The organism is Flavobacterium sp. P21 (assembly GCF_050632225.1).
Classification (GTDB): domain Bacteria; phylum Bacteroidota; class Bacteroidia; order Flavobacteriales; family Flavobacteriaceae; genus Flavobacterium.
Genome location: NZ_CP192585.1, coordinates 5,013,634 through 5,244,319, shown reverse-complemented (window position 1 = coordinate 5,244,319; position 230,686 = coordinate 5,013,634). Strand labels below are relative to the sequence as shown.

The following is a 230,686-nucleotide window of genomic DNA, read 5'->3' as shown; positions in this document are numbered from 1 at the left end:
TTTTGGGTGCTTTTTCTGAATAATTCTAATAAGGTTATTTCAAAGTCCCAATTAAGCAAAGGTGGTATTACAGGAACCATTGTTGATGTTAGGCTGGTTTTTAAACTGGCACTTGAAAATGGAGCTACTAGCTTGATTTTGTGTCATAATCATCCGTCAGGAAATTTGTCCCCAAGCGAAGCTGACAAACAGATTACCAAACGCATAAAACAAGTAGGCGAAAGTTTAGATGTTAAAGTTTTGGACCATTTGATCATAACTGAATCAAAATATTATAGTTTTGTAGATGAAGGAATTTTTTAGATTATGAATACCACTATTACCGACGTCTTTTTTGATTTAGACCATACACTTTGGGATTTTGACAAAAACTCAGAAATGGCTTTTGATCGTATTTTCAAGACAAAATATCCAGAAATCAAAACTGAGGATTTTATTGAAAAATATATTCCTATCAATCAGTCTTGTTGGAAGTTATATCAAAACAATGAAATAACTCATGTTGAATTGCGTTACAACAGATTGAAGCTTTCTTTTGATGCATTGAATTATGAAATTTCAGATGAAAGTATCAATGAAATTGCAAATGATTATATTGAATATTTGACAGATAACAATTATCTTTTTGATGGAGCGATCGAGGTATTGGAATATCTTAAACCCAAATACAGGTTGCATATCATCACAAATGGCTTTGCAAAAGTTCAAGATAAGAAAATAAATAATGCATCACTTTCGGGTTATTTTGATACGATTACAAATTCTGAATTAGCTGGTGTAAAAAAACCAAATAGTATTATCTTTGATTACGCTGTTAATTTGGCTCAAGCTTCAAAAGAAAACAGCATCATGATTGGCGACTGTTTAGATGCAGATGTCAATGGTGCATTAAATGCAGGTTTGGATGCCATTTTCTTTAATGAGAAAAAATTGATGTTGCTCAAAATATTAAACAAATAAACCATTTATTAGAACTTAAAAAATATTTATAATGATGAAAATTAAATTTTTGTTGACTGTACTTTTTGTTTCGGTTGTTGGGTTTGCACAATCTGCACAATCTTCGCAAGCTGTTAATGATTACAAAGCAGTTATCGTGCCTTTAAAATATGATTTCTTAAAATCAGACAATCAATACAGAATGGCAACAATAAGCAAAGGAAATTTGACTAAAGCAGGTTTTCAGGCTTTTTATGCAAACGAAGAACTTCCAGCTGAACTTAATGATCGTTGCCAACTTTTATACATGGATGTAAAAAAAGATAACGGTTTTTTGGTTACTAAACTTTTTGTGGAGCTAAAAGATTGTTATGGTACAGTTGTTTACACTTCTGAAGTTGGAAAAAGCAAAGAAAAAGATTATGAGGTAGCTTATAGAGAAAGTTTGAATATGGCTTTTGTTTCAATCAACAACCTTCATTATAAATATAGCGGAAAAACAGTTACTCCTAGTGGAAAAGCAGGCATGATTACGGCGGCTCCAGTTGCTGTTGCGGCAACAGCTAGACCTGCTCAAACACAAGTACAAACAACAGTTGCGACTCCAGTTCCAGATGTTACAGATCCAAACTTGCTTTACGCACAACCAACAGATAACGGATTTCAATTAATTGATAAAACGCCAAAAGTGGTAATGAAATTATTGAAAACGTCACGTCCAGATTCATTCATTGCTATTAAAGATGGAGTGCAAGGAACTTTGAATGCGAAAGACAATCAATGGTTTTTTGAATACTACCAAAACGACAAATTAGTTTCTGAAAAAATTTCAGTTAAATTCTAAAATAAAATTTGGCTTAATAACCATATTTATCTTTCCAGCGGTTCTTTAAAAATTCGCGGGTGCTGTTCTCTCTAGAATTGTTCCCTGGATTGTAAAGAACCGTTTTTTTATGGCATCTGGCAAAAATTCCTGATCCGCAAAATTATTGGCATAATCGTGAGAATATTTGTAATCATCGCCATAGCCCAGTTCTTTCATTAGTTTGGTTGGGGCATTTCTTAAATGAAGCGGAACAGGCAAATCTCCTGTTTGTTTTACCAGTTGCCGCGCATTTCCAATTGCCATATATGAAGCATTGCTTTTAGGAGATGTTGCCAAATAAATTGCACATTGGCTCAAAATAATACGGCTTTCGGGATAACCTATGGTTGTTACGGCTTGAAAAGTGTTATTAGCCATTATAAGTGCTGTTGGATTAGCGTTACCAATATCTTCGCTTGCCAAAATCAGCATTCTTCGAGCAATAAATTTTACATCTTCACCGCCTTCAATCATTCTTGCAAGCCAATAAACAGCTCCATTAGGATCACTTCCACGAATCGATTTTATAAATGCCGAAATAATATCATAATGCTGTTCACCTGTTTTGTCATATAGAACAGTATTTTGTTGCACAAGTTCAAAAACGCGATCATTTGTGATTGTAATTTCATCACCTGCAGAAGCATTTACTACCAATTCAAAAATATTGAGCAGTTTTCTGCCGTCTCCGCCAGAAAGTCGTAGTAAAGCTTCAGTTTCCTTTAAAATGATTTTTTTGGACGCTAGATAAGTATCTACTTTCATCGCACGATGCAATAAAGCTTCCAGGTCTTCTTTTGTAAACGCGTTTAAGATGTAAACCTGACAACGCGACAATAATGCCGGAATAACTTCGAAACTTGGATTTTCTGTCGTCGCACCAACTAAAGTGATCCAGCCTTTTTCAACTGTCGCTAAAAGCGAATCTTGCTGTGATTTGCTAAAACGATGGATCTCGTCAATAAATAAAATCGGATTTTTGGCAGTAAATAAGCCACCGCTTTGTTTTGCTTTGTCAATTACATCACGAATGTCTTTTACACCAGAATTTATGGCGCTAAGGATATAAAACGGACGTTTTGACTCCTGTGCAATAATTTGTGCCAAAGTGGTTTTTCCCGTGCCTGGAGGTCCCCAAAAAATTAATGACGGAATAATTCCCTTTGAAATTTGTTGTGTTAAAGATCCATTAGGGCCAACTAAATGACTCTGACTTACATAATCTTCTAATTTTTGTGGGCGAATACGCTCTGCTAACGGTGCTTCCATTTTACAAAATTACTGTTTTTTAATTATAGATTTTGTCTCTTAAAAGTTAAAACAAGTGATACAGAGAAGGATTGTTACAATCTGAGACATGTTTTAGAATATGACAAATTATCAGTAAATTAGATTTGGACAGTTTTTTGATGCCATCAACAGAACAGATTTTTCAAATATATGAATGATAAAGATTTCAAGTTTTCGACCGCTGTAATCGGGCTTCCACTTTTTTTGTCCTTTTCTTGTGGATCATTTATTGGCTTCAAATTCGATTTGATTTTGATTTTTACCAAAACGGAATTTATCCGAGGGATTTTTCGGGTTTGCAAGGTGTTTTGTTTAGTCCTTTCATTCACGAAAATTTGGAGCATTTGTATAATAATTCGATTCCGCTTTTGGTTTTGTTGGCGGCCTTGCAATATTTTTATCCAAAACAGGCTATTCCGGTTATTGGTTATGGAATTTTGTTTTCGGGTTTGATTACTTGGATTATTGGCCGTGAAAACTATCATATTGGCGCAAGCGGTTTAATTTATGTTTTGGTCAGCTTTATTTTTTTCAAGGGAATTCAAACTGGGTATTATCGTTTGGTCGCACTTTCACTTTCAGTAATTTTACTATACGGAGGAATGATTTGGTACGTTTTCCCAGATGTCGATGCGACAATTTCTTGGGAAGGACATTTGGCAGGTTTGATAACTGGGTTTGTACTTTCATTACTTTACAAAACACCAGAATATGCCAAACCTATTGTTTACGATTGGCAAAGACCTGATTTTAATCCGGAAGAAGATCCTTTTATGAAACATTTTGATGAAAACGGAAATTTTGTTAATACTGAAAAACCTGAAGAAGAAATAGATTTAAGCAATTCTTATTTTAGTTCAAATTTTCCTGTTTATTATGTTGTAACCAAATCAGAATCAGAGGATAAATCGTAAATATGAATTCCTAATTAATTTAAAAAGAGTATTTTTGTTAGGAGTATTTTAATTTGGTTTGGTATGAGAATGATCAGTTATACAATTTTGATTTTTTTGATTTTAATCAGCTTTGAGACGACCGCACAGTGCGATGTAAAGAATAGGGTACTCGCAGATGGTACAATGATGTATTATTTTGACCCTGCAGTTTTTTACACCACAAACTCAAAATCACTAAAAATAAATATTGTTACTGACAAAGAGCATTACTTTATTGCGTCTGCGATCAACACCTTTTCCGTCAAAAAAAGAAGGAAAAAAATCAAAGATGATTTAATCATGCATTTAGCAGATAATAAAATCTACAAATTGACGCATTATGATACACAGTATATTCGTAATGATTCGGTTATGCAAGTGCTTTATTTAATTGATAAAAATGATGTAAATTCATTTTCTCAATTTGAAGCTGTGAGTGCTGAAATCAATATGCAGGGAACTGAATTTGTACGCGGCTATAATTTTAAACTTCACAAAAAAGCTATTAAGGAACAGCTTGAGTGTTTCTTGAAAAAGAAGATTGATTTAATTTTCGTCTTTAACTTCAGCTGGCTTACTGTTTTTTATCTTCTTTTGAAGATTTCTAATAAGGTTATTAAAAGTAATCGTAACCGAAGCCGCATTTGTAGTTTGATTACCGCTGTTTCTCGGAAGATATTCATTGCAGTATGTTAGTTCAAGCTGAATGTCATCTGTAAATAAATAACCAGCCCCAATATTAAATCTATTTCGATCAAAAAAACTTTCACCAGTAACTTTTGCTCCAGATTTTAAGTAAATTTCGTCTGATGCCACTGCATAAACAACACGCGATCTTAGTACTTTACTGTTTAGTGGTTGCATGTATTTTACTTGTTGTCGGTACCGGAAAACGTTTTCATACTCATCATCTTTATTTCGTAAATGACGAAATTCGGTACGCATCCTAGTACTTAAAGTATAACCTGTCTTATGAAAGTAGTAAATTCCTTGAAGAGCAAAACGCCATTCGGGCGATTCGAATTGACCAATTTCAGGAACATCTCTGTTGTTGAAATAAGCTACGAAAGTTGAGAATTTCCATCTTGGAGAAAAGTAGTAATGTCCCCAAGCTCTAGCTGATCTTTGAATGGTGTTTTCAAATAGGTTTGATGAAGATTCTGCTCCACTGTATGTCTGCAGCTAAATCTAGTTCAGTTGACCATTTTTTGTTTATGGTTTGATTGAATTGAATTTCATTCCAAAATTGATTGTAAGTAGTGTTTTGCCCGTAGCTGTTTGTAGTTAGTAAAAGAACAAACAGCCATAGGAGAAAAGTGAATTTTTGTATTGAATTAGATTTTGAAAGCATTAATTAAGTCGGTTTAATTATTCATTCTAATCCTAACTTTAATGTGGTTTAGCTTCTTTGGCGAACCGTTTCGTATAAAAATGCACCACAGGCTACAGAAACATTTAATGATCCAATAGAGCCAAACATTGGCAGTTTTGCTTTTTCGTCTACAATTTTTAATACTGACGGATTTATTCCTCGATCTTCAGAACCCATAATAATTGCAATAGGTTCGTTTAATGTAATATCGTAAATGTTTTGATCTGTTTTTTCGGTTGCGGCAACCGTTTTGACTCCTGATCCTTGTAAATAAAATATAGCATCTTTGATATGTTCCACTTTGCAGATTGGAACATTAAAAACAGCTCCAGCCGAAGTTTTGACCGTATCTCCATTTACAGGAGCTGATCCTGCTTTTTGAATGATAATGCCATTTACGCCCGTACATTCAGCAGTTCTGATGATAGCTCCAAAGTTTCTTGCATCAGAAATTTGGTCCAAAATTAAAAATAAAGGTTTTGCGCCAGACTCAATTGTTGATTCAACTAATTGTTCTAATTCCATAAAACCAATTGGTGAAATTGTTGCCACGGCACCTTGATGGTTATTTGGCGTCAAGCGATTTAGTTTTTCAACAGGAACGTAAGAGAAATTAATGTTGGCACGTTTCATTACCTTCATTAAGTCTTTCATTAATTCTCCAGAAATATCTTTTTGTATAAATACTTTGTCAACTTCTTTTCCGGCCTGAATTGCTTCTATAATGGCTCTAATTCCAAATATTTGATGTTCTTTTTCCATGATGCAAATATAGGTATATTGTTTATATAAAAAAAGCCACTCTGAATGAACAGAGTGGCTTTAGTATTGTGTTTTGGTCTAAAATTAGAATTTATCCCAGAAAATTTTTGTAGTTAACAAATCTCCACCGATAGCTGTAGAAGCGACTTTCCAGTTTGTGTTATTTGTTTGTTGCTCAAGAACTGGGTAAGTCATTCTTACTGGAACTTTTCCTCCAGCATTGTTAATTGCTGTAGGAGGAGCTAGTAACACAGGGAAATCTAATCTTCTCCAGAAATTCCATCCAGTTAAAGCTTGATTGTACATTGCTACCCAAGCTTGCTCTCCAATTGATTTTTTCCAGTTAACTGGATCGTATGGTTTTGTAGCAAGGTAAGCTGTAGCTTCTGCCGCTGTACCACCCCATTCTAAGATTGAAGCAGTAACTGCTCGCATTGTAAGCTGCTGGTGCTGCAGACTGTATTCCAACGTGCATTTGCCTCAGCAACATAAAAAGCAACCTCTGTAGCAGTGATGATGTTTCCAGGAGTATCAGGTGTATATGCATAATCTCCAGCGTGAGAATATTCTGCAAATTCACCACCTTCACCAATTGGAAGACCAATATATTGACCTCCTACAGTTGTGAAGTAACCAGGTCTTCTTGGGTCATTAGATGCATTCATGTAATCAACTAAAGTTTTTCCACCTACGAAATCTTCTCTACCACTAGCTTCTAAGTTTTCATACAAAGGATTGTAGTTTGGTGAAGCTGGTAAGTATGGAAAATGTGCATTACTAGCAGGAGATGTCATTACTCCACCAGCAATAGCCGCAAGCGCAGTAGTCTGTGCTAAAGTTGGGTTTGAATCAGCGATTCCAATTGCAAGTTTTAATTTTAAAGAGTTTGCAAATGTTTTCCAAGAAGCTGGATCTCCTCCGTAAATTTTGTCACCATCAGCAAATGTTGGGAAGCTATTTGCTGTTCCACTGCTTAAAGCAGTGATGTCAGCGTTGATTCTTGTAATTAAATCAGCATAAATAGTTGCTCCATCATCATAAGCAGGTAATGGGTATTGAGCAAGGTTTGCGGCTTGAGTGTAAGGGATATTACCAAACGTATCTACTAAAAGCTGAAAAGTATAAACTTGCAAGATATCAATAATAGCTAATTGAGTCTTTTTGTTTGCTGGCCAAGTCGCTAGTTCATCTGCAGTTGGTTCGTAAGCACTAATGATCGTTTTAGCTTTACCAAGATTGTTCAATACGTTTACGTAGTTGTCTGAGTAAATTTGGTTAGAAACGTTACGGTTTGTAAAGTCATAGTTACTTTCGTTTACATAAGTTGTTTCTTGCCAGTATTGCATTGTCAATCTAAAGTTGTTCTCATTTACGCTTGGAGTATTAGTGTAATCGCTTAATTCTTTTTGCGCGTAAGTGATTAGCGATCCTGGTACAGTGCTATAAGCACTATTTGGATCGGTATTTGCATCTTCATTAACACAAGCTGTCATCGACAGACCTACTGCTAATATTGCTATGATTTTTTTCATTTTCATTTTTTTAAAAATTAACTTTGACATTAAAAGAAATATTTCTTGTTGTCGGCATAGGTCCTGATTGGTAACCTTGAGTGTTTCCTGAAGACAATCCAGCTTCTGGATCAGAATAAGGTAAGCTTTTGTCAATGATCCAAAGGTTGTTTCCTATTACGCTAAATGAAGCTCCTTTAATTGCACTTCCTAAAATGCTTGAAGGAAGATTATAAGTCAATACAACCTCTCTTAATTTTACAAATCCAGCGTCATAAACAAATGCGGCAGCAGGTGGGTCTGTACCTAAAACTTGGCTAGATTGAGATCTGTCTAATCTTGTAGTATTTGTAACATATTGTGGTTGTCCGTTTGTTGGAGTGTAAGCAGGGTTTGCCATCACACCTTGTAAAATTTCACCACCACCGTTAGCTAATGTATTTCTTACTGGGTTTCCTAAGTCGTTGTTTCCAACAGAGTTAGCATAGATACCAGTTCCATATCCATAGTATTGGTCAAGTGAGAAAACACTTCCACCTTTTTTCATGTCAATTAAGAAACTGAAAGAAAGGTTTTTGTAGTTGAATTTGTTGTTGATACCCCCAATCCAATCAGCTTGGTAAGTTCCCAATTTGTTGTCAGTAGTTGTAGAAACTTCGTATGCACCGTTAGCACCGATAATTCTGTTACCAGCATCATCTAATACGTAAGTTGTTCCCCAAATTTGACCATAATCTTGGTTTAATGGAGCATTGATACTGATACCTCCTTGTAAAGAGTTGATGTTGATGTTCTCAATACCTGGCGCCAATTCTGTAACTTTAGTATTAGGGTTAGACCAGTTAACGCTAACATCCCAAGAGAAGTTGTCAGTTTTAACAGGAGTTCCTGTAAGAGTAACCTCAAAACCTTTCGTAGTTAATGTACCAGCATTAACAGTGTTGAAGTTTGATCCAGTAGAAGTTGATACTGGTAATGGTAAGATTTGATCGAAAGCTTTGTTTTGGAACCAAGCAACATCAAATCCAAGTCTGTTTTGTGCAAACTGCATGTTCAAACCTATCTCCACGTTGTCTAATCGTTGTGGTTTTAAGTTTGGATTTTTAGCAGTAGTATTGAAAGAATATACTGGAGTTCCGAATGGAGTTCTAGCAGTATAGTTGTCTAATAATTGGTTTGGATCTGTATCAGAACCTACTTGAGCATAAGCGACTCTGAATTTACCAAAGTTGATGAACTCAACATCTTTTAACCAGTTTGAGAAAACAACAGATCCAGATATTGCAGAATACCAGTATGCATTGTTGTCAGCTGGAAGAGCAGAAGACTCATCTCTTCTAACAGAACCCTCTAAGTAGTAAGTTCCTTTGTATCCTAACGTAGCTTGTGCAAATAAACCTAATACTTCTTTTCTAGTATCTACGATTCTAGGAAGAGCAGGTGCAGAAACTGAGTTAGAGATTGTGTATAATCCAGGGATGTATAAACCTCCTGAAGTCATTTGTTGGTTAATGAATCTGCTTTGTACGTTGTAGTTTGTACCAAGTAAAAAGTTAAGATTCAAATCCTCAGTTAAGTCTTTTTTGTAAGTAGCTAAGAAATCATAGTTTTGCTCACTGAAGTTATACAAATCTAATGCATATCCAGATGGTTGAGCAGGAAGGTTTTGAAGGTTTGAGTTAGAACCTAGAGTTGCTGGAGTTGAACCTGGAGCAATTCTGTCTTCTGTTTTTAAGTTGAAACCGTCAGTACCAATTCTACCTGTAAAGCTTAAGTTTTTATTTACGTCGTAAGTAATACTAGCGTTAGCGGCAACTCTTTGTCTGCTATCGTTGTTGTAGTTCTCGTATCTTTGGAAGTAAGGGTTGTCCCAGTATGCTGGAGTAATGTCTGCGAGCACTTTTGATATTCCAAGTATAGTTTTGACGGCTTTGGAAATAAAGATCTCTTTGCTCGTTAAGGTCAACGTTTGTTGCCCACCATTGTCTGAAACCAGCTAATTGGTTTCCTCCGTATCCAGTTGAGTTTCTGTTTCTTGTGTTTTGTGAAACATAAGTCGCGTTGAAAGTAGAGCTTAATTTGTCATTGAATTTGTAACTACCAGCAAAGTTAAAGTTGTTTTTGCTTAATAATGAGTTTGGCAAAATGTCTCTGCTGTCTGTGTTTGCGTAAGTTAATCTGTAAGTAGCTTTTTCAGTACCTCCATTTAACGAGATGTTGTTGATTGTAGATGTTCCTGTATCAAAAAATTCGATTGGACCATTTGCGGCAACTTTCCATGGAGTTTGTTTTCCATAATTAGGAGAGCCTGGAGTAAAAGCATCATATTGCCATACTAAAGAACCATCATATTTTGGTCCGTAAGAAGCATCGTCTCCAGATCTAGATCTTGGCTGTCCATTGTAAGTTGAGAATCTTTGTCCAAAATAACCTTCTCCGTACTCTTGTTGGTATTTAGGGAAAGTTGTTTTGTCTACTGTAGACATTGTGTAAGAAGAAGAGAATTCAACTGATAAATCAGTTCTTGATTTTCCTTTTTTAGTAGTAATGATAATCGCACCATTTTGAGCTCTAGATCCATAAAGAGCTGTCGTCGCAAAGCACCTTTTAATACGTTGATCTCAGCAATGTTGTTAGGGTTGATATCAGATGCTCGCGTTACCGTAATCGTATCCACCTCTACCACTTTTTTGGTCATTACTGTTTACGTTATTGTTCAAAATTGGCACTCCATCAACTACGAATAAAGCCTGGTTGTCACCCAAAAGAGATTTGTAACCTCTAAGAACCACGTTAGTAGATCCTCCAAAGTTAGTACCTTGAGTTACACTAAGACCAGCAACTTTTCCTGATAAGTTATTTGTGAAGTTTCCTGTAGGAACAGTTCCAACTTGCTCAGCAGATACTGTTTGTGCAGAATAACCAAGAGATTTTTCTCTCTTTTAATACCTAATGCAGTTGTAACAACAACTCCTTCAAGTTCTTGTGCAATTGCTTGCTAATTTTACGTTTAAAGAAGTTGAGCTTGCGGCTACTTCTTGGGTTTTCATCCCGATGTAGCTAAATACCAAAATTTGGCTTGATGATGCTTTGATGGTAAATTTACCGTCAAAATCAGTTTGCGTTCCTGATTTTGTTCCTTTTACTAATACACTCACACCTGGTAGAGGCATTCCTGCATTGTCAGAAACAGTACCCGAAACGGCTCTTTCTTGCGCAAAAGTAAGTTGCGCCACTAGTACTAAGAAAAGTACTAAGAATCCATTGAACTTTAGTTTCATTTTTAAATATTTTGAATTAGTATCGCAAAACTCTTAATAATTTGTTAACTATCCTAATATTACTTTAAACTTTTTTCCGTTCCCACTAAAATTTAACATTATAACATATGTTTACGATAGTGTTATATAATTGTATTTCTTGAATGTCTTGGCCTCCGTTTGTAAGATTAATCTTCAACAATCCGTTCGGCGTCTGCAGGACAGAACCAATACCAACGCCAAATAACTTTTTTGTTTTGTTTGGGTCGATGGTAGATGTTAAGTCTTGATAGATGCCGTAATCTGTGATAGTGTGGATATAAATGTTTTTTGAAAATTTATATCGATACTCCGTTAAAATTAAAAAATTGAAGTTGCATTGTAGACTGTTTTCTAAAAAACCTCGGATAGAATTCATGCCTCCAAAACGGTATAATTCATTCGAAATGTAATTTTTGCTAGAGAGATAAAAATTTTGTGAATTTATGTTAATGAAATTTTTGTCGTTTATTTCAAAATTATATGATGCATTAAGATTTGTATAAAATTGTGTGCTTGTTCCGGCTGTTTCAGGATCGTTATTTGTGTTTCTCTTTCCGTAGCCAACAATCCAATTGATTAATGCCTTTCTTGGGACAAGATTGTTTTTGTGGTCAATTTTCTTGTAATCAAAACTAGATGTGAAATAAGAGTTTTTGAAGTCACTAATAAATGAATTGTTTGCATTTTGAATATCGCTCGACTCAGTTGATTGATATCCGGCATAAATTCGGGAATTGTAATTTATGTAGTAACCAAGATCAATCGCGGTCTTTGTGTTTTGAAATGTACTGTCTTGTTTAAAAATGTTTAATTGAGCTTTTATTCCTAAAGATGACTGAAATATATATGGGATCTCAACTTTTGTATTAAAGGTTTTTTGTTGATTGCCGTCGCTTTTCCAGTATAGCGAAAATTGTTCTCCAGCATGAAGCGTGTTTAAAAGTGAAATGTCTACATATCCATTTATATTCATTTTTTCATCTTTGTCATTTGCAAAGCCTATGTATCCATCAAAAGTATTTGCCTTCCTTTTTTCTATATAAGTGTAAATCTTGGTTGAGTCAGTTGTGAATAGTATTTCTGGATATTTTGTTTGAGAAACAAATTCATAACTGTTGATGTCCTCGTAAAGTTGTTGTGTGGTTTCTTGGTTAAATGTTTTGCTAAGATATTTTTTGTTGAGTTGCTTTAAGTGTCCCTTAGGGAAAAAGTTTTTTCCTTTTGGATCTGCATAATTAAGAATGATTGAATTTATTATGCGTTTTTTTCAGATTTAAAATTTAAATCTGCATAAATTATTGAATTCTTTTTTTGATGTTTTCCAATTTGATCTTGCTTAAAGCGAAACCTTGCTTTTCAGCATCAATTATTTTTTGAGTCAAATAATTTTCGACTTCTTTATAAGGAAGGATTATGGTATCGCTTTTTGTCTCTTCAGAATAAAAAACGGATTATTTATACCTATATATATATGTATAGATTTTGTTTGTCGTTTTAATTGAATTTCAGAGCTGTAAGTGCTGTCGTTTATTTGGATGGTGTTTTGAATGTTGTTTTCTAAATATCCAATTTTTGATAATTTTTCAGAAGTCAATTTTATTTCGTCATATATTGCTTTTACATTGCTATGGTCGGTTTTATAGGTCAATGAATCAATTATTTGATTTTCAGATTTGTTTGTCCCGTTAATTGTTAAATGAAAATTTTGGGCATAAGAGGAGAGGCTGATGAAGCAAAGAAGAAATATTTGTGAAAGATGTTTCAAAAGTTGTTTTTTCATTTGTTAAAAGTATTGCAAATATCTATTCTTTGTTTGTAAAATCATAAGCTTAAATAATGTTGTTGAAAATTAATGATTTAACGTTTGTATAGTGAAAAATATTTTATACATTTGCAACCCCGTAAAAAGCGGGAATTTAATAAACATAATAATTTTTAGTATTAATTATGCCAACAATTCAACAATTAGTAAGAACAGGAAGAACTCAGATCACTAAGAAGAGTAAATCGGTTGCTTTAGATTCTTGTCCTCAAAGAAGAGGGGTTTGTACGCGTGTTTACACTACTACACCAAAAAAACCAAACTCTGCAATGCGTAAAGTTGCGCGTGTACGTTTGACAAATGGTAATGAGGTGAATGCTTACATCCCTGGAGAAGGACACAATCTACAAGAGCACTCGATAGTATTAGTGCGAGGTGGAAGGGTAAAAGATTTACCAGGTGTTAGATATCATATCGTTCGTGGAGCGCTTGATACGTCAGGTGTTGCAGGAAGAACGCAAAGAAGATCTAAGTACGGTGCTAAACGCCCAAAAGAAGCAAAAAAGTAATTTAAAAACTTTTAAGAAAAAGACATGAGAAAAAGAGCGGCAAAGAAAAGACCACTTTTACCGGATCCAAGGTTTAACGACCAATTAGTAACACGTTTTGTGAACAACTTAATGTGGGATGGTAAGAAATCTACAGCTTTTAAAGTATTTTATGATGCTATTGACATCATCGAGACTAAAAAGCAAAATGATGAGAAAACTTCATTAGAGATCTGGAAAGATGCTTTAACAAACGTTATGCCTCACGTAGAAGTACGTAGCCGTAGAGTTGGTGGAGCGACATTCCAAATTCCAATGCAAATTCGTCCAGACAGAAAAATTTCTATGGCAATGAAGTGGTTAATACTTTATTCAAGAAGAAGAAATGAAAAATCTATGGCACAACGTTTAGCTTCAGAGTGTTTAGTCGCTGCTAAAGAAGAAGGTGTCATGCGGTTAAGAAAAGAATGGATACTCACAAAATGGCAGAAGCTAACAAAGCATTCTCTCACTTTAGATTTTAATTCGTAAGAAATGGCTAGAGATTTAAAATATACAAGAAATATCGGAATCGTCGCTCACATTGATGCTGGTAAAACAACAACAACTGAGCGTATTCTTTTTTATACTGGAAAGTCACACAAAATTGGTGAGGTGCACGATGGTGCCGCAACAATGGACTGGATGGCTCAAGAGCAAGAAAGAGGTATTACAATTACTTCTGTCGCTACAACTTGTACTTGGAACTTCCCAACTGTACAAGGTAAAGTTATTCCAGAATCGTTACCGTACCACTTTAATATTATTGATACTCCTGGACACGTTGACTTTACTGTAGAGGTAAACCGTTCTTTGCGTGTACTTGATGGTTTAGTTTTCTTATTTAGTGCTGTTGATGGTGTTGAGCCTCAATCAGAAACTAACTGGAGACTTGCTGATCAATATAGAGTTCCTCGTATGGGATTCGTAAATAAAATGGACCGTCAAGGTGCTAACTTTTTAGCTGTATGCGGACAGGTTAAAGATATGTTGAAATCGAATGCGGTTGCAATTACTTTGCCTATTGGTGATGAAGCAGACTTCAAAGGTATTGTTGACTTAGTGAAAAATCAAGCTATTGTATGGCATGATGAAACTCAAGGAGCTACTTTTGACGTTGTAGATATCCCAGCTGATATGGTTGATGATGTTAAGCATTACCGTTCTATTCTTATCGAAGAGATTGCGACTTATGACGAGAATCTTTTAGATAAGTACATGGAAGATGAAAATTCTATTACTGAAGAAGAGATCAACAACGCTTTAAGAGCGGCTACTATTGATATGGCAATCATTCCTATGCTTGCTGGTTCTTCTTTCAAAAACAAAGGTGTTCAATTTATGTTGGATGCAGTTTGTAAATATTTGCCATCTCCATTAGATAAAGAAGGTATTGAAGGAATTCACCCTGATGATGCTGAATTATTAGAAGAAGATCAAACTAAAATTATCCGTAGACCAGATGTAAAAGAGCCGTTCGTCGCTTTGGCATTTAAAATTGCTACTGACCCATTCGTAGGTCGTTTAGCTTTCTTCCGTGCTTACTCTGGACGTTTAGATGCTGGTTCTTATGTTTTAAATACTCGTTCTGGTAACAAAGAGAGAATCTCTCGTATTTACCAAATGCACGCTAACAAACAAAATCCAATCGAATTTATTGAGGCTGGAGATATTGGAGTCGCTGTAGGGTTTAAAGATATCAAAACTGGAGATACTTTATCTGATGAGAAGCATCCAATTATCTTGGAATCTATGAAATTCCCAGAGCCAGTAATCGGTATCGCTATTGAGCCTAAAACTAAAGCTGACGTAGATAAAATGGGTATGGCTTTAGCTAAATTAGCTGAAGAGGATCCAACATTTACTGTAAGAACTGACGAGGCTTCAGGTCAAACTATTATTTCTGGTATGGGTGAGCTTCACTTAGATATCTTAGTTGATCGTATGAAACGTGAGTTTAAAGTAGAGGTTAATCAAGGTGAGCCACAAGTTGAGTACAAAGAGGCGTTTACTAAATCTGCTCAACATAGAGAAACTTACAAAAAACAATCTGGAGGTCGTGGTAAATTCGGTGATATCGTATTTAGAATCGAGCCTGCTGATGAAGTTGATGGTAAAGTTCCTGTAGGATTACAGTTTGTTAACGAGGTAAAAGGTGGTAACGTTCCTAAAGAATATATCCCTGCTGTTGAAAAAGGTTTCCGTGAGGCTATGAAAACAGGTCCATTAGCTGGATATGCTGTTGATAGTTTGAAAGTAACTTTATTAGACGGATCTTTCCACCCTGTGGATTCTGATGCTCTTTCTTTTGAATTAGTCGCTAGAATGGGTTATAAAGAATCTGGACGTGCTTGCTGGAGCTGTTATTCTTGAGCCAATCATGAAAATCGAAGTTATTACTCCTGAAGAAAACATGGGTGATATCGTAGGTGACTTGAACCGTCGTAGAGGTCAGGTTAATGATATGGGTGACAGAAATGGTGCTAAAACTATCAAAGCTGATGTGCCTTTATCAGAAATGTTTGGTTATGTAACTACATTAAGAACATTATCTTCTGGTAGAGCTACTTCAACAATGGAGTTCTCTCACTATGCAGAAACACCTTCTAATATTTCAGAAGAGGTAATCAAAAAAGCAAAAGGTAACGCTTAATTTTAAGAAAATGAGTCAAAAAATCAGAATAAAACTAAAATCTTACGATCACATGTTGGTAGATAAATCTGCTGAAAAGATCGTAAAAACAGTAAAAACTACTGGAGCAGTTGTAACAGGTCCAATTCCGTTGCCAACTCACAAAAAACTTTTCACTGTATTGCGTTCTCCGCACGTTAACAAAAAAGCGAGAGAGCAATTTGAAGTAATGTCATACAAGAGATTGATTGATATTTATTCATCTTCATCTAAAACTATTGATGCTTTAATGAAACTTGAATTGCCAAGTGGTGTTGAAGTAGAGATAAAAGTATAATTTTTTTATATTTTTTTATATAAAAAGCGAGTCAGAAATGTCTCGCTTTTTTTTGTTTGCAGAAATTTTATTTGTTGCATGTTTTTGCGTGATTTTTAGTTTTAATTTTTTTTGTGAATTTTCTTAAAAGCCTTTGTTTTAAAGTGATGCGAGACTTTTTTGTTGTGATTTTATTAATTAATTGTTAAGCGTTGTTTGTTTGAAAAGAGAAAAAATAAGATCAAAATTTGGAATAAAGAGAGTTGTTTTTGATGTAGGTTTTGAGCTTGGATTTTGATTATGAGCGATTTAATTTCTGTAACTGTTTGGTATATTCAATTTTAATAACTACTTTTGCACTCCCTGTTTGGAAATTTCTGTTATTTTCAAATTGAAGGGAATTTTAGTAATTAATAATTAATATTTATGTCTGGGTTAATTGGTAAGAAAATCGGCATGACTAGTATCTTCGACGAAAACGGGAAAAACATTCCTTGTACAGTAATCGAAGCTGGACCATGCGTTGTTACCCAAGTCAGAACCAACGAGGTTGACGGGTATGAAGCGTTGCAACTTGGTTTCGATGACAAAAACGAGAAACATTCTACTAAAGTCGCTTTAGGGCACTTTAAAAAAGCTGGAACTGTTGCTAAGAAAAAGTCGTTGAATTCCAAGATTTTGCAACTGAACAAAAATTAGGAGATCTTATTGATGTTACAATTTTTGTAGAAGGAGAATTTGTAGACGTACAAGGTGTGTCTAAAGGTAAAGGTTTCCAGGGTGTTGTTAAACGTCACGGTTTTGGTGGTGTTGGACAAGCTACTCATGGTCAGCACAACCGTTTAAGAGCGCCAGGTTCTGTAGGAGCTTCTTCTTATCCATCTAGAGTATTCAAAGGAATGCGTATGGCTGGAAGAATGGGAGGAGAAAATGTAAAAGTTCAAAACCTTAGAGTTTTAAAAGTAGTTGCTGAAAAGAACCTACTTGTTGTTAAAGGATGTATTCCAGGACACAAAAACTCTTACGTAATCATTCAGAAGTAATGGAAGTAAAAGTATTAGATTTCAACGGAAAAGATACTGGTAGAAAAGTTCAACTTTCTGATTCAGTATTCGCAATTGAACCAAACAATCACGCTGTATATCTTGATGTTAAGCAATATCTTGCTAATCAAAGACAAGGTACTCACAAAGCTAAAGAAAGAGCTGAAGTAACTGGAAGTACACGCAAGATTAAAAAGCAAAAAGGAACTGGTACTGCTCGTGCAGGAAGTGTTAAGAATCCTTTGTTTAAAGGTGGAGGAACAGTTTTCGGACCAAGACCAAGAAGTTATTCATTCAAATTGAATAAAAACTTGAAGAGATTGGCTAGAAAATCAGCTTTCTCAATTAAAGCAAAAGAGTCAAATATTGTAGTTCTTGAAGACTTTAATTTTGAAGTGCCAAACACTAAAAATTTCATTAACGTTTTGAAAGCTTTAGGGTTAGAGAATAAAAAATCTTTATTTGTATTGGGCGAGTCAAATAAAAATGTATATTTGTCGTCACGTAATTTAAAGGCTTCAAATGTCGTAACTAGCTCAGAATTAAGCACTTACGCAATATTAAACGCTAATAATTTAGTGCTTTTGGAAGGTTCTTTAGAGTTAATTGAAGAAAATTTAAGTAAATAATAGGAATATGAGCATCATTATCAGACCTATAGTAACAGAAAAAGTAACCAAAGAAAGTGAAGTTCTAAACCGCTTCGGATTCGTTGTTGACAAAAAAGCAAACAAAGTTGAGATTAAGAAAGCTATTGAAGTCGCTTATGGAGTAACTATCGTTTCAGTTAACACAATGAATGTGAGACCAGATAGATCTACTAAATACACTAAAAGTGGTTTAATCAGTGGAAAGACAAATGCATACAAAAAAGCAATTGTTCAAGTACAAGAAGGAGAAACAATTGATTTTTACAACAATATCTAAGATAGAAAAATGTCAGTAAGAAAATTAAAACCTATTACCCCAGGTCAGCGATTTAGAGTTGTGAATGGTTATGACGCCATTACAACTGATAAGCCGGAACGCTCTTTGATAGCGCCGATAAAAAACTCTGGAGGTAGAAATAGTCAAGGAAAGATGACCATGCGTTATACGGGTGGTGGTCACAAGCAGAGATATCGTATTATTGATTTCAAAAGAACTAAAGATGGAATTCCAGCTACAGTGAAATCAATCGAATACGATCCAAATCGTACTGCATTTATCGCTTTATTAGCTTATGCTGATGGAGAGAAAACTTATATTATCGCTCAAAACGGATTGAAAGTTGGACAGAAATTAGTTTCTGGGCCAGAGTCTCAACCAGAAATCGGTAATACATTACCTTTAAGCAGAATTCCTCTTGGAACTGTTATATCTTGTATTGAGTTACGTCCAGGACAAGGAGCAGTAATTGCTCGTTCAGCTGGAACTTTTGCTCAGTTAATGGCAAGAGATGGGAAATATGCAACAATTAAAATGCCATCTGGTGAGACAAGATTGATCTTGTTAACTTGTTCGGCTACAATTGGAGCTGTTTCTAATTCTGACCACCAATTAGTTGTATCTGGAAAAGCGGGTAGAACAAGATGGTTAGGAAGAAGACCTAGAACTAGACCAGTAGCGATGAACCCAGTTGATCACCCTATGGGAGGTGGTGAAGGACGTTCTTCTGGAGGGCATCCACGTTCAAGAAAAGGATTGCCAGCTAAAGGTTACAGAACTCGTTCTAAGAAAAACCCGAGTAACAAGTATATCGTAGAACGTAGAAAGAAATAATAAGATATGGCACGTTCATTAAAAAAAGGACCTTTCGTTCATTATAAATTAGACAAGAAAGTTCAAGAAAACGTAGAAAGTGGTAAAAATAGTGTAGTTAAGACTTGGTCTAGAGCTTCTATGATTACACCAGATTTCGTTGGACAAACTATCGCAGTTCATAACGGTCGTCAATTTGTACCAGTTTACGTAACAGAAAACATGGTAGGTCACAAATTAGGAGAGTTTTCACCAACTAGATCTTTTAGAGGTCATGCTGGAGCAAAAAATAAAGGTAAAAAATAAAAGAAGCAATGGGAGTTCGTAAAAGAGAAACAGCAGATGCGAGAAAAGAGGCTAATAAGTCTATCGCTTTCGCAAAATTGAATAACTGCCCTACTTCACCTAGAAAAATGCGCTTAGTAGCGGACTTGGTAAGAGGTCAGAAGGTAGAAAGAGCACTTAACATTTTAAGATTCAGTTCTAAAGAAGCTTCAAGAAAATTAGAAAAACTATTATTATCTGCAATCAACAACTGGGAGCAAAAAAATAGTGAAGGTAATTTAGAAGAAGCTGGATTATTTGTTAAAGAGATCAGAGTAGATGGTGGAATGATGTTAAAAAGACTTCGTCCAGCTCCACAAGGTCGTGCACACAGAATAAGAAAACGTTCTAATCACGTAACAATCGTGCTTGGGGCTATCAATAACACACAAAGCAATTCTTAAGCGACATGGGACAAAAGACAAATCCAATTGGAAATAGACTTGGTATCATCAGAGGATGGGACTCAAACTGGTATGGTGGAAATGATTACGGCGATAAATTAGCTGAAGATCACAAAATCAGAAAGTATATCCATGCTCGTTTATCAAAAGCTAGTGTATCTAAAGTAATCATCGAGAGAACTTTGAAACTTGTAACCGTTACTATCACTACTGCTAGACCTGGTATCATTATCGGAAAAGGTGGACAAGAGGTAGACAAGTTGAAAGAAGAACTTAAGAAAGTTACTGACAAAGAGGTTCAAATTAACATCTTTGAAATTAAAAGACCTGAGCTAGATGCTTATCTTGTGGCTACAAGCATCGCTCGTCAAATCGAAAGCCGTATTTCTTACAGACGTGCAATCAAAATGGCTATTGTCGCTTCTATGCGTATGAACGCTGAAGGTATCAAAGTTTTGATTTCTGGTCGTTTGAATGGTGCAGAGATGGCGCGTTCAGAAGGTTTCAAAGAAGGTAGAATTCCTCTATCAACTTTCAGAGCTGACATTGATTATGCTTTGGCTGAAGCTCACACTACTTACGGTAGAATGGGTATCAAAGTATGGATCATGAAAGGTGAAGTTTACGGTAAGAGAGAGCTTTCTCCACTTGCTGGAATGGACAAAAAACAATCTGGTACAGGTGGTGGTAAAGGTGGAGATGCTCCTAGAGGCAAATCTAACTTTAACAAAGGCGGTAAACCAGATGCTCGTAAAAGAAAGTAAATTTTTAAACTAAAGAAAAATGTTACAGCCTAAAAGAACAAAATACCGTAAGGTACAAAAAGGTAGAATGAAAGGTAACTCTCAAAGAGGGCATGAACTTTCAAATGGAATGTTTGGAATTAAATCTGTGCATGAAGATGGAATGTTCTTAACTTCTCGTCAAATCGAAGCCGCGCGTATCGCCGCAACTCGTTACATGAAAAGAGAGGGACAATTGTGGATCAAAATTTTCCCGGACAAACCTATCACTAAGAAGCCTCTTGAAGTACGTATGGGTAAAGGTAAAGGAGCAGTTGAATATTGGGCCGCTGTTGTTAAACCAGGAAGAATTATGTTTGAAGTTGGAGGGGTTCCATTGTCAGTTGCAAAAGAGGCTTTACGTCTTGCGGCTCAAAAACTTCCAGTAAAAACTAAGTTCGTCGTTGCTAGAGATTTCGAAGCATAATTTATATTTATTATGAAACAATCAGAAATAAAAGATCTTTCTGCGGCGGAGTTGCAAGAAAAGCTTAGTCAAACTAAGAAAGTATATGCTGACCTGAAAATGGCTCACGCTATTTCTCCAATTGCAAACCCACTTCAAATTAGAAGTGTAAGAAGAACAGTTGCTAGATTAGCTACTGAGTTAACTAAAAGAGAGTTACAATAATTGTATTCTGCTGAAAGATGGAAGAAAAAAGAAATTTAAGAAAAGAAAGAATAGGTGTTGTTACTTCAAATAAGATGGATAAATCTATCGTTATTTCTGAAGTAAGAAAAGTAAAACACCCATTATACGGTAAGTTCGTGTTGAAAACAAAAAAATACGTTGCACACGACGAAAAAAACGACTGTAACATTGGAGATACTGTAAGAATTAGCGAAACGCGTCCTTTAAGTAAAACAAAATGTTGGAGATTAGTTGAAATCTTAGAAAGAGCTAAATAATTATGGTACAACAAGAATCAAGACTAAAAGTAGCAGATAACACGGGAGCTAAAGAAGTTTTAACTATTCGTGTTTTAGGAGGTACTAAAAGAAGATATGCCTCTGTTGGTGACAAAATTGTAGTTTCTATCAAAGATGCAACTCCAAACGGAAACGTGAAAAAAGGAGCTGTTTCAACTGCAGTTGTTGTACGTACTAAAAAAGAAGTGAGAAGAGCTGATGGTTCTTATATCCGTTTCGATGACAATGCATGTGTTCTTTTGAATGCCGCAGGTGAAATGAGAGGGACTCGTGTTTTTGGTCCGGTAGCAAGAGAACTTCGTGAAAAACAATTCATGAAAATTGTATCATTAGCACCAGAAGTGCTTTAATTCGTTTTAAGATGATAAAGCTAAAAATAAAATCAGGAGATATCGTAAGAGTTATTGCTGGAGACCATAAAGGTGCTGAAGGTAAAGTTTTACGTGTTTACCGTGAAAAAAACAAAGCGATCGTTGAAGGTGTAAACATGGTTTCTAAACATACTAAACCAAGTGCTAAAAACCCTCAAGGTGGTATCGTTAAGAAAGAAGCTTCTATTCAAATTTCTAACATTGCTTTAATTGATCCTAAAACTAAGGAAACAACTAGAGTAGGTATTAGAGTAGAAGGAGATAAGAAAGTAAGATTTTCAAAAAAATCTAATCAAGTACTATAGTAATGGCATATACACCTAGACTAAAAGAAGAATATAAGAGTAGAGTAATTGTCGCTCTTAAAGAAGAGTTCGGATATACAAACGTGATGCAAGTTCCTAAACTTGAAAAAATCGTTTTGAGCCGTGGAGTTGGTGCGACTGTATCTGATAAAAAACTTATTGACTATGCAGTTGATGAGTTAACAAAGATCACTGGACAAAAAGCAGTTTCTACAATCTCTAAAAAAGACGTTGCGTCTTTCAAATTGAGAAAAGGAATGCCTATTGGAGCAAAAGTTACTTTACGTGGAGAAAGAATGTATGAGTTTTTAGATAGACTTATCACTTCAGCTTTGCCACGTGTTAGAGATTTTGGTGGTATTAAAGCTACTGGATTCGACGGAAGAGGTAACTACAATCTTGGAGTTTTAGAGCAAATCATTTTCCCAGAAATTGATATTGACAAAGTAAACAAAATTTCAGGAATGGATATTACTTTTGTTACTACTGCAAAAACAGACAAGGAAGCAAAGTCATTATTGGCTGAATTAGGATTACCTTTTAAAAAGAATTAAGACATGGCTAAAGAATCAATGAAAGCCCGCGAGGTGAAAAGAGAGAAAACGGTAGCTAAGTATGCTGAGAAGAGAAAAGCTTTATTAGAAGCTGGAGACTACGAAGGTTTACAAAGATTGCCTAAAAATGCTTCACCAGTTCGTTTACACAATCGTTGTAAATTAACAGGTAGACCTAGAGGTTACATCCGTCAATTCGGTATTTCACGTGTAACTTTCCGTGAAATGGCTAACAATGGATTAATTCCTGGTGTGAAAAAAGCATCTTGGTAATCTGGCAATAAGTTATTACTTTTGCAAACCAAAAAATAATTTTTAATTGATTAAAGGTTCGGGAGATGAGTATCTCCCGAAAACCATAATCGCAATCAAATACATATGTATACAGATCCTATTGCAGATTATTTGACTAGAGTTCGTAACGCTGTGGCCGCAAACCACAAAGTTGTTGAAATTCCAGCATCTAATCTTAAAAAAGAGATAACTAAGATCTTATTTGATCAAGGTTACATCTTAAGTTACAAATTTGAGCAGAACACAGTTCAAGGTTCTATCAAAATTGCTTTAAAGTATGATAAAGATACTAAAGAGCCTGTAATCAAAGATATCCAAAGAATTAGTAAACCTGGTTTACGTAAGTACGCAGGTGCTCGCAAAATTACCAAGAATCCTTAACGGATTAGGAATTGCTATTGTTTCTACATCAAAAGGTTTGATGACTGGAAAACAAGCGAAGCAATTAAATGTAGGTGGTGAAGTAATTTGTTACGTATACTAATTTAAAACACTAGATAAGATGTCAAGAATAGGTAAAAGCCCAATTGTAATCCCTGCTGGTGTAACTGTAGAAGTTAAAGACGGTATCATTACAGTAAAAGGAAAAAAGGTCAACTAGTACAAGAGTTTTCGGACGTAAATGTAACTGTTGAAGGCGATCAAGTTTTAGTAGAAAGATCGTCTGATCATAAAGACCATAGAGCAAAACACGGATTATTTAGATCTTTGATCAGTAATATGGTTGTTGGTGTATCTGAAGGTTTCACAAAAGAACTAGAATTAGTTGGAGTTGGTTATAGAGCTTCAAACCAAGGTCAAAAATTAGATTTAGCTCTTGGATATTCTCACAATATTGTTTTGGAAATTGCTCCAGAAGTATCTTTAGAAACAATATCTGAAAAAGGTAAGAACCCTATCGTAAAATTAACATCATTTGATAAACAACTTTTAGGTCAAGTTGTCGCGAAAATCAGAGGTTTCCGTAAGCCAGAGCCATATAAAGGTAAAGGTGTTAAATTTGTGGGTGAAGTATTAAGAAGAAAAGCAGGTAAATCAGCTTAAAATATAAGATTATGTCATTAACAAAATCTGAAAGAAGACAGAGAATTAAATTCAGAATTAGAAAATCGGTTAGTGGTACTGTCTGCAAGACCTAGACTTTCTGTTTTTAGAAGTAACAAAGAAATTTACGCTCAAATCATTGATGATGTAAATGGAGTTACTATATTAGTCAGCATCTTCAAGAGAAAAAGAAATAGGAAAAGGTACTAACGTTGAAATCAGCTGCAGACTGTTGGAAAACTAGTTGCAGAGAAAGCGTTAAAAGCTGGGATAGATACTATCACTTTTGATAGAGGTGGATATTTATATCACGGTCGTATTAAATCATTAGCAGAAGGCGCAAGAGCCGCTGGACTTAAATTCTAATATATTATGTCTAAATACAAAAATGTAGAATTGGTAAAACCTAGTGGTCTTGAACTTAAAGATCGTCTAGTTAGTGTTAATCGTGTTACTAAAGTTACAAAAGGAGGTAGAGCTTTCGGTTTTTCTGCTATTGTAGTTGTAGGTGATGAAAATGGAGTAGTTGGTCACGGATTAGGAAAATCTAAAGATGTTTCTGAAGCAATTGCGAAAGCAGTAGAAGATGCTAAGAAAAACTTGGTGAGAATTCCTTTGAATGGTCAATCTGTTCCTCACGAACAAAAAGGTAAATTTGGTGGTGCACGTGTATTCTTAATTCCTGCTTCTCATGGTACAGGAGTTATTGCTGGTGGAGCTGTTCGTTCAGTTCTTGAATCAGTAGGTATTCACGACGTATTATCTAAATCTCAAGGATCATCAAATCCTCATAACGTAGTGAAAGCAACTTTTGATGCTTTATTACAAATGAGAAGCGCTCACACTGTTGCAAAACAAAGAGGTGTTTCTTTAGAAAAAGTTTTTAAAGGTTAATTCAAGGAAATTATGGCTAAATTATTAGTAAAACAAGTAAGAAGCAAAATCAACTGCCCTCTTTCTCAAAAGAGAGGTTTGGAGGCTTTAGGTCTACGTAAAATTGGACAAGTTGTAGAGCATGATTCAAATCCTGCTATCCTTGGTATGATAAACAAAGTTAAACACTTAGTTTCTGTAGAAGAAGCTAAATAACAAATACTGTTATGAATTTAAGTAACTTACAACCTGCTGAAGGATCAACGCACAATCAAAATAAAAGATTAGGTAGAGGAGAAGGTTCTGGAAAAGGTGGCACTGCCGCAAGAGGTCACAAAGGAGCAAAATCTCGTTCTGGTTACTCTAAAAAGATTGGTTTTGAAGGAGGGCAAATGCCACTTCAAAGACGTGTACCTAAGTTTGGTTTCACAAACATCAATCGTAAAGAATACGAAGGTGTTAATTTAGATACGCTTCAATTATTAGTAGATAAAGGTGTGATTACTGATTCTGTTTCTATGACAGATTTCGTAGCTAACCGTCTAGCTTCTAAGAATGAAATCGTTAAGATTTTAGGAAGAGGAGAATTGAAAGCAAAATTAAAAGTAACTGCTCACAAATTTACTGCTACTGCAAAAGCCGCTATCGAAGGCTGCTGGTGGAGAGGCTGTAACAATATAATTTTTCTATTGTATGAAGAAATTTATTGAATCAATTAGCAATGTTTGGAAAATCGAAGAACTAAAGAATAGAATTCTAATTACTTTAGGATTACTTTTAGTATATCGTTTTGGAGCACACGTTACGCTTCCTGGAATTGACGCAACTCAATTGATGGGGTTAGCAGGACAAACTAAAAATGGTTTAGGATCTATCCTAGACATGTTCACCGGAGGTGCTTTCTCTAAAGCTTCAGTTTTTGCTTTAGGAATTATGCCTTATATTTCTGCGTCTATTGTTGTACAGTTAATGGGAATTGCGATTCCTTATTTGCAAAAACTTCAAAATGATGGAGAAAGTGGTAGAAAAAAGATTAATCAAATTACACGTTGGTTAACTATTGCTATTACATTGGTTCAAGGTCCAACTTATATCTACAATTTATACAGAACATTGCCTGGTAGTGCTTTTCTACTAGGCTTTAACTCACCTGAGTTTTTATTCTCTTCTGTAATCATTTTAGTTACTGGTACAATTTTTGCTATGTGGCTTGGTGAAAAAATTACTGATAAAGGTATTGGAAATGGAATTTCATTATTGATTATGGTTGGTATTTTAGCTCGTTTACCGCAAGCTTTTATGCAAGAATTTAAGTCTGTAGTTACAAACAACACTGGAGGCTTAATGTTAATGGCCATTGAGATTATTGTATGGTTATTAGTAATTATTTCTTGTGTATTGCTTACAATGGCAGTACGTAGAATTCCAGTTCAATACGCACGTCGTACAACAACTGGTGACTACGAGCAGGATTTGGCAGGTGGTAATAGACAATGGATTCCTCTTAAGCTTAACGCTTCTGGAGTTATGCCAATCATTTTTGCTCAGGCAATTATGTTTATACCTGCGGCTGTAGCTGGATTATCAAAATCAGATACATCACAATCTATTGTTGGAGCATTTAGTAATATGTTCGGTTTTTGGTATAATTTTGTATTTGCAACTTTAATTATTGTATTTACATTTTTCTATACTGCAATTACTGTTCCTACTAACAAAATGGCTGATGATTTGAAAAGAAGTGGTGGTTTTATTCCTGGTGTTCGTCCAGGAGCAGAAACTTCAGACTTCCTTGATAAAGTGATGTCTTTAATAACTTTCCCAGGATCTTTATTCCTTGCTTTGATTGCTGTGTTCCCAGCTATTGTTGTAAGTATTATGGATGTACAACAATCTTGGGCAATGTTTTTGGAGGTACCTCATTAATAATTATGGTTGGAGTTGCAATAGATACTATTCAACAAATCAATTCATACTTGTTAAACAAGCATTATGATGGTTTAATGAAGACTGGTAAAAATAGAAAAGCGGTAGCTTAATATTATTTATGGCAAAACAATCAGCAATAGAACAAGACGGATCAATCATCGAAGCGTTATCAAATGCGATGTTCCGTGTAGAGTTAGAAAATGGACACGTTGTAATTGCTCATATTTCTGGTAAAATGCGAATGCATTACATCAAATTATTACCTGGTGATAAAGTGAAATTGGAAATGAGCCCTTACGATTTGTCAAAAGCAAGAATTACTTATCGATATTAAAAGATAATTACTATGAAAGTTAGAGCATCAGTAAAAAAGAGAAGTGCCGAGTGCATTATCGTGCGTAGAAAAGGGAGACTATACGTTATAAACAAAAAGAATCCTAGATTTAAACAAAGACAAGGATAATTATGGCAAGAATAGCAGGGGTAGATATCCCAAAAAACAAAAGAGGTGTTATTGCACTTACCTACATCTTCGGATTAGGAAAAAGTAGAGCTATTGAGATTTTAGAAAAAGCTCAAGTAAGCCAAGATAAAAAAGTTCAAGATTGGAATGATGATGAGATCGGAGCAATTCGTGATGCTGTTTCATTTTACAAAATTGAAGGAGAATTACGTTCTGAAATTTCTTTAAACATTAAGCGTTTAATGGATATTGGATGTTACAGAGGTATTCGTCATAGATCTGGTCTTCCTTTAAGAGGGCAAAGAACTAAAAACAACTCAAGAACAAGAAAAGGTAAAAGAAAAACTGTTGCTAACAAGAAAAAAGCAACTAAATAATAAGTAATATGGCTAAAGCAACTGCAAAAAAACGTAAAGTTATCGTTGAATCAACGGGTGAGGCTCATATTTCTGCCACTTTTAATAACATTATTATTTCTTTGACTAATAAGAAAGGTGAAGTTATCTCTTGGTCTTCAGCTGGTAAAATGGGTTTCAGAGGTTCTAAAAAGAACACTCCTTATGCGACTCAAATGGCGAGCAGAAGATTGCGCTAAAGTAGCACTTGAGGCAGGACTTAAAAAAGTGAAAGTTTATGTAAAAGGACCAGGTAACGGACGTGAGTCTGCTATCCGTTCTATTCATAATGGTGGAATTGAAGTTACTGAAATTATTGATGTTACTCCAATGCCACACAACGGATGTCGTCCTCCAAAAAGACGTAGAGTTTAATTTTTTATTTTTATAGTATAAACAAGGTAGAACATAGATTATCGAAGGATTAGACCTGAATTCATAATTTCTACCTTAAAATTTTTTTAAAATGGCAAGATATACTGGTCCTAAAACCAAAATCGCTCGTAAATTTGGCGAGGCAATCTTCGGAGATGATAGATCTTTCGAAAAAGAAATTACCCACCTGGACAACACGGGATGGCTAAAAAAAGAGGAAAAAAATCTGAGTACGCTGTTCAGTTAATGGAAAAGCAAAAAGCTAAATATTCTTACGGAATTTTAGAAAAACAATTCAGAAATTTATTCGAAAAAGCATCAGCAACTAAAGGTGTTACTGGTGAAGTATTATTACAATTATGCGAAGCAAGATTAGATAATGTTGTTTTTAGAATGGGAATTGCTCCATCTAGAAGAGGTGCGCGTCAAATCGTTTCTCACAGACACATTACTGTAAATGGAGAGGTTGTTAATATTCCTTCTTACCACCTTAAGCCTGGTGATAAAGTTGCAGTTCGTGAAAAATCTAAATCTTTAGAAGCTATCGAACGTTCTTTATCAAATTCAAGTCATGTTTATGAATGGATTACTTGGAATAATGATCTTAAAGAAGGAACTTTTGTTTCTGTACCTGCGAGACTTCAAATTCCAGAAAACATTAAAGAACAATTAATCGTAGAGTTGTACAACAAATAATAATTGACTTAGTCGAAATTTATGGCAATATTTAATTTTCAAAAGCCCGATAAAGTTATCATGATCGATTCAACCGATTTTGAAGGTAAATTCGAATTTAGACCTTTAGAACCTGGTTATGGATTGACAGTTGGTAATGCACTTAGAAGAGTTTTGCTTTCAGCGTTAGAAGGTTATGCAATTACATCTGTTCGTATCGAAGGTGTAGATCATGAGTTTTCTACTATTTCAGGTGTTGTTGAGGATGTTACCGAAATTATCCTTAATCTAAAACAGGTACGTTTCAAACGTCAGATTGAAGATATCGATAATGAATCAGTTACTATTTCTGTTTCTGGTAAAGATCAATTAACAGCAGGTGATTTTCAAAAATTTATTTCAGGTTTTCAAGTTTTGAATCCAGACCTTGTTATCTGTAATTTAGATTCTAAAATCAAATTGAATTTCGATTTAACAATTGAAAAAGGTAGAGGATACGTGCCTGCTGAAGAGAACAAAAAACAGAATGCCGCAATTGGAACGATTTTTACAGATTCTATTTTTACTCCGGTAAAAAATGTAAAATATGCAATCGAAAATTTCCGTGTAGAGCAAAAAACAGATTACGAAAAATTAGTTTTTGAAATTAAAACTGATGGTTCAATCAATCCAAAAGATGCTCTTACTGAAGTCGCTAAAGTTTTAATTCACCATTTCATGTTGTTTTCTGACGAAAGAATTACACTTGAGGCTGACGAAATTGCACAAACAGAATCGTATGATGAAGAGTCATTGCATATGAGACAATTGCTTAAAACTAAGCTTGTTGATATGGATTTATCTGTAAGAGCATTAAATTGCTTGAAAGCGGCTGAAGTTGATACACTTGGTGATTTAGTATCGTTCAATAAAAATGACCTAATGAAATTCCGTAATTTCGGTAAAAAATCTTTAACTGAACTTGATGAACTTGTTGCAGTGAAGAATTTAACTTTCGGAATGGATCTAGCTAAATACAAATTAGATAAAGAATAATTTACTTCATATTTTGCTCTCCATGGTGGATCGTAGCAAGATGAAGATAAAAAAACACGTCATGAGACACGGAAAAAAATTCAACCACTTAAGCAGACAGACTGGACATAGAAAAGCTATGTTAGCTAATATGGCTTGTTCTCTTATCGAGCACAAACGTATTAACACTACTGTTGCTAAAGCTAAAGCGCTTAAACAATTTGTTGAGCCTTTAATCACAAAATCAAAAGAAGATACGACTCACAATCGTCGTATTGTTTTTGCTTACTTACGTAGCAAATATGCTGTAACTGACTTGTTCAGAGACGTAGCCGCTAAAGTTGGAGACCGTCCAGGTGGATACACTCGTATCATTAAAGTTGGAAATCGTTTGGGAGATAACGCTGATATGGCGATGATCGAACTTGTTGACTTCAATGAACTTTACAACGGAGGTAAAAAAGAAGTTAAAAAAGCGAAAAGCCGTCGTGGTGGTAAAGCTAAAAAAGCTGAAACTGTCTGCTCCAGAAGCTCCTGTTGCTGAAACAGAAACGACTACTGAAGCTTCTGAATAATTATGAAAGTAATCATTCTATAAAAATCAAGGATAAACTAATTTTTAGTTTATCCTTTTTTTTGATTTTTTTCAAACTGCAAAAATGTAACTTATTTAAAATGATAGGTTTTATTTTTACGAATGAAAGTTTTAAAAAATCTTGGAAGGGCTATTTTAAAGAAGTAAATTTGCAAAATATCTAATTATACTTAAAACCTTTATTTCGGTTTTACAACTTGATTAAAAAAACAATACAAATTAAATAATGAAATACACAACACGACAAAGCGCCATTTTATTACTTAGTGACGGAACAATCTTTCACGGGAAATCTATCGGAATTAGCGGTAAAACTTTCGGTGAGGTTTGTTTTAATACTGGAATGACAGGGTATCAGGAAATCTTTACTGATCCTTCTTACTTCGGACAAATAATGGTTGCTACAAATACACATATCGGAAACTATGGCGTTAATGATTCTGAAGTTGAATCTGATAGTATTAAAATTGCCGGTTTAGTTTGTAAAAACTTTAGTTTTAATTATTCTAGAGAAAATGCATCTGGAAGTTTAGAGGATTATTTTGCTAAACAAAATTTAATCTGTATTTCTGATGTTGATACACGTGCACTTGTAAGTTACATTCGTGATAATGGTGCAATGAATGCAGTTATCTGTACAGATGGAACTCCAATCGAGGATTTGAAGAAAGAATTGGCAAACGTTCCAAATATGGAAGGTTTGGAGTTGGCTTCTAAGGTATCGACTAAAGAGCCATACTTTGTTGGTGACGAAAATGCTACTTATAAAATCTCTGCTTTAGATCTAGGTATCAAAAAGAATATTTTGAGAAATCTTGCAAAAAGAAATTGCTATATTAAAGTTTATCCTTTTGATTCAACTTATAAAGACATGTCTGAGTTTAATCCAGATGGATATTTCTTGTCAAACGGGCCTGGAGATCCAGATCCTTTATTCGGAGCAATTCAGGTTGCAAAAGAAATTTTAGCGGATAATAAACCTTTATTTGGAATCTGTTTAGGACATCAAGTAATTGGTTTGGCAAATGGTGTTGAAACTTACAAAATGTTTAACGGACACAGAGGAATTAACCATCCTGTTAAAAATATTATCACAGGAAAAGGCGAGATAACTTCTCAAAATCATGGTTTTGCAGTTAAGAGAGAACAGTTAGAGAATCACCCTGAGTTAGAGATTACTCATGTTCACTTAAATGATGGTACAGTTGCGGGGATGAGAATGAAAAATAAAAATTGTTTTTCAGTACAATATCATCCGGAAGCTAGTCCAGGGCCACACGATTCGTCATATTTGTTTGACCAATTTGTAGAGAACATAAAAAGTAGCAAAGTCTAAAACGATGTAGTTAATAAATAAAGGTGTTTAATGGCTAGAATGCGTTTTTAGTATTAAATATTTTTATAATTTCGAAAAAAAATATAATTTATTAATAAAAAACAAAAATAATGAGTATTATAATTAAAGTTCACGCAAGACAAATTCTTGATTCTAGAGGTAATCCTACTATTGAAGTTGACGTAGTAACTGAAAATGGAGTTTTAGGTAGAGCCGCTGTTCCATCTGGAGCATCAACTGGAGAGCACGAAGCTGTTGAATTACGTGATGGAGGTAAAGCTTATCTAGGTAAAGGTGTTTTGAATGCAGTGAATAATGTAAATACTATTATTGCTGAAGAATTAGTTGGGACTTCTGTTTTCGAACAAAATACAATTGACCAATTAATGATTGATTTAGATGGTACTCCAAACAAGTCTAAATTAGGAGCTAATGCTATTTTAGGTGTTTCTTTGGTCGCCGCAAAAGTCGCCGCTAACGAACTTGGTTTGCCATTATACAGATATGTAGGTGGAGTTTCTGCTAATACATTGCCTGTTCCAATGATGAACATCATCAATGGAGGTTCTCACTCTGATGCGCCTATCGCATTCCAAGAGTTTATGATTTTCCCAGTAAAAGCAACTTCTTTTACACATGCAATGCAAATGGGAACAGAAATTTTCCATAACTTGAAAAAAGTATTACACGATAGAGGTTTAAGTACTGCTGTAGGTGATGAAGGAGGTTTTGCTCCAAATTTGGCTGGTGGAACTGAAGATGCTTTAGATACTATCAAATTAGCAGTTGAAAAAGCTGGATATTCTTTTGGTGACGAAATTATGATCGCTCTTGATTGTCTTGCTTCTGAATTTTATGTAAACGGTAAATACGATTACACTAAATTTGAAGGTGAAACTGGAAAAATCAGAACTTCTGAAGAACAAGCTCAGTATTTGGCTGAACTTGTCGCTAAATATCCAATTATCTCTATCGAAGACGGTATGTACGAAGATGACTGGGACGGATGGAAAGCTTTAACTGAAAAAATCGGAGATAAAGTACAATTAGTAGGGGATGATTTATTCGTAACTAACGTTGCTCGTTTGTCAACTGGTATCGAAAAAGGAATTGCTAACTCAATCTTAGTAAAAGTAAACCAAATTGGAACTTTAACAGAAACTATTGCCGCAGTAAACATGGCTAAAAATGCTGGGTATACTTCAGTGATGTCTCACCGTTCTGGAGAAACAGAAGATAATACAATTGCTGATTTAGCAGTTGCTTTAAATTGTGGGCAAATCAAAACTGGTTCGGCTTCTCGTTCTGATCGTATGGCTAAATACAATCAATTATTGAGAATCGAAGAAGAATTAGGAAGTACTGCTTATTTCCCAGGTTTAAACGCTTTCAAAATTAAATAATCATACTAGTTATATATTGATTTTAAACCATCCGCCACGGCGGATGGTTTTTTTTGGAGTTTTAACAAATTCATAGCAGGATTCTTTTTTTAGTTAGTCTTAAATTCCTTAGATTTGATAAATTATTATTTTATAGAATTATTTCCGATTATATTATGTCAAAAATAGCTACATTAGAGGTAGATGGTAAGAAAATTGAACTTCCGGTTATCACAGGGAGCGAAAATGAATCAGCTATCGATATTAACAAATTACGAGATTTAACAGGTATTATTACAATTGATCCGGGTTACAAAAACTCTGGATCTTGTACAAGTGAAATTACTTTCTTGGACGGTGAATTAGGAATTCTACGTTACAGAGGATATTCAATCGAAGATTTAGCTGAAAAAGCTAGCTTTTTAGAAGTGTCTTATCTTTTGATTTTTGGAGAATTGCCAACAGCGGCTGAATTGGAGCAATTTGAAAATGGTATTAAAAAACATTCTTTGGTAAACGAAGAAATGAAAAATATCATTGACGGTTTTCCAAAAACAGCACACCCAATGGGAGTATTATCTGCATTGACAAGCGCTTTGACTGCCTTCAACCCAAAAGCAGTTAATGTTGATAATGAAAAAGAAATGTATGAGGCAATTTGCAAAACAATGGCTAAATTTTTAGTTATTGCAACTTGGACTTATAGAAAATCAATGGGCTATCCATTGAATTATTATGATAATACAAAAGGATATGTTGAGAACTTTATGCAATTGATGTTCCAATTGCCTACAGGCCCATATAGTGCAAATCCTGTTGTTGTTGCTTGCGTTAGATAAATTATTTATTCTTCACGCAGATCACGAGCAAAACTGTTCTACATCTACGGTAAGAATGGTTGGTTCATCTCACGCTGGTTTATTTGCCTCTATTTCTTCTGGAGTTTCAGCGCTTTGGGGACCTCTTCACGGAGGAGCAAATCAGGCTGTGCTTGAAATGTTGGAAGAAATCAATAAAGATGGTGGAGATACTGATAAATTCTTAGCAAAAGCAAAAGATAAAAATGATCCATTCCGTTTAATGGGATTCGGACACAGGGTTTACAAAAACTTCGATCCAAGAGCAAAAATCATCAAAAAAGCGACTACTGAAGTTTTAGAGACTTTAGGTGTTGAAGATCCGATTTTAGATATCGCAAGAAAACTAGAAAAAGCGGCTCTTGAAGATGAATACTTCAAATCAAGAAATTTATACCCGAACGTTGATTTCTACTCTGGAATTATTTACAGAGCTTTAGGAATTCCAACAGATATGTTTACAGTAATGTTTGCTATCGGAAGATTGCCAGGTTGGATCGCACAATGGAAAGAAATGCGTGAAAACAAAGAGCCAATTGGAAGACCAAGACAAATTTATACTGGACATCCTTTAAGAGAGTTCAAGTCTAATAAATAAAAAACGAAAGCTTCACTTAACTGTGAAGCTTTTTTTATATTTGCTCAAAATATAATAGAGTTATGTTGCAATTAAATGTAAAGAACGAAACATCGCGGCTTCGCGCCGTAGTTTTGGGTTCTGCTGTTCATAATGGGCCGACTCCAACACTAGAGGAAGCTTATGATCCTAAGTCATTGGAACATATTAAAGCAGGAACTTATCCTGTTGAAAAAGATATGGTTGCTGAAATGGATGCTTTTAATGCTGTTTTTCAGAAATACGATGTAACTGTTTATCGTCCGAAAATGATCGAAAATTACAATCAAATATTTGCTAGAGATATTGGGTTTGTAATTGATGATGTTTTTGTGAAATCTAATATTCTTCCAGATAGAGAACGTGAGTTAGATGCAATTCAATATGTAATAGATCAAATTGACCCGTTAAAAGTGGTGCGTCCGCCAGAAGAAGTTCATATTGAGGGAGGGGATGTAATGCTTTGGAACGATCATATCTTTATTGGAACTTATAAAGGAAGTGATTATAAAGACTACATTACAGCAAGAACCAATATGCATGGTGTAAATTATATCAAAGAATTGTTTCCGAATAAAATTGTTAAGGAATTTGATTTAGTGAAATCTAAGTTGGAAGCTCGTGATAATGCATTGCATTTAGATTGCTGTTTTCAGCCTGTTGGAAAAGATAAAGGCATTATTTATAAAAGAGGTTTCCGTGAAGAAGCAGATTATCTTTATTTGGTGAAGCTTTTTGGAAAGGAAAATTTATTTCATATTGAAAGAAATGAAATGTATAACATGTTTTCAAATGTGTTTTCAATTGATGAAAATGTAGTAGTTTCTGAAAAGAATTTTACAAGATTGAATAACTGGCTTCGCGAAAAAGGCTTTACTGTCGAAGAAATTCCGTATGCTGAAATTGCGAAACAAGAAGGATTGTTGAGATGTTCAACACTTCCGTTAATTAGAGACTAAAAATAGTTTTTTAGTTTTACGTTTCAAGTTTTATAAAACGTGAGACGTGAAACCTGAAACAAAAAATATAAAATCATGAAACAAACAACTAATGCTATCGTGATGATTCGTCCAGTTGCATTCAGAATGAATGAACAGACGGCTGTAAATAATTATTATCAAAAAGTATTAGACGGACTTTTGCCAAGCACCGTTAATGCTAAAGCACAACAAGAATTTGATGCTTTTGTTGAAAAGCTTCGTGCTGTAGGAGTTGATGTTACAGTTATAGAAGATACATTGGAAACAGATACGCCAGATAGTATTTTTCCAAATAACTGGGTTTCATTTCATGAAAATGGTGATGTGGCTCTTTATCCAATGTTTGCTGAGAACAGACGTCTAGAACGTCGTGAAGATATCTTAGATATACTAGAAGAGAAAGGTTTTGAGATTTCTAATATAATGGATTATACATCTGCAGAAGATGATGGCTATTTTTGGAAGGAACAGGAAGCCTGCTTTTAGATCGTGCCAATGCAAAAGCATATTGTGCATTATCGCCTCGTGCTGATGAAGAATTGTTTATCGAATTTTGTGAAGATTTTGATTATGCTCCAGTAATTTTTGAGGCCTTTCAAACAGTTGATGGAGAGCGAAAACTAATTTATCATACGAATGTGATGATGTGTTTGGGAGAAACTTTCGCTGTTATTTGTGCAGATTGTATTGATGACAAAAAAGAACGTAAAATGGTCTTGGATAATTTGAAAGATGATAACAAAGAAATTATTTTGATTACAGAAGATCAGGTGAATAATTTTGCAGGAAATATGCTGGAAGTTAGAGGAACAAACGATAAAAAATATATTGTTATGAGTGCTTCTGCGCATCAAAGCCTAACTCCAAAGCAAATTACACAATTAGAAAAACATGCCGAAATTTTGAGCTCAAGTTTAGATACGATCGAAGCTTGCGGAGGCGGAAGCGCAAGATGCATGATGGCCGAAGTTTTTTTGCCAAGAAATTAAAATTAGGTTTCTAAATAAAATAAAAATGGGATAAAGCTTAAAGTTTTATCCCATTTTTTTATCTCTCTGTAAAGATTATCTACATTAAATTTCCTTTTACAATATTGATGATGGAGCTCACTATGTATTGAATTCCGATAGAAATTACAATAAAACCAACGATTCTGGAAATGGCTACAATTCCCGATGCACCAAGTATTCTTGCCAAATAGTGAGCGCTTTTTAGAATTGCAAAAATGACAATTGAAATAGCTAAAATAGCAAGACATGAAAAAATAATTTCCTCCATTTGATGGTGTTCCTGATAGAAAGCAATTAACAATGACATTGATCCAGGACCAGCAAGCATTGGTATTGCTAGTGGTGTCAATGCAATGTCATTTCTTTGTTGCGCCTCATTTTCAATCTTTTTGTTGATTCCTCGTTTTTTATTGAATTTTCCAGAAAGTAAAGAAAAACCTGAATTTACAATGACAATTCCGCCGGCAATTCGAAGCGCATCAATGCTGATTCCGAAAAAAGTTAAAACATATTGTCCTATAAAATAAGAGACCAATAAAATTATGCCCACATTAATAGCTGTCCAAAGTGAAATTCTGGATCGTTCTTTTTGTGAATCGTGTTGCGTCAATCCAACAAAAATTGGTACTGTGCCAATTGGGTTTAATACTGAAAAAAGTGCGGCAAATAAATAAATGAATAAATCCATAAAGTTTTGATTGGTCAAGTAAAAGTAGACAAATTTTCACATTGACAGGCAAATTTGCATTAGCTTCTTTGTTTTTTTTAGAGTTAATATTCTGAATTATTAAGACAAGCTAAGCTCAACCTTTTTGATTACTTTTGTGAAATATTTTAAAAAGATGAAAAACAAAAAAACTTTGCTTCTTGGTGCTACAACAAAACCAGATCGTTATGCATTTAGGGCTATAAATATGCTTACTCAAAAAGGGCACACCGTTTTGGCAATTGGTCAAAATGCAGGAGAAGTTGGTGGCGTAAAAATTCACACAAAAGCAATTCCTGTAAAAAATATTGATACTGTTACTTTGTATTTAAATCCGGCGCGTCAGCGTGATTATTATAATTATATCATTGAGGCACAGCCAAAAAGAGTGATTTTTAATCCCGGAACTGAAAATCCTGAATTATATCAATTATTAGAATTAAATAATATTGAAGTTGAAGTTGCTTGCACGTTAGTTTTATTGGCAACAAACCAATATTAATTGAAAAAACACGTTTTTAAAACTTTCCGATCATATTGGAAAGTTTTGTTTTTTATGGGCAGATAGAAACAAGATTAATTTCATTTGTTTTGGGATTGAATTTAATTGTTTCAAAGTCTTTGATACCGTTAAAAATGTTACTTTTGTCGTCATGGAATTTTCATCAAAATTAATAGAGAAAGCGGTTAACGAAATGTCGCAGTTGCCTGGTATTGGCAAGCGTACAGCTTTGCGACTAGTACTTCATTTGCTAAAACAACCAAAAGAGCAAACTGGTTTTTTGTCGCAAGCACTTTTGAATATGCGTGAGGATATTAAGTTTTGTGAGAACTGTCATAATATTTCAGATACTAAAGTCTGTGAAATTTGTGCTAACAATTCAAGAAATCATCAAACTATTTGCGTTGTCGAAGATATTCGCGATGTTATGGCTATTGAAAATACCGGGCAGTATAAAGGAATTTATCATGTACTCGGAGGGAAAATTTCGCCAATTGAAGGTGTGGGTCCAAGTCAGTTGAATATTTCAAGTTTGGTCGAAAAAGTCAAATCTGGAAAAGTCGTAGAAATTATTTTTGCGCTAAGCTCAACTATGGAAGGCGATACGACAAATTTTTATATCTATAAACAAATTGCTGAATCCCAAATTGTAATTTCTACAATTGCGAGAGGAATATCGGTCGGTGATGAATTGGAATATGCAGATGAAGTCACGCTTGGAAGAAGTATCTTGCACCGTGTTCCATTTGAAAAAACATTTAAAAATAATTAAACAAAACCCCAAATAAAATATAGATTTTCTGAAGAATAAATGAAAAGCTATATTTGCGATAAAATTTTAACAATGACAAAAAAAAGCTTTTATATTCTGCTGTTGGTCAGTACACTTTTTACTTCATGTATCCCTATAAAAGATTTAGTATATCTGCAGGATAAAAATACTTCAGAGGAATCAAATACAGTTGCCGCAGTAGGAACTAAGCCTTATAGGCTACAGGTCAATGACGTTTTAAGTATTAATATAAAAGCAATAGATCCTAAATTGGTTTCTATTTTTAGCAAGTCAGAAAATGCCACCAGTACAACTGGAAGGTCTGAAGCCGCATTATATTTTGATGGTTTTACAGTTGATGATCATGGGAATATTAGAATCCCAATTTTAGGCGAAATAAATGTAATTGGATATACTTTAGAAGAAGTTAGAGTAATAATTGAAAAAAATTACTTGAAGAATATTTTAAAACAGAAGCAAATCTTTTCGTAACAGTAAAATTAGCAGGTTTCAGATATACAATTAATGGTGAAGTTGGAAGCACAGGGACAAAAACATTGTTTCAAGAGCACGTGAATATTATGGAAGCTGTTGCAAATGCAGGAGATATAAATACTGTAGGAAATAGAAAAGCCGTGACGATCATTCGTCAGACACCTACAGGTGTGCAAATGAATGAAATTGATCTTACTGATGTTAATGTAATGAAATCACCCTATTACTATTTACAGCCTAATGATTATATCTATGTAAAACCATTGAGGCAAAAAACATGGGGAACCGGGCAGACAGGAATTCAGTCGATAGGAACCATCATTACTTTATTATCATTGGCAACTACTGTTTATTTAATTCTTAAATAATTTATCAAAACTATAATTTAGACTTAGAAAATGTTAGATATAAAAGATTTTTCGATTTTTGAAAATCAGTCAAGTTTTGATTTTAAAGGTTTGTTGCTTAAAATCCTCAGTTATTGGAAATGGTTTTTAGTAAGCTTGATTATTGCATTTACAATTGCGTATCAAGTAAATATCCGTAAAGAAAAAATTTATGGAATGCAGACTTTGATTTCAATTAAAGAAGAAAGCAATCCTTTTTTTACTTCAAATACAAGTTTGGTTTTTAACTGGGGTGGAATTTCAGATCAAGTTAACGGAATTAAAACCGTATTACAGTCAAGATCTCATAATGAGTTGGTTGTTAGTAAATTGCAATATTATATTGATTACTTGACTATGGGGAAGTACAATTTGATTGACTCCTATGGTGTAGTGCCTTTTTATGTTAATATTGATAAGTCTAGAGGGCAATTAGCAAATACACTAATTAAAATTAAATTCCTCAGTGAAAATGTATATGAAGTTCGTATACCATTTGAAAGTAATTCTGTTTCATTGATAAACTATGCTGAAAATTCGTATTCTAATACAGCTGTTCAACCGATAGAATTTGTAAAGAAATATAAGGTGGGTGAGCAAGTTTCTCTCCCTTTTTAAACTGGAAGCTTCAAATTACTGATAATCCAGGCTTGTATAAAGGAAATGAATATTATGTTAAGTTTAATGACTTTGACGGAACTGTGTCTCGCTATAAAGGGGTCAATGTGAGTTCTGACGATAAAGGAGGTTCGATATTAACATTGAGCATGCAGGGGACTAACAAGGCAAGACTTGTGGAATATCTGAATTCAACAGTTAAGATGCTGATCAAAATTCAACTTGATGGAAAGAATCAATTTGCAACTAATACAATAAAGTTCATTGACAGTACACTTATTGCAATGGAAGCGCAATTGAAACAAACTGGAAACGAGTTGAAGTCATTTAGAAAAGACAAGAATATCTATGAAATAGAAGGGGGACTGATAAGTTTTCTAATAAGATAATGGATTTTGATGCTCAGAAAGATATGGTAACTAGAAAAATTACCTATTATAATTCTTTAAAGGCTTATCTTAATAATAGTGTTGATTATTCAAGATTGCCAGCTCCATCTGTGGCGGGAATTGATGATCCTAATATTGTGGCAAATATTTCGAAACTAATTGCCCTTTCTGCTCAAAGGTCAGAAATGGCTTATGCTGTAAAAAGTGATAAGATTTTTAAAGATTTTGATAATCAAATGGAGGCATTAAAAAGCGTTTTGCTAGAGAATATTACTTCTGCAAAGGCTTCGTTATTATATGATTTGTCATTGGTAAATGCTAAAATCAATGAGGCTGAAAATACAGCAAAGAGTTTGCCGGAGGATCAACAGGAATTATTGAAAATCAAAAGAAAATATGATTTAAATGATAATATTTATACGTCGTTTTTGCAGAAACGAAATGAAGCAGAAATTGTAAGGGCATCTAATTTGTCCGATATTCACTTTATTGACCCAGCAAAAGGGATTAATGGAGTTTTGGTGGGGCCAAAAACCTCAGTAAATTATATATTGGCGTTGTTTTTAGGGATTCTGATTCCGCTTTCATTTATTTTGGTGATCTTTTTTATTAATAATTCCATCCAAAATACCGAAGAGGTTACTAAACTTACTCAAATACCAATAATTGGAGTAGTTGGAGTAAATAAGGGAGGTGTTAATCTGGCAGTTTTTGATAAACCAAAATCAGCTCTTTCCGAATCATTTAGGGCAATACGATCTTCGTTGCAGTTTTTGTATAAAAAACAGCAGGTTAGTGGGGCAAAAACTTTGATGATTACGTCTTCAATAAGTGGAGAAGGAAAAACATTTTGCTCTATAAATATCGCTACAGTTTTTGCGTTAAGCGAAAAGAAAACTGTTATTATAGGCTTGGATTTAAGAAAACCAAGACTGGCAGACGAGTTTGGTTTAGTCAATCAAACTGGAGTTGTGAATTATTTGATTAAACAAAATAGCCTTGCTGAAATTACGAATTCAACTCAAATTCCAAATCTCGATGTTATACTTTCTGGTCCCATTCCGCCAAATCCATCAGAGTTGATATTAAGTGATGCTATGCGCGAAATGATTGAGGAATTAAAAGCAAAATATGATTATGTCATTTTAGATACACCGCCAGTTGGTCTAGTGTCAGATGCTCTGGAATTATCTCAATATTCAGATGTTACTTTATACATTGTAAGGCAAAATTACACTAAAAAAGACATGATTAAGTTGCTAAACACAAGGGTTAAAAGAGGTGAGTTGAGTAACGCGAGCATTGTTTTAAACGGCTATGAAAATAAGGCAAAATATGGGTCTGGGTACGGGTATGGTTATGGTTATGGAGATTATTCAAACGGATATCTTGAAGATGAAAAAAGCCAAAATCAGTTAAAGGCTTCTTTGATAAATTGATGAAGAAATAAATCTGATTTAAATGGAAACATCAAGTCAAAATACAATTTTAATTACTGGAGGTGCAGGATTCATTGGCTCAAATCTATGCGAGTATTTTTTGGCGCTTGGAAATAAAGTAATTTGTCTCGATAATTTTTCAACTGGTCATCGTCATAATTTGGATGGTTTTATAGAAAATTCAAATTTTAAATTAATAGAAGGCGATATCCGAAATTTAGCTGATTGTATTTTGGCTGTGCAAGGAGTTGATTATGTTTTGCATCAGGCGACTCTAGGATCTGTTCCGAGATCAATTAATGATCCCATTACAACAAATGATGTAAATGTTTCTGGATTTTTAAATATGCTTGTTGCATCCCGAGATGAAAAAGTAAAGCGCTTTGTTTATGCGGCAAGTTCTTCAACTTATGGAGATTCTGAAGGATTGCCTAAAGTTGAAGAAGTTATAGGCAAACCCTTGTCTCCATATGCCATTACAAAATATGTTAATGAATTGTATGCTGAGATTTTTAGTAAAACATATGGTTTGGAAACCATAGGTTTGAGGTATTTCAATGTTTTTGGAAGGCGGCAAGATCCAAAAGGAGCGTATGCTTGCGGTAATTCCAAAGTTCGTAATGCAGTTGATGAAATATGAAAGCCCAATTATAAATGGTGACGGAAATTATTCAAGAGATTTTACATACATTGAAAATGTAATTCAAATGAATGAATTAGCAATCAAAAGCAAAAATGTGGTCGCTGTCAATACCATTTACAATACGGCGTATGGTGAGCGCAATACGTTAAATGATTTAATGGGATATTTAAAAAAATATCTTTCAGAATTTGATCCAAAAATTGCTGACGTTCAAATTGTTTATGGCGAAAATAGAGCTGGAGATATTCCGCATTCATTGGCCAGTATCGAGAAAGCAAAGAATATTTTGGATTATAATCCAAAATATTCTTTGCAAGAAGGTTTAAAAGAAGCAGTAAGTTGGTACTGGAATAATTTAAGAGAAAAATAGACTAAGATAATAGTAGAATAAATGAAAATTACAAAAATTTGTTGCATTGGTGCTGGTTATGTTGGAGGACCAACTATGGCAGTTATTGCTCAAAAATGTCCACATATTGAAGTGACAGTCGTTGACTTGAACGAACAAAGAATTAAAGATTGGAATGATCCTAATACAGAAAATATTCCAATTTATGAACCAGGTTTGTCTGAAATCGTAGCAGAAGCTAGAGGGCGAAATCTATTCTTCTCAACCGACGTTGAAAAAGCAATTGATGAAGCTCAAGTAATTTTTATATCGGTAAACACTCCAACCAAGACTTTTGGAAAAGGAAAAGGTATGGTCGCTGACTTAAAATATATTGAGTTATGTGCTAGGCAGATAGCCAAAGTTGCAAAAGAGAATAAAATAGTTGTAGAAAAATCAACTTTGCCTGTTAGAACAGCAGAAGCAATAAAAAGTATTCTAGACAATACTGGAAATGGAGTTCAGTTTCAGATTTTATCAAATCCTGAATTTTTGGCAGAAGGAACCGCGGTGACTGATTTGCTAAATCCAGACCGAATTTTAATTGGAGGAGATACAACACCTGAAGGGGAAGATGCGATTAGTGCTTTGGTTGATGTTTATGCAAATTGGGTTGAAAAAGATAAAATTTTGACAACAAATGTATGGTCATCGGAATTATCTAAGCTTACAGCAAATGCATTTTTGGCACAAAGAATTTCTTCAATAAATGCAATGTCTGAATTGTGTGAAAAGACAGGAGCCAATGTAAATGAAGTTGCAAAAGCAATTGGAATGGACAGCCGAATTGGGCCAAAATTTTTAAAAGCTTCTGTAGGCTTTGGAGGATCGTGTTTTCAAAAAGATATTTTGAATTTAGTATATATCGCAAAATCTTATGGGCTAAATGAAGTGGCTGATTATTGGGAACAAGTAATCATAATGAATGATCATCAAAAAAGAAGATTCTCTAACAAGATAGTTCAGACTTTATATAATACAGTTGCAGATAAGAAGATAACATTTTTAGGTTGGGCCTTTAAAAAGGATACCAATGATACTAGAGAATCAGCGACTATTTATGTTGCAGATGATTTAATTAATGAGCAGGCAAATATTTCAGTATATGACCCTAAGGTTTCGCAAAGCAAAATGTTAAGTGATTTAGATTATTTGCAAACAAGATCAAGTGAAGATAATAGTAAAGCTTTAACTGTATTTGGGGATCCTTATGAGGCTTGTAAGGGCGCGCATGCGATTTCAATCCTAACGGAATGGGATGAATTTGCGACATATGATTGGCAAAAAATATATGACTCCATGCATAAACCGGCATTTTTGTTCGATGGAAGGAATATATTGGAAGCAAAAGAATTGGAAGCAATCGGATTTGTTTATAAAGGAATAGGTTCTTAAAGTTGAGATTTGTATTGAAATGGAATTTAATATTAAATTAATTAGGTAGGAAGATGTCGAAAATTTTATTTCAATAAAAGAGTTATGAATTGGTATGTACTTTATACAAAGCCCAAATGGGAGAAAAAAGTTGCTGAAAGACTTACTCAAATAGGTATAGAATGCTATTGTCCATTAATTACTCAAGTTAAGCAATGGTCAGATAGGAAAAAGAAGGTTGAAGTGCCTCTTTTTAATTCTTATGTATTTGTTCAACTTTCAGAAATTGACCGAAATTCTGTTTTCAATATTCCGGGTGTTGTGAGATATTTGTTTTGGCTTGGAAAACCTGCAATTGTTAGGGAGGAAGAGATTAACATAATTAGAGCTAGTTTGAAAGATACAAATGTCAGCGATATTTCAGTGTCTTCAATTCAAGTAGGTGATAGAATAAAATTAGAATCAGGAGCTTTTAGTAATCAAGATGCAATTGTACAGGAAGTTTCAAAAACACATTATATTTTGGTTTTAGAGTCTATGGGCTGTGTTCTCAAGATAAAATACAAGTAGTTTTAACTAAAAAAATAAAAGCAGAAGATAAAAATGCTCGGATTTGAGATTTTATTTTCTGTTTTTTTTATAGTGTATTTTTTTACATGCTGATAAATAGCGAGTTGCGGTTTTTAAAATTTTTCTTATTTTTTGTTTTACTAGTATTACGGGAAACCGTATTGAATAAATTGAGTTATTATGTTATATTTGCCGAGAATACACTTTTTTTAGTAAACCGAGCAAATAAATGGGACTTGGAATGGCGAAGCCATGTGTTGTTATGATTAATGCTAATATTTTTTAAATGAACGAAAACATAAAAATAGCTATTATAGGGTTAGGTTATGTTGGTCTTCCTTTAGCACGATTGTTTGCTACAAAATATCCAGTTATTGGATTTGATATTAATGAATCGAGAGTTGCTAGTTTAAAATCTGGAATAGATTCAACTTTAGAGATTGATCAAGATACCTTGAAAAAAGTATTGGTCGATAAGCCCACAAAAGAGGTAGGTCTTTATTGTACAAATATCTCAGAGGATATTGCAGATTGTACTTATTTTATTATTACAGTTCCAACACCTGTCGATAAAAATAATCGTCCTGATTTAACTCCATTATATAAATCGAGTGAAACCGTTGGCAAGGTTTTGAAAAAAGGAGACATCGTAATTTATGAATCTACAGTATATCCTGGTGTAACAGAAGAACAATGTGTACCTGTTTTAGAAAAAATTTCAGGACTTAGATTTAATGTTGATTTTTATGCAGGATATTCGCCAGAGCGCATCAATCCGGGAGACAAGGAACATACTGTTGAGAAAATTTTAAAAGTCACTTCTGGATCTACTCCAGAAATTGGTTTAAAAGTAGATGCTTTATACAAAACTGTAATTACTGCAGGAACGCATTTAGCGCCAACAATAAAAGTCGCTGAGGTTCGCCAAAGTTATAGAAAATTCTCAGAGAGATATTAATATTGCTTTTGTAAATGAGCTAGCTAAAATATTCAATTTAATGAATATAGATACGCAAGAAGTATTATGCAGCAGCCTACGAAGTGGAATTTTTTACCGTTTAAACCAGGTTTAGTAGGTGGACATTGTATAGGTGTTGATCCGTATTATTTGGCACAAAGAGCACAAGAATTTGGATATCATCCTGAAATAATTTTAGCAGGACGACGTTTAAATGATAGTATGGGTGAATATGTAGCTTCGCAAATAGTGAAGTTGATGATTAAAAAGGGTATTTCTGTTAATGGGGCACAATTATTAATGCTTGGAATTACTTTCAAAGAAAATTGTCCAGATGTTAGAAATACCAAAATTGTTGATGTTGTAAAAGCTTTAACAGAATATGGGATTTTAGTAACAATATTTGATCCCCTAGCAAATGCAGATGATGTAATAAAAGAGTATAATTTAGTAACATTAAACTCTATTCCAAACAATAAATTTGATGCAATAGTTCTAGGAGTCTCACATGTTGAGTTTTTAGAATTAGAATTTTCGAATTTGCAGAAGGAAAAAAGTTTAATTTATGATATAAAAGGAGTTTTAGGTACTGTAGCTGATAACAGATTATAGTTTCCTAGGATTCTTTTTTTTAGTTAGAAATATGAGCACAAAACAAACAATTACACATGTAATTTTAACTGGTGGAGTAGGTAGCAGATTATGGTCGCTTTCTCGTAAAAGTCAGCCAAAGCAATATTTAGAAATATTTGAAGGGAAGTCTTTATTTGAAATGACTGTAGATAGAAATAGTCATTTAGCAAATAAAGTTATGGTAGTGGGAAATGTTGATAATCATCATTTAAGTGGAAAAGTGATGGATAAATCCAAAACTTTATATACAAATATTGTTGAAGCAACTCCTAGAAATACTGCGAGCAGCAATTGCATTTGCCGCTTTTGCATCTGATCCGGAAGATGTATTAATTGTAACTCCTTCAGATCATATTATTGATTTAATGGATAATTACAATGATGCAATTAAAGAAGCTGTTTCAAAAGCAAATGATGGTTTTATTGTAACATTTGGGGTTATTCCAACAAAACCTGAAACAGGATATGGTTATATCGAGTCAAAAGGAGACAAAGTGATTTCATTTCGCGAAAAACCAAACGAAACGACAGCAAAAGAGTTTATTGCTAGAGGAAATTTTTTATGGAACAGTGGAATGTTTTGCTTTAAGGCAGGAGTCCTTTTGGATGAATTAAAACAATTTCAACCTGATGTGTATGAGAAATCTAAAGCTGTGTGGGAATCAAGCAAAGACGGATTTTTAGATTTAGATTTATCACTAGAGATACCATCAATCAGTATTGATTATGCTGTAATGGAACGTAGTAAAAAAATTAAAGTGGTACCGGCATCATTCTCTTGGTCAGATCTAGGATCATTTGAATCGGTTTATGATTATTTAGTTTCGAAAGGCCATCCCATAGATCAAAATGGAAATATGGTAATTGGATGTGATTTGCATACTACTTTTTTAGGATTAAAAAATACAATATTTGTTCACACGGATTCTGCTAATTTGATTTTGCAGAAAGAAAACTCGCAAGATGTAAAAGATATTTACAGCGAACTTGAAAAGCAAAATTCAGAATTATTAAACTAATAAATTTAAAATGAAAAAAATTCTTATCACAGGTGGCGCTGGCTTTATTGGTTCACATGTTGTTAGACGTTTTGTTAATAAGTATCCAGAATATCAAATTTTTAATTTGGATGCATTAACTTATGCTGGAAATCTTGAAAACATTAAAGATATCGAAAATCAGCCCAATTATACTTTTGTGAAAGGAGATATAGTAGATGAAACTTTTATAAATGAGCTTTTTGAAGCAAACAATTTTGATGGAGTTTTGCATCTAGCCGCAGAATCTCATGTAGATCGTTCTATTGAAGATCCGCTTGCATTTGTGAAAACAAATGTTATCGGGACAATGAATTTATTAAATGCCGCAAAAAAACAATGGAAAGATAATTTCGAAGGAAAGAGATTTTATCATATTAGTACAGATGAAGTTTATGGTTCGCTTGGCGCAGAAGGATTGTTTGCCGAAACAACACCGTATGATCCAAATTCCCCATATTCTGCGTCGAAAGCAAGTTCAGATCACTTCGTGAGAGCATATGGTGAAACTTATGGACTACCTTATGTTTTGACAAATTGTTCAAATAATTATGGGTCATACCATTTTCCTGAAAAATTAATTCCACTTTTTATAAATAATATCATAAACAATAAGTCTCTACCAGTATATGGAGATGGGAATTATACACGTGATTGGCTTTTTGTTGAAGATCACGCTATTGCGATTGATTTAGTTTTTCATGAAGGTAAAAATCATGAAACCTATAATATTGGAGGTTTTAATGAATGGAAGAACATTGATTTGGTGAAATTATTATGCCAAATTATGGATGGGAAATTAGGAAGAGAAAAAGGAACATCTGAAAAGTTGATTACATATGTAAAAGATAGACCAGGACATGATTTGCGTTACGCAATTGATGCTTCAAAAATTAATAAAGAATTAGGATGGAAACCATCTGTAACTTTTGAAGAAGGTTTGGAAAAGACCATTAATTGGTATTTAAATAATGAGGAATGGTTAAAAAATGTAACTTCTGGTTCTTATAAAGATTATTACAAAAAACAATATTCATAATCTATAATATTTGTTTTTTAAGATATAAAAAGTTAAAACTATAGTTGAAATGAAAAAGATAACTTACGTTCTTACACTAATTTTTGTTTTATTAATGTCTTACAATGGGCATGCTCAGGATCTGCTTAAATCTAAAGACTTAAGTACTGTAAAGGTTGATTATTTGTCAGATGATGATTTGGCAAAAATCAGTGCTCAGCTAAAAAGTAATAATGCAACTCTTGATGAAGTTGAACAAATGGCATTGTCCAAAGGTATGACTCAAACGGAGTTTAATAAATTAAGAGTTAAACTTACGGAATATGAAAAGAAAATTGCAAAAGACTCTGATAAAAATAAAAACACAGAAAAAGATAATAAGTTAAAGAAAACAGATAAGGATTCAGAGTTTGGTAGAAAACAAGAAAAAATCAAAAATGACAAAGTTAAAGACTCATTAAATGCTTTGATTTTTGGTTCTGAACTTTTTGATAATCCTACTTTGAATTTTGAGCCAGATTTAAAGTTGGCAACTCCAGTAAATTATGTTTTAGGGCCTGGAGATGAGTTACAAGTAAGCGTGTATGGAGTTCAGGAGTTTAACGCAAGTATTCCAGTAAGTGTTGAAGGTAGAATCACTATTGATTATGTAGGACAAATTGCTGTTTCAGGAATGACAATTGAAGTCGCCACTCAAAAAATAAAAGCCGCAATTGCTAGAGTTTACAGTACAGTAAGATCTGGACAATCTCAAGTGAGCGTTAGTTTGAGTGGAATAAGAACGATTAAAATTACAATTGTTGGAGGAAAACAACCTGGTAATTATTCAATTTCGTCATTGTCAACAGTTTATAATGCATTACACTTAGCCGGTGGTCCAGGAAAAAACGGAAGTTATCGAAATATAGAGTTGTTAAGAAATAATAAGGTTTATCGAAATATTGATATTTACAAATTTTTAGTTAAAGGAGATCAATCTGATAATGTTACATTAAAAGATAATGATGTAATTAGAATCCCTTCTTATACCGATAGAGTTGTAGTTGAGGGTGAAGTTAAACGTCCTGGAATCTTCGAAATGAAAAAGGGAGAAAAATTCTCTGATTTATTGACTTTTGCTTCTGGATTTAATGAGTTTGCATATACAGCTTCGGTAAATGTTTTACAAAAAACAGGAAAAGAATTTAAAGTTCACGATATTAATGAAAGTGAATATAATACTTATATACCACAATCAGGAGATGTTTTTAAAGTGACTAAAATTTTAAATCGTTTTGAAAATCGTATCAAAATTGAAGGAGCTGTCTTTAGACCAGACTATTATTCGTTTAATGAAGGAATGCGAATTTCCGATCTTATTACAAGAGCAGAAGGACTTAAAGAAGATGCCTATACAAAACGCGCAAGAATTATTAGATTAAAAACAGATTTAACTACTGAAATTGTAAATGTTGATTTAGGTGGGGCATTGTCAGGGGATTTAAATGCTGATATTGAATTAAAACGAGAAGACATTGTAACAGTGTACTCTATATTAGATTTTAGAGAAGAGTATAAAGTAACAATTGATGGTGAAGTAAAAAATCCTGGAGAGTACGAATATTTTGAAAATTTAACTTTAAATGATCTCGTAGTTCAAGTTGGAGGCCTAACTGGCTCAGCATCAAAAAGAGTAGAAATTGCTAGAATGGTAAAGTCAGATGAAATTGATGATGCCGACCCAAAGCGTGTAGAATTAGTAGAGCTTGAAATTACTGCAGACAATAATGAGCAGGTTAAAAATTTCATCTTAAAGCCTTTTGATGTAATCAATATTCGTAAAATGGCAGTATATGAAAAACCTCAAATGGTGATTGTTAGTGGAGCAGTCGGATATCCGGGAAAATATGTTTTGGCGAACAAAAAAGAAACGGTTTATAATGTTGTTATGCGAGCTGGAGGGTTGACATCTATTGCAAATTTAGATGGAATGAAAATTAAAAGACCTATAAAGCAGGAACAAATTGAAAAAATTGAAAGCATTGATTTGAATTTATCTAAAAATGATACTTTAAAAGAAAAATTAGCAAAAAAATTAAAAGAAGAGCTGAAATATGCCACTATTCCAGTTAATTGGGAAAAAATTGTAAAAGATAAAAATCACTATTCTAATGTAACTTTATTTCCAGGTGATGAAATTGAAGTTGCTGTTTATAATGAGGGGGTTAAAGTTACAGGAAATGTACTGTTAACTTCTGAAATTCCATACAGAAGTGGTAAAGGATTTAAATATTATATTAATGCAGTTGGAGGAGTGGACCAAAAAGGCTGGAAGAAAAAAGCATATATTATTTATCCAAATGGGAAGGCGGCTGTAACTCAATCATTCCTTTTTTTAGATCATATCCAACTGTTGAGCCAGACTCACAGATTGTAGTGCCTGAAAAACCAGAAACTAAGAAAATGAGCACTGGGGAATGGGTTAGTATTGGAAGTGTGCTTACTAGTTTAGCCTTGTTGATTGTAACGGCTTTTAAATAATTTCTTAATGGAAAAAAAACTATTGAAAACGATGGGATTTCGTTAAAAGATTTAATAGATCAGACAAGAGAATGGTATGTTTATTTACTCTCTCAATGGAAAATTATTTTATGTGTTGGAATTATAGGGGCAGTATTGGGGTTAACATACTCGATTTTTAAAAAACCTGTTTATACAGCAACATTGTCATTTGCTTTAGAAGATGATAAGTCAGGAGGAGGTGGTTTAGGCGGAGCTTTGGGCTTAGCTAGTTCTTTCGGTTTAGATTTAGGAGGAAGTGGAGGTGGAATCTTTACAGGTACTAATTTAACGGAGTTGTTTAAGTCAAGATCAATGGTTGAGAAAACACTATTGTCTCCAATTAACTTAAATGGTAAAGAGATTTCCATTGCAGAGTTATATATTAAAAATAATGAATGGCGTGAATCTTGGAAAGATAAACCATCCATATATAAAATACAGTTCTTACCTAATGCTAATCGAAAAAACTTTACAAGAGTTCAGGATAGTATTTTAGGAAAAATATATGGAAAGCTATCTAAATCAGACTTGTCTGTTTCTCAAAAAGATAAAAAAGCCTCAATCATAACTATGGATGTTAGTTCTACTAATGAATTATTTGCAAAAATTTTTTGTGAAGCTTTAGCAAAACAAGTTGGAAAATTTTATGTAGAAACAAAAAGTAAAAAAGCCAGAATGAATATGGCGATTTTAGAACATCAGGTAGATTCAATACGTGGAGAACTAAATGGTGCAATTACAGGCGTAGCAGTCGCAAATGATAATACATTCAATTTGAATCCAGCTTTAAATGTCCGAAGAGCACCTTCAGCAAGAAGACAAGTGGATGTACAAGCAAACACGGCAATTTTAACTGAATTGGTTAAACAGGCCGAATTGGCAAAAGTAACATTACGTAAAGAAACCCCATTGATTCAAGTTATTGATAGGCCTATTTTTCCATTACCTAAAGAACGTTTAGGAAAATTGAAAGGAATTGTTTTTGGAGGCGGATTAGCAGTTTTTCTTGTTTCGTTGTTTTTAATTATCAAAAGATTATTAGGAAATCTCCAATAGTAGTTTTTAGTTATGATGAAAAAATATACTTTAAAAGTTCAAGAAGTTAGAAAAGAGACTGGAGATACAGTAACCTTATGTTTTAAACAACCGGGCCTAAAAAAATTAAATACTTAGCAGGCCAATATCTTACACTTCAGTTTCGAATCAATGGCAGAAGATATGTTAGACCTTATTCATTCTCTTCCGCACCAGGAATAGATTCAACGCTTGATGTTACTGTAAGAAGAGTGCCGGGAGGTATTGTTTCTAACTATATTAATGATTTTATTAAGGCTGATGATGTTATTGAAGTTCAAGAACCTATAGGGGACTTTGTATTTGAATCTGATGAATCTACTAAAACAGTTGTGTTTTGGGGTGTTGGAAGTGGTATTACACCTCTTTTTTCCATGATAAAACACTTATTGTTTGCTGAATCATTAATTAAGATACATCTAGTTTATGGTAACAAATCAAAGAAATCTATAATTTTTCATCATGAATTAGAAAAAATAAAATTAGCCTATCCAGAGCGTTTTAAGGTCTATTATTTTTACTCTAAAGAGGTTTTTTTTGATGATGAGTCTCATAATTTTACAGGAAGAATTAACTCAATTTTTGTTCAGGAATTGATGCAAAAGATTGAGCATCCTGTAAAGCATTATGTTTGTGGTCCGATCGGACTCAAGAATACAATTAAGGAATCTTTATTAGAATGTGAAGGGCATTTAAAAAATTTATTTTCAGAGGATTTTGAAATAGTAAAAAATCCCGAAGATTTTAAAGATATTTTTGATCAGGAAATTAGATTAGATTTTCAAGGTATTGAAAATAAAATTACAATTAATAAAGGAAATTCTATTCTTGAAGAAGCTTTGGAACTTGGGATTGAATTGCCTTATTCTTGCCAAACGGGAAACTGCAGTACATGTAAGGGTAGATTACTTTCTGGCAAAATGAGAATGATTGGCCTAGAAAAGCCTCGAACTGATTTAACTGAAAATGAATATTTGCTTTGTTGCAGTTATCCTTTGACAGATAATGTTTATGTTGAAATATAATATATAAAAAAAATGAAAGTAGTAATTTTTGCAGGTGGTTTTGGAACCCGCCTTATGGAAGAAACCGAGGCGAGACCTAAACCTATGGTTGAAATAGGGGGAAAACCTATTTTATGGCACATCTTAAAAATGTATGAGCGACATGGTTATAACGAATTCGTTATTTGCTTGGGATATAAAGCTACTTATATAAAAGAATATTTTTATAATTATTATCTACATAACTCTGATGTTACCATTGAATTAGCAAATAATAATATTAATGTTCATTATTCAGAGACGGAATCTTTCAAAGTAACTTTGATAGATACTGGTTTGTACACTAATACGGCAGGAAGGCTAAAGCGTATTCAAAAATATGTAAAAGATGAGACTTTTATGTTAACATATGGAGATGGTGTAGCTGATGTAAATTTATCGGAATTACTTAAATTTCATAAATCACATGGAAGATTGGCAACACTAACTAGTATTCAGATGCCTGGTAGATTTGGAAATTTAGATATCAGTGAATCTGGCGAAGTTGGACATTTTGAAGAGAAACCTATGGGAGATGGTATGTGGATTAATGGAGGTTTTTTTGTGCTTGAGCCGGGGATATTTAACTATCTGGATTATGACGTAGAGGATGTACAATGGGAGAAAGGACCTTTAGCCGCTATTGCTAAAGATAATCAATTAGTCGCTTTCAAGCATAATGGTTTTTGGAAATGTATGGATGCCCTACGTGATCGACAAGAATTGGAAGCAATGTGGAGTTCTGGTAATGCAAAATGGAAGACATGGTAGAATCATTATTTCAGAAATTGGAGAAAACCTATAAAGGAAAAAAATTTTTTTAACAGGACATACTGGTTTTAAAGGTTCTTGGATGTTAAAAACATTGTCTTTGTTAGGGGCTGACATTAAAGGTTATGCTTTGCTACCAAAAACAAAGGATGATTTGTTTTATCTGATTAATGGTGCTGAAATTTGCGATTCGGTTATTGCTGATTTAAGGGATAAAGAAAAAATAGAAAAAGAAATAGTAGATTTTCAACCCGATTTTATATTTCATTTGGCGAGCACAGCCATTAGTTCGTTTATCTTATGAAATTCCAACTGAAACTTTTGAAGTTAATGTTATTGGCACTGCCAACGTTTTAGAAGCAGTTCGTTCATTAAATAAAAAATGTGACGTAGTATTGATTACGACAGATAAAGTATATCATAATAATGAGTGGATTTATCCTTATCGTGAAAATGATAGATTAGGGGGTATGATCCTTACAGCGCCAGTAAAGCCTGTACAGAGTTGGTTATTGATTCATATCGTAATTCTTTTTTAATATTGAGGATTATAATACACATAAAAAGGGTATCGCAGTTGGTCGTGCTGGTAATGTAATTGGAGGAGGTGATTGGTCTAAAGATCGATTAATACCGGATATTGCGAAAGCTTTTGGTGTTGAAAAGCCTGTCATAATAAGAAACCCAAGCTCAGTTAGACCTTGGCAACATGTATTGGAGCCCATAGTAGGTTATTTACTATTGGGAGCAAATTTAGGTGCGAAACCTGATAAATTTAGTCAAGCCTATAATTTTGGTCCCTATTTATCTGATGCGCTTCCAGTTGAGGAAATGCTTCAATTAGCTATAGAAAGTTGGGGTAAAGGTGAATATATTGTTGAAAAAACCGAAAATCAACCACATGAAGCTGGACTTTTGAAACTAGACATCAGTAAAGCAATTTCGGAATTGAAATGGAAACCTAAATTAAATGCAGAAGAAGCTGTTAGTATGACAATGGATTGGTATTATTTGTTTTTCTTGAATCCAAATGAAATGGATCAAAATACAACAAAGCAGATAATCGATTTTTTATCTTAAAATTATGACTAATAATATTATTGTAAAAGAAGATCTCCAAACTATTTATGAATCTAGCATAGATTGGTCTAAATTTTACAACACAACTACCCTCATTACTGGTGCTAGCGGTTTTTTACCTGCTTATATTGTAGAATCACTTTTGTATTTAAATTATATTAATAAAAATAACAATGTAAAAGTAATTGCATTAGTTAGAAATATAGAAAATGCAAAAAAAGATTCGAAGATTATCTTGATGATAAAAATTTAGTTTTTTTACACCAGGATGTTTCGGATAAAATTGTAATAGAAGGAAAAGTTGATTATATAATACATGCGGCTAGTCAAGCAAGTCCAAAATTTTATGGAGTTGATCCGGTTGGAACTTTGAAGGCAAATGTATTAGGGACAATTAATTTGTTAGATTTCGCAAAAACTAAGGAACTAAAGTCTTTTTTATACTTTAGTTCTAGTGAGGTTTATGGAGAATTACAAACTCATCAAATTCCTATTGAAGAAAATACTTTTGGTTATGTTAATCCAACTAATGTAAGAGCATGTTATGCAGAAAGCAAAAGAATGGGCGAAAACATATGTGTAAGTTATTTTCATCAATATAAAATACCAAGTAAAATTGTTCGGCCTTTTCATACATATGGACCTAAAATGAAATTAGATGATGGAAGGGTCTATGCAGATTTTGTTTCAAATGTTCTGAAAAATGAAAATATATCAATGAAGAGTAATGGTTTAGCAAGTAGAGCTTTTTGTTATTTAACAGACGCAACTTTCGGTTTTTTTAAAATATTACTTGAAGGAAATAATGGAGAAGCTTATAATGTTGGTAATTCAGAGCAAGAATATAGCATTTTGAATTTGGCAGAAATTTTGGTTAATCTTAATCCTGAAAAAAAATTAAAAGTCATAAAGGAAATAACACAGGAAAACAAAAATTATTTGGTAAGTCCATTACTAAGAAATTCACCAGACATTTCGAAGATGAGTCAATTTGGGTGGAAACCTAAAGTTAGTGTTGAAATAGGATTTAAAAGAACTATTGAAAGTTATAAATAGTAATATTATGAAAGTTTCTGATTTTATTGCCCAATTTTTAGAAAGAAAAGGTATTTGTAGTGTTTTTGAATTATCGGGAGGAATGATAACTCATATACTAGATTCTTTAAATCAAAAAACAGATATTAATATTGTTACAATGCACCATGAGCAAGCAGTGCTTTTGCTGCAGAAGGATATGCTAGAATTAAAGGTTTGCCAGGTATTGCCATGGCAACATCTGGACCTGGCGCTACAAATTTATTAACAGGAATTGGGAGCTGTTTTTTTGATTCAACTCCGGCAATATTTATAACTGGACAGGTAAATAGACATGAATTAAAAGGGAATCTTGAGATTAGGCAATTAGGTTTTCAAGAAACTGATATTGTTTCAATGGCTAAACCTATTACTAAGGCATGCTTTCATGTTAGTAATCCAAATGATATTCCATATGTTTTCGAAAATGCTTTTAAAATTGCATCAGAAGGAAGACCGGGGCCTGTTCTAATTGATATCCCAATGGATGTTCAACGGGCTCAAATTGAAGATGATTTACTTAATATAGATTCTCTAGAATTATCAAAAATAGATTCTAATATTCTGTTAGAATTAATTGAAAATATTAAAAAAGCAGAAAGGCCACTTATATTATCTGGAAGAGGAATAAGGGCAAGTAAGAGTCAGGAATTATTCGATGACTTTATTTCAAAAACAAAAGTACCAGTTATTACTACTCTTTTAGGATTAGACACTATAAAATACGATAATTCGCGACGTGTAGGCTTTATTGGTAGTTACGGAAATAGATGGGCAAATATTGCATTTGGAGAATGCGATTTATTAATTGTTCTTGGAAGTAGATTAGACATCAGACAAACTGGCGCCGATGCAAAATTTATTGAGAATAGAAAAATTTATCATATAGACTGCGAAAAAGGAGAGGTGAACAATCGTGTCAAAGGCTGTAAGGCTATTATTGCCGATTTGAAATCATTTTTTTATGAATTTAAAAACTGGCAGTTGATAAATCTTTTGGATCTAAAGATGAATGGTTAAAGAATATTACTAATTTGAAAGAAACTTGGCCAGATACAAAAGAATTAGATCCAAAAGGGATCAATCCAAATGTTTTTATGCATATCCTTTCTAACAAATCAAAAAGAGCAAAAGCTTATTTGGCAGATGTAGGAAGTCATCAAATGTGGGCCGCACAATCTTTAGAGCTTTATAATGATCAACAATTTTTGACCTCAGGAGGAATGGGAGCAATGGGTTTTTCTTTACCAGGAGGTATTGGTGCAAGTATTGCACTTAAAAATGAACCAGTTGTTGTTTTAATAGGAGATGGATGTATGCAAATTAATATTCAAGAATTACAGACAATTGTTCGAAATAAACTACCTATAAAAATTATTGTTTTAAACAATAAGACATTAGGAATGATTAGACAATTTCAGGATAGTTACTTTGAATCACGCTATCAATCCACCTATTGGGGATATGATGCGCCAGATTTTGCAAAAGTTGCATTAGCTTACGGGATAGAAGCAAAAACAATTGAAGATTCTGACTCTATCGAAAATGCAATAGATTGGTTTTGGACTAAAGAAAATGAAGTTAAACCACAATTATTGCAAGTGATGATAGATCCTCATACAAACACTTATCCAAAAATTGCTTTTGGCAGACCGATTACTGAAATGGAACCATTTGCTAAGCCAATAGCTATGGAAGCTACATAAATTAATTAAAATTACTGTTAAATATAAACGTATATGTTACAAAATTTAAAAGAAGATTCGCTATTAAATAATTTAAGAGAAATTGCAAAAAAGAAAACTACTCAAGTTATTGTTGCAGGTGAAAATTATATTCCGGTTACTGGAAAAGTATTGGATGAAGAAGATATTTTATTGGGAGTTGATCTTGCTTTAGATGGATGGTTAACTGCAGGCCGTTTTGCGAATAAATTTGAGGCTGATTTTGCTCAATATTTTGGAGCACACAGATCTTTATTGGTTAATTCAGGTTCTTCTGCAAATTTAGTTGCATTCTATGCTCTAACTTCTCCAAAATTAGGAGAAAGAGCTATTAAACCAGGGGATGAAGTTATTACAGTAGCGACAGGTTTTCCAACAACGATAAATCCAATTATTCAATTTGGAGCTATTCCGGTTTTCATTGATATTGATGTCGCGACACATAATGTAAAATCAGATATGATTGAAGCGGCAGTTAGTTCTAAAACTAAAGCAATTATGATAGCTCATTCACTAGGAAATCCTTTTGATTTAGATGAGGTCATGCGCGTGGCCAAAAAATATAATCTTTGGGTTGTTGAAGATGATTGCGATTCATTAGGGGCTACATACAACGGAAAGAAAACGGGAACTTTTGGTGATATTGCTACTTTTTCATTTTATCCAGCGCATCATATCACGATGGGTGAAGGTGGTGCTGTTTTAATAAATAATCCTGTTTTGTCAAAATTAGCAGAAAGTTTTCGTGACTGGGGACGTGATTGTTATTGTGAACCGGGCAAAGATGATACATGTGGATGCCGATTTGGTCAGCAATTAGGTACATTGCCTTATGGTTATGATCATAAATATACTTATTCTCATATCGGTTTTAATTTGAAAGTAACTGATATGCAAGTCGCATTTGGTGTTTCTCAAATTAAGAAGATAGAACAATTTGTACAACGTCGTAAAGAAAATTATGTTGCTCTATATCAAAGAATGAAAGAATTTGAAGAATTTTTTATTCTTCCTGAGCCAACTAAAAATTCTGAGCCATCTTGGTTTGGTTTTTTATTGACATTGAGAGAAGGTGATGCTAATGATCGTCACATGCTAGTACAACACCTAGAAAAAAATAAGATCGGAACGCGTTTACTATTTGGAGGAAATCTATTGAGACAACCTGCTTATGCAAATATAGAACATAGAGTAGTGGGTACTTTGGAGAACACTGACATTGTCATGAATCAATCTTTTTGGTTAGGTGTTTGGCCTGGATTGAATGAATCACATTATGACTATATAGCTAATGTTATTCGTGAATATTTAAACTCTTAATGTGGTCAAACTAATTAAGACAAGCGCCAAAAAAATAGGAATTGATGGCGCAATTGCGTTCACAATTTTTTCTCGGATAATACAAGCTGGCGGCGGAGTCATCTCATTAATGATGGTAGCAAAGTGCTTGACAAAAGTAGAGCAAGGTTATTATTATACTTTTGGTAGTATTTTAGCAATTCAAATTTTTTTGAGTTGGGTTTGTCAGGAATTATTACTCAATTTGTAGCTCATGAAAATTCAAGCTTAATTTGGCAAGATAAAACTAGTTTTATTGGTTCTATAGAATCAAGTTCTCGATTAAGCTCATTATTGCGTTTTACATTGAAGTGGTTCGCAGTAATTGCGATATTATTGTTTTTTGGATTGTTAATAGCGGGGTACGTTTTTTTAACAAATTTGGAAAAGAAAACATTAATGTAGATTGGCAAATTCCATGGCTGATATTATCTATTACAACTTCTTTATCTTTAATGGTTTCTCCTTTATTGGCTTACTTTGAAGGACTTGGAAGGGTTAAGGAAGTTGCAAAAATTAGATTTATACAACAGTTGATACAATTGACATTACTGATAAGTCTGTTTTCTTTTGGATTTAAATTGTATTCGTCGCCTATAGCGACCATTTTGGCTTTTTTAATAGTTCCAATATGGGTATTATTTGGTTCTAAAATTAAAATGTTAAAATTTATATGGAAAAAAATGATAAATGGAATATCAATTACAGGTTAGAAATTTTTCCTTTCCAATGGAAAATAGCTTTGAGTTGGATAAGTGGTTATTTCATATTTCAGCTTTTTAATCCTGTTCTTTTTGCTACAGAAGGAGCTGTTGTGGCGGGACAAATGGGAATGACATTAACTGTTTTGAACTCCATTTTTTCATTAGCTTTTAGTTGGATTTCGACAAAAGTTCCTGTTTTTTCAAGTTTAATTGCACAGAAGAATTATAAAGACTTAGATGCGTTATTCGATAAAACACTTTTACAGTCAACAGCATTAAATATTTTATTTTTGATAGTTCTATTTGTGATTATCTTTTTTTACGTCATTTCCATGTTGAAGTAAAGGGCAAAAATTTTGGAGATAGATTTTTGGATTATTTACCGATGTTTTTTATGATGATTCCTATAATCTTAAATCATATAGTAGCATCTTGGGCTACTTATTTGAGATGTCATAAAAAAGAACCAATGTTGATACAAAGTGTAGTTATGGGTATTCTATGTTGCATTTCGATATTAACTTTAGGGAATTATTTTGGAGTAATTGGTATTACATCTGGATATTTAGTTTTGACAATTATAGGATTTATATGGACTTATTTTATTTTTAGAAATAAGAAAAAAGAATGGCATAATGAAGAATAAATTATTATCGATTTGTATTCCGACATATAATAGAGCAGAAACTTTAGATTTAACACTTAATAAACTTTTTTCTAATCCTGAGTTTGATGAAGATCTTATAGAAGTAATAATTTCTGATAATTGTTCTACAGACAATACGTTTGAAGTAGTTAATAAGTATCCTTTAGCACATTATTATTGTAATAAAGAAAATGTACGAGATTGTAATTTTTCAATAGTATTAGGATATGCAACTGGGAGCTACATCCGACTTTTTAATGATACCCTTTCTTTCAAGAAAGGCGGGTTAAGAACAATGTTAGAGAAAATAAAAAAACACAAACAAGATGATTGTAATTTGTTTTTTTATGAAAATATATTTTTGAATCAAAATATAAGTAAAGAAATTTCTAGTAAAGAGGATTTCTTAAAAACAGTTAGTTTTTATACTACTTGGATAGCCAATTTTGGAGTTTGGAGAGATGAATTTGCAAAGTTAAAAGACAAAGACAGGTATGCACAACTTATGTTTGTGCAAGTAGATTGGAGTTATAGAATTGTTGAAAATAATAAGAATTCAATAATCTATTTTGAGGATTTGTTTGATGTAGTAACACCAAATAAAAAAGGCGGATACAATAAGTTTGATATTTTCGTAAATAAATATCTATTTTTAATAAAACAAGAAAAAATTTCTTTGTTAACGTATGAAAAAGAAAAGTATAGATTGTTTCGATATTTTATATTTCCATGGTTAAAGAAACTTTTTATCGAAGAAAAAGAGAAATACAGTTTTGATACAAGTAATGTGACCAAAATAATACTAAAAAAATATTGGTATGAACCTTATTTGTATCCTATGTCACTAAGTTTTTGTCTTAAAAAGATTAAAGAACGAAGCAATAGATAAAAAAATATCGGGTCGTTTCCTTTTTTACTTATTAGTATCTCTAAAATTATTTAATTGGTTGAATATTCAATTGTATTCTTTATACAAAATAATGTAGGGAAATTGTTATTTTCAATTTCTTATGTGTTTGCATCAAGGCAAATTTATAAGCATCGGCGAAAACAGTATTATCGATGCAAATTCGGTTATGACAAAAGATATACCTAAAATTCAGTTGTTGGAGGAAATCCAGCGAGAATAATAAGAACTTTATGAATAAAAATGTAGCATTTACAATTTGTGCAAAAAATTATTTAGCACAAGCTTATACTTTAAAACAATCATTTAAAACATTTAATCCAGATTGTGATTTTTTCATTTTTTTGTCTGATGATTCTAAAGATGTAAAAGAGGAAGAAAATAATTTAATTTTACTAGATGATAGTTGGATTCCAAAATGGAAACAAATGGCTTTCAAATATAATGTGATTGAGTTTTCGACATCAATAAAGCCTTTTTGTTTTAAAAAGCTCTTTGCTCAAGAATATGAAAAAGTTATTTATTTAGATCCAGATATTTATGTAACTCACTCTTTGGATGAAATATATCATTCCTTAAATGAAAAGTCAATCATTTTGACCCCTCATTATTGTAATATACAAACAGAATATACTGGGTCTATTACAGAGGAAGAAATTCTCTTTGTCGGTATATATAATTTAGGATTTACAGCTATAAGCAACAATAGCATCGGTAATAAAATAGTTAGCTGGTGGATGAACCGTCTAGCTAATAAATGTTATGCTGATAAAATTGATGCTTTACATGTGGATCAAAAATGGATGGATTTTATACCTGCTTTTTTTCCAGATGATACATTAGTTTCTCATCATATGGGAATGAATCCTGCTATCTGGAATCTTCATGAAAGAGAACTGATTATTGATTCAAAAAATAATTATCAAATTAAAAATCTTGAATCGAACATAACATTTCCTTTACTGTTTTTTCACTTTTCGGGATTCGACCCATTTAAGCCTACATTGATCAATAGAAGACATCCTAAATATAATACAGGTGTTTATCCTTCATATATTCCTCTTTTTGAAAGCTATGTTAATGATGTATATAAAAATGGATATAATAAATATTCAAAAATGGCTTATTCATTTAATTCATTTGAAAATGGAGAAAATGTAATTGCTTTACAAAGAAGAATATTTAGAAAACTTGAAAATGATTTTTCAGATATCGAAAACCCATTTGCAGATGGCAGATTTTTGGCTGAATTAAAAAAGAATAAACTTTTAACAGGAATAAAATCGAATGCATTTTCAACATATACTGAAACACAAAAGTCAAGAAAATCAACTCTTGAAAAACTTATCGTAAATGGACTTAAATTCGTAAAAATCTGTGTTGGGATACGTTATTATTCGTCTTTTTTAATGTTTTTAACTGAACAGATTAGATTAGAAAATCAAGTGTTTTTGATGAAAAACAATGGAAAAAATCAATAAAAACATTGTCATAGTCGCTTTAGCGCGTGATTGCGGAGATAAGTTGCAGACGCTCATTCCATTTATTGAAGAATTACGAAATCAATTTGTTTGGTCGCAAATTGTTGTCGTTGAAAATGATAGTAAAGACAACACGAAAGAAGTGTTGCAAAAATGGAAAGAAACTTCATTAAATATAGAATGTTATATCTCAAGATTTTGGCACAGTAACAATTCCTACTGAATCAAAAAATATGATAAAACCATTAGTTAGTTTTCATAGGATAGAAAAAATGGCTAAATATAGAAATATTTATATGGAGTATATTAAAACCCTTAGTCATGATATTGACAATGTAATTATTATTGATGTTGATGTTAGGTCATTTTCTGTAAATGGTGTAGTCAATTCAGTTTTGAAATGTCAAGATAAATGTGGAAGTATTTTTGCCAATGGGGTGACTGTAAAATCAATAATGGGGAAAATTTATTCGAAAATTTTTTATGATTCTTTTGCAGTTTATGAATATCCTTTAAAGGAAAAATTTGGATTTACAGATGATTCTCTGTTTTTTACAAAGAAAAATGTAAGCAATCAGCTTAGAAAGAATAAAATGTATCCTGTAATTTCTGCTTTTGGCGGTTTAGCGGTCTATAATTATAAGGCAATACAAAATTTGCAGTATAACGTTATGCTAAATGATTTCAATAATAATGAAGCAATTTGCGAACACATCCCATTTAACATAGGAATAATTAATTTGGGTTATAAAAACTTTATTTCAAGCGAAATGCAATTAATTTATGGAAGTCATTCTTTTGGAAGCATTTTGAAATGTTATTTAGATAAAAGAGTGTTTGATTTTTTATTTAAAGTTTCAAGATTATTTAAATTTTGATTCATAATCAAAGAGAATGTTAGTTTTTGTTTTAAAAATGGGGTTTTCTATATCAGATAATGAGAATGCAAAAATCAGAGAAAAATACTTTCGTTTCTTAATCTAAGAAAATACTTTAAATTTTTAGTAACTTAATTATGAAAAAAAAGGTTTAGTTTTTCTTGGATTCAATAATTTAAAGTCCCATAAACGTGGTGTTGAAAATGTAGTTCATTTTCAATCTTTAGCAAGTCCATTTGATCAAAATTATTACTTTCATTGGGATTCGAAAAATCATGTATATAAATACGATAAACTTATATGTATTGGTATTAAAAAAAATAAATTTTGGTTTTTGGTATTAAATATTATTCTTTTAAAATTAAAAATCAGAAAAAAATATTTATACATTCTCATAACCCATTAATGAGTATTGTGTCTTTGTTTCAAAGTGATCTATTTACTGTTCATGACGGTATGTATTATCTTAGTAATGCTATGAACCATAAATTTTCAAGAATTTTTTGGTTTCTTGAAAAGATACTTTATATGCGTTGCACATACGTCCATTTTATATCTAATTATGCTAAGAAAATGAGTTTACTTAATGGGCGTAGTAAAAACTGGGAGATTATTTCAAATACATCGCACTTTGAAATGCTTAAAAACGAGATTTCTTTTCATAATAGTCATTCTAAAAAATTCAATAATGAAGTTATAAAGGTTTTTACAGTTAGAAGTATTGAAGAGAGAGCATTAATAAACTTAATTATTGATGTTGCAGAGAAATTGAAAGGAGAAAAGATCGAATTTTTTATTGCTGGAAAAGGGCCATTGTTGGATTTTTATCGAATGAAAATTGAAAGTTTAGGATTGGATAATATTTCTCTCTTAGGTTATGTTTCAGACAAAGATTTATTATACTACTATAATACTTGTAATTTAGTCCTGGTCACAGCGGCTTATGGAGAAGGTTTTGGTTTGCCAATAATTGAAGGTTATCTATTCAATAAACCTGTAATTTCTTCAAATGTTTGCGCAATACCTGATGTAATTGTTTCTAAAAATTTCCTTTTTGAAAATAATGTTGATAGTATTATATCAAAACTTGATTTTGTAAAAACTGGAATAAATACTGATTATAAAAATTATTATGATACCTATTTTTCTAATGAGGTAATTATAACAAAAATGAATGAGTTGTATAATAAACTATTTTAATGGAAGTTTACTTTACTACACTTTTGTTGATTTTTTTCTGTGCGGCATTAGAATTGAGATGTACACTAACTAGTTTACAACGAAATATATTCTTGCTAACGCTATATATATTTATTGTTGTTCAAATTGGATTGCGATGGGAAACAGGAACAGATTGGAATACTTATTTGGATCACTTTAACGATGTTGATGATATATCACTAGTTTTTCTTAATGCATTAATTGGTTTTGAAATCGGATATGGTTTTTTAACCTTTGCAATTCATAAAATTTTTGAGAATTACTCTGTATTTCTTTTTCTTCATGCTTTATTTTTTTATGGAGTTATTTTTAAAGCTTGTAGGCAATTTAGTCCTTATACCTTTGTATCCCTACTCTTTTTTATGCAACGAGTTTAGGTGTAGTTGGGAGTAATCGTCAGTTATTAGCATTGGCCATTTGTTTATTAGCACTTCCATTTGTTGAGAAGAAGAAACCAATTTATTTTTTTCACTTATTATTCTTGCTTCCTTGTTTCATACAACAGCAATTCTATTTAGTGTATATTATTTTTTAAATAGGAATTTTAAGTGGCAAACAGCAATTGGTATATTGTTAATTGCTATGGTGATAGGAAAAACTTCTTTACCCTTAAAAATTTTTTCATTAGGGGGTTATATAAGTCAGTCTGCTAGCGCAAAAGTTGACGTGTATAGCGAAGGTGGTACTGAAGCAAGCCTCAGTTTAATTGGTCTCTTAAAGCGAATTTTATTACTTATTTTGTTTACTTATAATTATTCATTTTTAACTAAAAAGCTCTCATATTATAAGATTATTTATAATGGATATGCTTTTGGATTATTTTTATATTTTTTATTTTCTTCCTCTCTTTTAATTATTGTAAATCGAGGGAGCCTTTACTTTAATGTAATGGAATCGTTTCTAGTATCTTCTCAATTATTAGTCTTAAAACTTAGAATAGATAAAATATATATATTATTCATTATTCTTATCATCTCTACCTTATTACTTATTCAATCAATATCACCATATCTTGATTTATTTGATCCTTACAAAAGTTTATTTTACAATTTCGATTTACAAAAAGAAATGTATTAATTAATGGAAACAAAAATGATTTTAATTGACGCTTTATATATAAATAATGGAGGAGGTAAAATTCTATTAGATTATTTAATTTTAAAATTAAATGAATCTAGCATCAACGTTCATTTTCTTTTAGATGAAAGAGTAAGAGGAAAACACTCCGAAATAAATTCAAGCAAGGTAGAATATTTGGAAGGAAACTTTCTGAAAAGACATTCTTTCTATTTAAAAAACAGAAATAAATTTTCTAAGGTATTATGTTTTGGTAATTTACCTCCAAATGTGAAGATTAATGCATTAGTTTTTACATATTTCCATAATCCTATGTATTTAGATATTCCTAAAGAATTTTCTGTTTTAGAACACTTAAAGTTCAATCTAAAAGTCTTAGTGCTAAAATGTATTTCTAAAAATACCAATTATTGGATTGTTCAATCTGATTTTATTAAAAATAAGTTACAGTCAAAGTTTAATTTTAAGTCAAATCAGGTTAAAATTTTACCTTTTTATCCTGAATTTGAAAAATTGGATCTAAAAATTTTGCGAGAAAGTAATACATATATATATGTAAGTAATGCAAATCCACATAAAAACCATGAGAGACTTATTTCTGTATTTTGTGATTTTTATGATCAATACAAACTTGGTAAATTGATTTTGACAGTTAATGATTCATATCCACTTGTTTTGAAGTTAATTGAAGAAAAAGTAAAACATAATTATCCGATTGAAAACATTGGTTTTGTAGATAGATTAACTTTGTATAAAAAATATTTGTCTAGTGAGTTTCTAATTTTTCCCTCATTAACTGAAAGTTTTGGATTAGGCCTAATTGAGTCAATCGAGTGCGGATGTAAAGTAATTTGCTCTAATTTGCAATATAGCTATGAAGTTTGTGAGCCAACTTTGACTTTTGATCCCATTGACAATAAAAGTATTTTTAACGCTCTAGAAAGAAGTTTAAACAAAGATAAACTACATCCTAGTATACCCCAAATTAAAAATAATATTCATGAAATTATTGATTTATTAAAATAAAAAATAATGCGACAAATAAAAAATAAAATATTACTAATTACTGGAGGAACTGGTTCTTTTGGTCATGCAGTTTTAAATAAATTTCTGAAAACAGATCATTTTAGCGAGATTCGTATTTTTTCACGTGATGAGAAAAAACAAGATGATATGCGTAATCAATTAAAAAATGATAAGCTTAAATTTTATATTGGAGATGTGAGAGATTACAACAGTGTAGAACGAGCAATGAGAGGGGTAGATTATGTATTTCATGCAGTTGCGTTAAAACAAGTTCCGTCCTGTGAGTTTTTTCCTTTGGAAGCAACTAAAACAAACGTCTTCGGAACACAAAATGTAATTGATGCGGCTGGTATTAATAAGGTAAAAAAAGTCATTTGTTTGAGTACAGATAAAGCGGCTTATCCAATTAATGCTATGGGAATTTCTAAAGCCTTAATGGAAAAAGTTGCTGTTGCGGCATCAAGGAATTTAACAGATACTACAGTTTGCTTGACAAGATATGGAAATGTGATGGCTTCTAGAGGTTCAGTAATTCCTTTGTTTTTGAAACAAATAAAAGAAAATAATCCCATTACAATTACTGATCCCAAGATGACACGTTTTCTAATGTCTTTAGATGAAGCAGTAGAATTAGTATTATTTGCATTTGAAAATGGAAATCCAGGAGACTTGTTTGTAAATAAAGCTCCGGCAGGAACAATTGGCGACTTAGCAATGGCTTTGAAAGAATTATGCCAAGCGAATACAGAAATTAAAATTATTGGGACACGACATGGAGAAAAACTGTATGAAACGTTATGTACCAGAGAAGAAATGATTAAGGCAGATGATATGGGAGATTTTTATCGTATTCCAGCTGATAATCGGGACTTAAACTATGCAAAATATTTTTCTGAAGGAGAAGAAGAAATTGCTACTGCAGAAGATTATCATTCTCACAATACAGAACAACTTAACGTGGAGGGGATGAAAAAGTTACTATCTAACTTACCTTTAATTAGAAAAGAAATTTTTGGAGAAGATGTTTTTGTTTCTGCAAGCTGAAATTTCTAATCTCTATAAACATATCAAATAAAACAGATGAAAAAAATTAAGTTGGCAACAATAATGGGTACCCGCCCAGAAATTATAAGATTAGCAGAATGTATCAAATTATGTGATCAATTTTTTGATCATATTGTTATACATACTGGGCAAAATTATGACTATGAATTAAATGAAATATTTTTTGAAGATTTAAATCTTCGAAAGCCTGATTTTTTCTTAAATGTTGCAGGAAATAATTTAGGAGAAACCATTGGTAACGTAATTTCAAAATCCTACAATATACTCGAAGAAGAAAAACCGGATGCTTTGTTGGTTTTAGGAGACACTAATAGCGTTTTAAGTACAATTGCCGCAAAACGCTTAAAAATCCCTATTTTCCATATGGAAGCAGGTAATAGATGTTTTGACCAAAATGTTCCCGAGGAAATTAACCGAAAAATTTCTGATCATATTTCAGACATTAATCTTACTTATACAGAGCATAGCAGAAGATATTTATTAAGCGAAGGTTTTAGAAAAGATCACGTATTTGTTACTGGATCACCTTTGTTTGAAGTTTTAAAGAAGAATGAATTCAAAATCGAAAATTCAAATATTGTAGATAAATTAAAACTGGAGAAAGGAAATTATATTGTTGTTAGTGCACATAGGGAAGAAAACATTGATTTAAAAGATCATTTTGAAATCTTAGTAGATTCTTTAAATGCTGTAGCTGAAAAATATAAAATGCCAATTATTTTTTCAACGCATCCAAGAACACGAAAAAAATAGAAAATTCAGGTGTTATTTTTAATCCTTTAATAAGAAGTATTGCTCCATTAGGCTTTTTCGATTATGTTAAACTGCAAAAAGAAGCTTATGTTGTTTTGTCTGATAGTGGGACAATTAGTGAAGAAGCGGCCATGATGGGATTTCCGGCTGTAAGTATTAGAACAAGTACCGAAAGACCAGAAGCTGTTGATGCCGGAACTATTGTTTTAGGCGGAATCAATAAAGAAAGTATGATTAACTCCATTGAAATTACTAAAGGACTTTCTATTGATGACAATTCACAATTGCCATTGGAATATCAAATTAAAAATACTTCAGAGAGAATAGTAAGAATAATTCAAAGTTATACTCCAATAGTTAATAAAGTTATTTGGGACAAATAGTATTAAAATTATTTAAATGAAAAAAGTATTAGTAATCGGAATAAAAGGAATGGCAGGACATGTCCTGTTTAAACTATTGCCAACTTTAGGAGAATATGATGTTTACGGGATTGCTAGAAACATTGAAGCAACTGACCGAGTTTTTAATCTTGATGTATCCAATACAGAAGAACTAAAAGAAATTATTAAAAAAGATTTCGATATAATAATTAACTGTATTGGAATCTTAAATAAAGATGCAGAAGATAATGCTGATAAAGCAATTTGGTTCAATAGTTATTTCCCTCATTTATTAGAATCAATAACAAAAAATACCAAAACTAAGGTAATAAGTATTAGTACAGACTGCGTTTTTTCAGGAAAAAAGGTAATTACACTGAAACAGATTTTAAAGATGGAGAAGGCTATTATGCAATGTCAAAATCTTTGGGCGAAATTGTTAATGATAAAGATTTAACAATAAGAACATCGATTATTGGGCCAGAACTTAATAAAGATGGAATAGGATTGTTTCATTGGTTTATGCAACAAAAAGAGCAAGTTTCTGGATATTCGCAAGCATTCTGGTCAGGAATCACAACTATAGAATTAGCCAAAGTTATTAATCAAGCCATTTTACAAGATTTAAAAGGCTTAATAATTATATCAAACAAAAATAAAATAGATAAATTAAGCTTATTGAATATTTTTAATAAAGTATTTAGAAATGATTCACTATTTATTTTAGAAAATCCTAATTATAAAGTAGATAAAAGTATGTGTAGTTCTAGAAAAGATTTTGTTTACAATGTACCATCGTACGAAGAAATGATTGTAGAGATGAAAGAATGGATAACAAAATGGAAATATAATTATTAAAAAATTAAATACTTTTATTTAGTTTAAAATTAATGAGAGCAAAAGAAAAAATTTGGATTGTTTCAGAATATTATTACCCTATCATTACATCTACGGGATACTATATAACTGAAATCGCAGAGTATTTAGCAAAAAAAAGGATAATGTTAATGTAATTTGCACAGATGCAAAATATAATGAAAAAGATGATTTCAGCTTTGTTAAAAAAGAAGTTAGACACAATGTAGTAATCAACAGAGTTAAATCTGGGAATATAGATAAGAATAATTTCATTTATAGAATAATAAGGTTGTTCTATTCAAGTATATTGTTGTGGTTTAAGCTGTTTTTTTCTGTAAAAAAAACGATCAAATTTTAATTGTTACCAACCCTGCATTTCTTATTTTGTTAATGCCCTTGATGAAGTTAATAAAAGGAATCAATTATACGATATTAGTTCATGACATATTTCCTGAAAATTTAGTTGCTATAGGAAAAATGAAAGAAAAATCTTTGCTGTATAATGTGCTAGAAACAGTTTATAATTATTCATACTCAAGAGCAACTAGATGTATTGCAATTGGTAGAGACATGAAAGAAGTTCTAGAAAGCAAAACTAGCAGTAAAGTAGAAATTATCGTAATTTCAAATTGGTCAGATATTGATGATGTATTTCCTGTGCAAAAAGAAGAAACTAAAATAGTTAACAAATTTGAGTTGAAAAACAAATTTATTTTTCAATTTGCAGGAAATCTTGGTTATGCTCAAGGACTTGATAATATAGTAGAAGCGATAAAATTGGTTGAAAATGAGAATATCCATTTTTTGTTTATAGGCTCGGGAGCTTATGAAATGAAGATAAAAGAATTTGTTGCATCGAATACATTAAAAAATGTTACTCATTTAGGTTTTCAAAATAGAAGCGAGCAGAACGACTTTTTAAATGCTTGTGATGTCTCAATTGTAACCTTAAGCGATGGTATGTATGGCTTAGGCGTTCCTAGCAAGTCATATAATATTATGGCATCGGATAAGCCGCTCTTAGTCATAGCTCATGAAAAATCTGAAATTAGCTTATGTGTAAAAGAAAATAATATTGGATGGGTTGTAGATCCAGAAGATTTTAATTCATTAGCAGTTACTTTTGAAAATATTTATAGAGAAAAAGTTCAAAATAATTTTATTAATATTAAAAGCTCGCGAGACATCGCTGTGAATTTATACTCTAAAAATATTATTTTAGAGAAATTTGCAAATTTGTTTTACTAATTTCAGATTTAAAAATGGTTTTGTTAACAGGTTGTAGTGGATTTTTAGGAAAAACTATTATGGAGACCTTAAGGAAAGATTTCGAAATAATAGGTTTGTCAAGAAACTCAGGTCAATATCAAATTTGCTTAGAGAATAAGGTTCCCGTTTTTTCTCACTTTTTTGATCTAGTGATTCATAATGCAGGAAAGGCTCATTCAATTCCAAAAACAGAGTTTCAAAAAAAACAATTTTATGATGTTAATTTTGAAGGAACATTGAATCTTTTAAAAGGTTTAGAAAAATCTAATTTGCCAAAGTATTTTGTTTTTATAAGTTCTGTTTCTGTATATGGACAAGAGGCTGGAAACAATATTAATGAAGAACACCCCTTGATGGCTAAAGACCCATATGGATTAAGCAAAATAGATGCGGAAAACTTAATTTTAAAATGGTGTGAAAAAAATAATGTTGTAGCTACTATTCTGCGTTTACCTTTATTAGTAGGAAAGAATCCGCCAGGAAATTTAGGAGCTATGGTTCGAGCAATAAATAAAGGATATTATTTTAATATTGCAAACGGAAAAGCTAGAAAAAGTATGGTTTTGTCTAAGGATGTAGCTTCCATAATTCCAACGGTTTTTTCAATCGGAGGAATATATAATCTAACGGACGGTTTTCATCCTAGTTTTGATGAATTAAGTACCGCGATTTCAAAAAATACACAAACTTATTTTAATATTCCTCTCTTCATTGCAAAAATTTTTGGAAGAATTGGTGATATACTAGGAGATAAAGCTCCAATTAATTCCTTAAAAGTTTCAAAAATTACGTCAGATCTAACTTTTGATGATTCTAAAGCAAGGAGATTGCTAAAGTGGAAACCTGAATTAGTTTTAGATTATTTGAAAAAAGAGCAAATTTAGATTAAATTTTTGTAATAAAAATTAGCATTGGAAATGGAATATATAATTTTAGGAATTCTTTTAATGATAATTATGTTGCTTTACTTTAAGGTAGCAGATCGTTTCAATATCATTGACAAACCAAATCAAAGAAGCTCTCATAAAGAAATAACGCTACGTGGAGGTGGAGTTATTTTTTGGTTTTCAGCCTTGCTTTATTTTGCACAAAATATCCATAGTAATTATTTTTTCTTTACTGGTGTAACTTTAGTTAGTTTGGTTAGCTTTTGGGATGATATTCAGAGTTTATCAAATAAAATTCGGATATCAATCCACTTTTTCGCTATTAGTTTGATATTTTATGATTTAGGAATTTTTAATTTAATTCCGATTTGGCAAATTATCCTTGTTTATATCCTAGCTATAGGAGTAATAAATGCTTATAATTTCATGGACGGAATAAATGGTATCACAGGGCTTTATACTTTAGTAGTAATGGGCTCTTTGCTGTACGTAAATACAAAAATCCAACTTTTTACTGATGGAGCATTTATAAAATATGCAATAATCGCAAGTTTAGTCTTTTTATTTTTTAACTATAGAAAAAAAGCAAAATGTTTTGCTGGAGATGTTGGAAGTATTGGTATCGCTTTTTGGATAATATATTTAGTTTTAAAACTTATTTTAATTACAGAATCAATGATTTGGCTATTGTTTTTGGCTGTTTATGGAGTAGATGCCATATGCACTATCATACATCGTTTATATTTGAAACAAAACATATTTGAAGCACATCGGTTGCATTTGTATCAGGTATTAAGTAATGAATATAAGATACAGCACAGATTAGTTTCACTGCTATACGCCCTAATGCAAGTTGGGATTTCTATTGTAGTTATATTTCTTTATCAAAAAGTTCAAGATATAATTATTTTCTCTATTATAATTTTGCCTTTGGTGTGTATCTATTCTTCAAAATTTTATTTGTTAAACAAAGTTAATTTACGTTTAAAACATGAAGCCTAAAATAATTCAGGGTGGGAAATTTTCTGATCAACGAGGCAGTATTTCATACGTAAATGATTTCAGTTTTAAAGATATTGAAAGGTTTTACATAATAAGTAATTCTGTCGAAAATCCAATCCGCGCTTGGCAAGGGCATAAATTGGATGCTAAAAATTTTTATTGTCTCTCAGGATCTTTTAATATTCATTTTATTAAGATTGATAATTGGGAAAATCCATCTAAAGATTTGATTATTGAGACTATTTTTGTGTCAGAATCTGACAGCAAAATTGTTCACATTCCATCTGGTTACGCAAATGCAGTAGAATCATTAGAAGAAAATTCAAAATTAATTTCATTTTCTACATTGCCATTGACAAATATAAAAGAGGATGATGTTCGTTATCCTTCAGATTATTGGATTATCAGAAATGAGTAGTAAAAGAATTTATTTATCATTATCCGAAAAAAGCGGTTTTGAACAAGAATATATTCAAAGGGCTTTAAACTCAAATTGGATCACTTCTGGAGGACCAAATGTAAACGAGTTTGAGGATGAACTGCAAAATTATTTCGCTCAAGATAATTTTGTAGTGGCATTGAACTCTGGAACATCAGCAATACATTTGGCTTTGATTTTATTGGGCGTTGAAGAAGGCGATGAGGTGATATGTCAAAGTATGACATTTTCAGCATCAGCAAATCCTATTTTGTACCAAAAGGCAATTCCTGTTTTTGTAGACAGTGAATCAGAGACATGGAATATTTGTCCAGAACAATTAGAAATTGCTATTAAGGACCGACTTAAGAACGGAAAAAGGCCTAAAGCAATTATTGCTGTTCATTTATATGGCATGCCGTATAAAGTTGATGAAATCCATGCTATTGCTGATAGATATGAAATTCCAGTAATTGAAGACAGTGCTGAGGCACTTGGAAGTTCTTATAAAGGAAAAAATGTGGGAGTTTTGGCTCTCTTGGAGTTCTGTCATTTAATGGAAATAAAATTATTACTACTTCAAGCGGGGAGCGCTAATCGCCAATTCAAAAGAAATAAAAGATAAAGCTATATTTTATGCCACTCAGTCAAAAGACAAGGCAACGCATTATCAGCACAGTCAAATAGGTTATAATTATAGAATGAGTAATATTTGTGCAGGGATTGGTCTTGGGCAAATGAAAATATTAAAAAATAATATCCACTCAAGGAGAAACAATCATTTGTTTTATAAGGACCTTTTTGCGAAAATTCAAAATGTAGAACTTTTTGACAATTTAAATGAAGATTATTTTTCGAATTATTGGCTAAATACAATATTATTAGAATCAGAAGAGCAAAGAGAAAATTTGCGAATTGCTTTTGATAATGCTAATATAGAAAGTCGGCCATTATGGAAGCCGATGCATTTGCAACCACTTTTTGAAAAATATCCTTATTACGGAAGTAATATTGCTGAAGAATTATTTAAAAACGGCTTATGCCTACCATCAGGATCAAATTTAAAAAACGAAGATAAAATTAGAATTAAGGAAGTTGTACAACTTTTTTTAAGTAAAGTAAATATGAAAATCGAAGAAACATTTATAAAAGATTTAGTAATTGTAGAGCCAGCCGTTTTTGGTGATGAAAGAGGCTATTTTTTTGAATCGTACAGTAAAATTAAATTTGAAGATTTAGGAATTAATATTGAATTTGTACAGGATAACCAATCTTTTTCTAAAAAAGGGACCTTAAGAGGATTGCATTATCAAAATCCTCCTTTTGCTCAAACAAAATTAGTTCGTGTTTTAGAAGGTGAAATTATTGATGTAGCGGTAGATTTAAGGAAAGATTCGCCTACTTATGGTAAATCTTTTAGTATTTTATTATCAGCGGAGAATAAAAAACAGTTATTAGTGCCCCAAGGATTTGCACATGGTTTTTCAGTTATTAGCGAAACAGCCTCAGTGATGTATAAATGTGATCAGTTTTATAATAAAGCTTCTGAAGGTGGTATAAAGTATGACGACCCATCTTTAAATATTGATTGGGGAGTGGACTTAAAAGATGCTATTGTTTCTGAAAAAGATCAAATTTTGCCTTTTATTGAAAACTGTAATAGTCTATTTTAATGAAAAAGATTCTTGTAACAGGAGCAAATGGACAATTAGGATCAGAGTTAAATGTTTTGTCTGAGAATTATAAGCAATATGAATGGTTTTTTGCTGATCGAACTAAAATAACTTTAGATGATCTAGGTTTGCTAAAAACTCAATTAAGCGATATTCGTCCAGATGTGATTTTTAATTGTGGGGCTTATACGGCGGTTGATAAAGCAGAAAGCGAGAAAGAATTAGCTTTTGTAATAAACCATTTAGCAGTTGAAATAATTGGACAATACGCTTCAGAAAATAAAGTCAAATTAATTCATATTTCAACAGATTATGTTTTTGATGGATCATCATCAATTGCTTTAAATGAAGAAGCCCAAACAAATCCAATAAATGTTTATGGTGAAAGCAAAAGAGCGGGAGAAATTGCTTGCTTAAAGGCAAATCCAGATTCGATTATTATTAGGACATCATGGGTATATAGCAAATTTGGAAACAATTTTGTTAAAACCATGCGGCGATTAATGCAAGAAAGAGATTCGATTAATGTTGTAAATGATCAAATAGGTTCGCCTACTTATGCCGCAGATTTAGCTCAAGCAATGATTGATATTTTAGAAAATCCAAAATGGATTCCTGGGATTTACAATTATTCGAACGAAGGTGAAATAAGTTGGTGTGATTTTGCGTTGAGCATTAAAGAATTAGGTAAGTATGATTGCGTAGTTGAAGGAATTCCATCGTCTTCATACCCAACTCCAGCTAGACGCCCAGAATTTTCATTATTAGATAAAAAGAAAATTAAGGAGACCTTTAATTTAAATGTTCCACACTATAAAGAGAGTTTGAAAAAAATGATTGGATAATTTGTTTCAATACGTTTTAGGAGATATTCGAAATTTAAAAAATAAATTAAAAATATGAAAGGAATTATACTAGCAGGAGGTTCTGGTACAAGATTACATCCCTTAACATTGGCAGTTAGTAAACAATTAATGCCAGTATATGATAAACCTATGATTTATTATCCATTATCAACCTTGATGATGGCTGGTATTAGTGAGATCTTGATTATTTCAACACCGCATGATTTGCCTCATTTTAAAAAACTTCTTGGAGATGGAAGTACGATTGGATGTAAATTCAGTTATGCAGAGCAACCAAATCCTAACGGATTAGCGCAAGCTTTTGTAATCGGAGAAGAATTCATTGGTAAAGATAAAGTGGCTTTAGTACTAGGAGATAACATTTTCTTTGGAACAAATATGCAACAGTTATTAAAGGACAATGCTGATCCGAATGGTGGTGTTGTTTTTGCTTATCACGTTTCTGATCCTGAAAGATACGGTGTGGTTGAATTTGATGAAAATAAAAAAGCAGTTTCTATTGAAGAAAAGCCTTTAGAGCCTAAATCAAATTATGCTGTTCCAGGATTATACTTCTATGACAATTCTGTTGTTGAAATAGCAAAAAATATTAAACCAAGTGCACGTGGTGAATATGAAATTACAGATGTTAATAAAGTTTATCTTGAAAAAGGAAATTTAAAAGTTGGTATTTTAAGTAGAGGTACAGCTTGGCTGGATACAGGGACATTTAATAGTTTAATGCAAGCGGGACAATTTGTTCAAGTATTAGAAGAAAGACAAGGTTTAAAAGTAGGTTGCATTGAAGAAATTGCTTGGAGACAAGGTTTTATAAATGATGAACAATTAGAAGAATTGGCTTTGCCACTAGTTAAATCAGGTTATGGAACTTACTTAATAGAATTTTTAAAACAAAAGAAAAAAGGAGTTAAGTTTTAATTTACTTATAGAAATAAATTTTTTAAACCGTTTAATTTGTATTTTTGTAAGACCTACAAAATTTGCAGAATCAAAATCATTGAAATTGAGTACAGATAAAGAGTCTAAAATAGCCGATGTGCTACATAATTCGCTGTCGCCTAGAAATCTAAGAGCACATATTAATAATCTTAGTTATTTGCCTAGGTGGATTATTGTGGCAATAGATGTAATGGTCTTGATCTTTTCATTTACTTTCACATATATGCTGTTTGAAGGAACAGCTTTAGGATACATCATAACTTCTCATGATTTTTATTTTGTTGGTAGTCTAATACTTGTAAATATATTTTTCTTCTGGCTTTTTAGAACTTATTCCGGAATTATTAGGCATTCATCTTATATAGACGCTATAAAACTTTTGTTTTCACAAATGTCCGTTTTAGTGTTCTTTTTGTTTTTCAATTTAGTTTTTGAATTATATACAGGACATAAGGCATTTTTGAATACTGCTCTTTTTATTAATCTGGTTTTGTCGTTTTGTGGTTTGTTTTTATATCGTGTGATTGTAAAACAAACATTTGAATTATATTTTTCAGAAAAAGCAAATACAAAATTGATCAGAACGGTGATTTACGGTACAGATGCTAACGCAATTTCAGTAGCTAATGCGTTGAAATTTGAAACGCCCTCTCGATTTAAAATTGTAGGTTTTGTTGATAAAAACAATCAAAATGCTTCTAAAAGAATGTTGGATTTGCCAATCTTGATTCTTAGAAAAAAATTGCCAGCTTTAATGCGTTCTGTAGCGGCTGAAGGTGTTATTATCGCAGATAAAAGTTTGTCCAAAGACGAGCAATTGATTATTGTAGATCAATGTTTGGAATTCAATTATAGAGTTTATACTGTTCCATTGATTTCAGATTGGGAAAATCAAAAAGAGATTTCTCAAAAAGTAAAAAATATTCAGATTGAAGACTTGTTAGAAAGAAAACCTATCGTTTTGGATAGTAAATCTATTTCTAAGCAATTAAAAGATAAGACGATCTTGATTACCGGTGCGACTGGTTCTATTGGTAGTGAAATCGTAAGACAAGTTCTTGGGTTTAATCCGAAGGTTGTTATTATTTTAGATCATGCTGAAACACCTTTGCATAATTTATGTTTAGAAACCTACGCAATGAACTCTGAAACGAAGATAGTTGCTGTAATTGCCGATGTAAAAAGCAAAAAAGCATTAGAAAAGGTTTTCAAAAATTATAATCCGCATGTGGTTTTTCATGCGGTACGCTTACAAACATGTTCCTTTAATGGAAGAAAATCCTTCACAGGCTATTTTGACTAACATAAAAGGAACTAAGAATTTAGCCGACTTGTCTTGTAAATATCATGTCAAGAAATTTGTAATGGTATCAACAGATAAAGCGGTAAATCCTAGTAATGTTATGGGAGCCAGTAAGCGTATTGCTGAAAAGTATGTACAGTCACTGTTCCTTAAAAATCAAAGCGAGAATAATCAGCAGATTACCAAATTTATTACTACTCGTTTTGGGAATGTTTTGGGGTCCAATGGTTCCGTAGTGCCTTTGTTTACCAAACAAATTGCAGAAGGTGGTCCGGTAACCATAACCCATCAAGATATTATCCGTTATTTCATGACGATTCCTGAAGCTTGCCAATTGGTTCTTGAAGCCGGAGCGATGGGTAATGGAGGCGAAATTTATATTTTCGATATGGGCAAGCCAGTCCGAATTATAGATTTGGCTAAAAAGATGATCAAATTGGCTGGTTTTATCCCAGACAAGGAAATTAAGATCAAGATTGTTGGTTTGCGACCGGGAGAGAAACTTTATGAGGAATTATTAAATGATACTTCTAAAACGTTGCCGACTTATCATAATAAAATCATGATTGCGCAGGAAATTCAAGATGAATACGAAAGCCTTCATACCGACATTGATGAATTAATTGGTATTGCTGATTTTTATGATAATGATGATATAGTAGCTAAAATGAAAAAAATTGTTCCAGAGTTTAAAAGTATGAATTCTGCTTTTGAAGTTTTGGATAAATAATTTACATTTGACGAGAATTTAATTAAAAGGTGTTTTTTTAAAAACGCCTTTTTCTATTTTTAAATAATTCTTAAAAGGGTAAAAATCCTGTTAATTAACTCGGTTTTGAACTTTAGGACATTAAAAGATTAAGCCTAAACAAAATGAATAATTCCCCAAATTTTAATGAGTGGCTGTTTGAAATAACACCGAAAAATAAGTTCTTTACTTTAAACCTTAAAGAGGTTTGGCAGTATAGGGATTTACTGTTTCTTTTTGTTAAACGTGATATAATTACGGTTTATAAACAAACAGTCTTAGGGCCACTTTGGTATTTAATACAACCTTTGTTTACTTCAATAACATTTACAATAATCTTCAATAATGTTGCTGGAATTAATACGGGAACAGTTCCTCCATTTTTATTTAATTTGGCAGGAATTACGGTGTGGAATTATTTTACAGCATGTTTAAATGGAACATCGAATACATTTGCTGGTAATGCTGGGATTTTTGGGAAAGTATATTTTCCTAGACTTATTACTCCATTGTCAGTGGTTATTTCTAATTTAATAAAATTTGGAATTCAGTTTTTAATTTTTATTGTATTTTATATTTATTATTATTGCAAAGGTGCAGTTATTGGAGTTAACATAGCTGTGGTGTTTTTTCCTGTTTTGGTTGTATTAATGGGGATTTTGGGATTAGGGTTAGGAATGCTTATTTCTTCTGTAGTCACAAAATATAGAGATTTTAGTAATTTGGTGGGTTTTGGTGTTCAATTACTAATGTACCTTTCTGCGGTGATGTATCCAATGGCATTGATTAAACAAAAATTACCAAAATTTGGCTGGCTTGTAGCTTATAATCCATTAGCCTATATCATCGAAACCTCTCGTTATATGCTTTTAAATGTTGGTAAGATATCGCCCTTGGGAATACTTTTTACTTTTGTTTTCACTTGTTTCGTTTTTTTTATGGGAGTTTTAGCTTTCAATAAAACAGAAAAAACTTTTATCGATACAGTCTAAACATTTAGTCTTCGAAAATACTTCTTTAATTAAACTTCAAAATTGGAAAAAGATATAATTTTAAAAGCTGAAAATATTTCTAAACAATATCGTTTAGGACAAGTAGGCACAGGAACAATTAGACATGATTTAAACCGTTGGTGGCATGAAATTCGTGGCAAAGAAAATCCGTATTTAAAAATTGGAGATATAAATGATCGCTCTACAAAAGGTACATCTGAATATGTATGGGCATTACAAGACATAAATTTCGAAGTTGAACGTGGAGAGGTACTCGGAATTATTGGTAAAAATGGGGCAGGAAAATCGACATTATTAAAGATACTTTCAAAAGTAACCGCTCCAACTACAGGAAGCATTAAATCACGTGGAAGAATAGCATCATTGTTAGAAGTTGGAACAGGTTTTCATGGAGAAATGACTGGCCGTGAAAATATTTTTTGAACGGTGCAATCTTAGGCATGACCAAAAAAGAAATTTCATCAAAGTTGGATGAAATTATTGATTTCTCAGGATGTGAAAGATATATAGATACGCCAGTTAAAAGATATAGTTCAGGTATGACAGTAAGATTAGCTTTTGCTGTTGCGGCTTTTTAGAACCTGAAATTTTGGTCGTGGATGAGGTATTAGCGGTTGGAGATGTTGAATTTCAAAAGAAAGCAATTGGAAAAATGCAGGACATTTCTAAGGGTGAGGGAAGGACTGTTTTATTTGTGAGTCATAATATGTCAGCTGTTAAGCAACTCTGCAACCGAGGAATTGTTATGGAGTATGGGAGGGTAAAATTTGATGGCAATATTGATGATGCATTATCAAAATATTTGCAGATAAATTCAATAGAGGAAAATCTTAGTAAAATAATTTATGAGGAAGATAATACCAAAGAAGCACAAATTTTAGAAGTTGAACTCAGAAATGAAAATAATGAGAAAGTGATAGAATATTTCTCCAATCAGGATATTTTTATTAATGTTACTCTTAGAAATAATTTTGTGCAAGAAAATTCTCGATTAAATTTTTCCATTTTAGATAAATACGAAAATGTAATTTTTATAAATCGTAGATTATTAGACTTTGTTGGTATAGTTACTTGGGTAATTAAAATACCTGGTAATTTTTTGATTGCAAATTCATATAGTATTGGTTTTGCACTAGATATACCAAAAATTAAACTATTAGACCTTCCTCAGAAAAAATTAAATTTAAATATTATAAATCTTGTTCAAGAAGAATTCAAAGATGGGGATACAGAAAATGGGATTTTCAAAATACCAATAAAATGGGAAAATTAAGTAAAAATATTCTGCTTCTTTCTACTGGTGATGTAAATGGTGCATATGAATCAATTTATAAGCTTGCGTATTTTTTAAAAGATCAAGGGCATACAGTATGTTTAGTAGTAAAAAACAAAACAAGAAAAGACGATTTTATTGTCAAATATACAGCAGAGCAAAATAAAACAATAAAAAAAACATTCGTTATACGATTAGGGTTTAAAATTAAAAACAAGATATATAGGAGGGAAAAAAGCTGAAACAATCGTATTTGACGAAAACTATTGTTTTATGAGTAAAGATGAAACTTCTGAGAATATTTCTGTTAAAAATCTAATCGCTCAGATAAATTTTACACCTGATTTTATAATTACAGGCATGACTGATGGGTTTATAAATAGCACAGATTTATTAAACTTATATAAAATTACGAAAGCAGAGATATTTAACGTAACTGTAGATATGAATCATTTTACTGGAGGTTGTCATTATGCTTGGAATTGTAAAGGATATATAGATGGGTGCGACGAAAAGTGCCCCGCAATTATTGAAGGAAAAAAGATTTAGCTCAAATAAATTTTCAAACAAAGTTGCGAAATGCACAGGAAGGAAAATTTCAAATAATTACAGGATCGGGTTGGACATTAAAACAGGCACAAGAATCTAAAATTTATAAAGAACAAAGGGTTTTTCATAATATAAATAGTTTTATCGATACGAGTGTATTTAATGTTAGAAATAGAGACGTAGCAAAAAAATTTTTGATTTTGATGATTCCAAGTTTTATATATTAGCGGGAAGTCAAAATTCAAATGACCCTAGAAAAGGCTTCGCCTATTTTATAAAAGCGTTAAAAATTTTAGAATCTAAATTATCCTTTGAACAAAAAAATAAAATAGTAATTCTTGTTGTTTCTCGAGAAGTAACAGAAGAGTTTAAATCCTTAAATTATGCGAAGCATAAAATCGATTATATTACCGATTATCGATTGTTGGTCCTCCTTTATCAAGCTGTAGATTTATTTGTAAACTCCTCTATAGAAGATTCCGGACCAATGATGGTGTCAGAAGCAATGGCTTGTGGTACACCAGTAGTTGGATTTGATATGGGAGTGGTAAATAATATGGTAATCAATGATTTTAATGGCTATAAAGCTGTATTGAAAGACAGTGATGACCTTGCGTTTGGTATTGAAAAACTATTTTTATTGTCTAAAGAAGAATACAAAAAATATTCTTTAAATTCCTTTAAGCAGATTGAGAGTTATTCTTCCTTTAATTCTGCCAGTAGTATTTTTAATCAGATTTTTTAAGTGAAAAATATAGTTATAACTCAGTCTAATTATATTCCATGGAAAGGATATTTTGATTCAATTGCAATAGCTGATGAATTTGTTTTTTACGATGATATGCAGTATACTCGGCGAGATTGGAGAAATAGAAATTTAATTAAAACTGTTCATGGTCTACGTTGGCTCACTATACCTGTTGAAGTAAAAGGTAAATATCTTCAAAAAATTAACGAGACTAAAATTTCTTCTAAAAAATGGAATTTAGATCATTGGCGTATTTTAAAACAGGCCTATAGCAAATCAGATTGTTTTAGTGAGACGAAAGATTTTGTAGAAGACCTATATATGACAATTAATTCGGAATTCCTTACCGATATCAATCTTCATTTTATTATAGGGATATCTAATTATATTGGGATAAATAAAAAAATTAAACTTTCAAGTGATTTTGATTTAAAAGAAGATCGTAATGAGCGCTTAATAGATATTTGTTTACAATTAGAAGGTACTGACTATTTTTCCGGACCAGCCGCAAAGTCATATATCGATGAAAAAAGTTTATAGACAAAGGAATAAATATTCAATATTTTGATTACTCGGGATACAAAGAATATGATCAGCTATTTCCTCCTTTCGAACATGGAGTTAGTATTTTAGATTTAATTTTTAATATGGGTGATAAAGCTAAGGAATTTTTAAAATCGAACAAGTGAAAACATTGGCTATAATTGGTTCTGGAGAGTTAGGACAGCAGATGGCATATTATATTTCGACAGAAAAAATATTCAAAGATTGTTTTTTTTGATGATTTTTCGATCGAAAATGAGATTAATGGTATGAAGATTTTAGGTAAAACTAATGAAATAGAAGAAAATTATAAAGAAAAAAATTTGATGAATTGCTAATAGGTATTGGCTATAAACATCTTGAGGCAAGAAAAACAATGTTTGAAAAATTTTCGAAGTTTATTCCTTTTGGTACTTTTATACATTCAACTTGTTGGATTGATCCCACAGCAATAATTGAAATGGGATGTTTTATTTATCCAGGATGTATTATTGACAAAAAAGTTATAATAAGGGCTAATACAACAATTAATATCTCAACTACAATTTCTCATGACAGTGTTATTGAAAGCCACTGTTTTTTATCACCAAGAATCGCTATTGCAGGTTTTGTTAAAATTCACGAACTATGCTTTATTGGTATAAACACTACAATCATAGATAATTTAACAATTGCCAAAAATACATTTGTAGGCGCTGGAAGCGTAGTGATAAAATCAATAGAAAAAAGGGATTGTATGTTGGAAATCCGGCAAAATTTATAAGATAGTTATGATTCCTTTCAACAAGCCATTTTTAATAGGACATGAATTAAAATACATAGAGCAAGCTGTCCATTCTGGTAAAATCTCGGGAAATGGGAAGTTTACTAAATTATGCCAACAATATTTTGAGGAAAAATATGGTTTCAAAAAAGCACTGTTGACTACATCCTGTACCGATGCATTAGAAATGACGGCAATCTTGGCTAATATCAAAGAAGGAGATGAAGTAATTGTTCCAAGTTACACTTTCGTTTCAACTGCATTGGCTTTTGTGAGACAGGGAGCAAAAATTGTATTTGCAGATTCTTATTCTGATAATCCTAATATTGACGCAGATAATATTGAAAACTTAATTACTTCAAAAACAAAAGCGATTGTTCCGGTACATTACGCTGGTGTAGCTTGTGATATGGACAAAATAATGAATTTGGCTAGTAAGTATAATCTTGTAGTTATCGAAGATGCCGCCCAGGCTATCGATAGTTTTTATACTGGCATAGATGGAGTAAAAAGGCCTCTAGGGTCTATTGGGCATATGGTCGCGTTTTCCTTTCACGAAACCAAAAATATAATTTCTGGTGAAGGAGGAATGATTGCAATTAATGATTGCAGATTTAGTGAAAGAGCAGAAATAATTTGGGAAAAAGGAACTAATCGAGCTCAATTTTTTAGAGGTGAGATTGATAAATATGGCTGGGTTGATACTGGTTCGAGTTTTTTACCATCTGAAGTTATAGTCGCTTTTCTCTGGGGGCAACTTGAGAATTTAGATGTAATTCAAAATAAAAGGAAAAAACTTTGGGAATACTATTATAAAAAAATCAAACCTTTGGCAAAGAAATTAGAAATAGAAATACCTTATGTGCCTAATTACGCTACTAATAATGGACATATGTTTTATTTAAAATTTAATAGTTTGGCACAACGAACAAAATACATTGAAAAATTAAAAAAACAAAATGTTCAAGCTGTTTTTCATTACATTTCGTTGCATTCAAGTGTGTTTTATGCGTCAAAGCATGATAACAGAACGCTGGAAAATTCTGATAAATTTACAGATTTGCTATTAAGATTACCAATGTATTTTGAATTAACGGAAGATGATATAGATACTATAGTTGATTGTTTTAAATAATTAGGATATGATAAAGAAATTAAAAAACAGGATATTTTTGGCTTATCTTAACTTTTTAGAAAATAAGGAGAAATCTGAGGTTAATGATTTAAAAAAGAGTTTTAAAAAAATAGGAAAGAACTTTAATTTGATGAAAGATTATTCTATTAAAAATCCACAATATATTGAAATAGGTGATAATTTTTCAGCAGGATATAGATTTAGAATTGAAGCTTGGGATAAATATAGAGATAATTATTTTGAACCAAGTATTAAAATTGGAAACAATGTAATATTCAATACTGATATCCATATCGGATGTATAAATTCTATAAAAATTGGAGATAATTGTTTATTTGGAAGCAGGATTTATATTACAGACCATCATCATGGAGATACAACAGCCCAAATGATTAAAATTGTACCTGCAAAGAGGCAATTAATTTCTAAAGGTCCAGTTGTAATAAAAAATAATGTCTGGATTGGAGAAGGAGTTGCTATAATGCCAAATGTGACAATTGGTGAAAATAGTATTGTAGCAACTAATGCAGTAGTAACTAAAGATGTTCCTGATAATTGCATTGTTGCTGGAGTTCCAGCGCGAATTATAAGAAATATTTCTTAGATAATAATCCAAATATGTCTCAAAATAAAATAAAACCCATTGCCATTTATTTGCCTCAATTCCATCCAACAGATGAAAATAATGAATGGTGGGGAAAAGGTTTTACAGAATGGACGAATGTTACTAAAGCAAAACCTTTATTTAAAGAACATTACCAGCCTCATTTGCCTGCAGATTTAGGCTTTTATGATTTACGCTTAGATGAATCCAGACTTGCCCAAGAAGAGCTGGCTAAACAACACGGTATTTATGGTTTTTGTTACTACCATTATTGGTTTAACGGAAAGCGATTATTACACGAGCCTCTTGATAGAAAAATAAAAAATCAAAAAGAAGATTTTCCTTTTATGCTTTGTTGGGCAAATGAAACATGGAGCAGAAGATGGCTTGGTGAAGAAAAAGAAATTCTGATTGAGCAAACTTACGGCGAGGATGATGATTTAAAACACATTTCCTGGTTGATTGAAATTTTTAAAGATCCAAGATATATAAAAGTAAACGGCCGACCAGTTTTTATTTTTTATCGTCCTTCATATCTTCCTGATGCAAAAAAAACAATTGCTCTATTTAGAAGTGAATGTTTAAAAAATGGCTTAAAGAATCCTTATTTGATTGCTTCAAACTCTCATTCAAGAATAAATTATCATGATTTAGGTTTTGATGATATATTGAATTTTCAGCCAAAATTAGGTCTTTTGCCTAATGCTTTTGTTGACAATAAATCGTTTAAAAAATGGTTTGCCAACTTTAAAATAGATATTCTTAGCGCAACTTTGAAAATTTATGATTATAAATATGCCAAACAAAAAATGAAAGTTACTTTTGGTTATAATTATATTCCCTGCTCATTTGTAGGTTGGGACAATACAGCTAGGCGTGGTAAAAAGGAATTATAATAAAAAATCAAAATGTTGATTCCTTTATTAAGGAGGTAGAGGAAAACATAATGGATATTCAAAAACAAGAAAGAGAAAAGGAAAGCCAATTTGTTTTTATTAATGCGTGGAACGAATGGGCAGAAGGAAATCACCTTGAGCCAGATATTAAAGATGGATTAACATATTTAAAAGCATTGAAAAATTTATTTAGTAAATATGCAAAAAATTAAGCCCATAGCAATACATCTTCCACAATTCCATCCAATACCAGAAAATGATTTATGGTGGGGAAAAGGTTTTACCGAATGGACAAATGTAACCAAAGCGCAACCAAGATTTGCAGGTCATTATCAGCCTCATTTGCCAGCAGATTTAGGGTTTTACGATTTACGGTTAGAAGAGGCACGATTAGCTCAAGAAACGCTGGCTAAACAATATGGGATTTATGGATTTTGCTACTATCACTATTGGTTTAACGGAAAACGTGTTATGTACGAGCCTATTGATAGAAAAATTCAAAATCCAAAAGAAGATTTTCGTTTCATGTTTTGTTGGGCTAATGAAAATTGGACTAGAGCATGGGATGGCAGTATGGATGACGTTTTATTAGAACAAAATTATTCGGCAGAAGATGATCGAGAACATATAAAGTTTTTATTGTCTTTTTTTAAAGATGAAAGATATATTCGTGTAAACAATAAGCCTTTTTTTATTTTTTATAAACCAGATCTGTTTCCAGATATGGCAAACACAATTGCCATTTTTAGAGAAGAGGCAAAAAAAGAAAATATAGAATTGTATCTAGGATGTTTTGAACGCTGGATAGGATGGAATAAAGAGAAAATATCAGAATTCGATTTTGATGCCATAATTGAATTTCAGCCTCTTTCCAGATCGATGAAGAATTTTAGAATTCAATTAGAAAATAGAAAAAAACTATTGTAAAGCGTATCGAAAATAAACTGCTTAAAAAATTAAATATTAAAGCTAAAAAAAACAAAGATTTTAGAGTAGATTATAAAGAGTTTATTGAATTTGATCTTAAAAATAGTGATTACGGCGTATATCCTTGTGTTACTCCAATGTGGGATAATTCTTCAAGAAGAGTTGGGCAAAATGCAACAATGATTAGAAACAGTACTCCTGAATTATTTAGATATTGGTATAAAAATAAAACAAAAGCTAAAAATTTCGAAAAGTTAGATGACTCGTTTGTGTTTATAAATGCATGGAATGAATGGGCAGAAGGAAATCATCTAGAGCCATGTCAAAAATGGGGTAGATCTTATCTTGAAGCTTTGTTATGATAGCAGTGGTTGTAATAGTAACTTATAATCCTTTAAAATGGATTGAAAAGTGTTTAGACAGTTTACTGCTAAGTACAATTCCTGTTGAGATTTTGATAATTGATAACAATTCTACAGATAATTTTCAAGGAATTTTAAAAAGAAATATCCTCAGGTGGAACTTATACAATCTGAAATTAACTTAGGTTTTGGAGTAGCTAATAATATTGGTATTGAAAAAGCATATAATAATAATGCTGATTTTGTTTTTTTATTAAATCAGGATGCATGGGTACAATCAGATACAATTGAAAAATTAATTTCTGCGCAGAAAAATGAGCCAGAATACGGAATTGTAAGTCCAATGCATCTCAATGGAAATGGAAATAATTTAGATTTAAATTTTTCTAATTATATAATTCCATCTAGATGCAAAGAATTGTATTCGGATATTTATTTGAATAATCTAAAAGCTACTATCTACAAAGCTGATTTTGTAAATGCCGCTGGTTGGCTCTTATCGCGCAAATGTATTGCGACAGTAGGAGGATTTAATCCTTCTTTCTTTCATTACGGCGAAGATGATAATTACTTGCGCCGACTACATTACCATAAACTTAAAATAGGTGTTTTAGCAAATACTGCCTTGTATCATGATAGAGAAGAACGAAATGAAAATGTCTATTTTCAGGATTTAAAATTAGTTTATAAACGAAAAATTATACTCGAAGCTTCTAATCCTTTCAATGAGTTTTCATTTCGAAAAGAAAAATACAAACTCTATAAATTTGCACTTAAAGCGATTCTTTCTATAAGGTTTAATTTATTTGTAAAAATTGTAAAACAGATAAAAATATTGAATGGACTGCAAGAAAAGGATATTTTAAAACGGAGAGATGAAAGTAAAATTGCGAAACCCTCATTTTTAAATTTAATTTAGTTTTTCTTTTGATAAAAGTGGATTTAATAGTTAGAATCCTTTAAATGTGTATTAATCCAATAACTGAAAAGCATAATAAATAAGAGTCATGAATAGATTTGATGTACTTATAAACATATTGACTCGTACTTCAAATAGACCAATAGGTTTTTATAATTGCAGGAAATCAATTACAAGTCAAACATATAAAAATATCAGGCAATTCATAAGTTTTGAAAATGATGTTGACCTTGGGTATTTGAATGACGAAGAAATTTGCAAAGTAAAAGTTGAGAAATATGATGGTGAAGTATTGATTAATCCTGAGGGACATTTGCATGCTCCCTATAATTTATATTGCAATGAATTGCTTGCCCAAATTGAAGATGGCTGGATTTTATTTTTAGATGACGATGATCATTTGTTGCATAATAATGTTATTAAGGAAATTGTTTCTGAAATACACAAAGCCAATGAAGACACACTTTTTATTTGGCAAATGAGATATCCTAATGGAAAAGTATTACCATTGAAAAGGCATTTTAATGAAAGACAGGTAGAATTTAGAAACATTGGAAGTCCTTGTTTTCTTTTCCATTCAAAATATAAGGAATTTGCAAAATGGGACCATTGGAAGGCTTCTGATTATAGAGTTGTCAAAAATTTGTATGAAATAATTCCTAATAAAAGATGGATAGAAAAAGTTTATATTCAGATTAATAATTATGGTGATTTTGGAAATAAGAATGATATTTTAGAAGATGTTGTTACTAATAAATTAATATTTAATAAAAATTGGTTTTGGTTTTTAATCCCTAAATATCATACTCAAATAAAAGGACAATACATATTTCAGATTAATACTTATCAAAATTTAGCAAAAAGATATATGCGAAAATTTAAAAAGAAAATACTATTTAAATAATTTCGCTTCATTTTCAAAATATGCTCGCTATTATAATCCCATACTATAAATTAACATTCTTTGAAGCTACTTTGCAATCTTTAGTTGATCAAACTGATAAGCGATTCAGAGTATTTGTAGGAAATGACGCTAGTCCAGAAAATCCCTCAAAATTAATTTGTGAGTATCAGGATAAATTAGACTTGGTTTACCACAACTTTGAGACAAATATTGGAAGCAAATCTCTAGTACAGCAATGGGATCGTTGTATCGCCTTATCAAATGAAGAACAATGGTTGATGATTTTGGGAGACGATGACATTTTGTCTCCAACATGTGTTGAAGATTTTTACAATTATAAAGATGAAATAGAAAAAAATAAGTGCTCTGTAGTTAGATATGCGACAATAGAAATTGACGAGAATAATGAGGTCATTTCAAGAGAATATACACATCCCACTCTTGAAAAGGCTACCGATTTTTTTTATAGAAAAATAAGAAATAAAACAAGAAGCTCTCTTTCTGAATATATTTTTTATAAAGAAAAGTATAAGAAATATGGTTTTTTTGATTATGATTTAGCTTGGTACTCAGATGATAGAGCCTGGCTAGAGTTTTCGGAATCTAATTTTATTTACTCAATAAATTCTTCAATTGTAAAATTTAGATTGAGTCCTGAAAATATTTCGAGGAAAGAATATAAAGAATATAATAAACAACAAGCTAAAATTCTGTTCTTTAATTTTTTAATTTTCAATTTCCTATCTAATTTTAATAAAGAGCAGAGAAGATATCTATTGCTTCACTATGAACAAATGATTTACAGAACAAAGAAAATTACACTTTTATTTTGGCCAGCTTTATTTTGGTTATACTTGAGTAATTTATATTTTTTGCAATCCATTAAGTTTACTAGGAGATTTTTAATATATGTAAAGAATAAATGTTAAACAAACCTGAAATTTCCATAATTATTCCTGTCTATAATCGTCAAGATTTATTGCCATATACCTTGGACAGTATTCAAAAACAAACGTTTGAAGACTGGGAATGTATTTTGATAGATGATCATAGTTCAGACGCTTCTTTCTCTGTTATGGAAAGTTATGAAAAAAAGACAGTCGCTTTAAAGCTTACAAAAGGCCGGTTGAATTAATTAAGGGAGCCAATGCTTGTCGCAATTATGGCTTTTCTAAAACAGTAGGGGCTTTAATAAAATGGTTTGACAGTGATGATATTATGCTTCCTGAACATTTGGAAATATCATATAAAACCCTCCTGACTCGTGGTCTGGATTTTGTAATCACTGATGTTCAGAATTTTGATCATGAAACGGGTATTCTTTTAGGAAGGCCTTTTGAATTTAATAAAACAGATGCAGTTATTTCGGATAAAAATGTTGCTTTACAGCGTATAGGTTGGATTACAGATGATTTTTTAGGTAAACGTCAGATAGTAGAGGATATAAAATTCAATGAAAATATTGTTGATGGGGATGAATATAATTTTTTTATAAAAATGTTGCAACGCTCTCCAAAAGGGGAGTTTGTAGATCATGTTTTGACACACAGAAGGATGCATTCTAATTCGATTTCACTCATAAATAGAGAAAATGAAATAAATTATTTATCAATCGTAGCTACTATAAAATATCAAACGGCGAAGGACTTAATTGTCTTTGAAAATAGAGAATTAATTCGGTGGTTTCTTTCAGGTTATATGCAATATGCGTTTAAATTGGCACTAAATAAACAGAAAATCCCTTTTTGTAAAGATGCCTATTTTTTAATTTGTCAATACTATTCTTTTTCAAAAGGAGTAGCTTTTTTTATGGCTTTAAAATTTGGGAAATATTTTAGAAAAGGATATAATATTATGAAATATGCAAGAAAATAGTAGCATGAAAGAAAGTATAATGATTTCAATCGTTATCCCTTGTTATAATGATTGGCAATATATTGAACAAGCTATAGATTCTGCATTAAACCAAACCTATAAAAACATAGAAGTTATAGTGGTTGATGATGGTTCAAATAGTAAGACTAAAGAAATTTTAAAACAACATGAGCCAAAAATAGCAAAGCTAATTACGCAAGAAAACCAAGGTCAAAGTACAGCGAGAAATGTTGGTATTGAAGCTTCGAAAGGAGATTATATTTTAGTGCTAGATAGTGATGATTTTTTTGAACCAACTTTTTGCGAAAAGGCTTTACTAGTATTAAAAAATCATTTAGATCATAAATTAGTAAGTTGCTTTGCTAATTTAATTTTTGAAGATAAAAAAACGAGACTTTTTAAACCTCCTGGTGGAAGTATTGTTGATTTTTTATTTTCAAATGCCGCGCTTGGTACCTCAATGTTTAGGAAAGAAGATTGGGAAAATTGTGGGAGATATGATGAAACAATGAAGCAAGGTTTTGAAGATTGGGAGTTTTTTATTCGTCTTTTGAAAAATGGTGGTACCGCACATATAATACCGGAACCATTATATAATTATAGAAAAAGAAATGATGCAACAACTTCTAAAGCAAACTTAATTAAATACGAACTTTTAAATTATATATTTATCAAGCACAAAGATTTATACACGAGTAATTATGACCTTCTTGTAAGTAATTTGCTTTCCCGGGTTAAAAAAGAAGAAGAAGGGAAGCATAAAATCTTAAAAAATATAGAATTTAGAATAGGAAATCTTGTTCTAAAACCAGTCCGTTTTATAAAATCATTATTATAATGAACCCTAAAGTATCCATTATTATGGCGACTTACAATAGAAGCCATTTCATACTTGAAACTTTAGTTTCAATCGAAAATCAATCGTATAAGAACTTTGAATGTTTAATAATTGACGATGGTGGTATTGATAATACTTTTGAAATAATTGGTCCCTTAATAGAAAAGGATCAGCGTTTTAAATATTTTAAGCGACCAGATCAATATGTAAAAGGATTACCAGGTTCACGAAATTATGGTTTAGACTTGGCAAAAGGAGAATACATTATTTTTTTTGATGATGATGATATTGTGCATCCTCAAAACTTAGAATTATGTATTAAAGAATTATCGGATACGGATATTTATTTTTGCCGCTATATTCGCAGTGTTTTTTTTGAAAATTTTCATTATAATTTTGATTATTCTAAAGAATACGGTTCTTTCTATATTGATGTAAAGGACATAGAAAGAATGTTGAAGAACGAGCTTCCTTTTAATTCTTGTGCTGTCATGTGGAAAGCACTTTGTTTTGAAAACAATCGCTTTACAGAACATTTGATGTACGCAGAAGAATGGGAATTATATTCTAGAATTTTAACCTCGGGTTATCGAGGAATTTCTATTGAAAAGTGCTTATTCTTTGGACGAAAGCATCCGAATTCTAATACTGGAGAATTTTACAGGAATAATCAAATACGAGTAGAGTCAAAGCAAAATGCAATTTTATTAGTGGTCGAGAATTTACAAGCTAAAAAACTATTAAATTACTCGCTAATGAGATATTTTATGCATTTATCTATGGCGTATAAAAAATTTAAATTGTTTTCAAAAATACTCGAAACAAGTAAGTTAAATTTTATTACAAGGGCAAAATGGATTGTTTTTTATAACCTTTTACCAATTAAAATCTTGTTGTATAAATTTCGCAAGAAATTAAGAACTAACACGAACTATGAGAATTGATATTATAGCGGGAGCCAGACCAAATTTTATAAAAATTGCATCTATTATTTCGGCAATTAAAGATTTAAAAAATAATGAAATAGATTTTAGACTCATTCATACCGGTCAGCATTATGACAAAAATATGAGTGGAACTTTCTTCGAACAATTAAATATTCCCTTGCCGGATTATAATTTAGAAGCTGGAGGAGGATCTCAAGCTGAGCAAACCGCCTCAATAATGGTGCGTTATGAAAAACTATTGATTGAAGAGTCGAAGCCAAACATTTGTCTTGTAGTTGGCGATGTAAATTCAACAATGGCATGTTCTATTGTAGCGACCAAGATGGGAATAAAAGTAGCACATGTTGAAGCTGGTATTCGTTCAAATGATTGGTCGATGCCTGAAGAAATTAATCGAATAGTTACAGATAGTATTACCAGTTATTTCTTTACAACTTCAAAAACCGCCAATAATAATTTAATCTCACAAGGAGTTCCTTCTGAAAAAATTTTTTTGTAGGCAATACAATGATTGATACCCTTGAGAAATATAAAACAAAATTGATTAAACCAGATTTTTGGGATTCTATAAATTTGAAAGAAAATAGATATCTCTTGTTAACGATTCATAGACCTTCAAATGTCGATGACGATAAAAAAATAAAAGGATATTTAGAACAAATTTTAGAGAATTCAAATAATTTACCAGTAGTTTTCCCAGTACATCCCAGAACTCAAAAAGTAATTGATAAATTAGGAATGGTTAGTGAAAATCTTTATTTAGTAGAACCAATGGGATATTTGCAATTTAACTATTTAGTAAAAAATGCAAAAGTCGTAATAACTGATTCTGGAGGAATAACAGAGGAAACAACAGTAATGGGAGTTCCTTGTGTCACTTTGCGAGATAATACAGAGCGACCAGAAACAGTTACTGTAGGCACAAATGAGTTGATTGGTACTGATCCCAATGCAATTAAGCCGGTTCTTGAAAAGTTATTTTCAGGAAATTGGAAAAAAGGGAATATACCAGAATTATGGGACGGAAAGACAGCCCAAAGAATAATCGATATTCTTAGTCAAGAAAATTAATCTTTAACTTCGAAATTTGAATGAATATTAAAATAAAAAGGATATTAGTAATTTCAGAGTCAATTGATATTAATGATAGTAGCGGAACAAAAGGACGTGTCGCTTTGATTAATAATTTGGTAAAGGCAGGATTTGATTTAAAAGTACTTCATTACACTCCGAAAGATGTTTTTTTAGAAGGCATCGATTGTTTTAGAATAAAAGAAAGGAAATTCGCAGGGCTGTATTTATTAAGTAGGTTGGAAAGAGTTTTTACTCGAGTTACAAAAATCAGTCTGAATCCTTATTTTGAAAGTTGGTTTGGATTTTCTTTTACCTTTTTTAATGATACCCAAAGTATAAAAAAAGCATTAAAGAGAGAAATTGTAGATAATTACGATTTGGTTTTGACTTTAAGTAAAGGAGCCAGTTTTAAACCACATTATGCCATTCTAGATGTTCCCGAATTACATGATAAATGGATGGCTTATGTTCATGATCCATTTCCTTACCATTTTTATCCAAGACCTTACAATTGGATTCAACCAGGATTTTTTCAGAAGGAAAAATTTTTTCAGAAGGTTTCTGAAAAAGCAAGATTTAGTGTTTTTCCTAGTTTTTTACTAAATGAATGGATGGGCAGTTATTTTCCTAATTTTCTTAAAACGGGGATTGTAATTCCTCATCAGAATGCAGAACAAGATATTCAAAAACAAGATTTACCAAATTATTTTGATCCGTCAAAATTTAATCTTCTTCATGCAGGAAATTTAATGAAGCAACGCTCTCCAGAAGGTTTGATAGAGGGTTTTAAAATGTTTTTGAAACAAAATCCTGAGGCTAAAAAAGACGTAAGGCTTTTGTTATTAGGAAACGCTTTTTATTTTAGTGAAATGTTGGGAAATTATAGTGCAAAAAATCCTGAAATTTATATTTATAATGGAAACAAGCCTTTTGCAGAGGTTTACAATTTACAGCAAAATGTATCTGTTAATATAATACTCGAATCAAAAAGCGAGATAAGTCCATTTCTTCCTGGGAAATTTCCACATTGTGTCGAGGCTAATAAGCCAATTCTTTCTTTGGCACCCTATTATTGTGAAGTGAAAAGATTATTAGGAGAGGAATATCCTTATTGGTCAGAAGCAGATGATGTTAAAAAAATAGCACATTTAATAGGGCAAATGTATCAGCAATGGAAAATCAATCCAGATGATTTGTTGTTAAATAGAAAAGATTTGGAAGATTATCTGTCTGTAAAATATTTAAAAGAAGTTATGGATAATTTAAAAAGAAATGAGTAAGTACAATGCAAAAATCTAGTTTCTCGATTTTAATAACTACTAAAAACCGTAAGAAAGATTTGATATTTACTTTAGGTAAAATCCAGTACTTATTAGACCAAGAAAATGTAGATTGTATTATTTGCGATGATGGTTCAACAGACGGGACATCATCATATTTACAAGATAATTTTCCTAAAATTCGATTGATTAAAAATTCTGAAAGTAAAGGATTGATATATAGTAGAAATCAATTGATGAGTTTGGTAACTACCGAGTTTGCTATTTCTATTGATGATGACTTGCATTTTATAACACAAAATCCTTTAGAAGTTATTCAAGAAAAATTCAGTGAAAATTCTAAAATAGCCTTATTAAGTTTTAGGATTTTTTGGGATTTAAAAGAACCAACAGCAACAGACTGCAATGAAATTAGTTGTAGGGTTAAAAGTTTTGCTGGTGGTGCAAATGTTTGGAGAATGAAAGCATGGAAAGAAATTCCAGACTATCCATCTTGGTTTTTGTTTTATGGAGAAGAAGATTTTGCATCCTTTCAATTATTCAAAAAAATGGGAAGTACATTATTTACCCGAAGTTTTAGTAAATCATAGGGTTGATCTTAAATCTAGAAAAAAAATGCCGATTATCAAATTCGCTTGCGTCGTTCTTTAAGATCAGGCTGGTATTTGTATTTTTTATTTTATCCAATTAGTCAAATACCCAGAAGATTTCTTTATACTTTATGGATTCAAATTAAAAATAAAGTTTTAAAAGGAGATATTAAAGCTACTTTTGCAATAATACAGGCTCTAGGAGATGTCGTTATTAATTTTCCTAAATTGTTAAAACAGTCAAATCGTTTAACAAAAATAGAGTTTCAAAAATTTAATAAATTACATGAAACTAAATTATATTGGCGTCCGGAAAATATAAATAAAAAATTAAAACCTTAAGAGAAGAGCTAAGCGAATTTAAATTGATTGAAGTATTTTATCGAAGTGTCAAAATTTAATACTTCATTTAAGTATTTGAAAGGATCAATGTATTTTGATTATTTCATTTTTAGACCTTGGTTAGAGTCCAAATACAAGCATTTTTTGTTGTGGAAGAACTAAAAGTTTTGATATTTACATAAAATTTTAAAGACAGCTGAAAAGATTTATTCGTATTAAAAAACAAAGTCAAATTATATGAAAATTGGCGCCTCAAATAATCAGCCTTATATAATTGCTGAAATCGGTCAAGCCCATGAAGGCAGTTTAGGAATCTTATATTCCTACATTGATGCACTTGCAAAAACGGGAGTTGATGCCATTAAATTCCAGATGCATATAGCTGAAGCAGAAAGTAGTGTGCATGAACCATTCAGAGTGAAATTTTCTTTAGAAGATAAAACAAGATTTGATTATTGGAAAAGGATGGGGTTCAGTTTGGAGCAATGGAAGGGAATCAAAGAACATTGTGATGAAGTTGGTTTGGATTTTATATGCTCGCCTTTTAGTAATTTGGCGGTAGAATGGCTGGAAGAAATTGGAGTGAAATACTATAAAATTGGTTCTGGAGAAGTAAATAATTTTTTGATTTTAGAGAAAATTGCTCAAACAGGAAAACCTGTTATTTTGTCTTCAGGCATGAGCTCTTATGTTGAATTAGACGAAACAATTAGTTTTTTAAAGCGACGAAATGTTGATTTTTCAATTTTACAATGCACCACGGCGTATCCAACAGAACCAGAGCAATATGGTTTGAATGTTATTCAAGAATTATATAAACGCTATAATGTTCCTGTTGGTTTTTCAGATCATTCAGCTAAAAAAGAAGCTTGTATAGCGGCAACGACATTGGGAGCTTCTATATTAGAATTTCACGTCGTTTTTGATCGAGAACTTTTTGGTCCTGATTCAAAAGCGTCATTAACCATTGCTGAAACAAAAGAACTTGTGCAATCGGTTCGAAATATTGCAACAGCAATTGCAAACCCAATAGATAAAAATGATATTGAAGAATTAAAACCTTTAAAGCAAATTTTTGAAAAATCATTGGCAATTAATAAAGATTTGCCTAAAAATCATATTCTGAAATTTGAAGATTTAGAAGCTAAAAAGCCAAAAGGATTTGGTATTTTAGCCAGCCGATACAAAGAAGTATTAGGCAAAACTCTTAAAACAGATATGAAACAATGGGACTTTTTAAATGAAGAAGATCTAGTATGAACGAAAAAAGGAAAATTGCTGTAGTAATTACAGCCCGCCCATCATATAGTCGTGTAAAAACAGTTTTAACAGCGATAGACAATCATCCAGATTTGGAACTTCAATTGATTGTTGCGAGCATCGGCATTGTTAGATCGATATGGTTCTGCAGTTAACTATATTGAAAAAGATGGTTTTAAAATTGCGGCGCGAGTGTTTAATGTTTTGGAGGGTGAAAATTTGGTCGCACTGCAAAAACGACAGGAATTGGAATTTTAGAATTATCTAGTGTTTTTGATAATCTGAAACCCGATATTGCAGTCACTGTGGCAGATCGTTTCGAGACAATGGCTACAGCAATTGCGAGCATCATATATGAATATTCCTTTGGCGCACATACAAGGAGGAGAAGTTACCGGTAATATTGATGAGAAAGTACGTCATTCAATCACAAAATTGGCCGATTATCATTTTGTTGCGTCTGAAAGTGCTAAAGAACGTGTTATAAAATTGGGAGAAAACCCTGAAATGGTTTTTAATACAGGATGTCCCTCAATAGATTTAGCAGAGGAAATTCTTAATAGTAAAGCGCTTCCATTTGATCCATATGAAAAATATGGCGGTGTTGGAGCAAAACCTGATTTGTCAAAAGGGTATCTTGTAGTAATGCGGCATCCAGTGACTAATGAATACAAAGATTCCCGTAAACATATTGAAGTAACGCTAGAAGCAATATACAAATTGAATATGCCAACTTTATGGTTCTGGCCAAATGTTGATGCTGGAGCTGATGGAACTTCGACGGGTATACGTGCGTTTAGAGAGCAACATCAATTGAAAAATGTTCACTTTTTTAAAAATATGGAAGGAAAGGATTTTTTGCGCTTGCTTTATCATAGCAATTGTTTGATTGGAAATTCGAGTGTTGGCATTAGAGAATGCGCTTTTTTGGGAGTTCCTGTAGTTAATATTGGATCAAGACAAAACAAAAGAGATCGAGGTAATAATATTATTGATGTTGATTATAATCAGGATAAAATTGAAGAGGCGATTCTTGAATCGATTGGAAAAGGCAAAATAAATTCGTCCTTTATTTATGGAAATGGAAATGCAGGAGAAAAAATTGCAAGTCTCTTACGAGAATTGCCTTTAAGATTTCATAAAACAATAACTTATTAATTTACAAACATGTATAAAGAAACATTTTCATTGTTTTCAAAGAAAGAAGGTTGCCAACATATTGCGAAAGAATTTGCTTTAATGGGTATAGAAAAATTGGCAAAAAAAATCCGTTAATTCCGTTTTTGAATTTGGTATTGGCATTGGTACCATTCCATATTTATTAAATGGTTTAAATAAAAAAATGGACTATTATGGAACAGAAGATAATGAGTTTTGTATTAATGCGTTTCGAGAAAATTTAAAAGGCATTAGTGAGAGTTTCAATTTTAATCACATAAAAAGTTACTTGGATTATAATAGCACTATTAAGTTTGACCTTATAATTATTGATGGCTCATTTGAGAATGAGTCTTTTTTAAAAAAATTGTAAAACCAAATACAATTATTCTTATTGAAGGCGACAGAGAAAATCAGCGAAAATTTATAACTAGAGTTTTTCCTAAAGCACTGATAAGTCGAAAAATTTCATTAAAAAGAAATTCAAAAAACTCACCATTCTATAATGAGGTTAATAATAGTTTTGAGGGAGGATACACACTTTTTAGATTAAAGCCATCAATTGAAAACAGAATTAATTGGTTTATAGAGAAAGCATTTACATCTTTGAAATATAGAATTCGAAAAATTAAATGAAAATTTTAGCTATAATTCCAGCCAGAGGTGGATCAAAAGGTGTTCCCGGTAAAAACATCAAAAACTTAGGAGGGAAGCCATTATTGACTTACACGGCTGAGGTTGCAATTAAGTCAAGTTATTTGTCAGAAATCATTTTGTCCAGTGATGATGAAAACATTATAGAAATAGGTAGAAAATTAGGAATAAACATTCCATTCATTCGTCCAGAACATTTAGCTCATGATAATACGCCAACTATTGATGTAATAATCCATGCATTAGAGTGGTATCAATCTCAAAATATATTTTTTGATGCTGTTTGTCTTCTTCAAGTTACAAGTCCATTTAGAACTGTTGCTTTTATTAATCTGGCAATTGAAAAATTTATAAATTCTAATTGCGATTCTTTGGTTTCGGTTTTGCAGGTTCCTCACGAATATAATCCGCATTGGACATTTGAAGTAAACTCTGATGGGAATTTAAAAATAGCCACTGGAGAAGATGAAATAATAACTAGAAGACAAGAACTTCCAAAAGCATATCATAGAGATGGAAGTATTTATATAACAAAAACAAATGTTCTTTTGGAACAAAAATCATTGTTAGGAAAAACAACTGCTTTCATTGAATCGGATGCCAATTCATATGTAAATATTGATACATTGAAGGATTGGGAAAAAGCAGAACAATTAATTAAAATTCGCAAGTAGTTTGATAAGTTGACTTGTGAAAAAGCAATTATATACAATAAAAATTGAAAGAAAAAATTAAAGTATTTGTTGTTCTCCCTGATGGAGTGGGACTTAAGAATTTTGCTTATTCAAAGTTCTATAACATTGGTTCGGAAAATAATTTTGAGATCGTATACTGGAATAATACCATTTTTGATTTAACTGAATTAAATCTTAAAGAAATAAAAATTAAATATTCAAAGCCTCATCCACTTACAGAAATATATAAGAATGCTCGTAAACATATAGACTTAAATCTTTCCATTAAAAAAACAAAAGATAAGGTCTATGATTCATATAGATTCCCATTTTCGTATTCCAATTGGAAAAAAGCAATAAAAAGTATAATTACCCAAACTATTTTTATTACTCATTCATCTAATGTTGGGTTGAGCAGAGTTCGAGAAAAAATAAAACAAAATGAAAGGAAAACCTTGTATTATAATCAATGTTTAGAAACGTTGCAAAAGGAAAAACCTGCAATTGTTTTATGTACAAATCAGCGACATACAACAGCAATTGCGCCTTTATTAGCGACTCAAGATTTGGGCATTCCTACATCAACCTTTATTTTTTCATGGGATAATTTACCTAAAGCAACTATGGTTGTTGAAACAGATTATTATTTTGTATGGAGTGAGTATATGAAAAAGGAGTTACTCTTTTATTATCCATACATACAAGAATCACAAATTTTTGTAACAGGAACCCCTCAATTCGAATCTCATTTCGATAATAATCGAATAATCTCTAAGAATGAATTTTTTAATGAACATAAGTTAGATATAAATAAAAAATACATCTGTTATTCGGGGGATGATATTACGACTTGTCCCGATGATCCACAATATTTGGCTGATGTAGCAGAAGCTGTCCGACTGTTAAATAATCAAGGATGTTCACTGGGTATTATTTTCAGACGTTGTCCAGTTGATTTTTCTAATAGATTCGATGTAACTCTTGAAAATTATAAGGATGTAATAGTTACTATTGAGCCACTTTGGAAAAAAATAGGAAATGAATGGGATGCTATTTTGCCTACTCAATCTGATATAAATTTACAAATGAATACGATACATCATACGGAAATGGTTATAAATTTAGGTTCTTCCATGGTTTTTGATTATGCGGCTCACAAAAAACCTTGTGCTTTTATCAACTATGATGTGACTAATAAAAAAACAAGGATTGGTCTGTTTTAAAAATTTACAATTATATTCATTTTCGTTCAATGTTTAATAGTGACTCCGTAATTTGGTTAAATTCTGCTGATGAAATTGCAGAAAAAATAAGCGCAGGATTAAATAATCCTGAGGATATAGTTTTATATGCTCAAAATTGGTTTGATATAATTAATCAACAACCAGCAAATGCGACTTGTGAGCGTATTTGGAGTTCAATGAAAGAGATTTTAAATACATAAATATGATAAGAGAGATTATTTTATCAGATTATAAACGATGCGATATTCATTCTATTGGATTTTTTGTTTTAATTAAAACTTTTGTTTTGATGCCCAATCCAGGTCTTAAATTTTTAACTATATTCAGATTAACCCAACATTATAGGAGAAAAAATCGCTTCTTATTTTATTTTTTCTTTCTTTGGTTACGTCGCTTAAAATTCAAATATGGATTCGATATTTCTTATAGAACTCAAATAGGAAGAGGTTTTTATATAGGGCATTTTGGAAATATAGTTATACATGGAGACGCTGTTATTGGGGATAATTGTAATATTTCTCAAGGAATAACCATAGGGGTGAGTAATGCTGGGTTAAAAAAGGATTGCCAAAAATTGGGAATAATGTTTTTATGGGACCTGGAGCTTGTGTTTTTGGGAATATAACAATTGGTAATCATGTTACTATTGGAGGCAACGCAGTGGTTACAGATGATGTCCCAGATTTTCATACTGTTTTGAGCCCTGAAAGTACAGTAATAAATAAAGATTTATCTTCATTTTATATTCACAATATAGATAACTAAAATTTTTTTAAAAAAACTGGCTATCAGTAGTTTTCAATATTTGTGATAAGGAATTAAAACTACCATTTATGAATAATAATTCTTTTCTTTGTCCATTAAAAATAGAATGAAATTTTTTAAAACAAATTATGCTTTTTAATTCCTTGGCTTTTGCCTTTTTTTTGCCAATAATTTTTTTTTATATTGGTTTGTTTTCAATAAGACTACGAGAACGCAAAATGCTTTACTAATTGTCGCTAGTTATTATTTCTATTCTTGTTGGGATTGGAGATTTTTATTTTTGTTGATTTTTTCTACATTTTTAGATTATTGCACTGGAATTCAAATTGAAAAAGGAAAATCTGAAAACAATCGTAAATTTTGGTTTTGGTTGAGTATAATAGTTAATCTAGGTTTTTTAGGGATTTTTAAATACTATAATTTTTTTGCCACTTCTTTTGCAGATTTACTAAATAATGTAGGATTCAAAGCGAGTCCTATTTTATTAAAAGTGATATTGCCGGTCGGAATTTCATTTTATACTTTTCATGGACTTTCATATGTTATTGATATATATTATAAAAGAATAAAAGCTGAATATAATTTTGTCGATTATTCACTTTTTGTAAGCTATTTTCCGCTTTTAGTTGCTGGTCCAATTGAAAGAGCGACGCATTTATTGCCACAGGTAAAAGTAAAACGAGAATTTGATTATAAAAAGGCGGTCGATGGACTCAGACAAATTCTTTGGGGGCTATTTAAAAAAGTTGTAATTGCTGATAATTGCGCAACTGTTGTAAATATGGTTTTTGATAACCCCGAACAATATTCAGGAAGTATTTTGGTATTAGGAAGCGTTTTTTTCGCTTTTCAAATTTATTGTGATTTTAGTGGATATTCCGATATTGCTTTGGGAGTTTCTAGACTATTTGGAATCGAACTTTTGAAAAACTTTAATTACCCTTATTTTTCGCGAGATATTGCTGAGTTTTGGCGACGTTGGCATATATCTTTATCCTCATGGTTTCGTGATTATCTTTATATTCCTTTAGGCGGTAGTAAAGGCAGTATTTGGACAAAAGTCAGAAATGTTTTTATCATTTTCTTAGTTAGCGGATTCTGGCATGGTGCAAATTGGACGTTTATTGTTTGGGGCTTTATTAATGCTTTGTTTATTTTGCCATCAATTTTGATCAATACCAATAGGAATAATCTAAATAGTGTTGCCGATGGTAAAATTTTACCAAGCTTGAAAGAATTTGGACAAATGATACTAACATTTGCTTTAACATGTTTTGGGTGGATATTTTTTAGGGCCAAAGACTTAAACAGCGCTTTTTGTTATATTAAGCAAATTTTTTCAAAAAGTCTGTTTACGATTCCGAAATTCGATTCTAATGAAATGTCAGTAAAAGTGTTGTTAATTTTATTATTGTTGTTTATAGTAACAGAATGGGTAGGAAGATCAAAAAACCATGCGTTAGAAATTAAAGGGGCACTACCCGCGTATCTCAAAATGGCTTTGTATTTTTTTATTTTCATGTCAATAATGATATGGGGAGTAACGGCTAAGACAGAATTTATTTATTTTGCTTTCTAGATTTTATTATGATAAAGAAAATTGTATTTAAGACTTTATGTGTCTGTCTTTGTTTTTTGGAATATTGACTCTTGCTCTCTTATTGACATCGAAATATGTAAATGATAGAAATTTTAAAAATTCTCAGACAGAGAGTAATACTTTAATAATAAAATCATATCATAAATATGATTTAATGTTCATGGGGATTTCACACGCCCGCACTTTTTCTAGATGGGGAAATCATGAAGTTGTTGAAAAAATACTAAATAAAAAAATAATCAATATTGGTCAAGGCTCAGGTATTTGTGGTATAAATGAACAATTATTTTATCTTCAATATTTTTATTCAAAAGGCAATAAAGTTAACACTATTGCTTTGGTTTTAACACCTCCAATGTTAACGTCAGAAGAGTCGCCAATTGCGTCAAATACTTTTAATTTAGAAGTTTTTGATTTGAATTTTCTTTATCAGTATTTAATGTTTGATTCTGAAAACAAGAGTCAAAGAATCATCGAATATTCTCAAAGCAAACTCAGGTCAAAATGGATAGATTTGATGCCAGATCATAAAATTGGAAAAATTGATTCTTTGACAAAGATTGATAGAGCAAAAGTTGATGGGAATCTTTTATCATGGCAAAAAAATATTAACGTTGAAAGATTTAAGAAGTCTTGTTATCAAGTTGAGAAGATTATCAAACTCGCAGAAAGAAATAATTCAAAAGTTGTCTTGACGATTCCTCCTGCCTTATTTGGGAAATGGCCAGGACATAACCAAGCCAGTGATTTTGCAAAAAGAATGATGAAAAAGCACAAGATAAATTTTTACGATTTTTCTGAAGCGGTTTTAATACCAGGTTATTATTCTGACCATCATCATCTGAATACCAAAGGAATCAAATATTTTACAAACATTTATTTGAAACCCATACTATAATACTATTTAAAAATAGGATATTTGATCCTAAATAATTTAAAAGATATTTAAAAATACCCTTCTACAATATACTATGTTTTTTAACTCATTAGCATTCGTAATTTTTTTGCCAATCGTTTTTTTCTTGTATTGGTTTATTTTCAATAAAACTAAAAGCTCGCAAAATGCTTTACTAATAATTGCCAGTTACTACTTTTATTCTTGTTGGGATTGGAGATTTTTGTTTTTGCTGGTTTTTTCAACATTTTTAGATTATTATACTGGAATTCAAATTGAAAAAGGAAAATCTGAAAACAATCGTAAATTTTGGTTTTGGTTAAGTATAATTGTTAATCTCGGATTTTTAGGAATTTTTAAGTATTATAATTTTTTCGCCACTTCTTTCGCGGATCTTTTTAATAGCGTTGGATTTAAGGCAAGTCCTATTTTACTAAAAGTAATACTTCCAGTTGGAATTTCATTTTATACTTTTCATGGACTTTCTTATGTTATCGATATCTATTACAAAAGAATCAAAGCCGAATATAATTTTGTCGATTATTCGCTTTTCGTGAGTTATTTTCCATTATTAGTTGCCGGTCCTATTGAAAGAGCAACACATTTATTGCCTCAAGTAAAAGTAAAACGAGAATTTAATTTCCAAACTGCAAAAGAGGGGATTTGTCAAATTATTTGGGGGTTAGTCAAAAAAATAGTTATTGCCGACACTTGTGCAACGTATGCAAATGCTATTTTTGATAATTACACTTCAATGAATTCATTTTCATTGATTTTAGGGGCCATTTATTTTGCATTTCAAATCTATGGAGATTTTTCTGGATACACTGATATAGCATTAGGAGTTTCAAAGTTGTTTGGTTTAGATTTATTGCAAAACTTTAATTATCCTTACTTTTCACGAGACATAGCTGAATTTTGGCGTCGCTGGCATATTTCGCTTTCATCTTGGTTTCGTGATTATTTATACATTCCTTTGGGTGGAAGTAAAGGAGGACTATGGATGAAAATCAGAAATACATTTATCATTTTCCTAGTCAGCGGTTTTTGGCATGGAGCAAATTGGACCTATGTAATTTGGGGACTAATAAATGCAGTTTACTTTTTGCCTCTTCTTTTGTCTAATAGTAATCGCAACAATCTGGATGAGATTCATGTTAAATTTAATTATGATTCTTTTAAAGTTGTGCTTAGCATTTTATATACGTTTGGATTGACTTGTATTGCTTGGGTATTTTTTAGAGCAAAAACAATTACTGATGCTGTTTCGTATTTAAAAAGGATTTTTACGAATCACGAATTTAAAACTCAGTTTTTAGTAAATGACAGAAATAATTACGAAATACTTATAATGATTTTTTTATTTGTTTTAGTAGAGTGGAACAATCGTAATAATATTGAACCTCTTTCAGGAAAAAGAAGTTTGTTGAAAGTAAGTTTGGCAATTGCGGCAATTATGGCTTTAGGTACTTATTCTGATTATAAAGAATTTATATATTTTCAGTTTTAATGAAGAAGTTTATTATATACGTCACAAAAATTGTGACAATTGCATTTTTGATTGCCATAATGTTAGACGGATTTTATACTTATGTTTTTTTCCAATCTAAAACTAGAGGTAAAATAGAAAATGTATTTAATTCAAATGCTACAAATTATGATGTTGTGATTTTAGGTTCGTCTAGAGCAAACAATCATTTTGTGTCACAAATGTTTGAAGATAAGGGATTAAAAACTTTTAATTATGGAATGAGTGGCGGACATTTATATGAGGCATCTCTTATGCTGAAATTAATGATTGAAAGAAAATATGAGATTAAAAACATAATTTTGGAGGCTGATCTAAATCTTTCCAATGATAAAGAATCGGAAGGAGTATCAGCCAAATTTTTGCCTTACATTCACAACTCCGAAATTATAAAAAAGCAATTTGAATCGCATGAAAATTTTAATGAATTATACTATATCCCATTTTATAGATATATAAAGTATGATTCAAAAATCGGATTCAGAGAAATATATAAAATCGCTACAAAGGAAACTACTAACACTTTAGATAATTTAGGATATTACCCTTTGCAAAAACATAAAAATGGCAATATGAAGAATAATATTGTCAATTTAAATCCGCTTCCGCATAATAAATATTATGAAGAGATAAAGAATATTTGCAAAGCGAATAATATTAATTTTATTGCGGTAATGACTCCTATGTGTGAAAATGTAGTCGGAATGAATTATTTTGAAAAAGTAAAAAAGGCATATCCGGAAATTTACAACTATGAAAATGTAGTTATGGAAAATAAATATTTTTCATCATGCGGACATATGACAGACGAAGGAGCAAAGCTTTTTACGGCAAGAATTTTAAGCGATTTTTTTTAATGGTTTCAAGTAAATTTGACTTATGAAGAATTTCTTATTTTTTATATCCAAAATTATTCTGATTTGCATAATAGTGGCAGTTTCATTAGATTTTTTATATACAACTGTTTATTTGCAATCGAATGCTAGACAAAAAGTAAGTTATGCATACACTTCGGTTCCCAAAAAAATTGATGTTGTAATATTAGGTTCGTCAAGAGCCGATAATCATTTTGTGTCAGAAATGTTTATAGCTAAAGGTCTTAAAGCATTTAATTTTGGAATGCAAGGATCAAGATTATTTGAATCAGATTTGGTGCTCAAATTATTACTTGAAAAAAAGATTGTAATAAAAAATGTTATTGTTGAAGTAGATTTAAATATAAGGTCAGACCTCAATAAATATTCCACATCAAATATCTTATGGTTTATGCCTTATTTATATGATTCTGAAAGTATTCAAAATCATTTCAAAGATTTGCCAGGATATAAATGCGAATATTATATACCTTTTTATAGATATGTGAAATATGAATCTAAAATTGGATTTAGAGAAATGTTTTTTACTGCTCTCAACAAAAAAAGTAATGTAGTAGATCAAGGTGGTTTTTATCCTTTAATGGGAAGCGGAGAGAAATTAAAAAGCAATCTTTCGAGTTGGTACCCAAGCCGAAACATTTATTATGAAGAAATAAAAGAATTGTGTAAACAAAACCACATAAATCTTGTTGCGATAATGACGCCGATGTGTGAAAATTCAAAAGGCATTAATTACTTTGAAAAGGTAAAAAAATGTATCCAGAAATTCATAATTGTGAAAGTGCTGTAAAAGAGGATAAATATTTTTATTCTTGCGGGCACATGAACGAGTTGGGCGCAAAGAAATTTACAGCAATAATCTTAAAAGATTTATTTAAGAAATAAATACATGACTATAGCTTTTTTAACACCAGAATATCCACATGCTAAAACTGGCAATTCAGGAGGAATTGGAACAAGTATCAAAAATTTAGCAATAGGGCTTTTGGCACAAGGTGTTTCAGTGCGAATTCTTGTTTATGCACAAAAAAAGATGCTTGCTTTGATGATAATGGTGTTTTGATTCAACAGATTAAGAATGTTAAAGTTAAAGGATTATCGTGGTGGTTTACTAGAAAAAAACTAGAAAGGATTATAAATGAGTTATATTCGAATAGAGAAATTGATTTAGTTGAAGCGCCGGATTGGACAGGGATAACGTCGTTCATCAAGCCAAATAAATGCCCAATAATAATACGATTGCATGGTTCTGATGTTTATTTTTGTCATTTAGATGATCGCCCTATAAAATGGAAAAATAAATTTCATGAAGAAAGAGCTTTAAAAAATGCTGATGCATTATTGGCTGTAAGTAAGTTTGTAGCAGATAAAACTAATTCAGTTTTTGGTTTAAATAAGAAATTCGTAATTATTCCGAATCCTATTAATTCGAAATTGTTTCAAAATGACAATGAAAATAATTATACAGATCAAACCATACTATATTTTGGAAGTTTAATAAGGAAAAAAGGACTTTTAGAATTGCCCTTAATTTTTAATAAGGTTTTAGAGAAAAATCTAAATGCTAAATTAATTTTAATTGGTAAAGATGTTCCAGATATTATTTCGGGAAATGATTCAACTTGGGGAATGATGCAAAAGCTTTTTTCAGAAAAAGCATTAAAAAATGTGCAATACCTAGGAAGCGTACCTTATGAAGAAATAAAACAAAAAATTCAGCAGTCAAAAGTATGTGTTTTCCCTTCTTTTGCTGAGGCTTTTCCTGTTTCTTGGCTTGAAGCAATGGCATTAGAGAAACCTATTGTTGCTTCAAATATTGGTTGGGCGAATGAAATGATCGATGATGGCAAAAGTGGTTTTTTAGTAAATCCTAAAGATCATGTTTTATATGCAAAACGAATAATTGATTTTTTAGAAGATGAAAATTTATGTGTGAAAGTAGGAAAACAGGCTCGAAAAAAGGTTGAAGAATCTTTTGATATGGGAGTTTTGGCCAAAAAAAATATTGAGTTTTATAAAAAGATAAAAGTATAATTTAGATAAAAATGCAGTTAAAGGAATTCAAAACAATTACAGGAGAAAGTATACTTTATATTGGTCAGCCAGATTTTGCTAAACTTGAAATTTTAGCAAGTGGAGGAGGGGATATTTGGCATAGTTCGTTTGAGCAAGGATATAAAAATGCCTTTCCAGAGCTTGTTTATCAAACAGCTGTTTTTTTTATGTTTATTAATGATTTTGATAATCTCGATGAATGTGTAAGTTGGAGAATCAATCCAAATCAATTTGCTGTTCGTAAATCGGTTTGGAATCAACTAAATGGTTTTGATGTCGAATATCAAAATGTTCAATTACAGGCACTAGATTTTGGATACAATGCGTTGCGTAATTCTGCGGCAATTCCATTATATGTAAAAGGGCTTTTTGAACAAAATTTGAATGAAGAAGTTAAAATTTCAGTGAAAGACAGATATGTTTTCTTTAGAAAAAACTTCAAAATAGATCACTCTATTTTTATGTTATATAGAGAAGGGTTTTGGAAATGGAATGAGTGGAACGCCTTTTTTTATGCAAAAAAAATTTCAAGAAATCGCCGAAAAAACCTGTAATAGCGCCTCGTGAATTATTACCAATAGAAGGAAAACCGACGGTGAGTTATATTATCCCCACAATGATGCGTCAGGATTTTACTTTGCGTTTGTTGCAAGATTTAGCAGTTCAAACTTATCCACTGTCTCAGGTTGTTATTGTCGATGCAACTCCAGAAAATGCAAGAGATGAGGAATTGTATCTAACACAAGATTTTCCTTTTGAATTAATAGTCAAATGGCAAGAAACCAAAGGAAGCTGTCGAGCTCGTAATGAAGCAATTGAATTATGCAAGGGAGAGTATATTGTTTTTGGAGATGATGATGTTCGTGTACTTCCAGATTTTATAGAAAATCATATAAAAATATTGCAGACTTATCAAGTAGGTGCTTGCAACGGTTTAGATATCAGAGCAGATAATCAACAACAAGATTTGAGAAATTTGCAAGAAAAATTGAATAAAATTGAAAAAGAAAGATGGAAAGTGGGAGCTAGTCTTACTTTTAGCAATGCAAATTCTTGTGTTAAAAATGAATATGTTAGGAAATTGGTAGGGAATGATATTAATTTTGATGGAGGCTATGGAGAAGACGGCGATTTTGGATTATCACTTTTTAAATTAGGGCAAATTGTTTTGCACAATCCTTTTTCTGCAAATCTGCATTTAAAGCCACCAGTTGGAGGGTATCGATTTTGGGGAAAGCAAGCTCGTGTTATAGGGAAAAAAGAAAAACACAACCGTGGGAATTAGATACTCCAGTAAAAAATATTAGGCCAGTGCCTAGTCCAACTGTAATGTATGGGTTTGTGAAGCATTTTACAGAACAGCAAGTTCTTGAGTATAAATACAAACATTTCTTTCTCTATCTTTTTAAAGGATCAAAAAAAGGTTTTATATATCGTTTTTTACGAATTCCGTATAAAAATCTTCAGTTTAAAAAATCACTTTTTTATGCTAAAAAATTAAACGATTTAGGAATTAGACACAAATAACATATGAAATTTTCCCTAATCATTTGTACTTATATGCGCCCTGAGCCATTGCTAAAACTATTACAATCGGTTCAATTACAAAGCGCTTATCCTGACGAGATTTTAATTGTAGACGGGTCTTTGAACAATAAAACGGAAACAGTTTTACAAAAAGGTCAATTCGAAAATTTAAAATATTTTTTAGTTGATAATGAAAATAGAGGACTTACACGGCAGAGGAATTTTGGAATTAAAAAAGTTAATGACGAAAGTGAAATTATTTGCTTTTTAGATGATGATACTGTTTTAGAAACAGACTATTTTCAGAAAATAATAGAAACGTATAACATATTTCCTGATGCTCTTGGAGTTGGAGGTTATATTTTTAATGAAGTAAAGTGGGAAAAAACGCCTGATAGCTACATTCCAAAAACTTTTGAATTCTACTTTGATGGGTGGAAGCGTTTAGATGGAAGTCGTTTCGTTCTTCGAAAAAAACTTAACCTAGATAGCGATTGTTTACCAGGTTTTTCACCGAATTTTTCTCATGGACGTAGTGTTGGTTTTTTACCACCAAGCAACAAAATTTACAAAGTGGAACAATTGATGGGAGGGGTATCATCTTTTCGAAAAACCGTTTTTGACAAACTTTATTTTTCTACTTATTTTGAAGGATACGGCCTTTATGAAGACGCAGATTTTACAATAAGAGTTTCAAAAATTGGAAATTTATATTTGAATACAGCGACAAAATTATCCCATTTTCATGCCTCTTCAGGGCGTCCCAATCAATACAAGTATGGGAAAATGGTTGTTAGAAATGGCTGGTACGTTTGGAGAATTAAAAACCCTAATCCAAAATTCGAGGATCGATTTAAATGGAATACAATTACTATTTTGTTGACATTAATCAGATTTACCAATACATTTACTGGCAATAACAAAAAAGAAGCTTTTACTGAAACAATGGGAAGAACAATAGGCTGGTGGAGTTTATTATTTAGTAAACCAAAAATAGAAAAATGAAAACAAAACACGCAATTTTAGAAACTAACATAAAGCAAAAGGAATTTTATAATCATAAAAAGAAAAATTTTGCTACTAGTGTCTGGTCAAAAATTAGAAATGGACTTTTAAACCGAATTAAAAAAAATATTGGTGTTCAAGATCAAGCTTATGTTTTGCATAAAGAATGGTTTGGGGATTTATCTTCTAAAAAAGTATTAGACTTAGGTTGTTTTTCAGGAAATTATTGGTCAATGTATTTAGCAGAAAATGCAAAGGAATACCTTGGAATCGATTTAAGTGACGTTGCAATTTCGAAATTGAGTGAAAGAATCAGATATTTTCCAAATGCAGAAGCACAAGCAATTGATTTTCTCTCGGATGAATTTACAGCAAAAGATTTTGATTTGATTTACGCTTATGGTGTATTGCATCATTTTGAAAATACATCAATCTTGATCGATAAATTAAATGAAAAATTAGCGAAAGATGGTGAAATTATTAGTTATGATCCTCTTGAAACGAGTTTTCCTGTCAAAGTTTTAAGGACTTTGTATAGGCCTTTTCAGTCTGACGCGGCATGGGAATGGCCATTTACAAAAAAAACATTCTATTTGTTTCAAAAATCTTTTAATATTGTTGAAAGAAGAGGTTTGCTTGGTAAATCAAAGTGGGTTGCACTTGCAAATATACTGCCAATTTCAAGCGAAAAGAAAAATGAAATTGGACGGCAGTGGCATAAAGATGACTGGGATGGCTCAAAAATATCAGATGTTGTTTTATTTCGTTGTATGCATGTAACAATGCTAATGAAAAAGAAATAATAAAACAACCTATTAGAAAAAAATAGCTGGAGCAATACAAAATAAATAAAATGTCATACAATGAAGACAATTTTAATTGCACATAATTATGATGAAAATTCTTTTGCCGCAATGAGTTGCAATTTAGCGAACCATTTGGCAGATAAAGGGAATAGAGTTGTTTTCATTTCACACAAACCTTACTTTAACGAAATTCAAACAATAAAAAAACAAAAAGGAGAAATAATTATATGCTCATGGCCTACTGAAAATAGACCTACTTCATTGAAGGATGTTTTTTGGTATTGCAGACTTTATTTTAAGTATAAACCAGATGTTGTACTTGGTCATTTTGTGGGGGCTAACATTGCCATTTCATTATCTAAATTACTATCGTTTAATAACACAAAGACATTTAACTATTATCATACCTTGACGGGTCAAATTAGTGCAGATTGGAGAGGGTCACGTCTGAAAAGTACATTGCTACGCTACAGGAAAAGTATATTTTATAGGTTTTTCTGCGATGCGATTATTTGTCCATCGGATTTAGCAAAAGAAGATTTAAGGATTAATTTTAACTTAAAAAAGGTATAGTTTTTCTAAATCCTATGAAAGATAGGTTTCAAAATAGAAATGTTCAAATTGAAAATAAGATTGTAATCTCATATTTAGGAAGACTTGATCCTTCAAAGGGAGTATTAGAATTAATAGACGCTTTTAAAAAATACAGATTAAAAAATAAATTTTCAAATATAGTTTTGAATATTGCTGGTACGGGGAGTTTGAGTAAGGAAATAAAAAGAATCATTATTAATGAAAGCTCTATAGTATTTTTTGGTGGACTTTCTTATGATAAAGTTGATGATTACTTATCAAAAAGCCATTTTACTATAATACCTTCAAAGATTGATAATTTGCCTACAGTTGGATTAGAAGCCCTAATGAATTGCACGCCATTATTGATTTCTAATGCTACGGGATTAGCAAATTATTTAAAAGATGGTAGTGATTGTTTTAAATTTGATCCAAATTTAGAATCGATGATTGCACTATTTAATCGAGTTGAAAATAATTTTTCAAAACAAGGAAATATTAGTGAAAATGCCAGAAAAACTTTCTTAGATAAATTTGGGATGGTCAATTATTGTAATAGTATTTCTAATGTCTTGTTGCAATGAAATTAGCCATTATTACGCATGTAATTCATATCAAGGAAAAAAACAAGTATTATGGTTATGCACCATATATTCGTGAAATGAATATATGGTTAAAGTATATAGACAATATAATTATAGTAGCCCCATTAGAGGAAAATATACTCGGCAAAATTCATACTTCTTATGAATTTTCAGATGTTGATTTTAGAAGCATACCAAATTTTAATTTTACAAATTTAAGTAATACTTTTTGTTCCATATTTAAGTCGCCAGTAATTTTTTGGAATATCTTTTGGGCAATGAAAGAAGCAGATCATATTCATTTACGTTGTCCAGGAAACGTAGGTCTGATAGGATGTTTTATTCAGTTACTATTTCCTAGTAAACAAAAAACTGCAAAATATGCCGGAAATTGGGATCCAGAAAGCAAACAACCTGTATCCTATTGTTTGCAAAAATGGATTCTTAGTAATACTTTTTTAACTCGAAATATGCAAGTTTTGGTTTATGGAGATTGGAAACATCAGTCTAAAAACATAAAGCCATTTTTTACGGCAACTTATTCTGAAATAGAAAAAGAAGTTTTTTCAGAGAATAAATCAAATGAAATAATAGAATTTATTTTCGTTGGAAGTTTAGTTGTCGGTAAAAATCCTCTTTACGCAATCAAATTAGTTCAAAAGCTAATTGAAAGCGGAAAAAAAGCACACTTGAATTTGTATGGGAATGGTATGGAAAAAGATAATCTAGATTTATACATCAAAGAAAATAAATTAGGAGACTTTATTGTTTTACAAGGAAATCAAGATAGAGAAACAATTAAAAAAGCCTATCAGAAAAGTCATTTTGTGATATTGCCATCAAAAAGTGAAGGTTGGCCAAAAGCAATCGCTGAAGGTATGTTTTGGGGATGCGTACCTATTGCGACAGAGGTTTCCTGTATTCCATTTATGCTTGACTATGGAAATAGGGGTATTTTGTTGGAGAAGAATTTAGAAAAAGATTTTGCTCACATTCTTGAAGTACTTGATAATCATGATGTTTTTGTGATGAAAAGTAAATTAGCACAAAATTGGTCGCACCTCTATACAACAGATTTTTTTGAGAAAGAGATTAAAAATTTACTGTAAACAATGAGAATTGTACAAATTATAGATTCCCTAGAAGCTGGTGGAGCTGAACGTATGGCAGTAAATTATGCTAATGCTTTGGCAAGAAAAATTGAGTTTTCAGGGTTAGTAACTACAAGGAGAGAAGGAGCTTTGAAGCGTGACTAGATTCAGGCGTCGAATATCTTTTTTTACAAAAAAAAGACAGATTGATTTTGGTGCAATTTTTCGATTAAGAAAATATATTACTAAAAATAAAATAGAGATTTTACACGCACACAGTTCTTCATTTTTTATAGCAGTTCTGGTAAAATTAATTTTGCCTAAAATAAGAATCGTTTGGCACGACCATTATGGAAATAGAATTAATCAATCGTATAAAGAAAATCGAATTTTGATATTTTTATCAGTATTCTTTTCTTCGATTTTAGTAGTTAATCTACAACTAAAAGAATGGAGTCAAAAATATATGAGATGTCCGCAAATAATTTTTATTCCTAATTTTGCGACCATAAATAATATTTCTAATCCTGTTACAATATTAAATGGTATTGAAGGCAAAAGGATTGTCTTTTTAGCGAATCTTAAGAGACCTAAAAATCATATTTTGATTTTGAAAACGTTTCTAGATTTAAATTTGAATGATTTAGGTTGGAGTCTTCATTTGATAGGTAAAGATTATTGTGATGACTATTCAAATGTTTTAAAAGATTTTATAACATCAAATTCTCTAGAGCATCATATATTTTTATATGGCGAGAAAAATGATATAGGAAACATTTTGTCACAAGCTGATATTGGAGTATTGGCGTCAACTGATGAGGGGTTTCCTGTAACATTATTAGAGTATGCTCTTCAGTCATTGCCAGTGGTTTCAACAAATGTAGGTTATTGCTCTTCAATTATAAAAAATGAAGAAACAGGATTGTTATTTGATCCGTTTTTAACAAAAGAAGTGGCTGAGAAATTAAGCAAAATGATTGGGAATACTATATATAGAAAGCAAATGAGTGAAAGTCTGAAAAGATTTGTAGAGGAAAATTATTCGGAGGATATTGTGATAGATAAAATAGTTTCTATTTATCAATTTAATTATTAAATGAAAAACTTTAAACTTTCATACCCATATTTAATATTGATTCATGTATTAATTGCATTTGCAGTTTTTACTTTACCAGTGTTATCTAAAGTGTACGCTTTTGCAATTCCAGCATTTGGGTTTTATTTAATAGCAAAAACTAGAAATCGAAATAATGAGGTTCTTTTAGTTTGCGCATATCTGATAGGAGTAGAAGTTTTTTTGCGAATGACAGGAGGAAATTTTAATAATGAGTATGTAAAATTTAATCTCATTTTTTTTATGCTTTTAGGAATGGTCTATAGCAGTTTTTCATCCGTATCATTTATCTATTGGTTTTTTCTGATTTTGCTTGTTCCTTGTATTCTTGTAACATCAACTGTTGATGATGTTAATATTGATGTCAAGAAATTATTGTTTTTTAATCTTTCTGGTCCAGTTTGTTTAGGTATTTGTTCGATATATACTTTTGGAAGACGCATACAGTTCTCTATTCTTCAGAAGATTCTTTCTATAATAGGGTTGCCAATTTTAAGTATGACAGTTTATCTATTTCTGTATAATCCTAGTGTGAAAGATGTAGTAACAGGGACAGACTCCAATTTTGAAACTTCCGGCGGGTTTGGGCCTAATCAGGTTTCAACAATTTTAGGTTTAGGAATTTTTATTTTTTTACCCAACTCGTATTGTTTTCAAAATCGATTAAAGAAATTGTTTTAAACGCTAGTCTTTTATTATTTGTAAGTTATAGAGGAGTCGTAACTTTTTCCAGAGGAGGGGTTATAACAGGAATTGTAATGATTATTTGCCTTTTGTTTTTGGTGTATCAATTTTCGAATGCAAAAGGGAAAAAGAAATTTGTGCTGGTGGCTATTTTAAGCATATTAATGGGAATTGGAATTTGGACCTATAGTTCTATTCAAACCAGTGGACTTATAGAGAAACGTTATGCAAACAAAGATGCTTTAGGAAGAGATAAAAAAGTAGATTAAGCGGTCGTGAGGAAATCATGGATTCCGAAATAAAACTTTTTTAGATAATCCGATATTAGGTATAGGGGCTGGAATGGGGAAAGAAATACGAAAAGAAACTGGAACTGAAATCGCCTCTCACAATGAAATAACAAGAATGCTAGCAGAACACGGTTTGTTTGGTGTTTTTGGACTTTTAATATTATTTGCAACGCCACTAATTCTTTTTATAAATAACAGGCAACATCTTTATTGTTTGCCTTTTTACCTCTTTTGGTTATTAACCATAAATCATGCGGCAATGCGTATTGCGGCGCCTGCATTTATTTATGCCTTGTCATTACTTTCTGTGCGTATTACTTTCCCTGAAAAAGCTGAAAAATCAGAGGGTTAAATTATAATTTTTATAATACATTTGCGTTGAAGAAAAAGTCCCCAACTTTAAAACTTACAACTTATTATGGCACAAAAAAAATGCATTTCGAGATTTCGGAACGGAAAATATTATTGCGCTTTTTTGATGCTCGCTTTTATTTTAACAGGCTTGTATGTATTGCATTTTTTGTTTGATAATCGCTATTATATTTTAGATTGGAATTATTTTTATAGACCAATTATCCTCATTGCTTATATTTTTATTTTCGGAGTAATCTTTGAAATGTATAATCTCCAAGTTTCAAGTAATCAATTTCAAATAATTCGAAGTGTTGTTCTAACTGTTTCCGCTTCTGTTGTTGTGTATTTATTTACACCTATTTTATCACCAGAACTCCCAAAGAAACGTTTGGTAATTCTGGTTTTTTATTTTGCAGTGCTTGGCGCATTATTACTATGGCGATTTTTTTATGCTATTTTTTTAGCCTCGCATCGTTTCTCCCAAAATGTTGTTTTAGTATGCGACAAAGATCAAGTCGAAGGATTGGTGTCAGATCTTGAAAATGTTGATCCGCATTATAATATAATTGGTTTTGTGAATTCTGACTCTGAATCTAATGAAGATAGCAATTTTAATTACGTCAAAGAAATTAAAAAACTAGACTTAGAGGATTTTGTACAGAAAAACAATGTTTCTGAAATAGTTATCGTCGCTCAAAAAACTGACGGAATCACCGCAGATCTTTATCAACAATTACTTCATTTATTAGAATCTGGAAATATTATAAAAGAGTATACACAAGTTTATGAGAACAAAACGCGGCGTATTCCGGTACATTATATCGAGCGTGATTTTTATCGCTTTTTCCCGTTCAGTCGAAGTAATAGCAACAAATTATATTTGGTTTTAATCCGATTGATGGAGTTTGTTCTTTCTTTTGTTGGTCTCTTATTATGCGTTGTTTTTATTCCTTTTATTTTTATTGGTAATCTTATTGCAAATAAAGGCGACTTATTTTACACACAAGAGCGTGTGGGTAAAAACGGCGTTATCTTTAAAATATATAAGTTTAGAAGCATGATTGAAAATACGGATGTGAACGGTCCTTTTGCGCAATCAAATGATCGAAGAGTTACGCCATTTGGACGATTTATGCGCAAATCCAGATTAGATGAACTTCCACAGTTTTTCAATGTTTTGATAGGTGATATGGGCGTAATTGGACCCCGCCCTGAACGTCCTTATTTTGTTACAGAAATTGCTAAAATAATGCCTTTTTATGAAACAAGACACGTAATCAAACCTGGATTAACCGGTTGGGCTCAGGTAAATTATTCTTATGGAGAATCTATTAATGAGAGTTTGGTAAAACTTCAATATGATTTGTACTATATCAAGCACCGAAGCGTTTTTCTTGATTTAAGTATTACATTCAAAACCATAACAACAGTTTTGTTTTATCGCGGACAATAAATCTTAGATAATAATCGGGATACGTTTTTTGTTTCTGATCGCTACTCTTACTAAGACAAATCCGCTGGTAATAATCATTGGTAAGACAATAAAAAAGTGCGCTTTGTTGATTAGGAATAAAGTATAGGCCAATAAAAAAAGCAGATGTAAAACAGCAAATCGATACGTCCATCTTTTGTTTTTTAGAATTGAAAAAACAAGTAAAATCAACAATAGCGGATTAAACAAAAGCACATTGTAATTCATCGCTAATTCGTGGTGAAAAGAATAAAACCCTACTGCCACAAAAAATACTCCCATTAACGACAAAATCAAAAGATAGATTTTATCGACTACTTTGTTTTTTGCCAAAACTATAAAGCCAAGTATAAAAAGATACGTATAAACATTATTCCACCATGATGAAGGCGTTTCTTTCTCAAAACTCAAAAGGGTTTGACTTTCTTTTGTTAAAGGGTGATTTTGAAAAGTAGTTTTTGCTAAACTGTTTTTCAATTCAAAAGGCAAAAATATTTTGGTACCTAATTGATCTACTTTGGTGCCGAAAATAATGCTGGTTCCTAGTTTGTCATAAAAATGTCCGTCAAAATACGGGAATAATATCGAACGATATGTTTTGTCAGTATCTCCTTTTTTAGTGATTATATTTCCGTTTAAACTTTTATTGATAATATCGACCACCATAGAAGTACAGTTTTTATCAATAAATTTATAAGTATAATAACGATCTTCAGAAAGCAAAGTAGCATTCAAATTATCAAACAGCTTTTGTTTTAAGTCTTGTGAGATTAGTAATTCTTGTTCAAAAACGCTTCGTTTCTCATAATTGTATTCATTCATAAAATCAATAAATGGATGCACAATCACAAAATATTGAAGATCTCCTTTTGCAAATTTGGCAACAAAATTCGGTGTTCTGAAATCAAATGCGCCGTAATTATAAACGTAGTCAATATTGTTTACAGGATCAGCAACACGAATGGCAGTATGGCCAAAATAAGAGTAAGTTTCGTTTCCAAGTCCGCAGGTAAGAACGCTTATTTTAGCATCTTTTGATAAAGGCAAATTTTGGCTGTAGCCAATGAAACTCATTAAGAATAGTAAACAAAAAAGTGTTTTTTTGAAAAGGACATTTTTCATAATTTAAAATTTTTAAGAAGTTTTATTGAGTTGTAAAAATTATCTAAAGATACCTAAATCTACTTTTAGGGAAAAAATATTCGAATACAGTGCAGTACTTTGGTTTCCTAAATCGGTCAAAGCATAATCAACTTGGATCCCTTTGTATCTAAAACCAAGACCAATATTGGGTTGGAAATTGACTTTTTCAGTATTATCCAATTGCATTACATTTTGGAAGTTTCCGGCTCCAGCTCTTAAAAATACAAGATCTGTATAGCCAAATTCAAAACCAATTGCAGGATCAATACTCACGGCTTTTGAAGAAATAATATCGTTTGTTTGCTCAAATCGCATGTTCAAATTTACAGCTGTCATAAGGCTGTAATCATTGTGAAAATCAAATCTTCGAGAAACTCCTAATTGTGCTTTTGGCAAAGTAATTTCGGTACTTTCAGGTAATTCGTTGTTTTCGCCCGGAATTGCATTGGCAATTTTGGCATACTCTTCTTCGTCAATATTCCAGATATTATAAGTAGTCGTAATGTCGCGAAGCATCAATCCAAATTTCCAATCATTATGTTCAAATTGCAAGCCGAAATCAAAACCAAAACCCCAGGAATTGGCAAATTTTCCAATAATTCTTCGAATCACTTTTGCATTTACGCCATATTGAAAACCTTCGACAGGCAATTTTCTTGCGTAAGAAAATGTAAAACCATAATCTGCAGTCGAGAACAAACTTATTCTGTTATAATCGATATTTCCTTGGTTGTCGATTAATTGAGTCGTGTCCATAATATCATCAACACCAAAACGAATCATCGAAATTCCCCAAGCGCTTCGATCATCAATCGGGCTAGCATAGCCAATGTAATCGTACTGCGCGATATTGGCGAAATAATTCGCATGCATTAATGAAATTTGATGATCTTCAAGATGTGTTAATCCTGCAGGATTCCAGTAAACGGCGTTCACGTCATCTGTAGAAGCTACAACCGCGCTCGACATTCCTAATGCGGTCGCATCAACACCAATATTCATAAACTCATTCGAATATTTCCGAACGGTTTGTGCATACTGTGAAGCGAAACTCCAAAACAATAAAAACGCAAAAAGTTTTTTCAACGGCTATTTATTTGCAGACTGAGGCCTATTTTAATTTTTTCCAAAAATAGAATATTTTACTCATCTAATTTTCGTCCTTCGGATAAATATCGACAAAGTTGCGATTTGAAACTTCTTTTTAACGGACTCGTTTTCTATCTACTATAAGAATTCAGGCAGATTGTTTAAATAATTTATCATAAATGTAAAAATGGCATGTTATTTTATACGAAATTTGTTCTCACCATTATCAAATTTTATAAAGATGAATATCAAAAAACACATTCCTAATTTAATTACCTTAATAAATCTTTTTTGTGGCTGTGTAGCCATTGTTTTTATTTCCGAAGCCAATTATGAAATGGCTTTTTATATGGTTTGTTTAGGAATCTTCTTTGATTTTTTTGATGGTTTTTTCGCTAGATTATTCAAAGTTTCTAGTCCGCTTGGTTTGCAGTTGGATTCTTTGGCAGATATGGTTACCAGTGGTGTTGCGCCGGGCTATGTAATGTATACTTTGTTTTCAAACAGCGCTCACGAATTAGGAACAAATCCTGCGATTCCGTTTCTTGGATTTATTGTGACTTTGGGTTCTTGTTATAGATTAGCAAATTTCAACATTGATACACGCCAAACCGATTCATTTATTGGTTTGCCAACTCCTGCAAATTCATTGTTTATTTTGAGCTTGCCTTTGGTTCTGAAATTTTCAGATTCTTTGATGTTGCTTGAAATCTTAACGAATCAATATGTTTTATTGGTGATTACGTTATGTAGTGCTTATATTTTAAATGCTGAAATTCCTTTGTTTGCTTTAAAAATTAAAAAATTCACTTTTAAGGATAATGTACTCCAAATCGTGTTTTTGGCAATTTCTCTTGTTTTGCTTTTATTGCTTCAGTTTGGGGCGATTCCAGTTATCATCATTTTTTATGTATTGTTGTCAATCGTAAATAATATGTTTTTGAAAAAGTAGTTGTATCCGAATGGCAAGAAAAACAACTTACCGTAAAACATATGCAAGAAAACCGGCCGGAAGATCTTTTCTAAGCAAGCTGATTCGGTTTATTGTATACTCCTTCTTAATAGTTCTTTTCATTGGGACAATATATCATTATCGTGCCGGATTAGCGTATTACCTCGGATTTAAATCGGATAAAATTTTAGATGAAAATGAAGTTGATAAGCATCTTTCTGATGTTCGAAATATTCGCGTTCTCGAAAATCACAAAGGGAAAGTAGTCGGATTTGATGTATCCGAATTTCAAGGAAAAGTGGATTGGGAAGAAGTTGAAATTTTGGATGAAAAATATCCAGTGCAATTTGTTTTCATTCGAGCAACTGCCGGAAATGATTATGTAGACAGACAATTTAAAAGAAATTGGGAAGGAGCAAAAGAAAATAAAATCATGAGAGGCGCATATCATTATTACCGCCCAAATGAAAATTCTATTGAACAGGCTAATCTTTTTATTAAAACTGTAAAATTGCAAAAAGGCGATCTTCCTCCTGTTTTGGATATTGAAAAATTGCCGAAAAATCAGCCTTTGGACAGTTTGAAAAAAGGCTTGAAACGTTGGTTGACAAAAGTTGAAAAACATTATCAAGTTCGCCCAATAATTTATTCGGGAGAACGATATTATTCGGATTTTCTAAAAGAAGAATTTAGCGAATATTTATTCTGGATTGCCAATTACAATTTCTACAGAGAAAAAATTGAAGACGATTGGCTTTTTTGGCAGTTTACAGAAAAAGCTTCTCTGCCGGGAATCAAACATCGAGTTGATGTGAATATTTATAACGGAGACTTAGAACAATTGCAGTTTATTACCGTGGAGTAAGTTTGCAGTCACAGTCACAGTTTACAGTTTTTTTGTAAGGGATATTTGGTCGCAGTTTTCACTATTCACTGAGACTGAAAACTGCGACTGAATACTTTTTTAAAACTCAAGTTTCTTTTTACGAAGTTCGAAGTTTTGCCCAAGATAAACACGGCGAACCATTTCATCTTCTACCAATTCTTCTGGAACTCCGGCTTTCAGGATTCCACCTTCAAACATTAGGTATGTTTTGTCGGTAATTGCTAATGTTTCCTGAACGTTGTGATCGGTAATCAAAATTCCGATGTTTTTATTTTTTAATTGCGCTACAATTCGCTGAATATCTTCAACCGCAACTGGGTCAACTCCAGCGAAAGGCTCATCCAATAAAATAAATTTTGGGTCAGTTGCCAATGCGCGTGCAATCTCCGTACGACGACGTTCTCCTCCAGAAAGTAAATCGCCTCGGTTGGTGCGAATATGTTCTAAGCTGAATTCTTCAATTAAACTTTCCATTTTGGCAATTTGCGCTTCTTTCGAAAGTTTTGTCAATTGTAAAACGCTCAGAATATTATCCTCAATGCTTAATTTTCTAAAAACGGAAGCTTCTTGTGCTAAATAACCAATTCCTTGCTGTGCACGTTTGTACATCGGATAATCGGTAATATTCAAATCATCAAGATAAATATTCCCTTGATTTGGTTTTACCAATCCAACAATCATATAGAAAGAAGTGGTTTTTCCAGCACCATTCGGACCCAATAGCCCTACAATTTCCCCTTGATTTACCTCAACAGAAATTCCTTTTACAACACTTCGTCCTTTGTAGGTTTTGATTAAATTATCGGCTCTTAGCTTCATTTTTTAATTAGATAATTAGATAATTTGAAAATGAGATAATTGAAAAACTAACTCAATTTTTAATTTAAAATTTGTTTTAAGTGGCAAATTAAAAGCAAAATAATCAATCAGATAAATGAATTAACAAATTATTGCGTTTTCAAAATCAGATATTTACGTTTTTAAGGTAATTATCTAATTATCTAATTGACACATTTTCTAATTACTTCCCAGCTTCTTCTAAAGCTTCCCAGAATTCGTAAGCTCTTCTTAAATGCGGAATAACAATTGTTCCGCCAACAAGAGTTGCGATTCCCATTGCTTCCATCATTTCTTCTTTAGAAATGCCTTCTTTGTAGCTTGTTTCTAAATGGTATTTTACGCAATCATCACAACGCAAAACAGCAGATGCCACTAAGCCTAAAAGTTCTTTTGTTTTTACGTCAAGTGCTCCAGGAGCGTATGCGTTTGTGTCAAGGTTAAAAATTCGCTTTACAATTTTGTTATTGTCAGCCAATAATTTTTCGTTCATTTTAGAACGATAGTCGTTAAATTCTTGAACTATATCAGACATTTTCTTTTAATTTATTTCGATAAACAATTTTTGAAATAAGGATACTTACTTCGTAGATAATCAACATCGGGATTGCCACAATAGTTTGGCTCACTACATCCGGTGGTGTTACGATTGCGGCGATAATCAAAATGATTACTACAGCATATTTCCAATATTTTCTTAAGAAAGTAGGAGTTACTAATCCTAATTTGGTTAAGAAATAAATAGCGATTGGCAATTCAAAAAAGATGGCACTTCCGAGAATACTCGTTTTTACCATTCCCATATAAGATTCTAGCGTAAATTGATTTTTTACAATATCACTCACTGAGAAAGTAGCAACGAAATTCACCGACATCGGAATTACTACAAAATACCCAAACAATACGCCTAAAAAGAAAAGCAATGATGAAACGAATATGAATAGTTTCGCATTTTTTCTTTCTTTTTCATAAAGCGCCGGACTAATAAATTTCCAGATTTCCCATAAGATATAAGGGAAACTTAATATGAAACCTGCCAAAAGACACATCCACACAAAGATATTTACTTGCCCTTCCATTTCGGTATTCTGAATAATGAAATTCAGCTCTGTAATGCAAATGCTGTCTGCAAATCCTAATGAATGCGATAAGTCGCAAAACCAAACATAGGTAAAGAATGTTGGTCGAATTGGACCTAAAATAATTTGATCAAACAAATAATCACTAATAAAATAAGTAACAAATGCCATAATGCATGTTGCAAGTGTACTTCTAACCAATAACCATCTTAGTTCTTCAAGATGATCCAAAAATGACATTTCGCCAAGATTTTTCTTTGCCATTATACGATTCCTTCTTTTAAAATGTCATGTAAATGTAATACTCCTTTATATTCGCCATTATCGGCAACGATTAGCTGTGTGATTGAAAAATCTTCTAAAATATTCAAAGCATCAACAGCCATAGTTTCTGACGAAACTAATTTTGGGTTTTTCGACATAATATCTTTTGCAGTTAAGTCAGCAATAGTATCTACGTCATTTAGCATTCTTCGGATGTCTCCGTCCGTAATAATTCCGATAATTTTATCATTTTCGATAACAGCTGTTACACCTAATCTTTTTTCAGAAATTTCAAAAATTACCTTTTTAACAGATGTTTCCGGAGTAACTTGAGGCTTCAACGAGTGCTCAATCATATCTTTAACTCGAAGCAACAATTTTTTTCCTAAAGCACCACCTGGATGATAAATTGCAAAATCTTCGGGTTTAAAATCACGCATTTCCATTAAACAAACTGCAAGTGCATCTCCCATGACAAGCTGTGCTGTTGTGCTGTTTGTTGGTGCAAGATTTATTGGGCAAGCTTCGATTTCAACAGTTGTGTTGAGAACAAAATCTGAGCCTTTTGCTAGAAATGAAGTTATGTTTCCTGTCATAGCAATTAAAGTATTTCCGAAACGTTTTAATAATGGAACTAAAACTTTAATTTCAGGACTGTTCCCGCTTTTTGAAATACAGATTATTATGTCGTCATTTTGGATCATTCCTAGGTCGCCGTGAATGGCTTCTGAAGCATGCAAAAACATCGATGGAGTTCCGGTAGAGTTAAATGTAGCCACCATTTTTTGTGCAATAATGGCGCTTTTTCCGATTCCTGTAACGATCAAACGGCCTTTGCATTCGTAAATACGCTGAACGGCTTCGTAGAAATTTTCATCAAGAAAATCAATTAATTTTGTAATTGCCTCACTTTCAGATAGTATTGTTTTTTTGGCAATCGCCAATATATTTTCTTTTGAGATCAAAACAGAATATTTAAAATTTGTATGTATAAAAGAAAGTTGTATCTTTATGTGTTGCAAATTTATACAAAAATATCCATTAAAATAAAGAATGAATTCAAACGAAATTGAAATACACAAGGAATTAAAGAAGTATTTCGGCTTTAGCCAATTTAAGGGCTTGCAGGAGCAAGTCATTACGAGTATTTTAGGTAAGAAGAATACTTTTGTAATTATGCCTACGGGCGGTGGAAAGTCTCTTTGTTATCAATTACCCGCTTTAATTCAGGAAGGAACGGCAATTGTCGTTTCACCCTTAATTGCTTTGATGAAAAATCAGGTTGATGCGATTCGAAGCCTTTCTTCAGAAAACGGAATTGCCCACGTTTTAAATTCCTCGCTTACTAAAACTGAAATTGCCCAGGTTAAAAAAGATATCAGCTCTGGTTTGACCAAGCTTTTATATGTAGCGCCCGAATCATTGACAAAAGAAGAATATGTGGCTTTCCTGCAAAGTGTGCCAATTTCTTTTGTTGCGATTGACGAAGCGCACTGTATCTCAGAATGGGGACATGATTTTAGGCCAGAGTACAGGAATCTTAGAAGTATAATTAAGCAATTAGGAAAAGTGCCAATTATTGGACTTACCGCAACTGCAACCCCAAAAGTTCAGGAAGATATTCTGAAAAACCTTGATATGTCTGATGCAAATACTTTTAAAGCATCATTCAACAGACCGAACTTGTTTTATGAAGTTCGCACAAAGACGAAAAATATTGAGTCGGATATTATTCGATTTATCAAACAACATAAAGGCAAATCTGGAATTATTTATTGCTTAAGCCGTAAAAAAGTAGAATCGATTGCCGAAGTTTTACAAGTTAACGGAATCAGCGCAGTTCCTTACCACGCAGGTTTAGATGCTAAAACACGAGCGAAACATCAAGATATGTTTTTGATGGAAGATGTAGATGTTGTTGTTGCAACAATCGCCTTCGGAATGGGAATTGATAAACCAGATGTTCGTTTTGTAATTCACCACGATATTCCAAAATCACTCGAAAGTTATTATCAAGAAACCGGACGTGCCGGACGTGATGGTGGAGAAGGACATTGCTTGGCATACTACTCTTATAAAGATGTAGAAAAGCTAGAGAAATTCATGTCTGGAAAACCAGTTGCGGAACAGGAAATTGGTTTTGCACTTTTGCAGGAAGTTGTGGCTTACGCCGAAACCTCAATGTCACGCAGAAAGTTTCTTCTTCATTATTTCGGAGAAGAATTTGACAGCGAAACCGGCGAAGGTGCAGATATGGACGACAACGTTCGTAATCCGAAACATAAAGTGGAAGCCAAAGATCAAGTGGTCAAATTGCTTGAAATTGTTCGGGACACTAAACATATTTATAAATCAAAAGAAATTGTGTTTACTTTAATTGGACGCGTAAATGCTGTGATTAAAGCGCACAAAACAGATACTCAGTCTTTCTTTGGATCAGGTTCTGATCACGATGAAAAATATTGGATGGCATTATTGCGACAAGTTTTGGTTTCAGGTTATTTGTCAAAAGATATTGAAACTTACGGCGTTATAAAAATCACAAAAGAAGGTTTAGATTTTATCAAAAATCCAGTGTCATTTATGATGTCTGAAGATCATGAATACACAGAGGCAGATGATGAAACAATTGTAACAGGAGGCAAATCTTCTGGTACTGCAGATGAAGTTTTAACCGGAATGCTTCGTGAACTTCGTAAAAAAGTAGCCAAAAAACTTGGAGTCCCTCCATTTGTAGTTTTCCAGGATCCTTCTCTTGAAGATATGGCTTTAAAATATCCAATAACCATACAAGAATTGTATAATATTCACGGTGTAGGTGAAGGAAAAGCAAAAAAATACGGCGACGAGTTTGTAGCTTTAATTAGCCGATATGTTGAGGACAATGATATTATTCGTCCAGATGATTTGGTTGTAAAATCTACTGGTGTCAACTCAGCAAATAAACTTTATATTATTCAAAACATTGACAGAAAACTGCCGTTAAGCGATATCGCTTCTGCAAAAGGACTTTCGATGGATGCTTTGATCAAAGAAATGGAACAGATTGTTTATTCAGGAACAAAGCTGAATATCAAATATTGGCTTGATGATATGCTGGATGACGATCAACAAGAAGAAATTCACGATTACTTCATGGAATCAGAATCAGATAAAATTGAAGATGCCTTAAAAGAATTTGATGGCGACTATGATATTGATGAACTGCGTTTAATGCGTATTAAGTTTATTAGTGAAGTTGCGAATTAAAAAGTTTACAGTCGCAGTTTACGGTCTCAGTAAACTGTGACTTAAAATTAGTCTCAGTGCAAAACTGAAAACTGTGACCGAAAACTGAAAACTACTCATAGAGTTCTCCACGATGCGGTTTTAAAGCATCTCGTACCTGAATCATGTTTTCATCGGTTACAACCATAAAAGCGGTCGCATGCATATCGTTTAGGATTGTAAAACCCGTAATGTTTATTGGAAGCTTTTCAATAACAATATAATCTTTAAGATGAATTTCGTGATGTTCTGCTGTTTTTGCAGAAGCTGGTCCGCGGAAATCCCAAATTAGTTTTATTTTTCTAGACATTTTTTTTAAAGGTGCAAAGGTTCAGAGTTGCAAAGGTACAAAGTCTTTTTAAAGGTTCTAGGTTTTTCTGTAGAGACGCACGGCAGTGTAACGTATTGTGGATACTCGTTGCGTAGACGCACAGCTGTGCGTCTCTACGATATGCTTTGTGCTGAAAATCTGTTTAGATTTGTGTAATCTGTTTGCAAAATTCACAGTAAAGTAGAGGCGCACTGCGGCGCGTCTAATCGTTCTGAAAAGAAATCTTTTTAATCATAATAATCTGTGGACAAAAAGAAATAATATAGGTTTTGCGAAAGATGCATTAATCATAAAATCTGCTTTGATCTGTTTTAATCTGTGTGCAAATTTTTCATTAAAGTTAAAATCTCATTACAAAATTGTACTTTTGCATCTTCTTTTCATAGAAAGAAAAGCTAATATATAAGATACAATGCCAAGAGAACTTTTACTTCAGGTAACTCCAGAAACTGCCGCAAACGAAGTGTTGCTTAAAGATTATTTGTCCAAACAAATTAAAGTTTCTCCAAATGAAATTCAGCATATTTCTATTTTAAAACGATCAATTGATGCGCGCCAGAAAGCGATCAAAATCAATTTGAAAGTTGTAATTTATTTAAAAGGAGAATCTTTTCAGGAAACTAAAATTGAGCTTCCTATATATAAAGATGTTTCTAATGCGCAAGAAGTTATTGTGGTTGGAGCAGGTCCTGCCGGACTTTTTGCCGCATTGCAATTAATAGAATTAGGCTTAAAGCCAATTGTACTTGAGCGTGGGAAAGACGTTCGAGGACGTCGTCGCGATTTGAAAGCAATCAATCGTGAGCATATCGTAAACGAAGATTCGAATTATTGTTTTGGAGAAGGCGGTGCAGGAACTTATTCGGATGGGAAATTATATACGCGTTCTAAAAAACGCGACGATGTAACCCGAATTTTAGAACTTTTAGTTGCTTTTGGTGCTTCAGAAGATATTTTGGTGGAAGCGCATCCGCATATTGGGACTAATAAATTGCCAAAAATTATTGAAGACATCCGAAATAAAATTAGGGAATTTGGCGGTCAGGTTCTGTTTGAAACTCGTGTAAGCGATATTCTAGTAAAGAATAATGAGGTTGAAGGAATTGTAACTCGAAACGGAGATAAAATTCACGCTAATAAATTGATCCTAGCAACGGGGCATTCGGCGCGTGATATTTTTGAATTATTAGATAGAAAGAAAATTTTAATCGAAGCAAAACCTTTTGCTTTGGGTGTTCGTGCAGAACATGCGCAAGAATTAATTGATAGTATTCAATACAGTTGTGATTTTCGTGGGGAACATTTGCCTCCAGCACCTTATTCAATTGTAAAACAAGTTAACGGACGCGGAATGTACTCATTCTGTATGTGTCCGGGTGGTGTAATTGCGCCTTGTGCTACAAGTCCGGGCGAGGTTGTTACAAATGGTTGGTCGCCATCAAAACGTGATCAGTCAACGGCAAATTCTGGAATTGTGGTGGAATTGAAATTAGAAGATTTCAAACCTTTCGCAAAATTTGGAGCTTTGGCCGGAATGGAATTTCAAAAAAGCATCGAGCAAAAAGCATGGCATTTGGCTGGACAAACTCAAAAAGCGCCTGCGCAAAGGATGATCGATTTTACGCAAAGCAAAGTTTCGACAGATATTCCGAAAACGTCATATGTTCCGGGAACTACTTCGGTAGAATTGGGTCAAGTTTTTCCAGGATTTTTAACGCAGATTATGCGTCAGGGATTTCAGGAATTTGGAAAATCAATGCGAGGTTATTTAACCAATGAAGCTATTTTGCATGCACCAGAAAGCAGAACTTCATCACCAGTAAGAATCCCAAGAGATCCAATCACTTTAGAGCATTTGCAAATAAAAGGATTATACCCGTGTGGAGAAGGAGCAGGTTATGCTGGCGGAATTATCTCTGCGGCAATTGATGGCGAAAAATGTGCTTTAATGATTGCAGAGGCCTTGAGATAATTTAGCACGTTTAAATATATAGTTCCTACGGAACAAATTGTAATACGTAATTGTTTTTTCTACCAATATTTAATCTCTACGAGATATTAATTTTGCTAATTACAAACTCCGTTAGGAGTTGAATATTGGTAGCAAAAAATGTGTTAAAGATTGAGAATGTCCTGTAGGGACTATATATTATATGCAAAATGTTTTTCGCGTGAGGGATAGGAGCAAGTCGCCGAAGTAGCGCGGATAGCCCGACATCAATAAAAAAGGAGCCGACTAAGCGTTTTGCATAGTTGGCTCCTTTTTTATTGATGGCACGCCCAGATTATTAATTACGGAATCAAAATAATTTTTCCTGTACTTTTTCTGCTTTCAAGATAGTCATGCGCTAATTTTCCTTCTGATAATTTGAAAGAGGTTGGTTCTGAAAGTTTGATTTTTCCTTCAGTAATCCAATTGAATAATTGAGTGGCGCGTTTGATTCTTTCTTCTTTCGAATTTAAATAACTCCATAAATCGCCTCCGGTTAAGGTTTTTGAGCCGTCCATAAGCATTCTTGGATCTACAAGCGCAGGATCTCCTCCGGCCATTCCGAAGAAAACAACTTGTCCGCATTCTTTTGTGACTTCGAAACTTTCAGCTAAAGTGCTTCCGATACTGTCGTAAACAACATCAACACCTTTTGGGGCAATTTCGAAAACCTGTGATTTCCAATCGTCATTATAAAGGAAAACATAATCTGCGCCATATTCTAAACCAACTTTTGCTTTTTCTGCAGATGAGGTTAAACCAATAACAGTTGCGCCAAAAAGTTTGCTGATTTGAGTTAGAATTTGCCCAACGCCACCTGCAACAGCATGAATTAATACGGTTTCGCCTTTTTGAGTTTTATGACTGTCGGTTGCTAAATAATGTGCGGTTAAACCTTGTAATAAAACTGAAGCGACCGTTTCGAAAGAAATTGCTTCAGGCAAAGGCAAAACATGATTTGTATTAACTGTGACCAATTCTGCATTTGCGAAAGGAACATCGGCGAAAGCCACGCGGTCACCTACTTTATATTCAGGATGATTATTGGCGTCAACGACAATTCCAGCGCCTTCATAACCTGCAATAAAAGGCGGATTTCCTTTTAAATGATAATTTCCTTTTCGTCTGTAAACATCGGCAAAATTTAGTCCGATGGCTTTCATTTCGACTAAAATTTCATCGCTTTTTAACTGTGGATTAGGAATTTCGATATATTTTAAAACATCTGAATCTCCGAAAGTGGAGAAAGTAAGTGCTTTCATTTTTAGTTTTTTTAAGTTTACAAAGAACGGAAAATATATTGGCTCCATTTTAAAAATAATCTTAAAAAAAAGTAACAACTTGAATTCAGGTTGTTACTTTGAGTTAAATTAAAAAGGTTGGGACATCGTTCATGGTTTATTTTTTAGTTTTTATTTCCGTTACAATCAAATTAACAGTTGTATCTCCTAAATTTTTAGCCATATGTGTAACAGCTGGTATGTACATGGCATCTCCGGCTTTAATATCCATAACAATGGGAGCTTTGCCTTTATCGGTTATTTCAATTTTTCCATCAGCCAATGCATAGATGGTGTGATCAGGATGATGATGCCATGGTATTGTTTCTCCAGGATTAATCTCAACTTGCAATATTCTTACTCTTTCATTCTCAAGAAGCACCTTTTTATATGCATTAGGCGCTACTTTTAAGGGGTCTTGTGCATAGATATTCACACTTAACATCAAAAGTAATAGTAGGAACAGAGGCATTAAATTCTTTTTAATTGTTTTCATTTCATTTCTTTTTATTGGTTAAATTTTCCCAGAATTGTTTATTACGTGTTCTTTTTGAAAACTTTGTCACGGTTGCATTTTGTGAAAAAGACAAAGTTCTCTTGCAGTGCATTTTTTTTAAAATTAATGCGAAGAGGAGGATTTTTCCTGATTCGAAAAATTACGGTTAGGATATTCAGCTAGAAAAATTGGATTTCATTTCGCAGATGTGGGATCTTCGGATTTCGGTAATGCAGATCTCCATGTCGCTTGTTTGAATCTGTCATTTTTTTTCGGCTTATCTTCACTGGTTTGGGAAACTGAAGTGCGATAAATAGTGTCTATTTTGGGACTACTAATTTACAAAAAAAGAGATGTGGGATGTTTTAAAATCAAATTATTAGTCTTACTCTTGCCTGTAGTGTATTTGTTTTTAGTTATTTGTATTTGTTTTAATCCGAATATTCGTGAAATGATACAACAACAAAGCCATTAGTAAATACTTTTTATTTACAAATGGCTTTGTTTTTAGGTTGCTTTTAAAAACTTTTCGGTTTTATATTTTAGGCAATTTCATATCATTAAAAGTGCTTTTCTGTTTGGCCATCGCCTCGACATCTTGCCATTTTCTTGGCGATTCTGCAGAAAGGTTTTCGTATGAATCTTTTTTCATTAAAATATCATCTTCGATACGAACGCCAATGTTCCACCACTTTTTATCGCATTTGCTGTTTGCTGGAATATAAATTCCTGGTTCAACAGTTAGAATCATGTTTTCTTTTAAAGTTCCCATGTAGTTTCCTTTGTCGTGAACATCTAAGCCAAGAAAATGCGAACAGCCATGAGGGTAATAAATTCTGGCATCTTTAGGATCTGTTATAATTCCTAATTTGATCAGTCCGGTCGCGACTACTTCTCTGGATCTTTTGTTTAAATCTTGAATTGGAGTCCCTTCTTTGCAAAGTTTAAAAACTTCTTCTTGAGCTTCATACACTATTTGGTAAATGGCTTTTTGCTCTTCGGTGAATTTTCCGTTTGCAGGAACTGTTCTGGTAACGTCTGCAGAATACCCATGATATTCAGAACCAACGTCCATTAACAACAATTGATTTTCCATTTTTGAAGCATTGTTTTCTCCGTAGTGCAAAATACAACCATTTGCTCCAACGCCAACAATTGGAGGATAGCCTTCGTCTTCGGCACCATAATGTCTGTGAACATACATGTGAATTCCGTCGGCTTCGTTTTCGCTCATATCTGGGCCAACAGCTTTCATAACTTCATTGTGCGCAATGCAAGAAAGTTTTACGGTTTTGCGCATTAAATCTAGTTCTTCGGGAGTTTTTATTTCGCGAAGAGAATTGGTGATATTGTTAAATAAATCTGTAGAAGATTCGTTTTCTTGTGTAATTGAAGCTTTGGATTTAAAAATCTGAATTAACCCAAAAAGATCAAATCCACTTTTGTCGTTGGTTAGATCTGTCGGGATTTTATCGTAAATTATTTTGTCGAACTTTTGAAAATCAATTTTAAAAGCATTAAAATCTTTTCCGTTGTAAGCAGTTGAAAACCCTAGTTTCGATTTAGCGCCTTCAACACCTAAACGTCTTCCTGTCCACATTTCACGATTAGCGTTTCTTTCTCTCACAAAAAGGATTTCATTGTATTTTTCATCTCCCTGTGGCTCTTTAAAAATCAATAAAACCCCATCTGCTTCTTTGTAGCCTGATAAGTAATACATATCTGGGTTTGCGTGATAATTGTAATTGACATCTTTTGAAAAAATTCTTTCTGGATACGAAAAAATTACAGCGACAGAATTAGCAGGCATCAAGGCTCTAAAAGCTTCGCGACGACCTTTATGGAATTCTTTTGAAAGATAATCTGTTGGAAGGTTTTCCTGTGAATGAATTTGGTTGATTGTAAGTAAGAATGCAAAGAATACGAATAATTGCTTCATTTTGTGGTTTTTTATTGATGATTTTTAGTTTTATGATACTGCAAATTACAAAAAAAATACAATCACAAAATGTAATTTAAATGTTTGATTAATATTGTTTTAAACAAAATGATGTAACTTAGAGATTAGAAAATTACAGTTTCCTGAGGAATTCAAACTTTAATAAATCGCGTAACTGGGCACGAATATTGAGAAAAGAATGTTTATAGAATAATTTTAATCTTCAAAAAACAATTATAGTAATCTTTAAAACACATTTTTTATGAAAAAATATACACTCGCATGACCGTTTCGGTTTTAATGGTATTATTAACTTCTTGTAAGGCATCAAAAGACGCTTCAAGCGGAGGAAATTTATTTGGTACAACTTGGGAATTAGAATATATTTCAGGAGCAAGAATTGCTTTTGAAGGTCTGTATCCAAATAAAAAACCTGAAATTACTTTTGATCAAAAAGAGACAAAAGTTTTTGGAAATAATGGATGCAACGGATACAGCGCGCCTTATACATTAAAAGGGAATTCTTTGACTTTTGGAGAGCCAGGACCATCTACATTAATGTTTTGTGATGGAGGAGGAGAACAACAATTTTTGCAACAAATGAAAAAAATCACAAGCTATTCTATCGATAAAGATGGAAAATTGATTTTGAATGAAGGCGATGTGGCAATGATGCGATTCAAAAAAGTAGCAAAGCAATAATTTCAACTTACTCAACTTTGTCAAAGTTTCAGACTTTGACAAAGTTCAATAGTATAAAAAAGGGAAAACGAAACTGATTCATTTTCCCTTTTTTTATGACTTCTTTTTTAGTTTGTCTTTAAAGACTTTCTCGAATTTTTCTATTTTCGGCTGAATGACCATTTTGCAATACGGCTGATTTTTATTGTTGGCATAATAATTTTGATGGTAATCTTCGGCTTTGTAAAAAACTTTGAAAGGTTCAACTTTAGTTACAATCGGATTATTATAAACTTTTGCTTTGTTCAGTTCGGCAATAATGCTTTGTGCGACCTTTTTTGTTCTTCGTTTTTATAAAAAATCACTGAGCGGTATTGCGTTCCAACATCTGCGCCTTGACGATTTAAAGTTGTAGGATCGTGAACGGTGAAAAAGACTTTGAAGATTTCATTAATATCAGTTTCGTTTTTGTCGTATGTAATTTGAACCACTTCGGCATGACCGGTTTCTCCCGTGCAAACTTCTTCATAAGTAGGATTAGGGACATTGCCTCCAGAAAATCCAGAAACCACAGATTTTACTCCGTCTAAATTTTCATAAACTGCTTCAACGCACCAGTAACATCCGCCACCGAGCGTAATAGTTTCAAGATTTGAAGGTTTTTTGTTTTGTGAAAACCCGTTCAATGATAAAATAGACAAACAAATTAAGAATATATTTTTCATAGTATAAATTATTTAGAATCGGGAACAAAATCTAAAGCAATTGAGTTCATGCAATAACGTTTTCCAGTTGGTTCAGGACCGTCATCAAATAAATGGCCCAAATGTCCACCGCAACGCCCGCAAAGTGCTTCGATTCGTTCCATTCCGTATGAATCGTCATTTTTAAAAATTATGCTGGTTTTGTTTTCTTGTTCAAAAAACTTGGCCAACCGCAACTGCTTGAAAATTTAGCGGTCGATCTAAAAAGTTTGTTGCCGCAAGAAGCGCAATAGTACGTTCCTTTTTCATCAGTATTCCAATATTTTCCTGTAAAAGGCCTTTCGGTATCCGCTTTACGCATTACTGCAAAAACATCTTCTGGAAGAACCTTTTTCCATTCGGCATCACTTACGTTTAATTTGGTTGTATCAGTATTCGAATAATATGGGTTTCCAGGTTTGCTGATTTTGTTTTCCATAGCAATTGTTTTAGCAGACTGTTTTTTTGTGTTTTGACCGCAGGCTTGTAGAATAAAAAGCGGTAGCAAAAAACAAAGGCTTAAAATTAGATTTTTAGATTTCATAAGTTCTTGGGTGCTTTAATCTGTATTTCAAAGATACGTCGAGATTTAGCTTCAAATTACAGTTGGAGTGAGTATTGAGATTTTTTTAAGTGTGTTTTAACTTTTTATTAGTTACGTAAAATAGGGCAATGTAGTTTTTATGTCTTAATTTTAACAGCTTTTAATTTTTAATATAAAATATAATGCTGTAAATCAATAGAATAGAAAATGGGTTTTGAGCTTAGATTTTGACTAGCTTAATTAGCATTTTTAAGCCATTTCTTTTTTCGTATTTTTGTTTGCTTAAGAAGCCTTATGATAGAAGAAAACGTAATACTAGTTAATCAAAACGATGAACAAATTGGCTTAATGCCAAAATTAGAAGCACATGAAAAAGCGCTTTTGCACCGTGCCTTTTCAGTTTTTATTTTAAATAGTAAAAACGAAATCATGCCGCAACAGCGTGCGCATCATAAATACCATTCGCCTTTGCTGTGGACAAACACTTGCCGCAGTCATCAAAGAGAAGGAGAAACCAACATTGAAGCGGGAAGCCGAAGATTATTTGAAGAAATGGGGTTTGAAGCCGAATTGAAAGAGCTTTTTCATTTTATTTATAAAGCGCCCTTTGATAACGGTTTAACCGAGCATGAACTCGACCATGTTATGATTGGTTATTATAATGATGAGCCAAACATAAATCCAGATGAGGTCGAAGCTTGGAAATGGATGAGTATTGAAGATGTAAAAGCTGATATTGAAAAACAGCCCGAAATTTATACCGTATGGTTTAAGATAATTTTTGATGAATTTGATCATTATCTTGAAGACCATAAATTATAACCAAAGCAACCAAAAACCTAGATGAGAGTAACCATATCAAGAAAAGCACACTTTAATGTCGCGCATCGATTACATAGGAAAGATTGGACAGATGAAAAAAACAATGCTGTTTTTGGAAAATGTAATAATCCCAATTTTCATGGTCACAATTATGGTTTGACAGTTAGTGTTACAGGTAAAATTGACCCGGAAACTGGTTTTGTTTTAGATGTGAAAGTATTAGCGGATATTATACTGGAAGAAGTTGAGATTCCGTTTGATCACAAAAACCTGAATCTGGATGTTCCAGAATTTCAGGATTTGAATCCAACAGCTGAAAACATTGCTGTTGTGATATGGAATAAAATTAAAAAAAGAATTCAGCCTGATTTTGATCTAGAAATCGTGCTTTATGAAACGGACCGCAATTTTGTAACTTATAAAGGAGAATAATAAATGTCATTAAAAATAGGAGATATAGTTCCGAATTTTACTGCAAAAGATAGTCATGGGGAACTTTTTGAAAGCAAAAGCGTTTTAGGGAGAAAGCCACTCGTAATTTATTTTTATCCGAAAGATAACACGCCGGGTTGTACTACCGAAGCCTGTAGTTTTCGCGATCAATATGAAGATTTCAAAGATTTAGGCGCCGAAGTTATTGGTATCAGCAGTGATAGTGTCAAATCACATCACAAATTTGCCAATAAACACAAGTTGCCTTTTATTTTGTTGTCAGATCAAGATAAAAGATTGAGGCAATTGTTTGGGGTGCGAAATAACCTTTTTGGACTTTTGCCAGGAAGAGTAACTTATATCGTGGATCGCAATGGTGTCGTAATCTTGATTTTTGATAGCATGAATGCGACAGAAACATATTCCGAAAGCTTTAGAAACGATTAAAGAATTAGTATTATAAATTAAGAAAATAGTATTATTTAGATATTTAAATAATAAAGATATTAGCTAAAACAAAACAATAATAAACATGCAATTTTATCCATTACAATTTGAGCCTATTTTAAAAGAAAGAATCTGGGGAGGAGAAAAACTTAAGACTTTATTAAATAAACCAATTACTTCTAAAATTACTGGCGAAAGCTGGGAGCTTTCGACAGTGGAAGGCGATGTTAGCGTAGTTTCAAATGGCGCTTTAAAAGGAAAATCATTAATGCAATTAATTGATGAAACTCCAAATGAAATTCTTGGAAGTAGAGTTTACGAGCGTTTCGGAAAACAATTTCCGTTGCTTTTTAAATACCTTGATGCTCGCGAAGATCTTTCAATTCAGGTTCATCCAAATGATAAATTGGCAAAAGAACGTCATAATTCTTTTGGAAAAACAGAAATGTGGTATGTAATGCAAGCCGATGCTGATGCAAGAATTATTGTGGGATTTAAAGAAGACTCAAGTAAAGAGGAATATTTAAAGCATTTGCATGATAATACATTGGTTTCGATTTTGGATGGTGTAAAAGCAAAATCTGGCGATGTTTTCTTTTTGGAAACAGGAACAGTTCACGCAATTGGAGCTGGATTAGTTGTTGCCGAAATTCAACAGACTTCAGATATTACCTATCGTTTGTATGATTTTGACCGTGTAGATGCACAGGGAAATAAAAGAGAATTGCACGTAGATTTAGCGCTTGACGCAATCAATTACAATAAAGTTGATACTCAAAAAAATACGAAACAAAAGAAAACGTTTCGAATACAGTTGTCGATTGTCCTTATTTTACAACAAATTTAATTCCGTTAGAAAATAAAGTCGAAGTTTCTAAATCTGGAGAAACATTTACCGTATATATGTGTGTTGAAGGAAGTTTTGAAATCGAATTTGATGGCTTTAAGCATACGTACATAAAAGGAGATACGGTTTTGGTTCCAGTCGCGATAAATGCATTTGTTTTGAGCGGAAAAGCTTCAATTTTAGAAATTTACATTTCATAGCACTTAATATAAAGAATATGTGTATTTTTGCAGACGCAAATTAAAATTATAATAAAAATGGCAAACGTTAAAAATTTAAAGAAAGACATCAATTTCGTATTAGGAGATATTATTGAGGCAGTTTACTTGTTTGAGATGTCTACAACAGGAAATCCTACTCCAGAAACGAATGCTTTGATCGATGAAGCTATTGCCGCATTTGATACTTTGATTACAAAAGTGAACGCTAAGAACGTTGAAAATAAAAAAGCACATTTCAAACAAATCAATGTTGAATTAGAACAAACTGCTAATCAATTGATTGAAAAAATCAACGCACTTTAAGCAAAAAAAGTGTAAAAAAGTGCAAATTTATTTTGGGAAATTGAAAAACCGCTTTATATTTGCACCCGTAATGAGGCCGATGTAGCTCAGCTGGCTAGAGCGACTGATTTGTAATCAGCAGGTCGTGGGTTCGAGTCCCTCTATCGGCTCAACGGAAACCATCACAGAAATGTGGTGGTTTTTTTAATTATAGAGAGAGGTGCGAAATTTTTTTGGAATATTAAAAAACATTTTTATCTTTGCACTCGCAAAATAGGCCGATGTAGCTCAGCTGGCTAGAGCGACTGATTTGTAATCAGCAGGTCGTGGGTTCGAGTCCCTCTATCGGCTCAAAAACCATCACAGAAATGTGGTGGTTTTTTTTTGCTCAAAATTAAAAGTTTGTGTTTTTGAAGTTTCAGGTTTCAAGTTGGAATTTGGATTTTTTTAATTTAAATCTTCATGTTTATTTAATTTTAGAATTTTTCTTTTTGGTTTTTTTAAACAATAAATTTCTTATGTTTGTTTTTTAACCAAAAACATACTAATAATGGAAGAAACTTCAGTGTTTGAAAATTTCGAGATGCGACTCGATCAATCTGCAAAAGATTTTTTGAAAGAAACCGCAAAGTGGGCTTACTTTTTGTCAATTCTTGGATTTATAGGTGTTGGGCTTTTTGTTGTTTTTGCGATTTTTGCAGGAGCAATTTTTGCGTCTCTAGGTAATACAATGGGGGCAGGCCTTTTCGCAGGTTCTGTAGGAGCATTTATGAGCTTTATTTATTTAGCTTTTGTTGCTCTTTATTTCTTTCCAGTGTATTATTTGTTCAGATTTGGTTCTAATGCAAAAAGAGCTTTTAAAGAAAACGATTCTGAGGCATTGACATCTTCATTAGGATATTTGAAATCGCATTATAAATTCATCGGTATCTTAATGGTTACAATATTGTCGCTTTATGCACTTATATTTGTGCTTGCAATGCTTGGAGGTATATTAGGAAGATAATTTCTAGAAATAAGATTTATATAAGCATAAAAAAACGTCCGAAAGGACGTTTTTTTGTTTTAGGTTTTATTGTTTTTGCTCTTGTTTTTTGATGTCAGCAACATATTTAGTCAACTTTTTTCCATAAAGTGATTGAGCTACTTTTGGAGTCATCGACTTTTGAATGGTATCTAAAAATTTGACATTGATGTCATAAATCTCTGCTAAAGCAATATAAGGTGCGATTTCGTGATCTTTATTGTTAAGAGCGAAGTTTGTAGCAAATAAGTATTTTCTTTTCGTATTAGAGTCATCTTTTGCGTTAATGCTGTCTACAGCTTTTTGATCATTTCTTTTCATCGCTTTAAATCTTGGCTCCACCAATGCTAGACTTTCATCATTAAAACGGTTGTTTATTTTTTTATACTCTTCGTATAATTCTTGGTTTTTTGATCCTGTGATTTTGGCACTATAAATAAAGTTGTCTAGGTTGGTGTCGATATTAATGTTTCCAGGCTCTGCGAAAAATAAAATATTATTGTCCATAGAGTTGCTAACTCCTCTGTCTAAAAACAAATAAAGCATTTCTGGAGATTCTAATTTGATATCTCTTTCAAAAGCCGAGCTTCCGTCAATTTTAACACTGTCGATTGCCACAAGTGATGTGTCAACAATTCTTTGAATATATAAAGTTCCTTCTTTTAATCCTTTAATGTTTCCTGTAAGGTGTACGTGGTCAGTAGGTGTTTCTTTTTTGTCGCATGATGCTAGTAGGGCAATTGCTCGCAAAGGCAATAATCGATTTTTTCATTGGTTTTTAGATTTTGGTGCAAAATAAAGAAAATAGTTTGAATGTAGTAGGTGTGATTAAAATTTTAATAAAAAATAAATCCCAATCTATTTCTAAATTGGGATTGCTGTATTTTTATAAAAATGAGACTTTTACATTTGCAAATTGTAGCTCACACCACTCTCGTGTGTGTAAGTGAATTTGCTGTCGCAGTCATTGTTTCCGTAGTCGATAACACCTTTTAGGAATCCGCCTTCGATTTTCAATTTTCCTTTTGAAATGTATTGGCAAGAATATTTTTTAACCAAAGATTCTTGAACAGTCAATGTCAAAGTTGCTCCTTTATCTGTAGTTACAGTGTGAGTTCCTTCAGTCATTTCGTAAACGTTGTCTTCAAGAACAAATGGAGTGTCGACACCTGCAGTTTGTTTTACTGTATAGCTTCCAGAGTTTGTGTACACTCTGCCTAATAAATCAGTAAATTTTCCATTGGTAACTTTTCTAGTGAATTGTGGTACAGTCGCAACTGTTGTAGTGTTTGTGTATTCAATTGTTCCTTCAAGCTTAATTCCATTAATCGAATAATCAATTCTTTCAATTGTCAATTTGCTTCCTGTAGTAGTTACTGGTCCAGTAAGTGTAAGTTTTAATTTTCCTTTTCTTGTAAGCTGGTTATCAACGCATCCTGTAGTTCCATAATCTACTGTGTATACTTTAGGATAAGTTCCGGCGGAAACGGTAATTGTTGCGCAAACCAGCTGCCGCAGGTTTTGATGTTGTTGAGCTGTTAGTTACAGATAATCCTGTGTTGACGTCCATTTCGTTAGCGGCATCGATAGAAATTGAAGCGCCAACAGCTGTAGTGTCTGTTTGGTTGGCAATGTCGTCACCGCCTGAGCATGAAATGTAAGTAAGTGCTGTAGCACAAACTGTTGTGACTAAAATGGCAATTTTTTTCATAGTAGTTTTTTGTTTAAGATTAGATTTTAAAGGTCTTCAAATGTAACAAAAAAAATGAATTGCAATAAAAAAATCCTGTAAGCAAAACTTACAGGATTTTTGAGGTTGTTTTAGGATGAAAATCTTATTTGATCATCTCGAAACTTCTTTTTACAAAAGCAGTCAAAGCTTCACCTTTTAAAAGGTTTTGTGATAATTTAGCTAGATCTAGAGCTTGTTTTACCAAATGTTCTTGGTGTGTTTTATCTTCAGTATTCAAAATGCTTGAAGCCAGGTCAGAATTTGTATTTACAACCAAATTGTACATTTCTGGCATATTACCCATTCCGAACATTCCGCCGCCGCCAGTTTGACTCATTTCTTTCATTCTTCGCATAAATTCTGGTTGCGTAATAATGAATGGAGTCGCTTGCGAATCCATAGCCTCTAGCTGAACGCTGTATGCTTTTGGAATATAAGCTTCTAAAGAAGTTTTTAAAGTCGCTTTTTCGTCATCAGATAATTTCGAAATTGCATTTTCTTCTTTTTTGATTAAGTTGTCAATGTGGTCAGAATCAACACGAACAAAAGTCAATCCGCTATTGTCGTTTTCGATTTTTTGAATTAAATGCGAAATAATAGGAGAGTCTAACAGCAATACTTCGTAACCTTTTTCTTTTGCGGCCTCAATATATGAGTGTTGAGCATCTTTGTTTCCTGCATAAAGAACAACTAATTTGCCATCTTTATCAGTTTGGTTTTCTTTTAGTTTTTCTTTTAATTCTTCTAAAGTGAAATAAGTGTCATCTACAGTTGGATACAAAACAAATGCTCCGGCTTTTTCGTAGAATTTGTCTTCAGAAAGCATTCCGTACTCCAAAACGATTTTAATGTCGTTCCATTTTGCTTCAAAATCAGCACGGTTTTCGTTGAATAATGATTTTAATTTATCCGCAACTTTACGAGTGATGTAGTTTGAGATTTTCTTAACCGCTCCGTCAGCCTGTAAGCCAGAACGAGAAACGTTCAACGGAATATCTGGAGAATCAATCACACCTTTTAACATCGTCAAGAATTCAGGAACAATTCCTTCTACGTTATCTGTTACGTAAACTTGGTTTTGGTACAACTGAATTTTGTCTTTCTGGATCTGCATATCAGTACCCAATTTTGGGAAATACAAAATACCAGTCAAGTTGAAAGGGTAATCTACATTTAAATGAATGTTGAATAATGGTTCTTCAAATTGCATTGGATACAATTCTCTGTAGAAGTTTTTATAGTCTTCATCAGATAATTCAGAAGGCTGTTTTGTCCAAGCTGGATTTGGATTGTTGATGATATTGTCGATTTCAACAGTTTCATTAACGTAATCTTCAGGCGCATCTTCAGGTTTTGGAAGGGTTTCTGTTCTTGTTCCAAATTTGATTGGAATAGGCATGAACTTGTTGTATTTGCTCAACAATCCACTGATTTTAGAATCTTCTAAGAATTCTAAAGAATCTTCAGCAATATGAAGGATAATTTCTGTTCCGCGTGAAGTTTTGTCAGCTGGTTCTAAAGTGAATTCTGGGCTTCCATCACATGTCCAGTGTGCTCGCAGGCTCATCTTTGTATGATTTTGTAATGATTTCTACTTTTTCAGCAACCATAAATGCAGAATAGAAACCAAGACCAAAGTGCCCAATAATTCCAGAATCTTTAGCAGAATCTTTGTATTTGTCCAAGAATTCTTCTGCTCCAGAAAAAGCAACTTGGTTGATGTATTTTTCTACTTCATCGGCAGTCATACCCAAACCTTGATCGATAATGTGGATTTTTTTGCCTTCTTTATCGATTTTGATTTCGATGATTGGATTTCCATATTCAACTTTAGCTTCGCCAATGCTGATAAGGTGTTTTAATTTTAAAGTAGCATCAGTTCCGTTTGAAACCAGCTCGCGCAAAAAGATTTCGTGGTCGCTGTATAAGAACTTTTTGATTAAGGGAAAGATGTTTTCTACTGAAACATTAATTTTACCTGTTGTCATATTTTTTTAATTTTTGAGTTTAATCTGATGATTTTCATTTATTCAAATAGAATACCAATTATTTTCTGGGTGACAAAATGTCGGAAGTGTTAATTTTGAAAGAAAATAAATAGATTTTGGAAGAGAAATTATCCTAACGAATCGTATATTTGTGGTATAATAATTGTTAAACGTGTAAGTATTAACTTAAATAATGTACAAAATGAAGAAAATAATTTTCATTTGCATGATCGCCACGATGTTTTTTGCGTGTAAATCAGCTTCGTCTACAACTGCTTCAACTGAAGCGCAAGCGCCAACACTTTCAACTAAACTTGACAAATCAACTCAAGTAGCACTTAAAGGAAATTGGGTATTAACAAATGTGTCATATCCAGGTTCTGACTATATTAAAGTAAATTCATTTGATCTTGCCGATTCAAAATGTTTTGTTGGCGAGCACTTGGAGCTTTATTTCTAATAACAACAAAGGAACAATGGCTTTGAATTCTCCAAGCTGTACAGCATTTAATTCTCCAATTGTTTGGAGTATTAACAATCAGGGCATGTTTATTCTTAAAATTCTTAATGCAGGTGAAAAAGCTAAGAAAGTAAGAGATGGTTATTTGCTTAAAGTTGCGGGAGTAACTGAAAGTTCTTTTCAGTTAATCGACAACATTAATGTTGGTGGTCAGACTAAAGATGTGGTATACCAATTTCAAAGAGCTAATTAATATTAAAAAAATATAGAAAATGAAAAAGATAACTGTTTTAGGTATAAGCTGTTTAATGGTTGTAGCTAGTTTTTTTACTAGCTGTGAATCTGTACAAAATGCAAACAACACACAAAAAGGAGCTGGAATTGGTGCAGTTGCTGGTGGGGTAATTGGAGGTATTTTAGGAAATAATTTAGGGCACGGTGGTAATGCTCGCCTTAGGAGCCGCTATTGGAGCCGCTGTAGGTGGAGGAACTGGAGCTCTTATTGGGAATAAAATGGACAAACAAGCACGTGAGATCGACCAAGCGCTTCCAGGTGCAGATGTTGAAAGAGTTGGTGAAGGAATTCACTTGACTTTGAACGAAAATGCTGTTCGTTTTGATACCAACAAATCAACTTTGACGGCTACTGCAAAAGCAAATTTGGATAAATTAGTTCCTGTGTTTAATGAATATGGAGATACTAATATTGAAATTTTCGGTTATACTGATAATACAGGGAAACCAGATTATAACTTGACATTATCAGGACAAAAAGCGACTTCTGTTCAAGCTTATTTAGTTTCAAAAGGATTAAAATCTAGCCGTTTCAAAACTTCAGGTTTAGGAATCGCTGATCCAATTGCAACAAATGATACGCCAGAAGGAAGAAGCCAAAACCGTCGTGTAGAGTTTGCAATTACTGCAAATGACAAAATGGTAAATGATGCTAAAGCCGAAGCTGGAAAATAGTTCTAAAAGGCAATAAAATTTATTAAAAGCTGTTTCTTAATTGAAGCGGCTTTTTTTTGACTTTAGAAATTAAACATTGTAAATTTGAACTCTCAAATTCAACTCATGCTCGACATTCAAAATATTTCTTTTTCGTACACCGATAAACCTGTTATAAACAATGTTTCTTTTACTGTAAATAAAGGAGAGAATATCGCTATCATAGGCGAAAGCGGCTGTGGCAAAAGTACATTGCTTAAACTTATCTACGGTTTATATGATTTAGACGAAGGCAAGATATTCTATGATGAAAAACCAGTTTTGGGACCAAAATACAATTTGATTCCAGGAATGCCGTATATGAAATATCTGGCTCAGGATTTTGATTTGTCTCCATATGAAACCGTTGCCGAGAATGTTGGGAAGTTTTTGTCGAATGGATTTGCCAATATGAAAAAACTCCGTGTTCAGGAACTATTGGAAATGGTCGAAATGGAAAATTTTGCTAATGTAAAAACGAAATTTTTGAGTGGAGGCCAACAGCAAAGAGTCGCGCTAGTTAGAGTTTTAGCATTGGAGCCTGAAGTAATTTTGCTAGATGAGCCTTTCAGCCAAATCGATGCTTTTAGAAAAAATGCTTTGCGTCGAAATTTGTTTAGATATTTAAAGCAAAAAGGTATTACATGTATCATTGCAACTCACGACAGCACAGATGCTTTGTCATTTGCAGATGAAGCAATTGTAATGCGAAATGGCGAATTGATCACAAAAGGCGATCCAACAAAAATTTATGAAGATCCTCAAACTAAATATGTGGCTTCATTATTTGGTGAAGTGAATGAAGTTGCAACACATTTATTGTTGGATTATGAAGATGAAAGCCACAAAACATTGGTTTATCCTCACCAATTTAAAATGGTTTCAGAATCAAAGCTTCCGGTAAAAATCAGAAGGACTTATTTTAGAGGAAATCATTATTTGATTGAAACCGTTTTTAAAAGACAATTGATCTTTTTTGAAAGCGAAATTGATCTGCCTCTTGAACAGGAAATTTTCCTTGGCTTAAATTATCTTTAATTAGAAAATTCTGAATCCCTAGAAAAAAATTAAACCCGACAGATTTTTAAAAATCTGTCGGGTTTAATTTTGGAATCAAATTAGGGATTTAGTTTTTCAAATATTTTTCTAAAAACTGATCTTGCTCCCAAAGAAGGTGCAAAATGTTTTCTTTAGCAACATAACTGTGTGCTTCTTTCGGCAAAATCACCATTCTAGCATTGGCTCCTAATCCTTTTAAAGCTTGGAAATAACGTTCTGTTTGTAAAGTGAAAGTTCCAGGATTATTATCGGCTTCACCGTGAACCAATAAAATTGGAGTTTTCATTTTGTCAGCATTCATAAATGGAGACATAGCGTTGTAAACTTCCGGAACTTCCCAATAATTGCGTTGTTCTGTTTGGAATCCAAAAGGGGTCAAGGTTCTATTATATGCACCACTTCTCGCAATTCCGCAAGCAAAAAGATTAGAATGCGTCAATAAGTTAGCGGTCATAAAAGCACCGTATGAATGTCCGCCAACAGCTACTTTTTTACGGTTGATGTATCCTAAAGCATCAACAGCATTAATCGCGACTTCGGCATTGTCAACTAATTGTGTAATAAAATTGTCATTTGGTTCTGTTGTTCCTTCTCCAATAATTGGGAAAGCGAGCATCATCTAAAACGGCATATCCTTTTGTAACCCAATACACAAATGATCCATAATACGGAACCGTAAATTCATTTGAGTTTTGAGTCACTTGTCCAGCACTGTTTTTGTCTTTGTATTCTGCAGGATAAGCCCAAATTAATAAAGGCAATTTCTCTTTTTTAACTTTGTCGTAACCAGCAGGCAAATACAAAGTTCCAGAAAGCTCGACACCATCTTTACGTTTGTATTTGATTACTTCTTTGCTAACATCTTTAATGCTTTCGAAAGGATTTTTAAAAGCAGTAATTGGAGTCAGACTGTTTTGTTTTTTAATGTTTCTGAAATAATAATTCGGATATTCGCTTTTAGATTGAATCTGAACTAAAACTTTTCCAGATTTAAAATCTTCAATTTCCATTAGAACTTCTTTTTTATCTTTATATGAAGAAGTATAAATGCGTTTTGATTTTAACGTTTTTAGATTGAATTCGTCGATGAAAGGAAATTGGCCAGCTTTAGTAAACCCTTCACCAATACGAAACGCATTGTCGTTTTCGATCGCTAAAACATATTTGTTGTAGTCATTTTTTCTGGTTTCAAATACACCTGGATCAGAGTAAAGATCTTGCGAATTTCTATCCGTAATCAGTTTTGGATTTTCACTTGGATTTGATGGATTAATTAAATATGTTTTTGTATTGCGTGTATCGTACCATTCGTCCGAAACAACCGCAACATTATCATTCCCCCAAGTTATATCACTGAAACGTTGGGGTAGTTTCACCAATGAGGTTGGATTGTTTGTAAAAGGTGCTTCCCACAGAAAAACTTCATCTCTAAATTCTACTTTGTTTGCTGGATCTCCTTCGTCTAAAGCAGTTACAAATGCTAATGTAGCAGGTTTATCGTTTCTCCATGCCATTTCACGTTTTCCTTTTCTAACGGCCATAAAACCTTTTGGCATAATTTCGCTCAATGGCACTTCATTTACGGTTTTAATTTCTTTTCCTCTTGAATCATAAACAATTGTTCTTGAAGGGAATCTGTACAAGGGAACTACATATGAAAATGGCTTTTGGATTGTAGTAAGCATAATGTAATTGCCGTCAGGAGAAATTCTTTCGCCTGAAAACATTGCGACTTCTTTAAACAATGTCGCGTTTCCATTAAGATTTACTTTGTATAATTCAGAAGTAATAATGTTTTCAAAATTTACTTCATCATTTTTGTTTTTCAACATATCTGGATAGGTTCTGTTTTGAGATTTTTCTCCAGAAGTATTTGAGATAATTGGTCCCGTTGGCAAATCTTTTTTAGCATCTAATAACGCTGGTCTGTTTTTTGGAAGCATTTTTACTAGAATCGTTTCATTGTCTGAAAACCAGTTGAAAGGATTCCCAAGATTTGCGTTTACAGTAGCATCTGTAAGTTTTGTAGCGCTTGCAGTTGCAACATCTAAAACCCAAAGTTCAACTCCTGTTGCTGTAGTATGCGAAAACAATATTTTTTTGTCATTTGGAGACCATAAAATATTACTGATTTTAGGATTTTGCGGCAAACCAGTTACTTGTACTTCGGCAGTACTATTTATTTTGCGAACTTTTAAGTTGTTTAAATAGGTTACTGTACTTGAAATGTTAGTTATAGGATTGATTCTTAATCCGCCCAAGCGAAGTTCTTCTTGATTTAAGTCATCTAATGTTTTATAAGTTGGTCGGTACATTAGCAACATATATTCCTTTTTAGTATCCATTGATACTGTCGGAGCTCGTTCGTAATCGGCTAAATCTAAAATAGATTTGGATGGTTTTTGGTAGGTTAAATTTTCTTGGGCAGAAGCAAAAAAGCCGAAGCTTAGAAATAAGAGCGACTGTAACCTTTAATTTCATAATTTGAATTTTAGGGGTTTGAAAAATGGTATTCGTAATGTTTGACTAAAGTACTTTAATCTTGTTACATTTTAAAGCATAATTTAAAGATTTTTCATTGTTTTTGGCAAAAAGCTGATTTTTTTCAAAAGAAATAGTTTTGATGAACTTTAGAATTAAACTATATTAAATTGCTAATAACGAAAAAAATAGTAATTTGGACGCTTATGTTTTAAACTATACGTAAATTTGCAATCCAATTTTTAACAAACAATAAAAGAATATGTATCATTCAAAAATAGCGGGCTTAGGATATTATGTTCCTTCAAATGTTGTAACCAACGATGATTTGTCTAAGATTATGGATACTAACGACGAATGGATTCAGGAAAGAACTGGAATTCAGGAGCGCAGACATATCATTCGCGGAGAAGACACTACAACTTCAATGGGAGTAAAAGCGACTAAAATTGCAATAGAACGTTCTGGCGTAGCCAAAGAAGATATTGATTTTGTAGTTTTTGCTACATTAAGTCCAGATTACTATTTTCCAGGGCCAGGAGTTTTGGTTCAGAGAGATTTGGGATTGAGAACTGTTGGAGCTTTAGATGTTAGAAACCAATGTTCAGGTTTTGTTTATGCAATTTCTGTTGCTGATCAATATATTAAAACCGGAATGTATAAAAATATTTTGGTTATCGGTTCTGAGGTTCACTCGACAGGATTAGACATGACAACACGCGGACGTGGTGTTTCGGTAATTTTTGGAGATGGAGCTGGAGCGGCTGTTTTGAGCCGTGAAGAAGATTTAACAAAAGGAATTTTGTCAACGCACTTGCATTCAGAAGGACAACATGCTGAAGAATTGGCGTTGCAAGCACCTGGAATGGGCGCGCGTTGGGTAACTGATATTATTGCAGATAACGACCCGAATGACGAAAGTTATTATCCGTATATGAATGGACAATTTGTATTTAAAAATGCAGTAGTTCGTTTTGCAGAGGTTATCAACGAAGGGTTAGAAGCAAATGGTTTGCAAGTTTCGGATATTGATATGTTGATTCCGCATCAGGCGAATTTGAGAATTTCACAATTCATTCAGAATAAATTCAAATTATCTGATGATCAGGTTCATAATAATATTCAGAAATATGGTAATACTACTGCGAGCATCTATTCCAATTGCTTTGACTGAAGCTTGGGAACAAGGAAAAATAAAATCTGGAGATACAGTTGTTTTAGTCGCTTTTGGAAGTGGATTCACTTGGGCGAGCGCTATTATTAAATGGTAAAATAATCATCTTACATTATATTTTTTGGAACCTGCTTCATTTTTGGAGCAGGTTTTTTTATATCTCGTTGATAAGTTAGGTTGTATTGTCAGGCTGAGCGGAGTCGAAGCCCACGTGCCAATAGGAACGCCCTTCGACTTCGCTCAGGGTGACAATTGGAATGCTGAAATCTATATTAAAAAAAAGAATATTTTTCTTACTTTTATTTAAATAAAACTTTTAAATAAAATGAAGCTATATTATGTCTATATACTAAAATGTTCTGATGATAGTTATTATACAGGATTTACCAATAACATTGAAAGAAGGTTAAATGAACATAATTACGGTCTAAACAAAGAATGTTATACCTTCAATAAAAGGCCACTCGAATTAGTTTTTTATACAGAATTTAATGATGTGAATCAAGCTATTGCATTTGAGAAACAGGTAAAAGGCTGGAGTCGTAAAAAGAAAGAGGCAATAATAAATGATAAATGGGAAGATTTGAAAAAATTATCGGAATGTTTAAATGAATCAAGTCATAAAAAATTTAATAAAAAAGAACTTTAATTGTAATTTAGCCTTCGACTTCGCTCAGGATGACAATCGAGTTAAAAGTCAATTAATTAATTGTTGTCAGGCTGAGCGAAGTCTAAGCCTTTTTAGATATTCACAATGAAAAAAATCAACTAGAAATAGCATGTTTCAATTATGAGTCGGCAATAATTGCTCAGGAAAGCGGTGCGGACAGAATTGAACTGTGTGAAAACATGGAATTAGGAGGGACAACCCCAAATTCTATTTTAGTAGTGAAAGTCCGCGAAAGCGTAAAAATAAAAATGCATGTCATTATAAGGCCTCGTGGCGGTAATTTTGTTTATTCTGATGAAGAATTGACAGAAATGAAACAAGATATCAAACAGTATAAAAAGCTAGGGGTTGATGGTTTTGTTTTCGGAATTTTAAAAGAAAATGGAAAAGTCAATAAAAAGCAAAATAAAGAATTGGTGCATTTAGCACATCCTTTATCATGCACTTTTCACCGCGCTTTTGATGTTGTAGATTCAATTGAAAAAGGACTTGAAGATGTTATTGAATGTGGTTTTCAGACAATCTTGACTTCAGGCACAGGAAAAAATGTTGAAGAAGGAATTTTTGATTTAGAAAAAATTCAAAAATTAGCTAAAGACCGAATTGAAATCATGCCGGGCGGAGGTTTAAGATCTTCAAATATAAAATTACTGCAAGATAAATTGACACCAACTTTTTATCATTCATCAGCAATCACAGACAAGTCCGAAATTGCAAATCCGGAAGAAATTAAAGAATTAAGGAATTTTTTATAATCTAAAATAAAAAAGCCTGGAGTTGGCATACTCCAGGCTTTTCTTTTCTACAAGAACTATTAAAATCTACTAATCAAAGTGGGATTAAAACATTCCGCCACCACCTTTATTAGTGTTATCTTCTCTTTGTTTACGTTGCAGGTTTTTGATTTTTGCTCCACCAAAGTTGTAAGTCAAACCTAAATAAACTGTTCTGCTTTCCCAAGAAAACTGACCTGTTTGAGGATAAGGATAAATTCCATCAAAAGCATATTTCATTGTTTTGAAAACATCATTGAAACGTAAGCTAATGTTCATTTTGTTGTCTAACAATGTATAACGTGAACCAATATCCATTTTGTACATTTCGTGTCTGTTTTGTTGAATATCTTCAACAGGTCCTCTGTAAAAACCAAATAATAAAAAGCTTAAACGTTTTGTTGGTTTAAAGTTAGAGTTCATACGTCCATTGAACGCTGTTGTTGTAACACTGCGTTCAAGAGGCGAACTTGTATTTGTTATTGGGTCGTATTTAAAAACTACACCTTGCTGTTTGATGCTTGAAAAGTCAATAGATGGCTGAATATCCCACCATTTAGTGATCTTGTAATTCAATGAAACATCAAAACCATACGCACTATTATGATCAAAGTTCGTATAACTTAAAATCTGTTTTTGTGCTGGATTACTTGGGTCTGGACTTAAAGTTCTACCTATTTGATCATTAATGCTTCTTACAAAAACTCCAGTAGTTACACTTCCTTTTTCAAGAGTTTTAGTGTAATTTACTTCAACAGAGTTTGTAAACTGAGGCCTTAATTCAGGATTTCCGTATGAAGTTACTAACGGAGTTGAGAACTCACGAATTGGTTTTGTTTGCTCAATACTCGGGCGGTCAACACGACGGCTGTAGCTAAATTGAAGAACATTTTTCTCATTCAAATTATAAGTCAAATAAGCTGATGGATATAAAGTAATATAGTCATCATTGAAAGTTTTAAAGCCGTAATTTAAATTAGCTTGAACTTTATAGCTTTCAAAACGAGTTCCTAATTGGTAGCTGAATTTTTTGAATTTTTGTCCAAAAGTCACATAAGCTGAGTAAATATCAGTGTCGTAAGTGTAGTTTGAAACTCTTTCATCAACAGGAACTAGTGGATTACCAGTGTTGTAATCGTTGTTTGTTCTTGTAAGTCTAGCTTCAGCACCAGCTTCAAGCGTAGTTTTGTCATTCAACGGATTTACATAATCAACGTTTATTGTGCTCAATTTTCTTTGGTCACCAATTTGATCGCTGTAAATTACATTATTTGAAGTATTATCAGGTCTTGTTGTTGTTGTGTTGAAACTCGCATTTTGATCTGCTTTAGTGTCGCTGTAGTTACCTTCAAAATCTAAAGTATGTCCTTCTTTTTTGAAAATATGTTTGTAAGCTAAATTATAAGTTCCAGTTTTTGTTGGCCCTTTATAGTGCGAATCTTGGTAAATATTAAAAATATTTGGATCAGCATTATTGTAATCAATATCAGTAATTACATTTCCGTTTCCAGTCGATTTGTTTTGATTTGTATAGAATGACAAAGTATTTTTGTCATTGATCAAATAATCCATTCCTAACTTGTACAAGTAATTGTCATTTTCGTTAGAAATTTTCAAGTTTTGTTCAATATCTTGATCTAATCTTTGGATTCTTCCTTTGTTGTAATATGTACCAAAGTTTTGACCTCCGTTTCCAAAAAAGTTTACTTTTCCAGTTTTGTAGTTCAAATCAAGTGACTGATTGTACTTTGCAGTTTCTCCAAAAGTAATACCTCCACTATAGCTTCCGTTGAAACCAGTGTTTGCGCTTTTATGTAATACGATGTTGATGATTCCAGACATTCCTTCTGGATTGTATTTAGCACTTGGATTTGTAATCAACTCAATTTTTTTGATAGAAGTCGATGGAATTTGTTTCAATAATTGAGCAGGATCAATGTTAGACGGACGTCCGTCAATTAACACACGTACATTGTCATTTCCGCGAAGCGAAAGTTTTCCATCCTGATCAACATTTACTGATGGAATGTTACTCATGATATCAGAAGCAGAAGCTCCAGCCGTTGTCAAATCTTTACCAACAGTGATTACTTTACGGTCAATTTTTTGTTCAATTGTCGAACGTTCAGCAACAATATTTACACCTTTTAACTGTGTTGCTTCTTCTTCAAGAGAAACATTTACTGTAGCAGTTTTTCTGTTTTCGCTTAAAATTAATGAACCAACATATTTTTTGAAACCAATATATTGAATTTCGATAGTGTAGCTTTTTAAAGCTAAATTTTTGATTGTAAAATCACCATTGTCATCTGTGTTAACACCTGATACTACTTTTCCGTTTTCTTTGATAGAAACAGTTGCATAAGAAATTGGTGCGTTATTCGATTTCTCGATAATTTTTCCCGAGACTGTCCCGGAATTCTGGGCCTGTGCTGTTGCAATTAAACTAAACAATGCGAACAGAAAAATTTTTAATTTCATAATAATTAATTGATTATTTGATTTGATTGATGATGATTGTTTCTTTTGTTTTTGTTAGATTTTTTTGCTTCAAATAAATTTGAAGTCACTATTAAGACTCTTTTACATTAGATATGTTACAAGAAAAAACGAATTATTTTTATGATTTATTTATGATCTCCTGTTTTGTAGGATATTAGCGTTTTAATTTTTTGATAATTTTAACATTATTATAAAAGGCTTTTTTAAGAAATTCTAAACGTTTTGTTCGATTTTATATGTTTTTCATTTTCTGTAATTGATGAATAAGCTGTATCTTTGCTCACTTTAAAATAAGTTACATGTCATTATCACAAATTCTTACACCTTCTATACAAAAAGCAATACAAGCATTATTTGATGTTTCAGTTGATAAAATCGAGTTTCAAACTACCAGAAAAGAGTTTGAAGGCGATATTACAATGGTAATTTTCCCATTGCTGAAAGTCATCAAAAGCAATCCAGCAGAATTAGGAAATAAAATTGGAAATTATCTGGTTGAAAATGTTTCTGAAGTGGCACGCTTTAATGTAGTTTCAGGTTTTTTGAATATTGTAATTTCAGATAGTTATTACTTGAATTTCTTTAATGGAATTAAAGACCAAAAACAGTTTGGATATGTAGCACCTAATCCAGCCGAAAAAGCGGTTATGGTAGAATATTCTTCTCCAAACACAAACAAGCCTTTGCACTTAGGTCACGTTCGTAATAATTTATTAGGATATTCGGTTGCTGAAATATTAAAAGCTTCAGGAAAAAAGTGTACAAAACTCAAATCATCAATGATCGCGGAATTCATATTTGCAAATCGATGTTGGCTTGGGAAAAATTTGGAAATGGAGAAACTCCTGAAACTTCTGGTTTAAAAGGCGATAAATTAGTTGGTAAATATTATGTGGAGTTTGACAAAGCTTACAAAACAGAAATTAACCAAATCATAGAGAGTGGGAAAACTGAAGAAGAAGCTAAAAAATTAGCGCCAATTATTATTGAAGCACAAGACATGCTTAAAAAATGGGAAGCTGGTGATGAAAAAGTAATTGAGCTTTGGAAAATGATGAACCAATGGGTTTATGCAGGTTTCGAAACTACATATACTAATCTTGGAGTTAATTTTGATAGATATTACTACGAAAGCAATACCTATTTATTAGGAAAAGATGTTGTTCAGGTAGGTTTAGATAAAGGCGTTTTTGAAAAAGATCCAGATGGTTCAGTTTGGATTGATTTGACAGACGAAGGACTTGATCGTAAAATTGTATTGCGTTCTGACGGAACTGCGGTTTACATGACACAAGATATTGGAACTGCAATTCAACGTGTAAAAGATATGCCAGATGTTGGAGGAATGGTTTATACAGTTGGAAACGAGCAAGATTATCATTTTAAAGTTTTATTCTTGATCTTGAAAAAATTAGGTTTTGACTGGGCTTCAAGTTTATATCATTTATCATACGGAATGGTTGATTTGCCATCTGGAAAAATGAAAAGCCGTGAAGGAACTGTTGTAGATGCCGATGATTTGATGCAAGACATGACCGATACTGCAAAACAAATTTCTGAAGATTTAGGGAAATTAGACAGTTATTCTGCTGATGAAAAAGCCAAATTATACAAAACAATTGGTCTTGGCGCTTTGAAATATTACATTTTAAAAGTAGATCCTAAAAAACGTATTTTGTTCAATCCAGAAGAATCTGTTGATTTTGCTGGAAATACAGGTCCGTTTATTCAATATACATACGCGAGAATTCAGTCAATAATCCGCAAAGCCGATTTTGATTTCTCTGCCAAAATAGAAATCGAAGAACTTCATGAAAAAGAAAAAGAATTGGTAAAACAAATCGAACTTTTTCCAGAAGTAATTCAAAATGCGAGCACAAAATCACAGTCCTGCTTTAATTGCAAATTATACATATGATTTGGTAAAAGAATATAATTCATTTTATCAATCTGTTCATATTTTAGGTGAAGTTGATTTGACGAAAAAGATTTTTAGAGTACAGCTTTCTCAGAAAGTTGCCGAAGTTATTAAATCTGCATTCAGTTTGTTAGGTATTGAAGTTCCAGAGAGGATGTAATTTTTTAAAAAATATAATAGAAAAGAGTCGATAATTTAATTATCGACTCTTTTTTTACTAACGAATCCATTATGGCTGTTTTTTTTAAATGAAAAATTGAAGTAACTATTGTTATAATGTATAAAGAATTAAACGAATGAATTTTCGTATAAAAAATGAAAGGTAAAATTTATAACTATTGTTTTTATGTGTATGTTTGCAGTAAGAAAATTTTTATTAATAATAATTCATAAGGCTAAAAAATATAAATAGTTTTTTAGAGACAATAATATTCGAGGAAGCCGAAAATCGAGAGAGTAGGCAAAATTTTAAAACCAAAATAATGATTAGAAAACTTTTACTATTTATGATGATTCTTTTTGCATTTACTGCTATGAAAGCGCAAGATTTAATTGCTCCATCTTATGGATTTTCACACAGTAAAACAGCTTATATTACTCTAGTAGACGGAACAGAGATTAGTGGGACTATTCGTGATATTGACAGAGACAAAGGATTAATTGAATTTATTAAGTTACAAGACGCAACTGGAAAAAAACACAAACTAAAACCAGAAGATATTAAATATATGTATTTGCCACCAAGCGGACTTGATAATTTAGGCAAAAATTTGAATTTTATCTCCAATTATAACAAATGGAATGATGATAAATTGAATCAAGAATACATTAAAGAAGGGTATGCTTATTTTGAAACTGCCGAAGTGAAAGTAAAGAAAAAACTTCAAAGCTATTAATGCAGTTATTAAATCCTGCATTTAGTAAAGAGTTTAAAATTTACTGTGATCCTTATGCAAAAAAACAACATCGCTAGGAGTTGGTGGAGTTAAATTTGTTGGAGGTGATGCTAAATCTTATTACGTTGCTAAAAAAGACTCACCAGCATTTTTATTAAAGAAAAAGAGTATAAAAAAGAATTTGCTCCGTTATGGGGAAGCTGTGAAAAGTTAATTTCCGCAAATCCAGAACCAAAATGGACAGATTTAACAAAACATGCTATTGCTTATTCTGAATGTGCAGAATCTAAATAATATCATGAATTAGGTTTAGAACCTTCTTAATATAAAAGCCAAAAAAAAACATTGGCTTTTTTTATTGTTTTTTAAACTTAAAGAGGTTTTTTGTAGTTCAATTCCTATGTAAATTTGTTTCAGTAAAAATATTGAAATTCATATATAAAAAATCTCTTATTCATTTTTATCTATTTTGAATTAGTACGCTTTTAGTATAAATATTAAGAGAATTAAACCGTCTAGACATGATCTAGGCGGTTTTTTTATTTTTAGGAAGTTCGTTTGTTTTATTAATGTTTTGGTAAAAGCTTAAAAAAGTGACTTTTATATAATTTTTTGTTGATTTAAAAACTTTTCTGATTCTTACATTTTTATTTATTGTCTTGATTAAAAATGAATTAAAAGTAGGTTATATCTTAAAAAACATTATATATTCTATTTAATTGTAGTAATAGTATTATATTTAATAATGTTAATTAAAATAAATTTCTTGTTAAAATTGTTTTAATTTTATAAGTTGCACCCAAATTCAAATAAAAATAGAACAGATGAAACAAAAATTTACAAGATTGATTGTACTGTTTTTTATTCTAATGATGCAAATATCATTTGCTCAAGAAAAAAAATTACAGGAACAGTTACAGATAATGCTGGGATTCCTTTGCCGGGGGTAAGCATTTTAGTTAAAGGCACAAAATTAGGAGCGCAAACTGATTTTGACGGAAAGTATGTAATTAAGGCTTCACCAGATCAAACTCTGGTATTTACTTACATCGGAATGAGAACGCAAGAAATTGCGACAAGCTCTTCGGTAATTAATGTAAAATTGACTGATTCGTCTGTAGAACTTGAAGGCGTAGTAGTAACTACCGCAATGGGAGTTAAGAGAGAAAAAATCGTTAGGTTATGCAACCCAACAAATTTCAGGTAAAGATTTAGATGGAGGAGCGGGAAATGCGAATGTCTCGAATCTTTTATCTGGAAAAGCGACTGGTGTTGAAGTTTCAAGAAATACAAATTTTGGTGGATCTACAAATGTTGTGATTCGTGGAAATAAATCTCTTACGGGAAATAATCAAGCGCTTTGGGTAATTGATGGTGTGCCAGTTGATAACACAAATAATAATACTACTACGCAAACAACTGGTCGTGGAGGTTATGATTATGGAAACAGCGTATCTGATATAAATCAAGAAGATATTGAGAGTATTAATATTCTTAAAGGTGCTGCTGCAACAGCTTTATATGGATCGAGAGCGGCAAATGGAGTTGTAATGGTTACTACTAAAAAAGGGAAAAAGAAGATAAAAAGGTTGGCTTCACTTTTTCGAGCAATTTTACAGTTGGAACGGTTGATAAATCTACATTTCCTAAGTATCAAGATAAATATGGTTCAGGTTACGGGATCGGAAGTTCATTTTTGGATCCAGAAAGCAAAATTCCTACAGTAGATACGTCTAACGATGCTTCATATGGAGATGCATTTACAGGGCAACCAGTATATCAATGGGATGCTTTTACTCCTTATTCAAAAAACTACAATACTGCTACACCTTGGCAGGTCGCTAAAAATGGACCAATTACTTTTTTCAAAACAGCACAAACAAATACAAATAGTTTGTCTCTTGAAAAAGCTACTGAAAAATCTAGTCTTTCATTGTCTTATGTAAATACGCTTCAATCGGGTATTTTGCCTAATAGCGAATTGAAAAAAATCAATTAAGCGCTAGATTTAGTCAGAACATTACAGATAAATTAACTGCAAATGCATATGCGGCTGTGACTTTGCAAAACACTAAAGGTAGAAACTCGACAGGATACAATGATAATATTCTTGGTAATTTCAGACAATGGTGGCAAACTAATACTGACTTAAAAGAATTGCAGAATGTTTATAATGCTTCGGGAGGTAAAAACATTACTTGGAACTGGGCTGATCCTAGTTCACCAGAAGGATTAGTGCCTGCATATTGGGATAATCCATATTTTACTCGTTACCAAAATTATTCTTCAGATAGTAGAACACGTTTGTTTAGTTATGCATCTCTTAATTATAAAATTACAGATTGGTTAAGTGCAATGGGACGCGTGTCATTAGATACTTATAAAGAACTTCAAGAAGAAAGAAGAGCTGTAGGTTCTATTGCTTCAGGTTTTGGATTGTCTCCAGTTGATGAAAATTCTGGTTATCAAAGAAATGATAATAATTTTCAAGAAGTTAACTATGACTTCATGTTGAATTTTAATAAAAAATTTGGAGAAGATATTAGCTTGACGGGAGTATTGGGAGCAAACCTACGAAGAGATGATAGAGAAAGTGTTCTTTCATCAACAATTGGGGGTCTAGTTACTCCAGGAATTTACGCATTATCAAACTCTAGATATGCTTTACCTTTTCCGCAAGAATCAAAATACACAAAACAAGTAAACGGAGTCTACGCTCAAGGGTCTTTAGGATATAAAGATACTTACTTTTTGGACGCTTCTGTTAGACGTGATGCTTCTTCAACACTTCCAAGTGGAAATAATTCGTATGTATATCCTGCTGTTTCAGGGTCTGTTTTGTTTTCAAATTTGATGAAACAAGAGTGGTTGAATTTGGGGAAATTTAGAATGAATTATGCTGAAGTAGGAAATGATGCAGATGCTTTGCAACTTAGAAATACTTATGTAAGAAGTTCAAATTTTGATAATCAATCGATGTACACTTTGCCAAACATCAATAAAAATCCAAATCTAAAACCAGAAAGAACCAAATCTTTTGAGGTAGGTCTTGAAACTAGTATGCTTAACAGACGATTGGGATTTGATGTTACTTATTATAAAACAAATTCTGTAGATCAAATTGTTTCTCTTTGCGGTTTCTTCTGTATCTGGTTATACTAATGCAATAGTAAATGGTGGAAATATTGAGAATAAAGGTTTAGAGGTTCAAATAACAGGAACACCTATTAAAACAAAAGATTTTAATTGGGATGTTACTTTAAACTGGTCTAATAACAGAAGTAAAGTTATTTCATTACCAGGAGGAATTGAAAATTTACAGTTAGCTAGTTTTCAAGGTGGTGTTACAACCAATGCAACACTTAATGAAGCATACGGAAGTATAAAAGGAACCGATTATGTTTATACAAATGGCCAGCCAACAATAGATCAAAAAACGGGTAAATATATGATTACCACAACATCTGATAATACAATAGGAAATGTTACTCCAGATTGGATTGGCGGTTTGAGAAATAGATTTACTTATAAAAATGTTTCATTTAGTTTTTTAATTGACACACAAAAAGGAGGAGATATTTTTTCTTTAGATATGTATTATGGTCTGGCTACGGGATTGTATAAAGAAACTGCCGCTGGAGATATTCGTGAAAAAGGTATTTTAAATCCAGGAGTTGCTCCTGATGGTACTCCAAATAAAGTAATGTCACAAAATCCAGGAATTTACTCTAATAATTATGGTTATTTAGCAGAGCCTGCAAAAGCATTTGTATATGATGCTTCTTATGTAAAATTAAGAGAAGTTTCAATTTCGTATAATTTTCCTAAGAGCATGTTTGAAGGAACATTTGTCAATTCTGCAACTTTTAGTTTGCTAGGATCTAATTTATGGATCATAAGTAAACATTTGCCTTATGCTGATCCAGAAAGTGGATTGTCTTCTGGAAATAATTCTAGAGGCTATTCTGTTGGTTCATTGCCAACTACGAGAGATATAGGCTTCAATTTGACATTTAAATTTTAATACAATATCATGAAAAAAATAGTTTATTTTTTAAGTGTTTTAGCACTTACAAGTTCTTGTAGTGACTTGACTGACTTAAATGTGGATAAAAAAATCCTTCAGAAGTTCCGGCTTTTTCCCTTTTTACTAGTGCAGAAAAAGGTATTGCAGAACAAGTTGTAAATACTAGCGTTAATAAAAATATATTTAGACTTGTAAATCAGCAATGGACAGAAACCACTTATATTGATGAATCGGTTTATCAATGGACAACAAGAAATATTTCAGGCAATCACTGGAATGCTTATTTTGCTGGTACAACAACTAACGACGGATCTTTGTATGATTTAGTAATGGCAAAATCATCTATAGAAAAAGAAGTGATTTTAGATTCTGATCCTGAGTTTGCGGCTAAGACTGCTACTAAAAAAATCAGCTTGCTTTAATTGATATTTTAACGGTCTATTCATACCAAATTTTAGTTGATACATTTGGTGATATTCCGTATTCTGAAGCATTTAAAGGCTCTGGGAATTATCTTCCAAAATATGATAAAGCTGTAGATATCTACAAAGATTTGATTGTTCGAATAGACGAAAGTATTAAAAACATTAAGCCTGGATATGCTCGCTTTCGGGAGTGCCGATGTTATTTATGGGGACAATATGACTTCTTGGATCAAATTTGCAAATAGTGTTAAATTAAAACTAGGAATAAATCTGAAAGCTTCTGGTTTGGAAAGTGCCATTGCAGATGCGGCGATTCTTTCTGCTTCAAAAAATGTGCTTTCGTCAAATGCTGACAATGCAAAAATATCGTATGAAACGAATGTACCTAATACTAATCCGCTTTATGTTGATTTGGTTTTTGGAGGAAGACATGATTTCGTGCCTGCTAAGCCATTTGTAGATGCATTGGTAGCTAAAAATGATCCTAGAACAAAGGCATATTTTGCACAAAATTTACAGGATGAAAACGGAAATCCTTTGCCATATAAAGGTGGTGTTATTGGAGTTAAAAATAGTTTTGGAAAATTTACTCATATAAATGATAACATTCAAGCGCCAGATTTTAAAGGAACCTACTTGGATTATGCTGAAGTAGAATTTTTATTAGCCGAAGCCGCTGAGAGAGGAATAGCTATTGACGGAAGTGCAGAATTACATTACAATAATGCGATTAAAGCTTCGATGCAAGATTGGGGAATATCTACGACAGAAGCCAATGCATATTTATCACAGCCTTCAGTAGCTTATACATCAGCAACTGGAACTTGGCAACAAAAAATTGGTGAGCAGGCTTGGTATGCAATGTTTAATAGAGGATTTGAAGGTTGGACTTTTACAAGACGATTAAATTTCCCAGCACTCGTGCCTCCAACAAATGCTGATGCAATTGCAAACGGACAAATTCCATCAAGAATGGCATATCCAATTAGAGAGCAAACTTTGAATGTTACAAATTATAATGCCGCAGACAAATGCTATTGGTGGTGATAAATTATACACAAAATTATTCTGGGATAAAGATTAATTTAGTATTTATAGTTTAAATTATAAATTAAAGCTCCAGGGCCGTCTGAATCAAATTTCAGGCGGTTTTTTGTTTTAATAATCATTGTTTTTTGTAAAAATAAATGTCTTATATCATTTTTTTTAAATAATTATATTTTTAAGTTAATTCTTACTTTTTAAATGATATTTAACGAAATATTAATTAAAAGTATTTTTTATTTAACATAAAAAGTTAATATTTAAAATCAAATTTGTAGTATAAATACTAAAATATAAGTATAAATGGTTAGTTAATTCTTGTTAAAATTATTTTAAATTTTTAAGTTGCACCCAAATAACTCAAAAAAAAATAATGAAACAAAAAATTGTAAGAATGATGTTGTTGTTTTTGGTAACAGGAATGCAATTGATTTTTGCACAGGAAAGAAAAGTTTCGGGTGTCATTTCAGATGCTTCAGGTCCAATTCCAGGAGCAAATGTTATGGTAAAAGGAACAAATAATGGGGCACAATCTGATTTTGATGGTAAATACACAATTAAAGCCAAGACAGGAGATGTTTTAATATTTTCTTATGTGGGAATGAAAGATAATGCGATAACAGTTGGTCCGGCTTCTGTTATTAATGTGAAATTACAAGAAGAAGGAAAAGAATTGGATGAGGTTGTAGTAGTTGCATATGGTACAGCAAAAAAACTTCATATGTTGGTTCAGCTTCTCAAATTAAATCTGAACAGCTTGAAAATAGACCTTTGACAAATGCACTTTCTGTTTTAGAAGGTTCAACATCAGGAGTTCAAATTCAGAGTTCAGCCGGTCAGCCTGGCGCGGCTCCGGAAGTTCGAATTCGTGGTTTTAGTTCTATCAATGGATCAAATACGCCATTATATATTGTAGATGGTGTTCCTTATGCGGGAGATATCAGTAATTTGAATTCAAGTGATATCGAAAGTTTGTCTGTGTTAAAAGATGCTTCATCAACATCTCTTTATGGTTCAAAAGCGGCAAATGGGGTAATTATTATTACAACAAAATCAGGAAAATCACAAAAAGATAAATTCTCACTTAATTTAAGCACAGGTATGACTTCTCGATCAATTAAAGATTATAAGAGGGTAAATGCTTTGGATTATTATCCTTTAGAATGGGAAGCAATCAGGAATAGCCGTCCAATGGGCAATCAATCAGAAATTGATGCGGCAAATATTTATGCATCAGCTAGAGTTCCAGTTGTATTGGTAACAAATCCATTTAATGTTCCAAATGGAAGCATAGTTGGAGCCGATGGTAAATTAAACCCTGATGCAAAATTATTATATCCGCAAGACCTAGATTGGGCTAAGCAGTTAGAAAGAGCGGGAGTTCGTAAAAATGTGGATTTCTCGTATCAAGGAAAATCTGAAAAATCAAATTATTTTGCTTCTTTAGGATATTTAGATGAAGATGGTTATATTCAAAATTCTGGTTTTCAAAGAACAACAGGAAGATTGAATCTAAATACAAGTTTAAAACAATGGTTTAAAACTGGTGTAAATATGTCGGGAACTTTAACTAATTCTAAATTAGGTACAGATGGAGTTCAAAACACAAGTTCGTTTAAAAATCCATTTAGAACTATGAGAACAATGGGGCCAATCTATCCAGTTTTTGACCACACTGCAAATGGAGATTATGTATTAGATGAAAATGGTAATCGTGTATATTCAACTGTACGTGCTTCTGGAGCTTCTAATGGACGTAATGTTGTTTATGAAACGCTTAACGATACTGATGTAGTAAAAGGATTGGCGCTTTCAGCTAGAACATTCTTTGAAATTTCTTTTACTAAAGATTTAAAATTCACTACAAATGCTTCTATTGACAAAACATATTCAAATAGAACATATTCTTATAATACTGAAATTGGTGACGGAGCTCCAACAGGATTAATGGGTAAAGATGATAAAATTTTAACTGGAATTACATACAATCAGTTATTGAATTATTCTAAGAAAATTGGTGATCATTCTTTTAATGCTTTATTAGGTCATGAAAGTTTTGATTATGAAAGAAATTGGACAAGTAGTAGCAAAATGGGGCAAGTAGCACCAAATATTATTGAATATGTTAATTATGCTACAACAACAGGATTAACTTCTTATACAAGAAATTATGCAACAGAATCTTTCTTCTCAAGAGTTGGGTATGATTATATGAATAAATACATTTTTTCTGCATCATTAAGAAGAGATGGGTCTTCAAAATTTGCTGAAAATAATCGTTGGGGTAACTTCTGGTCATTAGGTGGAGCTTGGGTGCTTTCTAAAGAAAATTTCCTTAAGAATCAATCTTGGATAGATGATTTAAAATTAAGAGTATCGATAGGGCAAGTTGGAAATGACTCGCACACTATAAGTGATACTAATGATTATGGTACAAAAATAAATGGTTTAAACTATTACGTAAGCCAGCCTACTTTTAGTTTGGGTAATGATAATGGAAGTGAGGGAGGTATTTTAACTTATGCAGTCACTGCTCCAGATTTAAAATGGGAGGTTAATACTCAAAAAGATCTTGCGTTAGAATTCTCATTATTTAAAAGCAGATTAAAAGGAAGTGTAGAATATTATAACAGAAATACTGATGGACTAATTTTTTCAGTTCCTAATCCATTGTCTTCTGGTTTAGATTATAGAATTGAAAATATTGGTTCTATGGTTAATAAAGGATTTGAAGTAGGTTTAGATGGTGCGATTATCAAAACAAAAGATTTTTCTTGGAACTTAAATATTAACGCTTCAACTATTAATAATAAAATTACAGATCTTCCTCAAGGAGAAATTATTGATGGAACTAAAAAACTTTCAGTAGGTCATTCAATCTATGATTACTGGTTAAGAGATTGGTATGGTGTTGATCCAGCTGATGGATATGCTTTATTTGTAGCAGATCCAAAATTTGTTAATCCGAGTGATTCTTCTATGCGAGTTGTAAATGGTGTAAATGTTACAACTGACCAAAATAAAGCAATGTATCATTATGCTGGTTCAGCTATTCCAGATTTGTTTGGAAGTTTTGGAAATACATTCAAATACAAGGGGCTTCAGTTAAATGTAGTATGTGCTTATCAAATTGGAGGTCAAATGTACGATACCAACTATGCAGTTTTAATGCATACTGGAAATAATTATGGATCAGCTTTAAGTACAGATGTCTTTAGAAGATGGCAAAAACCAGGTGATATTACTGATGTGCCTAGATTAGATATTAATAGAAATACTGCACCTTCATCAGCTTCGGACAGATGGTTAATAGGTTCAGACTATTTATCATTGAGACAAATTAACTTATCTTATAAAGTACCTTCTGAGTTTATTTCAAGATTCGAAATTGATAATGCTTCAGTTTATTTAAACGGCGAAAATTTAATGTTGTTTACGAAGCGTCAAGGAATGGATCCTACTCAAACTTTTGATGGTACAACTCAAAACAGATACATACCTTCAAGAGTAATATCATTAGGATTGAATTTAAATTTTTAACATTATGAAATCGAAATATATTAAATTAATATTCGCAGTTATAGCGATAGCTGTTTTTGGCTCTTGTTCGGATGATTTTTTAGATAAAAAACCAACAGAATTTGTTGATTATGAAGGAGCAACGGCAACAACAGAAAACCTAATGACGCTTTTGAATGGTATTCATAGATCATTATATATTAGTTATGAAGATCAAAGTCAAGCAGGTTTAGGAGGATTAATGCAACAAACTGACATTGCAGGTGATGATGTGGTTTTTCCAATTACAAACGGCTGGTTTTTGTCAGTATATAATTGGAGTGCAATGAATAACGAAAATTCGACAGAATTGCGTTTTGCTTATAGAACATATTATAGAATTATAAGAAATGCAAACACAATAATAAATGCTACAGATGCTCGCTACTGGAAGTATTGCCGATAAAAAAATGTAAAAGGACAAGCTTTGCTTTATAGAGCATTTTGCAATTATCAATTAGTGCAGTTATTCGGGAAAAGATACGAAAATGGAATTACTAATTCTCAACTTGGCGTGCCAATTATTTTGACGGTTGGCGATGAGAGTAATCCTCGTTCAACGGTTGAAGAAGTTTATAATCAAATTAATAAGGATCTTGATGAAGCAAATGTTTTATTAGTTGATTATAAAAAGCCAAATAATTCGCATTTAGATTTAAGAGTTGCACAAGGTTTAAAGGCTAGAGTGGCTTTGACCCAAGGAAATTGGTCAATTGCGGCAGAATATGCGAATAAAGCTAGAAATGGAAAAACGTTAATGTCAATGGCAGAATATGCATCAGGCTTTAATGATTATAACAATAAAGAATGGATGTGGGGAAGTCATGTTAATGAAGTTCAAACTCAATCTTTTGGTAATTTCGGTGCCTACATGTCTAGAAATTTTAGTTCGACAGTTATTCGTTCTTGCCCAAAAGCTATTAATAGCAAACTATATAATATGATTCCTGAAAGCGACGTTCGTTCTACGATATTTGATAAAACAGGAAAGCATGTTGCTTTAGAGCTTCCTTCAAATTTTTCTAAGTTTCCTTACACAAGTCAGAAATTTTTAGCTGTAAGTACTGGAGATAGTAGATGCGATATTCCTTACATGCGCGGCTGCTGAAATGTACTTAATAGAAGCAGAAGCAAAAGCAAGACTTGGAAATGCAGATGCGACAAATATTCTTTTTGACTTTGAAAAAACTAGAAATCCATCTTATACTTTGTCAACAAATACAGGACAAGCTTTAGTTGATGAAATTTTGCTTCAAAGAAGAATTGAATTATGGGGAGAAGGATTTAGATTTTATGATTTAAAACGTACAAATTCTTCACTTGACAGAACTGGTGCAAACCATGATTCAGGAATTACAAATGGAGTTATGAATGTTGCTCCTAAAGATAAAAGATGGCAATGGCTGATTCCAAGAGCAGAAATCAATGCTAACCCCTAATCGAACAAAACGAATTATAATCAATGATTCAAAATAAATTCATTATATCGTTTTACTATTTTAATTAGTAAAACACTATTAATGAAAAAAATATTTAAGTATAAACCGTCTAATATTTTAGACGGTTTTTTTATAAGTAAAAAAGCCGGAAGTTTCTAAACTTCCGGCTTTTTTTACAACTAACATAAACAATTTTATTTTTTAACGAACTTGTCGATAATTGCATCAGATTCTGCTTTTGTAGCATCTGGTTTTAAATCAAATAAGAGAGAATACAAAGCTTTACGATCAACTTTTGCCTCTAGGTTTAAATCTATACGTCTGTCAAAAAGAGTTTGCCATTTATCGCGAACGTTTTTCCAAAGAATTTTATTTGTTGCCCACCATTTTTGGGCAAGCAACACATTTAGAATCTGGAACTTTAGTGTAAACATCAAATCCTTTTTCTTGCGCTAAAAGAACATCTTTTCCAGCGTCATCACGAACTAATTTGTCATTGTCTTGCTCATGATTCCATCCTGTAGAAGTGATTTCGTGTATGTTTCTTCTTTTAAAACATTATAGTCATTACGTTTTGTTTGCTCTCTTCTAGGAAGCGGCGCATCAGCAACATTTGCCCAATAATCGTTTCCGTCAACATGTACCCAAGTTGATGATCCTTCGTAACGTGGACTATCATCTACTTGATATACTTTTTGAGTCCATTGTCCTTTAACGGCTTTTTTGTCTAGTTTTTTATATTTCCAAGAAGTGCCTTTGTCAAAAGAATATAAGTCTGTGTTTTCATAAAGCCAATCTTGTCTCCAGTGTTTGATAATCATATCATCGCTCACAATCAATAAATGCTGCATTACAATTTTGTTTGGAGTGTCTTCTAGCAATTCAACCCATTCTAAAGCAGATTCATGTTTAGTTTCTGATGGCTTATAAGTAAGAGAATCTTTAGGGTATGAAAACGTTTCTGTGAAATTGAATTTTACTTCGTAGCAACCGCACATTGATTTTATTGATTTAATGTCTTGTTGTTTTTTGTCCTGACTGAAGCCAAGAGCACAAGTCAAAGCCATTACGGCCGTTAAATAGAGGCTTTTTGTAATCATAACTTATTGTTTTGTTTTAAAATTTTTTGCAAATATATATAATTTATTTAGAACAAATAAAAATAGTTTATATATTTGCGCCATTATTAAGACTGAATAAAAATAATGAAAATTAAAATTACCCTTTTTGCTGGACTTCTTTTTTGTGCTTATTCTTTTGCTCAGCAAAAAGATAGTATTGTATCTCAGGAAAAACTTTCTGAGGTTGTTGTAACAGGACAGCTGGAGCCACAATCGATTAAGAAATCGGTTTTTAATGTTCGTGTGATTTCTAAAGAAGATATCAAGCAATTAGCGACAAATAATCTTTCAGATGTTTTAAATCAATATTTGAACATCACCATTCAAAATAGTGGAAGCGACGGGCGTTCGACGGTTTCGATGTTTGGATTAGATTCACAGTATTTCAAAATTTTAGTAGACAATATTCCATTAGTAAGTGATACAGGAATGGGAACTAATGTTGATTTAACGCAGGTAAATCTTGACGATGTAGAGCGTATCGAGATTATTGAAGGTTCAATGGGAGTGACTCATGGAGCGAATGCTGTCAGCGGGATTTTAAATATTATCACAAAAAAAGGCGGACCTCACAAATGGGATATCAGCGCAACGGTTCAGGAAGAAACAGTTGGAAATGAATATTCACTTACTGATAAAGGTCGACATATTCAGTCTGCAAAAGTTGGACATAATTTTAATGATAACTGGTTCATTAATGTTGGCGGAAACCACAATAATTTTGAAGGTTTTTATAATGATAAACAAGGAAAAGATTACAGCATTAACGATGGTTTAAGAGGATATAGCTGGCTTCCGAAAGAGCAATGGGTTGGAAACGCCATGTTGGGATATCAAAAATCTAATTTTAAGATTTTTTACAAGTTTGATTACTACGGAGAAAATGTAGATTATTATAGTCCAATTTTAGTTCCTCAAGATAATTATCCTTTTCCTGAAACTTATTTTGCAAGAGATAAACGATATCTGACAAATCGTTTTTACCACCATTTGAATGCAAACGGAAAACTTTTTTCGCAACTAAATTTTAATGTTTCTTTATCTCATCAAAAGCAAGAACGTGATGCTGAATTGTTTGATTATCAATTAGAAACAGGGGAAGAGTCTAATGATAACAGATTTACGTATCAGTCTAAAGAAGTTCTTTATTCTACAGGAACTTTAAGCAACTTCTTTAACAATAAAAAGGTTGATTTTCAATTGGGTTATGAGATCACGAATGAAAATGGTTTTTATAGCGGAGCCGCAGGAACTTTTCTAGATGATGTTCTTCAATCTGTTGATGTTAGAAAGAGATTAGAAAATTACGACATTTTTACTGTTGCCGAAATTAGCTTATCAGATAAATTCTCGATTCGTCCAGGACTTCGATACTCGATTCAAACTGCTTTTAAAGATCAATATGCTAGTTCTTTAGGATTAAGATATCTTTTCAAAAAAGGGTTGGAAGCAAGAGCTTCACTTGGGAAATCATACCGTACACCAAATTTTGATGAACTCTACACTTATTTTGTTGATTCTAATCATAATGTACAAGGAAACCCGAACCTTGTTCCAGAAAATAGTACTTCTTATGAAGTGAGTTTTAAAAGACTTTGCAATTTTAAGTCAGGCGCACAGGTTGCTAATAATGTAGCAGTGACTTTCTTAGATGTTGATGACAGAATTGATATGGTATTGACGCAAATTATGCCTTCGAAATACAAATACATCAATATTAATAAATATAAAATGTGGAATATTTCGACAACCGAACAATTTGCATATAAAAATTGGAATTTGAAAGTGGGAGCGGCTTTAGTTGGAATTTCTCAAAAACTTGATCTGGCTGAATTGAATATTACTTCAGATGATAAATACTTGTATTCACTACAGTTGAATTCTAGTATTTCATATAATATTCCGAAATGGAACACGCTATTTGCTCTTTATTATAAATATAATGGACAACAGCAACAGTATGCTCGCAGGAACTGATGGAAACGGTAATGCTCGCATTTTATTTAAACAAAATAAATCCTTATAGCTGGATGGACGCTTCGGTTCGAAAAAATTTCTTTAGCAATAAATTTGAAGTGACCGTTGGGGCGCGCAACCTGTTCAATGTTACGAATGTGCAAATTACACAAGGTGGCGGATCAACTGGTGGCACACATGGTGGCGGTGTCTCAGATATGATGCTTGGCTATGGGCGCTCTTATTTTCTTAAACTTACGTATAACCTAAATTTTAATTAATATATAAATACCATGAAAAAGAACTTTGCTTTAATTCTTTCTTTCGTCTTACTAGCTTTTACAGCTTGTAATAATGACGACGATCAACACGGAGATGTTGCTGTTGCATTTCCTGAAGCATCATACAACTTGACAAGTGACGCTACACCAGTTCAAATAAAATTCTCTAAAGCGGCTCCTGTTGCTGGTACAATTACGCTTGATATTACTGAAACTGCAGTCGCTTATACTACAGATTATACTACAAGCCCTACGGCGACTTCAAAAAAACTTGTTGTTCCTTTTGCACAAGGAGCAACTTCGGTTGAATTTACTTTTAATAAAATTAAAAATGCAACTGGAACTGAAGTTAAAAATGTTGTTTTCACTATCTCAGGAACTTCAATGGGTGCTCAAATTTCGGGAAACAAAACGATTCAGTTGAACTTTAACGAAGCGGCTTCTTTAGGTACTGCATTAGCGCCGGAAGTTGGTGGTCCATTACAGCCAAATCAAGTATATGTTGATTTGAGCAGCCGGAAAAATGACAACAGCAGTAAGAAATTCATGGGATTTAGGATTCTATTCTGGTTCTGATTTTAGAGTAGTATTGAATAGTTCTGTGAAAATGGCGGCTAAACAATTAACAACTACTAATATTGATGAAGTTCAGGTTACTGATGAAACTATGATTATTTCTCAAGGAACTGGAATTGCTACTCAAATTGATGATCCAACTGGGGATATTACAAAAACAACAATTGCGGCAGTTTCTGTTACTGATGCTGATAACAAAGTATACTTGCTTTACTTAGGTAATAAACCTGTTGCTACTGCACCTGCTTTAGGAAAGGAAGGTGCTGTTGGTGGTGATGCAAGAGGATGGAAAAAAATTAGAGTTTTAAGAAGCGGAAGCGACTATAAAGTTCAATATGCTGATATCACATCTACTACTCACGAAGAAATTGTGATTTCTAAAAATAGCGCTTATAATTTTACATTCTTAAGCTTAATTGATAAAAAAGTAGTGAGCGTTGAACCACAAAAAAATCAGTGGGATCTTAACTTTACAACTTTTATAAACATTATTCCTGGAACGACTCCAACTCCATATTTCTACCCAGATTTCGTTACTAGCAACTTAAATGGTAATGCAAAAGCATACCAAGTTCTTACTTCTGCATTTACTTATGAGGCTTTTACATTAGCAAATGTTGACAATACTAAATTTACTGCAGATCAAAGAAATATTGGTTCAAACTGGAGAGGTACTAGTGTTACAGGTGCTGACGGAATTCCAGTTTCTCAGTTTGTATTAAGAACTGACCGTTTCTTTGTAATTAAAGATCCAGCAGGAAATGTTTATAAATTGAAATTTACAGGTGGTGCAAAAGCTGATTTAGAAAGAGGTCATCCATCATTCCAATACACTCTTTTAAAATAAAATGATTTTTTATACCTCGGATAATTTATTATTCGAGGTTATTTTTTAATTTTTAATTTGTTTTAACATGAAAAAATTTACTTTAAGTCTTTTGTTTAGTTTATTTAGTATATTTTCTTTTGGTCAATTTACTACATCTGTTCCCTTGATGACAGTAAATGGAGCAATATCTTCCTCAATCAATTTTGGGACAAATGTTTCAACATTAAATGTAACCTTATCTGTAGAAATTACATCAAGTGTAATCCCTGACGATAGTGCGGCAGGTGGAGATCTGACAATATATTATAAAAAGAATCCCGTTGATACTCCTATCATTCCTACAGGAGGAAGTGCTAAGGTCGTTTTCTTTTTAGGAAATACCAAAGTAACAAAACCAACTGATATTACTCTTAATGCAAGTCAATTTGATGTAAGTGGAGGGGTTTTATATGCTGAATATAAAAGTAGCTCTAGCAAAATTTTTAAGAGTCCTGATATAAATATAACAAAAACCGTAACTCCAACCAATCCAACCAATCCAACCAACCCGACGAATCCGACTAATCCGACCAATCCAACTGAAAATTTGAATAAAATTGTTTTTAATGGCATTCCTGCTAATTCTGTTTACAAAAACGAAGGAGATAACTCTGGTCTTATCGTTGGATCGGATATGGGAATAAACGTAAAATATCAATGGTATAAAAGATACTGGGTTGGGGATCAACCCGATGTTACGATCATTGGAGCTACATCTAAAGATTATTTACCTGTTGATTTTGAAACATTTAACTATTGGAGAAGATCGAAAGATTTATCAACAGGTGAAAATAGAGTTAGTAATATTATTGAAATAAATGTAATTCCAGCACCGGCTTTGCAAAATAATAATATTACTTCGAGTAAATATATGATCAATGGTAGCGTACCAACTGGAGGTATCAACTCCTACACTTATTCTTGGATGATTTGGGGAGCGGAAGACCCTTATACTTTTCCAGACACAGGACAAAATCTAATGCTTGATGAAGCAACATATAATTATCTAAATTGGTATCCCAATGCTTATATAGTGAGATATGTAAAATCAGGACGTCAAACTATAGCAAGTAATCATGTACGACTTTTGCCTATTTCTTTACCTATTCCTGAAATACAAAATAATGTAATTTCAGTTGATGGATATCAAGTCATAGGAAGTCAGCCGACTGGAGGTGGAGGGGAATATACGTATTCATGGTTTTTGGGTAGTCAAGAAGATCCAATTTGGTTTGAGGAAACGAGTAAAGATTTAAACTTAAACAAATATCCACGTGTTATAAGTATTTTGGAAACTGATCCATCAGCATCATTACATAGAACTGTAATGTCTTTAAAAAGATCAAATAGCAATAATGTAAATTTATATAAGGTACCTACTTTTAAACAGCAGTCTGTTGATAGAGGAGATTCTTCATTGATGTATCCTAATCCAGCATCCGAAACAATAAATTTTACGACCAACTTTTCTTCTGATAAAGAAATTGAAATTGTACTTTATTCAGAAAAAATAGGAAACGAAAAATCAATTTTTAAAGGCAAAGTAACACCTAATCAAGTCATAAACTGGAATATACCTTCAAGCTATAGCAAAGGACTTTATTTCTATAAAATATTATCAGACAATAAAGAAGTTAAATCAGGAAAAGTAATTTTCAAATAACATTTACAAGACAGTTAGTTAATCATTAGCTTTGTTTTTTTTATTTTTTTGATAAAGAGGCCAGATTCATCTGGTCTCTTTTTTGTTTTTTACTTTATTTATAAAAACAATTATTAATTAAGCTTTAATCTTATCTTTGCACATATTTTTTCATAATAAATTAGAGGAAATTTCGTTCAAATTAGTTTTCAGAAACAATCCTTTAAAATTTAAATTTTCAAGTGAATACAAAATCATATTTTTTTCAGTCTTTTGTCATTGTTGCATTAGCATTAGTTGCCTTTATTGGATTCAAGCAAATTTTGCCAGATAAGATTTTTTCTGAAAGCAAAATGAATTCAAAAAACGTGCTTGTCGACAGTTTACTTCTAGAAGCAGTCGCTAAAGATTCATTAGGTACAAACGACAGTCTTGATGCAATTGAAGAGGCTGATGCAAAAGAAGAAATCGTTTATGAAAATGTCGAAGGAATTGAATTTCCATCTGAAACTTTTGATAATTATAAAGGTTACCAATATCTGATTTCGTTTTACGAAAAATTATATCAATTAGAGAAACATCCGGAATCAAATGTTAGAATTGCTTATTATGGTGATTCAATGACTGATGGTGATTTAATTGTTCAAGACGTTAGAATGAATTATCAGGAACGTTTTGGTGGAAATGGCGTTGGTTTTGTACCGATTACTTCAGAGTCGGCGAGCATCGCGCGGGTCGGTGAAATCTTCTTATTCTAAAAACTGGAAAACACAATCGTATTTGAATGTCAAAAAACCGTCAAGTCCTTTTGGAGTAAACGGACATGTCTTTTTTGCTAATGATAAAACCAACCCAACTTGGGTGCAATATGAAGCTGGAACGAATAAATATTCTACAACTTTAGATAATCCGACTTTATTTTACGGAAGAGCTTCTAAAAACGGAAAAGTGAATTTCATTATAGGAAAAGATACTTTGAAGAAAAATCTAAATCCGAATAATTTGGTTAACACTTTAAAAGTAAGTTCAGGACATCTAAAAGCCTTCAAAGCTAATTTCATAAGTGCAGATTCTATTCCAATTTATGGATTCAATTTTGATAATGGAGTCGGTGTTCACGTTGATAACTTCTCCCAAAGAGGAAATTCTGGTTTGCCAATTTCAATGTTTAACGCCAATGTAATGCAAGGCTTCAATAATAATCTGAAATACGATTTGATTATCTTGCATTATGGAACAAACGTATTGAATTACGGAACAAAAAATTATAATTGGTACGAACGAGGAATGACCAAAACAGTAAATAAAATAAAAGAATCTTTTCCTGGGGTTTCTATTTTAATTGTTTCAACGGCAGATAAATCGACTAAGTATGATTTAGAAATGAAAACAGATTCGGCTGTTGTGCCTTTAATGAGATCTCAAAAAAGATATGCATTGGATACAGAATCTGGTTTTGTGAATTTATATACTTTGATGGGAGGCGACGGATCGATGGTGAAATGGGTTGACGAAACTCCGGCTAGAGCCAACAAAGATTACACGCACTTTAATCAGCGTGGCGCAAAAGCAATCGGGAATTTATTATATACTCAATTAAATAAAGGTTACGAAGAATATAAAATATTGCGTGAAAAACGTGAAGCTGTCGCGAATCAGCAAAGAGCGACTCGAAAAACCAAAGCAGATTCTACTTCTGTCAAAAATGATAGTGTAAATGAATAAACTGATTATTTTTTTCTGTTGTCTTTTTTCTCTACTAATGAAAAAACGGTAAAAACAGATTCACTTCCAATACCAAAAAATATGATTCACAAAGTCGATTCAATAGCGGCCGATCCTGTTTCTGATGATCAAATTTATAATGCGAAAGTATTAACAGATTTCTTCGAAAAATTGAAGGAGAATGAAAGCTACAACAATCAGAAAATAAATATTGTTCATATTGGAGATTCGCATATTCAGGGTGATTTGATGACCAATGAAGTGAGAAAAAAATTGCAGCAACAATTGGGGAATGCTGGTAGAGGTCTGGTTTTTCCGTATCAGCTGGCTAAAACAAACGGATCTTATAACGAACGATTTTATTCAAACAGAACTTGGGAAAGCTACCGAAATATTCTTCCGACAAAAAGCGTTCCTGTTGGTTTGAGTGGAATTGGGCTTTGGAGAGACAATGGCGGTTTTGCTGTTGAGCTGAGAGTGAAAGATATGGCGTATAAATTCAATACAATAAAAGTGATTACGCCACAAAATCAAAATATGTTTGATTTGGCAACATCATCTCAAGTTAATTTGATCCAATCAACGGAGAAAAAGTAATTACACATAAAATCAAAAAAGGAGAAGCAATTTCTACTATTGCGGATAAATATAATGTCTCAGTTGCAGAGATTAAAAGAGCTAACGGATTAAAATCAAATAATATCCGTTCGGGAAGAACCTTGAAAATTCCAACAAACGAAACGAAACAAAAAACAATTAAAAGTTCAGAATTTGTTCCGTTGAATGTAGAATCAGATTCGTTTTGTCATTATTACAATTCTGATAAAGCGTTGGAAAAAATTTATTTGATTCCGAATAAAGAGGCTTCAAAATATGAATTGAACGGAATTGTTTTGGAAAAAGATTCTCCAGGAATATTGTACAGTAATATTGGCGTAAACGGAGCAAAATATTCCGATTATAATAAATATCCTTTATTTTTTGAGCAGTTAAAAGCATTGCATCCGGATGTGTTGGTTTTTTCACTCGGGACAAATGAGAGTTATGATCATTTAGAAGTTGAAGGTTACATCAGGCACTTGAGGGAATTTATAAGCAATATCAAAGCTCAAAATATAAATGTTCCGATAATTGTAATGACACCACCGCCGTCATTGCTTCGAAGAAAGCCCAATACATATATTAGAGATTATACAAGAGAAATTTTGGAAATCGCACAAAAAGATGGTTTTGCCGTGTGGGATTTATACGATGAATTTGGAGGAATGGACGGAATTCGAAAATTAAAAACTCAGGGAATAATTGGCCCAGATTGGGTTCATTATTCAAAAAAGGGTTATGAAAAACAAGGAAACTTGTTTGCGAAGGCAATTTTAAAAGCATACGATAATTTTAAATTAAAGAATTAAGTTGACAACAATAGATAGCATTAATAATTGGTTCATTCAAAATTTTGGTGCAATTACTACAGAACAAATTGAAAGCTGGTTTGTTTATAATCCAGACGAAAAGCTTTTATTCAATACCGGTTTATTCTTAGGATTGTTTCTGGTTTTTTATTTTGTGTATGCCTTTTTACGCAAAACATTTTATTTGAGATTGACGTATGTGATTCTCTTCTCGCTTTTCTTTTATTACAAGTCAAGCGGTATTTATTTTTTGCTTTTATTGCTTTCCTCTGTTGTGGATTATGGTTTGAGCCAAATCATTTTTAGAGCAACGAAGGATAGTACTAAGAAAATATATCTTGTTATAAGCGTAATCCTAAATTTGGGATTATTGGGTTATTTCAAGTACATGAACTTCATGATTGTGACTTTCAATGATATGTTTCATGGCAATTATCAGCTTCATGATATTTTTCTTCCTGTCGGAATTTCGTTTTATACTTTTCAGTCGATGAGTTATATCATTGAGATTTACCGCGAAGAAATTAAGCCGACAAAAAATTATATCGAGTATTTATTTTTCGTTTCATTTTTTCCGCAGTTAGTAGCCGGGCCAATTGTCCGCGCAAAAGATTTCTTGCCTCAGATTTATCAAAAATTAAATCTTTCGAGACAGGACGTTAATAATGCTTTGTTTTTGATTATTGGCGGATTGATTAAGAAAACGGTAATCTCGAATTATATTTCAGTAAACTTTGTTGACCGTGTTTTTGATACGCCGTTGAGTTATACTTCTTTCGAGAATTTGATGGCTTCATACGGATATGCTATTCAAATTTATTGTGATTTCTCAGGATATTCAGATATGGCAATCGGAATCGCATTATTGCTCGGATTCAAATTGCCAGTCAACTTTAGAACTCCGTATAAATCAACTTCGATTACTGATTTCTGGAGAAGATGGCACATTTCGCTTTCAACTTGGCTGAAAGATTTCTTATATATTTCGATGGGAGGAAACCGTGAAGGTTCTTTCGCAGGATATTTATTCCCGAGTTTATTCTTCTTCGGATTATTGCTTTGGGGAATTACGAGTTATAATACCAGTATAATTCCATTAATCGTTGCTTCGGTTTCGATTTTACTTTTCTGCTTATCTTTTCTGCTTTCAAGCAAAAAGAAACAGACTTTAGTAACGAATTTGAATTTATTCACCACAATGCTTCTCGGAGGATTATGGCATGGAGCAGGAGCCCAGTTCATTGTTTGGGGAGCTTTACACGGATTGGCTTTGGCAATTCATAAAATTTTCGTGGAGCTTTTTCCATCCAAAAAAGATAAAAAACCGAACTTCTTGTGGAGATTCTTTTCAATAGTAATCACATTTCATTTTGTAGTTTTCTGCTGGATATTTTTCCGCGCCAGAGATTTCGAAACGGCATTACAAGTAATCAATAATATTGGTCAATTAACATTTGAACCAGAACTTTGGAAAACAATTGTTATTGGTTACAAAAACGTATTCGGATTAATGTTATTCGGTTACGTTTGGCATTTCTTGCCAGAGACTTTCACAAACGGAATGAAATCTGTTTTTGATAAAACGCCAATTTTAGTAAAAGCAATAATTTTAGGATTCGTTTATTGGATTGTTTACGCAACAGCGGTAGCAGGTTCACAGCCATTTATATACTTTCAATTCTAAAATAAAGTTACAAAGTGACATAGTTACAAAGGCGCAAAGGTTTTTCTCTGCGCCTTTTTTGTTTGCACGAAAGCGCAAAGACGCGAAGTTTTTTTTCTCGCAGATCCCCAGATTAAGGGGATTTTTTATTTCCACTAAAAAAATAATCTGCAAAATCTGCCGGATCTGCGAGAGAAAAATAACAGTTAAGCAAGTAGAGAAATTAGTATAATTCGTGGCAAAAAAACTTTGCACCTTTGTAACTTTGTTCCTCTGAACCTTAAAAATAAAAATTGCCTGAAATATCTAATTAGATTATCTTTGCACTTCAAATAAAGAAAATAATATGTTTGATAATTTAAGCGATAAGTTAGATAAAGCGTTCCATATATTAAAAGGACACGGTAAAATTACAGAAGTAAACGTTGCCGATACTTTAAAAGAAGTGCGTCGTGCATTGCTTGATGCCGATGTTAACTTTAAAATTGCTAAAGATTTTACAGCTAGAGTAAAAGACAAAGCAATTGGACAGGATGTATTGACAACACTTCAGCCAGGACAATTATTGGTGAAGTTGGTTAAAGACGAACTTACCGAATTAATGGGTGGAGACGTTGCTGGTGTTAACCTTTCAGGAAATCCAACTGTGATTTTGATGTCAGGTTTGCAAGGTTCTGGTAAAACGACTTTCTCTGGAAAATTAGCAAACTTCTTAAAAACTAAGAAAAACAAGAAACCACTTCTTGTAGCGTGTGATATCTACCGCCCAGCGGCGATCAATCAGCCGCATGTTGTGGGAGATCAAATAGGTGTTGAGGTTTACTCAGAACCAGAAAACAAAAATCCTGTAGAAATTGCTCAAAACGCAATCAAACATGCAAAAGCAAACGGATTTAATGTTGTTATCGTCGATACAGCAGGACGTTTGGCAGTAGATCAGGAAATGATGGACGAAATTGCTCGTGTACACAAAGCAATTCAGCCACAAGAAACATTGTTCGTTGTCGATTCTATGACAGGACAAGATGCTGTAAATACAGCAAAAGCTTTCAACGATATCTTGAATTTTGATGGAGTTATCTTAACAAAATTAGATGGTGATACTCGCGGTGGAGCTCGCGCTTTCAATCAAATCGATTGTAAACAAACCAATCAAATTTGTTGGTACTGGAGAAAAAATGGAAGCAATTGATGTTTTCTATCCAGAACGTATGGCTGAGCGTATTTTAGGAATGGGAGACGTTGTGTCTCTTGTTGAAAGAGCTCAGGAACAATTTGATGAAGAAGAAGCAAGAAAACTTCAAAAGAAAATCGCTAAAAACGAATTTGGTTTTGATGACTTCTTAACGCAGATTCAGCAAGTGAAGAAAATGGGTAACATGAAAGATTTGGTTGGAATGATACCAGGAGCTTCAAAAGCCATGAAAGATGTTGAAATCGAAGATGATGCTTTCAAACATATCGAAGCGATTATTTATTCGATGACGCCAGGAGAAAGAAGCAAGCCAGCCATTATCGACGTAAAAAGAAAGGCCAGAATCGCTAAAGGTTCGGGAACTAAAGTCGAGCAAGTAAATCAGTTAATGAAGCAGTTTGACCAAATGAGCAAAATGATGAAGATGATGCAAGGTCCGGGCGGAAAAAACCTGATGAAAATGATGGGAGGCATGAAAGGAATGCCAGGAGGAATGCCGAGATAAAAATATTAAAAGTTTCAAGTTTCAGGTTTCAAGTTAGAAACTGAAATTTGAAACTTTTTTAATTACATAAAAATTTAAGTTACTTAAATAACTTGAAACTTTAAACCTGAAACAAAATAAACACAACACATGCAACTACTAGACGGTAAAAAAACATCTAACGACATTAAAAACGAAATTGCGACCGAAGTTCAATCTATAAAAGCGGCTGGTGGGAAAGTGCCTCATTTAGCGGCAGTTTTAGTGGGAAATAACGGGGCGAGTTTAACTTACGTAGGAAGTAAAGTAAAATCTTGCCAAGAAATTGGCTTTGATTCAACTTTAGTTGCTTTACCAGAAACAATTACTGAAGATGAATTGCTTGCAAAAATTAAAGAATTGAACGAAGATGATAATCTAGACGGTTACATCGTTCAGTTGCCTTTGCCAAAGCATATAGACGAGCAGAAAATCTTATTAGCAATCGATCCAGATAAAGATGTAGATGGTTTTCATCCAACTAATTTCGGAAGAATGGCACTTGAAATGGAAAGTTTTATTCCTGCGACACCATTCGGAATTATGGAATTGTTGGAACGTTACAAAGTAGAAACTTCAGGAAAACATACTGTTGTAATTGGAAGAAGCCACATCGTAGGACGTCCAATGAGCATCTTAATGAGCCGTAAAGGAAATCCGGGAGATTCTACTGTTACATTAACACACAGTCGTACTAAAGATTTGGCTGAATTCACTAAAAACGCAGATATCATCATCACAGCTTTAGGAGTTCCAGAATTCTTAAAAGCCGATATGGTAAAAGAAGGAGTAACAGTTATCGACGTTGGAATTACTCGTGTTGATGATGCATCAAATCCAAAAGGATATGTTATCAAAGGAGATGTTGATTTTGATGGCGTAAGCAAAAAGCCTCGTTCATTACGCCTGTTCCAGGTGGAGTTGGGCCAATGACAATTGCAATGTTATTAAAAAACACGCTTTTAGCTCGTAAAATGAGAAGCGCAAGAAAATAATACAAAAAATAAAAATCAATACAGAAAGTCCATCTCGTAAAGATGGGCTTTTTAGTTTTACAAAGCCATATAAAATATTCGGAATTTGAAATGAAAACATTTTATAAAAGTAATGACGGATTATTTGAAATTCCTGAATGGAATTCGAATTGTTGGATTAACGTAGAATCACCAACGTTAGAAGAAAAAAATATTTATTAGAAGAACTTCAAATTCCCGAAGCTTTTTACAATGACATTGAAGATATCGACGAAAGGCCCCGTATTGAAACGGAAGATGGCTGGACATTAGTAATTTTGCGCGTTCCAATAAAAAGAGAGGATATAAAATTACCATTTTACACCATACCTTTAGGATTTATTTTTAAAGATGATATCAAAGTAACCATCAGTTTTTACAGAACCGAAATTATCTGTGACCTTGTTCGTTATTCTCAAAAAAAACACATTCAGATCAACGATAATTTTTGTCTCGTTTTAAGACTTTTGCTTTCGTCAAGCGTTTGGTATTTGAAATACCTTAAACAAATCAATCAAAAAATTAAACTGGCAGAAGATAATTTAGAGAAATCGATTAAAAATGAAGAATTACAGGGATTGCTTCAAATTGAGAAATGTCTCGTATTTTTTATCACTTCATTAAAAGGAAATGATGTTTTATTTCATAGGATCAAAAACCTAAAAATTCAAACCGAAAATTACGACACAGATTTGGTAGAAGATGTCGAAATTGAATTAAGTCAGGCGCAAGATACAGCAAATATTTATAGCGATATCTTGACAAGAATGGTAGACTCATATGCTTCTGTAATTTCGAACAACATGAATAATATCATGAAGCAAATGACTTCGATTTCTATTATTCTGATGATTCCAACATTAATTGCCAGTTTATACGGTATGAATGTTCCTAATGGACTGGAAGAAATTAAATATGGAATCTGGATTCTTCTTTCAATTTCGATCGTTTTATCGGCTATCGGCGTATTTCTTTTTAAAAGAAGACGATGGTTTTAAATAACAGAGAGCTTGTTCATCACGAACAGGTTTTTTTGTTTTGATATGCTTTGGGCGTGACCGTCCCAAGACAAGAAGGCAAATATACTTTGCGCATATACGCCTTCTTGTCTCGGGACGGTCGGGCTATTCGCGCTACTTCGGTAGCTTGCTACTATCCCTCACGCAATGTTGTAAAGGAGGTAAAAGGTCTTTAGAAACTGTTGGAGCTATTCATAAAAAAACTCTTTTTTATTTGCCAATTCAAAATAAATAATAACTTTGTACTGCAAAGTACTTTTATTATGAATCAGAAACACCAAGAAGATTTAGCACATATACGTTCCATGATGGAGCGTTCTTCACGATTTATATCATTAAGCGGACTTTCAGGAGTTTTTGCTGGGCTTTCAGCCTTAATTGGCGGTTTGTATGTATATCAGTTGTTTAAGATAAATGGTATTGAGTATTTTACAGATGATCATATTTTGTTATCTGGAGATTTGGTTGCTCATTTATTCCTAACTGGAGTTGTAATTTTAGTTTGTGCATTTGTATTTGGAGCCTTTTTTACAATCAGAAAATCCCGAAAATACAATTTGCCAATTTGGACATCGGCAACAAAAAATATGTTGTTTAATCTAGCTGTACCTTTGGTGTCAGGAGGCATTTTTTGCTTGGCTTTAATCTATCACGGGTATTTTGGACTAGTTGCGCCATCTACTTTAATTTTTTACGGACTTGCAGTTATAAATGCCGAAAAATATACTTTTTCAGATATTAAATATTTAGGCTTTTTAGAGCTTATTTTAGGAGGTATTTCGCTTTTTTTATAGGATATGGTTTGATATTTTGGATCATCGGATTCGGAATTCTGCATATTATATACGGATTAGTGATGTTCAAAAAATACAAATAACCCAATGGGAATTATTGATAAACTAAATAAAGATTTTGAAAGCCGTGTCAGATTGGGTATTATGTCCGTTCTGATGGTTAACGACTGGGTAGATTTTACCGAGATGAAAACCCTTTTGAATATCACTGACGGTAATTTAGCGAGTCATGCATCAGCTCTTGAAAAATCGGAGTATATTGAAGTTAAAAAAGAATTTGTGGGCAAAAAGCCAAAAACATCCTACCAAGTAACTGCTTTAGGACGCGCGACTTTTAAAGAACATCTTTCTTATCTTGAAAAATTAATGAAATCTTAATAACTATATTTTTTTGTCTAACGACTTTGAATTACAAAGTACTTTTAATTAAATAACCATGAAAAAACACCACATTATTTTCGTTTGCAGTTTTATTTTTTTACTGCTTTTTTATAGAGAAGATCCAGGACTTAACTGGTCTATTTTTGGACTTGTCTTAACGGGCTTTATTTGTTATTTATTCCAAGATCGATTTACTGAAAGAACACATTTAATTTTGGTAGTGACATCGGTTTTGTCTGCTCTTGCTTTTGGATGGTACGGAGATGCTTGCTTCTTTCTTCGCGATGGCGCTTTCAATTTTATTTTTGCAATTCAAAACACAGGAAAACAAATTAAAAATCATTCAGATTTTTCCATTGATAATTCTAAACGGAATAACTTCTTTAGGACGTATTTGGATTTTCAAACAATGGCTTCCAGAAAAGCAAATTCATAATAATTTTGCTAAAAAGTTGATTGCTTTTGTTTTGATTCCGGCAATTTTTCTAGGATTGTTTTTCGTTGTCTATTCTTTTGGAAGCACACATTTTTCTTCTCTTTTTACAGATTATCAATTAGATATTGACGTGCCCCAGTTTTTGCTGTTGAGTATTGCTGGTTTTTATATTTCATTTAGTTTTTGGAATTATTGGGTTCCTGAAGTTTGTTATGAAAAAAATGAACTTCTTGATAATGAATTTAAGAATATTGCCGAAGTCAAAAACCAGAATACATTTTCATTTTTGGATTTGGATTTCGAAAGAAAAAGCGGTGTGATCACTTTAGGATTATTGAATTTGATGCTTTTGGTTTTCATTGCGACTTATAATTATGAACAGTTTTTTGAAGTAGTTACGGCGCAGGCTTCTAAACTGAGTGCTGATACGCATGAAAGAGTAAATTCTGTTATACTTTCAATTCTAATGGCGGTTGGTGTAATTATGTTTTATTTCAAAGGCGGATTCAATTTTGACAAAAAAGCGACGCTTCTTAAAACATTGGCTAAAATCTGGATTTTTTTAAATGGAATTTTGATTATAAGTACGATTATTAAAAATTCTGAATATGTTTCATTTTTTGGTTTGACCTACAAACGTCTGGGGGTCTATGCTTTTCTTGTTTTGGCAATTATTGGTTTGGTTTACACATTTTTGAAAATCACAAAACAAAAAACAAACGCTTATTTAGTCAATCAAATGGTTTGGTATTTCTACGGAACAGTTCTTATTTGTAGTTATGTAAATTGGGGAAATATCATTACCAATTATAATATTTCTGTAAACAAAGGAGTAACGCCACAATTTTTAAGTGGTTTGAATTTTAATGAAGAGGCACGCAGAGCGTATTTTCAAAAAAATCATTTAGATGGTGGCAAAACCGAAATGGAGCGAGAAGAACTAGTCGATTTTTACCAAAATTCTACATTTTTGTCTAAAGCTTTATATTATGATTTTCTAACAGAGGAAAAATAAAAATAAAAAATCCGAACTTCAAAAGTTCGGATTTTTTATGAATTCAGTTTAATTATCACCTCTTTTTCGGAATCTAGGATCGTGTTTTGAGATAAAAGTTTTTCTTCGAGTTGGAGCAGGAGCTTCAACTTTTGGTAAACTTGCTTCTTCGGTTTTACTTGAAGGCTCAATCAATTGATTTAATTCCTTTATTTCGTCATCAGTCAAATCGCGGTAACGCCCGACAGGAACGTCTAATGAAATATTAATAATTCGGATACGCTTCAACGCTGTAACTTCATAACCCAAATATTCAGACATTCTTCTAATTTGACGATTTAAACCTTGTGTCAAAATGATTTTAAAAGTGTATTTACTGATTTGCTCCACTTTACATTTTTTGGTAACAGTATCTAAAATCGGAACTCCATTTCCCATTCTTTGAATAAAGCGCTCTGTAATAGGTTTGTTTACTGTAACCGTGTATTCTTTTTCGTGGTTGTTTCTTGCACGCAGAATCTTATTCACAATATCGCCATCATTGGTCATAAAAATCAAGCCTTCACTGGCTTTATCCAATCTTCCAATCGGGAAAATTCGTTTTGGATAATTGATATAATCCACAATGTTATTTCGAACTTCAAGATTAGTTGTGCATTCAATTCCAACAGGTTTGTTGAATGCCAAATAAATCATTTTTTCGTGCTTTTCAACTATCAATTTTCCATCTACGCGTATTTCATCTTCTGGCGAAACTTTGGTCCCCATTTCCGGTACAACGCCATTTATTGTCACACGTCCTTCTTCGATAAGTTTATCGGCTTCACGACGAGAACAGAAACCCGTTTCGGCAATAAATTTATTCAGACGTTTTAAATTCTCTTCCATATTGCAAAAGTAGGCAAAATTTAAGATTTTAGAATGCAGATTTTAGATTTTAGATTTTCCACAATCTTGTCATTCTGAGGAACGAAGGATCACACTAGAAATTCCACATGCAGAATCGCCAATCTTTGTCGAGTTACGAGTGTGATCCTTCGTTCCTCAGGATGACAAAAATGTGGTTACTATCAAAAAAAACTTAGAACCTTAGCACCTTTTTTTAAGAATGAAATTCAGAACTATCCTGAGGCGTTTCTTTTCGATCAAACATTCCATAATCGCGAACAACACTTGCAATTCTTAGATGATAATCTTTAAAAACTTCATTTCTTCCTTTTGCTTGTGCGTGGCGATGCATTTCTAGATTTCTCCATTGCTGAATACTTTCTTCATCTCTCCAAAAAGACAAAGACAAAACCTTTTCAGGATTGGTAAAACTCTGAAAACGCTCAATCGAAATAAAACCTTCAATGTGGTCTAATTCTGGACGCAGACTTAAAGCAATATCCAAATATTCTTCTTTTTTCCTTCATTAGGAATAACTTCAAAAATTACAGCTATCATATTTTTATTTTTTATTGTAATGAAATCCAGATTTTTTTGGCAATCTGGCGTTGATCATGGGTTCGTATTGAATATTATTGTCTAAAAGTTCTATCGTTTTATAATTATCAAATAAAAACCATAAAGCTTCAGTTGCTAAATGAATTGAAAAATGTTTCGCCAAGCACATGTGACCACCAATTCCGAAAGTTAGATTTTCAGCATTGCTATTTCTTTCAATATCAAATTTTGATTCGTTTTCAAATTTCTCAGGGTCGCGGTTTGCCGATGCAAGTACAATTAAAATCACATCGTTTTTTTTAATTAGGCTTTCGCCGATATATAAATCTTCAGTCGCAATTCGTCTGGTATTATGAATGGGCGGATCATAACGCAAAGTTTCGATAACCGATTTTTGTATTTCAATTTTATTCGAAAAAGTTTTATGATTAAGAATTTGCAAAAGCGAATTACTCAAAATTCCTCTTCCAGCGTCAAAACTCTGAATAAATAATCCAATTAAATTGCTAATGCTTATTATTTTGATTTCGTCAAGCGAAAGAGAATTTGGCTTCGAAATTTTATTTGGTAAAGATTCATAAAAATTTAGTTGAAAAAGCTGTTTTTCTACAATTGAAAAGATGGTTTCTGAAATTTCATTAATAGATTTTACTTGTGCTTCAGTTTTTTGCGGAAGCATTATTTTAACCAAAGATTCAATATGATCTGAAATAAATGCGCAATCTTTTTCCTCAAAATCAAAACTTTTCAAAATAACCAAAACCGGCAATTTTTTGCAAACCGAATTTATCCAATCCATTTTATTTTCAGTCAAATCATTTTTTATTAATTGCGAAATAATAGAATTAATACCAACAGATTTCATTTTTGAAAACAACAATATTGCAATTTCTTTTGAAATTTCATGCTGAATTCCGTTTGACAATCGGGTTAAATTGGTTAGAATTTTTTGAGCATGTTTATTCAGTTTTTGTTCGTTGTTTGGATTTACTGCTGGAATCTCGGCTTTTGGATTTTTCAAAACAGCAACACAATCTTCATAAGAATATATCGCCCATATTTTATCTGTCTCATCCCAATAAACTGGATTGTTTTGCAACATGTTTTTGTAGTTTAAGTAAGGATTTTCGATATCAGATTGAAGGAATAAAGTCGAAGTCATTTGGGATGTTTTTAGCAAAGTTATTTAACTTTACAAGATGATACTTCATTCTGCGCTTAACTATGAATATTTAAAATGGAAGATCAATTTATAAAAACGGCCTCTTTAATTGGCGATCCAACACGCGCCTCAATTTTGTGGACTTTAATGGACGGAAGAGCTTTTACAGCAACAGAATTGGCAGTAAGCGTAAACACTTCGCCACAAAATATAAGTATGCATTTAGGCAAACTTCTTGATGCAAATTTGCTTTGTGTAGAAAAACAAGGGCGTCATAAATATTACCGATTTTCAAATAAAGAAGTCGCGTACGCGCTTGAAGCAATGGCAAGTTTGGTTCCGAAACCTGAAGTTTCTTCAAAAAGTAAAACCGAAAAATATCCTCCAATAAAATTCTGCAGAACTTGCTATGATCATTTGGCAGGAAAAATTGGCGTTGCGTTAACGGATAGTTTATTGGAACAAAAAATAATTGTAGATCAAAATAATACTTTTGAAATAAGTCCAGAGGGGAAAAGATGGTTTTCAGATTTTGGAATTAATTTGGAAGAAGCGCAAAAACAAAAACGAATTTTCTTAAAACCGTGTTTAGATTGGAGCGAACGCAGAAATCATATTGCCGGTTCTGTCGGAACTTTGCTTTTTAATAAAATGATAAAAGAAGACTGGCTCAGGAAAACTGAAAATTCCCGAGTAATAATTGTTACAGGAAAAGGAGAGAAGGAATTGCTGAAGCATTTTAGGATTGTTGTTTAGACAACTTAGACTTCTTAGATTATTAGAATTTTAGATTTTCGCGTAAAGTTTGTCATTCCGAGGAACGAGGAATCTCCGCAAGAACTCGACAAAGATTGACGATTTTAGGAACGGAGTTTCTTGCGGAGATTCCTCGTTCCTCGGAATGACAATATTGTGGTCAATGTTCTATAAAAAAACTTAGAGTCTTAGCGACTTAGTGGCTCAGAATCTTTCGAAGAAAAAGAAACTCAATCACTTTATCGTACAATTCATCATCGTGCATTCCATGGCCTAAACCAGTTGTTTCAATAAATTTGCTATTTTTCCAATTGCTGGCTATTTTTTTCCTTCTTCAAAAGCAACAATTTTATCTGAAACATCATGCGCAATTAGTCCTGGGATATTAAATTCGGAAGCAAATTTCTGTCCAGAAAAATCTTCCAGTTTAAAATTAAATCGATCTAAGAATTTGCTTTCTAAAAGCGAAAACATCTTGCTATTCAAACTCAACATTGACACATAATTATCAATCAAAGTTTTCAATTCAGATGGCGCTCCTAAAATCACCATTTTATTGATGCTGGTATTCGGAAATAAATATTGATGATATACAGATGCCGCACCACCAATAGAATGTCCGATAATGATTTCTGGCTGGTATTTCTCGACCGCTTTATTGATAAATTCGGCGTAAAGAGGTACGTTGAATTCTTTTCCACTGCTTTGTCCGTGTGCAGGCGCGTCAATGGCGATTATGGTGCTTCCAGATTTTTGAAGATGTGGCAAGGTTTTTTCCAGCGTGAAGCATTGCTTTCCCAGCCGTGAACTAATAAAATCTTAGTTTCATTTCCTTTCCAAATATAAGTTTGAAAATGATGTTCGTTATGATGAAATATTTCTGTTTCAGTATTTCTCAAAACCTTCGGAAGCTCTTCTTTTTTAATCTGCCAATTCGAGGCTGACTGAAAAGCGCATAAGAAAGCTCCATTGCTTTTTGTGGACGCACGTAACTCAAAAAGTTAATATAAGATCCAACTGATTTTAATGTAATAAAACGAATGCTTTTTTTAATTCCCAAAACAAGTAATTTAAATGTAAAATAATATGCGGGAATCGATTAAAAAAGTTTCGCCACGAATTACACAAATTTAGCACGAATTTTTATTCCATTTAGAAACAAATTAAAAATTAGTGGAAATTAGTGAAATTAGTGGCAAAAAAATATTTAACAAAAAAAAGTCCCGATTTAATCGGGACTTGATATTTAGAATTTTGCGAACAATTGTTCCATTTTTTCTTTTTCTTCTTCAGCTAATTGAGTATCAACTAAAATTCTTCCAGAGTGCTCATCAGTGATGATTTTCTTTCTTGAAGCAATTTCAACCTGAGTTTGTGGTGGAATTGTGAAGAAAGATCCAGCAGAAGCTCCTCTTTCGATAGAAACTACAGCTAATCCGTTACGAACACTGCTTCTGATTCTGTTGTAAGCCGCTAATAATCTGTCTTCGATTTGTGCGGCATATTCAGCAGATTTCTCAGTTAAGAAAGATTCTTCTTTCTGAGTTTCAGCCATGATAGCGTCTAATTCAGATTTTTTATGTTTTAAGTGAGAGCTTTTAGCATCAAGTTTTTCTTTTAAATTAGAAATAACTTCTTTTTTGTGCTCGATAGAAGCTTTCATCTCTTTGATTTGCTTTTCAGCCAATTGAATTTCTAATTCTTGAAATTCAACTTCTTTTGTCAAAGAATTAAATTCTCTGTTATTACGAACTGATTCTTGTTGTTTTGTGTATTTTTTAATAACCTCTTTGTGCTCCTCAATAGCAATTTTCTTTGCTTTGATTTGCTCCTCAATTACCTCAAGTTCACCTTTCAGTTTCTCTGAACGAGTGCTCAAACCTGCAACTTCATCTTCTAAATCTTCAACTTCTAAAGGAAGTTCTCCTCTAACGTTTCTGATTTCGTCAATTCTAGAGTCAATAAGCTGTAAATCGTATATTGCTCTTAACTTGTCCTCAACACTTAATTCTTTCGTATTCGCCATATTCTATAAGTACTTAACTGGATTTGTATTTTCTTCCGATAAAATGATTGCAAAATTAAGAATTTTTTTCGAAGAAAATCAACAATATAGTTTTTTGTATAGCGTTCGCTCTCAAAATGACCAATATCGGCTAAAAGAAGCTTGTTTTCGGCTTCATAAAATTGATGATATTTTAAGTCGGCAGTCAAAAAAGCATCTGCTCCGGCGTGTATTGCATTTTTTATGGCAAAACTTCCTGATCCGCCTAAAACGGCAACTTTTTTTATTTTTTTGCCTAAAAATGCCGAATGACGAATTCCATCTGCAATCATTTTATCTTTTACGAAATGAAGAAAATCTTTTTCATCCATTTCATTTTCAAATTCACCAATCATTCCCAAGCCTATATTCTGATGTGAATTTTCAAGATTATAAATCTCATATGCCACTTCTTCATAAATATGATTTTCGAAAAGCGCTTTTAAAATTCGGGATTGAAGATGCTTTTCAAACGTAACTTCGATTTTGATTTCTTGAGTTTCAGTCAATTCATGTCGTTCACCAATTACAGGATTGCTTTCAGAATTTCCTTTGTAAGTTCCTATTCCTTCTGAATTGAAACTGCAATTGTCATAGTTTCCAATTGTTCCTGCGCCAGCATCAAACAAAGCTTGACGTACTTTTTGAGCATTTTCTGGGACGGTATAAGTCACTAATTTTTGAATGAAACTTTGCTTCGGAATCAAAACCTTGGTGTTTGTCAAACCTAATGCATCGCAGAAAATTTTGTTCACACCAGCCGAATGATTGTCAAGTGCAGTATGAACGGCAAAAATAGCGACATCATTTTTAATAGCTTTTAAAATAGCTCGCTCAACATAATTTTTGCCTGTGATTTTTTTGATTCCAGAAAATAATATCGGATGAAAACAAACTACCAAATTGCAATTTTTAGAAATTGCTTCATCAATCACATTTTCTAAGGCATCGTGGCAAACTAAAACGCCAGTACTTCCAGTTTCTGAATTTCCAACTAAAAGTCCGACGTTGTCAAAATCTTCGGCGTAAGCCAAAGGTGCCATTTCTTCTAGAACTGATATTATATTTTTGATTTTCATTTAATTTTTTGTTTCAAGTTTTGGGTTTCAGATTTTTTCTTAGAATCAAAAACCTTTAATGCTAAAACAAATTAACGAAGAAACTGATCAACTTTAAAATATTTGGATAATATTGTGTTGTACAATTTAGTATTGCCAGTAATACATAGTATTACTAATAGTATCAATTTTGTATCTTTGTTTTTAAATCAAGAACTATGAAAACGCTAACTGTAAAAATAAACGAACGTACTAAGATAGGAAAAGCTTTTATCGCCATGTTTGATAGTTTTAAAGGTTTTGAAGAAATTGAGATTATTGAAACAGATTCTAAAAAACTTAAAGCGGAAAAAAGCACCTATAATCCCGAATTTGTAAAAATGGTATTAGAAGCAGATAAAAGAGGTGAATATAAAGAGGTTGATCCAAAAGATGTATGGGGAAGTTTAGGCTTAAAATAGAAAAATTAGCAGAGTCACATTTAAAAAAACATTTCAAAGCAGGTAATCAAGCAAGTATCAAAAAAATTAATCAAATTTTAGAAGAGCTTAGCGAAACACCTTATGAAGGTGTTGGGAAACCTGAAGCATTAAAATATGGATTGAGCGGGTTTTGGTCCAGAGAAATAAATTCTAAAGACAGGATTATATATAAAGTTCAGGAAGATATCGTAACCGTTTTTGTAATCTCTGCAATGGGGCATTATTCTGATAAATAACTTCTATGAACTTACTTCGAAAATTACTTTTTCCATTTGCCATTTTATACGGATTCATAACTTCGATCCGTAATTTTCTTTTTGACAAGGGAATTTTAAAATCGACTTCATTTGATATTCCTGTTATTGCCGTTGGAAATTTAAGCGTTGGCGGAACTGGAAAAACGCCTCAAATTGAATATCTAATTCGGTTATTATCTGATAAATATAAAGTTGCAACTTTAAGTCGTGGTTATAAAAGAAAATCAGAAGGTTTTGTTTTGGCTGATGAAACTTCAAATGCTGAAATTTTGGGAGATGAACCTTTTCAATTCTATCAAAAATTTCCAAATATTCAGGTTGCTGTTGATGCGGACAGAACAAACGGAATCCAGCAATTGCTTTCGCAGAAAGAAAAACCAGAAATTGTATTGCTTGATGATGCGTATCAACACCGAAAAGTAAAAGCTGGTTTTTATATTTTATTGACTTCCTACGATGATTTGTACGCAGATGATTTCATGCTTCCGACAGGAAATTTGCGTGAAAGTAGGAGCGGGGCAAACCGTGCAAATATTGTTGTTATAACAAAATGCCCGAGGAATTTATCTGAAGAAAAACAAGCTGAAATTCGATTGAAATTAAATTTAAGTTGTTCGCAACAAAGCTTTTTTACTTTTATAGATTATGATGATGTAATTTATGGAAAAGAAAAAGTTTTGGTTAATGAAATAAAATCAGAATCAAAATTACTTCTTGCCGGAATTGCAAAACCAAAACCATTTTTCGATTATCTAAAAAATGCAACAGACGAATGTCTGACTTTTCCTGATCATCACCATTTTTCTGAAGCCGATTTAGACTCCATTCAGAATAAAGCAAATGGGAAAAAATCATTACCACGGAAAAAGATTATGTTCGATTAAAAGATTCAAAACTAGTTTCGCAATTGTATTATCTACCTATAAAAAGTTCGTTTATAAATCATCAACAAAATTTTGATGCGACAGTTTTGGAGTATGTCAAAAGAAGCTTAGAATCTTAGCAACTTAGAACCTTAGCATCTCAAAAATCAATCAAAAAACTTAGCAATTATGCTATAAAATTCATCTGGAACAAAAGGTTTTGTAATAACGTCATTCATTCCGAAAGACAAAAGCATATCTCTGTTTTCGTCAAGAGAAATTGCTGTTAGCGCAATAATCGGAGTTGTTTTGTCAAACTCTCGAATCATTTTTGTCGCGGTTGTTCCGTTAATTCCAGGCAAATGCACATCCATTAAAACCATATCAAAACGTTTCACTTTTAAAAGTTCGACAGCTTCTTCTCCATTATCGATTATTTCGCAAGAAATTGCTTTGTTTTCCAACATTTTACGCGTAATCATCTGATTGATTTTATTGTCTTCAATCAATAAAATCGATTTGTGCTCTAATTGTTTGTCGCTGTAAAGTTTGGTGGTTTCTTCAACAACTTCCAATGGTTCAGTATTAATATTGAAATTCAGTTTAAAGGTAAACGTCGATCCTTTGCCCACTTCACTTTTAAGTTTTATTTCTCCTCCAAGGAGTTCAATGAGTTTTTTTACAATAGTCAAGCCTAAGCCTGTTCCGCCATATTTGCGGTTTACTTCAATAGAACCTTGAGAAAAACTCTCAAAAACAGTTTGCAGTTTGTCTTCAGGAATTCCAATTCCGGTATCCACGATTTCAAAATAAACGGTTGCATTTTCTTCTTCAATTGCATACAATTTTGCGATCACATTTACATGTCCGTTTTGTGTGAATTTTAAAGCGTTATTGATTAGGTTGAGAATGATTTGAGATAATTTTGTTGGGTCGCCAATCAAATTGTCAGGAATAGCTTCGTCGATTTCAAGATTGAAATAGTTTTTATTGGCGTGACCAATTCTTTAAGAGAGCTCTGAATGTTGAATAAAAGCTCTTTTAAATTGAAACTGATGTATTCAACTTCAACTTTTGTGGAGTCGATTTTGTTGATTTCTAAAATCTCGTTGATAAATGTAGTCAAGTAGTTGCCTGAAAATTTCAAAGATTCCAAGTACTTTAATTGATTCTTTTTTGGATTGTCTTCTAAAAGCAAATGCGTAATTCCGTTGATCGCATTCAATGGTGTCCGGAGTTCATGGCTCACTGTTGACAAAAATTCAGATCTGGCTTTTGATGCTTTTTCTGCTTTGTTCTTGGCAAGAATCAATTCTTTGTTTTTTTCTCTTAAAAGCAAATTATTCTGATTTCGAATAATGTTGTTTTTATATAAAGCCAAACTTAAAAGCGATAAAATCGAAATTAATGCAATGGCTAAAATACTTACCAATTTTGAATAGCGATAGGTTTTTAGCTGGATTTTTTGATCACTTTCGCGTTTCAGCGTATTGTTTATAGATTGTGTTTTTTTGAATTTCTCAAAATCATTGAAATCTAATTTTGCATTTTTCAGTTTTAAAATATAGTTTTCGATTTGGTAATGCTCATCGAGATACGAATAGGCGAGATCAAAATTCCGATTCTTTTTGTAGTATTGACTAATAGCAAGTATGATTTTAGATTTTTGAGCCAAGTTGTTGTTTTTGGCGCTATAATCTAATGCGTTATCAAAATGAACTAAAGCAGAGTCATTTCTTTTCAGCGTTGTTTCAATCAATCCAAGCTGATAATACGAATCGGCTTTGGTTTTGATTATTTTTGGGTTGTCTGGTTTGTTTACTATTTTTTGGAAAGTCTTTGCTGAAAGCGGTAGATTTTTACCAATTTTTAATGCCATTGCCTTTTGATAATCCAAAATTTCAGCATGATCAACAAGTTTTAGCTCTCTTAATAAACTATCTGCTTTTTTGTAATAGATATTGCCAATTTCAAAGTTTCCTTGTGCAGTGTTTGTGGCTCCAATATAATGAAGTGCCAAAATTTTAGTGCATGTTGGTTTTACTTTGTCAAATAAGGAAACGCTTTTGTGAAAGTTTTTTAGCGCCTCATCATATTTTTGCTGGTTGTAATAAATTTTTCCCAGCTTGAAAGTTTGATTGGCTAAGTTTTCGGTTTTATTATTGGTTTGGCAAAAGTCAATAGATTTTTTAGTGTAAAAAACGGCTTGTTTATACTTTTGCTTATCAAGATTTGAGTTGGCTAATTTATTATAATAGGAAACGCTATCTGTATTCTTTTTAGTTTGAGAATACAAAAATGAATTTAAAAAACAAATAAGAATAAGAATGTGGTATTTCATGTATTGCAATGCTTTTACAATGAATCTATGTTTTTCTTATCAGTAAAATCAAATCTATTAATCTTGATGAATAGCCAATTTCATTATCATACCAACCTACAACTTTTACCATTTTATCAATAACTGATGTAAGTTGAGCATCAAATAAACACGAATGCGTATTGCCAATAATATCAACAGAAACGATAGGATCTTCTGTGTAATCTAATATTCCTTTTAAATTTGTTTTTGAGGCTTTTTCAAAAGCTTTATTAATTTCTTCAATAGTAACGGCGCGCTTTACATTGAAAGTAATATCTGTTAATGAGCCATCGGGAACAGGTACACGAATGCCGCATCCTCCGATTTTTTGATGCAATTTAGGAAAAATTTTTGTTAATGCCTTAGCCGCACCTGTAGTTGTTGGAACAATTGACTGACTTGCACCTCTCGCTCGGCGTAAATCCTTATGTGGCTGGTCGTGAAGGCTTTGGTCAGTAGTGTATGAATGTATAGTTGTAATGTATGCTTGCTCGATGCCACATAGTTCATCAATGATTTTTATCATTGGAGCAAGCATTATTTGTTGTACAACTTGCATTTGAAACTATATTTTCATTTCCATCCAGAATGTTTTCATTTACACCTAAAACTACAGTTTTTATTGTATCAACTTCTGAAGGAGCCGAAAGAATCACTTTTTTGCTCCAGCTTCCAGATGCGCATTTAATTCTTCGTGTGTTTTGTATTTTCCAGTTGATTCTATTACAAAATCAATATTGTGGCTTTTCCAGTCTAAATTTGAAATGCTTTTTTCGTGAAAAAATAAATACTGCTTGTTGTCCACAATAATTGATTCTTCATCATGGCTCACTGCATAGGGCAAAACACCATGTATGCTGTCGTATTTTATTAAATGTGCCATCGTTTTATTGTCGGCAATATCGTTGATTGCAACAACTTCAATTTCAGGATGGTTTAAAAGCAAGCGGAATAAATTTCTTCCAATTCTTCCAAAACCATTTATAGCAATTCTTGTTTTCAATTATTTGGTTTATTCGTTTAATCGTTAAAATCGTTTACTTGCTCGAAACCGTTAAACCTCTTTGCGATTAAACGATTAACCAGTTAAACGATTAACCTAAAATTTATAAAATATGTTTTTGTGCTTTGTATGAAGAACGAACTAAAGGACCGCTTTCGACATGACGGAAACCTAATTCAAGTCCGAATTTCTCGTATCTTGCAAATTGCTCAGGAGTAATAAATTCTTTTACAGGCAAGTGTTTTTTACTTGGTTGAAGGTATTGGCCAATAGTAACAACATCAACATTTGCATTGCGCAAATCTCTCATAGTCTGAAAAACTTCTTCTTCAGTTTCGCCAAGACCTAGCATGATGCCAGATTTGGTTCTGTTGATTCCTTTTTCTTTTAAATAGCGCAAAACTTCAAGACTGCGATCGTATTTAGCTTGAATACGAACTTCACGAGTTAAACGACGAACTGTTTCCATATTGTGTGAAACTACTTCTGGATTTGCTTCAACAATTCGGTCAATATTTCTTTCGATTCCCTGAAAATCCGGAATTAAGGTTTCAAGTGTAGTTTCAGGATTCATTCTTCGGATTGCTTTTACTGTTTCAATCCAGATAATAGATCCTCCATCTTTCAAATCATCTCTGTCAACACTTGTGATTACAGCATGTTTAATATTCATGATTTTTATAGAACGCGCTACTTTTTCAGGTTCGTCCCAATCAACGGTTTCTGGTCTTCCGGTTTTTACACCACAAAATCCACATGAACGTGTACAAATATTTCCAAGAATCATAAAAGTTGCGGTTCCTTCACCCCAACACTCTCCCATATTTGGGCGACTTCCAGAAGTACAAATGGTATTTAGGCTGTATTTGTCGACTAAACCACGAAGTTCAGTATATTTTTGTCCAATTGGAAGTTTAACCTTTAACCATTTAGGTTTTCCAGTTGGTATATTTTCAATGACTGTTTCCATATATCAAAATTCAAAACACAAAGATACGGAATGTAGTTTATTTGAAGATGCTAATTTGCTTTTCGTTTGCTTTTGATGTTTGTTTATTCAATTTAATGCTTCAAGTTCAAATAAGAATGTTTTTTCTTTAGATGTGTTTTTAGTTTCATCTTTCAATTTTTTACTTAAAAAGTTGATTTTTAAGCTAACTTTTTCGAAATATTAAAATTTGCCTTATTCTGATGCAAATTTGCCTTTTTAAGATATTGTAAAAATAATAGTACAATAATTTTACTGCCAAATTTATAGCTTAAAAAAAACATGAAAAAGAAATTTATTGTATTAGGGGTTTTATTCGCAGTTTTTGGTTTTACTAAAATGAATGCGCAAATACTTTCAGATAAAGCAATGGGAGCCTTAGGTAAAGGTGTTTCAGGATTTACTTTTAGTGATGCCGATGCAGTGGCTTTGGCCAAACAATCAATTGCAGAATTAGATGCACAGAATACTGTAGCTGGCCCAACAGATGGTTACACACTTCGTTTAAATCGTGTATTTGGTAAACATGCTTCGACAGATGGAGTTACGTTGAATTATAAAGTGTATTTAGTAAAAGACATCAATGCTTTTGCTTGTGCAGATGGGAGTGTGCGTGTATTTGCAGGATTAATGGATATTATGGATGACAATCAATTACTTGCTGTTATTGGGCATGAAATTGGGCACGTTGTAAATCATGATACAAGAGATGCGATAAAAGCGGCTTATAAAAAAGAAGCTTTATTAGATGCCGCATCATCGCAATCTGGAAAAATGGAAACCCTTACAAGTTCTCAATTAGGACAATTAGGAAGTGCTATGATTGATAGCAAACACAGCAGAAAACAGGAATCTGAAGCAGATTTATTCTCGTATAATTTCATGAAAAAAATGGATATGATGTGAATGCAGTAGAATCAGCTTTTAGAATTTTGCAAAACTTAAGCGAAGGAGTAGAGTCATCTTTTATGACCAAGATGATGAGTTCGCATCCTGATTCTGGCAAAAGAGCTGATGATGCTAAAAAAAGAGCAACAAAAGACGGTTTGTATAATGCTTACACGCAACAAAAAATAGATAATTCAGCGCCTGTAGCAAAAGCGACAACTACCAAAACGACTGCTAAAAAGACCGCTACAAAAAAGAAATAATTTGGGCAAATATTAAAACCGGCAAATTCTTAAGATTTTGCCGGTTTTTTGTTTGGTCTAGTATGAATAATAGTCAAGGGCGGTTATATAACTCATTTAAAATTTATATCTTTATTTGTTGAAAAAACAAGCTTTGTATGAAATGATAAAGCGTTTTGTTGTGTTAAATTTGTTGTCAAATTGTAATAAATAAAAACATGAAAAAGAAATTACTAGTTTTTGGAGTTTTATTTGCCACATTGAGTTTTACTAAAATGAATGCGCAAATAAATTTAGGAGATAAAGCACTAGGGGCTCTTCAAAAAGGTGTTACGGGTTTTACATTGAGTAATGCCGATGCGGCAGCTTTGTCAAAAGAAGCAGTTCGTAAATTAGATTCAACAAATGAAGTGGCAGGGCCAAATGATGGTTATACTTTGAGATTAAACAGAGTTTTTGGAAAACATAGTACAGGAGAAGGATTTACGTTGAATTTTAAGGTTTATAAATTAAAAGAAGTAAATGCATTTGCAACCGCTGACGGAAGTGTGCGTGTGTATTCTGGTTTGATGGATATCATGGATGACAATGAATTATTGGCGGTTATTGGGCACGAAATTGGTCACGTAGCAAACAACGATTCAAGAGATGCAATGCGCGCTACTTATCAAAAAGAAGCTCTAATTGATGGTGCTTCTTCGCAATCTGCAAAAATTACTGCTGTAACTGATAGTCAGTTGGGGAAAATTGGAAGTGCTATTATTGATAGCAAATTCAGCCGTAAACAAGAAGCTGAGGCCGATTTGTTTTCGTATAATTTCTTAAAGAAAAACGGTTACAATGTAAATGCTGAAGAATCTGCTTTTAGAATTTTGGCTAAAATGAGTGAAGGAAGTGAAGCTTCTTTTATTGATCAAATGATGAGTTCGCATCCAGATTCGAAAAAAGAGCTGACGATGCTAAAGCAAGAGCAGAGAAAGATGGTTTATACAAACCTTATGTGCAACAAAAAATTGTAAATACTGCTCCAGTTGCAAAAACAACGACAACTAAAAAAGCAACTACTACAACTAAGAAAACGACAACAACTAAAAAGAAATAGTGGTTTTGTAAAAATAAAAAAAGCGGCAAATTTTAAAATTTGCCGCTTTTTGTTTATGAAATAAATTATCCTAAAACGTGATGTGCCAAAACTTTCTGAACATCATATACGTTTACAGATTTGTTGAATTGTTTTACAATACTAGGGTTTAATTCGCTAGAAACCCAGATTTTCAATTCGGCATCCAAATCAAAAGTTCCGGCAGTTTCAACACTGAAACGAGTAATGCTTTTGTAAGCAATCGATTTGTATTCTGTTTTGCTTCCTGTAATTCCTTGTACGTCAACCAGAATCAATCTTTTATTTGTAAAAATAAAAGTATCACGAATCAATTTGAAACCCATTTCGATTTCTTCGTTATCGGTTAAAAGTTGTCCGTATTTTTTAAGTAAATCTTCTTGACTAACAGTGCCTGCGTTGCCCATAAGAGCAGAAAATATTCCCATTTTTTAGTTTTTAGTTTTAGTGTAAATGTTTTGCCTTTTTTAGGAAGGACAAAAGTAACTAAAAAGAAGCAGAGCTTAAATGCTAAATAAATGAGATTTAAATTATTTGGTAAAAAAAGCAGAACCTAAGTTCTGCTTTCTGTATTTCGATTATTATTTTATTCCGGTTGCGTTTTAATTGTAATCGGAAGATTATATGCTGTTCTTACAGGTTTTCCGTTTAAGATACCTGGAGTCCATTTTGTTTTTAAGGATTTTAAAACTCTGATAGCTTCTTTGCCCATTCCATAACCTGGATCTTTTTGTACCATGATGTCAGTTATTGAGCCGTCTTTTTCAATTACAAAAGAAACATACACTTTAAGAGTCATTTCGGCATCTAGCTCTGGTCTTCTAAAGTTGTTTCCAACATAACTGTAAAATTTATCCATTCCGCCTGGGAATCCTGGCATTTTGTCTAATATAGCCGAATTTACAGGAGTGTTGTCTACCGGAGCAGGATCGGAAACGTTTCCTTCTCCACCACTTCCAGGTAATACATTTGTTATAGTTCCATCTCCGCCTGTAGTATTGTCTACAACGGCATGATTTTCAACATTTGTTGCAATATCTGGCGTAGCTTGAGCCGCAGTTGTAACAACAGGATTTGTCAGTTGCGTATTAATTGATGGAGCAGACTGGAGCACTTTGTGTTGGAGGTGCCACTGGTGCAGGCGGTACAGGTCTTACCAAATCAGGTGTCAGATTAACCGGTGTTAGTGGTTCATCGAATGGAGCTGGCTCAATAGCTACATTTGGTCTTAATTTATTAATCAGCATCGACGCGCTTCCCAAGGCGGTTATTAACAACAATGCAATAAATAAAGCATTAATTGTTGTTCTCGGATTTTCTTGGCGTAATTGATACGCTCCGTACTCTTTGTTTTTGTTTTCGAAAACAAGATCGGTCCACTTGCTTTCATAGATGCTTGATTTTGACATGATTTTTGGATTTTAAGGTTAAGTAACTTTAAATCATACGCGAATAGGGTTTGGGTTTTAGCAAACAACGTAGAAGTTGTTGTTTTAGTGTGTTAGATAATTAGTTTTTTAAGAAAAAATATGATTATATTTTATTCTTTTCTTAAAGATAGTAAATTATCTGTTACGTTCGATAATTTCTGCCAATAATTTTTTAGCACGCAAAAGCTTTACTTTTACATTGCTTAGAGGCTCGTCAATTTTTGTTGCAATTTCCTGATAAGACATCTCTTGAAAATAACGCAACTGAATAACTTCTTGGTAGTGGGGTTTTAATTCTTTGATGCATAAAAGCAAACGAGAAAGATTTTGCTCTTTAATTAATGCATCTTCAGCAGATGGAGTAGGGTCGGCGATATTGTATGCCTGTTGATCTTCGCTATCGGTAATTTCAATAAAAAGGCTTGATTTCTTTTTTCGAAGAAGATCGATGTAAACGTTTTTTGCAATGCTGATAAGCCAAGTATTGAATTTGAATTCAGAATTATACGTGGCAATTTTGTCAAAGGCTTTTGAGAAAGTTTCAATTGTAATGTCTTCAGCAATGGTTTCGTTTTCGGTGCGTTTCAGCATAAAGCCGTAGACTTCATTCCAATAAAAATCTAATAAAAAAGTAAAGGCGATCTGATCGCCTTTTTTTGCTTTTTCTATTTTAGAATTTATTTCCAATGTACTGGTTTTGAAAAGATATTAGATATAAAGATATTAATTTGTGTGAATATCAGCACTATCTCTACAACAGGAAACCAAATTTTTAAATCTTTTTCTTTAAGTTTTCCAGCCGAAAATCCCATTACTGTCCATGCAACGGTGTAGCGTGTCGCCAAAATAGCCAATACTGCAATCCATTGAAATTGGAAAGACAATAAAAGAATAACTAATAAAAAGAAGAATAATTGTGAGGTATAAAAAATGCCTAATTGCATTTTGTCAAAAAACTTATAATACTCCGCTGTCGAAACATGTCTTCTTTTCTGGCTGAACCATTCCTTATAAGATTCTTTTGGTTTTGAATAAGTAAAACTTTCTGGATTATATGAAATTGTAGTGTTTTCTTTAGTCGCGACTTGGTTTATAAATAAATCGTCATCGCCAGAACGCACTTGAATATGATCGATAAAACCGTTTACCTTAAAGAATTCATCTTTTTTATAAGCTAAATTTCTTCCAACTCCCATATAAGGCAAGCCAATTTTTGCCCAAGACAAATATTGAACTGCTGTTAAAACTGTTTCAAAACGAATGATTTTGTTTAATAACGAACGTTCGATTTTTTCATAACCACCATAACCCAAAACAATAGTTTTGTTCATGGTAAACTGTGAAGTCATTGATGTAATCCAGTTTTTTGATGTTGGATAACAGTCGGCGTCTGTAAATAATAGATATTCTTTTTTGAAGCTTTGATGCCTAAAGTCAGCGCGTATTTTTTGTTTCCCCAGAAGGCTTCGTTGTTTTCAACTTTAACTAATCTAATATTTGAATATTGTTGTTCAAATTCTTCAAATACTTCCAAGGTTTCATCTCTCGATGCATCATCAATCAAAACAATTTCAAAATCTGGATAATCTTGTTCGGCTAATAGCGGTATAAATTTCTTTACGTTTTCTTCTTCGTTTTTAGCACAAACAATTACTGAAACTGGAAGTTTTTTTGTGTAACTTCTTGTTGTTTAGCGAAAGCAAACTTTCCAAATACACCTAAGTAATAAAAAAGTTGTACGACAACGATAGCAATAAAAACGTAAAATAAAATTGTAAGCATCTGATTTTAATATCTTTTAATTTCTGAATCTTGCGAGTGCAAATGTACTTATGAATTCCTAATTTTCAATGTCCAAAACCAATTTACTTTCGGCATTTTGACATTTCTTTTGCAACAGCAATAGCCTGAGGGGTTTCGGTTTTTTCCAATTCCGAAATTATGTTTTTATAATTGTGATCATCGCGGTTTTGTGAGAGTTTTTTAGTGGCTTGAATCTCTTCAATTTCAATCTCAAAACCATAGATTCCTCGAGCTTCACGCATTGTTTTGGCTGATAAATCTTCAACTCGGATTGGCCTTTCAGAATTTGCTTCGTATTTGTCGACAAGTTTCTTCAATTGCGCTACCGAAGTTTCATAATCTACAATTTTGATTTTTCCATAAACATGTACGGCTATATAATTCCAAGTTGGCACATTTTCGTGATCGTACCAAGACGAAGAAATATAACTATGCGGACCAGTAAAAACGGCTAAAACCTGATCATTTTCTTTAAAACCTTCTGCCTGCGGATTCAATTTTGAAATATGCCCTTGCAGAATTTCTTTTCCTTCAGCATTAATTTCAAGTTCTATCGGAATATGAGTTGCGCATAACTTTCCGTTAGTTTGATTAATCAAGATTCCGAAGCTGTTTTCTTTTAGAAAAGCTCTGATTTCTTCCTGATTTTCGTTTTTGTATAAGTCTGGAGTGTACATCTGTGTTTTTTTTGCCACGAATTTCACGAATTTTCACTAATAAAATTCGTGCTAATTTTTGAAATTGCTTCGCCTGTTCCCTATCGCTCGAGTCGTGGCGAATATTTATTTTAAATCACATTCACTTCCGCTTCAATTTGAATACCAAATTTTTCAAAAACAGTTTTTTGAACTTCTTTTGAAACGGCTAAAATTTCTTGTCCAGTTGCATTTCCGTAATTCACTAAAACCAAAGCCTGATTTTTATGAACTCCTGCTTCTCCAAAACGTTTTCCTTTTAATCCGGCATGCTCAATCAACCATCCAGCAGGAACTTTAACTTCAGTATCTGAAACTTCGTAGAATTTCATTTCTGGGAATTTTTGGTGAATTTTCTCAAAATCAGATTTCAGTAAAATCGGATTTTTAAAGAAACTTCCGCTGTTTCCTAATTCTTTCGGATCTGGCAATTTGCTTTGTCTGATGGCAATTACAGCATTGCTGACATCTTTTAATGTTGGTTCAGAAATGTTGTTTTTTGCCAATTCAGCCAAAATATCTCCGTAAGAAGTATTGATTTTATGATTGCGTTTCGTCAATTTGAAAATAACCGAAGTAATAATGTATTGGTCTTTTACTTCATGTTTGAAAATACTTTCGCGATAGCCAAAATTACATTCGGCATTGGTGAAAGTTTTCATTTCTTGAGTTGCAATATTCATCGCTTCGCAAGAAACGAAAGTATCTTTAATTTCGGTTCCATAAGCGCCTATATTCTGAACTGGCGTTGTGCCAACATTTCCGGGAATTAATGACATATTCTCTAAACCGCCAAAATTATTGTCGATTGTCCAAAGAACGAAATCGTGCCAAGTTTCGCCAGCCTGACTTTCAACCCAAACAAAATCATCATCTTCTTTGATTATTTCTTTTCCTTTTAAATCGATATGAATCACCAACGCATCAATGTCTTTTGTTAAAAGCATATTGCTTCCGCCACCAAGAATAAATTTTTTCTCGTTTTTGTTTTCTTCTAAAATGGTTTTCAATTCAGCAATAGAATGTACTGCGACAAATTGTTTTGCTTTGGCTTCGATACCAAATGTATTGTGGTTTTTTAAAGAAAAATTGGATTGGATTTCCATATATAAAAGGCTTTTTAATATGAGTCAAAAGTAAGGATTATAATTTATTTGGGATATTATTTTACCGCAAAGACACAAAGTTTACGCAAAGTTCGCTAAGCTTTGTGTTCTTTGCGTAAATCTTAGCGAACTTTGCGGTTAAATTATTTTCTCGAATCCAACAACTCATTATACTTCTCCGAAATAACCTTCATATTAATATCATAATTGGCATTCTCTTCTACAAATTTTCTATTTCGAAGAATGGCGTTATTCCTATATTCAGCATTTTCAAACGACCAAATTAATTCTTCGGCCAACATTTCGATATTATCAATTTCGATTAATTGCCCATTTTCGCGGTGCGTAATCCAGCTTTGATTTCCAGGGATATCAGAAACTACAGGATAACAATTACAGGCCATTGCTTCGAATAAAGATGCCGAAACGCCTTCGGTAATGGGCATGCTAATGTAAATATTGGATTGCTGTAATAATTTAGGAAGTTCTGTGTTTGGAATTCTTCCTGTAAAAATCACTTTGTTTTCGATTTGTAAATCTTTGGCTAAATCTTTTAGAAATTGCAATCTCGTTCCTTCGCCAACAATCGTCAATGAAAAATCAATTCCTTTTTGATTCAAAATTCCAAAAGCTTTTAATATTGAATCATGTCGATATTCTGGCTGAAGCGAACGTGTTACAATGGCTTCAATTTTGTTTGAATTATTTGTTGAAGGAGTAAAAAGTGATAAATCGATTCCTTTTGGAAGAACTAAAACTTTGTTCATGTCAACGCCAGATGCTTTCATGTGAATTGCCATAACTGGTCCCCAAGCATGAATTAAATGCGCTTTTTTGAAAGCATATTTCTGAATGAATTTCTTAAAAGGATACAATTTAGATTCTTCTGGCCATAAATCAGTTCGTCCTTGTTGAGCAATTGCTATAGTTTTTGAACCTGATAATGCGACTAGGAAACCGTAACTTGTGGTTCTTTCAGCAATTACCATATCTGGTTTTTCTTTTCTAATTATTTTTCGAATAGAAATCGGAGCAAAAAAATACTCTAAGATGCGTTTGAATCTCTTATTGTTTGAGGTTTGAAGTTCCCAAGTAATAATGTCGAAATCGCCAAATTCCTTCAGGCCTTTCATCCAAGTGATAGCATCGGCACGGTAAGATTCTCCAAGAAAAAGTATTTTCCTATTCATTGATAAAAGTTTTTCCGCCACGAATTTCACAAATTTTCACTAATTAATTCGTGTCAATTTGTGAAATTCGTGGCGATCTAATCTTTTTTAGAATTCTTCAGTATCTAAAGCACGATTAATAAATTCATTCAAAGGTTTTAAAGCAATTAGTTTTTTGCTCATTTTTGAAACGAAATCTTTCTGGGTGACTTCCGAAATATCATATTTTTGAGTGGCTGTAAAGCTCTTCAATTTTAAGAACTCCCATGACTGGATGGTCTTTTTCGTAACCACGCGGCATGCTTTTTAAAGAATTATTTTCGTTAAAATCTAAACTTCCAAATTCCTTTTTAAAGTTCTTGTCGTTTAAGATTTCTTGTAAGTCATCATAGAAAAACGCAATTTCTTTACGAACTTTTTTCAAATCTTCTGATTCAGGAGAGTAAAATCCGCCAGCAATAAAACTTGCGCCTTTTTCGATATGAACGTAATAACCAGAACGATTTGCGCCTTTTGCTCCAGCCGACATCCAAACGCCTAAATGTGCTTTGTAAGGCGATTTGTCTTTAGAAAAACGAATGTCGCGATTGATTCTGAAAGTACAATTTTTAACTTCTAAAAATTCTAAAGAAGGATCAAGCGGTTTCATAACATCAAGAAAGTCACTAACCAATTGATGATAATCTTTTTTGAAGATTTCGTATCGTTTTTTATTGTCCTGAAACCAATCTCTATTGTTGTTCTTTTTTAAATCGTCTAAAAATTGCAATGATTCTTTCGTTAGCATATTCTGTGTTTTTTGATTGCAGTTGTTTTTAAGGTTGCCACTAATTGCACGAATTTACACTAATTTTTTTATTGCATATCGATCAACTTTGACAAAGTTCTAATTAGTGAAAATTAGTGAAATTTGTGGCAAAAAATCACAAGTTAAATATCTTATAACTCTGATGCGTAGATTTTACAATCGTTTCGGTTCTTTCCGGATGAGTGTCTGAAATAAAAAGTTGTCCGAATGTTTCGCTGTTTACCATTTCTACAATTTTGGCAACGCGCGTTTCGTCTAGTTTGTCAAAAATATCATCAAACAGAAGGATAGGTTTTACGCCACTTTGTTTTTTTAAAAATTCGAATTGAGCCAATTTCAAAGCAATCAAAAAAGATTTCTGTTGTCCTTGCGATCCGAATTTTTTTATAGGATGCCCGTCAATTTCGAAAGATAAATCGTCTTTGTGAATTCCGACAGTTGTATAATGCAATGCTCGGTCTTTGTTGATGTTTTCCTGTAGAAGAGTCAAAAGATCTTTTTCAAACAAATGACTTTCGTAAACCAATTGAACATTTTCTTCAGATCCTGTTATGGCTTGATGATGTCTATTAAATATAGGTATAAACTGCTCGAGAAAATCTTTTCGTTTTTCAAAAATTGATTTTCCGTATTCATTCAGTCAGCTCATTATATATAGATAAGGTGTCGTTGTCAAACGTGTAATTGAGCGCAAAATATTTCAAAAGTGCATTTCGTTGTGTGATCACTTTTTGATAGTTGATTAATTCATGCAGATAAGTAGAGTCGAGTTGCGAAATCACGCTGTCCATAAATTTTCGACGTGTTTCGCTTCCTTCCACAATTAAATCTCTATCAGCAGGTGAAATAATAACAAGTGGGATAAATCCAATATGATCTGAAAATTTATCATACGGTTTTCCGTTTCGTTTCAAAATCTTTTTTTGCCCTTTTTTTAAACTGCAAACAATTTGTTCTGTTCTCTCGTTTTTGTCTAATTCGGCGTCAATCACAAAAAACTCCTCGCCGTGTTTGATATTTTGAACAGCAAGCGGATTAAAATAACTTTTCCCGTAAGCCAAATGATAAATTGCGTCGAGAACATTGGTTTTTCCAATGCCATTTTTCCCCACAAAACAGTTGATTTTGATGTCGAAATCAAAACTAGCTTCTGAAAAGTTCTTATAATTGAATAAAGAGATTTTGTTTAAATGCATTTTTAGGGACTCCAAGTATGAAATTTGCTGTTTTTGAACAGTAAAAATTTGAGGCCGCAAATTACCGAAAATTATTGATATAATTGGCTTTGGGGCAACTGCTAGCTGATTTATTTTGGCGCTTCCGCGAAAGGACAAGTCAGCGAGAAAAATATTTTTTTTAAAATAGTGATAAAATTGATTTTTTTTGCCTCAGTTTCAAGAAAAATTTTATTTTTGCCGTTCACTAAATTATTTTTAAATGGCAACTTACAATAAAAGAGGATATAAGACACCAAAAGAGAAGGAAGTTAAAGAAGTTACTGAAGAACAACAAGTAATTATTGACGAAAAAGACAGCACAACTGCTGGTGTTTTCTCAAAATTAGATGAAACAGCTTCAAGAACTGAGGATTGGGTGGCTAAAAATCAAAAAATCATTATTGGTTTAGTTGCTGGTATTGCAGTAGCTACAATTGGTTATTTGGCTTATCAAAAATTTATTGAAAATCCAAAACAAGACGAAGCCGCAAACGAAATGTTTGTTGCACAGCAAAACTTTCAAAAAGCTGTTGACGGTGTAGAAAGTGATTCATTATATAAATTAGCATTAAACGGTTCTGAAGGTAAATTCGGATTCATTAAAATTGCTGACGAATATTCTGGAACAGATGCTGGAAATTTAGCTAACTACTATGCTGGTATGGCATATTTGAATACAGGAAAATTTGATGAAGCTATCAAATATCTTGGAGAATTTAAGTCTCAAGACGCAATTTTAGGAGCTTTGGCGACTGGAGCAATTGGTGATGCTTACTCTCAAAAAACAATCAAAAAGAAGCTTTAAGCTATTATGTTAAAGCGTCTGAGGTTAACAAAAATGATTTTACTACGCCTCGTTTCTTGCTGAAAGTCGCTAAAACAGCAATCGCTTTAGGTCAAAAAGAAGATGCTTTGAAATATTTAAACGATATCAAAGATAATTTTGATGCAACTCCAGAAGTCGCTTCTGTTGATGTATTGATTGGATTAGCGCAATAATTATACTTTTTGAGTTGAGATTTTAAATTTTAGATTTGTATTTTTACAATCTTAAATCAAAAATCTAATATCTTAAATATAAAAGATGGCTACTGAAAATAAAAATTTATCAGAATACGATAAAAACACAATCCCAAATGCGAAAGACTTTCGATTTGGGATTGTTGTTTCTGAGTGGAACGACACCATAACAGAAGGGCTGTATAACGGTGCTTTTGATGCGTTAGTTGATTGTGATGTTCCTGCGCAACAAATTATCAGATGGAATGTTCCTGGAAGTTTTGAGCTTATTTATGGCGCAAAAAAATGTTGCAGACACAAAATGTTGATGCTGTAATTGTAATTGGATGTGTAATTCAAGGCGAAACAAAACATTTTGATTTTGTGTGTGAAGGTGTAACGCAAGGAATTAAAGATTTGAATGTTCAGACTGATATTCCAGTTATTTTCTGTGTTTTGACAGACAATAACATGCAACAATCAATTGATAGAAGCGGTGGTGCTCACGGCAACAAAGGAACTGAAGCCGCAATTGCCGCAATCAAAATGGCATATATTCGTCAGCAGGCATCAATGGCTCATGCTTTCAATCAGCCTTTATTAACTTCTGGCGCGCTTCAAATCGAAGATTCGCCTAGAAAAATTGAGAACGAATAAAACACAATTGTTTTAAAAATACTAAAACCTATACTGTGTAAAATAGTATAGGTTTTTTGTTTTTTTATGACAGAGACTATTCCAAATCACAACCAAAATTCATTAAATTTGTACAGCTTGGTTTTTTAAAATCAAACGAGAACTAACATTTTCAATCTAAGATTTTTAACGATAAAATCAAGGAGAAACCTTTAACCCAAATTTCTTAATGTCGAGTATAATTCAATTACTTCCTGATCACGTTGCTAACCAAATTGCCGCTGGAGAAGTGGTTCAAAGACCAGCTTCTGTGGTAAAAGAATTGTTAGAAAATGCTGTTGATGCAAAAGCAACTGATATCAAATTGATTATAAAAGACGCTGGAAAATCATTGGTTCAAGTTATTGATAATGGTGTAGGAATGACAGTTACCGATGCCCGTTTGTGTTTTGCGCGTCATGCTACTTCAAAAATTCGTCAGGCCGAAGATTTATTCTCTCTTGGCACAAAGGGTTTTCGTGGAGAAGCTTTGGCATCAATTGCTCGCGATCGCGCACATGGAAATGAAAACAAAGCAAGATCAGGACGAACTTGGAACGCATATCGTGATTGAAGGAAGTAAATTTGTGTCGCAGGAAGTGGCTGTTTTGCCAAAGGGGACATCATTTGCAGTTAAAAATCTGTTTTTTAATATTCCGGCGCGTCGTAATTTCTTGAAGTCAGATACGGTTGAGTTTCGTCATGTTATGGATGAATTTCAGCGCGTGGCTTTGGCACATCCAAATATCCATTTTAGTTTTTATCATAACGGAAGCGAATTGTACAATCTTCCAGCGGCGGGATATCGTCAAAGGATTGTCGGAATCATGTCGGGCAAAACCAATGAAAAATTGGTTCCTGTAAATGAAGATACTGAGATTATAAATATCCAAGGGTTTGTATGCAAGCCTGAATTTGCAAAAAAAGTAGAGGAGAGCAGTTCTTTTTTGTGAACGATCGTTTCATAAAAAGTGGTTATTTGCATCACGCTGTTATGGCGGCTTATGACGGTTTATTGAAAGATGGAATGCGACCAAGTTATTTCTTATACTTGCAAGTACCACCAAATACCATCGATATTAATATTCATCCAACAAAAACTGAAATTAAGTTTGACGATGAATCGGCTTTATATGCCATTTTAAGAGCTTCGATCAAACATAGTTTAGGTCAATTTAATGTAGCTCCGGTTTTGGATTTTGAGAGAGATGCCAATTTAGACACCCCATATCATTATAAAGATTTAGAAGCTGAAACCCCAACAATTCAAGTTGATGGAACTTTTAATCCTTTTACAGATGATAAAACGAATCAACACTATACAAAAGGAAGTTCTGGATCTGGTTATAGCTCAGGTTTGTCTTCTTCCTCTTCTTCTGGTTCTTCTTATTCAGGATCATCATATTCAGGTTATTCGAAAAGAGTTGAGCCAACGGTAAGCTGGGAAAGTTTATATGTTGGTTTGGATACCGATAGCCCAGAAGCGATCGAAAGTTCGCCATTTACATTCGAAAACGAGGAAGTAACTTCTTCATTATTTAATGATGACGAAATCGAGCAAGCGAGTCAGAAAACGTATCAAATTCATAAAAAATATATTGTTTCACCAATTAAATCAGGAATGATTATTGTGGATCAGCAACGAGCGCATCAGCGTATTTTGTATGAACAATTTTTGCTGAATATGACTGTCAATCAAGCTTCGAGCCAGCAATTGCTTTTTCCATTGGATTTATTTTATTCGACGGTCGAAATGAAATTGATTGAGGAATTAAAACCTTCGCTAGAAACAACAGGATTTATTTTTGATGAAGCTAAAACAGATCATATTGTGATTTCGGGAATTCCGGTAAATATTACCGAGAGTGAAGTTTCAATTGTTATTGATCAATTATTGAGCGATTTGCAGGACGGGATTCCAGCGAGCAGTTACAGTCAGAATGATACAATTGCCAAGTCAATGGCTAAAAGTTTAGCGGTTAAAACTGGATCATATTTAACCGAAAAAGAGCAGGATAATATCGTAAATGGATTATTTGCCTGTAAAGATCCAAATATTTCACCTTTTCAAAAACCTACCTTTATCACCATGCGTGTTGAAGATATAGATAAAAAGTTTGCCTTATGATGAATATCACTCCAGTTGTTAAACAACTGCTTATTATTAATATTATATTTTTTATTGGTGCACAATTAGTGCCAGCTTCTGAGCATTTTTTGGCATTGTATTTTCCTGAAAATCCATCTTTTGGATTTTGGCGACCTATAACACATATGTTTATGCATGGAGGATTTGCTCATATTGCTTTCAATATGTTTGCATTGTATTCGTTTGGATCGACGTTGGAACATTTTTGGGGTGGAAAGAAATTTTTGTTTTTTTATATTTCATGTGGTTTAGGAGCGGCATTAGTCAATTTTGCAGTCAATTATTATTTCTACCAAGATGCTTTAAATATTTTGCAAGCTAATGGTTTTCAGAAAACTGAAATTTTGCAATTAATTAATGAAGGCAAAATAAATACAAGATGGAATGAATTATTGTCAGTGTCTCAGCTAAGACATCTTTTTGAAGCCTATTCTATACCTGTAATTGGCGCGTCTGGTGCAATTTATGGTTTGCTTGTGGCATTTACTTTTATGTTTCCTAATGCTGAACTTGGAATTATGTTTATCCCAATTCCGATAAAAGCAAAATATTTTGTTCCAATTTATATGCTTTTGTTCGATGGTTTTTTTGGAATTTTCGGAAGTTCGGTAATGGGAATCGAGTCAGGAATTGCGCATTATGCACATATTGGAGGAGCTTTCTTTGGTTTTATGATTATGTGGTACTGGAAAAAAATCAGTTTAATAACAATCGTTGGAATTAGCTTTTAAACAGTGGTCGAAAGTCAAAAGTCGAAAGTTTAAAAGTTGTTTTCGATGTTGATTTCGCAATGTTTTTGAAATTAAATCAAGTTAAAAATAGAAATTTGTAAGAGCGAGAACGCTTAAGGCTTTAAAAACTTTATGACTTTTGACTTTTGACTTTAAGGTTTAACTTTAATTTATTAACTTTAAAAAACGAAACGAAGACTTTATGAATATTCTTGACGATTTAAAATTGCAATATAAATTGGGAGGCATCGCAATGCGTGTGATTTATTGGAATATTGCTTGTTTTCTTATTTCTTTGATATTTTTCTATCAGTTTTCAATTGGCCAGTTTGATTTTCCTAATTGGCTTGCATTGTCATCAGATCCTCAGGTTTTTATGTTCAAGCCTTGGACATTTTTAACTTATGCTTTTTTCATTACGGACCAATGCATCTGTTGTTTAATATGCTGGTTTTGAATTTTGCTAGCAATTTATTTTTGACGTTTTTTACTCCGAAACAATATCTAGGCCTTTATATTTTAGGAGCGATCTTTTCAGGAATTATATTTGTACTTAGCTATTACATTTTAGGAAACTCTGCTTTAATAGTTGGTGCTTCTGCGGCAATTATGGCCATTTTAGTTGCGGCAACTACTTATTCGCCATTGATGAATGTTAGACTGTTATTTTTTGGCAATGTCAAGCTTTGGCATATTACTGGAGTTATTTTGCTTTTAGATTTAATGCGGCTTCGATTAGAGAATACCGGCGGACATATTTCGCATCTTGCTGGAGCATTTTTCGGATTTGTTTACATAAAATTGCTTCAAAATGGTACCGATTTGAGTATCATAGTTTCTAAAGTATTAGATTTTTTTGCTAATCTTTTTAGAAAATCCCCAACGACCCCATTTACTAAAGTTCATAAAAATTACAAAAAACCTACGGAAAAAACTTCGTCGAGAATTGTTACGAAAGACAAAACGCAACAGCAAATTGATGAAATTTTAGACAAGATTAGCCAATCTGGTTATGATTGTCTGACAAAAGAAGAAAAAGAGTTTCTATTTAGAGCTGGAAAATAATCCTTTTAGCAAATAATATGAAAAACCTTTCGTGGTTTAATAAAATAATGTTCTTTTTGAATATAGTGCTTACCGTATTAACGTTTAGTATCTATATTTTGCCTTTTCTAGCACCTAAAAGTTTTCCGCTTTTATCGGTGCTTACCCTGTTTATGCCTGCTTTTTTTGTCGCAAATGGTTTCTTCTTTTTGTATTGGGCAATTCAGTTTAAAAAACGCCTTATTTTGTCTGGATTGGTTTTGTTGATGGGAATTACCTTTATCAGCAAGTTCTATAAATTTTCGGCAAAGGAATATGTGGAAGATGAAAGAGACTTTTCTATAATGAGTTATAATGTCCGTCTTTTTAATGTTTTTAAATGGCTGGATCGCGATGATATTCCGGAGAATATTAAAACCTTTATAGATGAAAAAGATCCTGATATTTTATGTATTCAGGAATATTCAAATTCAGCGCATTTGGATTTGAAAGTATATCCACATCGTTATATTTTCATAGACGGAAATCAAATTAAAACGGGTCAGGCCATTTTTTCAAAATTCCCGATTATCGATGAAGGAAACATTGTTTTTCCTAAATCAGACAATAATGTCGTGTATGCTGATATTAAACGCGGAAAAGATATTATTCGTGTTTATAATATGCACTTGCAATCTATTAAAATATCTCCAGATGTAAGTGAGATTTCGAATGATATTGATAGCGTAAATCAGAAGAAATCACAGCGTATTTATGCTAGAATCAGTAAAGGATTTACTCAACAGCAAGAACAAGCTGAGATTTTTAAGGAGCACATCAAAAAATGTAAATATCCAATTATTATTTGTGGAGATATGAATAACAGTCCATTTTCATACGTTTACCGAAATATTAAAGGGAAACTTAAAGACGCTTTTGAAGAGGCTGGAGAAGGCTTTGGAGCAACTTATAAGTTTAAATATTATCCAGCAAGAATTGACTACATTTTTACAGACACTAAAATGAAAGTAAAACAGTTTGAAAGTTTTCCGGATTTCGAAAATTCAGATCATTATCCAATCATGACAAGGCTTTCGATAGATCAGTTTTAGTGGAAAGTGGGGAGTAATTCGCCAAAGTGCCGTGAGCTAAAGCTAATGGAGAAAGTGAAAAATGGACAATACTAAAAACAAAACGACTACATAATGAAGTTAATACGGGTTCTAATTATTTTTCTTTTTATTGCCACTGTTTCTTGTATGGATGAGTCTAATTATTATAAAAGGGGAATAGAAAAAAGTGAATTGGAAAACCATGAAGGAGCTCTTTCAGATTTTTCTAAAGCAATAGAATTAGACAAGACTTTTGTAGAGGCTTATCGTCGTAGAGGAATTGAAAAACATATTTTAGGAGATTATAATGGAGCAATGATGGATTTTTCTAAAGCAATAGAAATAGATTCTCATAGTTTCTACTCTTATTACCATCGAGGGCTTGTAAAAATTGATTTAGCTAATTATCAAGGAGCAATAGATGATTTTACAAAAACTATAGGGTTTCAGCCAACTTCATGGGTGGCTTATTCTGATAGAGGATTGGCTAAATATTATTTAAAAGATTACAAAGGTGCAATCAGCGATTGTACGAAAGCAATAGAAATACATAGTGATATGGCTTCAGAAGCTTATTATAATAGAGGAATAGCTAAATTAAGAATAGGAGATAGAGATGGGGCTTGTTTTGACTTAAATAAAGCGGATGAACTATGGGTTATAAATGGACAAAAGTGTCGGGATACTATAGAAAAATATTGTAAATAAAAAACTACACCAACAATCTCTATAATAGATTTGGCAATTGAATTATTGTGAAGTCGGTTTTGTATTTGAGATGATTTGATAAATCCGAATAATGGGCTTAATTTAATCCCTAAGCGATGGTAGGAAAAGAATGTTAGTTAAATGAAACAAAACTTATAACTCCTTAGTCTAAACTTATATCAATTTCTGAGTTTTTAAATAATCCATTGCAAATTTCCCTTCGTTGAAAAGCAAATCCAAAACGCTTAAGTTGTTTATAAAGCCATGTTTGTCATCAAAAACTTGAGTGTATTTTTCAAATGAATTCTGATCTTTTTTGCCATTTGCCAAATATCTGAAATCGGCGAAATCTGGCGTTTCGTGAAAATATTCAACCGTTTTTCCAAATTCCAATTTCATTCTAAGGCATTTCGTCACAATGTCTAAGACTTCGAAGTTAAGATCCATTAAAAAAGTATGTTTTTTCTCGAAAATCGGCACGATATCATCTTCAAAGTACTCGAAGAAAGGCGAGCTTCTATATGCGGCTTCAAGTGATTTAAAATGCTGTTTCTGCCAGTCAAATTCGTTCTCGATCAAAATGTCTTTTGTTTTTTGATGCGTTGCTTTTGAATGCTTTACAGGAATATTTAATAATTGAATTCCGTTTGGACTATAGATATAAGTTCTGTTTCTGTTAGTCTGCTTCTGAAAATTATCCTCCATTTCAAAAGTAATAGTCTCAGATTGAGCCATAACTGCAAAATGGCTTATTGATGGAAAATAGGTAGGAAGTATTAAAGAGTTCATGATATTCTTGTTTAAACGTTTCAGGTTTCAAGTTTCAAGTTTTGTGTGAACTTGAAACTTGAAACCTGAAGCAAAAATAACTTTTTTAATTATGCTTTGTTTTCTTTTCTTTTTCTCCAGAAGAATTCTCCAACGAAATAAAGAGCAAGAAGGATTAAGAAGTATTTAAAATACGATTGCGGTTGTCCTTCGCCATCAACAGTGGTGAAAACTCGGCTCCAACGAATTTTGTTGATTCCGCTTCCGTTTGTATCCCAGCTTAACCAGATGAAAACAGGTTTCCCAACAATATGATTTTCTGGAACGTAGCCCCAGTAACGGCTATCTTCAGAGTTATGACGGTTGTCTCCCATCATCCAGTAATAATTCTGTTTGAAGGTATAGCTATTGGTTTCTTTGCCGTTTATGATGAATTTAGAGCCTTTTAATTCTAAAGTGTTTCCTTCATAATTCGTGATGATTTCTTTGTAAAATGGCAAAGATGTATTGGTCAAAGCAACTGTTTTTCCTGCTTGTGGAATATAGATCGGGCCAAAATTGTCTTGACTCCATTTCTCAACATGTGGAAATATTCTATTGTCGCTTGTATTGTCGATTATTCTTGTAACTGAAAGAACTCCAGGAGTGCTTCTGAAACGTTCTGCGCTAGCTTCTGTTAAAGCTCCTAAAACAAGAGTATCTCTAGTTTTCTCATTTTTGAAATAACCTCCGTCAGTGATGTCTAATTCTTTAACTAAAGATTGTAAGTCAACTGGAGTCTTTCCGTCAAAAGCAATTGTGTAAGAGTATTGTGGTTTTGCGCGTTCCGGTAAAATTAATTTTGTGCCGTTGATAAATACAAATCCGTCTTTTATAGACAAGCTATCTCCAGGAATACCTACGCATCTTTTTACGTAATTTGATTTTTTGTCAATTGGTTTGATAACGCCTGGTCTTCCTTCTGGCTCGTGAAAATAACGTACGGTATCTACTGGCCAGTTAAACACAACAATATCATTTCGTTTTATAGCTTCAAAAGCAGGAAGTCTGAAATAAGGCAATTGTGGCCATTTTAAATAAGATTTGCTTTTTGTTAATGGAATAGAGTCATGAACCATTGGCAAGGCAACAGTTGTCATTGGAACTCTTGGTCCATAATTTAATTTGCTTACAAACAAAAAGTCTCCTACAAGTAAAGATTTTTCAAGAGACGATGTCGGAATTGTGTATGGCTGAACAACATAGGTGTGCACCAATGTAGCAACGATTATTGCAAAAAGTAATGAACTAACCGTGTCTGCAGTTTTGCTTTTTGGCGTTAAATCTCTATTGGCGTGATATTCTAATTTCTGAGTGTAATTAACATAATAGATGTAGAATCCTAAAGTAAAAATTCCAAGAAAAGTATCTAAAGTTGATTTTTTTCCAAACGTTCTCAAAGTTTCAACCCAGATAACAGGAAACATAATTAGGTTGATAATTGGAATAAAAAGCAATAAAGTCCACCAAGTTGGACGGCTGATGATCTTCATTAAAACAATTGAGTTGTAAACCGGAATAGCGACTTCCCAGCTTTTTCTTCCCACTGACTTGGTACAATTTCCATGTTCCAATAAAATGAATCACTTGAACTGCAAGGAAAAAAACAAACCAAAAATATAGTGTCATAATGTTTTTGTTTAAAGTTTGAAGCTTAAGACTGTTCCGATTTAAAATCTTAAACTTAATTCAGTTTTATTATAGGCTTAATACGTCTTTCATGGTGTAGATTCCTGTTTTTCCAGCTAACCATTCAGCGGCAATAACCGCTCCAAGAGCAAAACCTTCGCGATTGTGAGCAGTATGTTTTATTTCGATGCTGTCAATTGCTGAATCGTAGTTTACAGTATGTGTTCCAGGAACTTCTCCAATTCTTTTTGCTTCAATTCGAATTTCGTTTGATTTCGCCTCGTCTAAAGTCCATTTCTCATAATTGCTATTTTGAATAACACCTTGTGCCAATGAAATAGCAGTTCCGCTTGGAGCATCAAGTTTGTGGATGTGGTGAATTTCTTCCATTGTGACTTTATACGAATCAAATTGATTCATGATTTTGGCTAAATATTCATTTAATCCAAAGAAAATATTCACACCTAAACTAAAATTTGAACTTGAGATAAAGCCTCCTTTTTTTCATTACAAAGAGCAATCATTTCATCATAGTGCTCTAGCCAGCCAGTAGTTCCAGAAACTACAGGAACATTTGCGTGAAAGCAACTTGAAATATTATCAACAGCCGCAGTAGGAACACTGAAGTCAATTGCAACATCAGCATTTGAAAGTCCTTCGTAAGTGTTGAATTCGTCTTTCTTTAAAATAATTTCATGGCCTCTCTCTAAAGCAATTCTTTCTATTACTTTACCCATTTTGCCATATCCTAAAAGCGCAATTTTCATTTTTGTGTGTTTTTTGAGTTTTCAAACAGCGTTAGTTGCTATTTAAAAGTGTAATTAAAAGTTAGTCCAACGTTGGGCCTAAATGTTGCATCGTTGGGGTAAATCTCTGGACGCATTGATAATCTTTCGTTTACGTTAAATTGAATCAAAGCAAGCATCAACGTTCGCGTCTATAATATTAAGGACGTAAAAGCCAACAACAAATAAGGCAGATAAATCTCTGTTTCGCTGATAAAATTTTTGTCCAGCAATAAGTCTGCTGTCGTCCAAAAATTGATAGTTGTCATCATTATAGCCTTCAAGTCTTCGTTTGTAGGCGTCGCGATAATCGTGGTATTTTTTGTTGTTGTCAATGTAGAAATAAAGGCTGGTACCAATTGCTCCGTAAACGAGCGGAATTTTCCAATATTTTTTGTTGTATGCTTGACCTAAACCAGGTAAAATTGCTGAATAAAATGCGGCTTTTGCTGGTGTAAGCGGGTCTATTTCTTCCAGTTTAGTAGTGTCTTTAGCGACTAAAACCGCATCTGATTTTGCTTGAGCAAAAATAGAAGCGGTTCCTATGAGAAAGAACAATAAACTTATGGGGACAATCTTATTCACTATCCATTAATTAATTTTATAATCCTATTAAAGTCGGCTTCAGAATTAAAAGGAATTGTAATTTTTCCTTTTCCGTTGCCAGCCACTTTAATATCAACTTTCGAACCAAAATAATCGTTGAAAGTATTTTTTTGTGTTTCTCTAACCACAAAAGAAGCATCTGCCTTTGGTTTTCCTTCGGCTTTTGGCTGTTGTCCTTCGTGGTAATTTTTAACTAAAGCTTCAGTTTCACGAACAGATAAATTCTGACTTACGATTTTTTGGTAAATATCAGTCTGAACGTCTAAATCTTCAATGTTAATAATTGCTCTACCGTGTCCCATGCTGATAAAACCATCACGAATACCAGTTTGAATAATCGGATCTAATTTTAAAAGACGCAGATAATTGGCAATTGTAGAACGTTTTTTTCCAACGCGCTCACTCATTTGCTCCTGTGTCAATTGAATTTCGTCCATCAAACGTTGGTAAGAAAGAGCGATCTCAATTGGATCTAAATCATGACGCTGGATATTCTCTACTAACGCCATTACTAATGATTCATTGTCATTAGCAATACGAATATATGCAGGAACATGTGTTAATCCTACTAAAGTTGAAGCACGCAAACGACGCTCTCCAGAAATTAGTTGGTATTTGTTGAAGTCTAATTTTCGAACAGTAATAGGTTGAATTACACCAAGTTCTTTGATAGAGGTGGCTAATTCACGTAATGATTCTTCATTAAAATTGCTTCTAGGCTGAAACGGATTTATTTCGATAGCACTTATTTCAAGCTCAATGATGTTTCCAACAACTTTGTCAGCATTCTTATCGTCAACTGATTTTATGTCGTTTTCCGGATCTTTTAATAATGCTGATAATCCTCTTCCTAAGGCTTGTTTTTTAATTGCTTTTGTCATAAAAACTATTTGCTGTTTTTCTTTATAATTTCTTGAGCTAAATGAATATAGTTAACTGCACCTTTGCTTGTCGCGTCATAATTAATGATGCTTTCGCCAAAACTTGGAGCTTCACTCAACTTAACATTTCGCTGAATCACAGTTTCAAAAACCATATCGTTAAAGTGTTTTTGTACCTCTTCAACAACTTGATTAGATAAACGTAATCTTGAATCGTACATAGTTAATAATAAACCTTCGATGTCAAGATCTGGATTGTGTATTTTTTGAATACTTTTAATAGTGTTCAATAATTTTCCTAATCCTTCAAGAGCAAAATACTCGCACTGAATTGGGATTACTACTGAATCGGCGACGGTTAAAGCATTCAAGGTTAACAAACCTAAAGATGGCGCACAGTCAATAATGATATAATCATATTCTTGTTTTGCTTCTTCTAATGCTTTTTTAAGCATGTATTCACGGTTTTCTTTGTCAACCAATTCAATTTCGATCGCAACAAGGTCAATGTGAGCTGGAATCACGTCAACATTTGGCGATGTGCATTTTAAAATGGCTTCTTTTGGTGTTACAGTATGTTCAAGAATTTGGTAAGTTCCTGTTTCTACTGTTTCTACGTCGATTCCAAGGCCAGATGTCGCATTGGCTTGAGGATCAGCGTCGATCAATAATACTTTTTTCTCTAAAACACCTAATGAGGCCGCAAGATTTACTGATGTAGTAGTCTTTCCAACGCCTCCTTTTTGATTAGCAATAGCAATGATTTTGCCCATTTATTTTCTGAATTTTGAACCGTAAAAATACAATTATTTATGGTTTTTGAAAATCTATTTTGTTAACATTTAAGAAACTTTGTTTAATCGTTGTACGGTGGGTGTTCGGCAGAAAATAATTTTAATAATGAATGAAATTATCAAAAGGATTTTGATGAGTTACATCCATAATTGAGCTCAAAAAATAGTCAGATCTAGTTTTTCTTGAAAAAAGTTCTTGTTTCCGAAATTCAAGATAGAAACATTCGGTAGCTTGTTTTTGATTAGAATTAATTTTTTGGGTTGGTTCTATTTTTAGTTTAGTATGAAAAAACCTCAATAAGCCTTGTAAATTGGGATTTTGTATAGTTTTTGATAAGAAAATCGAAACCAAAAACGGACTTTTAGGTTGAAGATTATCGCTATTTTTCAGATCTCAAAAAACTGTTATTACTATTAAAACCAAAAAAAATTTTTATGATTAAGAAGGTAATCTCTTTATGTTTCGTATTTGCATTTGCATTGATTTTATGCGGCTTCGCGACACCTTATTCGTCTGATGAAAAACCGGAAAATAAGATTGAAGGCAAGATTGTTTACAACAAGAAAAAACACAGTATCACATTGTCATGGCCGGCATTTGGCTCGTCTGGGAATTATACAATAACAAGAGGAGGAAGTCATTTGGCATCGGATTTTGTTGCAGTTGGGAGTACTTCTAAAATGGCCTTTACTGACAATAAACCAAACTCAAATAAATATGAGAATTACTATAAAGTTACTCGTAATGATATCACTATAGTGATTTCGCTTGAAAACCAAATTTTTGGAAGCAACATGTATTTCTATGACAGAAAATACGAAAAAGCCGAAACTGCAAAAAACGAAATTAATTCGCATTTTAGTAAAATTGGTTTAGGCGGACCAAATGGCGAATGGACAACAAAACGTCAAGCTTATTATTTTAAGCCAAATGTTAACGGACAAACTTATGATGTTGGCGGATCTGGTTCTGCGTCTTCGCCAGAAGCTAATTCTATTGAATTAGGGTTTTATTCTCATATTGGAGGTTTAGGAAGAGTACCTTCAGATGTTAAACTGGGTTCGATATTTACGAGGCCTCATCTTTCTGGAGGAGCAAATGCTACTTGTACTTTTTGGCGTTCAGTAGAAAATGTTGAAGTAATGCGCGATTTTTCTTGGACGGTTTCTCAGTCAACTAGCGCACGAAGATTATTGATCGAAAGCACATCAAAATATATTTCAGATATTGGAAATACAAACTTTTGGGGAAGTGGTGGTTTTATTGCCGATACTCATTACACAAGTGACCGACCAAACTGGAAAGGACAGCGACAATGGTACACCAGAAATACTGTTTTTCCTTCGGGCTCTGGAGATATGGGAGGGTCATATAATATGGTTTGGCAAGGTTGCGTAAATCCACCGCAGTCAGACGAAAAGAATTCTCCAGTTTTGACTGCACCTATTATTAGAGAAAAGCCTTTTCTTTTTATAGATAAAGATGGCGAATACAAAGTGTTTGTTCCTGCTTGGCAAAAAGATAGAGTAGGAGTCTCTTGGTCGGCAACAGATATGGGTAAAGGAAAAATTCAAGATTTGGTTGCTGAATGGTATGTGGCTAAAGAAGGCGATACGGATGTGGAAATCAATAATGCTTTAAAAGCTGGCAAGAATGTATTTTTCACCCCAGGACATTATTCGTTAAATACTCCAATACAAGTAAACAGGAAAGATGCGATACTTTTAGGGGCAGGTATTGCGTCTGTAACACTTGAGCCTACAGAAAAAAATACTTGGGGATGCATTTACGCAGATGATAAAGATGGAATTATTATTGCCGGACTTTTAATGGATTCATTTAATAGTACAACTTATCAGGTTAGAATTGGAGCAGAAGGCGCAAAAGCTGACCATGCTGTTGATCCAATTTTGCTTACTGATATTACTTGCAGAGTAGGTGGTGTTCAGTCAAAAAATATTCAGATTCAAGTGGCAATGCAGATAAACAGCAACAATGTAGTTGGAGATCATTTTTGGTTATGGCGTGCTGATCATGGTTCGCAAAAAGGAGGAGATTTACGTTGGGTAAGAGATCGATGCAGAAATGGACTTATTGTTACAGGAAATGATGTGACGCTTTATGGTTTGTTTGTAGAGCACTTTCAAGAATACGAGGTGTTGTGGTTGGGCGAGCGTGGCAGAACGTATTTCTTTCAAAATGAACCGCCATATGATGCGCCAAATCAAGCAAGTTGGAGTAGTCAAAACGGAAAAGTTGACGGTTATGCCGCTTTTAAAGTAGCAAATACAGTAAAAGAACATCATAGCATCGGAATGGGGTCTTATGCTGTTATGACAGGAACCGACGGAAATGTCAATAAGAAAAATGGTTTCGAAGCGCCAAATAAGCCAAATGTGATAGTAGAGAAAATGTGTACGACTCGTTTTGCTGGTTCAGGAAACATTCAAAATGTTATTAATGGCACTGGCGGAAGTACAGCAACAGGCGTAAAACGCGTTGCGGTATATAATAATGGCGAAGGTGCTCAGCCTTTTGATGAGGAATTTACTTTGCCGAGTAAAGAGTCTTATCCTGTTTATATTAGTATGGAAAAATAGTAAAATATAGACATTTTGAAAATAAAACCTCTAAAGGCAAATTTGATCTTTAGAGGTTTGTTTGGTTTTAAAATATAGCCCGTGGTTTCAACCACGGGAAACGTATCGGATGTTTTATAATGCGTCCCCGTGGTTGAAACCACGGGCTATGTTGTAAATGCAGTTGTTTTATTAGATTTTATAAGTTGAGTTTATTGCAAAAAAAGTCTTTCCAAATAAATGAAAAGACTTTTGTCGGGGTGGCAGGATTCGAACCTGCGGCCTTCCCGCTTTAAGGCGGGACGCGATAACCGGGCTATTCTACAAATGATATTCAAAATTTATGTCTTGAAGATATCTTTTTGCACCTCGTTTTTTTATTTTAGTTTCTAAAGCTATTGCCTCAGATCTTGAATTTAGTTGAATTGTATAAATAACTTTCCATGGTGCACCATTTTTTGTAGATAACGATTGTCCACTATTGTGTCGTCTAAGTCTATCTTCGATATTATTTGTTTGACCGATATAAAACTTTTCTTTTGTATTGCTGTAAAGAATGTAAACGAAAAACATAAAAGTGCAAATTTAAAGAAATGAAAAAGCCGAACATTTCTGTTCGGCTTTTGTCGGGGTGGCAGGATTCGAACCTGCGGCCTCCTGCTCCCAAAGCAGGCGCGATAACCGGGCTACGCTACACCCCGAAGATGTATTTTGTTGTAGTGCCCGAAAGCGGATGCAAAGATATAAATAAATTTCGTTTACAAAAGGAAAAAATGAAAATAAATAAAACTTATTTGAACATAGTTATTTCGGATTTATTTTAGCCTGTATTTTTTATAATAAAGTTTACATTTGCATCACAAAAAAACGATACACATTATGTCAGATACAATCGAAAAAATTAAATGCCTTATTATAGGTTCTGGTCCTGCAGGTTATACTGCGGCTATTTACGCAACCAGAGCAAACATGAATCCGGTTTTATATCAAGGAATGCAACCTGGCGGTCAGTTGACTACAACTAACGAAGTAGAAAATTTCCCAGGTTATGTTGATGGAGTTACTGGGCCAGAAATGATGATTCAGTTGCAAGAACAAGCAAAACGTTTTGGTGCTGATATTCGTGATGGCTGGGCTACAAAAGTTGATTTTTCAGGAGACATTCATAAAGTTTGGATTAACGATACAATCGAATTACACTGTGAAACTGTTATTATTTCAACAGGTGCTTCGGCTAAATATTTAGGATTGCCATCAGAACAACACTACTTAAATATGGGTGGAGGAGTTTCTGCATGTGCAGTTTGTGACGGATTCTTCTACAGAAATCAAGAAGTTGTAATTGTTGGAGCAGGAGATTCTGCTTGTGAAGAAGCGCATTACTTATCTAAACTTTGTAAAAAAGTAACAATGTTGGTAAGAAGCGAAAAATTCAGAGCTTCAAAAATTATGGAAGAACGTGTTCGTAAAACAGAAAATATCGAGATTTTAATGAATCACGATACAGTTGAAGTTTTAGGAGATAATAATGTAGTTCACGCTATTAAAGCTTTGAACAAAACAACTGGTGAAGTTATCGAAATTCCAGCAACTGGATTCTTTGTAGCTATTGGTCATAAGCCAAACACAGACATCTTCAAAGATTATATCACACTTGATGAAACAGGTTATATTGTAAATACTCCTGGAACATCAAATACAAATGTTGCTGGTGTATTCGTAGCAGGAGATGCTCGCAGATCACGTTTATCGTCAAGCAATTACTGCCGCAGGTACAGGATGTATGGTCGCGCTAGATGCTGAAAGATATTTGGCTTCAAAAGAGTAATTTCTAGTATTCAGTCACAGTCTCAGTTTACAGACTAAAAAACAAAAGTCCCAATCTTATGATTGGGACTTTTGTTTTTTAGATTCTTTTCAGACTGCAAACTGAGACTGATTACTGCGACTAAATTATTTCATTTTCTTAAACAATTTAGCTTCTTCAGAAAAGCGTGTCAATTGAATGGTTGGGCTTCCAAATAATGAAAGTTCAGCTTTGTCGCTAACAGCTATTGAGATAGCGGTTTCTGCCAGGATGGTTCCGGTAGAATAGCTTTCTGCAGTAACACTAGCATCTTTCAAGGTGAATTTTGTTCCGGTGAAAACAGAATTGTTGTCTAAGCGAATAGTTGCTTTTTCAGCAATTCCTTCAATAGTCGCAGTTCCTTTTTGGTATAAATCACATTTAAATTTGATTGCAGAAACCAATGATTTTAATGCTGAATTTTTACTTAACTGAATATTTGCCTCGTCTGCTTTCAGGTTTATTTCAGATTTTGATTTGTCATCGGAAATTAAACTGAATTTTTTTGCATTTACATTTAAATATAGCTTTGAGTAATCAACACTATTAAAAGTAATGTCGTCTAGTTTAAGTTCCTGAATAGCGTAGATTACCGCTTCGTTTTTTGCAATTACTTTGTTTAGTGTTCCAGTATAAGTAACACGTACGGCAAGTTTTTTGAAAATGGTACTTTCTTTAGATGTATATAAACGAAGGGTTCTTTCTCTTAAATCCATTGCAACAATTTCGTGCAGATTATCGTCGGCTTCAATCTTGATTTCGTTTTTTCTCCTCTTTCTAAGTAAACTTCTAAATTGTCATCTACTTCAAGTCCGTCAAAACTTCCAACTTCTTTTACTGATGTGGTAACTATTTTAGTTCCTTTAATTTTTTCTCTTCGTTGCGCAAAAGTTAATGTTGTAACTAATAGGAACAAAATCAGGGCAATATTTTTTTCATTATTCGAGATTTGATTTTGACAAATATAAAAAAATCATCCACTTTTGATGAATGATTTCTTTTATATTTAACAGATAAATTCGTTTATCCTTGGCTGATGCTTCCTCCAGAATTTGAAGTTTTTTCAACCGTTTTCGGATTTGAATCGTAGTTGATGGTTCCGCCGCTTGATGCTTCTGCTTTTAAGCTTACAATCGGGTGTACATTTACGCTACCTCCACTTGACGCTTCTGCATGAACTTCATTTGCTAATAATTTTTCAGCATTAATATTAGATCCGCTTGATGCCGAAGTTTTGATTTTCAATGCTTTTCCTTCAAGAGAAATGGTGCTTCCGCTTCCAGAATCAGCAGAAATATTATCAGATTCTACATTGACATTCATTGATGCGGCACTTGAAGCTTCCAAATCAATACTTTCTGCTTGAATTGTATTTTTGCTTTGAATAGACGATGCACTAGAAGCTTCCAGTTTGTCAATAACAGGCATTTTTACTGTCACTTTTTTAGCAGTTACATTTCTGAATGAGCTGAATTTGCATTTGATTATCAATGTTCCATTTTCCACCTTTGTGATAATGTCTTTTTGAATATTATCATCAGCTTCCACTACAATTTCTGTCGAATCAGACTGTACGATTACTAAATCGATGGCATTGCTTACAGATACTTTTTTGAAATCACCCTGAACAATTCTTTTTTCAGTTGTTACATTTCCGCTTCCTTCAACTGAATTCACATTAAAGTTACATGAGGCAAACAATAATGCGGTAACAGTTGCAATAATAAATTTTGTAATATGAATGATTATCTTGATCATGGTCTTAGTTATTAGTTGATTTTAATTATAACTCCGTTTTTATCTTTAACTAACTTTCCTTTGGTTTTTTTCCGTTTAAGATTTCTTTTCCGTTAACTTTAATCGAAACTTCCTTTACAGTATCATTTTCGATAGTATTTATTTCACTATCATTGTCGTCATCATTATACTCGTTTTCATCTGCAGGGCAGTTTAAGCATTTTATTTTTGAACCTTCTACTTTATAGTTGTAATCACCGCTAAAGTGCAAGTTGAAAAAATCATTTTCAGAGCGATCATAATCTTGTACTGAAGCGTCTGGCTTAAACAACTGCCCTTCTGGCAAGTACAAATATACATCAACTTCTTGTCCTCTGAACTTATTTTTCACATCTGTCAGAAAATAATTATCCAAAATTAAATGATTTCCTTTGATTTGTAAATTGTAAGTAATCTTTTCTGCTCTTTGTTTTGCACTTGAAAATGAATTTCCTCTTGCACTTTTCTCGATTTGCAAATATGCCGTTGCGTTGTCAGTGTGAAGAACGTGCAAACGAACATCATTTGAATAAATCAAGTTATTGTTTGCAGAATCTTGTACAAAAGTAAATTCATGATGATGACCTAAATCTTTTGCATAATAATCGTTATATCTGAATTTTACATAAAGCGTATCTTTTGGCAAAATGTTAAGTGTCTTTTTCTCAACCGATTTATTGTCATAAGATATTTCAGTAGCTTGTTTGATTCCGATGCTGATTGCAATTGCTACAGCAATGATCCAGATGGCAAGCAAAGTATATTTTGTAATATTTCCGATTGATTTTAAATTCGGAGATAACAATTTAAATCCTAACAGAGTCAAGAAGAAAAATGGAATTCCAACCGCAAAGAACATTAGCAAGCCAAATGACCAAAGAGGATAATCTGTAAAGTTTCCAGCGTCAACGAAATTCTGCCAAGGGAAATCAACAAAAATATTAGTTCCCAAAGTAAAAATTCCGATTAATAACATGATCAAAACACTAATTCCAGACATGATTAAAATTACGCCTAAAAATTTAGCGAAGATTTTAAAAACCGTCATGATAAAGTCTCCAAATGAACTACTTATTCTCTCAGCTCCCGACTTTACCTGGTTTCCCATTTTGTCATAATCTGCATTTTTGAATTTGTCAGATAGTGAATCAATTTCTTCACGAACTTTTTTTCGATGTTTGAAATCGTTACCGGCTCTCCCGTCATTTCTAACTTTTCTGAAGTCGTTACCGCCTCAGGAGTAACAATCCAAAGTACGAAGTAAGCTAAGATTCCAGTTCCAAAACCAGCGAAAACAAAGATTAAGAAAAGGATTTTAACCCAAACTGCATCTACTCCAAAATAGTGACCTAAACCTGTCGCTACACCTCCAATCATACCTTTTTCTTTGTCACGGTATAATTTTTTGTGTTTTCTTTCACTATAATTATTGAAAGATTGACTTTGGTTTTCCTCGTCTTCAATTCGGTAATCTTCAGGTTGGCCCATCACCGCAATCACTTCGTCAACGTCTTTTAAGCCAACAACATGTTTCTCGCTTTTTTGTTTTTCTGTTAATAATTCAGAAACGCGCATTTCGATATCTTTAATGATTTCATCTTGTCCAGATGAGTTGCTCAGAGATCGTTTTATAGCGTCAAAATAGCGTGTCAATTTTAAATATGCATCTTCATCGATGTGAAAAAACATACCGCCTAAGTTAATATTTACTGTTTTGTTCATGACTTATTGATTTTGATTGGTGATTAGATTTACGGCGCCCGATAATTCATTCCAGGTTCCGCTAAGTTCGTTTAAAAAAGTTTGTCCTATTTCGGTTAATCCATAATATTTTCGTGGTGGCCCTGAGGTCGATTCTTCCCAACGATAATTTAATAAACCGTCGTTTTTTAGCCTAGTTAAAAGTGGGTAAACTGTTCCCTCAACAACTAGTAATTTTGCGTTTTTTAAAGTGTCTAATATTTCAGATGTATATGCGTCTTTTTCTTTTAATACTGATAAGATGCAAAACTCAAGAACACCTTTGCGCATCTGTGCTTTTGTGTTTTCAATGTTCATAATTTCATTTTGTTTTTTTGATTGAACAATTCGTTTTTTGATTGATGATGATGATTGATGATTGATTGTGTCTATAACCTTTAACCGATTTTAGATTACTTTAAAAAAGGAATCGTGAGCGGATATTTGTATAATTCTCCGTTTGAAGCTTTTATTGAAGCATAAATCACTAAAAAGAATTCAACAAATTTTAAAACTCCAAAAAGTAAAACCGCAGTTGCTCCAATACTTAATAAGGCAATATTTCCTTGAAAGTTGAAATTTCTGATTACGAAATCTTCGTCATTAAAAACAGCTTCCATCGGAATGTTTTGTAATACTACTGATACGAAAATCGGAATTGCGATTAAAGCTAAAATCAAAGTGTAAAGCAATAAACTCAATTGAAAATTCAAGGTCTGTTTTCCGTGGTGATTTACAAATTCTGATTTGTCTTTGTAGCTCGACCAAAAAATGATTGGGAAAATATAATTCCCAAATGGAATAATGTACTGACTTAATGTACTTAAATGCGTAAATGCCGCAGTGTTTCTTTCTGATGTTGTTTCCATGATGAGTGGTGTTGTTGTTTCCATGATTAAAAGTATATAGTAATTTCTTATGCAAATATATTGCTAAAAAACAGTATCTTGTTTTACATAGTACCAAATATTAACAAAATTTTAACAAGTTTAAAATTTGTAGGAGAGTGATAATTTATTGAAAATCATCCGGGAATACTTGATTTTATTGACGTTTCTCGAAAGTATATCAAATTTATTGTGCATGCATAGTTTTTTTGTATTTTTACATAAAAAAATAAATCTATGGCAGTATCAGTTTCCAAACTCAACAAATTTGTATTGTTCAAATTACCATCAGCATACTTTTGCGGGGTGCGTGTAAAAGCTATCGATAAGGACAGCCGCATTGTCAGTGTCAAACACCGCTGGATCAATCAAAATCCTTTTAATTCGATGTATTTTGCCGTTCAAGCTATGGCGACAGAGTTGACAACTGGAGCCTTGGTTATCTCTCAGATTCAGGAAAGCGGACGAAAAATCTCGATGCTGGTTGCCAATAACAAAGGAAACTTCACTAAAAAAGCAACAGGTAGAATCACTTTTGTTTGCAACGACGGGCATTTGATTGCCGAAGCGATTCAAAGAACTATTGAAACAGGAGAAGGACAAACTTTCTGGATGAAATCTATTGGAACAAATGAAGAAGGTGTTCAGGTTTCTGAAATGGATTTTGAATGGAGTGTTAGATTGAAATAAAATTATTACTGCAT

Annotated in this window: 196 protein-coding genes, 3 tRNA genes and 70 pseudogenes (1 of these 269 cut by a window edge); 203 read left to right on the top strand and 66 right to left on the bottom strand. The window is 32.6% G+C overall.

Features of this window, described 5'->3' with window-relative positions:
- The 3 genes and pseudogenes from radC to ACQ9BO_RS26505 all read left to right on the top strand — a co-directional run.
- Nucleotides 1–303: the 3' portion of a RadC family protein gene (gene radC, locus ACQ9BO_RS26515; protein ID WP_431243100.1), read on the top strand. The gene continues 387 nt to the left of window position 1, outside the view; only the last 303 of its 690 coding nucleotides appear in the window; the start codon falls outside the window, past its left edge; the stop codon is at nucleotides 301–303.
- 3 nt (nucleotides 304–306) lie between these two features.
- A pseudogene (locus tag ACQ9BO_RS26510) lies at nucleotides 307–992 on the top strand (YjjG family noncanonical pyrimidine nucleotidase).
- Entirely contained in the window at nucleotides 992–1,783 is a 792-nt protein-coding gene (locus tag ACQ9BO_RS26505) for a hypothetical protein (RefSeq protein ID WP_431243099.1), read from the top strand. The pseudogene ACQ9BO_RS26510 and the gene ACQ9BO_RS26505 overlap by 1 nt, the downstream one beginning before the upstream one ends.
- 13 nt (nucleotides 1,784–1,796) lie before the next feature.
- On the opposite strand, the pseudogene ACQ9BO_RS26500 reads toward ACQ9BO_RS26505, so the two are convergent.
- Nucleotides 1,797–3,073, bottom strand: a pseudogene (locus ACQ9BO_RS26500) (replication-associated recombination protein A).
- Between the two features lie 171 nt (nucleotides 3,074–3,244).
- Here ACQ9BO_RS26500 and ACQ9BO_RS26495 point away from each other — a divergent pair.
- A pseudogene (locus tag ACQ9BO_RS26495) lies at nucleotides 3,245–4,008 on the top strand (rhomboid family intramembrane serine protease).
- A 567-nt stretch (nucleotides 4,009–4,575) separates the two neighbouring features.
- On the opposite strand, the gene ACQ9BO_RS26490 reads toward ACQ9BO_RS26495, so the two are convergent.
- The 10 genes and pseudogenes from ACQ9BO_RS26490 to ACQ9BO_RS26445 all read right to left on the bottom strand — a co-directional run bounded on the left by ACQ9BO_RS26490 (nucleotide 4,576) and on the right by ACQ9BO_RS26445 (nucleotide 12,756).
- A complete protein-coding gene (locus ACQ9BO_RS26490; RefSeq protein WP_431245223.1) occupies nucleotides 4,576–5,160 on the bottom strand; it encodes a DUF2490 domain-containing protein in 585 nt (194 codons plus the stop codon).
- A 268-nt stretch (nucleotides 5,161–5,428) separates the two neighbouring features.
- Nucleotides 5,429–6,163 carry a 23S rRNA (guanosine(2251)-2'-O)-methyltransferase RlmB gene (rlmB, locus tag ACQ9BO_RS26485; RefSeq protein ID WP_431243098.1) on the bottom strand — a complete coding sequence of 245 codons (735 nt, stop codon included), beginning with the start codon at nucleotides 6,161–6,163 and terminating at the stop codon, nucleotides 5,429–5,431.
- Between the two features lie 84 nt (nucleotides 6,164–6,247).
- On the bottom strand, nucleotides 6,248–6,598 hold the full coding sequence (locus ACQ9BO_RS26480; protein ID WP_431243097.1) for a SusD/RagB family nutrient-binding outer membrane lipoprotein: 351 nt from the start codon (nucleotides 6,596–6,598) through the stop codon (nucleotides 6,248–6,250).
- Nucleotides 6,571–7,695 carry a SusD/RagB family nutrient-binding outer membrane lipoprotein gene (locus tag ACQ9BO_RS26475; protein WP_431243096.1) on the bottom strand — a complete coding sequence of 375 codons (1,125 nt, stop codon included), beginning with the start codon at nucleotides 7,693–7,695 and terminating at the stop codon, nucleotides 6,571–6,573. Before ACQ9BO_RS26475 ends, ACQ9BO_RS26480 begins: the two co-directional genes overlap by 28 nt.
- Nucleotides 7,696–7,705: 10 nt before the next feature.
- Entirely contained in the window at nucleotides 7,706–9,574 is a 1,869-nt protein-coding gene (locus ACQ9BO_RS26470; protein ID WP_431243095.1) for a TonB-dependent receptor domain-containing protein, read from the bottom strand.
- On the bottom strand, nucleotides 9,501–10,160 hold the full coding sequence (locus ACQ9BO_RS26465) for a hypothetical protein (protein ID WP_431243094.1): 660 nt from the start codon (nucleotides 10,158–10,160) through the stop codon (nucleotides 9,501–9,503). The genes ACQ9BO_RS26470 and ACQ9BO_RS26465 overlap by 74 nt, the downstream gene beginning before the upstream one ends.
- Nucleotides 10,161–10,319: 159 nt before the next feature.
- Nucleotides 10,320–10,547, bottom strand: a pseudogene (locus ACQ9BO_RS26460) (TonB-dependent receptor plug domain-containing protein); the annotation flags it as partial.
- A gap of 102 nt (nucleotides 10,548–10,649) precedes the next feature.
- A complete protein-coding gene (locus ACQ9BO_RS26455; RefSeq protein WP_431243093.1) occupies nucleotides 10,650–10,955 on the bottom strand; it encodes a carboxypeptidase-like regulatory domain-containing protein in 306 nt (101 codons plus the stop codon).
- An 85-nt stretch (nucleotides 10,956–11,040) separates the two neighbouring features.
- A complete protein-coding gene (locus ACQ9BO_RS26450) occupies nucleotides 11,041–11,949 on the bottom strand; it encodes a hypothetical protein (RefSeq protein ID WP_431243092.1) in 909 nt (302 codons plus the stop codon).
- Between the two features lie 438 nt (nucleotides 11,950–12,387).
- Entirely contained in the window at nucleotides 12,388–12,756 is a 369-nt protein-coding gene (locus ACQ9BO_RS26445; RefSeq protein WP_431243091.1) for a hypothetical protein, read from the bottom strand.
- Nucleotides 12,757–12,923: 167 nt separating this feature from the next.
- Between ACQ9BO_RS26445 and rpsL the strand changes: the two genes are divergently transcribed.
- The 37 genes and pseudogenes from rpsL (at nucleotide 12,924) to ctlX (ending at nucleotide 36,543) form a co-directional block, all read left to right on the top strand.
- Nucleotides 12,924–13,307 (top strand): 30S ribosomal protein S12, encoded by a 384-nt coding sequence (gene rpsL, locus ACQ9BO_RS26440; RefSeq protein ID WP_007136570.1) that lies wholly within the window; start codon nucleotides 12,924–12,926, stop codon nucleotides 13,305–13,307.
- Between the two features lie 24 nt (nucleotides 13,308–13,331).
- Nucleotides 13,332–13,810: pseudogene (gene rpsG / locus ACQ9BO_RS26435) on the top strand (30S ribosomal protein S7).
- 10 nt (nucleotides 13,811–13,820) lie between these two features.
- Nucleotides 13,821–15,978: pseudogene (gene fusA, locus ACQ9BO_RS26430) on the top strand (elongation factor G).
- A gap of 10 nt (nucleotides 15,979–15,988) precedes the next feature.
- Nucleotides 15,989–16,294: a 30S ribosomal protein S10 gene (gene rpsJ, locus ACQ9BO_RS26425; RefSeq protein ID WP_007803605.1), complete on the top strand. Its 306-nt coding sequence runs from the start codon at nucleotides 15,989–15,991 to the stop codon at nucleotides 16,292–16,294.
- A gap of 405 nt (nucleotides 16,295–16,699) precedes the next feature.
- Nucleotides 16,700–17,316: pseudogene (gene rplC, locus ACQ9BO_RS26420) on the top strand (50S ribosomal protein L3).
- A complete protein-coding gene (rplD, locus tag ACQ9BO_RS26415; protein WP_132989111.1) occupies nucleotides 17,316–17,945 on the top strand; it encodes a 50S ribosomal protein L4 in 630 nt (209 codons plus the stop codon). Before rplC ends, rplD begins: the two are co-directional and overlap by 1 nt.
- Nucleotides 17,946–17,952: 7 nt before the next feature.
- A complete protein-coding gene (rplW, locus tag ACQ9BO_RS26410) occupies nucleotides 17,953–18,243 on the top strand; it encodes a 50S ribosomal protein L23 (protein ID WP_431243090.1) in 291 nt (96 codons plus the stop codon).
- A gap of 9 nt (nucleotides 18,244–18,252) precedes the next feature.
- Complete coding sequence (gene rplB, locus ACQ9BO_RS26405) at nucleotides 18,253–19,077, top strand: 50S ribosomal protein L2 (protein ID WP_091496650.1); 825 nt, start codon at nucleotides 18,253–18,255, stop codon at nucleotides 19,075–19,077.
- Nucleotides 19,078–19,083: 6 nt separating this feature from the next.
- Entirely contained in the window at nucleotides 19,084–19,362 is a 279-nt protein-coding gene (rpsS, locus tag ACQ9BO_RS26400; protein ID WP_012022488.1) for a 30S ribosomal protein S19, read from the top strand.
- Nucleotides 19,363–19,370: 8 nt separating this feature from the next.
- Complete coding sequence (gene rplV, locus ACQ9BO_RS26395) at nucleotides 19,371–19,784, top strand: 50S ribosomal protein L22 (RefSeq protein ID WP_007803631.1); 414 nt, start codon at nucleotides 19,371–19,373, stop codon at nucleotides 19,782–19,784.
- A gap of 5 nt (nucleotides 19,785–19,789) precedes the next feature.
- A complete protein-coding gene (gene rpsC / locus ACQ9BO_RS26390; protein WP_278020388.1) occupies nucleotides 19,790–20,548 on the top strand; it encodes a 30S ribosomal protein S3 in 759 nt (252 codons plus the stop codon).
- A 19-nt stretch (nucleotides 20,549–20,567) separates the two neighbouring features.
- Nucleotides 20,568–20,993, top strand: coding sequence for a 50S ribosomal protein L16 (gene rplP / locus ACQ9BO_RS26385; protein WP_008464295.1), 426 nt, complete (start codon nucleotides 20,568–20,570; stop codon nucleotides 20,991–20,993).
- A gap of 12 nt (nucleotides 20,994–21,005) precedes the next feature.
- Nucleotides 21,006–21,197, top strand: coding sequence for a 50S ribosomal protein L29 (gene rpmC / locus ACQ9BO_RS26380; RefSeq protein WP_008464297.1), 192 nt, complete (start codon nucleotides 21,006–21,008; stop codon nucleotides 21,195–21,197).
- Between the two features lie 17 nt (nucleotides 21,198–21,214).
- Complete coding sequence (gene rpsQ / locus ACQ9BO_RS26375; protein ID WP_008464298.1) at nucleotides 21,215–21,475, top strand: 30S ribosomal protein S17; 261 nt, start codon at nucleotides 21,215–21,217, stop codon at nucleotides 21,473–21,475.
- A gap of 2 nt (nucleotides 21,476–21,477) precedes the next feature.
- A complete protein-coding gene (rplN, locus tag ACQ9BO_RS26370) occupies nucleotides 21,478–21,846 on the top strand; it encodes a 50S ribosomal protein L14 (RefSeq protein ID WP_007803649.1) in 369 nt (122 codons plus the stop codon).
- Nucleotides 21,847–21,857: 11 nt separating this feature from the next.
- The gene (gene rplX / locus ACQ9BO_RS26365; RefSeq protein WP_026727873.1) at nucleotides 21,858–22,172 is read left to right on the top strand and encodes a 50S ribosomal protein L24; all 315 of its coding nucleotides are present in this window, start codon (nucleotides 21,858–21,860) and stop codon (nucleotides 22,170–22,172) included.
- Between the two features lie 2 nt (nucleotides 22,173–22,174).
- A complete protein-coding gene (rplE, locus tag ACQ9BO_RS26360; RefSeq protein ID WP_431243089.1) occupies nucleotides 22,175–22,726 on the top strand; it encodes a 50S ribosomal protein L5 in 552 nt (183 codons plus the stop codon).
- 3 nt (nucleotides 22,727–22,729) lie between these two features.
- A complete protein-coding gene (gene rpsN, locus ACQ9BO_RS26355) occupies nucleotides 22,730–22,999 on the top strand; it encodes a 30S ribosomal protein S14 (RefSeq protein WP_008464305.1) in 270 nt (89 codons plus the stop codon).
- A 105-nt stretch (nucleotides 23,000–23,104) separates the two neighbouring features.
- Nucleotides 23,105–23,504: pseudogene (gene rpsH / locus ACQ9BO_RS26350) on the top strand (30S ribosomal protein S8).
- A gap of 18 nt (nucleotides 23,505–23,522) precedes the next feature.
- Nucleotides 23,523–24,064: pseudogene (gene rplF / locus ACQ9BO_RS26345) on the top strand (50S ribosomal protein L6).
- 72 nt (nucleotides 24,065–24,136) lie between these two features.
- A pseudogene (gene rplR / locus ACQ9BO_RS26340) lies at nucleotides 24,137–24,430 on the top strand (50S ribosomal protein L18).
- A 3-nt stretch (nucleotides 24,431–24,433) separates the two neighbouring features.
- Nucleotides 24,434–24,958, top strand: coding sequence for a 30S ribosomal protein S5 (rpsE, locus tag ACQ9BO_RS26335; protein WP_085949269.1), 525 nt, complete (start codon nucleotides 24,434–24,436; stop codon nucleotides 24,956–24,958).
- Between the two features lie 12 nt (nucleotides 24,959–24,970).
- The gene (gene rpmD, locus ACQ9BO_RS26330) at nucleotides 24,971–25,153 is read left to right on the top strand and encodes a 50S ribosomal protein L30 (RefSeq protein WP_026727870.1); all 183 of its coding nucleotides are present in this window, start codon (nucleotides 24,971–24,973) and stop codon (nucleotides 25,151–25,153) included.
- A gap of 11 nt (nucleotides 25,154–25,164) precedes the next feature.
- A pseudogene (gene rplO, locus ACQ9BO_RS26325) lies at nucleotides 25,165–25,618 on the top strand (50S ribosomal protein L15).
- Between the two features lie 12 nt (nucleotides 25,619–25,630).
- A pseudogene (gene secY, locus ACQ9BO_RS26320) lies at nucleotides 25,631–26,976 on the top strand (preprotein translocase subunit SecY).
- Between the two features lie 8 nt (nucleotides 26,977–26,984).
- Nucleotides 26,985–27,200, top strand: coding sequence for a translation initiation factor IF-1 (gene infA / locus ACQ9BO_RS26315; RefSeq protein WP_026714631.1), 216 nt, complete (start codon nucleotides 26,985–26,987; stop codon nucleotides 27,198–27,200).
- 12 nt (nucleotides 27,201–27,212) lie between these two features.
- The gene (ykgO, locus tag ACQ9BO_RS26310) at nucleotides 27,213–27,329 is read left to right on the top strand and encodes a type B 50S ribosomal protein L36 (protein ID WP_002987490.1); all 117 of its coding nucleotides are present in this window, start codon (nucleotides 27,213–27,215) and stop codon (nucleotides 27,327–27,329) included.
- Nucleotides 27,330–27,331: 2 nt separating this feature from the next.
- A complete protein-coding gene (gene rpsM / locus ACQ9BO_RS26305; protein ID WP_026727867.1) occupies nucleotides 27,332–27,706 on the top strand; it encodes a 30S ribosomal protein S13 in 375 nt (124 codons plus the stop codon).
- Nucleotides 27,707–27,714: 8 nt separating this feature from the next.
- Nucleotides 27,715–28,099 (top strand): annotated as a pseudogene (gene rpsK, locus ACQ9BO_RS26300) (30S ribosomal protein S11).
- A 91-nt stretch (nucleotides 28,100–28,190) separates the two neighbouring features.
- Nucleotides 28,191–28,795: pseudogene (rpsD, locus tag ACQ9BO_RS26295) on the top strand (30S ribosomal protein S4).
- 21 nt (nucleotides 28,796–28,816) lie between these two features.
- A complete protein-coding gene (locus ACQ9BO_RS26290) occupies nucleotides 28,817–29,809 on the top strand; it encodes a DNA-directed RNA polymerase subunit alpha (RefSeq protein WP_431243088.1) in 993 nt (330 codons plus the stop codon).
- A gap of 61 nt (nucleotides 29,810–29,870) precedes the next feature.
- Nucleotides 29,871–30,363 (top strand): annotated as a pseudogene (gene rplQ / locus ACQ9BO_RS26285) (50S ribosomal protein L17).
- A gap of 246 nt (nucleotides 30,364–30,609) precedes the next feature.
- Nucleotides 30,610–31,719, top strand: a complete 1,110-nt coding sequence (gene carA / locus ACQ9BO_RS26280; protein WP_431243087.1) for a glutamine-hydrolyzing carbamoyl-phosphate synthase small subunit — start codon at nucleotides 30,610–30,612, stop codon at nucleotides 31,717–31,719.
- A gap of 110 nt (nucleotides 31,720–31,829) precedes the next feature.
- A complete protein-coding gene (eno, locus tag ACQ9BO_RS26275; protein ID WP_431243086.1) occupies nucleotides 31,830–33,122 on the top strand; it encodes a phosphopyruvate hydratase in 1,293 nt (430 codons plus the stop codon).
- Between the two features lie 155 nt (nucleotides 33,123–33,277).
- A pseudogene (locus ACQ9BO_RS26270) lies at nucleotides 33,278–34,556 on the top strand (citrate synthase).
- Between the two features lie 62 nt (nucleotides 34,557–34,618).
- Complete coding sequence (locus tag ACQ9BO_RS26265; RefSeq protein WP_431243085.1) at nucleotides 34,619–35,533, top strand: dimethylarginine dimethylaminohydrolase family protein; 915 nt, start codon at nucleotides 34,619–34,621, stop codon at nucleotides 35,531–35,533.
- Between the two features lie 75 nt (nucleotides 35,534–35,608).
- A pseudogene (ctlX, locus tag ACQ9BO_RS26260) lies at nucleotides 35,609–36,543 on the top strand (citrulline utilization hydrolase CtlX).
- A 79-nt stretch (nucleotides 36,544–36,622) separates the two neighbouring features.
- Here the strand turns inward: ctlX and ACQ9BO_RS26255 are convergent.
- Nucleotides 36,623–37,252: a MarC family NAAT transporter gene (locus tag ACQ9BO_RS26255; RefSeq protein ID WP_431243084.1), complete on the bottom strand. Its 630-nt coding sequence runs from the start codon at nucleotides 37,250–37,252 to the stop codon at nucleotides 36,623–36,625.
- Nucleotides 37,253–37,406: 154 nt separating this feature from the next.
- Between ACQ9BO_RS26255 and ACQ9BO_RS26250 the strand changes: the two genes are divergently transcribed.
- From ACQ9BO_RS26250 to ACQ9BO_RS25770, 97 genes and pseudogenes are all read left to right on the top strand, one after another.
- The gene (locus ACQ9BO_RS26250) at nucleotides 37,407–37,772 is read left to right on the top strand and encodes a CoA-binding protein (protein WP_431243083.1); all 366 of its coding nucleotides are present in this window, start codon (nucleotides 37,407–37,409) and stop codon (nucleotides 37,770–37,772) included.
- Between the two features lie 151 nt (nucleotides 37,773–37,923).
- The gene (gene recR / locus ACQ9BO_RS26245; protein WP_431243082.1) at nucleotides 37,924–38,544 is read left to right on the top strand and encodes a recombination mediator RecR; all 621 of its coding nucleotides are present in this window, start codon (nucleotides 37,924–37,926) and stop codon (nucleotides 38,542–38,544) included.
- Nucleotides 38,545–38,616: 72 nt separating this feature from the next.
- Nucleotides 38,617–39,407 (top strand): annotated as a pseudogene (locus ACQ9BO_RS26240) (polysaccharide biosynthesis/export family protein).
- A gap of 30 nt (nucleotides 39,408–39,437) precedes the next feature.
- Nucleotides 39,438–41,871, top strand: a pseudogene (locus ACQ9BO_RS26235) (polysaccharide biosynthesis tyrosine autokinase).
- A gap of 22 nt (nucleotides 41,872–41,893) precedes the next feature.
- Nucleotides 41,894–42,884: pseudogene (locus ACQ9BO_RS26230) on the top strand (SDR family oxidoreductase).
- 21 nt (nucleotides 42,885–42,905) lie between these two features.
- Nucleotides 42,906–44,297: a UDP-glucose 6-dehydrogenase gene (locus ACQ9BO_RS26225; RefSeq protein ID WP_431243081.1), complete on the top strand. Its 1,392-nt coding sequence runs from the start codon at nucleotides 42,906–42,908 to the stop codon at nucleotides 44,295–44,297.
- A gap of 84 nt (nucleotides 44,298–44,381) precedes the next feature.
- Nucleotides 44,382–44,846 (top strand): UpxY family transcription antiterminator, encoded by a 465-nt coding sequence (locus tag ACQ9BO_RS26220; protein ID WP_431243080.1) that lies wholly within the window; start codon nucleotides 44,382–44,384, stop codon nucleotides 44,844–44,846.
- Between the two features lie 286 nt (nucleotides 44,847–45,132).
- A pseudogene (locus tag ACQ9BO_RS26215) lies at nucleotides 45,133–46,416 on the top strand (nucleotide sugar dehydrogenase).
- A 31-nt stretch (nucleotides 46,417–46,447) separates the two neighbouring features.
- A pseudogene (locus tag ACQ9BO_RS26210) lies at nucleotides 46,448–47,456 on the top strand (mannose-1-phosphate guanylyltransferase).
- A 10-nt stretch (nucleotides 47,457–47,466) separates the two neighbouring features.
- Nucleotides 47,467–48,513 (top strand): dTDP-glucose 4,6-dehydratase, encoded by a 1,047-nt coding sequence (gene rfbB, locus ACQ9BO_RS26205; RefSeq protein ID WP_431243079.1) that lies wholly within the window; start codon nucleotides 47,467–47,469, stop codon nucleotides 48,511–48,513.
- Nucleotides 48,514–48,562: 49 nt separating this feature from the next.
- Nucleotides 48,563–51,012 (top strand): annotated as a pseudogene (locus ACQ9BO_RS26200) (SLBB domain-containing protein).
- Nucleotides 51,013–51,033: 21 nt separating this feature from the next.
- On the top strand, nucleotides 51,034–52,089 hold the full coding sequence (locus tag ACQ9BO_RS26195) for a Wzz/FepE/Etk N-terminal domain-containing protein (RefSeq protein WP_431245222.1): 1,056 nt from the start codon (nucleotides 51,034–51,036) through the stop codon (nucleotides 52,087–52,089).
- Nucleotides 52,090–52,193: 104 nt separating this feature from the next.
- On the top strand, nucleotides 52,194–53,132 hold the full coding sequence (locus ACQ9BO_RS26190; protein WP_431245221.1) for a flavin reductase family protein: 939 nt from the start codon (nucleotides 52,194–52,196) through the stop codon (nucleotides 53,130–53,132).
- 12 nt (nucleotides 53,133–53,144) lie between these two features.
- Complete coding sequence (gene rfbF, locus ACQ9BO_RS26185; protein ID WP_431243078.1) at nucleotides 53,145–53,921, top strand: glucose-1-phosphate cytidylyltransferase; 777 nt, start codon at nucleotides 53,145–53,147, stop codon at nucleotides 53,919–53,921.
- Between the two features lie 43 nt (nucleotides 53,922–53,964).
- The gene (locus ACQ9BO_RS26180; protein WP_431245220.1) at nucleotides 53,965–54,225 is read left to right on the top strand and encodes an NAD-dependent epimerase/dehydratase family protein; all 261 of its coding nucleotides are present in this window, start codon (nucleotides 53,965–53,967) and stop codon (nucleotides 54,223–54,225) included.
- Complete coding sequence (locus ACQ9BO_RS26175; protein WP_431245219.1) at nucleotides 54,164–54,460, top strand: GDP-mannose 4,6-dehydratase; 297 nt, start codon at nucleotides 54,164–54,166, stop codon at nucleotides 54,458–54,460. The genes ACQ9BO_RS26180 and ACQ9BO_RS26175 overlap by 62 nt, the downstream gene beginning before the upstream one ends.
- A 175-nt stretch (nucleotides 54,461–54,635) precedes the next feature.
- A complete protein-coding gene (locus tag ACQ9BO_RS26170) occupies nucleotides 54,636–55,001 on the top strand; it encodes a hypothetical protein (RefSeq protein ID WP_431243077.1) in 366 nt (121 codons plus the stop codon).
- 4 nt (nucleotides 55,002–55,005) lie between these two features.
- The gene (locus ACQ9BO_RS26165) at nucleotides 55,006–55,254 is read left to right on the top strand and encodes an SDR family oxidoreductase (protein WP_431243076.1); all 249 of its coding nucleotides are present in this window, start codon (nucleotides 55,006–55,008) and stop codon (nucleotides 55,252–55,254) included.
- Between the two features lie 14 nt (nucleotides 55,255–55,268).
- Nucleotides 55,269–56,057: pseudogene (locus ACQ9BO_RS26160) on the top strand (NAD-dependent epimerase/dehydratase family protein); the annotation flags it as partial.
- Nucleotides 56,058–56,064: 7 nt separating this feature from the next.
- Nucleotides 56,065–56,375: pseudogene (locus ACQ9BO_RS26155) on the top strand (thiamine pyrophosphate-binding protein); the annotation flags it as partial.
- A gap of 57 nt (nucleotides 56,376–56,432) precedes the next feature.
- Nucleotides 56,433–57,095 carry a hypothetical protein gene (locus ACQ9BO_RS26150; protein ID WP_431245218.1) on the top strand — a complete coding sequence of 221 codons (663 nt, stop codon included), beginning with the start codon at nucleotides 56,433–56,435 and terminating at the stop codon, nucleotides 57,093–57,095.
- Between the two features lie 14 nt (nucleotides 57,096–57,109).
- Complete coding sequence (locus tag ACQ9BO_RS26145; RefSeq protein WP_431243075.1) at nucleotides 57,110–57,781, top strand: thiamine pyrophosphate-dependent enzyme; 672 nt, start codon at nucleotides 57,110–57,112, stop codon at nucleotides 57,779–57,781.
- Between the two features lie 33 nt (nucleotides 57,782–57,814).
- Nucleotides 57,815–59,119, top strand: coding sequence for a lipopolysaccharide biosynthesis protein RfbH (rfbH, locus tag ACQ9BO_RS26140; protein WP_431243074.1), 1,305 nt, complete (start codon nucleotides 57,815–57,817; stop codon nucleotides 59,117–59,119).
- A gap of 691 nt (nucleotides 59,120–59,810) precedes the next feature.
- Nucleotides 59,811–60,185 carry a hypothetical protein gene (locus ACQ9BO_RS26135; protein WP_431243073.1) on the top strand — a complete coding sequence of 125 codons (375 nt, stop codon included), beginning with the start codon at nucleotides 59,811–59,813 and terminating at the stop codon, nucleotides 60,183–60,185.
- Nucleotides 60,186–60,310: 125 nt separating this feature from the next.
- Nucleotides 60,311–60,487: a hypothetical protein gene (locus tag ACQ9BO_RS26130; RefSeq protein ID WP_431243072.1), complete on the top strand. Its 177-nt coding sequence runs from the start codon at nucleotides 60,311–60,313 to the stop codon at nucleotides 60,485–60,487.
- Nucleotides 60,477–61,376 carry a glycosyltransferase family 2 protein gene (locus tag ACQ9BO_RS26125; protein ID WP_431243071.1) on the top strand — a complete coding sequence of 300 codons (900 nt, stop codon included), beginning with the start codon at nucleotides 60,477–60,479 and terminating at the stop codon, nucleotides 61,374–61,376. The genes ACQ9BO_RS26130 and ACQ9BO_RS26125 overlap by 11 nt, the downstream gene beginning before the upstream one ends.
- Before the next feature lie 251 nt (nucleotides 61,377–61,627).
- Nucleotides 61,628–62,875 carry a hypothetical protein gene (locus tag ACQ9BO_RS26120; protein ID WP_431243070.1) on the top strand — a complete coding sequence of 416 codons (1,248 nt, stop codon included), beginning with the start codon at nucleotides 61,628–61,630 and terminating at the stop codon, nucleotides 62,873–62,875.
- Entirely contained in the window at nucleotides 62,859–63,098 is a 240-nt protein-coding gene (locus ACQ9BO_RS26115; RefSeq protein WP_431243069.1) for a hypothetical protein, read from the top strand. The genes ACQ9BO_RS26120 and ACQ9BO_RS26115 overlap by 17 nt, the downstream gene beginning before the upstream one ends.
- Nucleotides 63,099–63,108: 10 nt before the next feature.
- Nucleotides 63,109–63,753: a hypothetical protein gene (locus ACQ9BO_RS26110; protein ID WP_431243068.1), complete on the top strand. Its 645-nt coding sequence runs from the start codon at nucleotides 63,109–63,111 to the stop codon at nucleotides 63,751–63,753.
- Nucleotides 63,754–64,326: 573 nt separating this feature from the next.
- Nucleotides 64,327–64,953, top strand: a complete 627-nt coding sequence (locus ACQ9BO_RS26105; RefSeq protein WP_431243067.1) for a glycosyltransferase — start codon at nucleotides 64,327–64,329, stop codon at nucleotides 64,951–64,953.
- Nucleotides 64,953–65,351 (top strand): EpsG family protein, encoded by a 399-nt coding sequence (locus tag ACQ9BO_RS26100; protein ID WP_431243066.1) that lies wholly within the window; start codon nucleotides 64,953–64,955, stop codon nucleotides 65,349–65,351. The genes ACQ9BO_RS26105 and ACQ9BO_RS26100 overlap by 1 nt, the downstream gene beginning before the upstream one ends.
- A gap of 94 nt (nucleotides 65,352–65,445) precedes the next feature.
- Nucleotides 65,446–66,051: pseudogene (locus ACQ9BO_RS26095) on the top strand (EpsG family protein); the annotation flags it as partial.
- Nucleotides 66,052–66,054: 3 nt separating this feature from the next.
- A complete protein-coding gene (locus ACQ9BO_RS26090) occupies nucleotides 66,055–67,077 on the top strand; it encodes a glycosyltransferase (protein WP_431243065.1) in 1,023 nt (340 codons plus the stop codon).
- Nucleotides 67,078–67,083: 6 nt separating this feature from the next.
- The gene (locus ACQ9BO_RS26085; RefSeq protein ID WP_431243064.1) at nucleotides 67,084–68,121 is read left to right on the top strand and encodes a polysaccharide biosynthesis protein; all 1,038 of its coding nucleotides are present in this window, start codon (nucleotides 67,084–67,086) and stop codon (nucleotides 68,119–68,121) included.
- 36 nt (nucleotides 68,122–68,157) lie between these two features.
- Complete coding sequence (locus tag ACQ9BO_RS26080) at nucleotides 68,158–68,895, top strand: UDP-N-acetyl glucosamine 2-epimerase (RefSeq protein ID WP_431243063.1); 738 nt, start codon at nucleotides 68,158–68,160, stop codon at nucleotides 68,893–68,895.
- The gene (locus tag ACQ9BO_RS26075) at nucleotides 68,892–69,278 is read left to right on the top strand and encodes a UDP-N-acetylglucosamine 2-epimerase (RefSeq protein WP_431245217.1); all 387 of its coding nucleotides are present in this window, start codon (nucleotides 68,892–68,894) and stop codon (nucleotides 69,276–69,278) included. Before ACQ9BO_RS26080 ends, ACQ9BO_RS26075 begins: the two co-directional genes overlap by 4 nt.
- Nucleotides 69,279–69,294: 16 nt before the next feature.
- On the top strand, nucleotides 69,295–69,735 hold the full coding sequence (locus ACQ9BO_RS26070) for an NAD-dependent epimerase/dehydratase family protein (RefSeq protein WP_431243062.1): 441 nt from the start codon (nucleotides 69,295–69,297) through the stop codon (nucleotides 69,733–69,735).
- Entirely contained in the window at nucleotides 69,705–70,136 is a 432-nt protein-coding gene (locus ACQ9BO_RS26065) for a hypothetical protein (protein ID WP_431243061.1), read from the top strand. The genes ACQ9BO_RS26070 and ACQ9BO_RS26065 overlap by 31 nt, the downstream gene beginning before the upstream one ends.
- A 399-nt stretch (nucleotides 70,137–70,535) precedes the next feature.
- Entirely contained in the window at nucleotides 70,536–71,384 is an 849-nt protein-coding gene (locus ACQ9BO_RS26060; RefSeq protein ID WP_431243060.1) for a glycosyltransferase family 4 protein, read from the top strand.
- Nucleotides 71,385–71,398: 14 nt separating this feature from the next.
- Nucleotides 71,399–72,289, top strand: coding sequence for an NAD-dependent epimerase/dehydratase family protein (locus ACQ9BO_RS26055; protein ID WP_431243059.1), 891 nt, complete (start codon nucleotides 71,399–71,401; stop codon nucleotides 72,287–72,289).
- Between the two features lie 33 nt (nucleotides 72,290–72,322).
- A complete protein-coding gene (locus ACQ9BO_RS26050; protein WP_431243058.1) occupies nucleotides 72,323–73,294 on the top strand; it encodes an MraY family glycosyltransferase in 972 nt (323 codons plus the stop codon).
- On the top strand, nucleotides 73,284–73,712 hold the full coding sequence (locus ACQ9BO_RS26045) for a WxcM-like domain-containing protein (protein WP_431243057.1): 429 nt from the start codon (nucleotides 73,284–73,286) through the stop codon (nucleotides 73,710–73,712). The genes ACQ9BO_RS26050 and ACQ9BO_RS26045 overlap by 11 nt, the downstream gene beginning before the upstream one ends.
- Nucleotides 73,705–74,815 (top strand): annotated as a pseudogene (locus ACQ9BO_RS26040) (DegT/DnrJ/EryC1/StrS family aminotransferase); the annotation flags it as partial. The gene ACQ9BO_RS26045 and the pseudogene ACQ9BO_RS26040, both read left to right, overlap by 8 nt.
- 21 nt (nucleotides 74,816–74,836) lie before the next feature.
- Nucleotides 74,837–75,385, top strand: coding sequence for a dTDP-4-dehydrorhamnose 3,5-epimerase (rfbC, locus tag ACQ9BO_RS26035; RefSeq protein WP_431245216.1), 549 nt, complete (start codon nucleotides 74,837–74,839; stop codon nucleotides 75,383–75,385).
- Nucleotides 75,385–76,230: a dTDP-4-dehydrorhamnose reductase gene (gene rfbD / locus ACQ9BO_RS26030; RefSeq protein ID WP_431243056.1), complete on the top strand. Its 846-nt coding sequence runs from the start codon at nucleotides 75,385–75,387 to the stop codon at nucleotides 76,228–76,230. The genes rfbC and rfbD overlap by 1 nt, the downstream gene beginning before the upstream one ends.
- A gap of 54 nt (nucleotides 76,231–76,284) precedes the next feature.
- A complete protein-coding gene (gene rfbA, locus ACQ9BO_RS26025) occupies nucleotides 76,285–77,169 on the top strand; it encodes a glucose-1-phosphate thymidylyltransferase RfbA (protein ID WP_431243055.1) in 885 nt (294 codons plus the stop codon).
- Between the two features lie 109 nt (nucleotides 77,170–77,278).
- A pseudogene (locus ACQ9BO_RS26020) lies at nucleotides 77,279–79,223 on the top strand (polysaccharide biosynthesis protein).
- A 143-nt stretch (nucleotides 79,224–79,366) separates the two neighbouring features.
- Entirely contained in the window at nucleotides 79,367–80,233 is an 867-nt protein-coding gene (locus tag ACQ9BO_RS26015; protein WP_431243054.1) for an ABC transporter permease, read from the top strand.
- Between the two features lie 42 nt (nucleotides 80,234–80,275).
- Nucleotides 80,276–81,527 (top strand): annotated as a pseudogene (locus ACQ9BO_RS26010) (polysaccharide ABC transporter ATP-binding protein).
- Nucleotides 81,515–81,769 carry a hypothetical protein gene (locus tag ACQ9BO_RS26005; protein ID WP_431243053.1) on the top strand — a complete coding sequence of 85 codons (255 nt, stop codon included), beginning with the start codon at nucleotides 81,515–81,517 and terminating at the stop codon, nucleotides 81,767–81,769. Before ACQ9BO_RS26010 ends, ACQ9BO_RS26005 begins: the two are co-directional and overlap by 13 nt.
- A gap of 31 nt (nucleotides 81,770–81,800) precedes the next feature.
- Nucleotides 81,801–82,076: a hypothetical protein gene (locus ACQ9BO_RS26000; RefSeq protein WP_431243052.1), complete on the top strand. Its 276-nt coding sequence runs from the start codon at nucleotides 81,801–81,803 to the stop codon at nucleotides 82,074–82,076.
- Between the two features lie 190 nt (nucleotides 82,077–82,266).
- Nucleotides 82,267–82,821 carry a glycosyltransferase gene (locus tag ACQ9BO_RS25995; RefSeq protein WP_431245215.1) on the top strand — a complete coding sequence of 185 codons (555 nt, stop codon included), beginning with the start codon at nucleotides 82,267–82,269 and terminating at the stop codon, nucleotides 82,819–82,821.
- Nucleotides 82,822–83,513: pseudogene (locus ACQ9BO_RS25990) on the top strand (WbqC family protein).
- 48 nt (nucleotides 83,514–83,561) lie between these two features.
- Nucleotides 83,562–83,705 (top strand): hypothetical protein, encoded by a 144-nt coding sequence (locus ACQ9BO_RS25985; RefSeq protein WP_431245214.1) that lies wholly within the window; start codon nucleotides 83,562–83,564, stop codon nucleotides 83,703–83,705.
- Nucleotides 83,699–84,130 (top strand): acetyltransferase, encoded by a 432-nt coding sequence (locus ACQ9BO_RS25980; RefSeq protein ID WP_431243051.1) that lies wholly within the window; start codon nucleotides 83,699–83,701, stop codon nucleotides 84,128–84,130. Before ACQ9BO_RS25985 ends, ACQ9BO_RS25980 begins: the two co-directional genes overlap by 7 nt.
- Nucleotides 84,131–84,137: 7 nt before the next feature.
- Nucleotides 84,138–85,265, top strand: a complete 1,128-nt coding sequence (gene rffA / locus ACQ9BO_RS25975; RefSeq protein WP_431243050.1) for a dTDP-4-amino-4,6-dideoxygalactose transaminase — start codon at nucleotides 84,138–84,140, stop codon at nucleotides 85,263–85,265.
- 7 nt (nucleotides 85,266–85,272) lie between these two features.
- Entirely contained in the window at nucleotides 85,273–85,869 is a 597-nt protein-coding gene (locus tag ACQ9BO_RS25970; protein ID WP_431243049.1) for an acyltransferase, read from the top strand.
- A 14-nt stretch (nucleotides 85,870–85,883) separates the two neighbouring features.
- Nucleotides 85,884–86,977 (top strand): annotated as a pseudogene (locus ACQ9BO_RS25965) (glycosyltransferase WbsX family protein).
- The gene (locus tag ACQ9BO_RS25960) at nucleotides 86,964–87,692 is read left to right on the top strand and encodes a glycoside hydrolase family 99-like domain-containing protein (RefSeq protein ID WP_431243048.1); all 729 of its coding nucleotides are present in this window, start codon (nucleotides 86,964–86,966) and stop codon (nucleotides 87,690–87,692) included. Before ACQ9BO_RS25965 ends, ACQ9BO_RS25960 begins: the two are co-directional and overlap by 14 nt.
- Nucleotides 87,686–88,054: a glycoside hydrolase family 99-like domain-containing protein gene (locus tag ACQ9BO_RS25955; RefSeq protein ID WP_431245213.1), complete on the top strand. Its 369-nt coding sequence runs from the start codon at nucleotides 87,686–87,688 to the stop codon at nucleotides 88,052–88,054. Before ACQ9BO_RS25960 ends, ACQ9BO_RS25955 begins: the two co-directional genes overlap by 7 nt.
- Nucleotides 88,051–88,973 (top strand): annotated as a pseudogene (locus ACQ9BO_RS25950) (glycosyltransferase family 2 protein). Before ACQ9BO_RS25955 ends, ACQ9BO_RS25950 begins: the two are co-directional and overlap by 4 nt.
- A gap of 88 nt (nucleotides 88,974–89,061) precedes the next feature.
- Nucleotides 89,062–89,877: a hypothetical protein gene (locus tag ACQ9BO_RS25945; protein WP_431243047.1), complete on the top strand. Its 816-nt coding sequence runs from the start codon at nucleotides 89,062–89,064 to the stop codon at nucleotides 89,875–89,877.
- A 20-nt stretch (nucleotides 89,878–89,897) separates the two neighbouring features.
- Nucleotides 89,898–90,806, top strand: coding sequence for a glycosyltransferase family 2 protein (locus ACQ9BO_RS25940; RefSeq protein ID WP_431243046.1), 909 nt, complete (start codon nucleotides 89,898–89,900; stop codon nucleotides 90,804–90,806).
- Nucleotides 90,800–91,012 carry a glycosyltransferase family 2 protein gene (locus ACQ9BO_RS25935; protein WP_431243045.1) on the top strand — a complete coding sequence of 71 codons (213 nt, stop codon included), beginning with the start codon at nucleotides 90,800–90,802 and terminating at the stop codon, nucleotides 91,010–91,012. The genes ACQ9BO_RS25940 and ACQ9BO_RS25935 overlap by 7 nt, the downstream gene beginning before the upstream one ends.
- Nucleotides 91,013–91,095: 83 nt before the next feature.
- The gene (locus tag ACQ9BO_RS25930; RefSeq protein WP_431243044.1) at nucleotides 91,096–91,752 is read left to right on the top strand and encodes a hypothetical protein; all 657 of its coding nucleotides are present in this window, start codon (nucleotides 91,096–91,098) and stop codon (nucleotides 91,750–91,752) included.
- Nucleotides 91,753–91,756: 4 nt separating this feature from the next.
- On the top strand, nucleotides 91,757–92,590 hold the full coding sequence (locus ACQ9BO_RS25925; RefSeq protein WP_431243043.1) for a glycosyltransferase: 834 nt from the start codon (nucleotides 91,757–91,759) through the stop codon (nucleotides 92,588–92,590).
- Nucleotides 92,590–93,534: a glycosyltransferase family 2 protein gene (locus ACQ9BO_RS25920; RefSeq protein ID WP_431243042.1), complete on the top strand. Its 945-nt coding sequence runs from the start codon at nucleotides 92,590–92,592 to the stop codon at nucleotides 93,532–93,534. Before ACQ9BO_RS25925 ends, ACQ9BO_RS25920 begins: the two co-directional genes overlap by 1 nt.
- A pseudogene (gene wecB / locus ACQ9BO_RS25915) lies at nucleotides 93,524–94,608 on the top strand (non-hydrolyzing UDP-N-acetylglucosamine 2-epimerase). The gene ACQ9BO_RS25920 and the pseudogene wecB overlap by 11 nt, the downstream one beginning before the upstream one ends.
- Nucleotides 94,609–94,628: 20 nt before the next feature.
- Nucleotides 94,629–95,891, top strand: a complete 1,263-nt coding sequence (locus tag ACQ9BO_RS25910; RefSeq protein ID WP_431243041.1) for a UDP-glycosyltransferase — start codon at nucleotides 94,629–94,631, stop codon at nucleotides 95,889–95,891.
- 5 nt (nucleotides 95,892–95,896) lie between these two features.
- The gene (locus tag ACQ9BO_RS25905) at nucleotides 95,897–96,481 is read left to right on the top strand and encodes a glycosyltransferase family 2 protein (RefSeq protein WP_431243040.1); all 585 of its coding nucleotides are present in this window, start codon (nucleotides 95,897–95,899) and stop codon (nucleotides 96,479–96,481) included.
- A gap of 45 nt (nucleotides 96,482–96,526) precedes the next feature.
- On the top strand, nucleotides 96,527–96,823 hold the full coding sequence (locus tag ACQ9BO_RS25900) for a hypothetical protein (protein WP_431243039.1): 297 nt from the start codon (nucleotides 96,527–96,529) through the stop codon (nucleotides 96,821–96,823).
- Nucleotides 96,824–97,060: 237 nt separating this feature from the next.
- A complete protein-coding gene (locus ACQ9BO_RS25895; protein ID WP_431243038.1) occupies nucleotides 97,061–98,083 on the top strand; it encodes an N-acetylneuraminate synthase family protein in 1,023 nt (340 codons plus the stop codon).
- Nucleotides 98,080–99,241: pseudogene (gene neuC, locus ACQ9BO_RS25890) on the top strand (UDP-N-acetylglucosamine 2-epimerase). The gene ACQ9BO_RS25895 and the pseudogene neuC overlap by 4 nt, the downstream one beginning before the upstream one ends.
- A 632-nt stretch (nucleotides 99,242–99,873) precedes the next feature.
- Nucleotides 99,874–100,569, top strand: coding sequence for a cytidylyltransferase domain-containing protein (locus ACQ9BO_RS25885; protein ID WP_431243037.1), 696 nt, complete (start codon nucleotides 99,874–99,876; stop codon nucleotides 100,567–100,569).
- Nucleotides 100,570–100,613: 44 nt separating this feature from the next.
- A complete protein-coding gene (locus ACQ9BO_RS25880; RefSeq protein WP_431243036.1) occupies nucleotides 100,614–101,792 on the top strand; it encodes a UDP-glycosyltransferase in 1,179 nt (392 codons plus the stop codon).
- 29 nt (nucleotides 101,793–101,821) lie between these two features.
- The gene (locus ACQ9BO_RS25875) at nucleotides 101,822–102,013 is read left to right on the top strand and encodes a hypothetical protein (RefSeq protein ID WP_431243035.1); all 192 of its coding nucleotides are present in this window, start codon (nucleotides 101,822–101,824) and stop codon (nucleotides 102,011–102,013) included.
- A 364-nt stretch (nucleotides 102,014–102,377) separates the two neighbouring features.
- A complete protein-coding gene (locus ACQ9BO_RS25870; RefSeq protein ID WP_431243034.1) occupies nucleotides 102,378–102,578 on the top strand; it encodes a hypothetical protein in 201 nt (66 codons plus the stop codon).
- A 128-nt stretch (nucleotides 102,579–102,706) separates the two neighbouring features.
- Nucleotides 102,707–104,157: pseudogene (locus ACQ9BO_RS25865) on the top strand (MBOAT family O-acyltransferase).
- Nucleotides 104,158–104,221: 64 nt separating this feature from the next.
- Nucleotides 104,222–105,076, top strand: a complete 855-nt coding sequence (locus tag ACQ9BO_RS25860; protein WP_431243033.1) for a hypothetical protein — start codon at nucleotides 104,222–104,224, stop codon at nucleotides 105,074–105,076.
- 73 nt (nucleotides 105,077–105,149) lie between these two features.
- Nucleotides 105,150–106,583 carry an MBOAT family O-acyltransferase gene (locus ACQ9BO_RS25855; protein ID WP_431243032.1) on the top strand — a complete coding sequence of 478 codons (1,434 nt, stop codon included), beginning with the start codon at nucleotides 105,150–105,152 and terminating at the stop codon, nucleotides 106,581–106,583.
- The gene (locus ACQ9BO_RS25850) at nucleotides 106,583–107,458 is read left to right on the top strand and encodes a hypothetical protein (RefSeq protein WP_431243031.1); all 876 of its coding nucleotides are present in this window, start codon (nucleotides 106,583–106,585) and stop codon (nucleotides 107,456–107,458) included. The genes ACQ9BO_RS25855 and ACQ9BO_RS25850 overlap by 1 nt, the downstream gene beginning before the upstream one ends.
- Nucleotides 107,459–107,531: 73 nt before the next feature.
- Nucleotides 107,532–108,266 (top strand): hypothetical protein, encoded by a 735-nt coding sequence (locus ACQ9BO_RS25845; RefSeq protein WP_431243030.1) that lies wholly within the window; start codon nucleotides 107,532–107,534, stop codon nucleotides 108,264–108,266.
- Nucleotides 108,267–108,365: 99 nt separating this feature from the next.
- Complete coding sequence (locus ACQ9BO_RS25840; protein ID WP_431243029.1) at nucleotides 108,366–108,539, top strand: hypothetical protein; 174 nt, start codon at nucleotides 108,366–108,368, stop codon at nucleotides 108,537–108,539.
- Nucleotides 108,536–109,510 (top strand): glycosyltransferase family 4 protein, encoded by a 975-nt coding sequence (locus ACQ9BO_RS25835; RefSeq protein ID WP_431243028.1) that lies wholly within the window; start codon nucleotides 108,536–108,538, stop codon nucleotides 109,508–109,510. The genes ACQ9BO_RS25840 and ACQ9BO_RS25835 overlap by 4 nt, the downstream gene beginning before the upstream one ends.
- An 11-nt stretch (nucleotides 109,511–109,521) precedes the next feature.
- Nucleotides 109,522–110,085, top strand: a complete 564-nt coding sequence (locus ACQ9BO_RS25830; protein WP_431243027.1) for a hypothetical protein — start codon at nucleotides 109,522–109,524, stop codon at nucleotides 110,083–110,085.
- A gap of 41 nt (nucleotides 110,086–110,126) precedes the next feature.
- Nucleotides 110,127–110,816, top strand: a complete 690-nt coding sequence (locus ACQ9BO_RS25825) for a glycosyltransferase family 2 protein (RefSeq protein WP_431243026.1) — start codon at nucleotides 110,127–110,129, stop codon at nucleotides 110,814–110,816.
- Between the two features lie 245 nt (nucleotides 110,817–111,061).
- Nucleotides 111,062–112,063, top strand: coding sequence for a glycosyltransferase family 2 protein (locus ACQ9BO_RS25820; RefSeq protein WP_431243025.1), 1,002 nt, complete (start codon nucleotides 111,062–111,064; stop codon nucleotides 112,061–112,063).
- On the top strand, nucleotides 112,060–112,866 hold the full coding sequence (locus tag ACQ9BO_RS25815; RefSeq protein WP_431243024.1) for a class I SAM-dependent methyltransferase: 807 nt from the start codon (nucleotides 112,060–112,062) through the stop codon (nucleotides 112,864–112,866). Before ACQ9BO_RS25820 ends, ACQ9BO_RS25815 begins: the two co-directional genes overlap by 4 nt.
- Nucleotides 112,867–112,926: 60 nt before the next feature.
- A complete protein-coding gene (locus tag ACQ9BO_RS25810) occupies nucleotides 112,927–113,442 on the top strand; it encodes a glycosyltransferase family 4 protein (RefSeq protein ID WP_431243023.1) in 516 nt (171 codons plus the stop codon).
- Between the two features lie 14 nt (nucleotides 113,443–113,456).
- On the top strand, nucleotides 113,457–114,026 hold the full coding sequence (locus ACQ9BO_RS25805; RefSeq protein WP_431243022.1) for a glycosyltransferase: 570 nt from the start codon (nucleotides 113,457–113,459) through the stop codon (nucleotides 114,024–114,026).
- The gene (locus tag ACQ9BO_RS25800; RefSeq protein ID WP_431243021.1) at nucleotides 114,023–115,135 is read left to right on the top strand and encodes a glycosyltransferase family 4 protein; all 1,113 of its coding nucleotides are present in this window, start codon (nucleotides 114,023–114,025) and stop codon (nucleotides 115,133–115,135) included. Before ACQ9BO_RS25805 ends, ACQ9BO_RS25800 begins: the two co-directional genes overlap by 4 nt.
- A gap of 3 nt (nucleotides 115,136–115,138) precedes the next feature.
- Nucleotides 115,139–115,282, top strand: coding sequence for a hypothetical protein (locus ACQ9BO_RS25795; protein ID WP_431243020.1), 144 nt, complete (start codon nucleotides 115,139–115,141; stop codon nucleotides 115,280–115,282).
- Entirely contained in the window at nucleotides 115,275–116,213 is a 939-nt protein-coding gene (locus ACQ9BO_RS25790) for a glycosyltransferase family 4 protein (RefSeq protein WP_431243019.1), read from the top strand. The genes ACQ9BO_RS25795 and ACQ9BO_RS25790 overlap by 8 nt, the downstream gene beginning before the upstream one ends.
- On the top strand, nucleotides 116,214–116,912 hold the full coding sequence (locus tag ACQ9BO_RS25785; protein WP_431243018.1) for a hypothetical protein: 699 nt from the start codon (nucleotides 116,214–116,216) through the stop codon (nucleotides 116,910–116,912).
- A 77-nt stretch (nucleotides 116,913–116,989) separates the two neighbouring features.
- Nucleotides 116,990–117,184: a hypothetical protein gene (locus ACQ9BO_RS25780; protein ID WP_431243017.1), complete on the top strand. Its 195-nt coding sequence runs from the start codon at nucleotides 116,990–116,992 to the stop codon at nucleotides 117,182–117,184.
- 73 nt (nucleotides 117,185–117,257) lie between these two features.
- Complete coding sequence (locus ACQ9BO_RS25775) at nucleotides 117,258–117,557, top strand: hypothetical protein (RefSeq protein ID WP_431243016.1); 300 nt, start codon at nucleotides 117,258–117,260, stop codon at nucleotides 117,555–117,557.
- A 66-nt stretch (nucleotides 117,558–117,623) separates the two neighbouring features.
- Complete coding sequence (locus tag ACQ9BO_RS25770) at nucleotides 117,624–119,012, top strand: exopolysaccharide biosynthesis polyprenyl glycosylphosphotransferase (protein WP_431243015.1); 1,389 nt, start codon at nucleotides 117,624–117,626, stop codon at nucleotides 119,010–119,012.
- A 3-nt stretch (nucleotides 119,013–119,015) separates the two neighbouring features.
- Here the strand turns inward: ACQ9BO_RS25770 and ACQ9BO_RS25765 are convergent, their stop codons facing one another.
- Together ACQ9BO_RS25765 and ACQ9BO_RS25760 are read right to left on the bottom strand one after the other, a co-directional pair.
- A complete protein-coding gene (locus ACQ9BO_RS25765; RefSeq protein ID WP_431243014.1) occupies nucleotides 119,016–120,152 on the bottom strand; it encodes a DUF4105 domain-containing protein in 1,137 nt (378 codons plus the stop codon).
- Nucleotides 120,153–120,191: 39 nt separating this feature from the next.
- The gene (locus ACQ9BO_RS25760) at nucleotides 120,192–121,175 is read right to left on the bottom strand and encodes a PorV/PorQ family protein (protein WP_431245212.1); all 984 of its coding nucleotides are present in this window, start codon (nucleotides 121,173–121,175) and stop codon (nucleotides 120,192–120,194) included.
- Nucleotides 121,176–121,503: 328 nt separating this feature from the next.
- On the opposite strand from ACQ9BO_RS25760, the gene ACQ9BO_RS25755 reads away from it, so the two are divergent.
- Nucleotides 121,504–122,214 carry a CDP-alcohol phosphatidyltransferase family protein gene (locus ACQ9BO_RS25755; protein ID WP_431243013.1) on the top strand — a complete coding sequence of 237 codons (711 nt, stop codon included), beginning with the start codon at nucleotides 121,504–121,506 and terminating at the stop codon, nucleotides 122,212–122,214.
- A 10-nt stretch (nucleotides 122,215–122,224) separates the two neighbouring features.
- The gene (locus ACQ9BO_RS25750; protein ID WP_431243012.1) at nucleotides 122,225–123,079 is read left to right on the top strand and encodes a glycoside hydrolase family 25 protein; all 855 of its coding nucleotides are present in this window, start codon (nucleotides 122,225–122,227) and stop codon (nucleotides 123,077–123,079) included.
- Between the two features lie 99 nt (nucleotides 123,080–123,178).
- On the opposite strand, the gene lptB is transcribed toward ACQ9BO_RS25750, so the two are convergent.
- The 4 genes from lptB to ACQ9BO_RS25730 all read right to left on the bottom strand — a co-directional run bounded on the left by lptB (nucleotide 123,179) and on the right by ACQ9BO_RS25730 (nucleotide 126,245).
- The gene (gene lptB / locus ACQ9BO_RS25745; RefSeq protein ID WP_012022391.1) at nucleotides 123,179–123,919 is read right to left on the bottom strand and encodes an LPS export ABC transporter ATP-binding protein; all 741 of its coding nucleotides are present in this window, start codon (nucleotides 123,917–123,919) and stop codon (nucleotides 123,179–123,181) included.
- Nucleotides 123,920–124,121: 202 nt separating this feature from the next.
- On the bottom strand, nucleotides 124,122–124,472 hold the full coding sequence (locus ACQ9BO_RS25740; protein ID WP_035650271.1) for a carboxymuconolactone decarboxylase family protein: 351 nt from the start codon (nucleotides 124,470–124,472) through the stop codon (nucleotides 124,122–124,124).
- On the bottom strand, nucleotides 124,465–125,280 hold the full coding sequence (gene tatC / locus ACQ9BO_RS25735; RefSeq protein ID WP_431243011.1) for a twin-arginine translocase subunit TatC: 816 nt from the start codon (nucleotides 125,278–125,280) through the stop codon (nucleotides 124,465–124,467). The genes ACQ9BO_RS25740 and tatC overlap by 8 nt, the downstream gene beginning before the upstream one ends.
- A complete protein-coding gene (locus ACQ9BO_RS25730; RefSeq protein ID WP_431243010.1) occupies nucleotides 125,280–126,245 on the bottom strand; it encodes a KpsF/GutQ family sugar-phosphate isomerase in 966 nt (321 codons plus the stop codon). Before ACQ9BO_RS25730 ends, tatC begins: the two co-directional genes overlap by 1 nt.
- A gap of 88 nt (nucleotides 126,246–126,333) precedes the next feature.
- On the opposite strand from ACQ9BO_RS25730, the gene recQ reads away from it, so the two are divergent.
- Entirely contained in the window at nucleotides 126,334–128,529 is a 2,196-nt protein-coding gene (recQ, locus tag ACQ9BO_RS25725; protein WP_431243009.1) for a DNA helicase RecQ, read from the top strand.
- Between the two features lie 91 nt (nucleotides 128,530–128,620).
- Here the strand turns inward: recQ and ACQ9BO_RS25720 are convergent, their stop codons facing one another.
- On the bottom strand, nucleotides 128,621–128,857 hold the full coding sequence (locus tag ACQ9BO_RS25720) for a hypothetical protein (protein ID WP_431243008.1): 237 nt from the start codon (nucleotides 128,855–128,857) through the stop codon (nucleotides 128,621–128,623).
- Nucleotides 128,858–129,290: 433 nt separating this feature from the next.
- Between ACQ9BO_RS25720 and ACQ9BO_RS25715 the strand changes: the two genes are divergently transcribed.
- Nucleotides 129,291–130,850: an NAD(P)/FAD-dependent oxidoreductase gene (locus ACQ9BO_RS25715; RefSeq protein ID WP_431243007.1), complete on the top strand. Its 1,560-nt coding sequence runs from the start codon at nucleotides 129,291–129,293 to the stop codon at nucleotides 130,848–130,850.
- A gap of 320 nt (nucleotides 130,851–131,170) precedes the next feature.
- Here ACQ9BO_RS25715 and ACQ9BO_RS25710 read toward each other — a convergent pair whose 3' ends face one another.
- The 3 genes from ACQ9BO_RS25710 to ACQ9BO_RS25700 all read right to left on the bottom strand — a co-directional run bounded on the left by ACQ9BO_RS25710 (nucleotide 131,171) and on the right by ACQ9BO_RS25700 (nucleotide 134,583).
- The gene (locus ACQ9BO_RS25710) at nucleotides 131,171–132,130 is read right to left on the bottom strand and encodes a quinone oxidoreductase family protein (protein WP_431243006.1); all 960 of its coding nucleotides are present in this window, start codon (nucleotides 132,128–132,130) and stop codon (nucleotides 131,171–131,173) included.
- A gap of 136 nt (nucleotides 132,131–132,266) precedes the next feature.
- Nucleotides 132,267–132,644, bottom strand: coding sequence for a cupin domain-containing protein (locus ACQ9BO_RS25705; protein ID WP_431243005.1), 378 nt, complete (start codon nucleotides 132,642–132,644; stop codon nucleotides 132,267–132,269).
- Nucleotides 132,645–133,179: 535 nt separating this feature from the next.
- Nucleotides 133,180–134,583 (bottom strand): aminopeptidase P N-terminal domain-containing protein, encoded by a 1,404-nt coding sequence (locus ACQ9BO_RS25700; protein WP_431243004.1) that lies wholly within the window; start codon nucleotides 134,581–134,583, stop codon nucleotides 133,180–133,182.
- A gap of 282 nt (nucleotides 134,584–134,865) precedes the next feature.
- On the opposite strand from ACQ9BO_RS25700, the gene ACQ9BO_RS25695 reads away from it, so the two are divergent.
- Nucleotides 134,866–135,285 carry an META domain-containing protein gene (locus ACQ9BO_RS25695; protein WP_431243003.1) on the top strand — a complete coding sequence of 140 codons (420 nt, stop codon included), beginning with the start codon at nucleotides 134,866–134,868 and terminating at the stop codon, nucleotides 135,283–135,285.
- Nucleotides 135,286–135,378: 93 nt separating this feature from the next.
- Here the strand turns inward: ACQ9BO_RS25695 and msrA are convergent.
- Nucleotides 135,379–135,989: pseudogene (gene msrA, locus ACQ9BO_RS25690) on the bottom strand (peptide-methionine (S)-S-oxide reductase MsrA).
- Between the two features lie 8 nt (nucleotides 135,990–135,997).
- Nucleotides 135,998–136,551 (bottom strand): annotated as a pseudogene (gene msrB / locus ACQ9BO_RS25685) (peptide-methionine (R)-S-oxide reductase MsrB).
- Between the two features lie 294 nt (nucleotides 136,552–136,845).
- Between msrB and idi the strand changes: the two are divergent.
- From idi to ACQ9BO_RS25645, 8 genes and pseudogenes are all read left to right on the top strand, one after another.
- Nucleotides 136,846–137,373 carry an isopentenyl-diphosphate Delta-isomerase gene (gene idi, locus ACQ9BO_RS25680; protein WP_431243002.1) on the top strand — a complete coding sequence of 176 codons (528 nt, stop codon included), beginning with the start codon at nucleotides 136,846–136,848 and terminating at the stop codon, nucleotides 137,371–137,373.
- A 21-nt stretch (nucleotides 137,374–137,394) separates the two neighbouring features.
- Entirely contained in the window at nucleotides 137,395–137,805 is a 411-nt protein-coding gene (locus ACQ9BO_RS25675; RefSeq protein ID WP_431243001.1) for a 6-carboxytetrahydropterin synthase, read from the top strand.
- Between the two features lie 3 nt (nucleotides 137,806–137,808).
- Nucleotides 137,809–138,268: pseudogene (locus ACQ9BO_RS25670) on the top strand (peroxiredoxin).
- A 69-nt stretch (nucleotides 138,269–138,337) separates the two neighbouring features.
- Nucleotides 138,338–139,299: pseudogene (locus ACQ9BO_RS25665) on the top strand (type I phosphomannose isomerase catalytic subunit).
- Nucleotides 139,300–139,356: 57 nt separating this feature from the next.
- On the top strand, nucleotides 139,357–139,623 hold the full coding sequence (locus ACQ9BO_RS25660) for a hypothetical protein (RefSeq protein ID WP_012022371.1): 267 nt from the start codon (nucleotides 139,357–139,359) through the stop codon (nucleotides 139,621–139,623).
- Between the two features lie 75 nt (nucleotides 139,624–139,698).
- Nucleotides 139,699–139,772: transfer RNA gene (locus ACQ9BO_RS25655), tRNA-Thr, on the top strand.
- A gap of 107 nt (nucleotides 139,773–139,879) precedes the next feature.
- Nucleotides 139,880–139,953: transfer RNA gene (locus tag ACQ9BO_RS25650), tRNA-Thr, on the top strand.
- A gap of 199 nt (nucleotides 139,954–140,152) precedes the next feature.
- Entirely contained in the window at nucleotides 140,153–140,608 is a 456-nt protein-coding gene (locus tag ACQ9BO_RS25645; protein WP_431243000.1) for a hypothetical protein, read from the top strand.
- A gap of 66 nt (nucleotides 140,609–140,674) precedes the next feature.
- Here ACQ9BO_RS25645 and ACQ9BO_RS25640 read toward each other — a convergent pair.
- The 4 genes and pseudogenes from ACQ9BO_RS25640 to htpG all read right to left on the bottom strand — a co-directional run bounded on the left by ACQ9BO_RS25640 (nucleotide 140,675) and on the right by htpG (nucleotide 144,346).
- Nucleotides 140,675–141,398, bottom strand: a pseudogene (locus ACQ9BO_RS25640) (DUF4369 domain-containing protein).
- A gap of 131 nt (nucleotides 141,399–141,529) precedes the next feature.
- Nucleotides 141,530–141,982 (bottom strand): hypothetical protein, encoded by a 453-nt coding sequence (locus ACQ9BO_RS25635; protein ID WP_431242999.1) that lies wholly within the window; start codon nucleotides 141,980–141,982, stop codon nucleotides 141,530–141,532.
- A gap of 109 nt (nucleotides 141,983–142,091) precedes the next feature.
- The gene (locus tag ACQ9BO_RS25630; RefSeq protein WP_431242998.1) at nucleotides 142,092–142,337 is read right to left on the bottom strand and encodes a hypothetical protein; all 246 of its coding nucleotides are present in this window, start codon (nucleotides 142,335–142,337) and stop codon (nucleotides 142,092–142,094) included.
- A 124-nt stretch (nucleotides 142,338–142,461) separates the two neighbouring features.
- A pseudogene (htpG, locus tag ACQ9BO_RS25625) lies at nucleotides 142,462–144,346 on the bottom strand (molecular chaperone HtpG).
- 202 nt (nucleotides 144,347–144,548) lie between these two features.
- Here htpG and ACQ9BO_RS25620 point away from each other — a divergent pair.
- The 3 genes and pseudogenes from ACQ9BO_RS25620 to ACQ9BO_RS25610 all read left to right on the top strand — a co-directional run bounded on the left by ACQ9BO_RS25620 (nucleotide 144,549) and on the right by ACQ9BO_RS25610 (nucleotide 146,831).
- A pseudogene (locus ACQ9BO_RS25620) lies at nucleotides 144,549–145,059 on the top strand (lipocalin family protein).
- Between the two features lie 19 nt (nucleotides 145,060–145,078).
- Nucleotides 145,079–145,775, top strand: a pseudogene (locus ACQ9BO_RS25615) (OmpA family protein).
- A 105-nt stretch (nucleotides 145,776–145,880) separates the two neighbouring features.
- On the top strand, nucleotides 145,881–146,831 hold the full coding sequence (locus ACQ9BO_RS25610) for an ABC transporter ATP-binding protein (protein WP_431242997.1): 951 nt from the start codon (nucleotides 145,881–145,883) through the stop codon (nucleotides 146,829–146,831).
- A gap of 88 nt (nucleotides 146,832–146,919) precedes the next feature.
- On the opposite strand, the pseudogene ACQ9BO_RS25605 reads toward ACQ9BO_RS25610, so the two are convergent.
- A pseudogene (locus ACQ9BO_RS25605) lies at nucleotides 146,920–149,333 on the bottom strand (prolyl oligopeptidase family serine peptidase).
- A gap of 262 nt (nucleotides 149,334–149,595) precedes the next feature.
- On the opposite strand from ACQ9BO_RS25605, the pseudogene ACQ9BO_RS25600 reads away from it, so the two are divergent.
- The 3 genes and pseudogenes from ACQ9BO_RS25600 to ACQ9BO_RS25590 all read left to right on the top strand — a co-directional run bounded on the left by ACQ9BO_RS25600 (nucleotide 149,596) and on the right by ACQ9BO_RS25590 (nucleotide 151,932).
- Nucleotides 149,596–150,604 (top strand): annotated as a pseudogene (locus ACQ9BO_RS25600) (3-oxoacyl-ACP synthase III family protein).
- A 228-nt stretch (nucleotides 150,605–150,832) separates the two neighbouring features.
- Complete coding sequence (locus ACQ9BO_RS25595; protein WP_431242996.1) at nucleotides 150,833–151,156, top strand: GIY-YIG nuclease family protein; 324 nt, start codon at nucleotides 150,833–150,835, stop codon at nucleotides 151,154–151,156.
- A 98-nt stretch (nucleotides 151,157–151,254) separates the two neighbouring features.
- Complete coding sequence (locus ACQ9BO_RS25590; RefSeq protein ID WP_431245211.1) at nucleotides 151,255–151,932, top strand: copper homeostasis protein CutC; 678 nt, start codon at nucleotides 151,255–151,257, stop codon at nucleotides 151,930–151,932.
- 84 nt (nucleotides 151,933–152,016) lie between these two features.
- Here ACQ9BO_RS25590 and ACQ9BO_RS25585 read toward each other — a convergent pair whose 3' ends face one another.
- Nucleotides 152,017–154,431, bottom strand: coding sequence for a TonB-dependent receptor domain-containing protein (locus ACQ9BO_RS25585; RefSeq protein ID WP_431242995.1), 2,415 nt, complete (start codon nucleotides 154,429–154,431; stop codon nucleotides 152,017–152,019).
- Nucleotides 154,432–154,751: 320 nt separating this feature from the next.
- Between ACQ9BO_RS25585 and argS the strand changes: the two are divergent.
- The 15 genes and pseudogenes from argS to ACQ9BO_RS25510 all read left to right on the top strand — a co-directional run bounded on the left by argS (nucleotide 154,752) and on the right by ACQ9BO_RS25510 (nucleotide 167,759).
- Nucleotides 154,752–156,530 (top strand): annotated as a pseudogene (gene argS / locus ACQ9BO_RS25580) (arginine--tRNA ligase).
- 322 nt (nucleotides 156,531–156,852) lie between these two features.
- Nucleotides 156,853–157,266, top strand: coding sequence for a hypothetical protein (locus ACQ9BO_RS25575; RefSeq protein WP_431242994.1), 414 nt, complete (start codon nucleotides 156,853–156,855; stop codon nucleotides 157,264–157,266).
- A gap of 793 nt (nucleotides 157,267–158,059) precedes the next feature.
- Entirely contained in the window at nucleotides 158,060–158,473 is a 414-nt protein-coding gene (locus tag ACQ9BO_RS25570) for a carboxypeptidase-like regulatory domain-containing protein (RefSeq protein WP_431242993.1), read from the top strand.
- Nucleotides 158,463–158,993: a TonB-dependent receptor plug domain-containing protein gene (locus ACQ9BO_RS25565; protein ID WP_431245210.1), complete on the top strand. Its 531-nt coding sequence runs from the start codon at nucleotides 158,463–158,465 to the stop codon at nucleotides 158,991–158,993. Before ACQ9BO_RS25570 ends, ACQ9BO_RS25565 begins: the two co-directional genes overlap by 11 nt.
- Nucleotides 158,963–159,265: a hypothetical protein gene (locus ACQ9BO_RS25560; protein ID WP_431242992.1), complete on the top strand. Its 303-nt coding sequence runs from the start codon at nucleotides 158,963–158,965 to the stop codon at nucleotides 159,263–159,265. Before ACQ9BO_RS25565 ends, ACQ9BO_RS25560 begins: the two co-directional genes overlap by 31 nt.
- 56 nt (nucleotides 159,266–159,321) lie before the next feature.
- Nucleotides 159,322–160,428, top strand: coding sequence for a TonB-dependent receptor domain-containing protein (locus ACQ9BO_RS25555; protein WP_431242991.1), 1,107 nt, complete (start codon nucleotides 159,322–159,324; stop codon nucleotides 160,426–160,428).
- Nucleotides 160,388–161,290 carry a hypothetical protein gene (locus ACQ9BO_RS25550; RefSeq protein WP_431242990.1) on the top strand — a complete coding sequence of 301 codons (903 nt, stop codon included), beginning with the start codon at nucleotides 160,388–160,390 and terminating at the stop codon, nucleotides 161,288–161,290. The genes ACQ9BO_RS25555 and ACQ9BO_RS25550 overlap by 41 nt, the downstream gene beginning before the upstream one ends.
- A gap of 104 nt (nucleotides 161,291–161,394) precedes the next feature.
- Nucleotides 161,395–161,715, top strand: a pseudogene (locus tag ACQ9BO_RS25545) (SusD/RagB family nutrient-binding outer membrane lipoprotein); the annotation flags it as partial.
- Nucleotides 161,715–161,963: a SusD/RagB family nutrient-binding outer membrane lipoprotein gene (locus ACQ9BO_RS25540; RefSeq protein WP_431245209.1), complete on the top strand. Its 249-nt coding sequence runs from the start codon at nucleotides 161,715–161,717 to the stop codon at nucleotides 161,961–161,963. The pseudogene ACQ9BO_RS25545 and the gene ACQ9BO_RS25540, both read left to right, overlap by 1 nt.
- Complete coding sequence (locus ACQ9BO_RS25535) at nucleotides 161,893–162,765, top strand: SusD/RagB family nutrient-binding outer membrane lipoprotein (protein ID WP_431242989.1); 873 nt, start codon at nucleotides 161,893–161,895, stop codon at nucleotides 162,763–162,765. Before ACQ9BO_RS25540 ends, ACQ9BO_RS25535 begins: the two co-directional genes overlap by 71 nt.
- Before the next feature lie 370 nt (nucleotides 162,766–163,135).
- On the top strand, nucleotides 163,136–163,537 hold the full coding sequence (locus ACQ9BO_RS25530) for a carboxypeptidase-like regulatory domain-containing protein (RefSeq protein ID WP_431242988.1): 402 nt from the start codon (nucleotides 163,136–163,138) through the stop codon (nucleotides 163,535–163,537).
- Nucleotides 163,459–166,302: a SusC/RagA family TonB-linked outer membrane protein gene (locus tag ACQ9BO_RS25525; RefSeq protein ID WP_431245208.1), complete on the top strand. Its 2,844-nt coding sequence runs from the start codon at nucleotides 163,459–163,461 to the stop codon at nucleotides 166,300–166,302. Before ACQ9BO_RS25530 ends, ACQ9BO_RS25525 begins: the two co-directional genes overlap by 79 nt.
- A 4-nt stretch (nucleotides 166,303–166,306) precedes the next feature.
- Complete coding sequence (locus tag ACQ9BO_RS25520; RefSeq protein WP_431242987.1) at nucleotides 166,307–166,726, top strand: hypothetical protein; 420 nt, start codon at nucleotides 166,307–166,309, stop codon at nucleotides 166,724–166,726.
- Between the two features lie 21 nt (nucleotides 166,727–166,747).
- Complete coding sequence (locus ACQ9BO_RS25515) at nucleotides 166,748–167,428, top strand: RagB/SusD family nutrient uptake outer membrane protein (RefSeq protein WP_431242986.1); 681 nt, start codon at nucleotides 166,748–166,750, stop codon at nucleotides 167,426–167,428.
- Between the two features lies 1 nt (nucleotide 167,429).
- Complete coding sequence (locus tag ACQ9BO_RS25510; RefSeq protein ID WP_431242985.1) at nucleotides 167,430–167,759, top strand: RagB/SusD family nutrient uptake outer membrane protein; 330 nt, start codon at nucleotides 167,430–167,432, stop codon at nucleotides 167,757–167,759.
- 194 nt (nucleotides 167,760–167,953) lie between these two features.
- On the opposite strand, the pseudogene ACQ9BO_RS25505 reads toward ACQ9BO_RS25510, so the two are convergent.
- Nucleotides 167,954–168,859 (bottom strand): annotated as a pseudogene (locus ACQ9BO_RS25505) (DUF6607 family protein).
- A 105-nt stretch (nucleotides 168,860–168,964) separates the two neighbouring features.
- On the opposite strand from ACQ9BO_RS25505, the gene ACQ9BO_RS25500 reads away from it, so the two are divergent.
- From ACQ9BO_RS25500 to ACQ9BO_RS25430, 15 genes and pseudogenes are all read left to right on the top strand, one after another.
- The gene (locus ACQ9BO_RS25500) at nucleotides 168,965–170,857 is read left to right on the top strand and encodes a TonB-dependent receptor plug domain-containing protein (RefSeq protein ID WP_431242984.1); all 1,893 of its coding nucleotides are present in this window, start codon (nucleotides 168,965–168,967) and stop codon (nucleotides 170,855–170,857) included.
- An 11-nt stretch (nucleotides 170,858–170,868) separates the two neighbouring features.
- Nucleotides 170,869–171,117, top strand: coding sequence for a hypothetical protein (locus tag ACQ9BO_RS25495; RefSeq protein WP_431242983.1), 249 nt, complete (start codon nucleotides 170,869–170,871; stop codon nucleotides 171,115–171,117).
- A 12-nt stretch (nucleotides 171,118–171,129) separates the two neighbouring features.
- The gene (locus ACQ9BO_RS25490; protein ID WP_431242982.1) at nucleotides 171,130–171,693 is read left to right on the top strand and encodes a hypothetical protein; all 564 of its coding nucleotides are present in this window, start codon (nucleotides 171,130–171,132) and stop codon (nucleotides 171,691–171,693) included.
- Nucleotides 171,641–172,540 (top strand): HmuY family protein, encoded by a 900-nt coding sequence (locus ACQ9BO_RS25485; protein WP_431242981.1) that lies wholly within the window; start codon nucleotides 171,641–171,643, stop codon nucleotides 172,538–172,540. The genes ACQ9BO_RS25490 and ACQ9BO_RS25485 overlap by 53 nt, the downstream gene beginning before the upstream one ends.
- Nucleotides 172,541–172,607: 67 nt before the next feature.
- Complete coding sequence (locus tag ACQ9BO_RS25480) at nucleotides 172,608–174,224, top strand: T9SS type A sorting domain-containing protein (protein WP_431242980.1); 1,617 nt, start codon at nucleotides 172,608–172,610, stop codon at nucleotides 174,222–174,224.
- A 221-nt stretch (nucleotides 174,225–174,445) separates the two neighbouring features.
- A pseudogene (locus ACQ9BO_RS25475) lies at nucleotides 174,446–175,928 on the top strand (SGNH/GDSL hydrolase family protein).
- An 81-nt stretch (nucleotides 175,929–176,009) separates the two neighbouring features.
- Nucleotides 176,010–176,525: a hypothetical protein gene (locus ACQ9BO_RS25470; RefSeq protein ID WP_431242979.1), complete on the top strand. Its 516-nt coding sequence runs from the start codon at nucleotides 176,010–176,012 to the stop codon at nucleotides 176,523–176,525.
- Between the two features lie 122 nt (nucleotides 176,526–176,647).
- On the top strand, nucleotides 176,648–177,337 hold the full coding sequence (locus ACQ9BO_RS25465) for an SGNH/GDSL hydrolase family protein (RefSeq protein ID WP_431242978.1): 690 nt from the start codon (nucleotides 176,648–176,650) through the stop codon (nucleotides 177,335–177,337).
- Between the two features lies 1 nt (nucleotide 177,338).
- Nucleotides 177,339–179,021 (top strand): MBOAT family O-acyltransferase, encoded by a 1,683-nt coding sequence (locus tag ACQ9BO_RS25460; RefSeq protein WP_431242977.1) that lies wholly within the window; start codon nucleotides 177,339–177,341, stop codon nucleotides 179,019–179,021.
- Between the two features lie 325 nt (nucleotides 179,022–179,346).
- A pseudogene (gene ffh, locus ACQ9BO_RS25455) lies at nucleotides 179,347–180,700 on the top strand (signal recognition particle protein).
- A gap of 129 nt (nucleotides 180,701–180,829) precedes the next feature.
- Nucleotides 180,830–181,713, top strand: a pseudogene (locus ACQ9BO_RS25450) (bifunctional 5,10-methylenetetrahydrofolate dehydrogenase/5,10-methenyltetrahydrofolate cyclohydrolase).
- 167 nt (nucleotides 181,714–181,880) lie between these two features.
- Nucleotides 181,881–182,729, top strand: a complete 849-nt coding sequence (locus ACQ9BO_RS25445; RefSeq protein WP_431245207.1) for a magnesium transporter CorA family protein — start codon at nucleotides 181,881–181,883, stop codon at nucleotides 182,727–182,729.
- 284 nt (nucleotides 182,730–183,013) lie between these two features.
- Nucleotides 183,014–183,627: pseudogene (locus ACQ9BO_RS25440) on the top strand (hypothetical protein).
- 4 nt (nucleotides 183,628–183,631) lie between these two features.
- Nucleotides 183,632–183,922 carry a winged helix-turn-helix domain-containing protein gene (locus ACQ9BO_RS25435; protein WP_431242976.1) on the top strand — a complete coding sequence of 97 codons (291 nt, stop codon included), beginning with the start codon at nucleotides 183,632–183,634 and terminating at the stop codon, nucleotides 183,920–183,922.
- Nucleotides 183,923–184,188: 266 nt separating this feature from the next.
- The gene (locus ACQ9BO_RS25430; protein ID WP_431242975.1) at nucleotides 184,189–185,376 is read left to right on the top strand and encodes a DUF4173 domain-containing protein; all 1,188 of its coding nucleotides are present in this window, start codon (nucleotides 184,189–184,191) and stop codon (nucleotides 185,374–185,376) included.
- A 48-nt stretch (nucleotides 185,377–185,424) separates the two neighbouring features.
- Here the strand turns inward: ACQ9BO_RS25430 and rluF are convergent, their stop codons facing one another.
- The 3 genes from rluF to ACQ9BO_RS25415 form a co-directional block, all read right to left on the bottom strand.
- Complete coding sequence (gene rluF / locus ACQ9BO_RS25425; protein WP_431242974.1) at nucleotides 185,425–186,243, bottom strand: 23S rRNA pseudouridine(2604) synthase RluF; 819 nt, start codon at nucleotides 186,241–186,243, stop codon at nucleotides 185,425–185,427.
- A 214-nt stretch (nucleotides 186,244–186,457) separates the two neighbouring features.
- The gene (locus ACQ9BO_RS25420) at nucleotides 186,458–186,748 is read right to left on the bottom strand and encodes an antibiotic biosynthesis monooxygenase family protein (protein WP_431242973.1); all 291 of its coding nucleotides are present in this window, start codon (nucleotides 186,746–186,748) and stop codon (nucleotides 186,458–186,460) included.
- 57 nt (nucleotides 186,749–186,805) lie between these two features.
- Nucleotides 186,806–187,963 carry a cytochrome P450 gene (locus tag ACQ9BO_RS25415; RefSeq protein ID WP_431242972.1) on the bottom strand — a complete coding sequence of 386 codons (1,158 nt, stop codon included), beginning with the start codon at nucleotides 187,961–187,963 and terminating at the stop codon, nucleotides 186,806–186,808.
- Between the two features lie 75 nt (nucleotides 187,964–188,038).
- On the opposite strand from ACQ9BO_RS25415, the gene ACQ9BO_RS25410 reads away from it, so the two are divergent.
- Nucleotides 188,039–188,719 (top strand): ArsR/SmtB family transcription factor, encoded by a 681-nt coding sequence (locus ACQ9BO_RS25410; protein ID WP_431242971.1) that lies wholly within the window; start codon nucleotides 188,039–188,041, stop codon nucleotides 188,717–188,719.
- A gap of 196 nt (nucleotides 188,720–188,915) precedes the next feature.
- Here the strand turns inward: ACQ9BO_RS25410 and ACQ9BO_RS25405 are convergent.
- From ACQ9BO_RS25405 to ACQ9BO_RS25395, 3 genes and pseudogenes are all read right to left on the bottom strand, one after another.
- A pseudogene (locus ACQ9BO_RS25405) lies at nucleotides 188,916–189,779 on the bottom strand (alpha/beta fold hydrolase).
- 186 nt (nucleotides 189,780–189,965) lie between these two features.
- Nucleotides 189,966–190,745: a zinc ribbon domain-containing protein gene (locus ACQ9BO_RS25400; RefSeq protein WP_431242970.1), complete on the bottom strand. Its 780-nt coding sequence runs from the start codon at nucleotides 190,743–190,745 to the stop codon at nucleotides 189,966–189,968.
- A gap of 3 nt (nucleotides 190,746–190,748) precedes the next feature.
- Nucleotides 190,749–191,842, bottom strand: a pseudogene (locus tag ACQ9BO_RS25395) (Nif3-like dinuclear metal center hexameric protein).
- Between the two features lie 197 nt (nucleotides 191,843–192,039).
- On the opposite strand from ACQ9BO_RS25395, the gene ACQ9BO_RS25390 reads away from it, so the two are divergent.
- The 3 genes and pseudogenes from ACQ9BO_RS25390 to lpxK all read left to right on the top strand — a co-directional run bounded on the left by ACQ9BO_RS25390 (nucleotide 192,040) and on the right by lpxK (nucleotide 193,563).
- Nucleotides 192,040–192,282: a DUF2683 family protein gene (locus ACQ9BO_RS25390; RefSeq protein WP_431242969.1), complete on the top strand. Its 243-nt coding sequence runs from the start codon at nucleotides 192,040–192,042 to the stop codon at nucleotides 192,280–192,282.
- Complete coding sequence (locus ACQ9BO_RS25385; protein WP_091496383.1) at nucleotides 192,258–192,539, top strand: Txe/YoeB family addiction module toxin; 282 nt, start codon at nucleotides 192,258–192,260, stop codon at nucleotides 192,537–192,539. The genes ACQ9BO_RS25390 and ACQ9BO_RS25385 overlap by 25 nt, the downstream gene beginning before the upstream one ends.
- 5 nt (nucleotides 192,540–192,544) lie before the next feature.
- Nucleotides 192,545–193,563: pseudogene (gene lpxK / locus ACQ9BO_RS25380) on the top strand (tetraacyldisaccharide 4'-kinase).
- 27 nt (nucleotides 193,564–193,590) lie between these two features.
- On the opposite strand, the gene ACQ9BO_RS25375 reads toward lpxK, so the two are convergent.
- The 4 genes and pseudogenes from ACQ9BO_RS25375 to lipA all read right to left on the bottom strand — a co-directional run bounded on the left by ACQ9BO_RS25375 (nucleotide 193,591) and on the right by lipA (nucleotide 197,758).
- The gene (locus ACQ9BO_RS25375; RefSeq protein ID WP_431242968.1) at nucleotides 193,591–194,367 is read right to left on the bottom strand and encodes an ATP-binding protein; all 777 of its coding nucleotides are present in this window, start codon (nucleotides 194,365–194,367) and stop codon (nucleotides 193,591–193,593) included.
- On the bottom strand, nucleotides 194,364–195,764 hold the full coding sequence (locus ACQ9BO_RS25370) for a histidine kinase dimerization/phospho-acceptor domain-containing protein (protein ID WP_431242967.1): 1,401 nt from the start codon (nucleotides 195,762–195,764) through the stop codon (nucleotides 194,364–194,366). The genes ACQ9BO_RS25375 and ACQ9BO_RS25370 overlap by 4 nt, the downstream gene beginning before the upstream one ends.
- 25 nt (nucleotides 195,765–195,789) lie before the next feature.
- A pseudogene (gap, locus tag ACQ9BO_RS25365) lies at nucleotides 195,790–196,788 on the bottom strand (type I glyceraldehyde-3-phosphate dehydrogenase).
- Nucleotides 196,789–196,891: 103 nt separating this feature from the next.
- The gene (lipA, locus tag ACQ9BO_RS25360) at nucleotides 196,892–197,758 is read right to left on the bottom strand and encodes a lipoyl synthase (RefSeq protein ID WP_431242966.1); all 867 of its coding nucleotides are present in this window, start codon (nucleotides 197,756–197,758) and stop codon (nucleotides 196,892–196,894) included.
- Between the two features lie 300 nt (nucleotides 197,759–198,058).
- Here lipA and ACQ9BO_RS25355 point away from each other — a divergent pair.
- Together ACQ9BO_RS25355 and ACQ9BO_RS25350 are read left to right on the top strand one after the other, a co-directional pair.
- Nucleotides 198,059–198,927: pseudogene (locus ACQ9BO_RS25355) on the top strand (M48 family metalloprotease).
- A 197-nt stretch (nucleotides 198,928–199,124) separates the two neighbouring features.
- Nucleotides 199,125–200,008 (top strand): annotated as a pseudogene (locus ACQ9BO_RS25350) (M48 family metalloprotease).
- Between the two features lie 65 nt (nucleotides 200,009–200,073).
- On the opposite strand, the gene ACQ9BO_RS25345 reads toward ACQ9BO_RS25350, so the two are convergent.
- From ACQ9BO_RS25345 to recF, 10 genes and pseudogenes are all read right to left on the bottom strand, one after another.
- The gene (locus tag ACQ9BO_RS25345) at nucleotides 200,074–200,454 is read right to left on the bottom strand and encodes a PH domain-containing protein (protein ID WP_035650134.1); all 381 of its coding nucleotides are present in this window, start codon (nucleotides 200,452–200,454) and stop codon (nucleotides 200,074–200,076) included.
- A 158-nt stretch (nucleotides 200,455–200,612) separates the two neighbouring features.
- The gene (locus ACQ9BO_RS25340) at nucleotides 200,613–201,140 is read right to left on the bottom strand and encodes an energy transducer TonB (protein ID WP_431242965.1); all 528 of its coding nucleotides are present in this window, start codon (nucleotides 201,138–201,140) and stop codon (nucleotides 200,613–200,615) included.
- A complete protein-coding gene (locus tag ACQ9BO_RS25335; RefSeq protein ID WP_431242964.1) occupies nucleotides 201,115–201,435 on the bottom strand; it encodes a hypothetical protein in 321 nt (106 codons plus the stop codon). Before ACQ9BO_RS25335 ends, ACQ9BO_RS25340 begins: the two co-directional genes overlap by 26 nt.
- A gap of 156 nt (nucleotides 201,436–201,591) precedes the next feature.
- The gene (locus tag ACQ9BO_RS25330; RefSeq protein WP_132989238.1) at nucleotides 201,592–202,143 is read right to left on the bottom strand and encodes an RNA polymerase sigma factor; all 552 of its coding nucleotides are present in this window, start codon (nucleotides 202,141–202,143) and stop codon (nucleotides 201,592–201,594) included.
- Nucleotides 202,134–203,238: pseudogene (locus ACQ9BO_RS25325) on the bottom strand (glycosyltransferase). The gene ACQ9BO_RS25330 and the pseudogene ACQ9BO_RS25325 overlap by 10 nt, the downstream one beginning before the upstream one ends.
- An 83-nt stretch (nucleotides 203,239–203,321) precedes the next feature.
- On the bottom strand, nucleotides 203,322–203,936 hold the full coding sequence (locus ACQ9BO_RS25320; RefSeq protein WP_431242963.1) for an FMN-binding negative transcriptional regulator: 615 nt from the start codon (nucleotides 203,934–203,936) through the stop codon (nucleotides 203,322–203,324).
- Between the two features lie 110 nt (nucleotides 203,937–204,046).
- Nucleotides 204,047–205,060 carry a UDP-N-acetylmuramate dehydrogenase gene (gene murB, locus ACQ9BO_RS25315; RefSeq protein ID WP_431242962.1) on the bottom strand — a complete coding sequence of 338 codons (1,014 nt, stop codon included), beginning with the start codon at nucleotides 205,058–205,060 and terminating at the stop codon, nucleotides 204,047–204,049.
- Nucleotides 205,061–205,203: 143 nt separating this feature from the next.
- On the bottom strand, nucleotides 205,204–206,250 hold the full coding sequence (locus ACQ9BO_RS25310) for a glycosyltransferase (protein ID WP_431242961.1): 1,047 nt from the start codon (nucleotides 206,248–206,250) through the stop codon (nucleotides 205,204–205,206).
- Between the two features lie 87 nt (nucleotides 206,251–206,337).
- A pseudogene (locus ACQ9BO_RS25305) lies at nucleotides 206,338–207,016 on the bottom strand (DUF2461 domain-containing protein).
- A 136-nt stretch (nucleotides 207,017–207,152) separates the two neighbouring features.
- Nucleotides 207,153–208,233: pseudogene (gene recF, locus ACQ9BO_RS25300) on the bottom strand (DNA replication/repair protein RecF).
- A 241-nt stretch (nucleotides 208,234–208,474) separates the two neighbouring features.
- Here recF and ACQ9BO_RS25295 point away from each other — a divergent pair.
- From ACQ9BO_RS25295 to ACQ9BO_RS25265, 7 genes and pseudogenes are all read left to right on the top strand, one after another.
- Nucleotides 208,475–209,253 (top strand): annotated as a pseudogene (locus ACQ9BO_RS25295) (tetratricopeptide repeat protein).
- 85 nt (nucleotides 209,254–209,338) lie between these two features.
- A pseudogene (gene ribH / locus ACQ9BO_RS25290) lies at nucleotides 209,339–209,910 on the top strand (6,7-dimethyl-8-ribityllumazine synthase).
- A gap of 208 nt (nucleotides 209,911–210,118) precedes the next feature.
- Nucleotides 210,119–212,056: pseudogene (gene mutL, locus ACQ9BO_RS25285) on the top strand (DNA mismatch repair endonuclease MutL).
- Nucleotides 212,053–212,801, top strand: a pseudogene (locus tag ACQ9BO_RS25280) (rhomboid family intramembrane serine protease). Before mutL ends, ACQ9BO_RS25280 begins: the two co-directional pseudogenes overlap by 4 nt.
- Before the next feature lie 209 nt (nucleotides 212,802–213,010).
- Nucleotides 213,011–213,873, top strand: a pseudogene (locus ACQ9BO_RS25275) (rhomboid family intramembrane serine protease).
- 17 nt (nucleotides 213,874–213,890) lie between these two features.
- The gene (locus ACQ9BO_RS25270; protein ID WP_431242960.1) at nucleotides 213,891–214,943 is read left to right on the top strand and encodes an endonuclease/exonuclease/phosphatase family protein; all 1,053 of its coding nucleotides are present in this window, start codon (nucleotides 213,891–213,893) and stop codon (nucleotides 214,941–214,943) included.
- Nucleotides 214,944–215,036: 93 nt separating this feature from the next.
- Entirely contained in the window at nucleotides 215,037–215,651 is a 615-nt protein-coding gene (locus ACQ9BO_RS25265; protein ID WP_431242959.1) for a tetratricopeptide repeat protein, read from the top strand.
- A 174-nt stretch (nucleotides 215,652–215,825) separates the two neighbouring features.
- On the opposite strand, the gene ACQ9BO_RS25260 is transcribed toward ACQ9BO_RS25265, so the two are convergent.
- The 6 genes and pseudogenes from ACQ9BO_RS25260 to ACQ9BO_RS25235 all read right to left on the bottom strand — a co-directional run bounded on the left by ACQ9BO_RS25260 (nucleotide 215,826) and on the right by ACQ9BO_RS25235 (nucleotide 221,132).
- On the bottom strand, nucleotides 215,826–216,440 hold the full coding sequence (locus ACQ9BO_RS25260) for a WbqC family protein (protein WP_431242958.1): 615 nt from the start codon (nucleotides 216,438–216,440) through the stop codon (nucleotides 215,826–215,828).
- An 89-nt stretch (nucleotides 216,441–216,529) separates the two neighbouring features.
- Nucleotides 216,530–218,087 (bottom strand): annotated as a pseudogene (lepB, locus tag ACQ9BO_RS25255) (signal peptidase I).
- A gap of 69 nt (nucleotides 218,088–218,156) precedes the next feature.
- Nucleotides 218,157–218,854, bottom strand: a pseudogene (dapB, locus tag ACQ9BO_RS25250) (4-hydroxy-tetrahydrodipicolinate reductase).
- Between the two features lie 38 nt (nucleotides 218,855–218,892).
- Nucleotides 218,893–219,457, bottom strand: a pseudogene (locus ACQ9BO_RS25245) (DUF5683 domain-containing protein).
- Nucleotides 219,457–220,359: a ParB/RepB/Spo0J family partition protein gene (locus ACQ9BO_RS25240; RefSeq protein WP_132989257.1), complete on the bottom strand. Its 903-nt coding sequence runs from the start codon at nucleotides 220,357–220,359 to the stop codon at nucleotides 219,457–219,459. The pseudogene ACQ9BO_RS25245 and the gene ACQ9BO_RS25240 overlap by 1 nt, the downstream one beginning before the upstream one ends.
- 5 nt (nucleotides 220,360–220,364) lie before the next feature.
- The gene (locus ACQ9BO_RS25235) at nucleotides 220,365–221,132 is read right to left on the bottom strand and encodes a ParA family protein (protein WP_431242957.1); all 768 of its coding nucleotides are present in this window, start codon (nucleotides 221,130–221,132) and stop codon (nucleotides 220,365–220,367) included.
- Between the two features lie 456 nt (nucleotides 221,133–221,588).
- On the opposite strand from ACQ9BO_RS25235, the gene ACQ9BO_RS25230 reads away from it, so the two are divergent.
- The gene (locus tag ACQ9BO_RS25230) at nucleotides 221,589–223,754 is read left to right on the top strand and encodes a hypothetical protein (RefSeq protein WP_431242956.1); all 2,166 of its coding nucleotides are present in this window, start codon (nucleotides 221,589–221,591) and stop codon (nucleotides 223,752–223,754) included.
- A gap of 300 nt (nucleotides 223,755–224,054) precedes the next feature.
- Here the strand turns inward: ACQ9BO_RS25230 and ACQ9BO_RS25225 are convergent, their stop codons facing one another.
- Together ACQ9BO_RS25225 and ACQ9BO_RS25220 are read right to left on the bottom strand one after the other, a co-directional pair.
- The gene (locus ACQ9BO_RS25225; protein WP_431242955.1) at nucleotides 224,055–224,306 is read right to left on the bottom strand and encodes a GIY-YIG nuclease family protein; all 252 of its coding nucleotides are present in this window, start codon (nucleotides 224,304–224,306) and stop codon (nucleotides 224,055–224,057) included.
- A 53-nt stretch (nucleotides 224,307–224,359) separates the two neighbouring features.
- A tRNA-Pro gene (locus ACQ9BO_RS25220) sits at nucleotides 224,360–224,434 on the bottom strand.
- 178 nt (nucleotides 224,435–224,612) lie between these two features.
- Between ACQ9BO_RS25220 and trxB the strand changes: the two are divergent.
- Nucleotides 224,613–225,561 (top strand): annotated as a pseudogene (gene trxB, locus ACQ9BO_RS25215) (thioredoxin-disulfide reductase).
- A 125-nt stretch (nucleotides 225,562–225,686) separates the two neighbouring features.
- Here trxB and ACQ9BO_RS25210 read toward each other — a convergent pair.
- The 7 genes from ACQ9BO_RS25210 to ACQ9BO_RS25180 all read right to left on the bottom strand — a co-directional run bounded on the left by ACQ9BO_RS25210 (nucleotide 225,687) and on the right by ACQ9BO_RS25180 (nucleotide 229,964).
- Entirely contained in the window at nucleotides 225,687–226,304 is a 618-nt protein-coding gene (locus ACQ9BO_RS25210) for a GIN domain-containing protein (protein WP_431245206.1), read from the bottom strand.
- A complete protein-coding gene (locus ACQ9BO_RS25205; RefSeq protein WP_431242954.1) occupies nucleotides 226,286–226,495 on the bottom strand; it encodes a hypothetical protein in 210 nt (69 codons plus the stop codon). Before ACQ9BO_RS25205 ends, ACQ9BO_RS25210 begins: the two co-directional genes overlap by 19 nt.
- Nucleotides 226,496–226,602: 107 nt before the next feature.
- On the bottom strand, nucleotides 226,603–227,337 hold the full coding sequence (locus ACQ9BO_RS25200; RefSeq protein ID WP_431242953.1) for a head GIN domain-containing protein: 735 nt from the start codon (nucleotides 227,335–227,337) through the stop codon (nucleotides 226,603–226,605).
- A 49-nt stretch (nucleotides 227,338–227,386) separates the two neighbouring features.
- Nucleotides 227,387–228,463: a hypothetical protein gene (locus tag ACQ9BO_RS25195; RefSeq protein WP_431242952.1), complete on the bottom strand. Its 1,077-nt coding sequence runs from the start codon at nucleotides 228,461–228,463 to the stop codon at nucleotides 227,387–227,389.
- Nucleotides 228,448–229,077 (bottom strand): PspC domain-containing protein, encoded by a 630-nt coding sequence (locus ACQ9BO_RS25190; RefSeq protein ID WP_431242951.1) that lies wholly within the window; start codon nucleotides 229,075–229,077, stop codon nucleotides 228,448–228,450. Before ACQ9BO_RS25190 ends, ACQ9BO_RS25195 begins: the two co-directional genes overlap by 16 nt.
- Before the next feature lie 3 nt (nucleotides 229,078–229,080).
- Complete coding sequence (locus ACQ9BO_RS25185) at nucleotides 229,081–229,413, bottom strand: PadR family transcriptional regulator (protein WP_431242950.1); 333 nt, start codon at nucleotides 229,411–229,413, stop codon at nucleotides 229,081–229,083.
- Between the two features lie 95 nt (nucleotides 229,414–229,508).
- The gene (locus ACQ9BO_RS25180; protein WP_162847849.1) at nucleotides 229,509–229,964 is read right to left on the bottom strand and encodes a DUF4870 domain-containing protein; all 456 of its coding nucleotides are present in this window, start codon (nucleotides 229,962–229,964) and stop codon (nucleotides 229,509–229,511) included.
- Between the two features lie 255 nt (nucleotides 229,965–230,219).
- Between ACQ9BO_RS25180 and ACQ9BO_RS25175 the strand changes: the two genes are divergently transcribed.
- The gene (locus tag ACQ9BO_RS25175) at nucleotides 230,220–230,672 is read left to right on the top strand and encodes a DUF4442 domain-containing protein (protein ID WP_431242949.1); all 453 of its coding nucleotides are present in this window, start codon (nucleotides 230,220–230,222) and stop codon (nucleotides 230,670–230,672) included.
- The last annotated feature ends 14 nt before the right edge of the window (nucleotides 230,673–230,686 follow it).

Bases quoted from the DNA above. Each gene is read 5' to 3' on its own strand.
- ACQ9BO_RS26505 (WP_431243099.1), top strand. From the start codon at position 992: ATGATGAAAATTAAATTTTTGTTGACTGTACTTTTTGTTTCGGTTGTT.
- rlmB (WP_431243098.1), bottom strand. From the start codon at position 6,163: ATGGAAAAAGAACATCAAATATTTGGAATTAGAGCCATTATAGAAGCA.
- ACQ9BO_RS26480 (WP_431243097.1), bottom strand. From the start codon at position 6,598: ATGCGAGCAGTTACTGCTTCAATCTTAGAATGGGGTGGTACAGCGGCA.
- ACQ9BO_RS26475 (WP_431243096.1), bottom strand. From the start codon at position 7,695: ATGAAAAAAATCATAGCAATATTAGCAGTAGGTCTGTCGATGACAGCT.
- ACQ9BO_RS26465 (WP_431243094.1), bottom strand. From the start codon at position 10,160: ATGTCTACAGTAGACAAAACAACTTTCCCTAAATACCAACAAGAGTAC.
- ACQ9BO_RS26455 (WP_431243093.1), bottom strand. From the start codon at position 10,955: ATGAAACTAAAGTTCAATGGATTCTTAGTACTTTTCTTAGTACTAGTG.
- ACQ9BO_RS26450 (WP_431243092.1), bottom strand. From the start codon at position 11,949: ATGAATATAAATGGATATGTAGACATTTCACTTTTAAACACGCTTCAT.
- ACQ9BO_RS26445 (WP_431243091.1), bottom strand. From the start codon at position 12,756: ATGAAAAAACAACTTTTGAAACATCTTTCACAAATATTTCTTCTTTGC.
- rpsL (WP_007136570.1), top strand. From the start codon at position 12,924: ATGCCAACAATTCAACAATTAGTAAGAACAGGAAGAACTCAGATCACT.
- rpsJ (WP_007803605.1), top strand. From the start codon at position 15,989: ATGAGTCAAAAAATCAGAATAAAACTAAAATCTTACGATCACATGTTG.
- rplD (WP_132989111.1), top strand. From the start codon at position 17,316: ATGGAAGTAAAAGTATTAGATTTCAACGGAAAAGATACTGGTAGAAAA.
- rplW (WP_431243090.1), top strand. From the start codon at position 17,953: ATGAGCATCATTATCAGACCTATAGTAACAGAAAAAGTAACCAAAGAA.
- rplB (WP_091496650.1), top strand. From the start codon at position 18,253: ATGTCAGTAAGAAAATTAAAACCTATTACCCCAGGTCAGCGATTTAGA.
- rpsS (WP_012022488.1), top strand. From the start codon at position 19,084: ATGGCACGTTCATTAAAAAAAGGACCTTTCGTTCATTATAAATTAGAC.
- rplV (WP_007803631.1), top strand. From the start codon at position 19,371: ATGGGAGTTCGTAAAAGAGAAACAGCAGATGCGAGAAAAGAGGCTAAT.
- rpsC (WP_278020388.1), top strand. From the start codon at position 19,790: ATGGGACAAAAGACAAATCCAATTGGAAATAGACTTGGTATCATCAGA.
- rplP (WP_008464295.1), top strand. From the start codon at position 20,568: ATGTTACAGCCTAAAAGAACAAAATACCGTAAGGTACAAAAAGGTAGA.
- rpmC (WP_008464297.1), top strand. From the start codon at position 21,006: ATGAAACAATCAGAAATAAAAGATCTTTCTGCGGCGGAGTTGCAAGAA.
- rpsQ (WP_008464298.1), top strand. From the start codon at position 21,215: ATGGAAGAAAAAAGAAATTTAAGAAAAGAAAGAATAGGTGTTGTTACT.
- rplN (WP_007803649.1), top strand. From the start codon at position 21,478: ATGGTACAACAAGAATCAAGACTAAAAGTAGCAGATAACACGGGAGCT.
- rplX (WP_026727873.1), top strand. From the start codon at position 21,858: ATGATAAAGCTAAAAATAAAATCAGGAGATATCGTAAGAGTTATTGCT.
- rplE (WP_431243089.1), top strand. From the start codon at position 22,175: ATGGCATATACACCTAGACTAAAAGAAGAATATAAGAGTAGAGTAATT.
- rpsN (WP_008464305.1), top strand. From the start codon at position 22,730: ATGGCTAAAGAATCAATGAAAGCCCGCGAGGTGAAAAGAGAGAAAACG.
- rpmD (WP_026727870.1), top strand. From the start codon at position 24,971: ATGGCTAAATTATTAGTAAAACAAGTAAGAAGCAAAATCAACTGCCCT.
- infA (WP_026714631.1), top strand. From the start codon at position 26,985: ATGGCAAAACAATCAGCAATAGAACAAGACGGATCAATCATCGAAGCG.
- ykgO (WP_002987490.1), top strand. From the start codon at position 27,213: ATGAAAGTTAGAGCATCAGTAAAAAAGAGAAGTGCCGAGTGCATTATC.
- rpsM (WP_026727867.1), top strand. From the start codon at position 27,332: ATGGCAAGAATAGCAGGGGTAGATATCCCAAAAAACAAAAGAGGTGTT.
- ACQ9BO_RS26290 (WP_431243088.1), top strand. From the start codon at position 28,817: ATGGCAATATTTAATTTTCAAAAGCCCGATAAAGTTATCATGATCGAT.
- carA (WP_431243087.1), top strand. From the start codon at position 30,610: ATGAAATACACAACACGACAAAGCGCCATTTTATTACTTAGTGACGGA.
- eno (WP_431243086.1), top strand. From the start codon at position 31,830: ATGAGTATTATAATTAAAGTTCACGCAAGACAAATTCTTGATTCTAGA.
- ACQ9BO_RS26265 (WP_431243085.1), top strand. From the start codon at position 34,619: ATGTTGCAATTAAATGTAAAGAACGAAACATCGCGGCTTCGCGCCGTA.
- ACQ9BO_RS26255 (WP_431243084.1), bottom strand. From the start codon at position 37,252: ATGGATTTATTCATTTATTTATTTGCCGCACTTTTTTCAGTATTAAAC.
- ACQ9BO_RS26250 (WP_431243083.1), top strand. From the start codon at position 37,407: ATGAAAAACAAAAAAACTTTGCTTCTTGGTGCTACAACAAAACCAGAT.
- recR (WP_431243082.1), top strand. From the start codon at position 37,924: ATGGAATTTTCATCAAAATTAATAGAGAAAGCGGTTAACGAAATGTCG.
- ACQ9BO_RS26225 (WP_431243081.1), top strand. From the start codon at position 42,906: ATGAAAATTACAAAAATTTGTTGCATTGGTGCTGGTTATGTTGGAGGA.
- ACQ9BO_RS26220 (WP_431243080.1), top strand. From the start codon at position 44,382: ATGAATTGGTATGTACTTTATACAAAGCCCAAATGGGAGAAAAAAGTT.
- rfbB (WP_431243079.1), top strand. From the start codon at position 47,467: ATGAAAAAAATTCTTATCACAGGTGGCGCTGGCTTTATTGGTTCACAT.
- rfbF (WP_431243078.1), top strand. From the start codon at position 53,145: ATGAAAGTAGTAATTTTTGCAGGTGGTTTTGGAACCCGCCTTATGGAA.
- ACQ9BO_RS26165 (WP_431243076.1), top strand. From the start codon at position 55,006: ATGACTAATAATATTATTGTAAAAGAAGATCTCCAAACTATTTATGAA.
- ACQ9BO_RS26150 (WP_431245218.1), top strand. From the start codon at position 56,433: ATGGCTAAACCTATTACTAAGGCATGCTTTCATGTTAGTAATCCAAAT.
- rfbH (WP_431243074.1), top strand. From the start codon at position 57,815: ATGTTACAAAATTTAAAAGAAGATTCGCTATTAAATAATTTAAGAGAA.
- ACQ9BO_RS26135 (WP_431243073.1), top strand. From the start codon at position 59,811: ATGGAAAAAAATGATAAATGGAATATCAATTACAGGTTAGAAATTTTT.
- ACQ9BO_RS26130 (WP_431243072.1), top strand. From the start codon at position 60,311: ATGTTGATACAAAGTGTAGTTATGGGTATTCTATGTTGCATTTCGATA.
- ACQ9BO_RS26125 (WP_431243071.1), top strand. From the start codon at position 60,477: ATGAAGAATAAATTATTATCGATTTGTATTCCGACATATAATAGAGCA.
- ACQ9BO_RS26120 (WP_431243070.1), top strand. From the start codon at position 61,628: ATGAATAAAAATGTAGCATTTACAATTTGTGCAAAAAATTATTTAGCA.
- ACQ9BO_RS26115 (WP_431243069.1), top strand. From the start codon at position 62,859: ATGGAAAAAATCAATAAAAACATTGTCATAGTCGCTTTAGCGCGTGAT.
- ACQ9BO_RS26110 (WP_431243068.1), top strand. From the start codon at position 63,109: ATGATAAAACCATTAGTTAGTTTTCATAGGATAGAAAAAATGGCTAAA.
- ACQ9BO_RS26105 (WP_431243067.1), top strand. From the start codon at position 64,327: ATGAGTTTACTTAATGGGCGTAGTAAAAACTGGGAGATTATTTCAAAT.
- ACQ9BO_RS26100 (WP_431243066.1), top strand. From the start codon at position 64,953: ATGGAAGTTTACTTTACTACACTTTTGTTGATTTTTTTCTGTGCGGCA.
- ACQ9BO_RS26090 (WP_431243065.1), top strand. From the start codon at position 66,055: ATGGAAACAAAAATGATTTTAATTGACGCTTTATATATAAATAATGGA.
- ACQ9BO_RS26085 (WP_431243064.1), top strand. From the start codon at position 67,084: ATGCGACAAATAAAAAATAAAATATTACTAATTACTGGAGGAACTGGT.
- ACQ9BO_RS26080 (WP_431243063.1), top strand. From the start codon at position 68,158: ATGAAAAAAATTAAGTTGGCAACAATAATGGGTACCCGCCCAGAAATT.
- ACQ9BO_RS26070 (WP_431243062.1), top strand. From the start codon at position 69,295: ATGAAAAAAGTATTAGTAATCGGAATAAAAGGAATGGCAGGACATGTC.
- ACQ9BO_RS26060 (WP_431243060.1), top strand. From the start codon at position 70,536: ATGAAGTTAATAAAAGGAATCAATTATACGATATTAGTTCATGACATA.
- ACQ9BO_RS26055 (WP_431243059.1), top strand. From the start codon at position 71,399: ATGGTTTTGTTAACAGGTTGTAGTGGATTTTTAGGAAAAACTATTATG.
- ACQ9BO_RS26050 (WP_431243058.1), top strand. From the start codon at position 72,323: ATGGAATATATAATTTTAGGAATTCTTTTAATGATAATTATGTTGCTT.
- ACQ9BO_RS26045 (WP_431243057.1), top strand. From the start codon at position 73,284: ATGAAGCCTAAAATAATTCAGGGTGGGAAATTTTCTGATCAACGAGGC.
- rfbC (WP_431245216.1), top strand. From the start codon at position 74,837: ATGAAAATCGAAGAAACATTTATAAAAGATTTAGTAATTGTAGAGCCA.
- rfbD (WP_431243056.1), top strand. From the start codon at position 75,385: ATGAAAAAGATTCTTGTAACAGGAGCAAATGGACAATTAGGATCAGAG.
- rfbA (WP_431243055.1), top strand. From the start codon at position 76,285: ATGAAAGGAATTATACTAGCAGGAGGTTCTGGTACAAGATTACATCCC.
- ACQ9BO_RS26015 (WP_431243054.1), top strand. From the start codon at position 79,367: ATGAATAATTCCCCAAATTTTAATGAGTGGCTGTTTGAAATAACACCG.
- ACQ9BO_RS26005 (WP_431243053.1), top strand. From the start codon at position 81,515: ATGGGAAAATTAAGTAAAAATATTCTGCTTCTTTCTACTGGTGATGTA.
- ACQ9BO_RS26000 (WP_431243052.1), top strand. From the start codon at position 81,801: ATGAGTAAAGATGAAACTTCTGAGAATATTTCTGTTAAAAATCTAATC.
- rffA (WP_431243050.1), top strand. From the start codon at position 84,138: ATGATTCCTTTCAACAAGCCATTTTTAATAGGACATGAATTAAAATAC.
- ACQ9BO_RS25970 (WP_431243049.1), top strand. From the start codon at position 85,273: ATGATAAAGAAATTAAAAAACAGGATATTTTTGGCTTATCTTAACTTT.
- ACQ9BO_RS25960 (WP_431243048.1), top strand. From the start codon at position 86,964: ATGCAAAAAATTAAGCCCATAGCAATACATCTTCCACAATTCCATCCA.
- ACQ9BO_RS25945 (WP_431243047.1), top strand. From the start codon at position 89,062: ATGAATAGATTTGATGTACTTATAAACATATTGACTCGTACTTCAAAT.
- ACQ9BO_RS25940 (WP_431243046.1), top strand. From the start codon at position 89,898: ATGCTCGCTATTATAATCCCATACTATAAATTAACATTCTTTGAAGCT.
- ACQ9BO_RS25935 (WP_431243045.1), top strand. From the start codon at position 90,800: ATGTTAAACAAACCTGAAATTTCCATAATTATTCCTGTCTATAATCGT.
- ACQ9BO_RS25930 (WP_431243044.1), top strand. From the start codon at position 91,096: ATGCTTCCTGAACATTTGGAAATATCATATAAAACCCTCCTGACTCGT.
- ACQ9BO_RS25925 (WP_431243043.1), top strand. From the start codon at position 91,757: ATGAAAGAAAGTATAATGATTTCAATCGTTATCCCTTGTTATAATGAT.
- ACQ9BO_RS25920 (WP_431243042.1), top strand. From the start codon at position 92,590: ATGAACCCTAAAGTATCCATTATTATGGCGACTTACAATAGAAGCCAT.
- ACQ9BO_RS25910 (WP_431243041.1), top strand. From the start codon at position 94,629: ATGAATATTAAAATAAAAAGGATATTAGTAATTTCAGAGTCAATTGAT.
- ACQ9BO_RS25905 (WP_431243040.1), top strand. From the start codon at position 95,897: ATGCAAAAATCTAGTTTCTCGATTTTAATAACTACTAAAAACCGTAAG.
- ACQ9BO_RS25895 (WP_431243038.1), top strand. From the start codon at position 97,061: ATGAAAATTGGCGCCTCAAATAATCAGCCTTATATAATTGCTGAAATC.
- ACQ9BO_RS25885 (WP_431243037.1), top strand. From the start codon at position 99,874: ATGAAAATTTTAGCTATAATTCCAGCCAGAGGTGGATCAAAAGGTGTT.
- ACQ9BO_RS25875 (WP_431243035.1), top strand. From the start codon at position 101,822: ATGTTTAATAGTGACTCCGTAATTTGGTTAAATTCTGCTGATGAAATT.
- ACQ9BO_RS25855 (WP_431243032.1), top strand. From the start codon at position 105,150: ATGTTTTTTAACTCATTAGCATTCGTAATTTTTTTGCCAATCGTTTTT.
- ACQ9BO_RS25850 (WP_431243031.1), top strand. From the start codon at position 106,583: ATGAAGAAGTTTATTATATACGTCACAAAAATTGTGACAATTGCATTT.
- ACQ9BO_RS25840 (WP_431243029.1), top strand. From the start codon at position 108,366: ATGACTATAGCTTTTTTAACACCAGAATATCCACATGCTAAAACTGGC.
- ACQ9BO_RS25830 (WP_431243027.1), top strand. From the start codon at position 109,522: ATGCAGTTAAAGGAATTCAAAACAATTACAGGAGAAAGTATACTTTAT.
- ACQ9BO_RS25820 (WP_431243025.1), top strand. From the start codon at position 111,062: ATGAAATTTTCCCTAATCATTTGTACTTATATGCGCCCTGAGCCATTG.
- ACQ9BO_RS25815 (WP_431243024.1), top strand. From the start codon at position 112,060: ATGAAAACAAAACACGCAATTTTAGAAACTAACATAAAGCAAAAGGAA.
- ACQ9BO_RS25810 (WP_431243023.1), top strand. From the start codon at position 112,927: ATGAAGACAATTTTAATTGCACATAATTATGATGAAAATTCTTTTGCC.
- ACQ9BO_RS25805 (WP_431243022.1), top strand. From the start codon at position 113,457: ATGAAAGATAGGTTTCAAAATAGAAATGTTCAAATTGAAAATAAGATT.
- ACQ9BO_RS25800 (WP_431243021.1), top strand. From the start codon at position 114,023: ATGAAATTAGCCATTATTACGCATGTAATTCATATCAAGGAAAAAAAC.
- ACQ9BO_RS25795 (WP_431243020.1), top strand. From the start codon at position 115,139: ATGAGAATTGTACAAATTATAGATTCCCTAGAAGCTGGTGGAGCTGAA.
- ACQ9BO_RS25785 (WP_431243018.1), top strand. From the start codon at position 116,214: ATGAAAAACTTTAAACTTTCATACCCATATTTAATATTGATTCATGTA.
- ACQ9BO_RS25780 (WP_431243017.1), top strand. From the start codon at position 116,990: ATGATTATTTGCCTTTTGTTTTTGGTGTATCAATTTTCGAATGCAAAA.
- ACQ9BO_RS25775 (WP_431243016.1), top strand. From the start codon at position 117,258: ATGGGGAAAGAAATACGAAAAGAAACTGGAACTGAAATCGCCTCTCAC.
- ACQ9BO_RS25770 (WP_431243015.1), top strand. From the start codon at position 117,624: ATGGCACAAAAAAAATGCATTTCGAGATTTCGGAACGGAAAATATTAT.
- ACQ9BO_RS25765 (WP_431243014.1), bottom strand. From the start codon at position 120,152: ATGAAAAATGTCCTTTTCAAAAAAACACTTTTTTGTTTACTATTCTTA.
- ACQ9BO_RS25760 (WP_431245212.1), bottom strand. From the start codon at position 121,175: ATGAATATTGGTGTTGATGCGACCGCATTAGGAATGTCGAGCGCGGTT.
- ACQ9BO_RS25755 (WP_431243013.1), top strand. From the start codon at position 121,504: ATGAATATCAAAAAACACATTCCTAATTTAATTACCTTAATAAATCTT.
- ACQ9BO_RS25750 (WP_431243012.1), top strand. From the start codon at position 122,225: ATGGCAAGAAAAACAACTTACCGTAAAACATATGCAAGAAAACCGGCC.
- lptB (WP_012022391.1), bottom strand. From the start codon at position 123,919: ATGAAGCTAAGAGCCGATAATTTAATCAAAACCTACAAAGGACGAAGT.
- ACQ9BO_RS25740 (WP_035650271.1), bottom strand. From the start codon at position 124,472: ATGTCTGATATAGTTCAAGAATTTAACGACTATCGTTCTAAAATGAAC.
- tatC (WP_431243011.1), bottom strand. From the start codon at position 125,280: ATGGCAAAGAAAAATCTTGGCGAAATGTCATTTTTGGATCATCTTGAA.
- recQ (WP_431243009.1), top strand. From the start codon at position 126,334: ATGAATTCAAACGAAATTGAAATACACAAGGAATTAAAGAAGTATTTC.
- ACQ9BO_RS25720 (WP_431243008.1), bottom strand. From the start codon at position 128,857: ATGTCTAGAAAAATAAAACTAATTTGGGATTTCCGCGGACCAGCTTCT.
- ACQ9BO_RS25715 (WP_431243007.1), top strand. From the start codon at position 129,291: ATGCCAAGAGAACTTTTACTTCAGGTAACTCCAGAAACTGCCGCAAAC.
- ACQ9BO_RS25710 (WP_431243006.1), bottom strand. From the start codon at position 132,130: ATGAAAGCACTTACTTTCTCCACTTTCGGAGATTCAGATGTTTTAAAA.
- ACQ9BO_RS25705 (WP_431243005.1), bottom strand. From the start codon at position 132,644: ATGAAAACAATTAAAAAGAATTTAATGCCTCTGTTCCTACTATTACTT.
- ACQ9BO_RS25700 (WP_431243004.1), bottom strand. From the start codon at position 134,583: ATGAAGCAATTATTCGTATTCTTTGCATTCTTACTTACAATCAACCAA.
- ACQ9BO_RS25695 (WP_431243003.1), top strand. From the start codon at position 134,866: ATGACCGTTTCGGTTTTAATGGTATTATTAACTTCTTGTAAGGCATCA.
- idi (WP_431243002.1), top strand. From the start codon at position 136,846: ATGATAGAAGAAAACGTAATACTAGTTAATCAAAACGATGAACAAATT.
- ACQ9BO_RS25675 (WP_431243001.1), top strand. From the start codon at position 137,395: ATGAGAGTAACCATATCAAGAAAAGCACACTTTAATGTCGCGCATCGA.
- ACQ9BO_RS25660 (WP_012022371.1), top strand. From the start codon at position 139,357: ATGGCAAACGTTAAAAATTTAAAGAAAGACATCAATTTCGTATTAGGA.
- ACQ9BO_RS25645 (WP_431243000.1), top strand. From the start codon at position 140,153: ATGGAAGAAACTTCAGTGTTTGAAAATTTCGAGATGCGACTCGATCAA.
- ACQ9BO_RS25630 (WP_431242998.1), bottom strand. From the start codon at position 142,337: ATGAAAAAAATTGCCATTTTAGTCACAACAGTTTGTGCTACAGCACTT.
- ACQ9BO_RS25610 (WP_431242997.1), top strand. From the start codon at position 145,881: ATGCTCGACATTCAAAATATTTCTTTTTCGTACACCGATAAACCTGTT.
- ACQ9BO_RS25595 (WP_431242996.1), top strand. From the start codon at position 150,833: ATGAAGCTATATTATGTCTATATACTAAAATGTTCTGATGATAGTTAT.
- ACQ9BO_RS25585 (WP_431242995.1), bottom strand. From the start codon at position 154,431: ATGAAATTAAAAATTTTTCTGTTCGCATTGTTTAGTTTAATTGCAACA.
- ACQ9BO_RS25575 (WP_431242994.1), top strand. From the start codon at position 156,853: ATGATTAGAAAACTTTTACTATTTATGATGATTCTTTTTGCATTTACT.
- ACQ9BO_RS25535 (WP_431242989.1), top strand. From the start codon at position 161,893: ATGCTCGCTTTCGGGAGTGCCGATGTTATTTATGGGGACAATATGACT.
- ACQ9BO_RS25530 (WP_431242988.1), top strand. From the start codon at position 163,136: ATGAAACAAAAAATTGTAAGAATGATGTTGTTGTTTTTGGTAACAGGA.
- ACQ9BO_RS25520 (WP_431242987.1), top strand. From the start codon at position 166,307: ATGAAATCGAAATATATTAAATTAATATTCGCAGTTATAGCGATAGCT.
- ACQ9BO_RS25510 (WP_431242985.1), top strand. From the start codon at position 167,430: ATGTACTTAATAGAAGCAGAAGCAAAAGCAAGACTTGGAAATGCAGAT.
- ACQ9BO_RS25500 (WP_431242984.1), top strand. From the start codon at position 168,965: ATGAAAATTAAAATTACCCTTTTTGCTGGACTTCTTTTTTGTGCTTAT.
- ACQ9BO_RS25495 (WP_431242983.1), top strand. From the start codon at position 170,869: ATGCTCGCATTTTATTTAAACAAAATAAATCCTTATAGCTGGATGGAC.
- ACQ9BO_RS25490 (WP_431242982.1), top strand. From the start codon at position 171,130: ATGAAAAAGAACTTTGCTTTAATTCTTTCTTTCGTCTTACTAGCTTTT.
- ACQ9BO_RS25485 (WP_431242981.1), top strand. From the start codon at position 171,641: ATGACAACAGCAGTAAGAAATTCATGGGATTTAGGATTCTATTCTGGT.
- ACQ9BO_RS25480 (WP_431242980.1), top strand. From the start codon at position 172,608: ATGAAAAAATTTACTTTAAGTCTTTTGTTTAGTTTATTTAGTATATTT.
- ACQ9BO_RS25470 (WP_431242979.1), top strand. From the start codon at position 176,010: ATGATTCACAAAGTCGATTCAATAGCGGCCGATCCTGTTTCTGATGAT.
- ACQ9BO_RS25435 (WP_431242976.1), top strand. From the start codon at position 183,632: ATGGGAATTATTGATAAACTAAATAAAGATTTTGAAAGCCGTGTCAGA.
- ACQ9BO_RS25430 (WP_431242975.1), top strand. From the start codon at position 184,189: ATGCTTGCTTCTTTCTTCGCGATGGCGCTTTCAATTTTATTTTTGCAA.
- rluF (WP_431242974.1), bottom strand. From the start codon at position 186,243: ATGGAAGAGAATTTAAAACGTCTGAATAAATTTATTGCCGAAACGGGT.
- ACQ9BO_RS25415 (WP_431242972.1), bottom strand. From the start codon at position 187,963: ATGACTTCGACTTTATTCCTTCAATCTGATATCGAAAATCCTTACTTA.
- ACQ9BO_RS25410 (WP_431242971.1), top strand. From the start codon at position 188,039: ATGGAAGATCAATTTATAAAAACGGCCTCTTTAATTGGCGATCCAACA.
- ACQ9BO_RS25400 (WP_431242970.1), bottom strand. From the start codon at position 190,745: ATGGCGAATACGAAAGAATTAAGTGTTGAGGACAAGTTAAGAGCAATA.
- ACQ9BO_RS25390 (WP_431242969.1), top strand. From the start codon at position 192,040: ATGAAAACGCTAACTGTAAAAATAAACGAACGTACTAAGATAGGAAAA.
- ACQ9BO_RS25385 (WP_091496383.1), top strand. From the start codon at position 192,258: ATGGGGAAGTTTAGGCTTAAAATAGAAAAATTAGCAGAGTCACATTTA.
- ACQ9BO_RS25370 (WP_431242967.1), bottom strand. From the start codon at position 195,764: ATGAAATACCACATTCTTATTCTTATTTGTTTTTTAAATTCATTTTTG.
- lipA (WP_431242966.1), bottom strand. From the start codon at position 197,758: ATGGAAACAGTCATTGAAAATATACCAACTGGAAAACCTAAATGGTTA.
- ACQ9BO_RS25345 (WP_035650134.1), bottom strand. From the start codon at position 200,454: ATGGGAATATTTTCTGCTCTTATGGGCAACGCAGGCACTGTTAGTCAA.
- ACQ9BO_RS25335 (WP_431242964.1), bottom strand. From the start codon at position 201,435: ATGTCAAAATCAAGCATCTATGAAAGCAAGTGGACCGATCTTGTTTTC.
- ACQ9BO_RS25320 (WP_431242963.1), bottom strand. From the start codon at position 203,936: ATGTACACTCCAGACTTATACAAAAACGAAAATCAGGAAGAAATCAGA.
- murB (WP_431242962.1), bottom strand. From the start codon at position 205,060: ATGGAAATCCAATCCAATTTTTCTTTAAAAAACCACAATACATTTGGT.
- ACQ9BO_RS25310 (WP_431242961.1), bottom strand. From the start codon at position 206,250: ATGAATAGGAAAATACTTTTTCTTGGAGAATCTTACCGTGCCGATGCT.
- ACQ9BO_RS25270 (WP_431242960.1), top strand. From the start codon at position 213,891: ATGAAAAACCTTTCGTGGTTTAATAAAATAATGTTCTTTTTGAATATA.
- ACQ9BO_RS25265 (WP_431242959.1), top strand. From the start codon at position 215,037: ATGAAGTTAATACGGGTTCTAATTATTTTTCTTTTTATTGCCACTGTT.
- ACQ9BO_RS25260 (WP_431242958.1), bottom strand. From the start codon at position 216,440: ATGAACTCTTTAATACTTCCTACCTATTTTCCATCAATAAGCCATTTT.
- ACQ9BO_RS25240 (WP_132989257.1), bottom strand. From the start codon at position 220,359: ATGACAAAAGCAATTAAAAAACAAGCCTTAGGAAGAGGATTATCAGCA.
- ACQ9BO_RS25235 (WP_431242957.1), bottom strand. From the start codon at position 221,132: ATGGGCAAAATCATTGCTATTGCTAATCAAAAAGGAGGCGTTGGAAAG.
- ACQ9BO_RS25230 (WP_431242956.1), top strand. From the start codon at position 221,589: ATGATTAAGAAGGTAATCTCTTTATGTTTCGTATTTGCATTTGCATTG.
- ACQ9BO_RS25225 (WP_431242955.1), bottom strand. From the start codon at position 224,306: ATGTTTTTCGTTTACATTCTTTACAGCAATACAAAAGAAAAGTTTTAT.
- ACQ9BO_RS25200 (WP_431242953.1), bottom strand. From the start codon at position 227,337: ATGATCAAGATAATCATTCATATTACAAAATTTATTATTGCAACTGTT.
- ACQ9BO_RS25195 (WP_431242952.1), bottom strand. From the start codon at position 228,463: ATGGGAAACCAGGTAAAGTCGGGAGCTGAGAGAATAAGTAGTTCATTT.
- ACQ9BO_RS25190 (WP_431242951.1), bottom strand. From the start codon at position 229,077: ATGAACAAAACAGTAAATATTAACTTAGGCGGTATGTTTTTTCACATC.
- ACQ9BO_RS25185 (WP_431242950.1), bottom strand. From the start codon at position 229,413: ATGAACATTGAAAACACAAAAGCACAGATGCGCAAAGGTGTTCTTGAG.
- ACQ9BO_RS25180 (WP_162847849.1), bottom strand. From the start codon at position 229,964: ATGGAAACAACATCAGAAAGAAACACTGCGGCATTTACGCATTTAAGT.
- ACQ9BO_RS25175 (WP_431242949.1), top strand. From the start codon at position 230,220: ATGGCAGTATCAGTTTCCAAACTCAACAAATTTGTATTGTTCAAATTA.